Annotated in this window: 161 protein-coding genes, 12 tRNA genes, 1 other RNA gene, 1 pseudogene and 2 riboswitches; of the genes and pseudogenes, 93 read left to right on the forward strand and 82 right to left on the reverse strand. The window is 32.2% G+C overall.

The annotated features are described in order from the left end of the window. Positions 1-87: 87 nt before the first annotated feature. Both IF125_RS02005 and ssrA read right to left on the reverse strand, forming a co-directional pair. The gene (locus IF125_RS02005) at positions 88-600 is read right to left on the reverse strand and encodes an Arm DNA-binding domain-containing protein (protein ID WP_225541337.1); all 513 of its coding nucleotides are present in this window, start codon (positions 598-600) and stop codon (positions 88-90) included. 320 nt (positions 601-920) lie between these two features. Next, positions 921-1,318, reverse strand: a transfer-messenger RNA (tmRNA) gene (gene ssrA, locus IF125_RS02010). Positions 1,319-1,460: 142 nt separating this feature from the next. Here ssrA and IF125_RS02015 point away from each other — a divergent pair. Continuing rightward, positions 1,461-2,966, forward strand: coding sequence for an aldehyde dehydrogenase family protein (locus tag IF125_RS02015; protein WP_225541338.1), 1,506 nt, complete (start codon positions 1,461-1,463; stop codon positions 2,964-2,966). 33 nt (positions 2,967-2,999) lie between these two features. Continuing rightward, a complete protein-coding gene (locus IF125_RS02020) occupies positions 3,000-3,371 on the forward strand; it encodes a DUF779 domain-containing protein (protein WP_225541339.1) in 372 nt (123 codons plus the stop codon). Positions 3,372-3,425: 54 nt separating this feature from the next. Here IF125_RS02020 and gltX read toward each other — a convergent pair whose 3' ends face one another. Further along, entirely contained in the window at positions 3,426-4,934 is a 1,509-nt protein-coding gene (gene gltX / locus IF125_RS02025) for a glutamate--tRNA ligase (RefSeq protein ID WP_225541340.1), read from the reverse strand. Between the two features lie 118 nt (positions 4,935-5,052). On the opposite strand from gltX, the gene IF125_RS02030 reads away from it, so the two are divergent. The 4 genes from IF125_RS02030 (at position 5,053) to IF125_RS02045 (ending at position 10,457) form a co-directional block, all read left to right on the forward strand. Then, positions 5,053-5,922, forward strand: a complete 870-nt coding sequence (locus IF125_RS02030; RefSeq protein WP_225541341.1) for an MBL fold metallo-hydrolase — start codon at positions 5,053-5,055, stop codon at positions 5,920-5,922. Between the two features lie 82 nt (positions 5,923-6,004). After that, entirely contained in the window at positions 6,005-7,669 is a 1,665-nt protein-coding gene (gene ricT / locus IF125_RS02035) for a regulatory iron-sulfur-containing complex subunit RicT (RefSeq protein WP_225541342.1), read from the forward strand. After that, positions 7,653-8,114, forward strand: coding sequence for a gliding motility lipoprotein GldH (locus IF125_RS02040; RefSeq protein WP_225541343.1), 462 nt, complete (start codon positions 7,653-7,655; stop codon positions 8,112-8,114). The genes ricT and IF125_RS02040 overlap by 17 nt, the downstream gene beginning before the upstream one ends. Before the next feature lie 6 nt (positions 8,115-8,120). Beyond that, positions 8,121-10,457: a transglycosylase domain-containing protein gene (locus IF125_RS02045; RefSeq protein WP_225541344.1), complete on the forward strand. Its 2,337-nt coding sequence runs from the start codon at positions 8,121-8,123 to the stop codon at positions 10,455-10,457. Between the two features lie 50 nt (positions 10,458-10,507). Here IF125_RS02045 and IF125_RS02050 read toward each other — a convergent pair whose 3' ends face one another. Continuing rightward, on the reverse strand, positions 10,508-10,729 hold the full coding sequence (locus tag IF125_RS02050) for a hypothetical protein (protein WP_171623576.1): 222 nt from the start codon (positions 10,727-10,729) through the stop codon (positions 10,508-10,510). 87 nt (positions 10,730-10,816) lie between these two features. Between IF125_RS02050 and metG the strand changes: the two genes are divergently transcribed. Continuing rightward, on the forward strand, positions 10,817-12,853 hold the full coding sequence (gene metG, locus IF125_RS02055; RefSeq protein WP_225541345.1) for a methionine--tRNA ligase: 2,037 nt from the start codon (positions 10,817-10,819) through the stop codon (positions 12,851-12,853). A 75-nt stretch (positions 12,854-12,928) separates the two neighbouring features. Here metG and IF125_RS02060 read toward each other — a convergent pair whose 3' ends face one another. From IF125_RS02060 to IF125_RS02070, 3 genes are read right to left on the reverse strand one after another with little or no spacing between them, the layout of a single operon-like run. Further along, a complete protein-coding gene (locus IF125_RS02060; RefSeq protein WP_225541346.1) occupies positions 12,929-13,228 on the reverse strand; it encodes a hypothetical protein in 300 nt (99 codons plus the stop codon). Positions 13,229-13,230: 2 nt separating this feature from the next. Then, a complete protein-coding gene (locus IF125_RS02065; protein ID WP_171623573.1) occupies positions 13,231-13,671 on the reverse strand; it encodes a hypothetical protein in 441 nt (146 codons plus the stop codon). Between the two features lies 1 nt (position 13,672). Next, entirely contained in the window at positions 13,673-14,674 is a 1,002-nt protein-coding gene (locus IF125_RS02070; protein WP_171623572.1) for an NAD(P)H-dependent glycerol-3-phosphate dehydrogenase, read from the reverse strand. A gap of 96 nt (positions 14,675-14,770) precedes the next feature. Between IF125_RS02070 and IF125_RS02075 the strand changes: the two genes are divergently transcribed. From IF125_RS02075 to IF125_RS02110, 8 genes are all read left to right on the forward strand, one after another. Next, positions 14,771-16,189: a lipopolysaccharide biosynthesis protein gene (locus IF125_RS02075; protein WP_225541347.1), complete on the forward strand. Its 1,419-nt coding sequence runs from the start codon at positions 14,771-14,773 to the stop codon at positions 16,187-16,189. A gap of 2 nt (positions 16,190-16,191) precedes the next feature. Beyond that, a complete protein-coding gene (gene dut / locus IF125_RS02080) occupies positions 16,192-16,626 on the forward strand; it encodes a dUTP diphosphatase (RefSeq protein ID WP_171623570.1) in 435 nt (144 codons plus the stop codon). Between the two features lie 145 nt (positions 16,627-16,771). Continuing rightward, the gene (locus tag IF125_RS02085; protein ID WP_225541348.1) at positions 16,772-17,794 is read left to right on the forward strand and encodes a sugar phosphate nucleotidyltransferase; all 1,023 of its coding nucleotides are present in this window, start codon (positions 16,772-16,774) and stop codon (positions 17,792-17,794) included. 6 nt (positions 17,795-17,800) lie between these two features. Then, entirely contained in the window at positions 17,801-18,592 is a 792-nt protein-coding gene (locus IF125_RS02090; RefSeq protein ID WP_225541349.1) for a DUF4292 domain-containing protein, read from the forward strand. Then, positions 18,592-20,259 carry a murein hydrolase activator EnvC family protein gene (locus IF125_RS02095; RefSeq protein WP_225541350.1) on the forward strand — a complete coding sequence of 556 codons (1,668 nt, stop codon included), beginning with the start codon at positions 18,592-18,594 and terminating at the stop codon, positions 20,257-20,259. Before IF125_RS02090 ends, IF125_RS02095 begins: the two co-directional genes overlap by 1 nt. A 37-nt stretch (positions 20,260-20,296) precedes the next feature. After that, entirely contained in the window at positions 20,297-20,476 is a 180-nt protein-coding gene (gene tatA / locus IF125_RS02100) for a twin-arginine translocase TatA/TatE family subunit (RefSeq protein ID WP_171623567.1), read from the forward strand. A gap of 83 nt (positions 20,477-20,559) precedes the next feature. Then, a complete protein-coding gene (locus tag IF125_RS02105; protein WP_171623566.1) occupies positions 20,560-21,171 on the forward strand; it encodes a DUF4254 domain-containing protein in 612 nt (203 codons plus the stop codon). A gap of 127 nt (positions 21,172-21,298) precedes the next feature. Beyond that, complete coding sequence (locus IF125_RS02110; RefSeq protein ID WP_225541351.1) at positions 21,299-23,500, forward strand: M1 family metallopeptidase; 2,202 nt, start codon at positions 21,299-21,301, stop codon at positions 23,498-23,500. Positions 23,501-23,569: 69 nt separating this feature from the next. Here IF125_RS02110 and IF125_RS02115 read toward each other — a convergent pair whose 3' ends face one another. After that, positions 23,570-25,711: a S9 family peptidase gene (locus IF125_RS02115; protein ID WP_225541352.1), complete on the reverse strand. Its 2,142-nt coding sequence runs from the start codon at positions 25,709-25,711 to the stop codon at positions 23,570-23,572. An 8-nt stretch (positions 25,712-25,719) separates the two neighbouring features. After that, a complete protein-coding gene (locus tag IF125_RS02120) occupies positions 25,720-26,067 on the reverse strand; it encodes an arsenate reductase family protein (RefSeq protein ID WP_171623934.1) in 348 nt (115 codons plus the stop codon). Between the two features lie 109 nt (positions 26,068-26,176). Between IF125_RS02120 and rluF the strand changes: the two genes are divergently transcribed. The 3 genes from rluF (at position 26,177) to IF125_RS02135 (ending at position 30,226) form a co-directional block, all read left to right on the forward strand. Then, positions 26,177-27,091, forward strand: a complete 915-nt coding sequence (gene rluF / locus IF125_RS02125) for a 23S rRNA pseudouridine(2604) synthase RluF (protein WP_225541353.1) — start codon at positions 26,177-26,179, stop codon at positions 27,089-27,091. 113 nt (positions 27,092-27,204) lie between these two features. After that, on the forward strand, positions 27,205-29,649 hold the full coding sequence (locus IF125_RS02130; protein WP_225541354.1) for an alpha/beta hydrolase family protein: 2,445 nt from the start codon (positions 27,205-27,207) through the stop codon (positions 29,647-29,649). Positions 29,650-29,983: 334 nt separating this feature from the next. Continuing rightward, the gene (locus IF125_RS02135; RefSeq protein WP_225541355.1) at positions 29,984-30,226 is read left to right on the forward strand and encodes a hypothetical protein; all 243 of its coding nucleotides are present in this window, start codon (positions 29,984-29,986) and stop codon (positions 30,224-30,226) included. A gap of 117 nt (positions 30,227-30,343) precedes the next feature. Here the strand turns inward: IF125_RS02135 and IF125_RS02140 are convergent, their stop codons facing one another. Then, positions 30,344-31,186: a siderophore-interacting protein gene (locus IF125_RS02140; RefSeq protein WP_188319394.1), complete on the reverse strand. Its 843-nt coding sequence runs from the start codon at positions 31,184-31,186 to the stop codon at positions 30,344-30,346. A gap of 167 nt (positions 31,187-31,353) precedes the next feature. Here IF125_RS02140 and IF125_RS02145 point away from each other — a divergent pair, with 167 nt between their 5' ends. Beyond that, positions 31,354-32,103: a tyrosine-protein phosphatase gene (locus IF125_RS02145; protein ID WP_225541356.1), complete on the forward strand. Its 750-nt coding sequence runs from the start codon at positions 31,354-31,356 to the stop codon at positions 32,101-32,103. Between the two features lie 34 nt (positions 32,104-32,137). Here the strand turns inward: IF125_RS02145 and IF125_RS02150 are convergent, their stop codons facing one another. Together IF125_RS02150 and IF125_RS02155 are read right to left on the reverse strand one after the other, a co-directional pair. Further along, positions 32,138-34,090: a heavy metal translocating P-type ATPase gene (locus IF125_RS02150; RefSeq protein WP_225541357.1), complete on the reverse strand. Its 1,953-nt coding sequence runs from the start codon at positions 34,088-34,090 to the stop codon at positions 32,138-32,140. A 57-nt stretch (positions 34,091-34,147) separates the two neighbouring features. Further along, positions 34,148-34,564 (reverse strand): Fur family transcriptional regulator, encoded by a 417-nt coding sequence (locus tag IF125_RS02155; protein ID WP_225541358.1) that lies wholly within the window; start codon positions 34,562-34,564, stop codon positions 34,148-34,150. 124 nt (positions 34,565-34,688) lie between these two features. On the opposite strand from IF125_RS02155, the gene IF125_RS02160 reads away from it, so the two are divergent. Genes IF125_RS02160 through IF125_RS02170 form a run of 3 tightly spaced genes read left to right on the forward strand, consistent with a single transcriptional unit; the run spans position 34,689 to position 37,498 of the window. Beyond that, positions 34,689-35,681: an isoaspartyl peptidase/L-asparaginase family protein gene (locus IF125_RS02160; protein ID WP_225541359.1), complete on the forward strand. Its 993-nt coding sequence runs from the start codon at positions 34,689-34,691 to the stop codon at positions 35,679-35,681. Beyond that, complete coding sequence (locus IF125_RS02165; protein ID WP_225541360.1) at positions 35,678-36,355, forward strand: copper homeostasis protein CutC; 678 nt, start codon at positions 35,678-35,680, stop codon at positions 36,353-36,355. Before IF125_RS02160 ends, IF125_RS02165 begins: the two co-directional genes overlap by 4 nt. An 18-nt stretch (positions 36,356-36,373) precedes the next feature. Further along, positions 36,374-37,498, forward strand: a complete 1,125-nt coding sequence (locus tag IF125_RS02170; protein WP_225541361.1) for a DNA polymerase III subunit — start codon at positions 36,374-36,376, stop codon at positions 37,496-37,498. 51 nt (positions 37,499-37,549) lie between these two features. Here IF125_RS02170 and IF125_RS02175 read toward each other — a convergent pair whose 3' ends face one another. Next, positions 37,550-37,768 carry a PG1828 family lipoprotein gene (locus tag IF125_RS02175; protein ID WP_225541362.1) on the reverse strand — a complete coding sequence of 73 codons (219 nt, stop codon included), beginning with the start codon at positions 37,766-37,768 and terminating at the stop codon, positions 37,550-37,552. Between the two features lie 332 nt (positions 37,769-38,100). On the opposite strand from IF125_RS02175, the gene serS reads away from it, so the two are divergent. Continuing rightward, positions 38,101-39,369, forward strand: coding sequence for a serine--tRNA ligase (serS, locus tag IF125_RS02180; RefSeq protein WP_225541363.1), 1,269 nt, complete (start codon positions 38,101-38,103; stop codon positions 39,367-39,369). A 74-nt stretch (positions 39,370-39,443) separates the two neighbouring features. On the opposite strand, the gene rfbD is transcribed toward serS, so the two are convergent. The 8 genes from rfbD to IF125_RS02220 all read right to left on the reverse strand — a co-directional run bounded on the left by rfbD (position 39,444) and on the right by IF125_RS02220 (position 47,298). After that, on the reverse strand, positions 39,444-40,298 hold the full coding sequence (gene rfbD, locus IF125_RS02185) for a dTDP-4-dehydrorhamnose reductase (RefSeq protein ID WP_225541364.1): 855 nt from the start codon (positions 40,296-40,298) through the stop codon (positions 39,444-39,446). 54 nt (positions 40,299-40,352) lie between these two features. Beyond that, positions 40,353-40,868: an OmpH family outer membrane protein gene (locus IF125_RS02190; protein ID WP_225541365.1), complete on the reverse strand. Its 516-nt coding sequence runs from the start codon at positions 40,866-40,868 to the stop codon at positions 40,353-40,355. Positions 40,869-40,925: 57 nt separating this feature from the next. Beyond that, positions 40,926-41,486, reverse strand: a complete 561-nt coding sequence (locus tag IF125_RS02195; protein WP_188319388.1) for an OmpH family outer membrane protein — start codon at positions 41,484-41,486, stop codon at positions 40,926-40,928. A gap of 61 nt (positions 41,487-41,547) precedes the next feature. Beyond that, the gene (gene bamA / locus IF125_RS02200; protein WP_225541366.1) at positions 41,548-44,070 is read right to left on the reverse strand and encodes an outer membrane protein assembly factor BamA; all 2,523 of its coding nucleotides are present in this window, start codon (positions 44,068-44,070) and stop codon (positions 41,548-41,550) included. 20 nt (positions 44,071-44,090) lie between these two features. Further along, entirely contained in the window at positions 44,091-44,840 is a 750-nt protein-coding gene (locus IF125_RS02205; protein WP_225541367.1) for an isoprenyl transferase, read from the reverse strand. Positions 44,841-44,847: 7 nt separating this feature from the next. After that, positions 44,848-45,639, reverse strand: a complete 792-nt coding sequence (porG, locus tag IF125_RS02210; protein ID WP_225541368.1) for a type IX secretion system protein PorG — start codon at positions 45,637-45,639, stop codon at positions 44,848-44,850. A 118-nt stretch (positions 45,640-45,757) separates the two neighbouring features. After that, entirely contained in the window at positions 45,758-46,642 is an 885-nt protein-coding gene (locus IF125_RS02215) for an NAD kinase (protein ID WP_171623501.1), read from the reverse strand. Continuing rightward, positions 46,642-47,298, reverse strand: coding sequence for a CBS domain-containing protein (locus IF125_RS02220; protein WP_225541369.1), 657 nt, complete (start codon positions 47,296-47,298; stop codon positions 46,642-46,644). Before IF125_RS02220 ends, IF125_RS02215 begins: the two co-directional genes overlap by 1 nt. Positions 47,299-47,561: 263 nt before the next feature. On the opposite strand from IF125_RS02220, the gene IF125_RS02225 reads away from it, so the two are divergent. The 3 genes from IF125_RS02225 to IF125_RS02235 are packed head-to-tail and all read left to right on the forward strand — an operon-like array spanning position 47,562 to position 50,408. After that, entirely contained in the window at positions 47,562-48,479 is a 918-nt protein-coding gene (locus tag IF125_RS02225; RefSeq protein ID WP_225541370.1) for a mevalonate kinase family protein, read from the forward strand. A 26-nt stretch (positions 48,480-48,505) separates the two neighbouring features. After that, positions 48,506-49,429: a geranylgeranylglycerol-phosphate geranylgeranyltransferase gene (locus IF125_RS02230; protein WP_225541371.1), complete on the forward strand. Its 924-nt coding sequence runs from the start codon at positions 48,506-48,508 to the stop codon at positions 49,427-49,429. Between the two features lie 10 nt (positions 49,430-49,439). Next, the gene (locus IF125_RS02235; protein ID WP_171623497.1) at positions 49,440-50,408 is read left to right on the forward strand and encodes a pseudouridine synthase; all 969 of its coding nucleotides are present in this window, start codon (positions 49,440-49,442) and stop codon (positions 50,406-50,408) included. A gap of 54 nt (positions 50,409-50,462) precedes the next feature. On the opposite strand, the gene IF125_RS02240 is transcribed toward IF125_RS02235, so the two are convergent. The 3 genes from IF125_RS02240 to scpA all read right to left on the reverse strand — a co-directional run bounded on the left by IF125_RS02240 (position 50,463) and on the right by scpA (position 55,982). Next, on the reverse strand, positions 50,463-53,204 hold the full coding sequence (locus IF125_RS02240; RefSeq protein WP_225541372.1) for a TonB-dependent receptor: 2,742 nt from the start codon (positions 53,202-53,204) through the stop codon (positions 50,463-50,465). A gap of 59 nt (positions 53,205-53,263) precedes the next feature. Further along, complete coding sequence (locus IF125_RS02245) at positions 53,264-53,773, reverse strand: hypothetical protein (protein ID WP_171623495.1); 510 nt, start codon at positions 53,771-53,773, stop codon at positions 53,264-53,266. Positions 53,774-53,849: 76 nt separating this feature from the next. After that, a complete protein-coding gene (gene scpA, locus IF125_RS02250) occupies positions 53,850-55,982 on the reverse strand; it encodes a methylmalonyl-CoA mutase (protein ID WP_225541373.1) in 2,133 nt (710 codons plus the stop codon). Between the two features lie 174 nt (positions 55,983-56,156). Between scpA and IF125_RS02255 the strand changes: the two genes are divergently transcribed. Then, complete coding sequence (locus tag IF125_RS02255; RefSeq protein ID WP_225541374.1) at positions 56,157-57,200, forward strand: hypothetical protein; 1,044 nt, start codon at positions 56,157-56,159, stop codon at positions 57,198-57,200. A gap of 60 nt (positions 57,201-57,260) precedes the next feature. On the opposite strand, the gene IF125_RS02260 is transcribed toward IF125_RS02255, so the two are convergent. After that, positions 57,261-57,530, reverse strand: coding sequence for a hypothetical protein (locus IF125_RS02260; protein ID WP_171623492.1), 270 nt, complete (start codon positions 57,528-57,530; stop codon positions 57,261-57,263). Between the two features lie 223 nt (positions 57,531-57,753). Between IF125_RS02260 and era the strand changes: the two genes are divergently transcribed. The 3 genes from era (at position 57,754) to IF125_RS02275 (ending at position 60,869) form a co-directional block, all read left to right on the forward strand. Further along, the gene (gene era, locus IF125_RS02265; RefSeq protein ID WP_171623491.1) at positions 57,754-58,641 is read left to right on the forward strand and encodes a GTPase Era; all 888 of its coding nucleotides are present in this window, start codon (positions 57,754-57,756) and stop codon (positions 58,639-58,641) included. 110 nt (positions 58,642-58,751) lie between these two features. Next, on the forward strand, positions 58,752-59,540 hold the full coding sequence (locus tag IF125_RS02270) for a universal stress protein (RefSeq protein ID WP_171623490.1): 789 nt from the start codon (positions 58,752-58,754) through the stop codon (positions 59,538-59,540). 84 nt (positions 59,541-59,624) lie between these two features. Next, entirely contained in the window at positions 59,625-60,869 is a 1,245-nt protein-coding gene (locus tag IF125_RS02275) for a DUF445 domain-containing protein (protein WP_225539590.1), read from the forward strand. A gap of 52 nt (positions 60,870-60,921) precedes the next feature. Here the strand turns inward: IF125_RS02275 and IF125_RS02280 are convergent, their stop codons facing one another. The 3 genes from IF125_RS02280 to IF125_RS02290 form a co-directional block, all read right to left on the reverse strand. Continuing rightward, a complete protein-coding gene (locus tag IF125_RS02280; protein ID WP_225541375.1) occupies positions 60,922-61,392 on the reverse strand; it encodes an ecotin family protein in 471 nt (156 codons plus the stop codon). A gap of 118 nt (positions 61,393-61,510) precedes the next feature. Next, positions 61,511-61,584: transfer RNA gene (locus tag IF125_RS02285), tRNA-Asn, on the reverse strand. Positions 61,585-61,722: 138 nt separating this feature from the next. Continuing rightward, on the reverse strand, positions 61,723-62,397 hold the full coding sequence (locus IF125_RS02290; RefSeq protein WP_225541376.1) for a TIGR02117 family protein: 675 nt from the start codon (positions 62,395-62,397) through the stop codon (positions 61,723-61,725). Between the two features lie 103 nt (positions 62,398-62,500). On the opposite strand from IF125_RS02290, the gene IF125_RS02295 reads away from it, so the two are divergent. Next, entirely contained in the window at positions 62,501-63,229 is a 729-nt protein-coding gene (locus IF125_RS02295) for a GLPGLI family protein (RefSeq protein WP_225541377.1), read from the forward strand. A 31-nt stretch (positions 63,230-63,260) separates the two neighbouring features. Here IF125_RS02295 and IF125_RS02300 read toward each other — a convergent pair whose 3' ends face one another. Next, positions 63,261-64,832, reverse strand: coding sequence for an Rne/Rng family ribonuclease (locus IF125_RS02300; RefSeq protein ID WP_171623485.1), 1,572 nt, complete (start codon positions 64,830-64,832; stop codon positions 63,261-63,263). Between the two features lie 213 nt (positions 64,833-65,045). Next, a complete protein-coding gene (locus IF125_RS02305; protein WP_092909071.1) occupies positions 65,046-65,342 on the reverse strand; it encodes an HU family DNA-binding protein in 297 nt (98 codons plus the stop codon). A gap of 83 nt (positions 65,343-65,425) precedes the next feature. On the opposite strand from IF125_RS02305, the gene mutY reads away from it, so the two are divergent. The 6 genes from mutY to IF125_RS02335 all read left to right on the forward strand — a co-directional run bounded on the left by mutY (position 65,426) and on the right by IF125_RS02335 (position 69,230). After that, positions 65,426-66,466 carry an A/G-specific adenine glycosylase gene (gene mutY / locus IF125_RS02310; protein WP_225532486.1) on the forward strand — a complete coding sequence of 347 codons (1,041 nt, stop codon included), beginning with the start codon at positions 65,426-65,428 and terminating at the stop codon, positions 66,464-66,466. Positions 66,467-66,501: 35 nt separating this feature from the next. Further along, positions 66,502-66,951, forward strand: coding sequence for a single-stranded DNA-binding protein (locus tag IF125_RS02315; protein ID WP_171623483.1), 450 nt, complete (start codon positions 66,502-66,504; stop codon positions 66,949-66,951). Between the two features lie 15 nt (positions 66,952-66,966). Continuing rightward, positions 66,967-67,575: a gliding motility lipoprotein GldD gene (gldD, locus tag IF125_RS02320; RefSeq protein ID WP_225541378.1), complete on the forward strand. Its 609-nt coding sequence runs from the start codon at positions 66,967-66,969 to the stop codon at positions 67,573-67,575. Between the two features lie 73 nt (positions 67,576-67,648). Continuing rightward, complete coding sequence (gene rseP, locus IF125_RS02325) at positions 67,649-68,959, forward strand: RIP metalloprotease RseP (protein WP_225541379.1); 1,311 nt, start codon at positions 67,649-67,651, stop codon at positions 68,957-68,959. 65 nt (positions 68,960-69,024) lie between these two features. Further along, positions 69,025-69,098 (forward strand) — tRNA-Asn (locus IF125_RS02330). A gap of 58 nt (positions 69,099-69,156) precedes the next feature. After that, a tRNA-Asn gene (locus IF125_RS02335) sits at positions 69,157-69,230 on the forward strand. 31 nt (positions 69,231-69,261) lie between these two features. On the opposite strand, the gene meaB is transcribed toward IF125_RS02335, so the two are convergent. From meaB to IF125_RS02360, 5 genes are all read right to left on the reverse strand, one after another. Beyond that, positions 69,262-70,233, reverse strand: a complete 972-nt coding sequence (gene meaB / locus IF125_RS02340) for a methylmalonyl Co-A mutase-associated GTPase MeaB (RefSeq protein ID WP_225541380.1) — start codon at positions 70,231-70,233, stop codon at positions 69,262-69,264. A 173-nt stretch (positions 70,234-70,406) separates the two neighbouring features. Next, a complete protein-coding gene (locus tag IF125_RS02345) occupies positions 70,407-71,033 on the reverse strand; it encodes a helix-turn-helix domain-containing protein (protein WP_225541381.1) in 627 nt (208 codons plus the stop codon). 123 nt (positions 71,034-71,156) lie between these two features. Next, on the reverse strand, positions 71,157-71,327 hold the full coding sequence (locus IF125_RS02350; protein WP_188319374.1) for a FeoB-associated Cys-rich membrane protein: 171 nt from the start codon (positions 71,325-71,327) through the stop codon (positions 71,157-71,159). 4 nt (positions 71,328-71,331) lie between these two features. Next, positions 71,332-73,431, reverse strand: coding sequence for a ferrous iron transport protein B (feoB, locus tag IF125_RS02355; RefSeq protein WP_225541382.1), 2,100 nt, complete (start codon positions 73,429-73,431; stop codon positions 71,332-71,334). Beyond that, positions 73,431-73,697, reverse strand: a complete 267-nt coding sequence (locus IF125_RS02360; protein WP_225532484.1) for a FeoA family protein — start codon at positions 73,695-73,697, stop codon at positions 73,431-73,433. The genes feoB and IF125_RS02360 overlap by 1 nt, the downstream gene beginning before the upstream one ends. Positions 73,698-73,844: 147 nt before the next feature. On the opposite strand from IF125_RS02360, the gene rplU reads away from it, so the two are divergent. Both rplU and rpmA read left to right on the forward strand, forming a co-directional pair. After that, positions 73,845-74,150 carry a 50S ribosomal protein L21 gene (gene rplU / locus IF125_RS02365; protein WP_171623477.1) on the forward strand — a complete coding sequence of 102 codons (306 nt, stop codon included), beginning with the start codon at positions 73,845-73,847 and terminating at the stop codon, positions 74,148-74,150. A 43-nt stretch (positions 74,151-74,193) separates the two neighbouring features. Next, entirely contained in the window at positions 74,194-74,451 is a 258-nt protein-coding gene (gene rpmA / locus IF125_RS02370) for a 50S ribosomal protein L27 (protein ID WP_150431414.1), read from the forward strand. Positions 74,452-74,900: 449 nt separating this feature from the next. Here the strand turns inward: rpmA and thiL are convergent, their stop codons facing one another. Together thiL and IF125_RS02380 are read right to left on the reverse strand one after the other, a co-directional pair. Next, on the reverse strand, positions 74,901-75,959 hold the full coding sequence (thiL, locus tag IF125_RS02375; RefSeq protein WP_225541383.1) for a thiamine-phosphate kinase: 1,059 nt from the start codon (positions 75,957-75,959) through the stop codon (positions 74,901-74,903). 4 nt (positions 75,960-75,963) lie between these two features. Then, positions 75,964-76,470, reverse strand: coding sequence for an acyl-CoA thioesterase (locus IF125_RS02380; RefSeq protein ID WP_171623475.1), 507 nt, complete (start codon positions 76,468-76,470; stop codon positions 75,964-75,966). A 162-nt stretch (positions 76,471-76,632) separates the two neighbouring features. On the opposite strand from IF125_RS02380, the gene IF125_RS02385 reads away from it, so the two are divergent. The 5 genes from IF125_RS02385 (at position 76,633) to IF125_RS02405 (ending at position 82,637) form a co-directional block, all read left to right on the forward strand. Further along, a complete protein-coding gene (locus IF125_RS02385; protein ID WP_171623474.1) occupies positions 76,633-77,460 on the forward strand; it encodes a universal stress protein in 828 nt (275 codons plus the stop codon). Between the two features lie 108 nt (positions 77,461-77,568). Next, entirely contained in the window at positions 77,569-78,405 is an 837-nt protein-coding gene (locus IF125_RS02390) for a universal stress protein (protein ID WP_225541384.1), read from the forward strand. 71 nt (positions 78,406-78,476) lie between these two features. Beyond that, on the forward strand, positions 78,477-79,688 hold the full coding sequence (locus tag IF125_RS02395; RefSeq protein WP_225541385.1) for a BaiN/RdsA family NAD(P)/FAD-dependent oxidoreductase: 1,212 nt from the start codon (positions 78,477-78,479) through the stop codon (positions 79,686-79,688). 138 nt (positions 79,689-79,826) lie between these two features. Then, positions 79,827-81,059: an OmpP1/FadL family transporter gene (locus IF125_RS02400; RefSeq protein ID WP_225541386.1), complete on the forward strand. Its 1,233-nt coding sequence runs from the start codon at positions 79,827-79,829 to the stop codon at positions 81,057-81,059. A gap of 9 nt (positions 81,060-81,068) precedes the next feature. After that, positions 81,069-82,637 carry an SGNH/GDSL hydrolase family protein gene (locus IF125_RS02405; protein ID WP_225541387.1) on the forward strand — a complete coding sequence of 523 codons (1,569 nt, stop codon included), beginning with the start codon at positions 81,069-81,071 and terminating at the stop codon, positions 82,635-82,637. A 65-nt stretch (positions 82,638-82,702) separates the two neighbouring features. On the opposite strand, the gene fbp is transcribed toward IF125_RS02405, so the two are convergent. Next, entirely contained in the window at positions 82,703-83,719 is a 1,017-nt protein-coding gene (gene fbp / locus IF125_RS02410; protein WP_225541388.1) for a class 1 fructose-bisphosphatase, read from the reverse strand. 190 nt (positions 83,720-83,909) lie between these two features. Here fbp and IF125_RS02415 point away from each other — a divergent pair, with 190 nt between their 5' ends. After that, positions 83,910-85,151 carry an aspartate kinase gene (locus tag IF125_RS02415; RefSeq protein ID WP_225541389.1) on the forward strand — a complete coding sequence of 414 codons (1,242 nt, stop codon included), beginning with the start codon at positions 83,910-83,912 and terminating at the stop codon, positions 85,149-85,151. Then, the gene (locus tag IF125_RS02420; RefSeq protein WP_188319368.1) at positions 85,152-87,017 is read left to right on the forward strand and encodes a GNAT family N-acyltransferase; all 1,866 of its coding nucleotides are present in this window, start codon (positions 85,152-85,154) and stop codon (positions 87,015-87,017) included. An 81-nt stretch (positions 87,018-87,098) separates the two neighbouring features. On the opposite strand, the gene IF125_RS02425 is transcribed toward IF125_RS02420, so the two are convergent. Together IF125_RS02425 and argH are read right to left on the reverse strand one after the other, a co-directional pair. Further along, complete coding sequence (locus tag IF125_RS02425; RefSeq protein ID WP_225541390.1) at positions 87,099-87,311, reverse strand: hypothetical protein; 213 nt, start codon at positions 87,309-87,311, stop codon at positions 87,099-87,101. A 235-nt stretch (positions 87,312-87,546) separates the two neighbouring features. Continuing rightward, positions 87,547-88,848, reverse strand: coding sequence for an argininosuccinate lyase (argH, locus tag IF125_RS02430; protein WP_225541391.1), 1,302 nt, complete (start codon positions 88,846-88,848; stop codon positions 87,547-87,549). Between the two features lie 718 nt (positions 88,849-89,566). Between argH and IF125_RS02435 the strand changes: the two genes are divergently transcribed. Together IF125_RS02435 and IF125_RS02440 are read left to right on the forward strand one after the other, a co-directional pair. Further along, positions 89,567-92,329 (forward strand): bifunctional aconitate hydratase 2/2-methylisocitrate dehydratase, encoded by a 2,763-nt coding sequence (locus IF125_RS02435; RefSeq protein WP_225541392.1) that lies wholly within the window; start codon positions 89,567-89,569, stop codon positions 92,327-92,329. A 190-nt stretch (positions 92,330-92,519) separates the two neighbouring features. Beyond that, a complete protein-coding gene (locus IF125_RS02440; RefSeq protein ID WP_225541393.1) occupies positions 92,520-94,784 on the forward strand; it encodes an aconitate hydratase in 2,265 nt (754 codons plus the stop codon). Between the two features lie 139 nt (positions 94,785-94,923). Here IF125_RS02440 and IF125_RS02445 read toward each other — a convergent pair. Then, a tRNA-Phe gene (locus tag IF125_RS02445) sits at positions 94,924-94,996 on the reverse strand. 248 nt (positions 94,997-95,244) lie between these two features. Here IF125_RS02445 and IF125_RS02450 point away from each other — a divergent pair. From IF125_RS02450 to IF125_RS02460, 3 genes are all read left to right on the forward strand, one after another. Next, positions 95,245-96,528: an OmpP1/FadL family transporter gene (locus tag IF125_RS02450; protein ID WP_225539606.1), complete on the forward strand. Its 1,284-nt coding sequence runs from the start codon at positions 95,245-95,247 to the stop codon at positions 96,526-96,528. Positions 96,529-96,530: 2 nt separating this feature from the next. Further along, positions 96,531-97,130, forward strand: a complete 600-nt coding sequence (gene lptC, locus IF125_RS02455; RefSeq protein WP_171623784.1) for an LPS export ABC transporter periplasmic protein LptC — start codon at positions 96,531-96,533, stop codon at positions 97,128-97,130. 114 nt (positions 97,131-97,244) lie between these two features. Continuing rightward, complete coding sequence (locus IF125_RS02460; RefSeq protein WP_225539607.1) at positions 97,245-99,404, forward strand: peptidylprolyl isomerase; 2,160 nt, start codon at positions 97,245-97,247, stop codon at positions 99,402-99,404. 58 nt (positions 99,405-99,462) lie between these two features. On the opposite strand, the gene IF125_RS02465 is transcribed toward IF125_RS02460, so the two are convergent. The 3 genes from IF125_RS02465 to IF125_RS02475 are packed head-to-tail and all read right to left on the reverse strand — an operon-like array spanning position 99,463 to position 101,808. Further along, positions 99,463-100,137: a hypothetical protein gene (locus tag IF125_RS02465; protein WP_225541394.1), complete on the reverse strand. Its 675-nt coding sequence runs from the start codon at positions 100,135-100,137 to the stop codon at positions 99,463-99,465. Between the two features lie 29 nt (positions 100,138-100,166). Next, complete coding sequence (gene purE, locus IF125_RS02470; protein ID WP_225541395.1) at positions 100,167-100,670, reverse strand: 5-(carboxyamino)imidazole ribonucleotide mutase; 504 nt, start codon at positions 100,668-100,670, stop codon at positions 100,167-100,169. A 7-nt stretch (positions 100,671-100,677) separates the two neighbouring features. Next, positions 100,678-101,808, reverse strand: coding sequence for a 5-(carboxyamino)imidazole ribonucleotide synthase (locus tag IF125_RS02475; protein WP_225541396.1), 1,131 nt, complete (start codon positions 101,806-101,808; stop codon positions 100,678-100,680). A gap of 62 nt (positions 101,809-101,870) precedes the next feature. Here IF125_RS02475 and IF125_RS02480 point away from each other — a divergent pair, with 62 nt between their 5' ends. Next, positions 101,871-102,812 (forward strand): endonuclease/exonuclease/phosphatase family protein, encoded by a 942-nt coding sequence (locus IF125_RS02480; protein ID WP_225541397.1) that lies wholly within the window; start codon positions 101,871-101,873, stop codon positions 102,810-102,812. A 450-nt stretch (positions 102,813-103,262) separates the two neighbouring features. Continuing rightward, positions 103,263-105,410 carry a TonB-dependent receptor gene (locus IF125_RS02485; protein ID WP_225541398.1) on the forward strand — a complete coding sequence of 716 codons (2,148 nt, stop codon included), beginning with the start codon at positions 103,263-103,265 and terminating at the stop codon, positions 105,408-105,410. Positions 105,411-105,443: 33 nt separating this feature from the next. Here IF125_RS02485 and IF125_RS02490 read toward each other — a convergent pair whose 3' ends face one another. Continuing rightward, on the reverse strand, positions 105,444-106,202 hold the full coding sequence (locus tag IF125_RS02490) for an alpha/beta hydrolase family protein (protein ID WP_225541399.1): 759 nt from the start codon (positions 106,200-106,202) through the stop codon (positions 105,444-105,446). Positions 106,203-106,342: 140 nt separating this feature from the next. On the opposite strand from IF125_RS02490, the gene IF125_RS02495 reads away from it, so the two are divergent. Both IF125_RS02495 and IF125_RS02500 read left to right on the forward strand, forming a co-directional pair. Further along, positions 106,343-106,789 carry a lipocalin-like domain-containing protein gene (locus tag IF125_RS02495; protein ID WP_225541400.1) on the forward strand — a complete coding sequence of 149 codons (447 nt, stop codon included), beginning with the start codon at positions 106,343-106,345 and terminating at the stop codon, positions 106,787-106,789. Positions 106,790-106,854: 65 nt separating this feature from the next. Beyond that, positions 106,855-107,310 (forward strand): lipocalin family protein, encoded by a 456-nt coding sequence (locus IF125_RS02500; protein ID WP_225541401.1) that lies wholly within the window; start codon positions 106,855-106,857, stop codon positions 107,308-107,310. Between the two features lie 29 nt (positions 107,311-107,339). On the opposite strand, the gene nth is transcribed toward IF125_RS02500, so the two are convergent. After that, positions 107,340-107,960: an endonuclease III gene (gene nth / locus IF125_RS02505; protein WP_171623051.1), complete on the reverse strand. Its 621-nt coding sequence runs from the start codon at positions 107,958-107,960 to the stop codon at positions 107,340-107,342. Positions 107,961-108,132: 172 nt separating this feature from the next. Here nth and bcp point away from each other — a divergent pair, with 172 nt between their 5' ends. The 3 genes from bcp to IF125_RS02520 all read left to right on the forward strand — a co-directional run bounded on the left by bcp (position 108,133) and on the right by IF125_RS02520 (position 110,905). Further along, entirely contained in the window at positions 108,133-108,588 is a 456-nt protein-coding gene (gene bcp, locus IF125_RS02510) for a thioredoxin-dependent thiol peroxidase (RefSeq protein WP_171623052.1), read from the forward strand. Positions 108,589-108,602: 14 nt separating this feature from the next. After that, positions 108,603-109,652 carry a recombinase RecA gene (gene recA, locus IF125_RS02515; protein WP_171622999.1) on the forward strand — a complete coding sequence of 350 codons (1,050 nt, stop codon included), beginning with the start codon at positions 108,603-108,605 and terminating at the stop codon, positions 109,650-109,652. A gap of 104 nt (positions 109,653-109,756) precedes the next feature. Continuing rightward, positions 109,757-110,905, forward strand: a complete 1,149-nt coding sequence (locus tag IF125_RS02520) for an aspartyl protease family protein (RefSeq protein ID WP_225541402.1) — start codon at positions 109,757-109,759, stop codon at positions 110,903-110,905. A 107-nt stretch (positions 110,906-111,012) separates the two neighbouring features. Here IF125_RS02520 and IF125_RS02525 read toward each other — a convergent pair whose 3' ends face one another. Further along, positions 111,013-112,458, reverse strand: coding sequence for a TonB-dependent receptor (locus tag IF125_RS02525; protein WP_375781344.1), 1,446 nt, complete (start codon positions 112,456-112,458; stop codon positions 111,013-111,015). A gap of 39 nt (positions 112,459-112,497) precedes the next feature. On the opposite strand from IF125_RS02525, the gene IF125_RS02530 reads away from it, so the two are divergent. Then, positions 112,498-113,280 carry an MBL fold metallo-hydrolase gene (locus tag IF125_RS02530; protein ID WP_225541403.1) on the forward strand — a complete coding sequence of 261 codons (783 nt, stop codon included), beginning with the start codon at positions 112,498-112,500 and terminating at the stop codon, positions 113,278-113,280. Between the two features lie 60 nt (positions 113,281-113,340). Continuing rightward, positions 113,341-113,421, forward strand: a tRNA-Leu gene (locus IF125_RS02535). 679 nt (positions 113,422-114,100) lie between these two features. Here IF125_RS02535 and IF125_RS02540 read toward each other — a convergent pair. From IF125_RS02540 to IF125_RS02555, 4 genes are read right to left on the reverse strand one after another with little or no spacing between them, the layout of a single operon-like run. Beyond that, positions 114,101-114,493, reverse strand: a complete 393-nt coding sequence (locus IF125_RS02540) for an acyl-CoA thioesterase (protein WP_225541404.1) — start codon at positions 114,491-114,493, stop codon at positions 114,101-114,103. Next, entirely contained in the window at positions 114,474-115,478 is a 1,005-nt protein-coding gene (locus tag IF125_RS02545; RefSeq protein WP_225541405.1) for a Gfo/Idh/MocA family protein, read from the reverse strand. Before IF125_RS02545 ends, IF125_RS02540 begins: the two co-directional genes overlap by 20 nt. 5 nt (positions 115,479-115,483) lie before the next feature. Then, the gene (locus tag IF125_RS02550) at positions 115,484-117,145 is read right to left on the reverse strand and encodes a DUF6909 family protein (RefSeq protein ID WP_225541406.1); all 1,662 of its coding nucleotides are present in this window, start codon (positions 117,143-117,145) and stop codon (positions 115,484-115,486) included. A gap of 7 nt (positions 117,146-117,152) precedes the next feature. Then, positions 117,153-117,731, reverse strand: a complete 579-nt coding sequence (locus IF125_RS02555; protein WP_171623020.1) for a DUF3109 family protein — start codon at positions 117,729-117,731, stop codon at positions 117,153-117,155. A 73-nt stretch (positions 117,732-117,804) separates the two neighbouring features. Here IF125_RS02555 and IF125_RS02560 point away from each other — a divergent pair, with 73 nt between their 5' ends. Genes IF125_RS02560 through rsmI form a run of 3 tightly spaced genes read left to right on the forward strand, consistent with a single transcriptional unit; the run spans position 117,805 to position 120,822 of the window. Continuing rightward, the gene (locus IF125_RS02560) at positions 117,805-119,541 is read left to right on the forward strand and encodes a 1-deoxy-D-xylulose-5-phosphate synthase (protein ID WP_225541407.1); all 1,737 of its coding nucleotides are present in this window, start codon (positions 117,805-117,807) and stop codon (positions 119,539-119,541) included. Positions 119,542-119,592: 51 nt separating this feature from the next. Beyond that, positions 119,593-120,087 (forward strand): DUF4252 domain-containing protein, encoded by a 495-nt coding sequence (locus IF125_RS02565; RefSeq protein WP_225541408.1) that lies wholly within the window; start codon positions 119,593-119,595, stop codon positions 120,085-120,087. 60 nt (positions 120,088-120,147) lie between these two features. Next, entirely contained in the window at positions 120,148-120,822 is a 675-nt protein-coding gene (gene rsmI, locus IF125_RS02570; protein WP_171623024.1) for a 16S rRNA (cytidine(1402)-2'-O)-methyltransferase, read from the forward strand. Here rsmI and recJ read toward each other — a convergent pair. The 3 genes from recJ to IF125_RS02585 are packed head-to-tail and all read right to left on the reverse strand — an operon-like array spanning position 120,819 to position 123,998. Beyond that, a complete protein-coding gene (gene recJ, locus IF125_RS02575; protein WP_171623025.1) occupies positions 120,819-122,519 on the reverse strand; it encodes a single-stranded-DNA-specific exonuclease RecJ in 1,701 nt (566 codons plus the stop codon). The genes rsmI and recJ overlap by 4 nt on opposite strands. 47 nt (positions 122,520-122,566) lie before the next feature. Then, complete coding sequence (locus IF125_RS02580) at positions 122,567-123,316, reverse strand: uroporphyrinogen-III synthase (protein WP_171623026.1); 750 nt, start codon at positions 123,314-123,316, stop codon at positions 122,567-122,569. Between the two features lie 7 nt (positions 123,317-123,323). Then, on the reverse strand, positions 123,324-123,998 hold the full coding sequence (locus tag IF125_RS02585) for a DUF4271 domain-containing protein (protein WP_225541409.1): 675 nt from the start codon (positions 123,996-123,998) through the stop codon (positions 123,324-123,326). A 66-nt stretch (positions 123,999-124,064) separates the two neighbouring features. Here IF125_RS02585 and IF125_RS02590 point away from each other — a divergent pair, with 66 nt between their 5' ends. Further along, entirely contained in the window at positions 124,065-124,787 is a 723-nt protein-coding gene (locus tag IF125_RS02590; RefSeq protein WP_225541410.1) for a polyprenol monophosphomannose synthase, read from the forward strand. Further along, the gene (locus IF125_RS02595) at positions 124,784-125,176 is read left to right on the forward strand and encodes a DUF4296 domain-containing protein (protein ID WP_171623029.1); all 393 of its coding nucleotides are present in this window, start codon (positions 124,784-124,786) and stop codon (positions 125,174-125,176) included. The genes IF125_RS02590 and IF125_RS02595 overlap by 4 nt, the downstream gene beginning before the upstream one ends. A gap of 43 nt (positions 125,177-125,219) precedes the next feature. On the opposite strand, the gene IF125_RS02600 is transcribed toward IF125_RS02595, so the two are convergent. After that, on the reverse strand, positions 125,220-125,741 hold the full coding sequence (locus IF125_RS02600) for an acyl-CoA thioesterase (protein ID WP_171623030.1): 522 nt from the start codon (positions 125,739-125,741) through the stop codon (positions 125,220-125,222). 116 nt (positions 125,742-125,857) lie between these two features. Next, positions 125,858-127,012 (reverse strand): HU domain-containing protein, encoded by a 1,155-nt coding sequence (locus IF125_RS02605; RefSeq protein WP_225541411.1) that lies wholly within the window; start codon positions 127,010-127,012, stop codon positions 125,858-125,860. Between the two features lie 89 nt (positions 127,013-127,101). On the opposite strand from IF125_RS02605, the gene dprA reads away from it, so the two are divergent. The 5 genes from dprA to IF125_RS02630 all read left to right on the forward strand — a co-directional run bounded on the left by dprA (position 127,102) and on the right by IF125_RS02630 (position 133,120). Then, positions 127,102-128,199: a DNA-processing protein DprA gene (gene dprA / locus IF125_RS02610; protein ID WP_225539170.1), complete on the forward strand. Its 1,098-nt coding sequence runs from the start codon at positions 127,102-127,104 to the stop codon at positions 128,197-128,199. A gap of 58 nt (positions 128,200-128,257) precedes the next feature. Further along, positions 128,258-130,513, forward strand: a complete 2,256-nt coding sequence (porZ, locus tag IF125_RS02615; protein ID WP_225541412.1) for a type IX secretion system anionic LPS delivery protein PorZ — start codon at positions 128,258-128,260, stop codon at positions 130,511-130,513. Continuing rightward, positions 130,513-131,232 carry a DNA repair protein RecO gene (recO, locus tag IF125_RS02620; protein ID WP_225539168.1) on the forward strand — a complete coding sequence of 240 codons (720 nt, stop codon included), beginning with the start codon at positions 130,513-130,515 and terminating at the stop codon, positions 131,230-131,232. The genes porZ and recO overlap by 1 nt, the downstream gene beginning before the upstream one ends. A gap of 83 nt (positions 131,233-131,315) precedes the next feature. Then, entirely contained in the window at positions 131,316-132,467 is a 1,152-nt protein-coding gene (locus IF125_RS02625; RefSeq protein WP_225541413.1) for a cystathionine gamma-synthase, read from the forward strand. Between the two features lie 59 nt (positions 132,468-132,526). Further along, the gene (locus tag IF125_RS02630; protein ID WP_225541414.1) at positions 132,527-133,120 is read left to right on the forward strand and encodes a hypothetical protein; all 594 of its coding nucleotides are present in this window, start codon (positions 132,527-132,529) and stop codon (positions 133,118-133,120) included. Positions 133,121-133,167: 47 nt separating this feature from the next. On the opposite strand, the gene IF125_RS02635 is transcribed toward IF125_RS02630, so the two are convergent. From IF125_RS02635 to IF125_RS02655, 5 genes are all read right to left on the reverse strand, one after another. Beyond that, positions 133,168-134,625 (reverse strand): T9SS type A sorting domain-containing protein, encoded by a 1,458-nt coding sequence (locus IF125_RS02635; protein ID WP_225541415.1) that lies wholly within the window; start codon positions 134,623-134,625, stop codon positions 133,168-133,170. A gap of 136 nt (positions 134,626-134,761) precedes the next feature. Next, positions 134,762-135,244 carry an inorganic diphosphatase gene (locus tag IF125_RS02640; RefSeq protein WP_171623038.1) on the reverse strand — a complete coding sequence of 161 codons (483 nt, stop codon included), beginning with the start codon at positions 135,242-135,244 and terminating at the stop codon, positions 134,762-134,764. 29 nt (positions 135,245-135,273) lie between these two features. Continuing rightward, the gene (locus IF125_RS02645; protein ID WP_225541416.1) at positions 135,274-137,814 is read right to left on the reverse strand and encodes a DUF5686 family protein; all 2,541 of its coding nucleotides are present in this window, start codon (positions 137,812-137,814) and stop codon (positions 135,274-135,276) included. A 78-nt stretch (positions 137,815-137,892) separates the two neighbouring features. Then, positions 137,893-138,915, reverse strand: coding sequence for a pyruvate dehydrogenase complex E1 component subunit beta (locus IF125_RS02650; RefSeq protein WP_225532424.1), 1,023 nt, complete (start codon positions 138,913-138,915; stop codon positions 137,893-137,895). A gap of 114 nt (positions 138,916-139,029) precedes the next feature. Next, positions 139,030-139,281 carry a TM2 domain-containing protein gene (locus IF125_RS02655; protein WP_225541417.1) on the reverse strand — a complete coding sequence of 84 codons (252 nt, stop codon included), beginning with the start codon at positions 139,279-139,281 and terminating at the stop codon, positions 139,030-139,032. Positions 139,282-139,449: 168 nt separating this feature from the next. Continuing rightward, a riboswitch (cobalamin riboswitch) is annotated at positions 139,450-139,628 on the forward strand. A 35-nt stretch (positions 139,629-139,663) separates the two neighbouring features. Here IF125_RS02655 and IF125_RS02660 point away from each other — a divergent pair. Together IF125_RS02660 and IF125_RS02665 are read left to right on the forward strand one after the other, a co-directional pair. Further along, a complete protein-coding gene (locus tag IF125_RS02660) occupies positions 139,664-141,472 on the forward strand; it encodes a TonB-dependent receptor (RefSeq protein WP_225541418.1) in 1,809 nt (602 codons plus the stop codon). Between the two features lie 4 nt (positions 141,473-141,476). Beyond that, positions 141,477-142,553, forward strand: coding sequence for a DUF5074 domain-containing protein (locus IF125_RS02665; RefSeq protein ID WP_225541419.1), 1,077 nt, complete (start codon positions 141,477-141,479; stop codon positions 142,551-142,553). Between the two features lie 33 nt (positions 142,554-142,586). Here the strand turns inward: IF125_RS02665 and IF125_RS02670 are convergent, their stop codons facing one another. Further along, the gene (locus IF125_RS02670) at positions 142,587-143,492 is read right to left on the reverse strand and encodes an EamA family transporter (protein ID WP_225541420.1); all 906 of its coding nucleotides are present in this window, start codon (positions 143,490-143,492) and stop codon (positions 142,587-142,589) included. A gap of 78 nt (positions 143,493-143,570) precedes the next feature. Between IF125_RS02670 and IF125_RS02675 the strand changes: the two genes are divergently transcribed. After that, positions 143,571-144,011, forward strand: coding sequence for a nucleoside deaminase (locus IF125_RS02675; RefSeq protein WP_188319328.1), 441 nt, complete (start codon positions 143,571-143,573; stop codon positions 144,009-144,011). Here IF125_RS02675 and IF125_RS02680 read toward each other — a convergent pair. Next, entirely contained in the window at positions 144,008-144,754 is a 747-nt protein-coding gene (locus tag IF125_RS02680) for an alpha/beta fold hydrolase (RefSeq protein WP_225539162.1), read from the reverse strand. The genes IF125_RS02675 and IF125_RS02680 overlap by 4 nt on opposite strands. Positions 144,755-144,801: 47 nt before the next feature. Between IF125_RS02680 and IF125_RS02685 the strand changes: the two genes are divergently transcribed. The 3 genes from IF125_RS02685 to IF125_RS02695 all read left to right on the forward strand — a co-directional run bounded on the left by IF125_RS02685 (position 144,802) and on the right by IF125_RS02695 (position 147,414). Then, positions 144,802-145,281 carry a hypothetical protein gene (locus IF125_RS02685; RefSeq protein WP_225541421.1) on the forward strand — a complete coding sequence of 160 codons (480 nt, stop codon included), beginning with the start codon at positions 144,802-144,804 and terminating at the stop codon, positions 145,279-145,281. A gap of 27 nt (positions 145,282-145,308) precedes the next feature. Continuing rightward, positions 145,309-145,890, forward strand: a complete 582-nt coding sequence (locus tag IF125_RS02690) for a hypothetical protein (protein WP_225541422.1) — start codon at positions 145,309-145,311, stop codon at positions 145,888-145,890. 90 nt (positions 145,891-145,980) lie between these two features. Beyond that, positions 145,981-147,414: a M28 family peptidase gene (locus IF125_RS02695; RefSeq protein ID WP_225541423.1), complete on the forward strand. Its 1,434-nt coding sequence runs from the start codon at positions 145,981-145,983 to the stop codon at positions 147,412-147,414. 42 nt (positions 147,415-147,456) lie between these two features. On the opposite strand, the gene IF125_RS02700 is transcribed toward IF125_RS02695, so the two are convergent. Both IF125_RS02700 and IF125_RS02705 read right to left on the reverse strand, forming a co-directional pair. Further along, entirely contained in the window at positions 147,457-148,833 is a 1,377-nt protein-coding gene (locus IF125_RS02700; RefSeq protein WP_225541424.1) for a tryptophanase, read from the reverse strand. Between the two features lie 116 nt (positions 148,834-148,949). After that, positions 148,950-149,363: an acyl-CoA thioesterase gene (locus tag IF125_RS02705; protein ID WP_171623049.1), complete on the reverse strand. Its 414-nt coding sequence runs from the start codon at positions 149,361-149,363 to the stop codon at positions 148,950-148,952. Between the two features lie 83 nt (positions 149,364-149,446). After that, positions 149,447-149,593, reverse strand: a riboswitch (adenosylcobalamin (AdoCbl) riboswitch). Positions 149,594-149,705: 112 nt separating this feature from the next. On the opposite strand from IF125_RS02705, the gene IF125_RS02710 reads away from it, so the two are divergent. The 3 genes from IF125_RS02710 to IF125_RS02720 all read left to right on the forward strand — a co-directional run bounded on the left by IF125_RS02710 (position 149,706) and on the right by IF125_RS02720 (position 151,167). Beyond that, positions 149,706-150,869 carry an LOG family protein gene (locus IF125_RS02710; RefSeq protein WP_171623050.1) on the forward strand — a complete coding sequence of 388 codons (1,164 nt, stop codon included), beginning with the start codon at positions 149,706-149,708 and terminating at the stop codon, positions 150,867-150,869. A gap of 146 nt (positions 150,870-151,015) precedes the next feature. Beyond that, positions 151,016-151,088: transfer RNA gene (locus IF125_RS02715), tRNA-Met, on the forward strand. A gap of 6 nt (positions 151,089-151,094) precedes the next feature. Next, positions 151,095-151,167 (forward strand) — tRNA-Met (locus IF125_RS02720). A 227-nt stretch (positions 151,168-151,394) separates the two neighbouring features. Here the strand turns inward: IF125_RS02720 and IF125_RS02725 are convergent. From IF125_RS02725 to IF125_RS02740, 4 genes are read right to left on the reverse strand one after another with little or no spacing between them, the layout of a single operon-like run. Beyond that, on the reverse strand, positions 151,395-151,601 hold the full coding sequence (locus tag IF125_RS02725; RefSeq protein WP_225541425.1) for a hypothetical protein: 207 nt from the start codon (positions 151,599-151,601) through the stop codon (positions 151,395-151,397). Then, complete coding sequence (locus tag IF125_RS02730) at positions 151,591-152,154, reverse strand: hypothetical protein (protein WP_225541426.1); 564 nt, start codon at positions 152,152-152,154, stop codon at positions 151,591-151,593. Before IF125_RS02730 ends, IF125_RS02725 begins: the two co-directional genes overlap by 11 nt. Before the next feature lie 6 nt (positions 152,155-152,160). Next, positions 152,161-152,586 (reverse strand): hypothetical protein, encoded by a 426-nt coding sequence (locus IF125_RS02735; RefSeq protein ID WP_225541427.1) that lies wholly within the window; start codon positions 152,584-152,586, stop codon positions 152,161-152,163. A 7-nt stretch (positions 152,587-152,593) separates the two neighbouring features. Further along, the gene (locus IF125_RS02740) at positions 152,594-152,992 is read right to left on the reverse strand and encodes a hypothetical protein (protein WP_225541428.1); all 399 of its coding nucleotides are present in this window, start codon (positions 152,990-152,992) and stop codon (positions 152,594-152,596) included. 488 nt (positions 152,993-153,480) lie between these two features. On the opposite strand from IF125_RS02740, the gene IF125_RS02745 reads away from it, so the two are divergent. Then, on the forward strand, positions 153,481-154,119 hold the full coding sequence (locus IF125_RS02745; RefSeq protein WP_225541429.1) for a suppressor of fused domain protein: 639 nt from the start codon (positions 153,481-153,483) through the stop codon (positions 154,117-154,119). A gap of 178 nt (positions 154,120-154,297) precedes the next feature. After that, positions 154,298-154,711 carry a thioredoxin gene (gene trxA / locus IF125_RS02750; protein ID WP_171623888.1) on the forward strand — a complete coding sequence of 138 codons (414 nt, stop codon included), beginning with the start codon at positions 154,298-154,300 and terminating at the stop codon, positions 154,709-154,711. A gap of 63 nt (positions 154,712-154,774) precedes the next feature. On the opposite strand, the gene IF125_RS02755 is transcribed toward trxA, so the two are convergent. After that, the gene (locus tag IF125_RS02755) at positions 154,775-156,211 is read right to left on the reverse strand and encodes an amino acid permease (RefSeq protein ID WP_394369875.1); all 1,437 of its coding nucleotides are present in this window, start codon (positions 156,209-156,211) and stop codon (positions 154,775-154,777) included. 147 nt (positions 156,212-156,358) lie between these two features. On the opposite strand from IF125_RS02755, the gene IF125_RS02760 reads away from it, so the two are divergent. Then, the gene (locus IF125_RS02760; RefSeq protein WP_225541430.1) at positions 156,359-157,261 is read left to right on the forward strand and encodes a ketopantoate reductase family protein; all 903 of its coding nucleotides are present in this window, start codon (positions 156,359-156,361) and stop codon (positions 157,259-157,261) included. 36 nt (positions 157,262-157,297) lie between these two features. Here IF125_RS02760 and IF125_RS02765 read toward each other — a convergent pair. The 11 genes from IF125_RS02765 to IF125_RS02815 all read right to left on the reverse strand — a co-directional run bounded on the left by IF125_RS02765 (position 157,298) and on the right by IF125_RS02815 (position 163,453). Continuing rightward, a tRNA-Pro gene (locus IF125_RS02765) sits at positions 157,298-157,372 on the reverse strand. A gap of 24 nt (positions 157,373-157,396) precedes the next feature. Then, positions 157,397-157,480: transfer RNA gene (locus IF125_RS02770), tRNA-Ser, on the reverse strand. 22 nt (positions 157,481-157,502) lie between these two features. Next, positions 157,503-157,576: transfer RNA gene (locus tag IF125_RS02775), tRNA-Arg, on the reverse strand. A 24-nt stretch (positions 157,577-157,600) separates the two neighbouring features. Next, positions 157,601-157,675, reverse strand: a tRNA-Pro gene (locus IF125_RS02780). A gap of 47 nt (positions 157,676-157,722) precedes the next feature. Further along, positions 157,723-157,797, reverse strand: a tRNA-Pro gene (locus IF125_RS02785). 60 nt (positions 157,798-157,857) lie between these two features. After that, positions 157,858-159,042: a tryptophan synthase subunit beta gene (gene trpB / locus IF125_RS02790; RefSeq protein ID WP_225541431.1), complete on the reverse strand. Its 1,185-nt coding sequence runs from the start codon at positions 159,040-159,042 to the stop codon at positions 157,858-157,860. 10 nt (positions 159,043-159,052) lie between these two features. Further along, complete coding sequence (locus tag IF125_RS02795) at positions 159,053-159,724, reverse strand: phosphoribosylanthranilate isomerase (RefSeq protein WP_225541432.1); 672 nt, start codon at positions 159,722-159,724, stop codon at positions 159,053-159,055. Further along, positions 159,721-160,506 (reverse strand): indole-3-glycerol phosphate synthase TrpC, encoded by a 786-nt coding sequence (trpC, locus tag IF125_RS02800; protein WP_225541433.1) that lies wholly within the window; start codon positions 160,504-160,506, stop codon positions 159,721-159,723. Before trpC ends, IF125_RS02795 begins: the two co-directional genes overlap by 4 nt. Next, on the reverse strand, positions 160,503-161,489 hold the full coding sequence (gene trpD / locus IF125_RS02805) for an anthranilate phosphoribosyltransferase (protein ID WP_225541434.1): 987 nt from the start codon (positions 161,487-161,489) through the stop codon (positions 160,503-160,505). The genes trpC and trpD overlap by 4 nt, the downstream gene beginning before the upstream one ends. Before the next feature lie 2 nt (positions 161,490-161,491). Then, the gene (locus IF125_RS02810) at positions 161,492-162,055 is read right to left on the reverse strand and encodes an anthranilate synthase component II (RefSeq protein WP_225539152.1); all 564 of its coding nucleotides are present in this window, start codon (positions 162,053-162,055) and stop codon (positions 161,492-161,494) included. A 3-nt stretch (positions 162,056-162,058) separates the two neighbouring features. Next, entirely contained in the window at positions 162,059-163,453 is a 1,395-nt protein-coding gene (locus IF125_RS02815) for an anthranilate synthase component I family protein (protein WP_225541435.1), read from the reverse strand. Positions 163,454-163,707: 254 nt separating this feature from the next. Between IF125_RS02815 and IF125_RS02820 the strand changes: the two genes are divergently transcribed. From IF125_RS02820 to IF125_RS02855, 8 genes are all read left to right on the forward strand, one after another. Then, positions 163,708-164,484 (forward strand): enoyl-CoA hydratase/isomerase family protein, encoded by a 777-nt coding sequence (locus IF125_RS02820; RefSeq protein WP_225541436.1) that lies wholly within the window; start codon positions 163,708-163,710, stop codon positions 164,482-164,484. Positions 164,485-164,547: 63 nt separating this feature from the next. Further along, a complete protein-coding gene (locus tag IF125_RS02825) occupies positions 164,548-165,324 on the forward strand; it encodes an SH3 domain-containing protein (protein ID WP_225541437.1) in 777 nt (258 codons plus the stop codon). A gap of 5 nt (positions 165,325-165,329) precedes the next feature. Next, the gene (locus IF125_RS02830; RefSeq protein ID WP_171623878.1) at positions 165,330-166,034 is read left to right on the forward strand and encodes an SDR family oxidoreductase; all 705 of its coding nucleotides are present in this window, start codon (positions 165,330-165,332) and stop codon (positions 166,032-166,034) included. Between the two features lie 124 nt (positions 166,035-166,158). Then, a complete protein-coding gene (locus tag IF125_RS02835; RefSeq protein ID WP_225541438.1) occupies positions 166,159-167,217 on the forward strand; it encodes a glycosyltransferase family 9 protein in 1,059 nt (352 codons plus the stop codon). A gap of 105 nt (positions 167,218-167,322) precedes the next feature. Then, complete coding sequence (locus IF125_RS02840) at positions 167,323-168,036, forward strand: glycosyltransferase family 2 protein (RefSeq protein ID WP_171623876.1); 714 nt, start codon at positions 167,323-167,325, stop codon at positions 168,034-168,036. After that, positions 168,036-168,671 (forward strand): lipid-A-disaccharide synthase N-terminal domain-containing protein, encoded by a 636-nt coding sequence (locus tag IF125_RS02845; RefSeq protein ID WP_188319319.1) that lies wholly within the window; start codon positions 168,036-168,038, stop codon positions 168,669-168,671. Before IF125_RS02840 ends, IF125_RS02845 begins: the two co-directional genes overlap by 1 nt. Continuing rightward, positions 168,655-170,286: an ArnT family glycosyltransferase gene (locus IF125_RS02850; protein WP_225541439.1), complete on the forward strand. Its 1,632-nt coding sequence runs from the start codon at positions 168,655-168,657 to the stop codon at positions 170,284-170,286. Before IF125_RS02845 ends, IF125_RS02850 begins: the two co-directional genes overlap by 17 nt. Before the next feature lie 54 nt (positions 170,287-170,340). After that, complete coding sequence (locus IF125_RS02855; protein ID WP_225541440.1) at positions 170,341-173,763, forward strand: hypothetical protein; 3,423 nt, start codon at positions 170,341-170,343, stop codon at positions 173,761-173,763. 45 nt (positions 173,764-173,808) lie between these two features. Here IF125_RS02855 and IF125_RS02860 read toward each other — a convergent pair whose 3' ends face one another. Beyond that, positions 173,809-176,172: a hypothetical protein gene (locus tag IF125_RS02860; RefSeq protein ID WP_225541441.1), complete on the reverse strand. Its 2,364-nt coding sequence runs from the start codon at positions 176,170-176,172 to the stop codon at positions 173,809-173,811. 299 nt (positions 176,173-176,471) lie between these two features. Between IF125_RS02860 and IF125_RS02865 the strand changes: the two genes are divergently transcribed. The 3 genes and pseudogenes from IF125_RS02865 to IF125_RS02875 form a co-directional block, all read left to right on the forward strand. Then, positions 176,472-176,885 carry a CBS domain-containing protein gene (locus IF125_RS02865; RefSeq protein ID WP_171623294.1) on the forward strand — a complete coding sequence of 138 codons (414 nt, stop codon included), beginning with the start codon at positions 176,472-176,474 and terminating at the stop codon, positions 176,883-176,885. A gap of 96 nt (positions 176,886-176,981) precedes the next feature. Continuing rightward, positions 176,982-177,410 carry a helix-turn-helix domain-containing protein gene (locus IF125_RS02870; RefSeq protein ID WP_225541442.1) on the forward strand — a complete coding sequence of 143 codons (429 nt, stop codon included), beginning with the start codon at positions 176,982-176,984 and terminating at the stop codon, positions 177,408-177,410. 50 nt (positions 177,411-177,460) lie between these two features. Beyond that, a pseudogene (locus IF125_RS02875) lies at positions 177,461-177,729 on the forward strand (IS3 family transposase); the annotation flags it as partial.

A 177,729-nucleotide genomic window follows, 5' to 3' on the forward strand; every position in this document is an offset into this window, starting at 1 on the left:
GCAAAAAGAAGGCAGTTGTATTTTCAAGAAAAAATAATAAATTTATAAACCAAACACTCTCTTAATTTTTAGAAAGAGGTGTCCAAATCATTTTGACAACGTACATGCATGATCAACTTTATCGAGTCTGATATCTTCCACGTTATACTTATGTAATAAGAAATCCTTTAGATGTTTTAATGTAGTATCATACCGAACAATAGTTCCTGGAGCAAATTCTTTGTTTTCGAGTTTCTTAATTTGCTTGTTATGGTGTTCGAATATTGGAATAAGCATTCGGACTACTTCCTTTTTCTTATTGGTTAAGAAATTTTTAATATCCTCCAATGTGAGATGTTCATCTCTTAAACTGTATTCGATTTCGAGGTTAACAATCTTCATTTTTAATACATCAAGGTAACCATTAATTGAACTGGCTTCTTGCGAACTTCCTTTGATTTTGGCATTTTTTGCATCCCAAGTCTTAGGATCTATATATTTTTTGGAACTAAATTCCCATCGATTCCCATTGATTGTAATTCTTACATACAATGGAATTAAGCCTAGTTTATTAGCTTTCGTGCTTCTTGTATAGATGTGAAGCTTTAAATCTTGTTTCATTTGATCAATTTTTAATGGTTAGAAAAAAATTAATTAGTTATTGATTAAGAATCAAGATGTTCGATAAATGGACATGTTCGTGGTTAGGTTATAAAAAAGGCTCTCCACATGCCCAAAAATAATGTTAAAGAATTCGTCTGTAGACCTGATGTATAAAAGGAATTTCAATTTTAGCGAGACCTTATTTATGAAAGTTTTTTTAGGTCTCGATAAGGTCTCTCCAAATATGTCTATATATGTCCGCAAACGGTATATTATGGACATAAAAAAAGCCCTATTTCTACTGAAATAAGGCTTTTAACCGCTAATTGCTGTTAAAAAAGTGGAGCTGGCGGGATTCGAACCCGCGTCCAAACAAGCAACAAATAAGCTTTCTACATGTTTAGTCTATTCTTAATTTTCGACGAAATCCTGAGAACAAACACTCTGTCATTCGCTTATCATCTAAAATCTCGAAACCTATCCGATGCACTAAGGTTTCTATTCTTACTTTCCCGTGTTCCTTTATCAAACGCCGTAAGTCAAGGCTTTTGAGGAACATTCAGCTTCTATACCTTGTATAGACGTGGCGAATTCTTACTAAAATTCAGAATTATGCAGCTAAAGCGTACTCTTCGTTGCCAGTTAAAAAGTTGAAGTGCCTGATTAAAGTGAGTACACAACCTATCACTACATGCTTACTTACCCATTGGCCCTGCTGTCAAAACCAGTCAGCCCCTTTTTAGTAAATGGTCAATTCAATAATTGACGGATGCCAAATGTACAAATTTTATACCAAATAGAATTAACTTTTTCTAAACATACTTATTCAATATAAATTTTTAAATTAGAACAAGTAAAAAATTTAAAAACACAAAAATATGTCAAATTTAGTAAATCTACCAGCTTTCAAAGCGCACTATGACAATTATATTAATGGAAAATTTACGGCACCAAAATCAGGAAAATATTTTGATGTTGTGACACCATTAACAGGAAAAGTTTTCACACAAGCTGCACATTCATCTGAAGATGATATAAGTTTAGCTGTTGATGCAGCACACGAAGCTTTTAAATCTTGGAGTCAAACTTCTGCAACAGAAAGGAGTTTAATCTTAAATAAAATAGCTGATCGAATGGAGCAACATTTACAAGATATTGCTGCTGTAGAAACATATGATAATGGAAAACCTGTTCGCGAAACATTAAATGCAGATATTCCTTTAGCAATTGATCATTTCAGATATTTTGCTTCTGTAATTCGTGCTGAAGAAGGTTCTTTAAATGAACTTGATAAAGATACAGTTTCGATTATTGTTCATGAACCAATTGGTGTAGTGGCGCAAATTATTCCTTGGAATTTTCCAATCTTAATGGCTGTTTGGAAATTAGCTCCAGCTTTAGCTGCGGGGAATTGTATCGTATTAAAACCAGCCGAATCAACACCTATTTCAATATTATTCTTAATTGAAATCATTGGCGATTTATTGCCTCCAGGTGTTTTGAATATTGTGAATGGTTTTGGAAGTGAGTTAGGTCGTGCATTGGTTACAAATCCGAAAATATCTAAAGCTGCTTTTACGGGTTCTACTGCAACAGGTCGTTTTGTAATGCAGTATGCAACAGAAAATATTATTCCAGTTACATTAGAATTAGGAGGCAAATCGCCTAATGTGTTCTTTGAGTCGGTAATGGATCATGATGATGATTTTCTGGATAAAGCGATTGAGGGAGCTGTATTGTTTGCTTTGAACCAAGGTGAAATTTGTACATGCCCTTCTCGTTTATTAATTCAAGAATCTATTTACGAGAAATTTATTGCTCGAGTTGTAGAACGTGTAAACGCCATTAAAGCAGGAAACCCACTTGATCCAGAAACAATGATTGGTGCTCAAGCGTCACAAATTCAATATGATAAAATTTTAGGTTATATTAAACTTGGTAAAGAAGAAGGTGCAGAAGTATTAACAGGTGGAGATGCGAATCATTTACAAGGAGATATCGAAAACGGATACTATATCAAACCAACTTTGTTAAAAGGTCATAATAAAATGCGTGTTTTCCAAGAAGAAATTTTTGGACCTGTTTTAGCTGTAACTACTTTTAAGGATGAGGCTGAAGCGATTGCAATTGCCAATGATACGATTTATGGATTAGGTGCCGGAGTTTGGACAAGAGATGCACATCAGTTGTACCAAGTTCCAAGAGCAATTCAGGCAGGTCGTGTTTGGGTAAATCAATACCATAGCTATCCTGCAGGTGCTCCATTTGGTGGATATAAATTGTCGGGTATTGGTCGCGAAAATCATAAAATGATGTTAGATCATTATCGTCAAACAAAAAATATGTTAGTTTCTTATAGTAAAAAGAAATTAGGATTCTTTTAATAGAACATGATCAAATCATCTAAAAAAAACAATATGAAAAGAGTGGATGCAACAGAAAAAGCGAAAAATCTTCTTCAAGAATTGAAAGAAAAGTATGGTGATTTGATGCTTTATCAAGCTGGTGGTTGTTGTGAAGGAACACAGCCGCAATGTTTTAGAAAAGGCGAATATTATCTTCGTTATAAAGATGTTTGTATTGGAGAGATTGACAATGTCGAATTTTGGGTGGATAAAGATTTATTTGAATATTGGAAATATGCTCATTTCGAATTAGATGTAATTGAAGCAATTGGAGCAGGAGGATTTTCGTTAGAAGTTCCGCTTGGAAAAACATTCAAAGTTAATTATACGCTTTTTACGCAAGATGAACTTGGTCGGTTAGAAGATGTCAAAACCAATTTATAATAGAAAAAGCCATTTGCAATGCAAATGGCTTTTGTATTTATGATAGAAATAATATTATCCTAAAACTTCAATTGCCTTGTTGATACGTGCAATAGTTTCATCTTTTCCTAAAATTGACATAATTACAGGAACATCAGGTCCTTGTAACGCACCAACTAAACTAAGACGTAAAGGCATTCCAATTTTACCAAACCCAATTTCTTGAGTTGTAACAAAATTAGCCATCGCATCGTGTAGTGTTTCAGCATCAAATTCAGACGAATTTAAAACTTCAATAAATTTATTCAAAATCTCTTTCGAATCTTCTTTCCACGCTTTTTTAGACGCTTTTTCTTCGTATGATGTAGGAGCTATATAAAAGAATTGTCCTTGATCGAAAATATCTTTTACAAAATTTGCTCTTTCTTTTAATAATTCTACAACTTTTGCATCCAGAGAAGCGTCTGCTTCAATTCCATTTTCTTTCAAAACTTCCTCAAAAGATGGTAATAATTCTTCAACAGATTTTAGTTGTAAATATTGATGATTGAACCAAGTTGCTTTTTCTGGAGAAAAACGAGCGCCTGATTTCGAAACTTTTTCTAATGAAAACAATTGAATTAATTCATCCATCGTAAAAATCTCTTGATCTGTTCCAGAATTCCAACCTAATAAGGCTAACATATTCAATACCGCATCTGGAAAATAGCCTTCTTGTTTATATCCTTTTGCAATTCCCTCTTCAGTTTTCCATTCCATTGGAAATACAGGGAATCCGTGTTTGTCTCCATCACGTTTACTCAATTTTCCTTTTCCTTCTGGTTTTAAGATTAATGGTAAATGAGCAAAGCGAGGTGCTTCCCAACCAAAACCATCATATAATAATTCGTGCAACGCCATAGATGGTAACCACTCTTCACCACGAATCACATGTGTAATTCCCATCAAATGGTCATCTACAATATTTGCTAAATGATAGGTTGGCATTCCGTCTGATTTGAACAATACTTTATCGTCTAATGTAGAGGCATCAATCGAGATTTTTCCACGAATCATATCATCCAATAGAACTGTACGCGAATCATCAATTTTGAAACGAACAACATAAGGTGTTTCATTTTCAATTAATTCTGTTGTCTCAGCTTCTGTCAACGACAACGAGTTTTTTAAGTTTCCTCTTGTTGACCAATTATAGATAAAAGTTTCTTTATTTTCTTCTGCTTTTGCACGAGCTGCATCTAATTCTTCAGCTGTATCAAATGCATAATACGCTTTTCCATTCGTTAACAATTCGTCTACATATTTTTTGTAGATTTCTTTGCGTTCTGATTGACGATAAGGTCCTAAATCTCCTCCAAAACCAACGCCCTCATCTGGTGTTAGACCTAACCATTTCAGCGAATCAATAATATATTGCTCAGCACCTTCTACATAACGTGTTTGGTCTGTGTCCTCAATTCTTAATAAGAATTTCCCATTATTATGTTTTGCGAAAAGATAATTGTATAACGCTGTACGGACTCCTCCGATGTGTAAAGCACCTGTTGGACTTGGCGCAAATCTTACACGAACTTCTTTTGCCATTGTAATCAAAATTTTTGCAAATTTAAGCTGTTCAAAACTATATTGGATATTTATTTCAATAATATTCTATTTTTTTATCTTCGTTAAATCATTGAAACAATTTTAGAAACCACAAATTATGAAATTATATACGATAGAAACAGGAAATTTTAAATTAGACGGAGGTGCCATGTTTGGAATCGTTCCGAAATCTATTTGGAATAAAACAAATCCTGCTGATGACCGCAATTTGATAGATCTTGCCATGCGCTGTTTGTTGATAGAAGATGGCGAACGATTAATCTTAATCGATACCGGAATAGGAAATAAACAAGATGCAAAATTCTTTGGGTTTTATTATTTATGGGGCGATTTTTCATTGGATAATTCTTTAGCGAAACACGGTTTTCATCGTGACGATGTTACGGATGTTTTTTTAACACATTTACATTTTGATCATTGTGGAGGTGCAATTCAGTACAACAAAGAGAAAGATTATCTGGAAGCTTCTTTCAAAAATGCAAAATTTTGGTCGAATGCCAATCATTGGAATTGGGCAGTACATCCAAATCCGAGAGAAAAAGCGTCTTTCTTAAAAGAGAATATAGTACCATTACAAGAAAGTGGACAATTAAATTTTATTGATTTACCACAAAATGGTTCAATATTAGAAAATTCTCCGCTTGGTTTTGATATTCTATTCGTAGATGGTCATACCGAAAAACAAATGTTGCCTATCATCACTTATAAAGGAAAAAAAATAGTGTATATCGCAGATTTAATCCCAACTGTAGGGCATATTCCGTTAATTTATGTGATTGGGTATGATACAAGACCTTTAATAACATTAGAAGAAAAAGATGCTTTTTTGAAAAAAGCAGTTGAAAATGATTATATTTTGTTTTTTGAACACGATCATGTCAATGAATTGGCAACCTTAAAATTAACCGAGAAAGGTATTAGGTTAGATCAAGCTTATTCATTTTCAGAAGTTTTTGATTCGATTTAAATTCGAAAACTTAACCGAAATGATTTCACAAATTCAGAAAAATATTTTCATACCTTTGTGTTGTCATTAAAAAAATAGAAGCATGGGATGTGGATCTTGTGGAACTTCTAATGGCCTTCCGAAAGGATGTAACAATAATGGTGCTTGTGGCACTGATGGTTGTGGAAAATTATCAGTTTTTGATTGGTTATCGAATATGCAACTTCCTAATGGACAAGAAAAGTTCAACTTTGTGGAAGTTCGTTTCAAAAACGATCGAAAGTTTTATTATAAAAACGAAAACAACATATCTCTAAATATTGGCGATGTAATCGCTGTTGAAGGAACACCTGGTCATGATATCGGGGTTGTTACACTTACGGGTGAGCTTGTTAGAATCCAAATGAAAAAGAAGAATCTTTCGTGGACTGCGGAAGATGTCAAAAAGGTTTATCGTAAAGCGAACCAAAAAGATATCGAAACTTGGATAGAGTTTCGTGATAGAGAAAAACAAACAATGGTAGATTCTCGAATTATGGCTAAAAACCTTAATTTGGAAATGAAAATTTGTGATGTTGAGTACCAAGGAGATGGAGCGAAAGTGACATTTTATTATACAGCAGAAGGACGTGTCGATTTTCGTCAATTAATCAAAGATTACGCTGGTAAATTTGGCGTAAGAATAGAGATGAAACAAATTGGTTACCGTCAAGAAGCTGCAAAAGTAGGAGGAATCGGTTCTTGTGGACGCGAGTTATGTTGTTCGACTTGGTTAACAGATTTCCGTTCTGTTAGTACAGCTGCAGCACGTTATCAACAATTATCAATCAATTCTCAGAAATTAGCTGGACAGTGTGGGAAACTAAAATGTTGTTTAAATTTTGAATTAGATTCATATTTAGATGCATTGAATCATTTTCCATCAATGGAAAGTCGATTCGAAACTGAAAAAGGTTGGGCACATTGTGTGAAAGTAGATGTTTTCAAGAAAGAAATGTGGTTTGCTTATGACAAAGGTGGAATTATTTGGTATAAATTTTCTGTAGATGATATTCAAGAATTTTTAGCGATGACAGCTAAAGGTAAAAAAACCGAGCCTTTAGAAGACTTAGCGAAAAATGTAGAAGAATCAAAACCAGATTTTTCTGATGTTATTGGAGAAGATTCATTAGAACGTTTTGAACGCAAAGAAAAACAGAACAAAAAACGTAAACGAATTAATAAGAACAATCAACATTCTGGAAACGAAAAAGTTGCTGCTAATGCGAATAATCTAAAATCTCAGAAGGCAAAACAAAAACAGCCTAATGAAGCAAAAGATAAAACGAATCGTCCTGAAAATAAACAAGGTAAGAATCCAAATCAGTCGAAAAAGAATAATCAAACAAGACCGAATAAAAATTCGAACCCTAATCCGAATCAGCAATCAAATCAGCCAAAAGAGAAGCGTAAGCCAACTCAGGCGAATGAGCAACAAGCTCAACCTAATACTGATCAACAAAAACCGCAAGGAAATAATCGAAATCGCAATCAACAAAAGCGAAAACCGAATAATCCGAGCAATAATAGCCAAGAAAACAATCAGGCTAATCAGTTAACTCAACAACCTAAAAAACAGCCTCAGCAAAATAACCAAAATACTGAGCAAAATCCGAAAACGAAGGAGGAGAATTCAACAAATAATTCTCAACCTAATCCAAATAAATCGAAAAATCGAAATAAAAAAAGATTTAATCGTGGACCAAAACCAGATGATACGCAACAGTAGTTTGCTTTTTATTTTAGTCTTTTTGTTGTTTAGCTGCGAAGCAAAACATTATTATCAAGACACAAAAAATGTGAAAGATGAATGGAAAAGTGATCAACCTCAAATATTTACATTTGAGGTGAATGATCCAAAACCATCAGCTGTTAACATTGGATTTGTCTTAAGAAATAATACGTCGTATGAATATAGTAACTTATATTTGTTCACGAAATTCATCGATCCAAAAGGCAACGAAATGATTGATACTTTGCAGTATTACATTGCAAATCCTGATGGTAGTTGGATTGGAAAAGGAATGACAACAAAAGAAATGATGTTGGTTTACCGCGAAAATTTACCAATAAAAGACTCTGGTCGCTATCAACTAAAAGTTTGGCAAGGTATGCGAACAAAGAATTTGAAAGGAATCGAAGACATTAGTTTGATTGTTGATAAAGCTGAATAAAACAGAATGGAAAACAATAAAAATTCTAAAACAAGCAAAACTTCTAAAGCAAAAAAGAAGTTCAATAGCTTTTCATTTGCTAAAAAAATAATTGTAACCATTTGGGTACTATTTTTTGGCGCAATAATAGGAGTTTTCGGCATATTTTGGGCAACCTCTAACGGATGGTTAGGTGAAATTCCAAATGTTCGTGATTTAGAAAATCCTGATATTTATGTTTCGTCAGAAATTATTTCATCTGATGGCGTTTTATTAGATCGTTTCGAAGCAGAACGAAGAACTCCGATTGATTACAAAGACTTACCACCACATTTGGTAGATGCTTTATTAGCAAAAGAGGATATTCGTTTCTTTGATCACTCTGGCGTAGACGTTAAAGCCGCTGCGCGTGCAATCACATCGGGTGGTGATTCGGGTGGTGGATCTACGATTACACAACAGTTGGCAAAGCAATTGTACACAAAAGATCCTTCTTCTAACAAAGTAAAACGTGTTATACAAAAGTTAAAAGAATGGGTGACTTCTGTACAATTAGAGAAGTTATATACGAAAGAAGAAATTATTGCCATGTACTTTAATAAATTCGATTTTATTTATGGTGCAAAAGGAATTGAATCTGCTTCTAAGGTATATTTTAATAAAACAACAAAAGAATTAAACTTAGACGAAGCCGCAACTTTAGTTTCGATGTTTCAAAATCCAGTTGCTTATAATCCTGTAAAATATCCAGAAGTTTCGAAAGAAAAGAGAAATCTTGTATTGGATCAAATGATGAAATACAATAAAATTTCTCAAGCTGAAGGTGAAGCTGCAAAATCAGCTCCTTTAGTTACAGATAAGCAAGATATTATGAAACAAGATGAATCGCATTCAGCTTATTTCAAATCAGCTTTAAGAAAAGAGATTAAAGAATGGATGGTTGAATATGAGAAAGAAACAGGGAAATCATATAACCTTGAAAAAGATGGTCTTAAAATTTATGTCACATTAGATTCGAGAATGCAAGCTTTAGCTGAAGCTGCTGTTAAAAAACATTTGAAAGTTTTGCAAGATCAATTTTTTGGAGAACAAAGAGGACGAAGTTTAGCACCATTTTATAATATTTCTGCAGATAAACGATTAAGAATTTTCAAGCAATCTATGCAACGTACAGATTTGTATAAGAAAATGAAAGCAGAAGGGAAGTCGGAAGCAGAAATAGAAACCGTTTTCACAACGCCCCGAGATTCTGTTAAGTTCTTTACATGGAACGGAATTCAATATAAAAAAGGAAAAACTTTAATGGATTCTATCGAATATCATAAACATATTTTACAAGCAGGTTTGATGTCGATGGATCCAAAAGACGGAACAATCAAAGCTTGGGTTGGTGGTATAGATTGGGATTATTTCAAATTTGACCACGTAAAACAAGCGCGTCGTCAAGTAGGTTCTACGTTCAAACCATTTGTTTATGCAACAGCGATTAATCAATTGGGATTAACGCCTTGTCATACCGTTTCGAACGAAAGAATCCCAGGGAATTGGTCTCCTCGTAATGCAAACGGTCGCTATGGAGGTTCTCAAGATTTGAGAACGGCATTGGCTTATTCTACAAATATTGTTGCAGCTCGTTTGATTATGCAAACAGGTACAGAACCTGTGATTCAAATGACACGAGATTTAGGAGTTGAATCGCCAATCGTTAATGATCCTACTATTGCATTAGGTTCTGCCGACTTGTCTTTATACGAAATGGTTGGTGCGATGAGTGCTTTTGCAAATGGTGGAATTTATATTAAACCACAATTAATCTTAAGAATAGAAGATAAACAAGGAAAAGTAATCAAAGATTATACGCCTCAAACCAGAGAAGTAGTCAATGAAAATGTAGCTTACACGATGATTGATTTGATGAAAGGTGTTGTAGACAGAGGTTCAGGTGCTCGTTTGAGAAACCGTTATGGATTAACTGCTGAGATTGCTGGTAAAACAGGAACAACAAACGAAAACTCGGATGGTTGGTTTATGGGATTAACGCCTAATTTAGTAACTGGAGTTTGGGTCGGAGCAGAAGATCGATTTGCACATTTCGCAAGTACAGCAATAGGGCAAGGAGCGAATACAGCTTTACCTATTTGGGCGTACTATATGCAAGGAGTGTACAAACAAGGAGGGAAGTTTGGTGTTACTGCTGGAGATAAATTTGATAAACCAAAGGATATCGAAAAACATTGGGATTGTTCAAATACCTATGGATTCCATCAGTATGATCAAAGTTATGACCCAGGACCTATAATTGAAGGAAGTGGAAGCGAAAGCGTAGGAGAGAACTACGAAATTCCTGAAGAAGAAATAGAATAACAATTCATATTACAAAAATAGCCACTCAATTTGAGAGGCTATTTTGATTTTTATTCATCTTTATTTTCGTTTTCATTATCAAACTGATTGTTGTAAGCATCACGTTCTTGCGCTAATTTTTTTTCGCGTTGTTTCTTCATAAAATCTCTAATCGTCATATAAGTTAATAACACAACAAGAGCGGCAACTAAAAAATAATTGGCATAGGTAAATATAGTGGTAATCGTATCTGCGACTACATCTTCTGGCGTTGTGTCAACTTGCTCTTCCATAAAATTGTTTTACCTTATAAATTTAGAAAAAGGTTTTAACAAAACAAACAACAAATCGTATCTTTGTAGCTTATAGATTATAAGCAGATGAGTCATCCAAAAAGATATACAATTACAGCAGCGTTACCATACGCTAATGGTCCATTGCACATAGGTCATATGGCAGGTGTGTATGTTCCTTCTGATATTTATGCACGCTTTTTAAGACGTAAAGGAAAAGATGTAGCATTTATTGGAGGATCTGATGAACACGGTATTCCAATTACAATTCGTGCCAAAAAAGAAGGTGTTACGCCACAAGATATTGTTGATCGATACCACGAAAACATCAAAAGTACATTAGAAAATTTTGGTGTAACATTCGATATTTATTCTCGTACAACTTCAGCTAAACACAGAGAAGTTTCGCAAGATTTTTTCAAAACATTGTACAATAACAATAAGTTTACGGAAGAAATTACAGAGCAATTTTACGACGAAGAAGCACACGAATTTTTAGCAGATCGATACATTCGAGGAGAATGTCCAAAATGTCAAAATCCTGATGCCTATGGTGATCAATGCGAGAAATGTGGTTCAACATTAAGTCCAGAAGAGTTAATTAATCCACGTTCTGCATTATCGGGAAATACACCCATCAAAAAAGAAACAAAAAACTGGTATCTACCATTAGATCAATACCAAGATTTCTTATCAAAATGGATTTTAGAAGGTCACAAAAATGATTGGAAATCGAGTGTTTATGGTCAAGTTAAATCATGGTTAGATGATGGTTTAAAACCTCGTGCTATGACGCGTGATTTGAATTGGGGAGTTCCAGTTCCTGTAGAAGGTGCAGAAGGAAAAGTAATGTATGTTTGGTTTGATGCGCCAATTGGTTATATTTCTTTTACGCAAGAATGGGCGGAGCAAAACGGTAAGAATTGGAAAGATTATTGGCAAAATGAAGAAACGAAATTAGTTCATTTCATCGGAAAAGATAATATTGTTTTCCACTGTATTATTTTCCCAACTATGATGAAAGCGCATGGTGATTACATTATGCCAGACAATGTCCCTGCAAACGAATTTTTAAATTTAGAAGATGACAAAATTTCAACATCTCGTAATTGGGCTGTTTGGGCGCACGAATATTTAGAAGATTTCCCTGGTCAACAAGATACATTGCGTTATGTGCTGACGGCGAATATGCCAGAAAACAAGGATAATAACTTTACTTGGAAAGATTTTCAAACAAAAAATAATTCTGAATTAGTTGGAATTTTAGGAAACTTTATCAACCGTGTAATGGTTTTATCGCACAAATATTACGAGGGAATTGTTCCTTCAAAAACAATCGAATTTGAAGAATTAACAGAAATCAAATATTTTGCAAAACGTATCGGAGATCATTTAGAAAAATATGAATTTCGCGCAGCGCTAACAGAATATATGAATTTAGCTCGTCTTGGAAATCAATTTTTACAAGCACAAGAACCTTGGAAAAAAGGAGATGATGCAGAAACTGTAAAAGGTATTATGTATGCTGCAACGCAAATTTCTGCTGCATTAGCTCAGTTAGGTGAACCTTTTATTCCATTTGCATCGGAAAAAATGTTAGCGATGATGAACTTAGAGAAAATGTCATGGAACGAATTAGAATCGACGGATGAATATGTTCAAGCAGGTCATCAATTAGGGAAATCGGAATTAATTTTTGCGAAAATTGAAGACGAAGCCATCGAAGCACAAATCAATAAATTAAACGAAAGTAAAGTTAAAAATAACATGACAAACCCAAACACAGAACCTCAAAAAGAATTGATTTCTTTTGATGATTTTCAAAAAATGGATATCCGTATAGGAACTATTTTAGAAGCGAAAAAAGTGGAGAAAGCGGATAAATTATTCGAACTAAAAGTAGATACTGGAATGGATGTTCGTACAATTGTTTCTGGTATTGCAGAACATTTTACGTTAGAAGAAATCGTTGGGAAACAAGCAATGGTTTTAGCAAATTTAGCACCTCGTAAAATTCGTGGAATCGAATCGAACGGAATGTTATTATTTGCGGATAAAGCAGACGGAAAATTAACGTTTGTGAATCCAGAAGAAGAAACGCCAAATGGTGTGCAAGTTGGATAAACTTAGATTTTAGCTATAAGTATTGAGATATTAGAAAGCCACTTCATCGAAGTGGCTTTTATTTTGACAATTATCTTATCCTTCTTTCTTCCATTCTTTAATTGAAGAATTGTAAACGTTTGATTCTCCAATACTCAATCCATACCAAATAATATAGACCGAATCGTTTTCTTTTTGATAAAAAACAGGGCTATCCATTTCTTCTGACAATCCAAGTTCTCTAACATTCTCTGGAATTCTATTATTTACTTTTCGAAAATTTTCAACCTTTTCTAATAATTCCTTAGCAAATTTTTCTTTCTTACTTTTGAAACTACAACTATAAAATCCTATTAAAAAAGATAATAAAACAAAAAAAGTTATTCTAATCTTCATCCCTAAACATTCTCAGGAAAAGTAAACGAATCGCGTGCATTCATTTTTTCTTCCACAATTTTGCGTTCTTGTGCAATCAATTTATCTTCTTCTGTTGGAAATTGAAAAATTCCAGAATGTGTACTTTCAATCCGTTTTAAAACCTGATAAGCAGCCAAAGCTTTTTCCGAATTATTTTGATTGATATACACTCGGATTGCTTTCATAAAAGACAAGATATTTTTCTTTTTCAATTCATCTGCTAACAAAAACTGATCGCGTTCTTCGTTGATTTCTAACAATGTTGATAAATTGTTGTCATCAATTTTGTAGTACGATTGTAACATTTGATTGAAAATAATCAAGAAACCATCGTCAGAATTGCCTATCTCCATAGAAATAATTCGCGCCAATGTTTTGTTTAATTCTTGAATATATTTTGAAATAAAATCTTGTTTAATCATCTTAATCTAATTTTTTAGACAGCTTTTCGATTGTTTTCGAAGCATTTTTACCTTCATATAAAATCTTATGAACCGCGTTGATAATTGGTGCTTTTATCTGATATTGTTCATTCATTATCGCCACACCTTTTGTTGCGTAATAACCTTCAGCAACCATATTCATTTCCAAAATAGCAGATTTTACGGTATAGCCTTTTCCAATCATATTTCCGAACATTCGGTTTCGCGAGAAGAATGAATAACCTGTAACCAACAAATCGCCTAAATAAGCAGAATCGTTAATTTTACGTTTTACAGGACTTACTGTTTTTAGAATATGATTCATTTCTCGGATTGCATTACTCATCAAAACTGCTTGAAAATTATCGCCATAGCCCAAACCATGTGCAATACCAGCCGCAATAGCGTAAATGTTTTTTAATACAGCACCAAATTCAGTTCCGTATATATCGTTTGAGAGCTTTGTTTTGATAAAATCACACGCTAAACAATCGGCAACAATTTGTGCTTTTTCTTTTTCTTGTGCTGCAATTGTTAGATAAGAAAGTCGCTCTAATGCTACTTCTTCTGCGTGGCAAGGACCACTTACAATTCCTAATTGTTCTTCTTTTAAGTCGAAGTTTTCAAACAAATATTGTCCGACCAATTGATAATGATCAGGAATAATTCCTTTTATTGATGTTACCACAAATTTATCTGTTAACGGAACAGTTAATTTACTCAAACAATCGGCTACGTAAATAGATGGTACAACAATGAAAATAATATCAGAATTGGCTACAACTTCGTTGATATCTGTTGATATTTTTAGTTTTTCTGATTTAAACTCAACATCAGTCAAATAATTTGGATTGTGTCTATTACGCTCCAAATGGCCTTTTACGTATTCATCTTTTACCCACCAGTTGAAAGTTTCAAGGTTTTTATTCAGCATTTTTGCAATCGCAGTTGCCCAGCTTCCATTCCCTATTAATCCAACTTTACGATTAGATAACTCTATCATAATATATGTATTGAACAGACAAAGTTAATTAATTTGTAGCTTCGGTATTTTGAATTTTACAAAAAGAACATCAATTTTGTATAAATTTTAACGGCCTTGTACAAAAAACTTTTTAGTGAGACCATTATTTATGGTATTGGCTCAATTTTGCCGAGATTAATCATGTTTGCATTGACACCATTTATTATTGGTAAAACTGCAGAAGGAGATTTCTCTATTTTCGGTCAGCTGTATGCTGCTGTCTCATTTCTTAATGTGATTTTGACATTTGGTTTCGAAACAGCATTTTTCAGATATGCTACAGAAGAAAGTTTGTATCAAAAAGTATTGAATACATCTTTTTGGTTTATGACTTTAACTTCATCTGTTATGATGGTGTTGTTGTATGTTTTTTTACAACCTTTGGCAGATTTTGCCAATTACACCGATCATCCCGAATACCTTTTATGGTTTGGTTGGATTGCTTTCTTTGACACCCTTTGTGTTATTCCGTTCGCTGTTCTTCGTTTCAAGAATCGACCAATTTTATACTCCAGCATAAAAGTTTTTCAGAACGTATTTCAAGCGATTTTAACCATCGTTTTATTGTACTACGTATCTTTTGATGTTATGAATGGATTAGGGTTTGATAATACAATTTCATATCCATTTATCTCAAATTTAATTGCAAGTATTCTTGGTTTTATATTGTTGTTTGGTGTGATTCGTCAAGTACAATTTAAGTTTGATAAACCTTTATTCAAAACGATGTTTATATACGCTTATCCCCTTATGATTGCTGGTTTGGGTTATGTTTTGAACGAAAATTTTGATAAATTAGTTCAACGACAATTTATTGATGAAGATGCTGCAGGTTCCTACGCAGCATGTTATAAATTAGCGACTTTGATGACGCTTTTTGTTACAGCCTACCGAATGGGAATTGAACCATTCTTTTTTAAAGTTGCTAAAAAAGAAGATGCAAAACAGATGTATGCCAATATCCTTTTCTTTTTTAGTATTATTTGTAACATTGTAATTCTCGGAATATTAGCAAACATCGATTGGATTAAGCAACTATTCATTATCAAATCATCTTATTGGATTGCGTTGGATATTGTTCCAATTATTTTAATTGCTAATTTATTTTTTGGAATTTATTACAACCTTTCAACATGGTATAAAGTCACAGATAGAACAAATATCGGAACTATAATTTCATTAATTGGAGGTGCAATCACCATTATATTAAACATCCTCTTATTACCAAAATATGGATTTATGGTTTCTGCATGGACGACTTTAATTGCTTATGGTGTAATGATGGTGATTTCGTACATTTGGGGACAGAAAGTTTATCCGATTCCTTACAAAGTCAATAAAATATTACTTTATATGGGAATTGCAATCGCATTAGGTTGGACAAATTATTTTGTGCTTGATTCTAATTTGATTATTGGTAATCTAATTCTAATCGTGTACATTGCATTTATTGCTTTAGCAGAAAGAAATACACTCAAAAAATTAAGAAAATAAAGATGAAAGTAAAAGTTATCAACATCTCAAAACACGCTTTACCAGAATATAAAACAGCTTTATCTGCTGGAATGGATTTAACAGCTAATATTGATGCTCCAATCGAGTTAAAACCTTTAGAAAGAAGACTTATTCCAACAGGTTTGAGTATCGAATTGCCTGCAGGTTATGAAGCGCAAGTTCGACCTCGTAGTGGAATGGCGCTAAAACATGGCTTAACTTGTCTTAATTCTCCTGGTACAATTGATGCAGATTATCGTGGTGAAATTGGGGTTATTTTAGCAAATGTTTCGAATGAAGCTGTAACAATCAACGATGGAGAGCGTATTGCACAATTAGTGATTGCAAAACACGAAACTATTGAATGGGAAGAAACTCAAAACTTAAATGAAACTGAACGCGGAGCTGGTGGTTTCGGTAGTACAGGAAAACAATAAAAATATCATTCTGACTCGTTTCAGAATCGCATTAAAATTAAAAAGAGAAAGTTTGTCATTCTGAGCTTGTCGAAGAATCTAAGATAGAATTAATTTAACTATCAATTATAAACAATCAATCTAACAAAATATTTTTACAAATAAAATGAAAATTATTATCCCAATGGCAGGACGTGGTTCACGTTTGCGCCCTCATACATTAACAACACCAAAACCTTTAATTCCAATTGCAGGTAAACCAATTGTTCATCGCTTAGTAGAAGATATCGCAAAAGTATGTTCAGAAAAAATTGATGAAATTGCATTTGTAATTGGTGATTTTGGCGATGAAGTTGAAGCTGATTTAATTTCGATTGCAGAAAAATTAGGAGCAAAAGGAACAATTTGTCACCAATTAGAACCACTTGGAACAGCGCACTCTATTTGGATGGCGAAAGAAGCTTTAGACGGACCAACAGTAGTTGCATATGCAGATACATTATTCCGTGCAGATTTCAAATTGGATATGGAATCGGATGGCGTAGTTTGGGTAAAACAAGTCGAAAATCCTTCTGCTTTCGGAGTTGTGAAATTAGATGAGCAAAATGTAATCACGGATTTTGTTGAAAAACCAAAAGAATTTGTTTCTGATTTAGCAATTATCGGGATTTATTTTTTCCGTGATGGACAAAAATTATACAAAGAGATTGAATATTTATTAGAGAATGATATTCAGAAAGGAGGTGAATATCAATTGACAGATGCATTAGAAAATATGCGTGCTGCAGGAGATAAATTTACGCTTGGTAAAGTTGACGAATGGATGGATTGTGGTAACAAAGCAGTTACTGTTGATACAAACACACGCGTGTTGAACTTGGATAAAGAAGATTTTAAAGGCGTTTCAGTAACTGCAACAATCGAAAATTCTTTAATCATTGAACCATGTTTTATTGGGGAAAATGTCGTGATTAAAAACTCAAAAATTGGACCTTTTGTATCATTGGGAAATGGAACGGTTATTGAAAACTCGAATATTGACAATAGTTTGATTCAAGAAAATTCAACGATTAGTAATGCTAATTTAACAGATACAATGATCGGAAATAATGCCAAATATTTTGGTGTTTCGCGTAGTATCAGCTTAGGAGATTACTCTGAATTGGATTTCAAGTCACACGAAGCTTAATAAAATATGATCAAGAAATTAACGTATATCTTTTGCTTAGGAATACTTGCAACAGCTTGTAGCACACAGAAATTAGCAAAAGTTGAGAAAGATAATAAGACAGAAGTTGTATCCGCTTCGGCAAAAATTATTCAACAAACATTGTCTAAAAAATCGTCGTTCAAAGACTTGACGATTAAGGCAAAAGTTATAGCAGATTTGGGAGATGCTAACGCTACGATTGCTGTAAAAAATGGACAAAAGATATGGGTTAATGCAACAAAATTTGGTTTTACAGGTGCTCGTTCATTAATTACACCAGACGGTTTCGCTGCTTATGAAAAAATCGGAGGAACGTATTACGAAGGCGATTTTACGATAGCGAATAAATTATTGAAAGTTGATTTTATCGATTATCAAAAATTACAAAATTTGATGTTAGGAAAAGTTTTCGTTGACCTAAATCCGACAGATTACACAGCAAGTTTTGCAAATAATCAATACACAATTACCTATAATAAAAATCAAGCAATTGTAGCTTCTCCAACAGAAGGAGAATATATTCAAACTTATATTTTTGACAATGGTTTTAGATTAATCGAAGCTCATTTGAAAGATCCAAAAAGCAAGATGGAAGTAGATTTGACTTATAACAATTGGGTAAAAGCTGGCGCAGAGGAATTTCCGAAAAATGTTAAAATTATTATAAAAGATAAAAAAACGCGCCAAGTAGAGTTGGAATATAATAGTTTTACGTTTCAGGAAACGAACACACCGTTCTCTATTCCAGATGGGTATAAGAAAAAAGATATAAAATAATGAAGTTTGTTTTATCAACGATACTTTTAACGTTGTCATTATCAGTGTTTGCGCAAGTTCCGTACAATAAAGCGAACTTACAAAAACAGAATGCTCAACTAAAAAAAGAGATTATAAATTTAAACAAACAACTCGAGGTTAATAAGAAAAATTCGAAGTTAAATGTTGAATATGTACAGAATTTGACGAAAAAAATTCAAGTTCAAACTAAATTAGTCAACAATTTATCAAAAGAAAAACGCTTTATCGAGGACGAAATTTATTTAACTCAATTAGAGATTAATAAGCTTTCGCGCGAGTTGGTTGAGCTTAAAAAAGAATACAAACAGGTTTTAGTTCGTGCATACAAGAATAAATCTGTCGAAAATAAATTACTTTTTGTGCTTTCTTCTAAAAGTTTAGGAGAGGCATATCGTCGTATCAAGTATTTAGAGAAATATTCCGCTTTCCAATTGGGACAAGCCAATGAGATTATTGGTAAACAAACGGATATTCAAGCAAAAAAAGCGCAGAAAGAAAAAGCAAAAGACGAGAAAGAAAAAGTACTTTCACAACAAACTTTGTTTAGTCAAAACTTAGAAAAAGAACGATTATCTAAGGAAAAAGCTGTTGAAGAATTCCGTAAAAACGAAGGAGTAATCGCTGCAGAAATTAATGCTAAAGAAGCGCAACAACGTCAAATAGATGCTCAGATTAAAGCCATTATTGAAGAAGAAATTCGTCAAGCGAAAATTAGAGCAGAAAAAGATTTGAAAGATTGGAACGAAGCCAAGCGAGGAAATTCGATTGCATCATACAACGAATATTTGCGAGATAATCCAAAAGGTGATTATGCAAAATCTGCACGTACTGCAATTTTAAGAATTGAAAACGATGCAAAAGCATGGAATATTGCACGTTCTGCACATACAAAACAAGCGTATCAATCTTATCTTAAACATCATCCAACAGGAAGTTTTGTTTCTACGGCTAAAACAGAAGTCGCAAAATTTGAACAATTAGAACGTGAGGCAGAAGAAGAACGTCAACGCATTATTGCACAGCGTAAGGCAGAAGAAGAAGCTCGATTAAAAGCTCAGAAAGAAGAAGATGCCCGTAAGATTGCAGCAGCAAAAGCTGAAGCAGAGCGTAAAGCAAAGATAGAAGCAGAACAAAAAGTAGTAACTAGAGTTCCAGAAAAAGAACGTGTCGTAAAAGTAGATGCTGTAAAACCAGCAGAAACACATGCTGAACGTCCAGATTCGGAAGGAATTTCAGGAGAATTTTCATCAAACAAGGGGCGTTTACCTTGGCCTGTTGATAGAGGAACTGTCGTAAGTCGATTTGGTTCAAATTCGCATCCTATTTTATCTAATATTACAACCCAGAATAGTGGAGTTGATATTTCAACTTATCGTGGAGCACAAGCACGTGCTGTCTACGAAGGAGTTGTACAAGCTGTCATGGCTGTTTCTGGAAATGGTAAATCTGTCTTAGTAAGACATGGTTCTTATTATTCAGTTTATACAAACTTATCAAGTGTAAGTGTTTCTAAAGGAGATGATGTAAAACGTGGTCAATCTTTAGGAATCATCTACACAAGTGGAGACGGAGAAACTATAATGAATTTCCAAGTTTGGAGTGGAACAACAAAACAAAATCCTGCACTTTGGGTAGCAGGAATGTAAGAAATAAATTATATATTTGCATTAAAATCAATTCAATATGGGAATGTTAGGAGGTAAAGAGTGGATAGTAATTCTATTGTTTGTATTACTATTATTCGGGGGTAAAAAAATTCCTGAATTAATGCGCGGTTTAGGTTCTGGATTAAATGAATTTAAAAAAGCAACTCGCGAAGATAACAAGCCAGAAGACACAACTTCTGAAAAGAAAGAAAATTAAATTATCTTTTTAATTAAATAAAAAGGCATTGTAGTTGAACAATTTTGATTACAATGCTTTTATTTTATAAACACATACAAAACATGAAATTTACAGATAAAGCTTGGTCAATTTTTAATCAAAGTATTAATGATTATCACCAATACGATGATGTAAATCGTCAAATCGAGAATCCATATAGCGAGGAAGATTTAATCGCTCACTTATTGTACAAAAAGAATTGGATTGATACCGTTCAGTGGCATTTAGAAGACATTATTCGTAACCCTGAAATTGATCCAGTTGAAGCATTAAGCTTAAAACGTTGGATTGATAAATCAAACCAAGAGCGTACGGATATGGTAGAATATGTGGATAGCTGGTTTTTACAACAATACGCAGATGTAGATGTAAAAGCAGATGCTACATACAACACAGAGTCTCCTGCTTGGGCAGTCGATCGTTTCTCGATTTTATCGCTAAAAGTGTATCACATGAAGCAAGAAGCAGAACGTGAAGATGCTACAGCTGAACACAGAGCTGCTTGTCAAGCTAAATTGGATGTTTTGAACCAACAACATCATGATTTATCAACTGCGATAGAAGAATTATTGGCTGATTTTGCTGCTGGAAAAAAATACATGAAAGTGTACAAACAAATGAAAATGTATAATGACGAGGACTTGAATCCTGTTCTTTATGCAAATAAAAAATAGATTTCACTTTTAGCTGAAATACAAAAACTCATCTTTTTTTTTAAGATGAGTTTTTTTTTTACCCAAAACTTATTCGGTGAATCTAAAAAATAAAAAGTATTTTTATAGTTACTGTAAAATTAAACACATGAGAAAAAATTATTTTAAACCTTTTATTTTAGGTTTGAGTTTCTTTTCAGTTTCAGTTTTTGGTCAACAAGAGAAACCAAAATACGATTACCAAGAAGCTTTCAAACCTTTTTTTTATCAAAATAACGCAACAGAAACTCGTTCGGCAAGTGGAAAACCAGGTCATAATTATTGGCAAAATCGCGCGGATTATAACTTGAATGTAAGTTTGAACGAAGAAAAAAATGAAATATCTGGAACTTCGGAGATTACGTATACCAATAATAGTTTTGATGATTTAGATTTTTTGTGGTTACAATTGGATCAAAATTTATTCAAAACAGACTCTCGTGGAAGTGCATTATTACCAATGTCTGGTAGCCGATACGGTGATGCTACTTCTCAGTTTGAAGGTGGTTATAAAATCAAATCTGTACAAATAGACGGAAAGGAAGCAAACTATACCATTTCTGATACACGCATGCAAATCGACTTGGTGAATCACTTGAAAGCAAGAGGTGGTAAAACCAAAATAAAAGTAGAGTATTCGTTTGTTTCACCAGATTATGGTGCAGATCGAATGGGTGTTGAATCAACTAAAAATGGTAAAATTTTTACAATGGCTCAATGGTTTCCTCGCATGGCTGTTTACGACGATATCATGGGATGGAACACATTACCCTATTTAGGGCCTGGAGAATTCTATTTGGAATATGGAGATGTAACTGCAAATATTACAGTGCCTTCTACGCATTATGTGGTTGGTTCGGGAGAATTATTGAATGAAAACGAAGTTTATTCGAAAGAAGAAGTGAATCGTTGGAACAAAGCAAAAGCGAGTGATAAAACCGTTATTATTCGTTCTGCTGATGAGGTAAACAAATCGACAAAAGTTGCAAAAGGAACAAAAACGTGGAAATTTAAAATTCAAAATACGCGCGATTTTGCTTGGGCTTCATCATCTTCGTTCATCTTAGATGCAGCAAAAATTAATCTTCCAAGTGGTCAAAAATCGTTGGCAATTTCGGCTTATCCTGTAGAAAGTGATGGCGAAGCAGCTTGGGGAAGATCAACAGAATATACAAAAGCATCCATTGAGCATTATTCGAAACAATGGTCAGAATATCCTTATCCAGCGGCTACAAATGTTGCGGGAAATGAGGGCGGAATGGAATATCCGGGAATTGTATTTTGCCACATGAACTCGAAAGGAGAAAGCCTTTGGGGTGTTACAGATCACGAATTTGGACACATTTGGTTTCCAATGATTGTAGGTTCTAATGAACGCGTTCATGGTTGGATGGACGAAGGTTTCAATACGTTTATTAATGATATTTCAACAAAAAATTTTAACAACGGAGAGTACTATAAAAAACAATCGTTGCAACGAATGGGAGGGTTTTTATTTGGCGAAAACTTAGAACCTGTTACCACACAACCAGATAATATGCGCGAACGTAATATTGGAACGTTGTTGTATTACAAACCTGGAATTGGAATGAGAATTTTGCGTGAAACGATTTTAGGAGAAGAAAGATTTGATAAAGCTTTGCGTCAATACATTAAATATTGGGCGTTTAAACATCCAACGCCAGAAGATTTTTTCCGTACGATGGAAAATGTTTCGGGAGAAGAATTATCGTGGTTTTGGAGAGGTTGGTTCTTGAATAAATGGACAATTGATCAAGGAATTAACAGTGCAAAATATGTAGATGGGGATTATAAAAAAGGCTTGATTTTAAAAGTCGAAAACTTTGGTCAATTACCAATGCCAACAACTATTCAAGTCAATTTTAAAGATGGAACTTCGCAAGAAGTAAAACTACCAATCGAAGTTTGGAAACGTAATACAGAATGGACATTCAAAGTGCCTTCTACAAAAGAAGTGACAACTGTACAACTTGATCCAAAAGGTGCCTTACCTGATACAGATCTTAAGAATAACACATTCAATATGGCTGATGCAAAACCTATTGAAAAGATTAATCCAAAGGATTATGAAGGAACATATACGAATAAGGAAATAGACGCATCTTTTTTATTGATTTCGGAAAATAATAAGTTGAGTTTAACATTTGTTGGTCAAAATATTCCGTTAGAATATACAGGAAATAATACATTTATCAACGAACAAGCTGGACTTGAATTGATTTTTGCAAAAGATAAAAAGTCATTCACATTTGAAGAAGGTGGGCAAAAATTTGAGTTTACGAAGAAGTAAAATTGTTTAAGTGACAAAAAATAATAAAACTAAAAACCACTTCGCAAGAAGTGGTTTTTAGTTTTGAAATTATTCTTTAGACATTGTACTTTCTGGTTTTAAGTACAAATCGAAGTAATCTGTAATTTTTTGCATTAAATGTACACGATCTTTACCACGAACATTATGCTCATGTCCAGGATAAACAAAGTAATCCATTTGCACACCATTTTTCACTGCTTCGCGAATAAAATCTATCGAATGTTGCCAAACAACCACATTATCTTGCGCTCCGTGAATCATCAATAATTTACCTTTCAAATCTTTTGTACGATTAATTAAATTTGATGTTTTGTAACCTTCAGGGTTATCTTGTGGCGATTCCATGTAACGTTCTGTGTACATAATTTCGTATTGTGTCCAATCTAAGACAGGTCCACCAGCAACGCCAACTTTGAAAACGTCAGGTTTACGTAACATAAAGGATGTTGTCATAAATCCACCATAAGACCACCCATGAATTCCCATACGATCTGCATCTACGAAAGGCAATGTTTTTAAGAAATCTACACCTTTCATTTGGTCATTTATTTCAGTTGTTCCTACATTTCCGTGAATGGCTTGCTCAAATTTTAACCCTCTATTTGCCGATCCACGTCCGTCCATTGTAAACACAACGTAGCCTTTTTCTGCTAAATGATCGTACCAAAGATTTCCTGTCGCAGGAAAACGATTGGTGATTAATTGTGCGTGAGGACCATTGTATAAATATACGATAACTGGATATTTCTTCGATTGATCAAAGTTGGTTGGGTAAATTAATTTTCCATACAAATCTGTTCCATCATCTGCTTTTAACGTTACATTTTCAACTTTTGCCGTATTGTAATTTGCTAAAGGATTTTGAGCAGTTAAGATATTTTGTTTGAATTTTCCGTTTGCATCCAACACATCAATTTTGCGAGGCGTGTTATCATTACTCCAATTATCAATTGCATATTCTCCGTTCGTTGAAACTGAAACATTATGTGTTCCTGCATCTGTAGTGATTTTACGTAATTTGCCATTCTCCCAATTTACCGCATATAACTGACGTTCTTTTGGAGAATCTTTTGTCGTCATGACTAACAACTCTTTTTTCTTTGCATTTTCACCAACAAGATCTGTTACAATCCAATCGCCCTTTGTAATTTGGTTCAATAATTTTCCATCTGTATTGAAACGGTATAAATGCATAAAACCATCACGTTGCGACCACCAAATAAATTCGTTTGATTTTCCTGGAATAAAATGCAATTCATTTTGAGGTTCTACATATTTTGCATCATCTTCCTTGAATAATGTTTTAATCAATTTCCCTGAAATAGCATCATATTGATTCAATTCCATGTGTTTTTGATTACGAGAAAGTAAAGCAATATAAATATGTTTTTCGTCTGGTGACCAAGTAACAGAAGTTAAATAATGGTCAACTTCTGGTTGAGTTTCTAAGAAAATCGTTTTTTGAGTTGATGGATTATAAACTCCTAATCTAACGGTGTGATTTTTTGTTCCAGCAAACGGATATTTGATGTTTTTGTTTACTGCAGGTTGTACCGACCAATCGATTATTGGATAATCAGTTACCACCGTTTGATCCATTCTATAAAATGCAATTAAATTCCCTTTTGGAGAGATGAAAATTCCTTTGTGAATCCCGAATTCATTTTGATGAACCGATTTCCCATTCACAATTTCATATTTCCCATCATTCGTTACTTGATGTGTTTTTCCAGCTTTATCTACAAAAAATAAATTGTTATCAATCACATACCCAACTTGATTATTTGTTGCGTCAAATTCTACATTTTCTGCATTATCTGGTAATTTCAACCAATCAGCTTGCTGACCAGAAGTTGTTATTGTTTTGTAACCTGTTTTTGTAGAAAAATATGCTTGCTTATCATTGATCCAATTTAGAGCAGGAATTCGTTTATTTTCAAATTGAGAACTTCTAAAAATGGTATCTGTTTTTAACGAAGGGACTTCTTTTCTGATTAAAGCTTCTCCGTAAGCCGTTTTTACATTTTGTGTGTACGCATTTTGATTCGGAATCCATTGTACTTGATTTAGATTTTCGATACGTAAGTTGGTCGATAATCCAAGTACAGCATCTTCCATTGATATGTTTTTTTTCTGTGCAAGTAAACTCGCGCTTAGAAAAAGTGTACTTAATAAAATTGTTTTTTTCATGTGTGAATCTATTCTAGATATTGCCCAAGGGCTTCTAAGTTTTTCTTTTCGTTTCCAACAAAAATTTTGTCTCCGTCAACCACGACAGGTCTTTTTAGGAAAGTATAATCTGTCAAAATATAATTTTTGATTTCATCTTCAGTTAAGACTTTATCCTTCAGTCCTAATTTTTTATAATTCTGTGCACGACGAGAAAAAAGAGCTTCATAACTTCCTGCTAAATCTTTCATTTCAGCTAATTCTTCTTCAGTTATTGCAGTTGATTTTATTTCATGCAAATCAAAACCTGTAAAATCTAATTCTTTCATGATTCGTTTACATGTATCACATGTTTTCAAAAAAAATACTTTTTTCATAGTCAAAATTTCTTTGGAATTGTAAATATAAATAAGTTTCGGCTTATGTCAATCATAAAGTGTTTATGCAAAAGTGTTTTCAAATTGATAAAAAACTATCTTTGCAAATATGGAGGAGTCTAATTATTTTCGATTAAATAAATACATTAGTGACAGCGGTTTTTGTTCGCGCCGCGAAGCAGACGATTACATAGAAAATCGTTTGGTACAAATTAATGGACGAATTGCTAAAATTGGGCAATTTGTAAGACTTGGCGATCATGTTACTGTAAAAGGAATAGAGATTGAGCCGAAAGAAAAAGAACATGCAGTTTATATTTTGTTGAACAAACCTGTGGGCGTTACGTGTACGACAGATCCAACAGATCCAGATAATATTGTCGACTTTTTATCTTTTGGTGAACGTATTTTTCCAATTGGTCGTTTAGATAAAGATTCACAAGGATTAATCCTATTAACAAGTGATGGAGATATAGTGAATAAGATTTTACGTGCTGGAAATAATCACGAAAAAGAATATATTGTTACTGTTGATAGAGCGATTACAGATGAGTTTTGCGAAAGAATGTCAAAAGGAGTTCCAATTCTTAATCAGGTTACAAAAAAGTGTAAGATAGAAAAGATAAGTACCAATGTTTTTAAAATTACATTAGTGCAAGGACTTAATCGTCAGATTCGTCGTATGTGCGAGTATTTTGGGTATTCGGTGAAAAAGTTAGAACGTGTTCGAATTATGAACTTAACGTTGAATGTTCCGCTTGGTCAATACCGAGATTTAACATCAGAAGAATTAGCAGAATTAAATCGATTAACAGCCGACTCTGAAAAACATGCTGAAAAAACTCAACAGCAAAAGTCAAAGAAATCATCTGCGAAGAAAACCAAAGAAATTTCACCAAATTTTAAAGATTCGAAAGGAAAATCAATAAAAAAACCAGCAAAAAAACCAACAACGCAAGCAAGAGTTGGAAAAAGTAAACCGCCAACGAATACCAAAGGAGGAAAATTTGGAAAAAGAAGATAAATACTAAAGACGATTCATCATAAGGTGAGTTGTCTTTTTTTATAGATAATTAATTTCTTTACTTAAGATTTACAAAGTTTCAATATCTTTATGATGTAAAATCTTAAAAACACATGAAGAAAATTGTTTATTCATTATTGTTTTTAGCGATGACAATAGGAACATCGGTAAAAGCACAAGAAAATGTTACGTTTCAATTACCGCCTCAAGAAATCTTGCAATTAGCGGAGGCAGATATGCCACCATCAATTTCTACGGATCGTAAAGCAGAGAATGCTTTTTTATCGTACAGAAGTCGTTACAAAACGATTAATGAATTGTCAGAAATAGAATTACGTTTAGCAGGGGTGCGAATTAATCCTGTAACGAATATTAATTCGCGTGAAACATTTAGTGAGAAAATCACTTTTTTTGATTTGAAAACTTCAAAAGAAAAATCGATAGCTGGTTTACCTGCAAAAGGACGTTTTTCGAATCAATCTTGGAACAAATCTCAATCTAAATTTGCGGTTACAAATACTACAGATAAAGGAGTAGAATTGTGGGTGATTGATGTTAAAAATCAATCGGCAACAAAAGTTTACGAAGATAAATTGAATGCAAACTTAGGTCGTCCTTTTAGTTGGGTTTCTGATAGTGAGCTGATTGTTAATGTAATTCCAGCTTCTAAAAAAACATTAATTGATACAAAAGATGCAATCGCAACAGGACCAACAGTTTCTGTAGCTGACGGAAAAGAAGCTCAAAATAGAACTTACCAAGATTTGTTGAAAAATAAAACAGATGAGTTTAATTTCGAGCAATTAGCTATTTCCGAATTAGTGAAAGTAAACATCGAAACGGGAGCAAAATCAAAATGGAAAGATGCAGCGATGTATACAAATATTTCTACATCTCCAGACGGACAGTATGTTTTGGTAAATGAAATCAAAAAACCGTTCTCTTATTTAGTAACCTACAATAGTTTTCCATCTACAGATGTTGTCTATGATATCAATGGAAAATTAGTAAAAGAAGTTGATTACAAAGAATTGCAAGAAGTAGTTCCAAAAGGATTTTCTTCTACCATTATGGGCAAAAGAGGATTATATTGGAGAGCAGACAAACCAAATACATTGTACTGGGTAGAAGCTTTAGATGGAGGTGATGCTAACAAACCTGCAGAATACCGTGATGCTCTTTATCAAGTTGCTGCGCCTTTTACTGCTAACAAAGAATTATTAGTAAAAATAAAAGATCGTTACAGAGGCGTAATTTGGGGGAATGATGAGGTCGCTTTGATTCGTGATGCATGGTACAATACTCGAAACGAAAGTTATTATACTTTTAATCCTTCTAATCCAAAGCAAGAACCAACACGTTTCTTTAGTCGAAATACACAAGATGCATACAACAATCCAGGAAGTTTTGTAACAGAAATAAATGAGTATGGTTACAATGTTCTTTCGATTAACAAAGGAAAATTGATGTTAGTTGGAGATGGAGTTTCTGCTGATGGAATCTTACCTTTTGTGGATGATTTTGACATCAAAACACAAAAAACATCACGCTTATGGAGAGCACAAAAATCAGATAAGTTAGAAGTAATCGCACGTGTAATTGATCCAAAGAAAGGAATTATATTAGAGCAAATTCAGTCTAAAACTGATTATCCTAATTTATATGTACGTAATATTTTCCAAAAAGGAGGAAAGCCAAAACAAGTAACATTTACAAAAAATCCTTTTGAGGCGATGAACCAAGTTTCGAAAGAATTAATTACATACAAACGTGCTGATGGAGTAGAATTATCAGGAACTTTATATTTACCTCCAAACTACGATAAAACGAAAAAAGAAAAGTTACCAATGTTAATGTGGGCTTATCCTCGCGAGTTTAAAGATGCAGCAACAGCTGGACAAGTCACAACTTCTGAGAATAAATTTACTTCGCCATCATACGGAGGTCCTATTTTCTGGGCGTTGAGAGGTTATGCCGTTTTAGATGATGCCGCATTCCCAATTATTGGAGAAGGAAAAGAAGAGCCAAACGATACGTTTGTTCCGCAATTGGTTGCAAATGCAAAAGCAGCAATTGATGCAGTTGATGCTTTAGGTTTTATTGATCGAGAAAAAGTTGCTGTTGGTGGACATTCTTATGGTGCATTTATGACAGCAAATTTATTATCACACTCTAATTTATTTGCAGCAGGTATTGCGCGTTCAGGAGCTTATAATCGTACATTAACACCTTTCGGATTCCAATCAGAACAACGTAATTATTGGGAGGCACCAGAGGTTTACAATACAATGTCTCCATTTATGAATGCCGAAAAAATGAAAACACCATTGTTGTTAATTCATGGTGATTCTGATAACAATACAGGAACTTTCCCTATGCAATCTGAGCGATATTTTAATGCTTTAAAAGGTTTAGGTGCAACAACTCGTTTGGTGTTATTACCAAAAGAATCGCATGGTTATGCTGCCAAAGAAAATGTTTTACATATGTTGTGGGAACAAGATCAATGGTTAGAGAAATATGTCAAGAATAAAGGAAAAACTTCTGAAAAGAAATAATTTTCAATATAGGAAAAGCGATTCAGTTTTGAATCGCTTTTTTTATTATATTTAGTTAATAATTAATCAGGAATAATGAATAAAAAAGTGTTTGTCGTTATAAACGTTCTATTTATTATAATCTACTTTATCTCACTATTTATTGATTTGAGAGCATATGAAAAATATTATTTACTTAATTCAACTACAATGGAGTATGAATTAATGAGATGCATAATAAGTATATTATTTTGCCGTTTTGCTTTCTTTCTTATGGGAAAAATGTCCTTTAGTTTTTCGACTATTATGCTTTTTGCTTCTATTTCCTTTAATTTATATTTTTAACGTATTTTTTGTGAAAGATGCTTTTGCTGATTTAGATTTTGTATTATCAAAAAATCGTAAAATTGAAAAAATAGACTCAAACATGGAAAATGGATGGAGATTAAATAAAATAATCACAGAAAAAAAAGATACATTTTATCTTTCCGAAAATCCGAATTGGAACACGTTAATTCCACTTGAAGAATTAAAAAAGATAAAAATTAAAGAAAGTATCACTAACCCTCACAAATATTATTATTACTTTAATGATTAAACGTTTACAAAATGAAAAATAAATATTTACTCTTCTTTCTAACGCTTTTTTCTCCATGTCTATTTGCACAGAATTTATGGAAGGTAGAATATGTAAAGATGAAAGTTACGAAATAACTTAGAAAACCCTAACCAATAATTCTTGTTCAATTTTATCGTGACAATCTTCTAATGCATTTTTCTCCGCTTTCCCAGCTTTCCAATGTGATGTACAATAAAATTCGTCTTTTTTCCATTCTAAATCATCTTTAAAAAAGGATTTAATTTCTTTTATAGATTTTGATTCTCCCGCCACATAAGCATAACGTTTCCCATCTTTACGTTTCGGAAAGATTTGTTTTTTTGTTAAACTATATAAAGCGGTTCCATTACCTACATGTTGATTCACTATCCATTTAAACTCCAAATTTGCTTTGGTTTCAATAGGATGAATATCTTCTTCAGATGGAACTTCAATACAAACAACTCCGTTTGTTTTTGCAGGTAATGATTCTATAATAGCAGAAATTACGGGTAAACCTGTTAAATCAGCCGCTAAGAAAATGAAATCTGTTTTTGGTGCTAATTCTTTCTTTTTCGATTTCATCGAAACTCCAATCATATCGCCTTCTCTTGCTTCATTTGCCCAACGAGATCCAGGACCATTTAACCCATGATTTGCAATATCTATCACAATCACATTGTTTTCAGCATCTATATTTCGCAATGTGTAAGTGCGAGAAACTGGTTTGAATTTTTCTGATGGTGAAATCCATTTCTTGTTCTCCTCATCATATTCAGCATAGTGAATATCTCGGATTCCAAGTGGTGGAAAAAGCAATTTACACGTTCCTCCTAAAGTTGTATCTTCAAAAAAAGAAACATCATTATTTTCTAAATGAACGCGAATAAGATGTGGTGTCACAAATTCTTTCTTTTTTAAGATGAATTTCTCTTTCGCAATTTTCACTTTATCTCCCATCAGATTATTTAGATTTATTCTAATTCTATGCGAAGGTAAAATAAATTTAGATTGAATAAAAATAATAAAATGTTAAAGTAAAAACTTATCGTTTTTTTAATACGTTAAACTAAATAAATACCCGTAACTTTTAACTATTGAAAAATAACCTAAAAAACGAACAGAAAATGGAGAATACTTTATGCGAAATCTCGCTAAGTGAAAGAACTCTTCCACTTGAAGGCGGATTTAATTGTAGAGATTTAGGTGGAATAGTTAACACACAAAATGAAATTTTAAGAAAAGGATTGTTAATTCGATCAGATGATTTGGCTAATTTGACGGATGACGATTTAGAAGTTTTGAATGATTTCCCAATCCGAACAATTATAGATTTACGCACAACTTACGAACGCTTAAAAAATCAAGATCATATTCCGAACAGTTGTAATCACGAAGTTCATTTGGATATTTCATCTGGACATTTCGAAGAGTTAGTGCAAGAATTTAAAGCTGGTATTTCTAATCCAAAAAGTTTTATGTGTAAAATTTATGAAGATTTTGTTTTAGATAAAACCTGTCAGGAACAATACAAAAGCTTTTTTGATATCATACAACACAAAAACAGAACGCCGATTTTATTTCATTGTACAGCCGGAAAAGATCGAACAGGATTTGCAACAGCGATGATTTTATCTGCATTAAAAGTTGATTTTGATACAATCATGGATGATTATTTAGCTTCTAATGTCTATTTGGAACAAAAATATGCGCACATTTTAAAAATCGATCCGAATTATAAATACTTAATAACTGTTTTACCTGAATATTTGGAGAGTTCTTACCGAGCAATCAATCAGAATTTTGGATCAGTTGAAAATTATTTGACCGATATCTTGAACATTGATTTAGATTTGATGAAGGAATTATATATTTAACAAAAAAGCGACCATTGGTCGCTTTTTTGTTGATCTAAAATTTCATTCGCTGAATTCGTACTGCATTCAAAATTGCTAATAAAGCGACACCAACATCTGCAAAAACGGCTTCCCACATATTGGCAATTCCTTCAGCACCAAGTAATAATACAATCACTTTTACACCCATTGCTAAAATGATATTTTGAATGACAATCTTTTTCGTTTCGCGTCCTATTTTTATAGCAGTTGCTATTTTAGATGGTTGATCGGTTTGAATCACTACATCAGCCGTTTCAATTGCCGCATCACTTCCTAAACCTCCCATTGCTATACCGACATCAGAAAGAGCTAAAACAGGCGCATCATTGATTCCATCTCCTACAAAAGCGACCACTTGATTTGTATCTTTTTTCAAGGCTTCTACTTTTTCTACTTTTCCTTTTGGCAATAATCCTCCAAAAGCTTCATCAACACCAATTTCTTGTGCAACTTTTTGTGTAATTGTATCTTTATCACCACTCAACATAATCGTCTTCGTGACACCCAAAGCTTTCATTTTTTGAATCGCTTGTTGTGCATCTTCTTTTATTTTATCTGCAATTGTAATATATCCAGCATATTTGTGATCTATTGAAACGACAACAATACTCTCTACAATAGCATGTATTTCTTGTGGATATTGAATCGAAAAATGATCCAATAATTTTGTATTTCCTGCTAAAACAATTTTACCATTAACTTTTCCTTTTAGTCCTTTTCCTGAAATTTCTTCCACTTCTATTGCCTTCAAATCAGAAGGATGATTCGCTACAATGGCTTTTGCTATGGGATGTGTTGATTGTTTTTCTAACGCTGAAACCAAGCGTAAAAATTCCATTTGAGGTAGATTTGTTTCTATTTTCTGCACATCGAAAATGCCTTCAGTCATGGTTCCAGTTTTATCCATCACAACGGTATTTACTTTCGCCATTAAATCTAAAAAATTAGAACCTTTTATTAGAATTCCATTACGCGAAGCTGCTCCAATTCCACCAAAATAACCCAACGGAACCGAAATCACCAATGCACAAGGACAAGAAACAACCAAGAAAACCAAACCTCTATATAACCAATCATTGAAATCATAATTATCAACAATAAAGTAAGGAATAATCACCAAAGCTGTTGCTAAAAAGAAAACAATTGGCGTATATATTTTTGCAAATTTTCGGATAAATAATTCAGTAGGAGCTTTACGAGAAGCAGCATCCTGAACCATTTGTAAAATTTTAGCAATCGAACTATCCTCAAACTTTTTAGTTGTTTGAATTTCTATTACGTTTTCAAGATTTAACATTCCGGCCAAAACTGTTTCACCTATTTTATAAGTAGAAGGTTTACTTTCTCCCGTCAATGCCGCTGTATTAAAACTCCCTTTATCCGAAAGCATAATTCCATCTAACGGAACTTTTTCTCCAACTTTTACTTGAATCGTTTCACCAATTGCAACATCGTGCGGTTTTATGGTTTCGAAATGACCATTTCGTAAAACATGCGCTGTATCTGGACGAACATCTAATAAGGCTTTTATATTTCCTCTTGCTTTATTAACTGCTGCTTCTTGAAACATTTCACCAATGGTATAAAACAGCATTACGGCAACACCTTCGGGATATTCCCCAATGATAAAAGCGCCTAAAGTTGCAATTCCCATCAATGAAAATTCATTGAAAAAGTCTAATTTTTTAGCCAATTTAAACGCTTCACTCCAAACAGGTGCTGCTACTAAAATATAAGAAATAGCGAACCATATCAAGCGAATCGTTTGATTATCGACAAACCAAGTTGGCTTTAACACATATTGAACAAATATTCCAGCAAAGAAAATAGCTAAACTCGCTCCTAATAAAATTTTACTATTGTTGTGTTCGTGATTATGGTCATGACCTTCGTGATTATGATCGTGACCTTCGTGAGAGTGATTTTGAGGTTCGTCTGTTGAACAACAAGTCTTACAATTTGCCATAATGAATCATTTAAGACAGCAAAGTTAGCATGTGGTTGATGCAATTTGGTTGCAAAGTTAGGCTTTACACTGATCGCAAATTCCTTTCAAGATAAAAGACGATTGTTCTGCTTGAAAATTTTTGGGAAGATCAATTTCTGGTAAGTGAATATTTCGTAAACAATAGGTTTGATTACACTTGTTACAATGAAAATGAGCATGCGTAAACTCGGGTGTACATTTACAAGTAGATTCGCATAAAGCATATTTTATAGAGCCTGTTCCGTCTTCAATCGAATGTATTAACTTATTTTCTTCAAACTTTTTTAATGTTCGGTAAATGGTTACTCGATCTGCCTGATCCATTGCAATTTCCAAATCAGCCAAACTCAATGCAACTTCTGCATGCATCAATTTGTCCAAGACCAACAATCTCATTGCAGTTGGATTAATAGAACGGTTTTGTAAGGTTTTGTTTAAAATTTCTGTTTGCATTTTCTTCGATTTCGAATATAAAGTTACGAAAAAGAGGTGAATTGAAATGGTAGAAAATCAGTCGATAATTTTTAAGTAATATGATTTATATTTGTTTTAATACATTTTAGAAATCGATTAACACATGAACAATAGAAGAAATTTTATAAAGAATTTAGGTACTTTGGGACTACTTTTAGGTACATCAAAATTAGACCTAAGTGCACAAACGAAACATACAAAATCTACGAAAATTACCAAACCAATTGTACTTTCTACTTGGCGTTTCGGAATAGAAGCAAACGCTGAAGCATGGAAAGTTTTAGGTAAAAACGGAACCGCTTTAGATGCGGTGGAAAAAGGTGTGCAATTAGTAGAAGCTGATCCTAATGAGAGAAGTGTTGGATATGGTGGTCGTCCAGATCGAGATGGAAAGGTTACTTTAGATGCTTGTATTATGGATGATCAAGCAAATATTGGTTCTGTTGCAGGTTTAGAGCATATTAAACATCCCATTTCAGTCGCTCGAAAAGTAATGGAAGATACGCCTCATGTGATGTTAGTTGGGAATGGTGCTTTGCAATTTGCCTTAGAAAAAGGTTTTAAGAAAGAGAATTTATTAACCGATATTTCTGAAAAAGAATGGAAAGAATGGTTGAAAGACACCAATTATCAAATGCCTATTAACATCGAAAATCACGATACAATTGGAATGATTGCTTTAGATGCACATGGCAATCTGTCGGGAGCCTGTACAACGAGTGGAATGGCGTATAAAATGCATGGACGTGTTGGTGATTCTCCAATTATTGGTGCGGGTTTATATGTTGATAACGAAATTGGTGCAGTTACAGCAACAGGTCATGGCGAAGAAGTGATTCGTATTGCGGGAAGTCATTTGGTTGTTGAGTTGATGCGTCAAGGTTATTCGCCAGAAAACGCGTGCAAAGAAGCAGTACATCGAATTATTAAGTTAACAGAATCACGAAATAAAGATTTATCTGCAATTCAAGTTGGTTTTATCGCGATTAACAAACAAGGTGAATATGGTTCGTTTTGTATTCATTCAGGCTTTAACTTTGCCGTTCATGATCAAAGTGGAAATCGTTTGATTGACGGAAAATCTATTACAAAATGAAAAAATTAGAAATTGCTTGCTTCAATATAGCCTCCGCATTAGTCGCATCAAAATCGAATGCCGATAGAATCGAATTATGTGCAGATGCTTCTTCTGGTGGAATTACACCAACATTTGAAGACATCAAAACATTGCGAAAAGAAACAGACAAAGAAATCATGATTATGATTCGCCCTCGTGGAGGTGATTTTATTTATTCTGATAAAGAATTTGAACAAATGAAATCTGAAATTATCATGATTAAAAATTTTAGAATTGATGGTTTTGTATTCGGAATTTTAAATGAAGAAAATGAAATTGATTTTGAACGAAATCGAAAATTGATTGAACTCGCAAAACCGTTTCCTTGTACATTTCATCGAGCTTTTGATCGAACTAAAGATGCAGAAGATTCATTAGAAACGGTTATCAAATTAGGTTTTAAAACCATTCTAACTTCCGGTTTAGCACATCATGTAGAAGAAGGAAAACAGCAACTAAAAACATTGGTACAGACAGCAAAAGATCGTATTACGATTATGCCTGGTGGTGGATTACGTTCAACAAATATTGAAGAAATCGATTCATTTACACAAGCAACTTACTTTCATTCTTCTGCTATGATTGATGATTCTGGAATTGCTAATTTAGAAGAAATCAATCATTTAAAAAGTTTGATTAATTCTGAAAAATAAAAATAGTAACTTTGGCTTATGCTTTGGGAAAATGTAATTGGACAACAAGAGATTAAAAACAAACTTCAACAATCTATAAAAGATGGTCGTATTAGCCATGCACAGCTTTTTTCTGGTCCAGAAGGTTCAGGAACTTTGGCTTTAGCACTTGCTTATGCAAGAGAAGTTTTGTGTGGATTGAATAACGAACAATGTAATCTTAAAGTTGATAAATTACAACATCCCGATTTACATTTTTCTTTTCCTTATTCGGCAACAGAAAATGTCAAAAAGCCTCTTGCAAAGTATTTATTAAACGAATGGAGAAGCTTTGTTGAAGAAAATGTTTATGGTAATTTAACCGATTGGATGTCTCACCTTGGTATAGAAAAAAAACAAGGTGTTATTCCTGTTGATGAAGCAGACGAAATTGTAAAAACACTTGCTTTAAATAGTTACGAAGGCGGATATAAGATAATGATTATTTGGCAATCAGAGGAAATGACAACTGCAGCAGCGAATAAATTGTTAAAAATTATAGAAGAGCCACCTCTCAAAACACTTTTTTTACTGGTAACAGAACATGAAGATTTAATCTTGCAAACGATAACTTCCCGTTGTCAATTGGTGAAAATTCCTCGCTTATCTCAAGCTGATATTCAGAATTATTTAATTGAGAAGAAGAACATTACTACAGAAAAAGCGCAACATATCGCCTTTTTATCACAGGGAAATTTACGCGAAGCATTGCATCAGTTGAATGATGACGAACATTTATTTGATAAATATTTTGTCACTTGGGTTCGAAAAGCATTTATGGCAGCAAAAACACCAACTGTTTTGAAGGACTTGATTGATTGGTCAAATCAAATTGCAAGTTGGTCGCGCAGTGAACAAAAAGATTTTTTAAATTATTGCTCCGAAATTTTTCGTCAAGCCTTATTAAAAAACTATCAATCTGAGGAATTAGTTTTTTTACAAATAAATACTGAAGGTTTTAAATGGCAAGGTTTTGCACCGTTTATTCATGGAGCAAACATCGAAGATATTTTAAAAGAAATCACTGAGGCTTCGTATCACATCGAACGAAATGGAAATTCTAAAATTATATTATTGGATCTTTCAATCAAGTTAACTCGTTATCTACATCGTAAAACGACATAAAAAAACCACTCATTAAATAAGTGGTTTTTTTATGTGATTGAATTATTTCAATTAGTTTGCTGGAGCTTCTACTTTAGCTGCTGCTGAATCAACTACTGCCGCTGCTGAGTCTACTACTGCTGCCGCTGAATCAACTACTGCCGCTGCTGAATCAACCACTACTGCTGCTGAATCTACTGCTGCTGGAGTTTCTTCTGCTTTTTTCTCACCACAAGATACTGCTCCTAAAGATACTGCTGCTACTGCAACTACTGCGAAAAACTTTTTCATTTTTTTATTGTTTTAATTAATTAATAATTTCGATTAATTTTCTTTGACAAATTTATTTCGAAAACTGATCTTCGTCATGTAAAATCAATGTAATATAATTGTAACATCATTTTCATATATTTTAAAAATTAAGTAATTGTAAATGAAGTTCTTGAAAAATATTTTACAAAATTTAAAATTATTTTGTAAAAAACAATACTTCTTATGTTTATTCATTTCAGTCTTTAATTAATTCTAAAAATTTCTTTTTTATCTATTTTTAGCGTGAAATGGTTTAAACGCTATTCTAAAATATTTATTATTTATACATTTGTATAAATTTAATTAAAGATATGCTAGTAGTTTCTTACATTCAAGAAAACAAAGATCGTGTTATTGAAGGACTTAAAAAACGTAACTTCAAACAATTAGATCTTGTTGATGAAGTTTTAAATGTGGATGAACTTCGTCGTAAAACTCAGTTTGAATTGGATAATATATTAGCTGAATCCAACAAATTAGCAAAAGAAATTGGTAATTTGTTTAAAGATGGAAGATCGGAAGAGGCTAATGAATTAAAAATTAAAACTGTCGATTTAAAAACACAATCGAAAGAATTACAAGATTTGTTATCATCTTACGAAAACTCCGTTAAAGAGATTTTATATCAAATTCCAAATATCCCAAATGAACTTGTAAAAGAAGGAAAAGATGCAGACGATAATGAAATTGTTTTTGAATATGGAGTTGCAGCTGCGAAACCTGAAAATTTACCTCATTGGGAAGTTGCTAAGAAATTTGACATCATTGATTTTGAATTAGGTGTTAAAATTACTGGAGCTGGTTTTCCTGTTTACAAAGGAAAAGGTGCTCGTTTACAACGTGCTTTAACACAATTCTTCTTGGATAAAAATGCTGATGCTGGTTATACAGAAATTGTTCCTCCTTTCGTAGTTAATGAGGCATCTGGTTACGGAACGGGTCAGTTACCTGATAAGGAAGGGCAAATGTATTATATTGGTGAAGATGATTTGTACTTGATTCCAACAGCGGAAGTTCCTGTAACAAATATTTACCGAGATACAATTGTAAAAGTTGAAGATTTACCAATTACATTGACGGCATATTCTCCTTGTTTCCGCCGTGAAGCTGGTTCTTATGGAAAAGATGTTAGAGGTTTAAATCGTTTACACCAATTTGAGAAAGTAGAAATTGTTCGTATAGAGAAACCAGAAAATTCGTATGCATCTTTAGATGGTATGATAGAACATGTAAAAGGTATTTTAGAAGATTTAGAATTACCTTATCGTATCCTAAGATTATGCGGTGGCGATACTGGATTTACATCTGCAATAACTTATGATTTTGAAGTTTTCTCTGAAGCACAAGAAAAATGGTTAGAAGTTTCTTCTGTTTCAAACTTTGAAACATTCCAAGCAAATCGTTTGAAATTACGTTTCAAAGACGAAAATGGTACGCAATTGGCTCATACATTAAATGGATCTGCATTAGCTTTACCACGAATTTTAGCCGCTATTTTAGAGAATCATCAACAAGCTGATGGAACAGTTAAAATTCCGAAAGCTTTACAGCCCTATACTCGTTTTGAAGTTTTAGATTAAGCAATTATTCCTAATTAATAGATACAAAAAGCTCGAGAATTTCTCGAGCTTTTTTGCTATATCATTAAATTAAATTATAACAAATGTTTCAATTCTTTTTTCAAACTATCTTCCCAATTCGGGATTGTAAGTTGATAAACTTCTTTGATCTTCGTTTTGTCCAATAAACTATACGCAGGACGTTTCGCTTTCGTTGGATAAGCTGAAGTTGGAACAGGGTTAATCTCAATCGTTGAACTTGAAAATTCTTTTATTTTTTGCGCAAATTCAAACCAAGAACATTTTCCTTCGTTTGAATAATTAAAGATTCCATAAGTTAATTCATTTGTCGAAATAATTTCTAAAATTGCATCAGCTAAATCAATCGCATTTGTTGGTGAACCAATTTGATCAGCTACAACAGAAATCGATTCTTTCTCTTGAAACAATCTTAGCATCGTTTTAACGAAGTTATTTCCAAATCTTGAATATACCCAGGCTGTACGAAGAATAATTGTTTTCGGATTGTTTTTTAAAGCTAAATTTTCTCCTTCCAACTTTGTTTGACCATATACGCCAATTGGATTGGTTTGATCTGTTTCTATACGAGGTTGAGAAGCAGTTCCATCAAAAACATAATCTGTCGAAACATGAATGAACGGAATTTTTTTCTCATTTGTTATTTTAGCCAAAAATTCGGTTGCTTTCGCATTAACCAAATAAGCACTTTCTTGCTCATCTTCGGCTTTGTCTACAGCTGTATATGCAGCGCAATTGACAACAAAATCAAATGATTTATCATCGAAGTAATGTTTGATTAACTTTTCATTCGTTATGTCTAATTCATTTCGAGTTACAAAAAAGCATTCGATTTCTTTGTAATTCTTAGATTGTTCTAAAATGGATTGACCTAATTGACCATTCGCACCTGTAACTAAAATTCTTTTCATATATAAAAAAAGCCACTAAAATAGTGGCTTGAAGATATTAATAATTTTTTAAAATTATAATCCTAATTCTTTTTTAACGTCGTTTAATAAGTCATATCCTCCAGCTTTGTAAACTAATACACCTGCAGGTAAAACGTATTTAACTCCTTTTTTAGCAGCTGCAGCATTAATTGCATCCATCACTCTTTTTTCGATTGGATCCATTAAAGCTTTTTCTTTCGCTTGCATTTCTTCTTGAGCAGCTTTTGCATAAGTTTCGTATTTCTTTTGCATTTCTTGCTCTTTTTCTTGGTATTTGTTAGCAGCGATTAATTTTTGAGCTTCTTCTTGAGATTTACCAGCTAAATCTTTTTGAGCTGCTTCCATAAAAGTTTTATAGTCAGCTTGTAATTTAGAGATTGCTTCTTCGTGTTTTTTACCTAAAGCTTGTAAATCAGTTTCTGCTTTTTTGTAGGCTGGCATTGCTTCAATCACCGCTTGCGTATCAATATGTGCAATTTCTTGAGCGAAAGATAAAACGCTACCGAAAACCATCATTGTAAATACTGCTATCAATCTAATTTGTTTCATTTCTAGTCTAATTTGTTTTAAAATTTATTTTCTTGTTGTATTACTTGTGTTTCTTTTTTATTTTCTTGTTTTAGAATTTGAATTCGATTTTGAATTAGTTGGTTTCAAATCTGGTCTCAGCGTATGTAAAACTTCTCGGCTGATATCAAACTTTGGATCCGTATAAATCATGATCAAATCACTTCCTTTGTCAAAAACAAAACTATAACCTCTTTTGTCTGCAACTTCTTTTGTTGCATTATAAATTTGATCCTGTAAAGGTTTTACCATTGATCGTCTCAAATTTACTAAATCTCCATTTGGCCCGTAACGTTTATCTTGTAAAACTTTTACAGCCGCAACTTCATCCGCTAGTTTTTGTTCTTGCTCTTTAACTTGTTCTGCTGTTAAAAGAATTTTTTCAGCTTCAAATTCAGTTTGTAATTTAACTAAATTTTCTTTTTTCTGTTCAATTTCTTTTTGCCAAGATTCTGTTTGAGATTTTAATTTACTTTGAGATGATGTATACTCTGGTAAACTTTCTAAAATATATTGAGAATCTACGTAACAAAATCTTTGTGCGAAAGTTAAACTTGCAAATCCAAAGAACAACGCTATAAAGCTAATCCATTTTTTCATATTCTGAGTGTGTTAATTCTAAAACTATGCCAAAACGTTCTATACAAATTTACATAATTTATTAGAACTGTTGTCCAATAATAAAGTGAGTTTGCCATCCAGAGCGTTCTGTTTGTCCAAATCCTTTATCAAATCCATATCCAAAGTCAAATCCTAATAAACCAAATGCTGGCATGTAAATACGTACCCCTGCACCTGCAGAACGTTTTAATTCAAACGGTTTAAATTCGCTTGTATTGTTCCAAACATTACCTCCTTCTGCAAAAGTTAAGGCATAAATTTTTGCTGTCTGGCTCATCGTAATTGGGTAACGTAATTCTAACGAATATTTATTGTAGATTGTACCTCCTCCTTCTGGTGTGATATCTCCATTTTGACCTCCAGAGTTAGAAGCATCTTCGTAACCTCTTAAAGAAATAATTTCACGTCCATCAAATCGGTTTTGATTAAGTCCTGTTCCTCCTAAGTAAAAACGTTCGAAAGGAATCGTTCCAATTTTACGGTTATATGTGCCTAAAACTCCAAATTCTCCACCAGCTTTTAAAACTAATTTACCTGTTAATTCTTTGTAGAAATAAGCCTTAGCTTTAAATTTATAGTATTCTAACCATTTAAATTTTTCGACATCGTCCATTTTTGTATAATCCTTTTCTTTAAAAGCAGAATAAGGAACTGTTGTCGTAAATGATAAATTAATTTCTGATCCTGATTGTGGGAAAATTGGATCTGGTCCTGCTGAGTTACGCGATAAACCTATTGTATAGTTTAAGTTGTTCGACGAACCGTTTTCATATTGCATATTACCCACTGACATCGCATAGTTATCAAAGTTATATAACTGATAAGAAATAGAGTTTGATAATCTAAAGTAATCATCTGGCCAAGTTAATAGTTTTGTCAAACCAACTGAAGCACCTAAGATATCTAACTTGGCTTTTTCTCCGTAGTTATCTCTATAGTCATATTGAGAATAATATACAGATGTTGACAAGGCTGTCGGACGTTTTCCTCCAATCCATGGTTCTACGAAAGAGAAACTATAGTTTTTATATCCATTACCAGCTTGTGCTCTCAAAGATAATTGTTGACCATCTCCCATTGGAATTGGTTTCCATGCTTTTTTATTGAAAATATTTTTCAGAGAGAAGTTACCAAATGTTAATCCTAACGTTCCGATAAATGTACCTGCTCCATATCCTCCTTGTAATTCTACTTGAGAAGATGATTTTGGTGCAACTTTCCATTCAATGTCAACTGTATTATTGTCTTGATTAGGCTGAATATCAGGAACAATTTGCGTTGGCTCTAAATATCCCAAAGAAGCTAACTCCATCATCGTACGCTTGATATCTGATTTAGAGAATAAATCTCCTGGTTTTGTTCTCAACTCACGGTATAAAATATGGTCATGAGCTTCTGTATTACCATTAATCGTAACTTTGTTAAGTGTCGCTTGCGTTCCTTCGAAAATTTTAATTTCAAGATCAATCGTATCATTTTTTACACTTTTCTCTACTGGAATAGCACGTGCAAAAAGATAACCTCCATCCATATACAATGTCGAAATATCGTCGTCTTTTTCTGATCCTGAGATCTTTTTGTTGATACCTACTGCATCATAACGATCGCCTGTTTTGTAACCAAAAATTCGTTGCAATTGCTCAGATGTATAAATAGAGTTTCCAGAAAACGTAACATCTCCTAAGAAATAAGGTTTTCCTTCGTTGACTTTTATCTTAACCAATAAGTTTTTATCATCAACTTTCTCGATATCATAAGACTCAACTTTTGCATCTCTAAAACCTACAGATTTATACTCTTCTACCAATGTTTTCAAATCTTCCTGGAATTTTTCAGGAATCATTTTAGATGATTTGAAAATATTAATTGATTTCTGTTTGGTATTTTTCATTCCTTTTTTTCGCAAACGAGCAGAAGTTAAGTTTTCATTTCCTTCGAAAATAATTTTCTTAATCTTCACGCGCTCTCCACGATTCACATCCAATGTAATGTTTTCTTCATCTTCTTTTCCTTCGATTGGTTGACGATCTACTTTAATTGTTGTGTTTGGATAACCTTTACCAGTATAGTAATCTTTGATTCTATTATTTGTTGAATTGATTAAACTTTGTGTAATCTTAACGCCTGGATTTAATTTATTTTGTTTGATTAAATCTTCGCGCTGAGATTTCTTAACTCCGTTCATCTTGATTTCTCCTAAACTTGGAACTGAAACTAAGGCTAGCTCTAAAGTTACTTCGTCTCCTTCTATTTTGCTAACATACAAATCGATGTCAGAAAAAATATTAGATCTCCATAATTTTTTTACAGCATTATTCACCTTTGTACCTGGTAATTCTATCTCTTCACCGATAGCAAAACCTGCATAACGAATAATTTGATTCTTAGAATATTTAGAATCTCCCGTTACGATAATATCTTTCAGTTTGAAAGTTTTAGAATTGCTATAATCTAAGACAAAATTATCTTGTTGTGTTGAATCAATGGTTTTCGTAGAATCTACGACTTGCGCTTGTGCCATGTAAGCACCAAGCATACACATTGTCCAAAAAATTTTCTTCATAATCCTCTATTTCAGTTCGATTAGTTCGTTAGTTGCTCGCTTATTTTACCAAATCTACGTTCTCTATTTTGGTAATTTAAAATTGCTTTATAAAATTCTTCTTCATTAAAATCAGGCCACAGAACCTCTGTAAAATACAATTCTGCATAGGCAATTTGCCACAATAAGAAATTGCTAATTCTGGTTTCGCCGCTTGTTCTAATCATAAGATCTACCATTGGTAAATCGTGTGTATATAAGTTTTTATGAACTAATTCTTCATTAAAATCATAGTCGGATATTTCACCGTCTTTGTATTGTTGAGCAATAGATTTCATTGCATTTAATAGTTCTTCTTTGGAACCATAACTTAATGCTAATGTTAAAACGCAAGCTATATTATCTTTTGTTTTTTCCATTGCTTTAGTCAAATCTTTGAATGCTTTGCTTGGTAATTTTGATATATCTCCAATCACATTCAATCGAATGCCATTTTTGTGCAATTCATTTATTTCGTCCTTAATTGCAGAACTTAATAAAGTCATCAAAACATTGACTTCTAATTTTGGACGGTTCCAATTTTCAGTAGAAAATGCATAGAGTGTCAGATGTTTTATACCTAATTTTCGACAAGTTTCTATTGAAGATCGTACAGCTCCCAACGCATTTTTGTGTCCGAAAGTTCTTTCCTTTCCGTTCTTCTTCGCCCATCTTCCGTTACCATCCATTATGATTGCAACGTGATGAGGTAGATTGTTTTTATCTATTTGTTCTTCTAAACTGTCTTTCATTTTATTTTTAATCGCAATAACATGCAGGTCGTCCGAAACTATATGTTAAGGAAATTCCTGTTAATACATACCAATCTTTATTCGATGTATTTCCAAATATTCTTTTTTTATACTCTTCAGAAGATAAATCTCCATTATCTATTGCTTCAGTAAAATTTGTTGAAAATTCACCTACATTGTAATCTAAATAATCGACACTTGTATAACGAATACCTGTTTCGAAAGACAAAATCCAACTGTAATTAAACCTTACTTTATATCCTACTCCAAAAGGAAGAGATAAATTGGTTTTGTATTTTGATTTTTCTATAATTTTTCCACTTGGGTATTCTGTTGAAACTGTTGAATCATAATCATATTCTTTGCCTTTTGCTGAAAAAGCCCCTACACCAAAAAATATATAAGGCGATTGTGCTGTTTCTTGATCATCATTGATGTTAAAAAAATTATACTCAAACATCAAAGAACCTTCTACAATATTATTTCTGAAATTTTTATTTCTTTCTAATTTATAGTACTCTTTCGAACGATGGTCACTTGCTCCAACTTTTGAATAAGAAACATTTGCTCTAAATCCCATTTGTGGATTTATATTAAAACGATACAATGCGCCCACCGAAATAGGGAAATATATTTTTCCACCTGGTTCTGTTTTTGTTGGCAAAGGATTTATATAATTCGCTTTACCAATATCGCCAATCACATTTGCACCACCAGCAAAAACTCCGAGTTCATGCCTTTGCGCAACTGCTAATTGCGAAAAACATAGTATAAAAACAAATAAAAATAATCTCCTCATATGTTGTGTTATTTTTTCGGCTTTTGCTTTTTAGTTTCTTTTAAATTCGAACAAATATAAACAAAAGTCAATTCAACGTAACTGATTTAACAAAAATTAAGAAGTTTTATTGTAAATTTTAATTCCTTTTATCCGAACCCCAAAGCATTTTTTCTCTCAAAGTTGTGAAATAAGTCGCGTCAATAGCTTCTACAATTAAAATTTTGAAGTCTGCTTTTTGTATGGTTAACTCAACATCAGTTGTTAAAGGAAAGTTACGAGAATCTAAGGAAAGAAAATATTCGTTGGCACGACTGCGTATTTTTAGGTCAATTTTTTCATTTTCAGACACAATCAATGGACGTACATTCAAATTATGAGGTGCGACCGGTGTTATCACAAAGTTTTGATTAGAAGGATGTACAATTGGACCTCCACAACTTAACGAATATCCTGTAGAACCTGTAGGTGTCGATATAATCAAACCATCGGACCAAAAAGAATTTAAAAACTCATTGTTTAAATAAGCATCAACTGTTATCATACTCGTGGTTTCGCGTCGAACAACAGTTACTTCGTTAATGGCAAAATTATTTTCAATTTCTACACCATCACTTCTTTTTACTGTCAATAAAGTTCTTGGAATAATATTGTATTGTCCATTGAAAAAACTATCTAATTGTTCTAACAATACATTTTTATTAATTGTTGCTAAAAAACCTAATCGACCTGTATTGACACCGATAATCGGAATGTTAGAGTCTTTCACTATTGTTGTCGCAGACAATATTGTTCCGTCTCCTCCAAAACTGAATAAGAACATGACTGATTTGTCAAGATCTTCATAAGAAGTATAGGTTTCTACATTTTCGCTATGAAAATCAGTTGTCTCTTTTAAAATTTGAAGAAAGTTTTGTTCAACACAAAAAGTAATTTCATTTTGAACTAAATAATTAATAAATGGTGGAATAATATCCGTTAAAGACGTACTTGTTTTTTGTCCAAAAAGTGCAACTTTTATCATTAGGTATTCATGTATTTTAATAGTTGTGCATAACGACTTTGTAGAAGTTCTTGCTTTTCGTCGTTATAAAATTTCTGAATCACTTGATATCCATAACGTTCAAATGTTTCACCAATCGCTAACAAATTGGAAGAGCTAAATTTTAGCAAAACATAAACACTATCTTCTTTGTAACCAACAATCATCATTCCCAAAATTTTTCCATTATTCACTTCGATAATATTAGAAATCGCAGTCATCGACAACTCTTTTTCTGCAATAGAAACTAACATCGAGACGCCTTGGGCCGCAACAAAAGGAAATTTTGCTAACGTATTGATTATATCCATTTCTGTAATACAACCAACATAGCGCGATTGTTCATTGATAATTGGAAGGATATTCGCCTGATTCGTGTACATCATCTGAATAGCATCTAAAAGCGTACTTGATTCCGAAAGATAAAAATGCTCTAAATAGGAAGTGTAATCCACTTTTTCATCGTTAAGAGATAATTCGATCAAATCTTCATCCGAGATATTACCAACAAAATCCAATCCTTGGAACAAAGGTATATGCGTCAATCTATTCTCTTGTACAACTTCTAAAAGCTGACTTGGAGAAAAACTAACTTTTCCGGGTTTAACTTCGTTTGATAAATATTCAGTAATATACATGGCGCAAATTTATATATTTTAATACATTAATTCTCTATTTTTAGTCTTAATTCGTTTAAAATCATTTCACCTTAATCAAAATTTAATTAATTTATTTTAAAATAATTAGTCAAAATATATTCCAAAATAAGTCTAAAGCGAAAAAATAATTCGATTGATTTCAAATAAAGGTGATTTACAATTTCTTAAACCAAAAGTCTTTTACGAATTGAGAAAAGATTGGCTTAAATTTTGTAGATTTGCAAGACCAATTTTAGCGTGGAATGAAAAACCCATTATTTTATGCCAAAATCTTACTTTTTGGCGAATATGGAATTATTGAGAACTCGAAAGGATTAACAATTCCTTATAATTTTTACCAAGGTGCATTAAAATTTGAACCTTCTGAAATAGCAGAACAATCAAATGCTCACTTAAAAAATTATGCAAAATTTTTAGAAGAAAATTTTGCCGATACCTTTGATACAAAATCTTTTTCAGAAGATGTTGCAAACGGCATGTACTTCGACTCTAATATTCCACAAGGATATGGGGTAGGAAGTTCGGGCGCTTTGGTCGCAGCTATTTATGACAAATATGCCTTGAATAAAATTGATATCAATCAACATCTAAACAAAGAAAAAATAAGTGAGTTAAAAGCGCTTTTTGGAAATTTAGAATCTCATTTTCATGGTAAAAGTTCTGGAATTGACCCTTTGATTTGTTACATGAATATTCCATTACTAATAAAATCTAAAGACGATATTTCGACAATTGGTTTGCCTTCTGCAAAAGAAGATGGAAAAGGAGCTGTTTTCTTAATCAATTCAGGAACTCCTGGAGAAACTGCACCAATGATTCACATTTTCTTCGAAAAGATGAAAAAAGAAGGTTTCCGTAAAACATTGAAAGAGGAATTTATCAAATACAACAATGCTTGTATCGAAAACTTTGTAAAAGGAGAATACAATCCGCTTTTTGCTAATCTTCAGAAATTATCTGCTTGGGGTTATGAACATTTTAGACCAATGATTCCTCAAAAATTGGTGGACGCTTGGAAAACTGGAATTGATACAGATACCTATTACCTAAAACTTTGTGGTTCTGGTGGCGGTGGTTACGTTCTTGGATTTACGCAAGATTATGACAAAGCAAAAAGTTATTTGAAAGACTTTCAGACAGAAGTTATCTACAAATTCTAATAAAATAATTTATTAAAATACAATTTATGAACATACAGAAAATAATCTTAAAAATTTTTGCATTATTTTCTGTTGTTCGTGGTTACAATCTTATTGTGTTAATTTTAGCACAATATCTTGCCGCACTTTTTATTTTTGCACCCGATGTTAGCCACCGAGAATTGCTAACTAATCCTAAATTAGATGGATTAATACTTTGCTCTATTCTTTGCGTTGCAGCTGGCTATATTATCAATAATTTTTACGATTTAGAGAAAGACGAACTCAAACGTCCGATGCAAGTATATTTGCAAAAACAAGTTTCGCAAGGCTTTAAATTAACTGTTTATATCATTCTTAATTTACTCGCTTTATTTATTGCGGCCTTGATTTCTTGGCGTGTTTTTATTTTCTTCTTCGTTTATCAATTTTTAGTTTGGTTTTATAGTCACAAGATTAACCGTTTTGCATTGATTAAAAATTTTTATTTGGTTATTATTCGCGTCATGCCATTTTTTGCATTACTCATTTATTTTGACCATTTTACATTCAATCTTGCATTACACGCGATATATTTAACCATTTTGCTATTGATTACCGATATCGTAAAAGATTTGAGCTCTCAGAAAGCAGATTTAATTTATAATTACGACTCGATTCCAATCAAATATGGAATAGATTTTACCAAAATTTTAATTTCTGGTTTAATTATTATCGAATTAATCATTGGTTTTATTATTTTGATAAAAAATGATGTGGGTGCTATGAAATATTTTTTTATTGCAGCAAATATTGCATTTACCTTGATTTTACTTATCATTTGGAGAATCAAAACTATGCAAGAATATAAGATTTTACATTATTTTTTTAAAGGAATGATTGTTGCAGGTGTATTTAGTATCGTATTAATCGAAATAAATCCCTTAACTTTGCAAACTATTGCGCAAAATTTTAACAAGCGCATAAATTAATCAAATTCAAATGAATAACAGACGAAATCAATCCAACGACAGAAATTCCCAAGGCGGGAACAATCGTGGAAAAGGTGGGTCAGCAAGAGGAAATTCTTCTTCACGACCATCTTCAGGGAAAGGAAAACCGTCTTTTGGAGGAAGTAAACCAAGTTTTGGAGGAAAACCAACAGAAGAAGGAAAGAAAAGTTTTGGACCAAAAAAGACGTTCAGTAAACCAGGTGAAAAACCTTTTGTAAAAAGGTTAAAAAAAGCACCAGTTGATGACGGGACTATTCGTTTAAATAAATATGTAGCGAATGCAGGGATTGCATCCAGAAGAGAGGCTGACGAGTTGATCAAAACTGGAATCGTTACAGTGAATGGTCAAGTGATTACAGAAATGGGGTATAAAGTACAACCCGATGATGAAGTACGTTTTGATGGTCGTAAAATCTCTTCAGAGAAAAATGTCTATTTTGTATTGAATAAACCTAAAGGGTTTATTTCTACTTCAAATGACGAAAAAGGACGTAAAACAGTTATGGACTTAATGGCTAATGCAACTACAGCACGTATTTTCCCTGTAGGTCGCTTAGATAGACAAACAACAGGTGTTTTATTGTTTACGAACGATGGTTATTTAACGAAGAAATTAACGCATCCAAGTCACGATATTAAGAAAATATATCATGTGACATTGGATAAGAAATTAACAGCTAACGATATGGCTGACATCAAAAAAGGTGTACGCTTAATTCCTGAAGGAATTGCAGTTGTTGATGCGATTTCTTTTATCGAAGGTCGACCAAAAAATGAAGTTGGTATAGAGCTACACATTGGTTGGAACCGTGTTGTACGCCGTATTTTCCAAGAGAAAGGGTATGAGGTAGAGGCTTTAGATCGTGTTTCTTTTGCTGGACTTACAAAGAAAACAATACAAAGAGGTGAATATAGAAAATTAACAGAATTAGAAGTTAACTTCTTGAAAATGTTATAATAATTCGCTAAAATAGTAAAAACAAAAAAGGCTCAATATTGAGCCTTTTTTGTTTTATTGTATTTGCATTCCACTACTTTCTCTATATCGATTTCCATCTCCTGTTTTGCTTACTTTTGCTCCAAATTGATTGAGGTTAAAAGTTAATGAAAACATGATGAATTGCGTCAAAATATTGTTACGTTGATCAACGACAGACTCTGCATTAATTGTTCGCGTATAACTATTATTTTGGTTCAATAAATCATATACTTTTATTCCAGCTTCTAATTTATCATCAAAGAAACGATACATTAAACTTGTATTCCATAAAAAGAAATCGCGCTTGAAACCTGCTACCATTCTCGAATTATAATTGTAGCTGAAATCATTTGTCCATGTCAAATTTTTAGGAAAAGTAGAAATCGTTTTAATTCCGAAATTGTGCGTTATATTATTCTGATTGTCAATCGAATAATTCACATATTTAGAATTGGTAAAGTTTAAACGGTACGATGGAGAAATTGTTAAATAATCGCCGTAATCCCAATTTAATCTTAGCATAGGTGATAGAGTCGTGTTGTACTGTTCATATTTTACAGCATCCCTAAAACCTTGTGTTAATGCATAACTTGCAGATGTACCAATATTAATTCTAAATTTATTGTTTCCTTTTTGATAGTGTTTATTGAAAAAAACATTACCATTTAGGCGATAATTTCCTTTGACATTTTCGTAAGTTGTTGTTCTTTTATAAATCGAATAATCCATTTCGGTATAATTAACAATATTCGATTCGTTGTAGGTATAGCCTAAATTTGCATTGAATCCTTGACGTGTTTTTCGATCAAAATTGCTAAACATTAAATTGATTCGATGTGCTTTATTAGGGTTTAAATCAGGATTACCTTTAAAAACAACTAACGGATCCGTTTCGTCTATAATTGGTAAAACTTGTGAAGTCGAAGCTAAACTTGTTTGATAATTATACAACAAAGAAAGCGAGTTGTTTCCATTTTGATAACGAATATTACCCGAAATATCTGGTAAAGTTTTGTTTTGTGTCGAACGATAATCAGCTGCTTTAAATATTCCAAAATTTTGTTGATTATAAATCGTTGCACCTAATCTTAAGGTTGCAGAAATCTTCTTTTTGTTCAATAATAATTGAGTGAATGGATTAAGTTCATTCAGTCGAGTGGAATAAAATCGTGTCAAATCAGTGTTCAAGTTATCATATTCTCCAGTAGTTTCATTGTAATTTAACGTTCTATTATTGGTTTCAGAATCGGTTAAATTATATGCAGTACCAACTGCAATTTTTAAAGAATCAGAAATGGGATAGGTATATTTTACATTAAAATTATACGAATTATCTTTCGAAATATTTTGTTCATTTACATTTCGATAAATATCATCAATCGAATCAGTTGTATATAAAGTTGTAGAATTTATGAATGAATTGCGATCTGTTTTGCCAATCGAAATATCCGAATTAAAGTCTAAATAAGATTTATTCTTGAATTGTTGATTAAGTGATAAAATCGTTTTGAAGGTGTTCGAATTTGATTTTGCATCGGATGTTTGGTTCATTTGATTTCTTAAATCTCCTAAATCTGAATAGGTTTTACTATCCGAAATAGAGGATTTCGTTGATGAAGAATTGTTAAAAGACGGGTAAAAATAGATCTTCGTGTTGTTTTTTGTCCATTCTAAATTTGTTCCAAAGTTATGACCATAGGTTTCATTTTTTGTTTTAGAATTTGCATCAGATATATACGTGTTTTTTGGAGCAAAGTTTTCGATGTGTTTGAATTGGTCGTTTTTTGTATAGGAATGATTCAGTCTATAATCAGCACCAATCTTCAAATTATCATTTAATTGATCATTATAATTCAGTCCAATTGATGTATTGTTTGTAACACCGTTCGAATTTCTTCTTCCCATTCTGCCTTGTCCTCTCGAGCCTTCTCCATTTGTCATTCCCGAAGACGCAATATCAGTTGAAGAACCAATTAGACTAATTTTCTTTTTTCCTTTAAAATAGTTTGCCATTAAATTACCTTCGTAATGATTAGCTGTTCCATAACCAGCTGTGGCCTTCAGCATATAACCTTTTTTCTTGTCTTCTTTCAAGGTAATATTCAACGAAGATTTATCAGATTTAGAGCGTTCGCCAGAAAATTTTTCGTTTTTCGTTTTATAATCCGAAACCTGAATTTTTTTGATGATATCAGCTGGTAAATTTTCTAATGCGACTTTTCCATCTGTTCCAAAAAAAGGTTCTCCATCTATCAAAATTTCATTAACATCCTTGCCATTTACCGTTATTTTTCCATCTTCGTCCATCTCAAAACCAGGCAACTCATTTAATAGGGTTTCTAAGTTTGCATTTGGTTTTACTTTGTATGAATCCGCATTATATTCGATTGTATCTTGTTTTACAACAATAGGTTCTACATTGGTTACAATCACTTCGTCCAAATCATAAATCATTGGATTAATGATAACAGTACCAAGGTCAATGTTGTTTTTTAGAGACTCAAAACTTTGCTTGAAAACACCTTCTAAAGCATCATCAATAATCAAGTAAACGGGTTTTTCTTGTGGAGTAAGTTCAAGTTTAAAAACGCCTGATTCATTTGTTGTTGCAGAAACAATTTTTGTCGAATCGGATTGATTACCTAATATAATATCAGCATCAGTTAATGGATAATGAAGTCCATCGGTTACTTTTCCTGTAATGGTAATTTTATCTTGTCCAAAAGAGAGTGTTGTGACGAAACTAATAAGAAGTGCAAAAATATATTTTGTCATGAGATGAATTGATTTCTTCATCTGTTAGACATCTAAATTAGGATAAAGTTTAATTTTGATTAAAGTTTTTTCCAACTTTTATCTGAAATTTTCGAAACATCAAAATCAGAAGTAGTGATAAAAAGAGGCGTAATTTCTACAATTCGTTTTATTTGAGTTGTTCTCAAGTTTGATTCTGGGCAAAATGTTTCAAATAATACTATTTTTTCAGAGTCAGAAGAGTTTGATTTGTAAAGTGTTTCTTTGATTTTTTTGTCAACTTTCCAATTTGTACAACTTCCAATGTTATAATATTCAAAGGCTAATAAAGGAAGTAAGCTAAATATAATGCCTAAGATAAATTTCATCACATTCATAAAACTCCAACCATTTTTCTTTTTAATAGAAAGTAGAAACAGGATGTAAATGCTGACAGCTGTAGCAAAGGTTAAAATCTTTGGGAATAGTTTTGCAAACTCATGATTCGCAAATTCTAAACTAATAAAATCTCCAATTAAAAAGTATCCAATAAACCATAAAATAAAAATTGTACAGATGATTAAGATAATATTTCGAAGAGTTTTATTCATATCGCTTATTGGTTTGTGTGGTATAAATATAAAAATATTCCTGTCAATAGACAGGAATACTTAAACTAAAATAGATTTATTTATAAGATTTCAATAAATTCTCTAAAATTTCGCACGCACATTCTGCTAAATTGGTTCCTGGGCCAAAAATCGCATCTGCGCCATTTTGATAAAGGTAATCATAATCTTGACGTGGGATAACACCACCGACAACAATATATACATCATCTCTACCTAATTCTTTTAATAGTTTTACTACTTCTGGTACTAATGTTTTGTGTCCTGCAGCTAAAGAAGAAATTCCTAAAATGTGAACATCATTTTCAATTGCTTGTTTAGCAACTTCCGCTGGTGTTTGGAATAATGGCGAAATATCGACATCAAATCCCATATCAGCAAATGATGTTGCAACAACTTTAGCACCGCGATCGTGACCATCTTGTCCCATTTTTGCGACCATAATACGAGGGCGACGACCATCCTCTTCTGCAAACTCGTCTGCTAAATTGCGAGCTTCTTCAAATTTATTCTTTTTTCCTGCTTCCATAGCATAAACCCCTTGAATTCCTCTTGTAATTGCTTTGTGACGACCAAAAATAGTTTCTAAAGCATCAGAAATTTCACCTAACGTTACACGACGACGAGCCGCTTCGATAGATAATTCTAATAAATTTCCTTCACCTGTTTCAGCAGCTTTTGTTAATTGCGCTAATATCTCTTGAACAGCTTCGTTATTACGCTCTGCTTTTATTTGATTTAATCGATCAATTTGTTTTTGACGAACAGTTGTGTTGTCAACTTCAAGAATTTCAAACTCTTGTTGTTCTAATTTCGAACGATAGGCATTAACACCTATAATTGCAACTTCGCCAGAATCTATTTTGGCTTGTTTTTTTGCAGCAGCTTCTTCAATACGCATTTTCGGGATTCCCGCTTCTATCGCTTGTGTCATTCCACCTAATTCGCGAACTTCTTGAATATATTCCCACGCTTGATTTGCCATTTCATTTGTCAATGACTCAATCATAAAACTACCACCAAAAGGATCTGCAGTTCTGCAAATTTGTGTTTCTTCTTGTAAAATGATTTGCGTATTTCGTGCAATTCGTGCTGAGAAATCGGTAGGTAAAGCGATGGCTTCGTCTAATGCATTTGTGTGTAAAGACTGCGTTCCTCCTAATGCAGCAGCTAAAGCTTCGATTGCTGTACGACCAATATTGTTATATGGTTCTTGCTCTGTTAAACTCCAACCTGAAGTTTGACAATGCGTTCTTAGCATTAATGATTTTTTATTTTGAGGTTCAAATTCCTTCATCAATTTTGCCCAAAGCATACGAGCGGCTCTCATTTTCGCAATTTCTTGAGGGAAATTCATTCCAATTGCCCAGAAAAATGATAAACGAGGAGCAAAATCATCAACTTTTAATCCGGCAGCTAATCCAGTTTTTACGTATTCGTAACCATCTGCTAATGTATATGCCATTTCCAAAACAGGAGTAGCTCCAGCTTCTTGCATATGGTAACCTGAAATAGATATAGAATTGAATCGCGGAATGTTTTGAGAAGTATATTCGAAAATATCAGCAATGATTTTCATCGAAGGTGTTGGTGGATAAATGTATGTATTACGTACCATGAATTCCTTCAAAATATCATTCTGAATTGTACCCGAAAGTTGTTCTTGCGAAACCCCTTGTTCTTCAGCCGCTACAATGTAGAAAGCTAAAATAGGAAGTACAGCTCCGTTCATTGTCATCGAAACTGAAATTTTATCCAATGGAATTTCATCAAATAAAATTTTCATATCCTCTACAGAATCAATTGCTACACCAGCTTTTCCAACATCTCCAACAACACGTTCGTGATCAGAATCATAACCGCGATGTGTAGCCAAATCAAACGCAACTGAAAGACCTTTTTGTCCTGCAGCTAAATTTCTTTTGTAAAAAGCATTTGATTCCTCGGCAGTAGAAAAACCTGCATATTGACGTATTGTCCATGGTTGACGAACATACATTGTAGAATAAGGACCACGTAAATAAGGTGCAACACCAGGTAAAAAATCCAATTGTTTTAAATCTTTTACATCATTATAATCGTAATCACTTTTTACCTGTAAGCTATCTAACTCAAATGACTCTATATGTGATGGATTAGAATTTAGATTTCGTTTAAATCTTAAATTCGAAAAATCTGTTTTGTGATTCATCTTGCTAAGATAAATAATAATCTATTAGATTTTATAAAATTACCATTTTTTGAGAGCTCTTTTTTCAACTTTTTTTCAACAACAGCAATAAATATAGAAATTGAAATGCCTTTGGTCAAATTATTGATTGAATTTGATTATCAATATATTAAAACCGCACAAAAAATAGTTATTATGAAATTAGAGTTTAGTAAAAAGAAGATTTCTGAAATTCTAAATGAATTTCAAGATAAGAATACCTTTCAATGGCAGGATGATATTTTTGAATTGATGGAAAAAATCGATGGAAAAAATGAGATGTTTAATTTTCATTATATGAAAGAAGATAATATTTATACGTCAACGATTAATCGACAGTTTGTAAATGAGACTTTTCAATCATTGAATCGTTTTTTAGGATTAAAGAGCGGTGATTCGTCTTTGTTAATTTCATCTGTGTTAGAAAATGAAGGAGAAATATCCCTGGTACAAGCGATAGAAGGAGGATTAGATTTGTATTGTCACGAAGACTCGGATCAAGTGAAAATTCCGTTAACTAACGAGGATCAAAGCGAAATTGGTTATGCTTTGAATTATGCTTATTTGACAAAAAATCAATTAGAAAATTCATTTGACGATTTAGCTCGAATAGAAAAAATTGCGATCGAAAGTGATCATTTATCACATGAGTTGATTCAGAAATTAAAAGATCATAAAAAAACAAGTTTTTACCAAGTGTTTACCGCAAATGGTTTTCCGATTGCAGTAAAAAATATAGATGATATAGAGTATACTGTTTTAGATAAAATAGAACTTTCTGAAGATGAAAAAGGCCATTTGGTTTTAAATTCGCCTTATGAAGATGAGTCTTTAAATCTGTATAGACAAGCTGTTATTTCTGATGATCAGAAGAAGTTTAGATGGATTTCAGGAAACGAATGCAAGCTAAATGGAAAAGATATTGTCAATTTAGAAGTGATAGAAGAGAAACTAAAACCATATATTGATTATAATTTTAATGTAGTGACTTTTCCGAAGCAAGGAAGTACAGAGGATGTGATTTCTTTGGTGATAGAAAGTCGATTTACAGAACATGTTGATATTCAGAAAAGCGAATTGGAACGCAATGAAGTTCCACAACAAACTTTTTTTATTGGAGAATTTCCAAAAAGTAAGGACAAAGCCGCTATTCGAAAAGAGTTAATTAAATTGTTAAATGAATCAGATGATAATCAATAACAACTAAAATGGGGACACTACATGTAGTGTCCCCATTTTAGTTTAAGTCATAAACAATTATTAGTATTGAATATCAATTAAAGATTTCAAAGGTATCAAAACACCATTTTTAATTTGCAAAAATTTATCCATAACAGACCATACAGTTGTTTCGATTTTCTTTGGACCTTGATCCGTTTGAAAAGTGATATATGCTTTCGATTTGAATTCATTCCCTAATCTAACAGCACCATTCAACTTATTTACTTCTACTGTTACTTCATCTTTTGGCGCATCTAAAAACTTATAGTTTCTTACTTCTTCTTTTTCAATAAGTTCTGCTTTCATCATTTTTTTAAATTTTGGTTAATTTAATTTTTCCATAACACTTGTATGAAATTAATCATATTTTTCAAAAAACCATAACTTTTGTCATCTTTTTTTGATGTTAATTAGAATTATTCAAAATACAGACCAAAATCAATTTTATGAAACTAAAATTTCATTAGAAGATTAATCTTTTCTTCAACATATTAATCTGAAATAATATTATAGAAATCACTAAATTTGCAGAATGTCAGACGAAAAGAAATTTAAATCCGGTTTTGTAAACATCATAGGTAATCCAAATGTTGGGAAATCTACTTTGATGAATATGTTGATGAAAGAACGTCTTGTAATTGCGACACACAAAGCGCAAACGACACGTCATCGTATCAAAGGTATTTTGACAGGAGAAGATTATCAAATTGTATTTTCTGATACACCAGGCGTATTAGATCCTGCATATGAGTTACAAACCAAAATGATGGACGCCGTAAAAGAGTCGTTGGTAGATGCTGATGTGATTCTTTATGTTGTGGAAATCGGAGAAAAACGTTTGAAAAACGAAGAAGTTTTTGAACGTCTGCAAAAAACATCGACACCCATTATTTTATTGTTGAATAAGATTGATACTGCTACACCAGATCGTTTGAATGAAGCGGTAGAATATTGGCACGAATTATTACCTAAGGCTGAGATTTTGCCCATTTCGGCAAAGGAAAATGTAAATGTCGATTTGTTGATTAATAAAATTAAAGCAATCATTCCAGAAGGTCCGCAATATTATCCAGAAGAACAATTAACAGATCGTTCAGAGCGTTTTATTGTGAACGAAGTGATACGCGAAAAGATTTTATTAAACTATCAAAAAGAAATTCCTTATTCTGTAGAAGTCGTAACAGAGCGATTCAAAGAAGATTTGAATTTAATTTCGATTGAAGCTGAAATTTATGTTGAACGAGATTCTCAGAAAGGAATTATTATTGGACATAAAGGCGAATCGTTATCAAAAGTAGGAAAAGAAGCTCGAGAAGAGTTAGAAAAATTCTTTGATAAGAAAGTATTCCTTAAACTTTTTGTAAAAGTGCGAAAAGATTGGAGAAGCAAAGAAAATGATTTGCGCCGCTTTGGTTATTAAAAACGAATAAAAAATAATAGAGTCTTGAGAAATTAAGGCTTTTTTTATGGATAGACATAATATTAATTGTAAATTTATAAAAAGAATAGAACACATTAATGAATTAAATTATGGCTAAAATATTATTTCCAACGGATTTTTCTGAAACAGCAAACAATGCTTTTTTATATGCTTTAAATCTCGCAAAAGTTTTAAATACAGATATCAAGTTAGTTTCGGTACAACCTAATCTTAGAAATTATCTTGATGTAACAGAAGAAAACTTTGAAAACTATATCAATAAATTAAAAAACATAGCAAAAGAAAATCACTTAGAACATGTCAAAATAGAAAGTTCGTTGATTGTGGGTGACTTATTGTTAATGATTTTAGACATTATCAATAAAGATAATATTCGATATGTTGTAATGGGAACAAATGGACAAAATAGTTTAGGTAAAAAGTTTTTTGGTTCGAATACAGTAAATGTAATCAATAATTCACCCGTTCCTGTGTTGGTTGTTCCAAATCAAGTAAAATTCAAGGAAGAAAGAAATTTTGCTTTTGCAACCTTGTTTCACCAAAACGAATCGAAGGCTTTGGCTGAGATGGAAGAAGTGACAAGTCGTTACGGAAAATTGTTGAATATTGTTCATGTCGATGACAAGTCAATTACACCAGAAATGTTAAACGTTAAAAAAGAATGGCAATCCGAATATCCTGAAGCTATTGTTACGATAGAAACCAACAAAGATGTAGAAGGAGGATTAATTAATTTTTGTACCCAAAACAATATTGATGTTTTAGGAGTTGTACATAGAGAATTAACATCTTTCGAACGCTTGTTTACCATCAATCACAGCCAACGATTATTATCAAGTGCAAATGTAGCATTATTAGTTTTTCAAGAAAGTAAATAAATTATATACATAAATTTGTAAGCGGAGAATTCTCCGCTTTTTTGATTGGCTAAATTTTTGCTTCAATTCTTTCAAAATACGTTTATGACTGAACTTCAGAAAATAAAAAACCTCAAAAAACATAAAGCAATTGCAACAGGATTATTTATCTTGATGGCTTTTGTTTACTTTTTGATGGTTTATTTGAATCAATATTCTCCTGCAAACTGGATTGGCTATGTAGAGTCATTTGCCGAAGCGGCTATGGTTGGAGCACTTGCAGATTGGTTTGCGGTTACTGCTTTGTTTCGTTATCCATTAGGGCTAAAAATTCCACACACAAATTTGATCGAAAATAGTAAAAATGCAATAGGTGATAATTTGGGGCAATTTGTAACAGATAATTTTTTAACTCCTTCTACTATTCGTCCGTATATCGTTAAGTTAGAAGTGGTGAAATATGCAGCTGATTGGTTGAATAAACCGACTAATCAAGAAATGTTACAAGTAGAATTGATTAATTTTTTGAAGAAGATTGTCAAAGATTTAGATGATAAAGATGTGGTTGATTTTATCACGTTAAAAGGGGATGAGATTTTAAAACAGTTTGATCTTCCAGAATTGGTTTCAACAAGTTTAGAATATATCCTCGAAAAAGAAAAGCACAATGAAATTTTAGAAGCAATTATTCCGAAAGCCAAAGAATATATCATCGAAAGTGATTTGATTATTAAAGATAAATTAAACGAAAAACATCCTGTCATTTCATTCTTTGCAGGAAAAAAAATCTCAAAAGGAGTAGTGGAAGGAGTGGTGAGTTTTTTGGATGAGGTAGAGAATGACAAAGAACACCCAGTTCGTCATAATATCGAACGAATTATTCGAGAAAATATTTTGAATGTAAAAGAATCGCCCGATTGGAAATTGAAATTAGAATCGCTTCGAGATGAGTTTATCACCAAAGAAAGATTAAATGGATATGCCTCAGATTTGTGGTTGACTCTTAAAGTAAGTCTGACAGAAAGCTTTGATGATCCAAATTCTGCGATACAAGTTTATATCAATAAAAACATTAAAAAATTAACCGAGAATTTGAATGATAACCAAGAAATGATTGATAAAATTAATAGTTGGGTACGTCATTTTATTTACCGCATGATTTTGAGAAATGTGAAAGAAGTAGAAAGTTTGATTAGTAATACAGTCGATAAATGGGAAGGAAAAGAACTGAGCGAAAAGTTAGAATTGGAAGTTGGTAAAGACTTACAATTTATTCGGATAAATGGTACGCTTGTCGGAGGGCTTGTTGGTTTGATTATTTATACTATTACACAATTGGTTTTCCATTAAAATACAAAAGCTCGAGAATTTCTCGAGCTTTTTCAATTTAAAATCTGTAATATTATTTTACCAAGTTAAGTTTTTCATCAGCTTTCCAAATTCTATATTCTAACGTATAACCTTTCGGTACATAAACTACAATTGGCAATTTGCTGTTGTAACGTGTTTGTAAAGACTGAGCGTAGATTGTTTTCTCTACAGATTGATTATCTGGACACATCATCATAGTTCCTCCGACATTCCCATTCGATTCGAAATTGATGTAATTATATCCCCATCCTTCTACTGTTTTCTGATCAAAATTTCCACTTAAGAAAAAACGATTGCACGAATCAACCATTACTTTTTTACCAGCAAAAATTTCAACCGAATAATTTTCTTCGTTCGTTTGAGGTTGAAGAACGATAATTTTTTGTTCGTAACCTTTTTTTGCTTCTGGGTACATCGAATAATCCATTTTATTATTTTTTTGTGCAAATGAGACCATAACAATTAATATTGCTAAAATGCTAAATACTTTTCTAAATTTCATACTAAATTTATTTTTTGTTTTCTACTTGTAAGATGATCTAAGAGGAGAAAAGGTTGTGTGATGTAGTGTTAAATATTTGTAAAATAAAAAAAGACAATCGTAATGATTGTCTTTTTTGCTCCTCCTCTTGGGCTCGAACCAAGGACCCTCTGATTAACAGTCAGATGCTCTAACCAACTGAGCTAAGGAGGAGTATCGTTATCGATATTGTGATGCAAATATAGAGCAAATTTTATTACTTCCAAATCTTAAAACTATTTTTTTTTTGCGCTGAAAGTCGCTAAAACAAACAACTCTTTGAAAATGAATTAGAAATAATTTTATTCAACGTTATTTGTAATGATAAAATATCCCTTGTTGGGTTGCTGTCCACAAAGGAGCTTTTTTATTTGCCGCTTTTAAGGCACTTGACGCCCAAGTATTACACGTAAAAAATAAGCTATAACTTCCTTTCGCTTCATAAAATGCATCACCCTCTCCATAAACTGCATCTGTTTCAACCAATTCTACTTTAGAATTTTGATCCAAATCAAATGAATTTTTAATATATACGATCAGATTTTGATACTCTTCTAAACTCAAAGAGATTCTTTTGCAATCTTCGCCAACTGTCATATTATCATAAAAAGTAGTGTGCATCGCTGAATCTCCTAACCAAAAAGCAGCATTAAAAGCTGTTGTAAGTTTAAGATCATTCCATTCTGGCGTATCCAAATAAAAACCTTTATCTCCCCAACCAAAAGCAATGTATTTATATTCTTTCTTCGATTTTGTATCGGAAAATGGCACGAAAAATGACCAATCAATTGCTTCAGATTTCACAGGAACCACAATATCTGTATGTACACCATTTGTTAAAATATAAGCCGTTATTTGATCTGTTGATTTCTGTTTTTCTTTGTGCACAGGAATTAACGGCAACAAAACCACTGCAAGCAAGTATACCATAACAAGTAATACTAAAGTAGCTAAGGATTTTAGTAGTATTCGTAAGATTTTTTTCATCGTAATGGATTAAGTTAGCTAAAATAAAGAAAATCGCGAAAAGCTTTTGTCAATTAGTTCTCTATTTTTTTTAGTATATTTAATTCACTTTTAATTAACACAAATGAAATACTTACTATTGCTCTTTATTCCTTTCATGACTTTTGCTCAAGAAAAATTCAAGGTCGAATATGAAATTAGAAATTTTGTAACCATTTCAAATACATCACCCGAAAAGGCAAAACAATTAGAAGAAGCTTATTCAAAACCTAAATTCTATGAATTATTTGTTGATAAAGATAAATGTTTATCCAAAGAACTTCAACGAATTGATAATTCTCAGGGAAGTAGAATGACTATATTTACCGTTGAAGGAGATGTAGTTGACAAACAAACATATTTAGATTTTAATTCTAACGAAAAAATCATTGAAAAAAGCGTTGATGGAAAAGCTTATTTGGTTAGTGATATAATCGAAAATAATGATTGGAAACTTACAAAAGAGATTAAAATTATTAATGGTTATAAAGTAAGAAAAGCTATCTTAAACAACGATATTCATCTTGTAGAAGCTTGGTTTTCAAAGGATATTAAAAGTAAATGTGGACCTAATAAATATAATAATTTACCAGGTTTAATTTTAGAAGTAAAATCTACAGTTATAGAAAAACCAACAACTTTTACAACGATAACACTAGAATCTATCAAACTTGACAATAAAATATTAATTCAGAAACCGAGTAAAGGGGGTCAAATGAATGATGTGGAATTCAAAGTTTTTATCGGTGATTATTACAGAAAAATTGATGAAAAGTTTAAAGAATCTCAAAAACAAGGTGTTGACAAAACTTAAAAAAACCTGCTCAATAGAGCAGGTTTTTTTATTAATTTGATTCGTTGTAAAGTGTATTATGATCTTTATCCAAGAAGTTAAATTGTAAGTATTTGTACGCATCTCTTGGCACAATCTTAATCCACTTTTTATGCTTAAAAAACCATTTCATCTGAATGCTTGGCAATCCATGTTGTAAATAAGCAGCTACGAAAGGATGCACATGCAATGACATCTTTCGTAAATCCTTATCTTTTCTGTCAAGGATATTCAAGAGCACTTGTTCAATTTTATCAATTGTAACGATAGGTGCTTCTACTTCATTCGATTCTTGGTTCGGATTTTCTTCAGTCGTTATAAAATTCACCTCTGGGCGAACTCGTTGTCTTGTGATCTGAATCAATCCAAATTTACTTGGTGGCAAAATCTTATGTTTTGCTTTTTCTTTCGACATTTCAGCTCTCAGATGCTCAAACAATTCTTTTTTATGTTCTGCATCAGTCATGTCTATAAAATCGACCACAACAATTCCTCCCATATCGCGTAAGCGTAACTGACGTGCAATTTCAGAAGCAGCAATTTTGTTTACGGCAAAAGCTGAATCTTCTTGATTTTTAGAGTTACGAGAAATATTTCCCGAGTTTACATCAATTACGTGTAACGCTTCTGTGTGTTCAATCACGAGGTAAGCACCTTTAGATTGAGGAATAGTTACCGTTTTACCAAAAGCTTGTTTGATTTGTCTTTCGACATTAAACTTTTCGAAAATTGGAACAAAAGGATCTTCATATTCTTTCACCAAATTTACTTTATCTGGTGCTATGACTTCCAAATACTCGCGCATTTCGTCAGCTAATTCAGCATCATCAACAGAAATTTTAACAAAATCATCGTTAAAATTATCTCTCAAGATAGATGAAGCTCTGTCCATTTCACTAAGAATTTTAGAAGGAGCTTTCTTTTTCTGAAGATTTTTGAAAACTTGTGTCCATTTGTTCAACAAATAAGCCAAGTCTGCTTGTAATTCTTCAGCATTTTTATCTTCAGCAACAGTTCTGATGATCACTCCGAAGCCTTCGGGTGTTAAACCTTCTAAAATTTTGATTAAACGATCGCGCTCTGGTTTTTGTTTGATTTTTTGTGAAATCGAAACACGTTCCGAGAAAGGAACTAAAACTAAATAACGACCAGCAATTGAAATTTCAGAAGTAATTCTTGGTCCTTTCGTATGGATTGGTTCTTTTGTAATTTGAACTAAAACGGAATCACCTGGTGCAAAGATTTCTGTAATCAGACCATCTTTGTCAATTGGTTTTTCCATACGGAAGTTTTTCAATTTTTCGGTTTTGTACGTTCCATTTGCTACAATTTTGTTGTAAGCATTTGACGAACGTATTTGTGGACCTAAGTCATGATAATGTAAAAATGCATCTTTCGAATAACCAATGTCAACAAAGGTTGCATTTAAACTGGGAGCTAATTTTTTGATTTTACCCAAGTAAATGTCGCCAACTGCAAAGCCATCATTTGCAGTGTCTTGATGAAATTCCATCAAGCGACCTTCATCTAAAACTGCGATGCGTACTTGATCAGCTAAGGCTGAAATCACTAATTCTTTACTCATCAAAAAATTATGTTTTTAAAAATGATAAAAGCACTTTCCAAAATTTACATTGAAAAGTGCTATCTTGTAAAAAGACTAAAATTATTAATAGCGAGCTACTAATTATTTTTTCTTTTTGTGTCTGTTAAGACGACGACGTTTTTTGCGTTTGTGCGTCGCTACCTTATGTCTTTTACGTTTTTTTCCGCTTGGCATGATACAATTATTTTATTGTTATTTGATTACGTTTGCTTCACTAGTCTTTACATCTTCGATGAAAGTCTTAGCTGGTTTGAATGTAGGAACGTTGTGAGCTGGAATAATAATAGACGTACCTTTTGTGATATTTCTACCTGTTTTTTCTGCTCTAGTTTTAATAGTAAAAGATCCAAATCCTCTTAAGTATACATTTTCTCCTTCTACTAATGATTTAATCACCTCCTCCATAAACGATTCTACCACTCTTTGAGTATCGCTCTTTTCAAGTCCTAATTTACTTGAAATGTTATTTACTATTTCTGCCTTTGTCATAATTCCTCTTATTATTCTTAAATTTGAAAGCGGGTGCAAATATAACGAATGTATCTCAACAAAAAAACATTTTAATAGTTTTTATGAACTTCAACTATCTGATTTTGTCATATTTTGACAAAAATAAACGAGATTTACCATGGCGTCATACAAAAGACCCTTTTCGCATTTGGTTATCGGAAATAATTCTCCAACAAACAAGGGTTGACCAAGGTATGAAATTTTACAATAATTTCATACAAGAATTTGATACAATTTTTGATTTAGCAAATGCAGAGGAGCAAAAAGTCCTAAAACTCTGGCAAGGATTAGGTTACTATTCGCGTGCAAGAAATTTACATTACACTTCGAAAGTGATTTCTGATGAATTAAATGGACATTTTCCTACAAATTTCAACGATTTAAAGAAACTAAAAGGAATTGGAGATTATACAGCAGCTGCTATTTCATCAATTGTTTACAATGAAGCTGTCCCTGCAGTAGATGGTAATATGTTTCGTGTTTTTGCTCGATATTTTAATATTGAGGATGATATAAGCTCACCTAAAACCAAGAAAATATTTTGGGATTTAGGTTTAGAAATCATTGATAAAAAACGTCCAGGAGATTTTAATCAAGCCGTAATGGATCTTGGCGCAACGATTTGTACGCCTAAACAACCAAAGTGTGAAATTTGCCCTTTAAACGAATCGTGCGAAGCTCTTCGGTTGAATAAAGTGACCGAACTTCCTGTAAAGTTAAAAAAGACAAAAGTGTCGAATCGCTTTTTACATTTTATCATTATCGAAAATGAATCAACAATTGCTTTTTCAAAACGAACGGGTAATGATGTTTGGAAAAATTTATTCACTTTTCCTAAAATTGAAACTGAAACTGATTTATTGGATAAAGGTTGGATTTTAGATCAAAATCTTGAAAATAAACTAACTTTCATAGACGAAGAAAAACATGTTTTATCCCATCAAAATTTATTTATAAAATATTGGAAATTAAATGTATCTTTAAATGAAATAACAAAAATGAAAGCAGAAAATAATTTTGAAATGATTTCTCTAAATGATCTCGAAGATTATCCGCTTCCAAAACCAATAGAAAAATTTATAAATAAACATTATTTGGATTAACTTTGTATGTTACAAGCCACTAAAAATCTATAGCTATGAATGGAACAACGAATAAAGTACTTTTGATTGGGAATTTAGGTGATGATGTAAAATTGCATCATTTTGATGAACAAAATTGCATTGGACGATTTCCTATTGCCACAACAGAATCGTACATTTCGAGGACAGGAGAACGTATTACTGAAACAGAATGGCACAATATTGTGACACGAAATAAGTTGGCAGAATTATGTGATCGTTATCTAAAAAAAGGAGATAAAGTTTTTGTTGAAGGACGTATCAAAACTCGTAAATGGGACGATAATGGACAAATGCGTTATACAACAGAAATTGTTGCCAACTCTATCGAATTTTTAACACCAAAAATTGATCATGAGCAACGACAAGCAATGCAAAACGAACAAAACAAAGTTCAGAAAACACAAGAAAATACAACAATTGAACCTCCTTTTATCGATGAAGGAGAGGACGATTTGCCTTTTTAGAAATTAAATTATTAAATGAATTTTACAAAATCTAACGTTTTACGTTATACCATGAATTTTAAAACTATAATAGCATTATGTAGTAGTGCTATTTTTTTTGTGTCATGTAATAAAAGCGAGGGTATCGCCAAGCCTTTGGGACAAGTTCGTCTTGAATATCCTAAGCAAACTTACCTTACATTTAAAGAAAATGTTCCTTATACATTTCAATATTCTAATTTTGGGAAAATTATAGAAGGGAAAAAAACAAACTCTTTTAATATTGTTTATCCAAGCATGAAAGCAACGATTTACTTAACTTATTTTCCAGTTCAATCACCTCAAGATTTAATCATTCAAATTAAAGAAAGTGAAAGCTTTGTACAAGAACAGACGGTTAAAGCCAGCTTTATTTCGCCTCAAGAATTTTCTTTTCCAGAAAGAAAGGTTTTTGGTACTATGTATGAGTTAGGAGGAGAATCCGCAATTAACATTCAATTTCATGCAACCGATAGCCTCAAGAATTTTTTGGCAGGTTCGGTATATTTCAAAACTCAACCAAAGCCAGATTCATTAGCTCCTGCAGTTGATTACATCAAGAAAGATGTAAAAAAATTGTTAGAAACCTTAGAATGGAAAAAATAAAATGCGTTGGTAAATAAAAACAATTAATTTTGTAGTCATTTAAAAATTAGAACATAATCAAATTTAGAATAATATGTTAATACAGATAGCTACCTTAATGCTTAGTTTGATGCTTTTAGTAATGTTGCACGAACTTGGACATTATGTTACAGCACGATGGTTTGGCGTTCGAGTAGAACGTTTCTTTTGTTTTTTCGATGTGAAATTTGCCATTTGGAAAAAGAAAATTGGAGATACCGTTTATGGTATCGGTTGGTTACCACTTGGAGGTTATGTAAAACTTTCGGGAATGATTGACGAGAGCATGGATTTGGAACAAATGAAACAAGAACCAAAACCCTACGAGTTCCGAGTAAAACCAGCTTGGCAACGATTAATTATTATGTTAGGTGGTATTATTGTCAATATCATTTTAGCAATGATTATTTATGCTGCACTTTTTATTTCGCAAGGAGAAAGTTTTATTGATGTAAATAAAATGCAATATGGAATTGAAGCAAATGAAACACAAACAAAATTTGGTTTACAGAAAGGTGATATTCCTGTTGGTGTAAATGGTGTAAAATATCAAGCACTAAACGAAATAGGCAAAGAAGCTTTGTTGGGAGGTGAAACTTTAGATGTAAAACGTGATGGACAAGAAGTATCATTACCAATTACAGAAGATTTTAGAACAGAAATCTTGAATGCTAAAGGAAATTTCTTTATTCCGCAAAGTCCAACTGTTGTTGATTCTATCGTGGATAATAGTGCCGCCCAAAAAGCAGGTTTATTAAAAGGTGATAAAATAATTGCAGTGGATGGGTTTACAACACCTTTATTTTCTGATTTTAAAAACAAATTGAAAGATTACAAAGGAAAAACGATTTCTTTAAGTATCGAAAGAAAAGGTGAACCTATTGAATTGATGGTAAATGTAGATAAAGATGGTACAATCGGTTTTAATGCTTCTACTGAATATGTACAAGCATTAATTTCGAGAGAAGATTATACAATAGGAGAAGGTATTGCAAAAGGAATTGTAGAGCCTTTTGAAGCAATTGCAACACAAGTACGTGGTATTGGGACGTTATTCCAAGTAAAAGATGGTCGTAAGCAAGTTGCGGGTCCGATTGGAATGGTAAAACAAATGCCAACAGAATGGAACTGGTTATTTTTCTGGTCATTTACAGCAATGATTTCTGCTTGGTTAGCCTTTATAAACTTACTACCAATACCTGGTTTAGACGGTGGACACGCTGTTTTTGCTATCTATGAAATGGTCACTGGAAAAAAACCAAGTGAAAAAGTTTTAGAAAAAGCACAAATGATTGGTGTTGTAATTATCTTAGGATTAATGATTTTCATCTTCGGTAATGATATTATCAATATGATTTTTCAATAAAATTTAAAATATTTTTTGTGGGTGTAAAAAATACTATTATATTTGCACCCACAATTAAGCAACATTCCTCCTTAGCTCAGTTGGTTAGAGCATCTGACTGTTAATCAGAGGGTCCTTGGTTCGAGCCCAAGAGGAGGAGCTTTTTTAGTAAAAAGTCAAACAAAGACTTAAAAATAAATTTACAAAATATCGGATTTTCCTCCTTAGCTCAGTTGGTTAGAGCATCTGACTGTTAATCAGAGGGTCCTTGGTTCGAGCCCAAGAGGAGGAGCAAAAAAGACAATCATTACGATTGTCTTTTTTTATTTTATAGTCATTTCAACTGAATGATTGTTTAGCCAATCTTTTGCCATTTCAAAAGCAGAAATGTGTTTGTTTAGTTCAATTGGATGAGCTTTTAAAGCTTTTAAATAATGTTGATTAATCAAATCAATAGTGTATCGCTCAGCTTGTTTTAGTTGCTGATTTTCTCTATTTGAACGATAATAATCGTTTTCATTAATAAATGTAAAATAATCTTGGACCAATTCCCATAACTCAGGAACTCCTTTTCCGATTAATCCAGATCCGATAATCGATTTTCTTTTCCATTGAGATGCTTTTGTTGGTAAAAACTGTAATGAGCGTACAATATCTAATTTTGCATCTTTCACTAATTTTTCTTGAAATGAATCGGATTTGTTGACAAAAATTAGATCTGCCATTTCCATTATTCCTCGTTTAATCCCTTGTAAATCGTCTCCAGAACCAGGAAGTTGTAGGAAAAGAAAAAGATCTGAAATCTCGTTTACAAGTGTTTCCGATTGTCCAACTCCAACAGTCTCGATTAAAATATTTTCGAAACCAGCAGCTTCGCATAGTAAAATAGCTTCATAGGTACGCGATGTAATTCCGCCTAAAGAGCCATTAGAAGCGCTTGGACGAATGTATGCGTTTTCTTCTCGGGATAGATCTTCCATTCGAGTTTTATCGCCTAAGATGCTTCCTTTAGACAAAGAGCTACTTGGATCGATTGCAAGAATAGCAACTTTTTCTCCTTGTTGAACGATATACTTTCCTAAAGACTCAATAAATGTACTTTTTCCAACACCTGGAATTCCTGTAATAGCAATCCTTTTAGATGTTTTGGAAGTGGGTAGTAAACTAATAACTTGATGTGCTAAATTAAGGTCATCTAATCGATTACTTTCCGCAAGTGTAATTGCTCTTGATAAGGCAAATCGATCACCTTCTTTAATTTTTTGTGCAAGTATTTCTGGTTCTATTTTTCGCATAAGACATAATCTTAAATTAAAGATAGAATCTTAATCAAGAATAAAAAAATATAAAGTTAATTTTGATAGGATTTTTTTATATAGCTCTTCTATTAATATAGATTTTAAAAGAAAGGTATAAATTAATTTACTGGTTGTAAATGAATAGGATATGTTTTTATAAAACAGAATTATTATTTTTTTTGTTCTTCTTTTATTCTTTTTACAAAAACAGAAGGTGATTCGTTCATAATTTGAGTGAAAATAGTGGTAAAAGTACTATGAGAAGTGAATCCACAGTCACTTGCTAAATAACTCACTTTTGTATTGATGTACTTCGGTTCATTTTTTAAACGGTTGACGATATAGTTTATTCTTAACTCATTCAAGTAAGTATTAAAAGGTTTTTGCCGATGAGTTTTAATCACTTCAGAAAGGTATTTCGTATTTGTTTTAAACTGTTTTGATAGTACAGCAAGATTTATGTCCTTTTTGATAAAATCATTATTTTTCTCAAATTGCTCTAACTTTCGTAACAAATCGTTTTCTGTTTTTGAGGAGATACTCAGATTACTAACGATTTTTTCTTCCCGTATATCTTGTTGTGGAGTAGATTCAGATTCTATATTTCCTGTTGATTTAATTTCTACAATTTTTTTAGCAGCAACTTCGTTCTTTACAGTTTTTATTTTATCATTATTCGTACTTAACTCAATCTCTTGAATAATTTTATTTTTTTTATTTTTTGAGATAATGTAAATAATTACGCCTAAAATGATTAAAGCTGAAATAACGAAAGAAATGATTATCCAATTGTCCATTTTGTAAAATATAATTCCGAATAAATGAAATAAAACTAATTAGAAATCAATAAAATAATTGATAAATACTAATTCTTTTTAGTGTAAAAATACTCCGAAATTTTGAAATAAAAAAGGCTAACTTTATGAGTTAGCCTTTTTCTGAAATTCATCTTTAGTTGGAGCACAGCCACATCCTTTGGAGCAACCTCCTCCTTTTGAACTAAATGAGTTTCTTATTAATTTTACAATATACCAAATGGCAAATCCGAAAAGAAATGCAATAAAACCATATTGTATCCAAATATTGTCCATAGTATTATTTTAATAAATGATATGCAATAAATGCAACAATGTATGCTAAACCAGTCATAAATCCTGTCTGAATCAGTGTCCATTTCCAAGAATTTGTTTCTCTTTTTACAATCGCGATAGTGCTCATACATTGCATTGCGAAAGCGTAGAATAATAACAACGAAACTCCTGTTGCAAGATTATATGCAGGTTCACCTGTATTTTGGTTGATTTCTGATTGCATACGATGAAGTAAACGATCTTTTTGACCATCGTCTTCCACATCAACTTCGCCTAAACTATAAACAGTTGACATTGTTCCGACAAATACTTCACGGGCAGCAAAGGAAGAAATCAAACCAATTCCCATCTTCCAATCATATCCCAACGGTTCTACAACTGGTTCTATAACTGCTCCTAATCTTCCTAAGTATGAATGTTCTAATTTATAAGAAGCAATTTCATTGGCTAAATCATCTTCATCCATTTTTGGGTGATGAGCAGTAACTATCTCTTCTGCATTTTTAAATTGTTCTCCTGGTCCAAATGTTCCTAAAACCCATAGAATAATCGAAATTGCAAATATTATTTTACCAGCATCAATTAAGAAACCTAATGTTTTTTCCCATACATTAATTCCAACATTTTTCCAATCAGGAAGTTTGTACGTTGGCATCTCTAAAATCAAGAAACTTTTATGTTTTGCTTTTATAATTAAGTTCAGTAAAATGGCACTTCCTAAAGCACCAACAACACCTAATATGTACATCACAAATAAGGCCAAGGCTTGGTAACTGAAACCAAATATTTTTTCGTCAGGAATTACCAAGGCAATCAGAACGATATAAATAGGCAAACGAGCAGAACACGTCATAAATGGGGTGACAAGTATCGTTAATAAGCGCTCTTTGTCATTTTCGATGTTACGCGCAGACATAATTGCTGGTACTGCACAAGCAGCGCCCGAGATTAATGGTACAACACTTTTTCCACTTAATCCAAAAGGTTTTAACCATCTATCCATCAAATATACAACACGACTCATGTACCCTGTTTCTTCCATAATCGAAATGAATAAAAACAAAATGGCAATTTGAGGAACAAAAACAGCAATACCTTCTATTCCTGGTATTATAGCGCCACCAACAATTTCATTGATGGGTCCTTCGGGTAAAAAACTAATTACTTTTTCATCAAACCAACCAAACAGGTCTTCAACCATTGTCATTAATGGAGCTGACCATGCGTAAACAGCTTGAAAGATTAATAATAAAATCCCTAAAAAGATAACATAACCAAAAACTGGATGAATTAATATTTTGTCAATTTTATCAGTTAAAGTTTCATTTCCTTCGAATTTATAAGAAATGATGGTATTTAATTTCTCCTCTAAAATTTTATTTCGATCTAAAGCTTCTTTTACTTGTAAACGCTTCGAAATAATAGCGTTTTCTTTTTTTATTGCTTCTAACTTATCTTGCTTCTCTTTTGATAGAAAAGGAACTTCTTTTTGCGATAGATATTGCCAAGCTTGATAATTAGAATCTAATTGAAATTCATTTTTTACATTCTCTACGACTGAAAGATATTCTTTCGAGATTGCATAATGATTAGTGTAATCGGTTGCTTTTTTAGTGAAAGCATCTACCAATTCATCGATACCTTCGCTTGTACGAGCGTTTGTTAAGTATATTTTAGTTTGAAGAAAATCTTCTAATTTTGGTAAATCAATGTTAAGGCCTTTGCTCTTGATTTCGTCTTTCATGTTAATGACAAAAATCGCAGGAACATCTAAATCTCGAACTTGTTGATACAATAAAATCGAACGTTTTAAATTTGATGGTTCACCTATAACAATGGCTAAATCAGGATAATGTTTATCGGTTTTGTTTCCTAAAGTTTTGAAAACAATTTCTTCATCCAAAGAGCTTGGATAAATAGTATACGTTCCTGGGAAATCTGTAATGAAAAATTTGTTTCCATTTCGTTCAATATTCCCCTCACGTTTCTCTACCGTCACACCAGGATAATTTCCTACTTTTTGACGAAGATTTGTAAGCTTATTAAATAACGAAGTTTTACCAACATTTGGGTTACCAATTAAGGCAATTTTATAATGATTCATTATTTCTTTGTTATCAAGATTTTATCGGCTTCGTTTCTTCTTAATGCTAAAACAGACTTGTTCGATACAATACTGATGCAAATAGGACCACCAAAAGGAGCTTTGTTTTTAACCAGTAAATTAGTACCTGGGACAAAACCCATTTCATAAAATTTTGCAGGAACATCTTCAGTCGTAAAACCAATTACAACAGCTTGTTCACCAATTTTTAAATCTTTTAAAGAATAATTTTCAACCATCTCTACCAATCTATCTTTGATTTTCATTGCAAAGATATGTTATTTTTAATTAATCCAAATAGAAGATATGTCATAGTTTTTTCATCTTTCTAACTAAATTTCAATCAATTCAAGTTCTTAAATTCAAAATTTTGATTATCTTTGCACTCAATTTTCATTTATAAACATTAATTTATGTACGCAATTGTAGAGATAGCAGGGCTTCAATACAAAGTTGAAAAAGACCAACAATTGTTTGTAAACCGTTTAGCAGGTGAAGCAGGAGAAGAAGTAAAATTCGATCGTGTTTTATTAACTGATAACGGAGCAATCACTGTCGGCGCCCCAGTTATAGACGGAGTTACCGTAGTAGCTAAAATCGTTGAACACGTGAAAGGAGACAAAGTAATCGTTTTCAAGAAAAAAAGAAGAAAAGGTTACCAAAAGTCTAACGGTCATCGTCAACAATTCACTAAAATTGAAATTGCTTCAATCGGTTAAGATTGAGCAGAGATTAATTATTAACTCTTAAAAACAAAACGAAATGGCACATAAGAAAGGGGTCGGAAGTTCGAAAAATGGTCGTGAATCACATTCGAAACGTTTAGGTGTTAAAATTTTTGGTGGACAAGCAGCAATCGCTGGTAACATTATTGTTCGTCAAAGAGGTACTCAACATCATCCTGGTGATAATGTAGGAATCGGTAAAGATCACACATTATTCGCTTTAGTTGACGGAAAAGTTGTTTTCACTAAAAAACGTAACGATAGATCTTACGTTTCAGTTGAACCATTATCTTAATTGATAATTCGACAGCGAAAACGCTAACAATATAAAAGCTCGAACTTATTAGTTCGAGCTTTTTTGTTTTTTTATTGTAATTAATACAAATGAAATTATTAAGATTAAAATACCTAAACAAAATATAGGGAGCCAAAAAACAAGTGAAATTTCTGAAAGCTTTATTTCAAATTTACTATAATTACCTCTTGCTGCAAACATTGCAATCGCATAAATAAGCATTAGAATTGATAAAGATAACAACCCAATTCCTGTTTTGAATAGCATTTTATTTATTGATTTTTTAGATATAATTATTAATAATAATCTAAATTACAACTTATTTCAACTAAAAAAGCATCCAATTTCTTGAATGCTTTTGATAATATATTTGGTGAGAAGTTGCATTTCGACAAGCTCAATGCCAGCTTCTTAAAATTCTCACATTTTCGAATTAACTAATTCGTTAATTAACTTTCTTCTTCTGTTTCAACTCCCCAACCTTGTGCAGTTAAAGGAACCATTTGCTCGCTTCCTCGGGTAATTAAGTAATTTTCTTCGTTTTTACCAGTTACGTGACCAATCACCGTTAAATGTGGATTTCCTTTTATTTTCTCAAAATCTTTTTGATCAATTGTAAACATCAATTCATAATCTTCTCCACCGCTTAAAGCGCATGTAATTGGATTGATTTTGAATTCTTCGGCAGTGCGAATGACAACAGAATCCAACGGAATTTTTTCTTCGTATATATTAATTCCAACACCACTTTCTTTTGAGAGATGAATAATCTCAGACGATAATCCATCCGAAATATCAATCATAGAAGTTGGTTTAACTTTTAATTCTTTCAAAAGATTGATGATATCTAATCTCGCTTCAGGTTTTAACTGTCTTTCAATTAAATAGGAATAGTTTTCAAAATCAGGTTGATTGTTTGGATTTACTTTCGATACTTGAGCTTCGCGTTCCAAAACCTGTAGACCAAGGAAAGATGCACCTAAATCACCAGAAAGTACAACCAAATCATTTTCTTTTGCTCCACTTCTGTATGCCAAATCTTTTTCAGGAGCCGAGCCAATTGCGGTCATGCTTAGTACAAGTCCACTAACAGAAGAAGTGGTGTCACCACCAACGATATCGATTTTGTATTTGTCACATGCGTATTTCATTCCATTGTAAATTTCATCAACAGCTTCTATCGTAAAACGATTTGAGATTGCCATAGAAACCAAAATTTGTTTTGGAATAGCATTCATTGCCAAAATATCACTAATTGCAGTTACAACAGCTTTATATCCCAAATGACGCAAAGGCATGTACGACCAACTAAAGTTAATACCTTCTACTAACATGTCTGTTGATACAACAATTTTGTCCTTTTTGTAATCAAGAACAGCAGCATCGTCGCCAATTCCTTTGATAGAGCTTTCTAACTTGATTGGAAAACCTTCTTTAATTTGATGAATTAAACCAAATTCACCGATTTCGGCTAAACTTGTTTTTGAAACGTTTTTATCTTCTAACATGATTTTATTTTTGATTGAAAATTGAAGGATCTATATTTTCTGAACGAAAAGGTAAATTGATAATGTCTTGTTTTGACATTGCTTTGATTGTTTGTCCTTCAAATGATTTTTTAATATTTTCGACCATTTCAGTTGGTGGTGCCTGCATTTTTCTTTTCGACATCGAAAACCAAACACCTGTCAATTCAGAATGGCAAAGATGTACACCATCTTGGTTATACAAATTGTGAATAAATTGATAAATCATTCCATCTTCTGACATTCCACCAATTTCTACCGAAATATAAATTTCTTCACCTTCCATAGCTTCCTTAAAAAATGAAAATTGTTCGTGTAAAATTGCTGGACCAATACCATATTCAGCTAAGTTATTCATCGAAACACCAAAATCTCTTAAAAAAGCAATTCGAGCAAAGCTTGTGAAATTCATATATGAAGCATTCGCTAAATGACGATTAGCGTCTAAATCTGACCATCGAACAATGGTTTTCTGGAAATATTTATTATTCATGAATTGAAATTTATGAAGTGCAAAGTTACGGATAAGAATTTATTCAAAAATGAATATATTTTTAATCAGCTTAAATTAAAAAAACACAATAATATTTAATTTCAAATTAATTTTACACGCTATTTATTTCGTATATTTAGGGAGCTAATAAAGAGATAGATTATGAAAAAAATATTATTTCCAACCGACTTTTCCGAGACAGCAAATAACGCATTTTTGTATGCGTTGAATTTGGCAGAAAATCAAAATGCAGAGTTGTATATTTTACACGCCTTTCAATATCCAATTGTGAATGCAGGAATTGATGCTGGCATTTTACAAAATGTATATGATACCATTGAATTGAATAAATTTGAAAATCTAAAAGATCATATTCCTTTTCTTAGAAAAATGGCTGAGGATAATGGATTTTCTAATATTGATTTAAAATTTATTATAAAAGAAGGAATGCTTTCTTTCGTTTTACCAACTTTTATAGAAGAAGAAAAAGTAGACTTTGTAGTGATGGGAACAACAGGAAATACAGGATTTGATAAAGTACTTTTTGGTTCGAATACGATGAATGCAATTAAACATCTGAAAATTCCAGTTTTGAGTGTTCCGCATGGATATGAATATAAAGGAATAAAAAGCATCGGTTTTACAACAATTTTTGAAGATAAGGACCGTAAAGCCTTAGATTTTTTAACAGAAATTGCATATCGATACAAAGCCAAAGTTCATTGTTTACATGTTTCTAAAGATGGAAATTACGATGTCCCTACGCTTAATCATTGGAAAGAATATTACAAAGACGAACCTGTAGATTTTTCTATTTATACAGCAGAAGAATCTGTTGATGCTGTTTTAGAATTTATCAAAGAAGAAAAAATCGATTTATTAACAGTCGTTAGTCGCAACAAAGGCTTCTTCGAAAAGTTATTTTCTCCTAGTTTCACTAAGAAAATCCTTTCTCAAAACAAGGTACCTTTATTAGTTTTTCATGAATAACATTAGTTTATACTGAATATACAAAGCTCAATCTCCATAAATAGATTGAGCTTTTTTTCGCGTAGAACTAAAATTATTCGTAACTTTTGTGTACAAAACACAAAAAAAATGAAAAAAATATTGTTCCCAACAGATTTTTCTGAGACGGCTAATAATGCGTTTTTATATGCTCTTAACCTTGCGAAAAGTATAGATGCACAAGTTTATGTATTGCACGTTTACGAACTGCCAATGATTACTGGTACTTTGAGTGCAGGTTTAATTCAGAATGTATATGAAACTGTAGAATTAGGAAGTTTTAATAACTTCAAAGATAATATTCCGCAATTAAGGGAAATAGCAGATAAAAACGGATTAAATGAAATTCCAATTAAATTTATTTTAGAAGAAGGAAATTTCTTGTATATATTACGCGAAATCATTGGCGAAGAAAGTGTTGATTTTGTGGTAATGGGAACAGATGGAAATACAGGGATAGAAAAAATGCTTTTTGGTTCCAATACTATTAATGCAATTACATCGATGAAAATTCCTATCTTAAGTATTCCGAATGGAATGGTATTCAAAGGATTTAAGAATATAGGTTTTACAACTGTTTTTGATCAAAAAGATAAAGAAGCCTTGAAATATTTGCTTGAAATAGCAAATCGTCATCATGCAAAAATTCATTGTATGCATGTTTCTAAAGACGGAAAATATAATAAACAAGCAATGAAAGATTGGCAAAATCAATTTGCAGGAGACCCAATTTTTTTTGAAATTTATCATGATGCGGATCCTGTAAATGCGGTTTTAGATTTTATCAAAGAAAAAGAAATTGATTTGTTAACCGTTGTTAGTCGAAACAAAGGTTTCTTTGATAAGATATTTTCGCCTGGATTTACAAAAAAAATAGCAAACAAAAATATAACACCTTTGTTCGTTTTTCACGAACAAAAAGCATAAAAGGAGATGTGAAAACATTTTCCTTTTTTTATTAAAAATTTCTGTTAAAAATAAAACTTTACCTTTGCTCCGTGAAAAAAATAGCCATTGTAGGAGGTGGTGCAGCAGGATATTTTGTTGCAGCAAACCTTGGAAAAACTGTAGGACAACAAACTGTATTGTTTGAACAAGCAAATTTACCACTACAAAAAGTACGTATTTCGGGTGGAGGAAGGTGTAATGTAACTCATGCATGCTTTGATCCATTGGATTTAGTAGAGTTTTACCCACGTGGGAAAAAGGAATTACTAAGTGTTTTTTATACATTTCAGCCAGGCGATACAATGGCGTGGTTTGATGAACGCGGAGTTGAATTGAAAATTGAAGATGATAATCGTATTTTTCCAGTAAGCGATTCATCTCTTTCTATTATCGAAGCGTTAACTAAAGCGGTTGATCAAAATAAAGTTCAATTAAATTTTTCGGATGGCGTACAAGAAATCAACAAAGTTAATGAAGGTTATGAATTGATTACAAAATCAGGAAAGTATTTTTTTGAAACAGTAATTATTACAACAGGAAGTACACCAAAATTCTGGAAAAGTTTGAAAAACTTAGGTTTGAAGATTATTCAACCTGTTCCTTCTCTATTTACATTTAATTGCAAAGATCCAAGAATCGAAAGCTTGATGGGGATTTCATTCGAAAATGCAGAAGTTAAAATCAATCAACAAAAGTTAGAGGCAGAAGGACCTTTGTTAATAACACATTGGGGATTTAGTGGTCCTGCTATTTTGCGTTTATCAGCTTGGGGAGCTTTAAAATTGAACGAAAGTAATTATAAATTCGAAGCTGAAATTAATTTTGTCAATCAATCTAAAGAAGAAATAGTTTCTTTTTTGAATAATAAGAAACAAGTTGATGCAAAGAAGAATGTACACAAAAACAATCCGTTCGATTTCCCGAAACGCTTTTGGTTGAGTATTCTGAATTATTGCAACATAGCCGAAAATAAAGTATATGCCGACTTGTCGAAGAAACATATCGAAGCTTTAGCATCAGAATTAACACAAGGAAAATACCAAATAAATGGTAAAAGCACATTCAAAGACGAGTTTGTGACTGCTGGAGGAGTTGATTTGAAAGAAATTGATTTTCATTCGATGGAAGCTAAAAAATTACCTCATTTGTTCATGGCAGGAGAAGTTTTGAATATTGACGCAATTACTGGAGGTTTTAATTTTCAGGCTTGTTGGTCTGAAGGGTATGTTATATCCGAAAAAATCAAAGAAATTTATCAATAGTGTATATTTTACACAATTAATATTATGGCTGAAAGCCTTAAGTATAAAGTATTTTTTAAAATTTATTATGTTAACATAACATTATTATAAAATTATGTTATTTTTGTTAAAAGGAATTATTAAAAACGAACAAAAAATATGAAGAAAATTTTCTTAACATTAGCATTAATCGGTCTATCTTCATCTGCTTTTGCAGGAGGTTACCGTGTTGCTTTACAGGGAGTTCGCCAAGCTGCTTTAGGTGGAACTTCTGCAACGCAAACTCGTGATGCGAGTGTGGCGTTTTATAACCCTGCAGGATTAGCTTTTGTAGAGAGCAAATTGAGTATTGCTGTTGGAGGTTTTGGTGTGAAAACTGACGTAAAATGGCAAGATCCAACAACTTTCCAAAAAGCTGAAACGGATAGTAAATTAGGAACTCCAATGTATTTGGCAGTGAGTTACAAACCTGTTGATGATTTAGCGGTAGGGATTAGTGTGACTACTCCATTTGGTAGCTCGGTAACTTGGCCAGAAGATTGGCAAAATAAGGCTAATATAACGCATATCGACTTAAAAGCATTTAATATTCAGCCAACAGTTGCTTATCGTTTTTCAGATTGGTTTAGTTTAGGTTTAGGTTTTATCTATTCACATGGATCGGCTAAATTAGAAAAAGTGCAAACGGTTGCTGGAAATGACATTAAGCTTAGATTAGAAGACAAAGATGCACATGGTTTAGGATTTAATGTAGGGGCAATGTTCAAACCAACAGAGAAATTTGGAGTTGGATTAGCTTACCGTTCTAATGTAGATGTTTCTGCAAACAAAGGAGATGTAACATGGATGGATGTTCCGGCTGGAATTGCATCTAATGTGCCTTTTAACACAGATAAATGGAATACAACTTTACCATTGCCATCTGAATTTACTTTCGGAATGTCTTATAAAGTATTACCACAGTTAGAACTTTTTGGAGATATAGTGTGGCAAAACTGGACACGTTACAAAAGTTTAGATATTAATTTATACAACGACGCGTCAAATACATTCTATACTTCAACGTCAACAAAAAATTGGAAAGACAATACTTTATTCCGTTTTGGAGCAGAATATACATTTAACGAGATGATTACAGGGCGTGTTGGTTATTACCATGATAAATCTCCGGTTCCTGGAGCTTATTGGTCTTCTGAAACACCAAGTTCAAACTTAAATTCAGTTTCTGCTGGAGTAGGATTTAAATTTAACAATGGATTTTACTTAGATTTATTTGGATCTTATGTTCAAGGTGATGAAAGATACATTAATAACATCGAACAAAATTTCTCTGGAGATGTTAAGATGCGTGCAATTAACTTTGGTTTAGGACTAACGTATAACCTTAAATAACACTACAAAATGAAACATTTAAATAAAATAGTTTTAGTTGCTTTAGCTGCTACAATGTTTAGTTGTGATCAAGACTTTGAGCATCCAATCGAGGATATTCAAGTTACAGCAGGTGAAGCTAACTTTTCAAAATATATTGCTTTAGGAAACTCGTTGACTTCTGGTTATAGAGATAATGCATTATACAGATCAGGACAAGAAAATTCTTATCCAAATATGTTAGCTGGATTAATGAAAGCTGCAGGAGGAGGGGAGTTCAAAATTCCTTATATGCCAAATGACACAGGAGGTTTTACAAATTTACCAGGTTTTTCGGGTAAGTTGACTTTGCAAATTGTAAATGGAGCTTTAACACCAGTTCCTACTGCACCAGGAGCAGCGTTAGATATTTTAGCTGATAAAGGGACTTACCAAAACATGGGAGTTCCAGGAGCAAAATCTTATCATTTGGTTGCACCAGGTTATGGAAACCCAGCAGGATTACAAACTGATCCTGTAACAGCAAATCCGTATTTTGTGCGTTTTGCAAGTGGCGCTACAACTTCCGTTGTTGCTGATGCTGTTGCGCAAAAGCCTACATTTTTCTCATATTGGATTGGAAATAATGATGTATTAGGTTATGCAACATCTGGAGGAGTTGGAGTAGATCATAATGAAACAAATAATGTTGATCCAAGAACGTATGGAGGTTCTGATATCTCTAATGTAAATGTTGTAAAATCTACAATTAATGATGGATTGAAAGCTTTAACTGCTGCAGGAGCAAAAGGAGTAATTGCAAATATTCCTTCTGTAACATCTATTCCATATTTTACAACGGTTCCATACGCACCATTATCGCCTGCAAACCCAAGTTTTGCATCAATGATTGATGAGTTAAATGCGACTTATGCAGGATTAAATCAAGTATTTGATGCAGTTGGAGCTTCTGATAGAAAAATTTCATTTTCTAAAACTGCTGCAAGTCCTGTAGTAATTAAAGATAAAGATTTAGCAGATTTATCAGCAACTATTACAGCAGCTTTAACACCAAAAATTGGAGCTGCTAAGGCTACATTATTTGGAATGATTTATGGTCAAGCTCGTCAAGCAACAGCGAAAGATTTATTGGTTTTAACTTCTTCTTCTGTAATTGGAAAAGTAGATACTAATAGAGTTGGAGAATTAATGAAATTAGGATTAACTCAAGAAGAAGCTGGTAAATTATCGGTAGTTGGTGTTAGTTATCCAATGGCAGATAATTATGTATTAACAGCAAAAGAAACAGCAAAAGCAGAAGCGGCTGTGGTTAAATACAATGCAGCAATTGCTGAATTAGCAACAGCTTATAACTTAGCTTTAGTGGATGCATATTCTGAAATGAAGAAATTAAGTTCTCAATCGGGAATTAAATACTATGGACAAACATATACAACAACATTCGTTTCAGGTGGAGCGTTCTCATTAGACGGAGTTCACTTAACAGGAACTGGATATGCCATTGTAGCAAATATGTTTGCGGATGCAATTAACAAAAAATATCATTCTACTTTAAGACACGTATATCCAGGAAATTATCCAGGTATAGCAATTCCTTAATAGAGTATAATATAAAAAATCCGCTCATTGAGCGGATTTTTTTATTGATAATTTTTTGAAAAACTTTAGTTAGATTCTGCTTCACGCAAAAACTCTTCTGCTTTATCAACCATATTTTTAGATCCACAAAAGAAAGGAATACGTTGATGCAATTCAGTTGGGACGATGTCCATAATACGATTAAACCCATCAGACGCTTTACCACCAGCTTGTTCTGCAATAAAAGCCATCGGATTACATTCATATAATAAACGCAATTTACCATTTGGGTTATTTGTTCCAGAAGGATAGATGTAAACTCCACCTTTCAACATGTTACGGTGAAAATCTGAACATAATGAACCAATGTAACGAGAAGTGTATGGACGATCTTCTTCATCAGCCTGACAATATTTGATGTAGTTCTTAACACCTTGAGGGAATTTCACATAATTACCTTCATTTACCGAATAAATATTACCATCTTCTGGAATACACATATTAGGATGTGATAAATAGAACGTTCCAATTCCTGGATTCAATGTAAATCCATTCACCCCATTTCCAGTTGTGTAAACCAACATAGTCGATGTTCCGTAAATCACATATCCAGCTGCAACTTGTTTATTTCCTGGTTGTAAAAAATCTGCTTTTGTTACAGGAGTTCCTGGTTCTGTAACACGATGATAGATAGAGAAAATTGTACCAACAGAAACGTTTACATCAATATTAGAAGAACCATCTAAGGGATCAATTAAAACAACATATTTGCTATTTTTTGAATTTTTAGAAGGTTGAATAGCGATGAAATCTTCATTTTCTTCTGAGGCGATTCCACAAACAACTTCACGTTGTGATAAAGTGTCAATGAAAGTTTCATTCGCAAAAACATCTAATTTTTGCTGTTTTTCACCTTGTACATTTTCGTTTCCGAATTCTCCTAAAATGTTAACTAATCCTGCTTTGTTTACTTTGTAATTAACAACTTTTGTTGCTAATTTAATCGAACTCAATAATCTAGATAGTTCTCCAGATGAGTAAATAAAATCTGCTTGATTTTCTATGATAAACTCTCCAAGAGTTTGATGAGAATTTGTGTTCATAATTATGTTTTGCTGGTCAAATATCGGAATAAAAACTCAATTCTACTCATTTCAAACGGTTGAAATTAATCTAAATACATGAAAATCATACTGGAAATTTATTTTTAACTTTAATTAAATTCGGTCAATATATAAGAGGTAGTTTGGTTATATTTGCAAGTTAAATATTTACAAAAAAATTTTTATAGAAATGAAAGTTTTCAAATTCGGTGGTGCTTCCGTAAAAGATGCAGCCGGCGTTAGAAATGTTGCAGATTTATTGCAATCAGTTGGTTACGAAAATACATGTATAATTGTTTCTGCAATGGGCAAGACGACAAATGCATTAGAGGAAGTAGTCAAACGCTATTTTGAAAAGGATGATTTCGAAAAAACAATTAATGATGTAAAAAAACAACATATTGATTTAGCAATAGAATTGTTTGATAATGCGGATGAGGTTTCGAATGAAATATCTCAATTTTTTGATGATATCGTTTCGTTTTTAAGACGAAACAAATCTCCAAATTACAGCTATGTTTATGATCAAATTGTATGCTGTGGAGAGTTAATTTCGACAAAAATTATCAGTATGTATCTTAATTCAATTAAAATTAAGAACGATTGGTTAGATGTTCGAGATTATATCAAAACAGATCACACTTACCGCGAAGGAAAAGTAAACTGGGTGTTGACAGAGGATAGTATTTCTAAATTACCACAATCAGGTTTATTCATTACACAAGGTTTCTTAGGTTCAGATCCTAACTATTTTACAACGACATTGGGAAGAGAAGGTTCAGATTATTCTGCTGCAATTTTTGCATATTGTTTAAATGCTGAAAGCATGACGATTTGGAAAGATGTTCCAGGTGTTTTGAATGCTGATCCACGTTATTTTGAGCATGCAGAATTATTGCATCATATTTCTTACGAAGAAGCAATTGAGTTGGCTTATTATGGCGCTTCGGTTATTCATCCTAAAACATTGCAACCGCTTCAACAAAAAGAAATTCCATTCTTTGTTAAATCATTTATCAATCCAACAGAAGCAGGAACAGAAGTAGCAAAAGGTCAACCATTAGATCCAAAAGTACCATGTTTTATCCTAAAAAGAGAACAAAATTTGGTGCGTTTATCAAGTAAAGATTTCTCGTTTATTACAGAAGATAAATTGAGTGGGATTTTCAATAAACTATATGATTATCAAATCAAAGTAAATTTGATGCAAAATTCAGCAATTTCATTATCTTTATGTTTAGAGGATAAATACAACAACTTAGATCAGTTTGTTGCAGATATGAACGAAGCGTTTAAAGTACAAGTAGAAAAAGATGTTTTATTGTACACAATTCGTCATTTCGATGCAGATTCTGATAAAGTTGTATCAAAAGAAAAAGAGTTATTACGTCAAACAGTGCGTGAAACATTACAAATAGTTGTCAAGGCTTAAATGAGTTTAATTTCAACAGAAGATATTATTTCAGCATCAGGTCTTTCTAAAATAGGAATTTTAGGTAAACCTGTTGCTTGGGCATTGAAAAAAGTTTTTAATATTGATGGAATCAATGATTTATACAATAGAGGAAAACACTTGCAATGCGAACCTTTTTTGGATTATTTAATAGATGATCTTGGAGTGGATTACGAAATTCATGAAGAAGATTTAAAACGAATTCCAAAAGAAGGCCCTTTTATTATTATTTCTAATCATCCTCTTGGTGCATTGGACGGAATTATTTTGATGCATTTTATGTCAAAAGTTCGTCCTGATTTCAAGATTATGGGGAATTTTTTACTGCAAAAAATTAAACCATTAGAACCGATGATTATACCAGTCAATCCTTTCGAAACACGTAAAGAAGCATACAGTAGCCTTACGGGGATGCGCGATGCATTAAAGTTATTACGCAACGGAGGTTGTTTAGGAATTTTCCCTGCTGGAGAAGTTTCTTATCGTGATGATGAAAGTAGAGTGATTGATAGAGAATGGCAAGAATCAGCAATGAAGTTGATTAAAAAGTCAAAAGTTCCTGTTGTTCCAATGTTTTTTAGAGCAAGAAATAGCAATGTCTTCTACCGCGTAGCAAAGTTACATCCAGATTTTCAAACAGCTATGCTGCCATCAGAAATGATGAAAAAAAGAACACGACCAATTCAAATTCGAATAGGAAAACCTATTTTACAAAAGCAACAAGACGAACACAACACAATAGAAGATTATTCGGCTTTTTTAAGAAAGAAAACCTATATGCTTTCATCGTATTATAAACAAAAAAGAAGTTTATCAGAAGTACTGAAAAATCCAAGTAATATTGATTTGAAAATTCCGAATTTACCAAGCTTATCATCTTCAAACAGAAAGGTTAAGGATGTTGTTGCTGAAACGGATTTAAAGTTACTTTTACAAGATATTGAAGCATTGCGAAAAGATGAAGAAGCATTATTGTTTACAAATAATAATTACGAATGTTTTTTTTCTACAGCGAAGCAAATTCCTAATATTTTAAGAGAAATTGGACGTTTACGTGAAATTACATTTCGTGCAATAGGAGAAGGAACAAATGATGAAATAGATTTAGACCGTTTTGATAATCATTACCATCATTTATTTCTATGGGATAAAGAATCTAATAAAATTGTTGGTGCCTATCGTATGGCAATTGGTTCGGAAGTGTACGAAAAATATGGAATTAATGGTTTTTATATTCACGAGTTATTTAATTTTGAACCAGAAATTCATCCGTTCTTTAAGAAATGTATTGAAATGGGACGTGCCTTTGTTTCTGCTGAATATCAGCAAAAACCAATGCCACTGTTCTTATTATGGAGAGGAATAGTACATGTTACATTAAGAAATCCAAATCAAAAATTTATTATTGGAGGCGTAAGTATTAGTAATCAATTTTCTGATTTTTCGAAATCATTGATGATTGAATTTATGAAATCTCATTACTATGATTCTACTGTAGCACAATATGTAAAAGCTAAAAATGAATACAAGGTTAAATTAAAAGAAGAAGATAAAGAATTTATTTTTGATGAATCTGAAGCAGATTTGAATAAGTTTGATAAATTAATTGATGAACTTGAGCCAAATATGTTACGATTACCAGTCTTGATTAAGAAATACATCAAACAAAATGCGAAAGTAATTGCATTTAACGTTGATCCTAAGTTTAATGATGCAATAGATGGATTGATGTATATTCGAGTTTCTGATATTCCTGAATCTACTGTTCGCCCAGTATTAGAAGATATTCAAGCAGAGTTAGATCGCAAAATAGAATCCGAAAAATTTGATGGATCAATTATTTAATTGTTATTCTTGAAAATTTAAAACATTAAAAAATGCGCTTAACCTAGTTAAGCGCATTTTATATTTTAGCTTCGCTATAAATTATTGAGCTACTGCTGCTGAATCAACTACTGCTGCTGCAGAATCAACTACTGCTGCTGAGTCAACTACTGCTGCTGTAGAATCGTTAGCTGCTGTAGCTAAAGAATCAACTGCTGGTGCTTCTTCTACTGGTGCTTCTTCAGTTTTCTCTCCACAAGATACTGCTCCTAATGATAAAGCTGCTACTGCAACTACTGCGAAAAATTTTTTCATTTTTTTAAATTTTAATCGATTAAACAAATTTGTTATTTGATAAGTCAAAGTTAGAATGATTTTGACCTTATGTAATAAAAATCTGTTGTAATTATTTTGTAAATCGATTTTTATTTTACAAAATACTTTATTTCAGTTGTTTATATGTTTGAATATTCCGAAATTATAAAATTGTAAATTAAAAAAACCTCAATTTATAGAAGTTGAGGTTGATATTTTTATTAATTACAAGAAGTTATTTCATTACTTGGGCTTCTAATTTGAATTTTTCAACTTTATTCGAAATCAAATCTAATCTCAAATTATGAATACTTCCGATATGTGTTGTTTTAAATTCTTTGTGCGGAATATACGTTCCATTTTCTACAGATAATCCAACTTCTTTGTAAGCATCGCGGAAAGGTGTTCCATTTTTAATGGCTTCGTTAATATTTTCCACGGTATAAATCGGATCATATTTTTCCTGATTCATATAGTTGTCTTTAATCTGAAGTTGAGGAATTGCAAAAGTTAAGATGTCAATAATGTTATCAAATTGCATCATTGGTTCAAATAAGATTTCTTTCAAAATCTGATAATCACGATGATAACCACTTGGTAAATTATTGACCGTCATCATAATGTCATTTGGCAATGCCTGAATTCTATTACAATGTGCACGAGTTAATTCAAAAACATCTGGGTTTTTCTTATGTGGCATAATCGATGAGCCAGTTGTCATCTCATTTGGTAATTTAACGAAAGCTAAATCTTGCGAATTGTATAGAACCAAATCATAAGACATTTTCGACAATGTGCCACAAATCATTGCCAAAGCAGATGCAACAGATTTTTCTGTTTTTCCACGAAGCATTTGAGCTCCGACAGATGAAACTAAAATCTCTGAAAAACCTAATTCTTGTGTTGTTTGCAAACGATCAATTGGAAAACTTGTTCCAAAACCAGCTCCAGAACCTAATGGATTTTGGTCAGAAATTTTAAATGCAGCTTCAAAAAAGTATAAATCGGTCAATAAACTTTCTGCATAAGCAGAAAACCACATTCCGAAACTACTTGGCATAGCAGCCTGAAAATGCGTATATCCTGGTAATTGATGATTTTTAAATTCGTCTGCTTTTTTTAAAAAGATTTCAATTAAATGGACAATTTTTTCAGTTGTCTGTTTTAGATATTCTTTTTCAAAAAGTTGAATTGCTACCAAAACTTGATCGTTTCGAGAACGTGCAACGTGAATTTTTTTTCCAGCATCACCGGTTTTCTCAATTAAAAAAGCCTCAATTTTTGAATGTATATCTTCGTAATTTTCGTCTATTTCGAAATTGTTCGCAGCAATTAATGTCAAAATCTCATCCAAAGCAAGTTGTAACGTATCGTTTTCTTCGTTTGTTATCAAACCTGTTTTTGCGAGCATGTTCGCTTGTGCTTTTGATGCTAACGCATCATATTTTGCAAGATGAGCATCTAATTCTCTGTCTTTTCCGACAGTAAATTTTTCGATTTTATCATTAATGGTAAAACCTTTATCCCAAAGTTTCATATTTATAATAATGAATTAAGGGGGCAAAGTTACTAAAAACTTGTATAATATCTCATTATAATTGTATAATTATTATAAATATACAATATTTATTCATATTGAATATTTTTGATTGATTTTTGAGATTGTTTAAATGATTGATAGCAATTCTAAAGATTGATTATTGAATAGTTATTAAAATTTATAATTAATTCAATTTCGTAAAAAAAAGGGCTTAAAATTATGAAGTTGATATTTTAGAATACGTTATATTTTTAACTTCTATTTATTTACGTTTAATTGATTGTAAAAGTGAAATTTACATCTTTTTTATAATAGTTCTAAATTATTAGAATATAACTAAAATATATCATCCTTTGATGAGAAATCGTTACTATAAACGTAATTTTGTATGCCAAATTATGATTAATTACAATGCTTTTTAACTAAAAATTTGTGTGATAATAAAAATTTAAAAAGTAATTTCAATCACTTTAATTATTGATTAAGTGATGGTTATTTTTTTTAAATGGCAACTTTACAAAATTACATACTTAGTTTGTATTCTGATAACAGTGGTTACCTATGCCAAAAATGATTTTTTGTTGAAAAATAATTAGGCATAAGATGTAACGATACAGCGAAGTGTTATTATATAATTCATTTTGATTGGATGAAATCAGGTGTAAGTAGCTTGATTTTAAACAATCTTTAATATTAAAAGAAAAGATAGATAATTATGAGTCTTTACCAAGAGTATCTTAACGAGATTGAAGAAAGAAAAGGTCAAGGTTTACATCCAAAACCAATTGATGGTGCAGAATTACTAAGTGAAATCATTAATCAAATTAAAGATGTTAACAGCGAATACCGAGAGGATTCTGTTAAATTCTTTATCTATAACACGTTGCCAGGTACAACTTCTGCTGCAGGTGTAAAAGCAAAATTTTTAAAAGAGATTATTTTAGGAGAAGCAACTGTTGCTGAAATTACACCAACATTTGCATTCGAATTGTTATCTCACATGAAAGGAGGTCCTTCAATTGAAGTTCTTTTAGATTTAGCTTTAGGAAATGATGAAGAAATTGCAAAACAAGCTGCGGAAGTTCTTAAAACACAAGTTTTCTTATATGACGCAGATACAGCTCGTTTAGCTGATGCTTACAAAGCAGGAAACACAATTGCAAAAGATATTTTAGAGAGCTACGCAAAAGCGGAATTCTTTACAAAATTGCCAGAAGTTCCAGAAGAAATTAAAGTTGTAACTTATATCGCTGCAGAAGGGGATATTTCTACTGACTTACTTTCTCCAGGAAACCAAGCGCACTCTCGTTCAGACCGTGAATTACACGGACAATGTATGATGACGCCTGCGCAACAACAAGAAATCGTTGCTTTGAAAGCGAAACACCCAGATGCTTCTGTGATGTTGATCGCTGAAAAAGGAACAATGGGGGTAGGATCTTCTCGTATGTCAGGTGTAAACAACGTAGCATTGTGGACAGGTAAACAAGCTTCTCCTTATGTACCTTTCGTGAACATCGCGCCAATCGTTGCTGGAACAAACGGAATTTCTCCAATCTTCTTAACGACAGTTGACGTTACTGGTGGTATCGGTATTGATTTACAAAACTGGGTGAAGAAAGTGGACGAAAACGGAAACGTAGTTCGTAACGAAAACGGAGACATCGTATTAGAGCAAGCTTATTCAGTAGAAACTGGAACTGTATTGACAATTAATACGAAGACTAAAAAATTATACAACGGAGATAAAGAATTGAAAGATATTTCTAAATCGTTAACTCCTCAAAAATTAGAATTTATCAAAGCAGGTGGTTCTTATGCTATCGTATTTGGTAAGAAAATTCAAACATTTGCTGCTGAAACATTAGGAATCACTGCTCCAACAGTATTTGCTCCTTCTAAAGAAGTTTCTATCGAAGGTCAAGGTTTGACAGCTGTAGAAAAAATCTTCAACAAAAACGCAGTAGGTGTAACTCCAGGAAAAGTATTGCACGCTGGATCTGACGTTCGTGTTAAAGTAAACATCGTAGGTTCTCAAGATACTACAGGTTTGATGACAGCGCAAGAGTTGGAATCAATGGCAGCAACAGTAATCGCTCCAACTGTAGATGGTGCTTACCAATCAGGATGTCACACTGCATCAGTATGGGACAAAAAAGCGCAAGCTAACATCCCTAAATTGATGAAGTTCATGAACGACTTCGGGGTAATTACAGCACGTGACCCGAAAGGAGTTTACCACTCAATGACAGACGTTATCCACAAAGTATTGAACGACATTACTGTGGACGAATGGGCTATCATCATCGGTGGTGACTCGCACACACGTATGTCTAAAGGAGTTGCTTTTGGTGCCGATTCTGGAACTGTAGCATTAGCTTTGGCAACTGGTGAGGCTGCAATGCCAATTCCAGAGTCTGTAAAAGTGACTTTCAAAGGAGAAATGAAACAACACATGGATTTCCGTGATGTGGTTCATGCTACGCAAGCGCAAATGTTGAAACAATTTGACGGTGAAAATGTATTCCAAGGTCGTATCATTGAGGTACATATCGGTACATTATTAGCAGATCAAGCGTTTACATTTACAGACTGGACTGCAGAAATGAAAGCGAAAGCATCTATCTGTATTTCTCAAGATGATACATTAATCCAATCGTTAGAAATTGCAAAATCTCGTATCCAAATCATGATCGAGAAAGGAATGGATAACAAAAACCAAGTGTTACAAGGATTAATCGATAAAGCTAACAAACGTATCGAAGAAATTAAAACAGGTGTTAAACCTGCTTTAACGCCAGATGCAAATGCAAAATATTACGCGGAAGTAGTAATTGACTTAGATATTATCGAAGAGCCAATGATTGCCGATCCAGACGTAAATAATGCGGATGTTTCTAAACGTTATACACACGATACAATCCGTGACTTAACTTACTATGGTGGTGATAAACACGTAGATTTAGGTTTCGTAGGTTCTTGTATGGTGCATAAAGACGATTTAAAAATAGTTTCTCAAATGTTACGTAATGTAGAGAAAGCGAATGGTAAAGTTGAGTTCAAAGCTCCTTTAGTTGTTGCAGCGCCTACTTACAACATCATCGATGAATTAAAAGCAGAAGGTGATTGGGAAATGTTACAAAAATACTCAGGATTTGAGTTTAGCGACTTGTTACCTAAGTCAGAAGCACGTACAGAATATGAAAACATTATGTACTTAGAGCGTCCTGGTTGTAACTTATGTATGGGTAACCAAGAAAAAGCGGAAAGAGGTGATACTGTAATGGCTACTTCAACGCGTCTTTTCCAAGGTCGTGTTGTTGAGGATCGTGATGGTAAAAAAGGAGAATCTTTATTAGCATCTACGCCAGTAGTTGTTTTATCAGCAATTTTAGGACGTATTCCTTCTATCGAAGAGTACAAAGCTGCTGTTGAAGGAATCAACTTAACAAAGTTTAAACCAATTTCTATGAACTAATCGTTCGTGAAAGAGAATATAATCATGGCTGATCTATTTTAGATCAGCCTTTTTTTATGTGTTAATCTTAAATGAGTTAGGGTTGTTTTAAAAAGATTATAATCCTCAAAAGATGTTAAATATTAAATAATTCAGTATATTGGGGTATATTTTTTGATGAATTTAAACCAATAAAATAAAAACAATTATTATGGCATTTGATATAAATATGATCAAAGGCGTTTATGCTAAAATGCAAGAACGTGTTGATGCTGCAAGAGCTATCGTGGGGCGTCCTTTAACGTATTCGGAGAAAATTTTATATGCTCACTTGTTTGATGGAAATCCAACACAAGCATACACAAGAGGCGAGTCTTATGTAGATTTTGCACCAGATCGAGTTGCAATGCAAGATGCAACTGCTCAGATGGCTTTATTACAATTTATGCAAGCTGGTAAAACCAAAACAGCTGTTCCTTCTACAGTTCACTGTGACCACTTGATTCAAGCTAAAGTTGGTGCAAAAACTGATTTACAAGAAGCAATTAATAAATCTTCGGAGGTATTTAATTTCTTAGAATCTGTTTCAAATAAATATGGTATCGGATTCTGGCAACCAGGTGCAGGTATTATTCACCAAGTGGTATTAGAGAACTATGCTTTTCCTGGAGGAATGATGATTGGTACCGATTCTCATACGCCAAATGCAGGTGGACTGGGGATGGTTGCAATTGGTGTTGGTGGTGCTGACGCTGTTGATGTAATGTCTGGAATGGCATGGGAGTTAAAAATGCCAAAATTAATTGGTGTTAAATTAACAGGTAAATTATCAGGATGGGCAGCACCAAAAGATGTTATTCTTGAAGTCGCTGGATTATTAACTGTTAAAGGTGGAACAGGAGCTATTGTAGAATATTTTGGTGAAGGAGCAGAATCTTTATCTGCAACAGGAAAAGGAACTATCTGTAACATGGGTGCAGAAATTGGAGCAACGACTTCAATCTTTGCTTATGACGACGCTTCGGAAAGATATTTAAGAGCTACAGATCGTAATGACGTGGCAGATGCTGCTAATCAACATAAAGCTTACTTACGTTCGGATGATGAAGTTTATGCAAATCCAGAAAATTTCTACGATCAATTGATTGAAATTAATTTATCTGAATTAGAACCTCGTTTGAATGGACCTTTCACACCAGATTTGATGACACCAGTTTCTAAAATGAAAGAAACAGCAGCAGCTAATGGTTGGCCTTTGGATGTAGAATGGGGATTAATCGGATCTTGTACAAACTCATCTTACGAAGATTTATCTCGAGCTGCTTCTATCGCTCAACAAGCTTTAGACAAAGGATTGGAAGTAAAGTCTTCTTTCGGAATTAATCCAGGTTCAGAAGTTGTTCGTTATACAGCAGATCGTGATGGTTTGTTAAAAACGTTCGAAGATTTAGATGCAGTTATTTTTACGAATGCTTGTGGACCATGTATTGGGCAATGGGATCGTGAAGGTGCTGATAAAGAAGAAAAAAATACAATCGTTCATTCATTCAATCGTAACTTCAAAAAACGTGCAGATGGAAATCCAAATACCTATGCATTTGTAACTTCTCCAGAAATGGTTGCGGCAATTGCAATTTCAGGACGTTTAGATTTTAATCCACAAACAGATAAGTTGATTAATAAAAACGGAGAAGAGGTTATGCTTGATGCTCCAAAAGGAGAGGAATTACCAAGCAAAGGTTATGAATATGAAGATAATGGATATCAAGCACCAGTTGAAGACGGATCGAAAGTAGAAGTTATTGTTAATCCATCTTCTGAGCGTTTACAACTATTAGAAGGTTTCAAACCTTGGAATGGTGAAAATATTACAGGAGCAAAACTATTAATCAAAGCATTCGGAAAATGTACAACAGACCATATCTCTATGGCGGGACCTTGGTTACGTTTCCGTGGACACTTGGATAATATTTCGAATAATACTCTGATTGGTGCAGTAAATGCATTTAACCAAGACGTCAATTCAGTTAAAAATCAATTAACAGGTGAATATGGTCCTGTACCAGATACGGCGCGCGCTTATAAAGCAGCTGGAGTACCATCTGTAATTGTAGGAGACGAAAACTATGGAGAAGGTTCTTCACGTGAGCATGCTGCAATGCAACCTCGCCATTTGGGAGCAGTAGCTGTATTGGTTCGTTCTTTTGCACGTATTCATGAAACTAACCTTAAAAAACAAGGGATGTTAGCATTGACATTTGCAGATAAAGCAGATTATGATAAAGTACAAGAAGATGATACAATCAACTTTGTGGACTTAACAGAGTTTGCTCCAGAAAAACCATTAACAATCGAATTGGTGCATGCAGATGGATCTAAAGATGCAATCTTAGCAAATCATACATATAATGAACAACAAATTGAGTGGTTTAAAGCAGGTTCAGCTTTAAACTTAATCAAAGCACAACAAGCTTAATTAATTTAAGTTTTTTAAATAAATGAAACCGACACAGGAATGTGTCGGTTTTTTTTGTTGTAAATTATTGAAGAAAATTTTAGATCAAAAAGTAATAAATAAAAAAAACCTCAATCGAAATGATTGAGGTTTTAAGCAGTGGTGCCTCCAGGAATCGAACCAGGGACACAAGGATTTTCAGTCCTTTGCTCTACCAACTGAGCTAAGGCACCGCCTTAATTGTGATGCAAATATAGAGCGAAAATCTATTCTACCAAACATTATTTAAAATATTTTTTAGCCGAAAACGCTATCTTGTTCATTTACCGAGAAATAAATTTAAAATATTTTTTATCTTTACCGAAAATAAAGGGGGTTAAATATTTTAATAGAGATTTAACAGCTCATTTTTGCAATCTAATTTTTACAATTCGCAACAAATCATCATATTTGCGTCTTAGAATTCTATTATACATTCATAATGAAGTGGATTATTTGTAGTTTATCACTATTAAGCGTGGTAACAATAAAAGCTCAATCAATATCAGTTTCTCCCTATTCGGCTTACGGTGTGGGGGAGCAATTATTTGATAATAATACGGAACAAGCTGGTATGGGCGGTATTTCAACAGTTCCTACGAATCCTTTCGGTCAAAGTGCAAACTTTTCGAATCCGGCAGCTAACCAAAATTTGCGTATGACGACTTTCAACGCAAGTGGAAGTGGAACAAATTATAATTTCAAATCTGGAACAGACAAAGAAAACGCGGGTCGTTTTAACGTTTCTAATATCTCATTAGCATTCCCTGTTGGAGAAAAAGGAAGTTTTGGATTAGGTTTTCAACCTTATTCAGCCCTTGGATATGATATCATGAATACATCAGAAAGAAATGATGTTAAACAATCAGTCCAAATGAAAGGAGAGGGTGGATTAAATAGTATTCATGCTTTTTACTCGAGAAATCTTGCCAAAGGATTTTCTTTAGGGTTACGCGTTAATTATTTATTCGGAGAGTTAAAACGTAACGAAGTCTTAGCTGTAGATGGAGCAAGTTTAGCTGTTGATTATAGTGATAAATCTAATTATCGTGGCGCTCAATTTACGTTAGGATCAATGTATACAAAGAAAATTGGTAAAACAAATAATTTGTATGTAGGAGCAACTTATACATTAGGTACCAACCTAAGAACAGATGTTACAGATCTTACAACGACATATAGTTACATTGGATCTACTCAAGCTTCTTTGGACACAATTTCGTTAATAAGAATTGATGATGGTAAGACAAAAATTCCTCAAATCTTTACATTAGGAGCGGCTTATACAAAAGATAATACATGGTCGTTAGCAGTTGAAGCTAAATACAATAGTTGGAAAGATTTCTCTCAACCATTAGAGGGAGAAAATACAGTAATGACTTCAAATGTTGATTATAAAAACAATGTACGATTAGCAGTTGGTGGATACTGGATTCCAGATTACAATAGTTACAAAAGTTATTTTAATCGTGTAACTTACCGTGCTGGTATGTATTATCAATCGGCTCAATATTCTATTTACGGAACAGATATAGACGCTTACGGAGCAACATTAGGGTTCGGATTTCCAATCGGAAAACAAAATGACGGTTCTATGATGAATGTTTCTTTGGAATATGGACAAAAAGGAAAAACAACAAACAACTTAATCAAAGAAAACTATTTCGGTGTGAAAGTTGGATTTGATATCAACGATATTTGGTTTAGAAAAAGAGTTATTGACTAATTTTGGACAAACAAAAATTGTATAAAAAAGCAGATGAAAAAGTTTTGATTAAATCAAGTATAATATTTGGTTTAATGAGCATTTTCGTTTTGCTTTTTTCTTGTAAAAAAGAACTTCCTCCTATCAACAAAAAGAAGGTCGAATTTCCTTCGCGCACACTTATTAACGCCAATATTATTAACAAAGATTCGGGAAGAATCTCCGGAAATTTGCGTTCTCCTTTAATCGAAATGTACGAAACGGTTGATTCGCCTTACACAGTTTTTAGAAAAGGATTAGACCTTGACTTTTATCAAAAAGGAAGTACAAAACCTGGATATTTTCAGGCAGATTGGGGAAGATTAAGTGATGTCACAGGAATCTATGAAGGTAGAGGAAATGTAATAATCGTAAATGAGAAAGGTGATTCGTTGAAAAGCGAACAATTATTTTGGAATAAAAAAAATAAAACAGTTTATACATCGAAAGAAGTTTACTTAATTAGCAACGAAGGTGATTCGTTAACAGCGAAAAACGGTTTGCAAGCTACAGATGATTTAGAAACCTACACTTTATTCAATAATCAAGGATTTAAGTACGTAGATGATAATCAAAAATTCTAAATCACGTTAAAATAATTAACAAAAAAGCGAATACTTGTCGCTTCTTCTATTTTATTATTCAATGTATTGTCGTATTTTCGCCACCTATTATAGAAATAACATTAAAATAAAACAATGGCAGTTTTAGGAGAAATTCGTAAAAAAACTTGGCTGATCTTCGTTGTAATCGGAGTTGCAATGTTAGCTTTCGTTGCAGGAGATTTATTCGGAGAGAATTCAAAGATTAGACAATTATTTACTGGAGATCCGTCTGTAGTAGGTACAGTAAACGGTGAATCTATTGGTATTGCAGAATATCAAAATGCATACGATCAAACACAAAAGATGTATGAAAACCAAGGTCAATCTGCAACTCCAAATCAAATTGCTCAACAAACTTGGAATGGCTTAGTTAGTCAAAAAGTGTTGAAACAACATGCTGAAAAATTAGGTTTAAAAGTTTCTGATGACGAATTCTGGGGGTATGTTGCACAAAACTTTGGAATGGCATCTGGTGCTGAAGCACAACAACAAATTGCACAGTTAGAAGCTAATGCCGCTGCAAGTCCAGAAGCTCAACAACAATACAGAGGTTGGTTGCAAACAGCAGAACAAATAAAATTACAAATTTTATCTCAAAAATATTTTGGATATGTAATGGCTGGTACAGCGGTTACAAACAAAGAAGCAGATATTCAACAAGGATATAACGTGTCGAATGCAAACATTCAGTACGCGTTTGTAGATTACGCAACTTTATCTAAAAAATTAAATGTAAAAGTAACTGACGAAGAAATTTCTGCTTACGAAGCAAAATATCCGAAGTTATTTAAAGCAGAAGGTTTAGTAAAATTAAGCTATACATATTTTCCTGCTGGAGCCTCTTCTGCTGATGAAGCAGTTGCTTTAGAAAATATCAAAAAATATTTAGGTACTCAAATTATTCATGACGAAGTGAATAATGTCACAGATACTATTCAAGCTTTTAGTGCTGCAAAAAGTGATTCAGTTTATGTTACTCAAAATTCTGAGAAACCATTTATCCCGAATTTCTTTACAAAAGCAGAATTAGAACAAGCGCAATTAGGTCCAGAAGCGACAAACTTCTTGAAAACTGCTGCGGTTGGACAAATTGGAGGTCCTTTCAAAGTTGGAAATACGTATCAATTGTACAAACTTTCTAAATCGAAAGAAGTAAAAGATTCTGTAAAATCAAGCCACATTTTAGTTGCTTACACAGGAAGCGCTGCCGGAAGTGGAGTGAAACGTACAAAAGATGAAGCAAAAAAATTAGCAGAAGGAATTTTAGCTGATGTAAAAGCTAATCCATCTTCTTTTGGTGAAGTTGCTGCAACAAAATCAGACGATAAATCATCTGCTATTCAAAAAGGAAGTATTGGTTGGGTTGGAAAGAATAATCAATTAGATCAATCGTACAACGGATTTATTTTTACAAAACCAGTTGGAACAGTTGATTTGGTAGAATCTCAGTTTGGTTTCCATATCATCAAAGTTGATGAAGCAAAGAATAAAACTGCTTATCAAGTTGCAAACATTGTAAAAACAATCGAGCCTTCTAAAGCGACAACAGAAAAAGCATTTACAAACGCAAGAACTTACGTTCAGAATGTAGAGAATAAATCACTAAATGATTTCAAGAATCTTGCAAAAAAAGGAGGTTATTTAAATAATACAACAGAGGGTATTGAGCGTTATGCTGCAATTGGACAAGATATTCCAAATGATCAAGATGCGGATATCTTAAAATGGGCCTTTGACAAGAAAACTGAAACAGGAGCAACAAACTTGTTTACATCTTCTACAGGAGATTACATCGTTGTTCATTTAGTTGAAAAATTTGACAAAGGTTTAGCGCATCCAAGTGTTGTTCGTCAATATGTAGAGCCAATTTTAATGCAGGAGAAAGTGGCTAAATTGGTAGATGAGCAAGTTGCAAATGGTGGTTTAAATGCTTTTGCATCTAAATTTGGTGCGAAAAAAGGAAATGCAACAGTTAACTTTTCTAATTCTAATTTAACTGGAATTGGTTTAGAGCCTAAAGTTGTTGGAGCTGCGTTTGGTGTAAAACCAAATCAATCTTCTAAAGCAATTGCTGGTAATGCGGGAGTTTTCTATATTATTCCTTCAAACCAACAAATTCAAAAGAATCAAAAAGGTTCAATGATCTTGGATAACTTAAATCGTCAATTACAAGGACGTTTCCAACAAACATTGTTACAGTCATTGATTCAAGCTGCTGATGTGGTTGATAACCGCGACAGAGCTTTACGTTAAGATTTAAAATTTCATATAATAAAAACTCCCAAGCTGTAAAGTTTGGGAGTTTTTAGTTTTATACTAATTCAATTTGTTTTAAAAATATTCCTCTCCATTTTTCTCTGTCAATTATTTGCTTAACTTTTTCAGAAATTATTATTGGTTTATTTGCACTTCCTCCACTTCCAAAATAATAATCTAATCGTAAAAAATCAGTTTTATTTTCAAGTGCGTCCTTCTTTATTTTTATGCAATTATCACCTTGAGGAAAGTTGTATTTTGTTTTTCCACAGAAAGTTCCTTTAGAAAGTTGACTATTAATTGCTGTCAAAAACTTAAGCATACTTTTATCTTTAGGAATTTCACAAACTTCAATCTTAAGATTATTAGTTATAAGCCCTTCAGAAAGTAAATTTTCAACTCGCAATTGATAAAATTCGGCAAGAGGTAGTCCTGTTTTATTAATTAAAGGATGTGAAAATTCAAGACCTGTAATATTTTCTTTTTCAAAAACATCTTTGACTTCTTGTCTTACAAAAATTTGGTCAAAAACCCAATTAAGCCCTAAAAATTGACTGTTTTTTACTTTCGGTTCATTCTTTAATCTAAACTCACTTTTTTGTTCGAGTCCAATATTACAAGTTGAGCAAGCTTTAGAAGTGTCGTAAGTCACATTAATGTATTCAAAGTCTTTTTCTGGTTGAGGATAACCAAAACTTCCAGTCGTAATATGATACCAATTTGAAGCCATTTATTTTTGAATAATTAACTAAGAAGAATTTACCTATCAAACCCATTCGGATATTCTCCTTTTACAAGCTCTATCTTCGCTTCTACAGCTTTTTGTAAATCTTCTTGATATTGGATTAACCTTTCTTGCAAAGTAGGATTAGTCGCGCCTAAAATACGCGCAGCCAAAATTCCTGCATTCTTCGCCGCGTTTACAGCAACTGTAGCAACTGGGATACCATTTGGCATTTGCAAAATAGATAAAATAGAATCCCAACCATCAATCGAATTTGACGATTTAATCGGAACACCAACCACAGGAAGCGGCGTAATAGACGCAACCATTCCTGGTAAATGCGCAGCTCCTCCTGCTCCAGCAATAATGACGTTTATTCCACGTTCGTGTGCTGTCTTTGCATAATCAAACATACGTTGTGGCGTGCGATGTGCCGAAACAATTGTTAATTCGAAAGGGATATTAAGTTCTGTTAATAGATCAGCTGCTTGTTTCATGATAGGCAAATCGCTATCACTTCCCATAATAATTCCTACCATAGTTGTGTTATTTTTTTGCAACGACTTTTATCGTTGAGTTGACTTGTTTTATGTTTTGTTTTAATTGTTCTATATTATCATTCACCAATGTTACATGTCCCATTTTTCGACCAGGTTTCGTGATTGTTTTTTGGTACCAATGCAAATAGGTTCCAGGAATTGCTAAAACTTCTTCAATATTTTCGATGACTGCTGGTCCCGTTTCACCTTCTGCACCAATCAAATTAACCATGGCAGATGTTGAGAATAATTTTGTCGAACCAAGAGGCAATTGCATTAAGGTTCTTAACATTTGATCAAATTGAGATGAGTAAGCCGCTTCTATTGTTGAATGACCAGAATTATGAACACGCGAAGCTGTTTCGTTCACCCAAATTGATTGGTCTTTGTTGACAAACATTTCTACAGCAAAAACGCCTGGAGACTGCAAAGCTTTTACTACATCTCGAGCGATTGCTTCTGCACGATCAGTAATTTCTTTACTTAATGAAGATGGAATTAATAGATAATCTAATAAATTATATTCTTCGTTGATGATAAATTCTACGGTTGGATAGGTGACGATATTTCCCAAATGATCGGCAACTGTAACGACAGCAATTTCGCGATCTAAATTCGCAGGAGTTTCGAAAATTGAAGGTGATTGCAACATTTTGTCTAAATCAGCTTCAGATCTTAGGAACTGAACACCTTTTCCATCATAACCATCTTTTCGAGATTTCTGAAAAATTGGATAGTTTACATCTTGTTTCGATTTCAATTCTTCCCAATTGTCTAAACCAAAATAAGGCGCAGTCGGAATATTATTCTTGACATAAAATTCTTTCTGAACTCCTTTGTCTTGAATAATCGCTAAAGCTTCAGGATCTGGAACAACTCGTTTTCCAATTGACTTTAAATAGCGTAATGCCTCAACATTTACGTGTTCAATTTCAATCCCGATTGCATCTAAATCTTTTCCAAATGCAACAACCGTTTCATAATCTTTGAAATCGCCTTGTACAAAATGATGCGCATGTGGCCCGCAAGGTGCATCAGCAGCTGGATCTAAAATACTAATCTCGCAAGGATATTGCAATGCATTTTGCAAAAACATATACCCCAATTGTCCTCCTCCTAAAATTCCGATTTTTATCATATTGCGAAGTTAATAAATAATATAATTTCTATTTTTACGAGAACAAAAAAAGTATTGACGAGATGTTAACAAAATGGAGCAGGATTTTATTCTTTGTATTTGTAGGAATTTATTTAACAAGTAAAAGTTTTTATCAATATTTCGTCTTCGATATGTTGGCACAATATTCTATTTATGCGTTGATTATTGCCTTTTTCTTGTGTTTGATTTACAATTATTCGATTCGAAAACAAGAAAAGAAAAATATTTTGTGGTTGATTCCGCTTGTAGCAATTCCAATTATTACGTATAAAAACTTAGGAAATTTCTATTTTGGAGAAAATGCAAAAGGAGAAAAATCTAATTTTAAGATTACCTCAATCAACATTTTTTCTCAGAATGAAGACTTTCATTATTTGAAAAATTATTTAGAAAAAGAAAAAAGTGATGTACTTATTTTACAAGAATTAACTCCAGCATGGCAAAAAAATGTTGAATTTATTCGACAAGAATATCCTTTCTATAAAGAGGAAGTAAGGAATAATAATTTTGGGATAGCTATTTATTCTAAAGTTCCGCTTACAAAAGTGTCTACAAAAAACTATATAGATGAGATGCATCCGTCTATCTTAGCGGAAATTTCTGTAAACGGTAAACCTGTAAGTATTTTAGCAACACATCCTGTTCCTCCCTTACCAAACCAAGCACGTTTTGAAAAACGCAATCAACAATACGAATTGATGAAACATGAAATAGATGCTTTGTCTACTGAAAACATTATTTTGATAGGAGATTTGAATTGTACGGTTTATTCACCGAATTTCAAATTAGTCCAATCGGATAAATTGAAAGACGCACGATCTGGTTTCGGTTTACAAAATTCTTGGAATGCTTTTATTCCAATATTTCGTACCAATATTGATCAATGTTGGGTTACGAAATCGATGAAAGTGACAAATTTTTATCGAGGAGAAGACATAAAATCAGACCATTTTCCGATTGTAGCGGAATTAAAAATAGAATAAAGCTAACTATTTATTTATTTTTTCAGCATTTTCTTACACTATTTAGATACTATGTATACTTTTTCGTTTGGGTGTTAATTTATTCTACTTTTTCTTTGTACAGAATTAATAATTATTTGAACTATTATACCAACCAAGCCAATTGATTTTTTTATAGAAAATCAATCTTTATTTATTACTAAACCCTGTAAACCTTCGGAAGTATTTCTGAAGGTTTTTTTTTGTTTAAAAAAAAGAAGATGTTTTTGAGTGAATTTTTAGATTTCAAAAAAATAATTATCTTTGATTTTCAATCGAAAGGGGTGCTTCTTTATTAAGAGGCTGAGATTATACCCAAAGAACCTGGGCAGGTAATGCTGCTAAGGGAAATGGTACTTCACCAAATTACATTCGCGCGTAAAATTTATAAGTGTAAGATGGCTCCTTTCATAATATTTTTAAAAATTAATTATGAAAAGGTCGATTTTTTTATTGTCATTATTTGGTGCATCCATACTGTATGCTCAAGAAAATGATACAATTCAAAAAGAAGAAATTCAACTTCAAGAAGTTTCTATTGTTGAAAAACTTCCAATTACAGTTGAAAAAGTAACAGCTAAACTGTTACAAAAAAAGAATTTAGGACAAGATGTTCCAACATTGTTAAATTCAGCTACATCAGTTTCTATTACATCTGACACAGGAACAGGGATTGGTTATTCATCCATCAAAATTCGTGGACTTAATGAACAATCGATTAATGTTACTTTGAATGGAATTCCATTAAATAACCCAGAATCTCAAGGTGTTTTTTGGGTAAATATGCCTGATTTAGCATCATCAACAAATGCTATGACGATACAAAGAGGCGTAGGAACTTCTTCAAATGGAATGGCTTCTTTTGGTGCAAGTGTAAACATTGAATCTCAAAATCCATCTGCAATTCCTTTCGCAGAAGCAAATGTTTCTTTTGGAAGCTTCAATACGCAAAAGTATACTTTTCAGGCAGGTACAGGGAGAATACTAAACAATAAATTGAGTGTTGACGGTCGTTTTTCTAAGTTGGATTCTGATGGTTATGTAGATCGTGCTTGGGCAGACTTGATTTCCTATGATGTGACTGCTTTGTATGAATTGAATGATAAAACAAAATTTAGGTTTCAGAATATGTTTGGTAAAGAACAAACTTATCAAGCTTGGAGTGGTGTAGATGCGGAGACCTTGAAAAAAGGTCGTACCTACAATTATGAAGGCGAAATGTATGATTCGGAAGGAAATATGCTTGGCTATTATAATAATCATACAGATAATTACAAACAGAATCATTATTTTTTGTCTTGGTTACAAGATTTAGGAAATCAATGGAAGTCTAATTTAACGATTCATTACACAAAAGGTAAAGGTTATTACGAGAGCTATAAAAATAATCGCGGATTAGAACGTTATAAATTAAATCATTTAACATCAGAGAAAAGAAACTTAATCAATAGAGAATATCTTGATAATGATTTTTATGGATTTAATTTGGAAGTAGAAAATCAAAAGTTGAACGATTTTAAAGTCTTTTTTGGTTTATCTGCAAACAAATATGATGGCGATCATTATGGTAATGTATTGTGGGTAGACAACACAGATTGGTCTGATAAAAATTTTAAATACTATAACAATAATGCCGTAAAAAAACAATTTGCAGCTTATGCAAAAGTGCTGTATCAAATCAACAAATTTGATCTTTTTGGAGATTTACAGTATCGTTATGTAGGTTATGATGCAAAATATTTACCAAATGGCGAAAATGATGCAGAAGAATTTAGACCATTTACGGATACGTTTAATTTTGTGAATCCAAAGGCCGGAGTAAATTTTAATATAAATTCAACTAATACGTTGTATGCTTCTTATGGAATTTCGCACCGAGAGCCTTTGCGTATTGATTATGAAGGACTAAATGGAAAAGATAAAAAGCCTGAAGAAGAATTTTTACAAGATTATGAATTGGGGTATAAAAAAAGTGGACGACTTTCTTTAAGTACCAATTTGTACTACATGGCTTATAAAAATCAATTAGTTCCAACAGGTGAAATTAATGATGTCGGAAGTCGAAAAAGAACTAATTCTGGTAAGAGTTTTAGAAGAGGAATTGAGCTGGACGCAAATTATAAAATCATTCCAAATCGTTTGAATATTTTTGGGAATATAACTTTTAGTGAGAATAAACACGAAAATTATACAGAAGAAGTGTGGGATGAAAACTGGAATTCATCATTAAAAGAATATGGAAAAACGAAGATTGCACTATCGCCAGATGTAATTTCTGCATTCGGATTCGAAGCAATTCCATTCAAGAATGTACTGGTTAACTTAACAAATAAATATGTAGGTGAACAATATTTGTCCAATACAGAACCAGTAGATGGAAAATTGGATAGTTACTTGGTATCAGATTTATTGATTCGTTATTCACCAAAAGTAAAAGGAATTAAAAACCTTGAATTTTCGTTCTTAATTAATAATCTATTTGATGTCGAATACGAATCGAATGGTTATTATTACGAAGGAGGTTATTATTTTCCGCAAGCAGGTATTAATGTTTTAGGAGGAATTAGTATTCGTTTATAAAACCAAAAAGCTCGAGATTTTCTCGGGCTTTTTTTATTCCTCAAAAAAATCCAAAGGAATTTGCCATAATTGTTCTTTATTTTTCTCTCTAAAAAAATCTAAATGCCCAATTTTTTCTAATCCAACTTCTTTCGGAACAATATTCAGACGTTTTTTCTTCGCATTTTTCAGCACCAATTCAGCAAAAAGATCAACAGCTTTTGGCGTTGCCATAAAGTCATCATCCAAGCTAATAATTAAAATAGGTTTGGTGATTTCCTCGAATAAGTTCTGTGTTTGATCTGCATAATCTATTATTGATTTTTTAAAATAGATTAATTTCTTCCAATCGTGGGCAATCCCTTTTGGAATTGGTTCGCCCATTCCAACTTTTTGTGAAGGGAAAAAGCCATAAATTTTGGATAAAATAGGAATAGCAATTTTGAAGAAAAACGTAACTTTTGGTTTATCCTTTCGGTGAAAATTTTTGATGTAACCGTATTGCAAACCAATTGTAATTATTTTTGAATAAATTTTATAAGCAGGTGTTAAACCAATCATTATTCCGCCAATACTATGACCAATTAAAAATTTTTTATGAGTTGGATAAAATTCTTCAATATATTGTGTCAAACTTAAAAAATCTTTGTCAGCCCAATCGATAAAAATTGCTTTAAAGTTTTTCAATTTTTTCGGTTTAGAGTCTCCGATACCACGATAGTCATAAGTGAAAACTAAATAACCTTTGTTTGCTAAATAAATTGCAAACTTGGTATAAAAAGATTGTTTCACACCAATTGCAGATGAGATCACAATAATTTTATTGGTTGCATTATTTTCTCCAAAAGAAGTTACTGATAGTTTAAATTTATCAAAAGTTTCGACAAAAAAGTTTTCATTTTTCGCATTTAATTCTCAAGATAAAACTTATTTTTACTTCCTAAATTAATCGCATGAAAAAACTTATTTTTATACTGACTTTATTTTTAGCCAACATAGCATTCTCACAAGAGTTAAAAAAAGAAAATGTGCTCGGTTTTTGGAAATTGAAAGAAGCTGGTTTTTATGAAGCTGGGAAAAAAATATCAAAAGATTTTGACAATTGTCGATTAATGAGGAATTATACAATTTGGGATAATGGATACGCAATTTATAATTATGTAGAAGGAAGAAATGGCAATTGTTTCCCAAGCGAACCAAGATTAACTTTGTGGAGAATTGTACAAAATAGAATACAATTTTATATTGATGATTATGTTTTTGAAGATAAAGTTGTCAAAGTTAACGAGGATAATACAATAACTTTTGAAACATTTACTGAGAAAAAAATAATGGATTCAGATAAAAATTATGAAAAAATTGCAAATACAATCAGTTATGACATTTTAGAAAAACTCTAATGTAAACTTATAATGTTATTACGTCAATCAAAATCTTTATTTTTACATGATAATTTGAATTTAAAATGAAAAATTTTTTCGGTATATTTTTGATCTCAACTTTTTTACTTTCTATTTTTTCATGTAAAGAAGATGATTCTTTAGCGATATCTCAGGATCAATTATTGCGCGCAAACAAATGGCAGTTGAAAGAAATTCGTTACAAAAGAGCGAATGTAGATACAGTTGATAAGTTATTAGAATGTGAAAGGCAATCGACGTTAGATTTTAGAGATGTAGAAAAATATTTTTCAGTGGTTTTTGAAACGATTAACGGAAATTGTCAAGAAACAGTTACAGAAGGAAAATATACTTTTGAAGCTGAAAAATCGAAAAGAACCTTGAACGTTACCCCAACGAATGGAGAATTGAAAAAATATTATATGGAACAATTGGATCCGTATTATATGATTATTCAAGATAGTTTAATCGTAAATGACACCTTACAGTTTAGACGTTTTGTTTATCAACTAGTGAAATAATAAAAAATGCTCGAATTTTCGAGCATTTTTTATTCAAACATTTTTCGCGTAATAAAATCTTTTTCTAAGCTCCATGCACGTGCAGGAGAATATTCTCTTCCGTAATAAATAATCTGTATATGAAGTTTATTCCATAATTCTTTCGGAAAAATTTTCTTAGCATCTTTCTCTGTTTCTTCAACGTTTTTACCTTTGGTTAACTTCCATAATTTCATCAAACGATGAATGTGCGTATCTACAGGAAAAGCAGGATGACCAAACCATTGCGCCATTACAACCGAAGCTGTTTTGTGACCAACTCCTGGCAATTCTTCTAACTCTTCAAAACTTTCAGGTACTTCGCCATTGTGTTTTTCGAGTAAAATTTCGGATAATCGTTTGATATTTTTTGCTTTCGTATTTGACAAGCCAATTTCGCGGATATAATATTTTATTTCATCCACTTCTAATAGTGACATTGCTTTTGCATTGGCTGCTTTTGCAAATAATTCGGGTGTAACTTGATTCACCTTTTTATCTGTTGTTTGGGCAGATAAGAGTACTGCAATCAATAAGGTAAAAGCATCTTGATGATCTAATGGAATAGGAGGTGTAGGGTATAATTTTTCCAATTCATCAATCACAAATTGCACACGTTCTTTCTTTAACATCATAAGTTCTGAAACTTTTATGTAAATGTATCATTTTTATCTTTATTATTTTATAACGACTTATTTTGACGTTTTAATAACTTACATTTGTAGTAGAAATAAAAGATTAATTAATTAAATCAATCCAGATTCAAGATATAATCATTATTTTTACGAGAAGTTCTAAAGACAAATCAACATGTTAAAAGTAGGAGATAAAGTTCCAGATTTTAAAGGAATTGATCAAGATGGAAACGAGGTTTCGTATCAAGATTTCGCAGGAAAAAAATTGGTAGTTTTCTTTTATCCAAAAGCAAGTACGCCTGGTTGTACAGCCGAAGCATGCGATTTGCGCGATAACGAAAATGCGTTGAAAGCACAAGGTTATCATTTGGTTGGTGTAAGTGCAGATTCTGTAAAAAGACAAAAGAATTTTGCTGAGAAAAATAATTTACCTTTTCCTTTGCTTGCAGATGAAAGCCATGCTATTTTGAATGCATTTGGCGTTTGGGGACCTAAGAAATTTATGGGACGCGAATTTGATGGAATTCATCGTACAACTTTCATTATTGATGAGAATGGAATGATTACAGATGTAATCGAAAAAGTGAAAACAAAGGAACACGCAAAACAAATATTAGAAAAATAAAAAAAAATAAGATAATGAGCGATTTAGATAATAAAAAGAAAGCACTACAGCTGATTTTAGATAAAATGGACAAAGCTTACGGTAAAGGAACTGTAATGCGTATGGGAGATTCGGCTGTTGATGATAAGATAGAAGTCATCTCTTCAGGATCTTTGGGATTAGATTTAGCGTTAGGTGTAGGAGGTTATCCTCGAGGACGTGTAATCGAAATCTACGGACCAGAATCTTCAGGTAAAACAACCTTAACGTTACACGCAATTGCAGAAGCTCAGAAAGCAGGTGGTATTGCAGCATTTATTGACGCAGAACATGCTTTTGACCGTTTTTATGCATCTAAATTAGGGGTTGATGTAGAAAACTTAATTATTTCTCAACCAGATAATGGTGAGCAAGCGTTAGAAATTGCTGATAATTTAATTCGTTCAGGTGCGATAGATATTATTGTAATTGACTCGGTAGCAGCATTAACGCCAAAAGCGGAGATCGAAGGTGAAATGGGTGATTCTCGTATGGGATTACAAGCTCGTTTGATGTCGCAAGCATTACGTAAGTTGACAGGTACGATTAACAAAACAAAGTGTACTGCAATTTTTATTAACCAATTGCGTGAGAAAATTGGTGTTATGTTCGGAAACCCAGAAACAACAACAGGTGGTAATGCGTTAAAATTCTATGCTTCTGTACGTTTGGATATTCGTCGTTCGACACAAATTAAAAATGGTGATGAGGTAATCGGAAATCACTCGAAAGTAAAAGTGGTTAAAAACAAAGTTGCTCCTCCATTCCGTCAAGCTGAATTTGATATCATGTATGGTGAAGGAATTTCTAAAGTGGGTGAAGTTTTAGATATGGGTGTTGAGAAAGGAATTGTAAATAAATCTGGTTCTTGGTATTCGTATAACGACAGCAAATTAGGACAAGGTCGTGATGCAGTAAAAGAAGTATTGAAAGATAATCCTGAATTATGTGAAGAAATTGAAGCAAAAATTGTCGCTTTAATCAAAGGTGAACCTGTTACGGGTGAAGTTTCTGTTGATGATCCAGCTGATTTATTAGAAGATTAAGATTAATTCGAAAGAATTTTTATATAATGATTTTTAAGCTTTGAGGAAACTCAGAGCTTTTTTTGTAACTTTTCAGATTACTTTGAGTCTTTAAATAAAACAAAATGAAATATTTTCCATTGATATTAATCTTTTTTAGCACAATGCTTTTAGCTCAAACTAAAAAATCATTTCTTAAAATGAATCAATCAATTGATTTAGTAAATTTAGAATACATAAATAATTTACCTTTTATAAAAGTTTCGATTAATAATAAAGAGTATAATTTTTTGGTAGATACTGGAGCGCTGACATTTATTTCAACGTCAATTCAGAAAGATTTAAATTTAAAAGTACAATCTTCATCTAGTATAAGGGACTCACAAAATAATCGTGAAATCATTAATAATACCTTTGTTTCAGAAATTAAAATAGGAAAATCCTCTTTTTATAATATAGAAGCACATATTTATGATTTTAAAGGTTTTGAATTTGATTGTCTAAATATTGATGGAATTATAGGGGAAAATTTAATGGCTTTAGCACTTTGGAATATTGACTATTTAAAAAGAAATATTACTATAACAGAAGATTTAAATAATTTTGATTTATCAACGTATTTTTTAAAGATTCCTTTTTCAACAGATGGGCAAAATACACCATTACTTCCAATAACAATAAAAAATCATGTTTTCAACTTTAAATTAGACACAGGTTCTAACAGAGGCTTTTCTATTGATAGAAATTTAATATCAGTAAAAGATTCTCAAAAAGTTAATGTAAAAGGTATTTCATCAATCGGTGCTTTTAATAAAAGTAAAATATCCGAAAACTATTATTTTAAATTAGATACTTTTGAGATTGGAAAAAAAGTTTTTAGTGATCATATTTTTATGTCTGGAGAAAAAAACTTAATTGGAAATAAGTTTTTAGAAAATTTTGGAGTAATAATAGATTGGAGCAACAAGTACATTTATTTAAAAAACGAACCAATAGATTTTAATAAAAAATCTTTAGATTCTTTTGGTTTTGGCTATTCATTTGAAAATAATAAACCATATATTAAACTATTATTTGAAGATGAAGGTAATCTTGAGTTAGGTGATGAAATTCTTAGTATTGAAGAAATGGATTTTACTAATTTGAGTAAAGAAAATGTTTGTAAATATTTTCAGAACGATATTTTAAAGAATAAATCAAAAATAAATATTAGTATTAAAAGAAATGATAATATTAAAGACTTTATCTTAGAAAAGAAGAGATATTTAGAATAAAAACAAAAAACCACTTCTACAGAAGTGGTTTGTCATGTTGAATTTATTTCAACATCGCATATTGTTTGTGATAATAATCCGAAATGAGTTCAGATTGACATCATAAATTACTCCAAAATATACTTCAATTTATAGCCAAACATGCCACGATCTTTGATCATATCAGCAACACCTTCTGGACATTCGTTCTCCCAATCTTGTTCAGCATTGGCAATTTTTTCTAAAATTCGACGCGAATAAGAATCTAAATAACCTCTGTTATAATTCAGAATATCTTGAATTCGTCCATTATACAAGAAATATTTGTACAATTCGTGTACGTTGTCACTTACTTGTAGATTTTTAGAAGTTAGTAAAATATCTTTTTGTTTGTCTAAATATGGATATAAATAAACTTTTACATTTTTCTTGAACAATTTTCCGAAAGCTTCCATAATTCCGCCAGGTAAATCAGCATAATATTGCTCATTGAAAATCTCGACCAAATTATTAACACCCATTGCTAAGCCAATTTTGGTTTGATTTCGAGTGAATTTTGAGAAATAGTCAACTAATTTATAATATTCAGAAAAGTTAGAAATGATAACATTGTGACCTAAACTTCCAATTATATCAGCACGATCTAAGAAATCACGTTCGTTTAATTCGCCTTCAAAACCAGAAGCAATCAGATTAGAAAGTGTAATCTCGAATAAAATTTCGGTGTTATCTGTTCGTACATTATCTTCTTGTTTAAAAATTTCTAATCCACCTTTGAACATGTCCATATTCACGTTCATAAAAGGACGGAAAGAACCACGAATAGCAAAGATATTTTTCTTGTAAAGTAAATCTGCTGGAAGAATATTTTTCCCTTGTGGATTGAAAACCGCAACATCTGTCATTCCATTTTTAACCAATTGAAGCGACATCAAACGATTATCAACATATTTAAATTGCGGACCACGGAAATTAATCATATCAATTTCTAATTGATCTTTATCCAACGTATCATACAAAGACTTGATTAATTTTCTTGGGTTATCATGGTAATAATAAGCGCCATAAATTAAGTTTACACCCAAAACACCTAATGTTTCTTGTTGTAATTGCGCTGTATTTTCTTTGAATTTTACATGAAAAATAATTTCATTTGCTTTTTCTTCTTCTGCATTCAATTTGAAACGTAAACCTATCCAACCTTGACCTTCATTCTTTTTCGAATAATCAATAGTAGTAACCGTATTTGCATAAGTAAAAAATGCTTTCTCTTTGTAATGATCATCAATAAGACGTTCTTTCATCAATTCCATCTCATGATCCAACATTTTTTTAAGACGAGCTTGTGTTACATAACGACGATTTTCCTCAACACCATAGATAGAATCAGACATCTCTTTGTCATATGCACTCATTGCTTTCGCAACAGTACCTGAAGCTGCACCAGCGCGATAAAAAAAACGAACAGTCTCTTGACCTGCTCCAATTTCTGCAAAAGAACCGTATATTTTCGGATTCAAATTGATCTCTAAAGCTTTTTGTTTAGGAGTAAGAACTTGTTCTAATGCCATAATTATATTTCAAATAGTTTGTGGTAAATTTACCAAATCATTATGGCTAAATCAAATATAAAAATACATTTTTTAGGAACTGGGACTTCGCAAGGAATTCCGATTATTGGAAGCGATCATCCTGTATGTCTGTCGACTAATCAAAAAGATAAACGTTTGCGATCATCGTTGTTATTAGAAAAAAATGGTAAGATTATTACGATAGATAGTGGTCCCGATTTTAGACAACAAATGTTACGTTACAATGCGCAAAGATTGGACGGGATATTGTACACACATGAGCACAATGATCATGTAATGGGATTAGATGATATTCGTCCTTTGGTATTCAAATCTGGTGAAGACATGAATGTTTATGGTTTGAAACGCGTATTAGATGAATTGCATAATCGTTTTCCCTATATGTTTGCCGAACATAAATATCCTGGTGTGCCAACGGTGATAGAAAATTATATTGAAGAAGATAAGTTTGAAGTTGCTGGATTCTCGATAGAACCAATTAAAATAATGCATGGACCATTGCCTATTTTGGGTTATCTGATTGATGATAAAATTGCTTATTTAACTGATGTGAAAACGATTCCTGTAGAGTCTTTAGAAAAATTAAGAGGGGTAGAAATTTTGATTATAAGTGCATTGCGTGTAGAACATGAACATTTTTCACATATTTTGTTAGACGAAGCGATTCGATATGCTGAATTAATAGGTGCTAAACAAACTTTTTTTACACATATTTCGCATCATTTGGGTTTTCATGATGAAGTTGAGAATCAATTACCAAAAGATAAATATTTGGCTTACGATACGTTAGAAATAATTCTGTAAAAAGTTTAAAAAATAGTTGGAAAAATAAATAAACTAACACTATATTTGCAGTCCATAAAGGCTCGGATGGCGGAATTGGTAGACGCGCACGACTCAAACTCGTGTTCCTTTGGAGTGTGGGTTCGATTCCCACTCCGAGTACTGAAAAAGGTTGTTAATTATTTGATTTTCAACCTTTTTTATTTTATTTTTTGCCGACATTTTGCCAACAATTAAAGAAAAACATATTTTAAACTGGTTTTAAACCTCTTTTAAAAACATTAAAAAAAACTCATCTTTCAAATCGAAATGATGAGGTTTTTTGTTTTTATGTAATTTGATTAACTTTATATTATTAAATAATCTTACCCGTTTGGCTCACTGTTTTTACAAAGTCGACACCGTTGGGGTATAGTTTTGAAGTTAAACCCGTAAGGCTCACTGTTTACATAGACTTACACCGTTGGGATTTGGCTTTTTTATGCTCATAATCCCACTCATCAGAACCGTCGCTAAATTGTGTTACATAGTTTGCAAATCTTGTAAAATTGTTTTGTTCCGTTACAAATTTAAATTAATGCCTAATCATCTAAATTGTTGTTTAATAACAATACTACAGTAATAAATGTCCATTGTTTATTATTTAATTTTCATTTAACAAACAGATAATATTTAGTTAAGCTAGTAAGAAAATAGAAGAGTTACTTTTGTATCAACATAATCCTCATGTGTTAATTTATATCATTTCTCAAAATCACTTCTCGTATCGGGAAGTTTTTTTGTTTTTAGTAGAAAAATAGAGAGCAAAAAAAAGTCGAAATGTTAATTTCGACTTTTATATTTATCCTTTGTTTAAACGATCAATGACGTACTCGACTTGAGTTTTTCCATGAGGTTTTGGAGAACCGTTTTCGTCCAAATTAACCATTGTTATTCGGTCAACTGTAATAATGGTTTCGTGGGTCATTTTATTTCGAACCTCACATTGTAAAACCAAAGAAGTTCTTCCAAATTTTACGACTTCTATTCCAATCTCAACAATATCTCCTTCTTTGGCAGATGACATGAAATTAATTTCGGACATGTGTTTTGTGACGACATGCGAATTTTCGAGTTGAACAATACTGTATAATGCAGCTTCTTCATCGATCCAAGCCAAAAGTTTTCCTCCAAAAAGTGTTTTGTTTGGATTGAGATCTTCTGGTTTTACCCATTTACGAGTGTGAAATTTCATAGTTTTTTGTTTTAACTTCTTGTTTATTTTGAGTTGCTAAATGATTTGCATCTGAAATGAATTGAACTAAATTAACGGCATATTTTCCATCTAATAAAGAGCTGTTGTCGTGGATTAAGGCTTCCGAAATTTCTGCAATTGCATTGGGATGAAAGTTCTTTTGATCGGTTGAAATTGTATTGGAACAGCATACATTTTTGAGATCGGAATAAATCATTTGATTAAGGTATTGATCTCCAATTTTAATTGTTCCTTTTTCTGCAATGATTGTAATATTACTTTCGAAATTTTTATTAAAAACAGAAGTTGTATAAATCATGTGTCCAATTGTATCATCAGCTATAAAATCAACACAGCCAGAATCATCAAACTCCGTAATTTCTTGATGCGTAAAATTGAAACTTTTTGCATTGGTACATACCACTTCGTTGAACCAAAAATTCATGATATCTACAAAATGAGAAAATTGGGTAAATAATACTCCACCGTCCATTTCTTGATTTCCGTGCCATTCACGCAATTTGTAATAATTCTTGTTACGGTTCCAATAGCAATTAATATTCACCATGAAAACTTTCCCTAAAGAATTGTTGTCAAGTAAATTTTTTATGTATTGTACAACTGGAGAAAAACGAAGTTGCATTGAGGTAAAAACACGAAGTTTTTTTTCCTCAGCAACTTTCAAGATTTCATTTGTATCTTCTACTGTTAAAGCGATAGGCTTTTCAATCAAGACATTTTTTCCTGCTTTTAGGCAACGAATAGCGTGTTCGCGATGCATACCATTTGGTGTTGCAATGACCACTACATCTGTTTCTTGATCTTCGTTCAGAAAACTTTCAAGGGTAGAATAACCTTTGATTGGTAAATCTTCGGGTAAATTAAAATCGATAACCGAGATTAATTGTGCATTTTCAGCTTCTTCTATCGCTTGTTGATGTACACGTCCAATATGACCGTAGCCTAAAATGGAAAAATTTTTCATTGAAATTATTTAATAATTTTTTCTAATATCTTTTGCGTGATTAGATAAGTTGGTTTTACACCTGTTAATCCTAAGCCACCTGAAGCCAATGTACTTCCTGTTTCTAACGGATTATCCGAAGCGTAATAAGCATACATCACTTTAACATCTTTATCGATATGATGTCTAATTTTAGATGCTACCTGAATTGCTTTTTGGTAATGTGCTCCCTCCATTTCTAATCCAATTGCTTGGAAAGACGAATTTTTAAAATATTCTAAAACGTCTTTGTTCTGCAATGATGTTCCTAAAACCGAAATCATAGGTCCTTCGTACACACCTAAACCTTGGCCTTCGAAATCTGCAGCTGATAATTCGTTATCAAAAACATAGTTATCTGTTGTACCTTCGAAAACGTGGGCTGTCGCAATCATGATATCACCTTTTATTCCTTCAAGAATTCCAGCTTTACCCATAATCGCAACAGATTTCACATTCATTTTGAACTTTGCTTCATCAACTTTATACGGTTTTAATAACTCGTCCATCGCTTCGAATGCTTGTTCTCCAAATGCATAATCCATTACAATAATCACTTCATTATTCTTATCTTTTGCATAAGAAAATGCTGAGTTTGCTATGTTTACTTTCGATAAATCAATAATTTGAACATCGATATTTGTTCCTGATTGATCTTTGATGTAAACTAAGCCATTTTGTTGTGTGTATTCATTTAACGAATCGCGAAGCATTTTGTTATTTGCAGCACTTAAATCTTCGTAAATTTCTACACCATCGTTTTTGTATTTTCTTTTCAATCCATCATATGCGTACAACATATTCGATACACTGTGCATATTTGCAGAGATGATATGAATGTTTTTATCTTGAAGATTATTTTCGAATAATACACGTTTGATGGCATTTGCCCATTTTTCTCCAATCATATGGTGACCAATCGATTCACGCAAAGTTGAAGTGAATGTAATTTCGCGTTTTTTTGTACCGATACGATCTTGTTGACTTGTGTAACCCATCCAATAAACAATACGGAAAAAACGATCTTTATCATTAGAAGTTCCAAAATATTCGTGAATATCTTGCGTTTCTTCAAATGTTCTTCCTAAAATCGTCGATAAATGCATCAAGGCAACTTCACGCTCTTTACGAGAAATTTCAGCCTCATTAAAAACGACATTTTCGATGAATTCCCATGCTCTACTTTTAGAAAGAGTTTCGTTACTAAACGCTCTGTTTCTAATTTTATCTGCTTCGTTGTATAAAAACGTTAAGTGCGTTAATACATCATAAATATCAGAACGACCACGTGAAATTTCGATATTCATTTGATCATCATCAATTCTGTAGCAAAAACGACGGCGTTTGGCAGGAATAATAGGTGTAAAAATTGAACGATCGTAACCTTCATCCGATGTAAAAGACACATAAGGTGTTTCTACAATTCCTTCTGGTAAACGATCTAAAACGTACATCAATCCGCTTAGTTCTACTTTGTTTGGGTCTGTCATCGATCCGTAGATTTCAGGATTAATTTCGAATAATAAGTTTCTTAGTATTTTTCCAGGTGCACCACTTGGACGGTACACTCCTCTATGAAATAAATGACGCATAGAGATGTATAATCTTTCAATAGCGTCAGTAGATCTTCTTGCTCTTGTTATAGACATAAATTTTTTACTTTTTTTGGTTGTTTAATTCTTCTTGAATGGCCATTAATTCATCATACCATTCTTGCCCAAACTTTCGGACCAATGAATCTTTAGCAAACGTTGCGACATTTACTTTCAATTCTTTTCCTAAGGTACAAGCATCTGCACAAATATCCCACACATGATAGTTGACAGAAGTGAAATTTGAATATTCCTTAATACGAACTGGATATAAATGACACGAAATGGGCTTTTTGTAATCCACTTTTCCGTCTTCGTAGGCTTTTTCTATTCCACATTTCGAAAAACCATTTTCTTCGAATACCAAATAGGCACATTCGCGATTATTAACCAAAGGCGTTACCCAATCGCCATCGGTATCCATTGTGTACTTACCTTCTTGCTCAATCACCGCAATTCCTTCGGGACGCAAATAAGGTTTTACATCTTCATAAATATCGTCTAATATTGTTAATTCGTCTTCATCTAAAGGTGCACCAGCGTCACCTTCTACACAACAAATCCCTTTACATTTGTTTAGATTACAAACAAAATCTTCATTTAGTAGTTCTTCAGATACAAGGGTCTTTCCTATTTGGAACATATGTTACATTAAATTTTGTAACATGCAAAGATACGGATTATTCCTCAGAAAAATGTAATTTTGTAAAAGAATAATGGATAATTTACTTTCAAAAATCAATCATCCTAAGGAACTTAGGGCTATTGAAACGTCTCAATTAAATCAGTTAGCTTATGAGATGCGAGAATTTATTTTGGATACTTTAAGCGTAAAACCGGGTCATTTAGGCGCGAGTTTAGGTGTGATCGAATTGACAATAGCTTTGCATTATCATTACAATACACCAAATGATTTGTTGATTTGGGATGTTGGACATCAATGTTATCCACATAAAATTTTGACTAGTCGAAAAGAAATTTTCGATTCGCTTCGTCAAAAAGATGGCATTTCTGGTTTTCCAGCTCGCTTAGAAAGTGAATTTGATACGTTTGGAACAGGACATTCTTCTACTTCAATTTCTGCAATTGTTGGTATGGCAACCGCAGATAAAATCAATCAAGTCAATAGAAAACATATCGCCATTATTGGTGATGCTTCGATAACATCTGGAATGAGTTTGGAAGCGTTGAATCATCTTGGTTCAACCAATTTAGATGTTTTAGTGATTTTGAATGACAATGATATTGGAATTGATCCTTCGGTTGGTGGTTTGAAAAAACATTTTAAATCATTAGAAAATCAATCAGAAAATATTTTTACCAATTTTGGTTTAAATTTTATTGGAACAATCGATGGGCACAACTTTGAGGAATTATTTGATGCTTTTGAAAAAGCAGATTCAATCAAAGGTCCAAAAGTTTTACATATCAAAACAACCAAAGGAAAAGGGTACGAACAAGCCGAAATTGATCAAGTAAAATGGCATGCACCAGGTTTATTTAATAAGGAAACAGGTGAAATAAAATCAAAGAAAAGGGAAAAATCGTATCAAGATGTTTTTGGTGAAACGATGTATCAATTACTTGCAAATAATCCTCAAATTGTAGCGATAACACCTGCAATGTTAACAGGAAGTAATTTGGTAAAATGTCATCAAGATTTCCCTAATCGTGTTTTTGATGTTGGAATTGCGGAGCAACACGCAGTGACATTTGCAGCTGGTTTGGCAACGCAAAATACCATTCCGTATTGCGTGATTTATTCCACATTTTTACAGCGTGCATACGACCAAGTGATACATGATGTTGCTTTGCAGAATTTACCTGTTGTTTTTTGTATCGATCGTGCAGGATTCGTTGGTACAGACGGTGCGACGCATCATGGTTATTTTGATATTGCGTATTTACGCGAAATTCCGAACATGATTGTTTCTTCTCCTCGAAACGAAAAAAATTTCAAAAATCTCTTGTATACAGCACAATTCACGAAACATCCTTTTGCAATTCGCTATCCAAAAAATAATATCCAAACCTATAATTCTAAAGTCGAAAAAATAGAAATCGGTCAATCTGAAATCATTTTTGAAGGGAATCAAATAGCAATTCTTTCAACTGGTTTAATTAGTTCTCGAATAGAAGAAATTATCATTCAACATCATCTTCAAGACAAAGTAGCTTTGATTGATTTCCCGTTTATTAAACCTTTAGACGAATCTCGCTTAAAAGCTATTTCATTGAAATATTCGACTATTTTAACCTTTGAAGATGGAATCAAAAAAGGTGGTTTTGGGAGTGGAGTTTTAGAGTTTCTGAATTCAATTCATTACAAAGGAAATATCACCATTAATGGCTATCCAGACGAATTTATCGAACATGCCTCAATTGTTGAATTAGAACAAATGGTTGGATTAGATGATTCATTTATTTTCGAAATGATTTTATCTTATTTATAATTTTCGGTACGAGAGTTGTAGTTGCAAACGCATCTCAATAAATAGGACATAATGAAAAAAATAATTAGTTTATCTTTTATAGCAGTTTTGCTAACGTTGCAATCTTGTGGAACAACAAGTAATATGCAAGAATTCTACAAAAAATATGACAATCAGTCTACCGTAATTCCTTTACCATCTTTTGCGCTAAAATTAGCTGGAAAAGCAGGCGGAACAGATTTATTTAATTATTTGAAATCAGCTAAAGTTTTTGTAGTTAGCGATGCAGGACAAGGAAAGCAAAAACGAATCATGAATGATTTGCAATCGTCAATGCGTGGTGAAAAATACGAAAACTTAGTAAAGTTTAAAGCAAAAGATAGTCGTTTGAATATTTCGTTACAAGAAGATGGTGATCGTGTAAAGAAAATGATTTTTGGGATTAATGGCTTGCGTAATGTATTGGTAATTGATTCGAAATTAGATATTCCACGAACAGATTTAGATAAAATTTTAGACAAGGTTTCGGCTGAAGATATTGCAGATTTAGCAGATATTTTGAAATAATATAAAAAGTCAGCTAATAAGTTGACTTTTTCTTTTAAAATTACTTCTTAACTTTGTCGCATGAGTGGAAAATTATATTTGGTTCCGACGCCAATCGGAAATTTAGGAGATATGACATTTAGAGCGGTTGATGTGCTAAAAGAATCGGATGTGATTCTTGCTGAAGACACGCGAAATAGTGGTATTTTACTAAAACATTTCGAAATTTCTACTCCAATGCGTAGTTATCATATGCACAACGAACATCAAGCAACAGAAGATATTATTCGTCAGTTAAAAGATGGTCAAATTATCTCTATTATTACAGATGCTGGAACTCCAGGTATTTCTGATCCAGGTTATTTGTTAGCGAAAGAGTGTGTTGCAAATGATATTGTTATCGAATGTTTACCAGGCGCAACAGCTTTTGTTCCTGCTTTGGTTGTTTCGGGATTACCAAATAACGAATTTACTTTTGTTGGATTTTTACCTGTAAAAAAAGGACGAAAATCTAAATTAGACTCATTAGTAGATGAAAAGAAAACAATGATTTTCTACGAATCTCCCCATAAAATAGGACGAACTTTAAAAGATTTAGCTGAAAATTTTGGCGCTGAACGTAAAGCGAGTTTATCACGAGAAATTTCTAAAAAGTTTGAAGAAACATTACGTGGAACTTTAACAGAATTGGCTGAAATTGCCGAAAAAAGAAATTTAAAAGGTGAAATGGTTTTGATTGTTGAAGGAAATCACTAATCGTTGAAACGAATGTCTTTGATGTTTAATTGCCAAGTTCCTTTTCCTTGCCAATAATTCATCCCGATAGTATAAACCATATCAAACGATTGACCTTTCTCTAATTTTGGACCAAATTTACCTAATTTGAAACCTATTGCAGGAAATGTAATACGCGTATCTCGTTGATGTACATACAAACGTGCATGTTCTTTACCAACTAATCTAAAATCTGTTGCCAATAGATCTTTTGACAGAAAAACAGGATTCATATTTTCTGGACCAAAAGGAGCCATACGCATCACAGATTCTAAAAAAGTACGTGTCATGTCGTTGAACGATATCTCTTTATCAATCAAAATAGAAGGTGTAAAGTGTTTGCCGTTCGACATTTCTTTTACCGTTTCATCAAATTTTATTTTAAACTTCTCGAAGTTTTCTTCTTTCATTGCTAAACCAGCCGCCGCCATATGTCCACCAAATTGAGTTAGCAAATCTTTGTTGGTTGCAATAGCAGAATGAATATCAAATTCTTGAATAGAACGTGCCGAACCTACTATTTCTCCTTCATTGTTTTTCGTAAATACAATCGTCGGTTTGTAGTACAAGTCAACTAAACGCGAAGCAACAATTCCTATGACTCCCTTATTCCAAGAAGAATCGTAAACAATTGTCGAATATTTTTCATCTGTATTGATTTGATTTAGTTGTAATAGCGCATCATGTGTCATGTCAAGGTCCAACGTTTTGCGTTCGTTATTCAAAGAATTTATGTCATTCAGGTATTTACGACAATCTTCTTCGTCTGTACTCAACATAAAACGAACAGCTTCAGAACCGTGTTTTATTCGTCCAGCGGCATTAATTTTTGGCGCAATTGAAAAAACAACATTCGAAATGTTGACATTATTTTTAATATTGGTCGGAATTAATTGTTGAAATGCTAAACGAGGTTCAGAGTTTAATCGTTGTAAACCTGCATAAGCTAAGATGCGATTTTCACCCGTAATGGGTACAATATCAGCCGCAATACTTACAGCAACTAAATCTAAAAGTGGTAAAAGATTCTCTTTCGGAAGGTTAAACTTTTCGGTATATGCTTGTGCTAATTTAAATCCAACTCCACAGCCGCTCAACTCTTTGTACGGGTAACGGCAACCTTTTTGTTTTGGATCCAAAACAGCATAGGCTTTTGGCACAGAACGATCTGGTAAATGGTGATCGCAAATAATATAATCTATTTTTTTTGATTGTGCATAGTTGATTTCTTCATGAGCTTTTATGCCACAATCTAACACAATAACCAGTGAAATGTTATGATCTACAGCAAATTGTATGCTTTGTTGAGAGATGCCATAACCTTCGTTGTTTCGATCTGGAATATAAAAAAAGACTTTCGAGTAGATAGAAGTCAGAAATTCGTAAAATAATGTTACAGCTGTCGTTCCATCTACATCGTAGTCTCCAAATATTAAGATATTTTCTTCGTCATCTATAGCGTTTTTGATACGCGAAACTGCATCAGACATTCCTTTCATCAAAAAAGGATCATGCAATTCCTTTAAAGAGGGGTTGAAATACGATTTAGCTTGGCTAAAATTCGTTATTCCACGTTGAGCTAATAAAATAGCAAGAACCTCTGAAATGTTAAGTGATTCTCTTAAATCCTTAATTACCTCAGTTGTGGCTTGTTCTTTTATTTCCCATGTTTTTTCCATCTCTTTAATGTACGTATTTTTTATTAGAGAGAAGGGTAAAAGCAATCTTATTTAGATTTATTTGCTTCTTTAACGTATTTGTCTAATGCCATTGTCATTGACGGTGTCTGTGGTGTTGGCACCTCAATATCTACACGTAATCCCATCTCTTTTGCTTGATCTGCTGTCGATTTTCCAAAAACTGCTATTCTCGTATCGTCTTGTACAAATTCTGGAAAATTTTCAAATAAAGATTTAATACCAGAAGGTGTAAAGAAAACAAGAATGTCATATTTTACATCAGACAAATCTGATAAATCACTTGATACAGTTCTGAACAAAGTTGCTTTTTGCCATGTTAAACCTAAGCTATCTAATAAAGTAGGAACGTTTGGTTTCAAAACATCAGATGCGGGTAATAAAAAGTTTTCTTCTTTGTGCTTTTTAAACAAAGGCACCATGTCAGCAAATACTTTTTCTCCAATATAAATTTTACGTTTTCTATAGACTATGTATTTTTGTAAATAGAAGGCAATCGCTTCAGATTCACAAAAATATTTCATAGAATCAGGAACGGTAAAACGCATTTCTTCTGCAAGGCGGAAGAAGTGATCAATTGCATTTCTACTCGTAAAAATAACTGCAGTAACTTTGCTAAAATCAATCTTTTGTTGTCTAACTTCTTTTGCGTCTATTCCGACAACTTGGATAAATGGTCTAAAATCAATTTTGATTTTATTACTTTTTTCAATCTCGTAGTATGGCGAGTTCTCCGCCTGAGGCGTTGGTTGTGATACTAATATTGATTTAACTTTCATAGTAATTTTAGATTACTTTACCAACAATTAACAGCTTTGCTAAAACCATAATAGGTAAAATTTCTAGGGTGCAAAGGTACAAAATATTATAATACCAAATTGATTTATTCTTATGAATTTGTTTGGCGTAAATGCTATAAATCTCAAATATTCTATTCAAAAACAACAAAATAAAACCGATGATGATTAAATAATCTTTGTTAATTTGGGTATAAAAAAATAAAAAGCAAATAACTAATAAAAGCAAAACATTTTTAGCGTTTACATAACTCGAACTTTTCATAAAATAGAGAATAGAACTAGATTCATAAAATACTTTATAAAAAACGATCTCTATCAATAGTCTGAAAAGCATGATGATACTAATAATTCCAAAGGTTATTCCTATACGAGATAAATAATAAAAGTTGAAGTTCGGGAGGTGGTTATAATTAATATCAAAATAAGAAACCAATAGTACACTGATCAATAAAACTGTTACAGCATTTACAATAAAACTAAACAGAGTCGTATTATCGTCCGTAAAATTCATGTATTCGTTTTTATTTGTTAGCGTCTTAAAATTTTTCGCAAACAAATATTTTGTCGCACAAACCAATAATAAACACATTATCAAAGTAATAAGAATAGTGTCATTGCCAACTGTGTTTTTTCCTATTGAGATTAAATCGTTTGTTTTCATAATTTTTTCAAAAATACAAAACCCTAACAATCTTATAACTATCTTTATGCCCACAAAATTATATTTATGTCGGACAAATTAGTTATTATCCCGACCTATAACGAAAAAGAAAACATAGAAGCTATAATCCGCGCTGCTTTAGCGGCTGACGGAGCATTTGATGTATTAATTGTTGATGATAGTTCTCCTGATGGAACAAACGAAATTGTAAAACGTTTAATTCCTGAGTTTAATGGGCGTTTGTATTTAGAAATTCGAACAACAAAAGATGGTTTGGGGCGTGCTTATGTACATGGTTTTAAATGGGCTTTAGCCAATAATTACGAATTTATTTTCGAAATGGATGCCGATTTTTCTCATAATCCAAATGATTTGCCACGTTTGTATCAAGCTTTGGCTGATGGTGCTGATTTAGCAATTGGTTCTCGCTATTCTAATGGCGTTAATGTTGTTAATTGGCCTATGAACAGAGTTTTGTTATCTTATTTTGCTTCAAAATATGTTCGTGTTATTACGCGTTTACCTGTTCATGATGCAACAGCAGGATTCGTAGGTTATCGTGCAAATGTTTTAAAAACATTAGATTTAGATAAAATTAAATTTAAAGGTTATGGATTTCAGATTGAAATGAAATACAAAACATGGATCAAGAAATTTAAACTAAAAGAAGTTCCTATTATATTTACGGACAGAACGTTGGGAGAGTCAAAAATTAGTTCTGATATTATTGGGGAAGCTGTTTTTGGCGTAATTTCGTTGCGAATAAGACATATATTTGGACAATTATGAAGTATTTGTATGTAGCAATTATTTTATTTTTAGGAGTATTTAGTTGTGCTCCCAAAAATTATGAAAAACCAAAAGATCTTATCGGAAAGTCTGATATGATAGATATTTTGACAGATTTATACATTAGCCAACAAGGTTTGCAAATGTATCCAATTCAAAATGAAGATCAAAGCCTTGTTTTAGCGAAAGACGCAGTAGACATTTTGAATGCTTATGATGTTTCAATAAATACTTTCCAAGAAAGTTACAAGTATTATATGATGCAACCAGAAAAAATGAAAAAGATGTTGGATGAGGTTAAAAATAATCTTGAGGATAAATTATCCAAAGAAGAAAAAGAACGTCAAAACACTCAAAAAAATAATTTAGAAGAGTTCAAACCTCAATAAAAAAAAGCCTCAAGTTTAGATGATTTGAGGCTTTTTTATGTAATTATTCTGTTATAAATAGTGATTTCAATTCAAGCGCATCCGCAGGTTGCATACGTCCTGCTAAAATTAAACTTAATTGTTTACGACGCAAAGCTGCTTCGTAACGTTCAATTTCTTGTTCAGTTTCAGGAATTAATTCAGGTACTTTTACAGGTTTATTGTCGTTATCAACTGCGACAAAAGTGTAAATTCCACTATTTGTTTGGTTGTAAATACAGTTTTCGTAATCGTATACATAAACATCGACATACACTTCCATCGAAGAATTGAATGCTCGTGTAACTTTAGATTCTAATTTTATTGTACTTCCCATAGGTATAGGAATATTGAATGCAACATGGTTCACACTTGCAGTTACAACTAAGAAACTTCCACCATGCATTTTTGCAGAGATTGATGAAATTCGGTCCATAGAAGCTAACAATTCACCTCCGAACATATTTCCTAAATTGTTGGTTTCATTTGGTAAAACCAAATTTGTCATTACAGCTAATGATTCTTTTGCTGTTTTTGCTTTCGCCATAAACTTTTGTTTGTTGTTTGCAAATTTCAATAAAATAAACGAGTTTCTTTATACCATCAATAAAATAAGCTATCCTGTGGATAGCTTATTTTATTGATGGTATTTTAAAAGGTAAATTAATTTTCAGTTCTAACCCATGTTCCGGGCGACTTTTTATTTACATCATTCATATATTTTTGTGCATCATCTATATTATTAAAGCTATTGTATGTAACATAGTAATAGCGACCTTTTACATAGTTGATTTCAGCATTTTTGTAACCTTGTTTTTTCAATTCGCCCAACAATCTATCTGCATCTTCTTGCCTTTTCAAAGAAGCAGCGATAACTTGGTATTTTTTATTTGAAGTTTTTACAGTTGATTTTGTTGTACTATCTTTTTTATCAACATTTTTTACATCTTCTTTTTTTGGTGATTCAATCTTCGTTATTTTTTTTGTTTCAGTTTTAACGATTTCTTTTGATGAAGGTTTTTCTTTTACAATTGCAGTTATTTCCTTATCCGTTTCATTCAGTTTAGTTTCTTTTACAACTGTAATTTCAACTTTTTTTGGTGTTTCAATTGTATCTGTTTTTGTTACTGTTTCAGCAATTTGATATTCGACTAAAGAAGGTTCAGTAATCGTTTGTGGCATATTATAAACGTCATATTGCACAGAAACTTTTTCAGTTTGTTTTGTTTCATTTTGGCCAATCATTGGCAAAACTAAACCGCTCCATTGTTTATTTACAAATTTTTGTACAGGTTGCGGCGTATTAAAATATAGAAAGCCACCAACTATAATAGGAATTATAGAGGCTGCTGCTAAAAATTTAGACATGTGTTTGTTTGATGTTTTAGCTTTAGATGAATCTAAAATGTAATTGGCTTGTAGATTTGAAAGCCCATAAGCGGCAACGAAATAATTTTGAGCATTTTCTGGTTTGAAGTCAATTTTTCCTGCTTCATTAAATTTTAATGAGCCAATATTTTGTAAGGTTAGAATTTTCCCATTTTTCAAATGTTCTTGCCAAAAATAAACCTGTTCATTCAAAAATGTTTGCGCATTTTCAAAAGACATGGGTTCATCTTGTACAATTTTATTCACCAAAACTCCATCACTTTTTGTTAAAGTCGAATTGAAAGAAAGTTCTTTTCTTGGTGGAATAAAAGTATTCGTTTTCTCGTCGAATGCTACAGACGCTGCATTTGAAATAAACGCACCAAAGTTCGGAACGATTACACAATCGTGCTGAAATAATAATTGACTTATATGCTCTTCTAACCTCATACTACGAAATTAACATTTTTTTTAAATTCTGCAAAAAAATAAATACTTAAAATACTACTTAGTTGGTTTAATATTAATAATTTAACAAAATGAAAACCGATTTACCTTATATTTTAGCACTTTCTTTTCAGAAAAGAATTGGCGATATCACAGCCCGAAAAATTATTCAATTTTTTGGTTCGGCAGAAGCTGCTTGGAATTGTAAACCAAAAGATTTGATGCAAATTTCGGGAATTGGTCAGCAAATAAGCAAAGATTTTGGTCAAAAAAAATGGTTAGAATTGGCTTTTAACGAAATCGAATATTGTGAAAATAATCATATTCGTATTTTAACTTTTTACGACGATACCTATCCACAGCTGTTAAAAGAGTGTATTGATGCGCCTTTGGTACTTTTTTGTAAAGGAAATTTAGAGTTCAATCATTTTAATAATAAAAAGATTTCAATCGTTGGAACTCGAAAAATGACCAATTATGGACGAGGTTTTATTACTGAATTAATTGAAGGTTTAGCAGATTTTGATGTAACTATTGTTAGTGGATTGGCGTATGGTTGCGATATAGAAGCGCATACAAATGCACTTAAAAATAAGTTGGTAACTTGGTCAGTGATGGGAACTAATTTCGAACGAATTTATCCTGCAGCTCACAAGATGATTGCAGTAGAAATGTTACAAAAAGGAGGTTGGATTACTGAACAACCAAGTTTTAAAGCTGGCGCTCCTGAATCATTTCTTCAACGAAATCGTATCATTGCAGGATTGTCCGATATTACAATAGTAGTAGAATCAGCTTTTAAAGGAGGAAGTTTAGTAACCGCTAAATTCGCAAATGAATACAATCGAGAAGTGTTTGCTTTACCTGGAAAAACAACAGATGCATTGAGTGTTGGATGTAATTATTTGATTAAATCTCATCAAGCTTATTTAGTGGAAAACTCGAAAGATATTATTGATTATTTTAATTTCAATTCACAGAAAAAATCAAAACAAATAGATCTATTTATTGAAATTTCGGATGATGAAAAAGTGATTGTAAATTACTTGAAAAAAAATGGAAAGCAACACATCGATAAAATGTCTTTTGACTTGAATATGAAATCGTATGAGTTAATGCCTTTGTTGTTAGATTTGGAGTTGAAACAAATTATTTCTACACTTCCAGGGAAGTTTTATGATTTATTGTAATAATAAATACAATTTTTAACCAATTATTTTGTTATAAATTACAGTATTTTTGTGCATTATGAAGACAAAATTGTTCATTTTCATCACCATGATTTTCACAAGTTTAAACGCTCAAAATGATAAAGCGCGTTGGAACGATCTTTTTTCTTACAGCAATGTAAAATTGTTGGAAGAAGTAAATGGTGTAATTTATTGTGGTACCGAAAACGGGATATTCTTATTTAATCCTAAAAATCCAACAAATGATTGGATTAAGTTGAATAAAACCAATTTTTTGAATAATGTGGGAGTTTCTGCAATGGCTTATGATAAAGAGTCAGATTCGTTTTTAGTAGGTTATGAAAATGGAGGATTAGATTTATTGAGATCTGGTGAATCGACAATGGTTTTGGATATCAAATGGAATGGCTTTAGTGGCGATAAAAAAGTAAACCATATTTTAATTAATGATGGAATTGCGTTTATTTCTGGTGCTTTCGGTATTGTTTCTTATGATTTAAAAGATGAAGAATTTAAAGAAACTACGCGTACAAATTCTGCAAAAATAGATGATGTAACGATTTTAAATATAGTTGTAAATGATGCAACAATTTTAAATAACAAACTTTATATTGCTACATCAAAAGGGATTTTTTCAAGTGAATTAACTTCAAAGAAATTAAATAATCCAAATATTAATTTGTGGACTGTTCAAAATTTGAATCAAAATGTTTCAAATATAGAATTGTTTGAAAAAGAGATTTATTATTCAGTAGAAAATGAATTAAAAACAATTTCTGGAACTCCTGTTTCTGAAGCTTTTAATTTTATTGAAGATTTAAAATTATCAAATGAAAAATTAATCATTACTCAAAATAATCAGATATCTGTTTTAGGAAGTGGTGATTATTCTAAATCTGAAATTAATTTTAATACTGCAATTTCAATTGATAATATTGTTTATGGAGGTTCAGTAAATCATGGAATTATTAATTTATCTAATCTTGAAGAATTTTATCCCGATGGACCATTTAACAATAAAGCTTGGTCGGTTACAACAAAAAATGGCAAAGTATGGATTGCACCAGGAGGAACAGAAGGATATACAGCTCCGATTCAAAATGAAGATGGATTTTCTATGTACAATGGAAAAAAATGGAATCATTTTTCAAGCGAATGTTTAGGAACAGCAAGAGACATTACTACTGTATCTGTTAATCCTACCAACGATAAAAACTTTGTTATAGGTTCTTTTAATAAAGTAGATAATAATACAAGATTGTTTGAATTCAACACAGATTTTTCAACAAATTTATCTAATTGTAGAGATGAGTATAAGTTGATTTTAAATACAGAAATACCAGGTTCTAGAATTTCAGGTGTAAAATTTGATGCGTTAGGCGATTTATATATTGGAGCATCTTTTCCTAGTAATTTTTCGCAGGATTGGAAAGTTACATTTTATGCTAAAAGAACAAATAACTCTTGGATAACGTACGGACCAGAAAGTGGGAATGAATCTGTTGCTTTATCTCCTAGTGTTACTGATTCATATGTTTATTATCCCGTTGCAAGAAATGGAGGAATAATTGTTTTTGATAAAAATTTGGGTAAAGTTCAATCAATCAATACTTCCAATAGCAAATTGCCAATAAACAATGTTTTAGCTATAGCAAATGATAAGACAAATAATCTTTGGATAGGAACAGGACAAGGATTGGTAGTGCTTTATAGTGCTGACGATTCTGTAAAAAATAATACAGTTAATGTAGAACCAATCGTAATTATTCAAGATGGAATTCCAGAAGCTTTATTAACAGATGTGGGTATTTATTCCATAAAAGTTGATAATGCAAACAGAAAATGGATTGCAACAAATGGAGCAGGTGTATATTATGTTTCGGAGAGTGGAGAAGAAACAAAACTACATTTCACCTCTAAAAATTCGCCTTTACCTTCTGATATAGTGTACGATGTTTCGATTGATGAAACCACAGGAAAGGTATTTTTTGCAACCGAAAAAGGTGTGGTTTCTTATAATGGTGATGTTTCGACGGAAACCAATAACTTTAATGATGCAATTGCATATCCAAATCCGTATCGTCCAGAATATACAGGGAATATTACAATTAAAAATCTTCCAAATAGAGCTTTAGTTAAAATTACAGATATTGTTGGAAATTTACTTTTTGAGAAAAAAGCAGATGGAGGAGTGATAGAATGGAATACAAATAATTCGAAAGGAAAACCAGTAGCTTCTGGAATTTACTTAGTTTTGATGACAAATGCAGATGGTACCGAAACTAAAACATTGAAACTTGCAGTTGTTAGATAATGAAAATTTTAGAGACCAAAGCAGTCGTCCTTTCAAGTATAAAATATGGTGACACGAGTTTAATAATTCGTTGTTATACCCAAAATTTTGGCTTAAAATCATTTATAGCAAAAGGCGTTTTCTCTAAAAAGAAGCGAAATACATCTTTGTATTTTCCACTTGCAGAAATAGATCTTAGTTTTCAACCCAAATCAAGTGAACAACAATTGGTTTTCTTAAAATCGGCTCAAACTTCCTATTATTACGAAACCTTGCATTTTCATCCAATCAAATCGGCGATTGTTTTTTTCTTGGCTGAAATTCTAAATTTAGTGTTGAAAGAAGAAACCGATAACCCAGATTTATACCTATATATCGAACATTCACTAAAAGAATTTGATCAAAAAAAAGAAGATTTTGCAGATTTTCATTTGATTTTTTTGATTCAATTGACACATTTTTTAGGGTTTTATCCCAATTTAGAATTAGACGGAAATCTATTCGATTTAGAAAATGGTTTTTTTACAAATTCCAATTCATCCATCAACATGTTGAAAGCAGATGAAACCGTTTTGTTCAAAAAACTATTAGAACTTAATTTTACAGCAGATTCAAAAAATATATTTAACCAATCACAACGTTCTTTATTGCTCGAAATTTTGGTGAAATATTATCAAATTCATACCAATAATTTTAAGAAACCAAAATCATTACAAGTTTTACATGAATTGTTTAGTTAAATCTCCGGAAATAATTTCTAACAAATCTTTAAAACAGAGAATAAAGAAAACTCCATATATTTGCTATAGTAAAAACATTCACAATGAAATTCAATACAAAAGCTATACACGGTGGTCAACAACACGATCCATCTACAGGAGCCGTAATGACTCCAATTTATCAGACATCAACTTTTGCACAACGTTCACCTGGAGATTATAAAGGTTACGAATATTCTCGTGGTGCAAACCCTACTCGTACTGCTTTAGAAAATGCATTAGCTTCTATCGAAGGTGGGGTTGCAGGTTTTGCCTTTGGTTCTGGTTTAGCAGCAATTGATGGCGTGTTGAAATTATTCAAACCAGGTGATGAAATTATCGCAATGGACGATTTATATGGTGGTTCTTACCGTTTATTTACGCGTGTTTACGAGAAATTTGGATTGAAATTCCATTTCGTAGATATGACAAATGTTGAGGCTGTTGTCGCGTTGATCAATGATAACACAAAAATGGTTTGGATTGAAACACCAACAAATCCATTGATGAAGGTAGTTGATATCAAAGCGGTAAATGATGCGTCAAAAGCAAAAAAAGCAGATGTTTTAGTTGCGGTTGATAACACATTTGCGTCTCCATATTTGCAACGTCCTATCGAGTTAGGTGCTGATATTGTGATGCATTCAGCAACAAAATATTTAGGAGGTCATTCTGATTTAGTGGCTGGAGCAATCATCGTTAATTCGGAGCAATTAGCAACAGATGTTCACTTCAATTTATTTGCAACGGGTGGAATTTTAGGCCCACAAGACTCTTATTTAGTTCTTCGCGGAATCAAAACATTGGCTGTTCGTATGGATCGTCATTGTTCTAATGGAATGAAAGTGGCTCGATTTTTAGAAGCTCATCCAAAAGTTGCGCATACGTATTATCCAGGATTAGAAAATCATCCACAGCACGAAATTGCCAAAAAACAAATGAAAGATTTCGGTGGAATGGTCACATTTACATTAACTTCTGGAAAAAAAGAAGATGCGTTCAAAATCTTAGAAAATTTGAAAGTTTTCACTTTAGCAGAATCATTAGGAGGAGTAGAATCGTTGGCAAATCACCCTGCAACAATGACACATGCATCTATTCCAGCAGAAAAACGTGCGGAAATTGGTATCACAGATGATTTAATTCGTTTGTCTGTTGGTATCGAAGATATAGATGATTTATTAGAAGACTTAGAACAAGTTTTGAACTTGATATAATCGAGTAATAATATAACTATAAGTCTGAATTTAGTTTCAGACTTTTTTATTTTTATATAATGAAATTCATCATTTTCTTTTTACTTTCTACGTTGAGTTTTGCTCAACAATTGGATACGATTAATCTCAATCAAGTTGAGGTGATCAATTATTCCAATTACAAACAGTTTCGACCAAAGTTTAAAAAAGTGGAACGATTGACTGATAACACAAGTTTTGGTCTTAAAATATTTTCAAATTTATTGCTACCAAAAGAAAAGGAAATTGAGATTGTCGCAATTGAGATTTTGTTCGAATCAAAAGTCATAAAGAAGAATTATTGCAACGAATTTTATTATTTTAAACCAATAATTCTACAATCGATTGGTCATAAACAAAGTTTGATTGGTGAAAAATGGTTCGAAGTTGATAAAGATTGTCAAGGAAAATATATTTTTCCAGTTCATTTAAAACTCAATATTTCAGAAGCAAAAAACTATTTTATTGGTGTGGAAACTTCTTACGAAAATCCTTTTTGTCCTGAAGGAAATGGATATTTTGATTTGATAAAAACGAAACAAGCAGTTGATTTGTATGTTGAAATTAATTCAGAAATGATAAAACAAGATATTTTAAAAAATTATTCATTAAATTATATCATCTATTATAAGTAAAAAGGATATTATTTTGCAACAATATCCTTTTTAACATTTAAATCAAATTACTTCACAATAATTTTAGAAGAAGTTTGATTCGTTTTAAAAATATAAACTCCTTTTGGTAAATTGGTCTGAATAGAATTTTGTCCTATTTTTAATTCACCTTGATGAATTAATTTACCATTTACATCAAAAATTTGATAAGGTGATTTTTCTTTTGTATCAATAGTAAAGTTGCCGTTGGTTGGATTTGGATAAAGAGAAAATTTCTTAGAATTCACTTCGGAAGTTGCTAAATTACTACACAAGAAATCAGAATAATCTACCAATCCTAAAGTCGGATCATCTTTTTGGTGAACAATAACATTTTCTACTTGTTGTTCCGATGATTTTTGATTTTCTATCCAGCAATTTCCAACTGCAGACACATCGTTGACAGAATTATTGTATAAAGCATAATTAATTCCGCCATTTCCATTGTTCGAGAAAATATTATTACCAGGGCGTTCAGCAGTACCTAAGTTGATAAAAGCACCTTTCTCGATATTCGTAATTCCCCATAAACTTCCACGAATTTGATTGTCGAAAATATCAATGACATTTGTTGTAGGATTTGAAGCAAGATAAATTGAAATTCCGCTTCCACCGTTCGTAGGATTTGTTTCTGTATTATTATCTTCGAGAATATTTCCGATGATTTTTCCTTTCGAGTTTCCTCCAGAAATGGTAATTCCATATCGGTTGTCGCGAATTGTATTATTTTCGATAATTGCTTCGTTCGTTACACCTAATAAACTTGAAACGGAAATTCCTCCAACTCGAGTTTTTTCTCGATCTCCAATAATTGTATTTCCACGAATAATCGTAGGATTGTTGCCACTTGGTCCCATATTAATTTGAGGACGATTAGAATTGTCTTGATTGTTGCCTTCTAAATGATTATTTTCAAACGTTAAAGAAACAGATTGATTGGCTCCTGAACCGACAACGGGAGTTTTATTGAATTTGAACGTTGAGTTCTTAATGATAGGATTTCCACGAGAAAAATTAATTGCTCCTCCGGTAGAAATTCCACCATATTGATAAGAAATTTCAGAGTTGTTCATGATAAAAGATTCGTTTAGAGAACGAATTCCTCCACCATAAACCATTTTGAAATGATTGAAACTGGCAGTTGCACCTTCTTCTATTCGAATTCCTTTAAAATAAGTAGTTCCTGGATTGTCGGATGTAAACAACACTTCTTTTGGCGCATTAACATCTATTGTTCCGGCAATGGTTATAAGTTTCCCATCAGCAATAACTAAGGTATAGTCTGTATCAGATAAAAATGTGTCATTTACAGAAATCGTTAAATCATCTGTTAATTCATAACGATTTGTTGTTTGATCGAAAGTGATGACATCTGTTAAAGCATCAAGATCAGCAATACGGTATGTTTTTCCATCGTTTGGTGTAGCATATTGAGCAAAAATCATCTGCCCAAGCAGCGCTAAGGAAAGTGTAAAAGATTTCTTCATAATTTCACTAAGTATTAATTAGGAATGAAATTAGAAAGAAAAAGCGATTTTTGAAATTATTTATCAATAAAATAGTTCAAAATAAAATAGTCCTCAAAAAATGAGAACTATTGATATGAAAATAATAATTTATTTCTTAGTGAGCAGGAACGAAACGATCTTTTGCTTCTTGTAATAATTGTTCAGCTTGCGCTTTATCACCATATCCTTCTACGATACAAGTTTTATTTTCTAAATCTTTGTAAGTTTTGAAGAAATGCTCAACCGCTTTTAATGTATGAGGGTTCATATCATCTAAACTTTCTAATTGGTTCCAAGTTGGATCAGCAACTGGTACACAAATTAATTTTTCGTCACGACCTTTATCGTCAGACATGTTTAAAACACCAATTGTTTTAACTTCGATAACACAACCTGGTACAGTTGGCTCAGTTAAGAAAACTAATACATCAATTGGGTCACCATCCAATGCTAAAGTATTTTCAACAAATCCGTAGTCTGCTGGGTAAAACATTGGTGAATACAAAACGCGATCAAAACGAATTCTTCCTGTTTCGTGATCCATTTCGTATTTATTACGAGATCCTCTTGGGATTTCTATAATTGCATCAAAAGTCATTGTAATATTCTTTTTTTATTATTTATTCTCTAAAAATTCCAATCTAAACCGATTGTGACGCCAAATTTACGAACATCTGGCAAATTATTATAATTTCCACGCCAATTAAAATCAACTCGAATAGGTCTAATGTTTCCAAAACCAATGTTTTCGATTCCAAACCCGTATTCATAGTAGATTTGTTGATTAGGTGCAAAGTATTCTATTGTCGAATGATTGATTGCTTTACTTTTTTCGGAAATATCTCCGTATGCTGCACGTAAGAAGCCAACTTCTCTTAATTTTAATTTTTTGATTAAGGGAACTTTGTTCAAAATCCAACCATTAAAGTGGTGCTCCCAGTTCATTGTCGCATATTGATCAGTTACAAATTCATAATAATCTAACTGAGAAAACGTTCCATACACTTGTCCATAACTTTCATTACCGGGAATTGCACTCATTAATGAGAGTGGAACACCTTGAAATGTTTTTCCTGCTTCTACTGTTACCAACGATTTACCAAATGATCCAATCAAAATAGGTTGTGTATATAAGAATTGTAATTTATCGTATTCAAAATCTGAATTGATGACACCTTTTAAACCTTTTGTGTAACGTAACATCAACGTTGGTGCAAGTGTAGTCATTTCGTAACGATCAATTCCATATTGCGAATATTTAGCACCTGGACGAGCAATAATCGAAACACTCACACTTGAGTTTGTCAAGGTTTCTTTTAGTTGACCATTCTTTTCGTAAGCTATCGAAAATTGTTGCGCATCCGCAGGCTTTATCAGTTGATAATTTCCATCAACACGAAATGTAACGTTTTTCCATGGCTCTATCGAAGTATAGATGTTTGTCAAATTATTATTACTCAAAAAAGTATTGTCTCCTTGATTAATAATAGATGAAGAAGCAAAACTACGCGTCATAATTCCATCAGATGAGGTTAAAGAAGCAGCCAACTGTTCTACATCTCGCTTTGTTCCAATTCCGACTTGAAAACGATTGTATTTGTTAAACATATAACGGAAATCGGCTCCGTATTTGAATTTATTATCTCCAAAACCATAGGCCATAAATCCTTGTGCACGCCACATATCATTTTGCGAAAAATAAGTACGAGCACCAGCTCTTAATCGAAAACCTTCGATTTGGTTATATCCAAAAGACGAATATAAATTTCCAATATCAATCGCATTTCCGACATTGTAATAACCAGAACCAAGAACTTCAATAGCTTTTACAATATTATTAAATTTTGGAACTTTATTTAATTGTTCTAATGTTTCGTAAATTCCTTCTTGATCTTTTGTTAAAGTCTCAGGACGACTTTCTGCCCAAAATTGATTATCTTTTTCGTTTAAAGAAGCTTTTGCAGGATCTAATCTTTCGTAATAATATGCTTCGGGATGCGTTGTATTGAAATCGTAGTTGTAATAATTAACCGTTTTATGCGCAAAAATTCCTTTTGCACTTTCCTTTTTACTCAACAAAGACATGTCTAACATCGCATATTCTTTCTTTGGATAGAAAATAGAGTCGTTTGGAATGTCGTATTGCAGATTCATGAAAATATTGCGTACAAAATTTACATTGATTTCTTTCGTCGTTTCCATCACAACTTCTTTTACTGCGTAAGCATCTTTCGAAATAAATAATTCACCTTTGAACGTTAGTTCACCTTCTCGACGTGGATAATATTTGATTCGATAAGATTCTACACCGTCAACGTCTACAGTATCTTTCAGTTCATAATCGTACACAGCAAAACCATCAGTGGCAATGGGACTCACAAATTTGATATCTAAAATATTAACTCGATTATGGTAAATATCTACATCACGGAAAAGATTTTTTACTGTTGATGCTACAATTTCATTGTTCTCGAATCCAGATGTTTTATTGGCAATTAATTCGCGACGCTCTTTTGTAGAAGGTTGATTGATACCAGCTATTTTATAAATTGATTCATTCAGAAAAGCGGGTAAATATGTTTTTCCATTAATAGAAGATGTATCAATTTTTTCAAATACAAATTCCATTCCTTTGAAAATCTTACGCTTCATAAAACTTGAGTCGATATTGCTGATATCAAATTGCAACTTCTCATATTCATCATATTGATAATGTGGCGTTAGCTTTAAACCGTTTTTCTTTTTACGTTTCCAAACCTCTCTTAAAATAGCGTAGGCAGGGTTTTCTTTCTTTTTAAGACGCTTTTTCTTTGCCGAAACAACAGCTTCTTGTAAATCAACTGATTGATTATTATCAATTTCTTGTCCTTCTTCTTCCGCTAAAAATAATTGCGCAATGAAATTATAATCGATTTTATTTTCGATGATATAATCCGAAATTTCATAACCACTTTTCGAAATGACTATTTTTTCTGCATTAGAAGTAGATTCGATATAAAATGTACCATCAGAATTTGATGTTGCACTAACCTTTAGTTCAGGTAATCGAATATCTGCATAAGGAATTGGCTTCAAGGTTTCAGCATCTATTACTTTACCTTGAATTTTTACTTGTGCCTGTAGAGAGGCTAGAACAACTATAAAAAAAGCTGTTATATAACTTTTCATTTATGAGATTTGGTTAAAAAAAATAAAGCCTAGCAAAATGTATGCTAGACTTTACAAATATAGTTGATAATCTTAATATTATTTATACATAACTGATTTTACAGCTTCAATAACATCTTTTGCATTTGGAATCCAAGATTCGTACAAGTTAGGAGCGTAAGGTGCTGAGGTATCTTTAGTTGTAATACGTTTGATCGGCGCATCTAAATAATCGAATGCTTTTTGTTGAACCATATAGGTAATTTCTGAAGCAACTGAAGCGAAAGGCCATGCTTCTTCTAAAACAACCAAACGATTTGTTTTCTTCACCGATTTGAAAATCGTATCATAATCTAATGGACGAACTGTACGCAAGTCAATAACTTCTACACTAATTCCTTCTTTTGCTAATTCATCAGCAGCAATATAAGCTTGCTTAATAATTTTACCGAAAGAAACCAATGTTACGTCTGTTCCTTCTCGTTTGATTTCTGCTTTACCAATTTCGATTGTGTACTCTTCATCTGGCATTTCCATTTTATCTCCATACATCTGTTCAGATTCCATAAAAATAACTGGATCGTTGTCACGAATTGCAGATTTTAATAACCCTTTTGCATCATAAGGATTAGAAGGGACAACCACTTTAAGACCTGGTACATTGGCATACCAATTTTCAAAAGCTTGTGAATGCGTTGCACCTAATTGTCCTGCAGAAGCAGTAGGTCCTCTAAATACAATTGGACAGTTAAATTGCCCTCCTGACATTTGATAAATTTTAGCGGCGTTATTGATAATTTGGTCAATACATACTAATGAAAAGTTGAACGTCATGTATTCTACGATTGGACGGCATCCTGTCATTGTAGAACCAATTGCAATACCAGAAAAACCAGCTTCTGCGATTGGTGCATCTATTACACGTTCTGGACCAAATTCGTCTAACATTCCTTTCGAAGCTTTGTAGGCACCGTTATACTCTGCTACTTCTTCTCCAATTAAAAATACAGATTCATCGCGACGCATTTCTTCACTCATTGCCTCTGCGATTACTTCTCTAAATGTTTTTATAGCCATTTTATGCGATTTCGTTCTTTTATTATATTTTTTCCTAAAGCAAATGTAATAAAAAACTTGTGAATTATTTAAAACGAATTTATTCAATAAAAAATCCCAATAAATCGAATGATAATTTGGGATATAAAATATTTAAAAAAGAATTATTTTTTTTTGAATTTAGAACCAACCTTTGTGTCCTTTTATATAGGTATTATCAAATTCTTCATCAGATTTTAATAGATACATAATTCCTTCAATAAATGGAATAATTCCTGCAAAACCAAATGTTACAAATGTTGCAATAATTTGGATGATTCCTTCTTTTGTATAGCCTAAATAGAATTTATGAATACCTAAGTATCCCACTAAAATTCCTAAAATTCCAGCGACAAGTTTTTTTTCAGATTTGTATGGTTGATTATTTTCCATTGTTTTAAGTTTTTAGTTATAATTTAATGTGTTACAAATTTAGTTTTCAATTTTCTTATAAAAATCACTAGATATAATGAATTTGCTTGGTATACAAATAAAATCATTCTTTTATTAATTTAAAGTTAATGATTTAACAATCACGTATTCATATTTCAAGCACTTTTCTTTACATTTGCACAAAATGGTGCTCAACGAGTGAGTTAAAAGGGAATTTGGTTCAATTCCAAAACTGTCCCCGCAACTGTAAATTCTCCCTATCTTTTTACTACAAATCCACTGAGAAATCGGGAAGGATATAAAAAGTGAGAACAAGTCAGGAAACCTGCCATTGATAACGAATGAATAGAAAATGTTTTCGGAGGAAAAACAGCTTTTTAATATGAAAAATTTTTTTCTTTGTTTTAATTTGATTGCAGGAATTGCTTTCGCACAGACAGATACCATCAGTTTGAAGCCTTTGATTATGAATGATGTTTTTCTCAAAAATCATTATAAATCGCAAAGTGTAATCAAACTCAATGATAGTATTTTAGAGCAAAATCCGAATCAACTTACCCAAGTTTTGCAAGCGCAAACACCGCTGTATTTTAAAGAAAATGGTAGAGGAATGGTTTCTTCTCCCTCTTTTCGTGGAACTTTGGCTTCGCACACCGCTGTTGTTTGGAATGGAATTAATGTTAATTCGCAAACAACTGGACAAACTGATTTTAATTTATTTACGAGCAATTCTTTTGACGGAATGATTGTAAAACCTGGTGGCGGAAGTATCGCATATGGAACAGGGGCAATAGGTGGAACAATTCACTTGCTGAATAAGACTGAATACAATAAAGGTCTTAATCAAAAAATAAGTTTGGGTTATGGAAGTTTTGATACATGGTCTGGAAAATATAAACTCAACTATAGTACAGAAAAATTAAGTTCTTCTTTAGCTTATGTAAGAAGTCAATCGGATAACGATTATTCGATTCCAAATTTTATGAAGAAGAACTTAAACGGAAAATATTATTTCAATACGATAAATGCCAATTTTGGGTATAAAATCGATTCGAAAAATGAATTAAAACTATATTCGATGTTTAATTTTGGTAGCCGAGAATTTCCATTGGTTGATATAGGTTCTACGCCTTCGGGTTACGACAATAACGATTATCGTGTGATGACGGAATGGAATTTTAATCCAACTGAAACGTGGCAATCGCAATTAAAGTTGGCTTATGTAAGAGAAGAAAGTAGTTTTTTCAACAACATTCACCATACATATTCTGACGATTTAGAGGTTGATAATTATGTATTGAAATATTATTTGAATCATCAATTGACATCTAATTTTGAAGTAGCGATTTCATCCGAAGCAAATTATAATCAAGGAAGTGGAAATAATTTGAGCAAAAGTGATCAAAATTCGCTCAATTTTGCGTTGATTGCAAAACATAAATTATCGGATCATTTTGCGTATGAAGCGAGTATTCGCCAAGATTTTTCTAACCAATATCAAAATCCTTTTATTTATTCTTTAGGCTTCAATTATCGTCCTATCAATTCCTATCAATTAAGAGGAAATATTTCGAAAAATTTCAGAAATCCAACCTACAATGATTTATTTTGGAAAACGGGAGGAAATCCAGATTTGAAATCAGAATCGGCTTATCAATTCGAAATTGGGAATGATTTTATCAGTAAAAATTTAAACATTCAAACCAATATTTTTTACAATAAATTGAGTGATATGATTCAATGGATTCCGAGTCAATCGAACTCTTCGTATTGGATTCCTCGAAATGTTAACCGAGCCGAAACCTATGGTTTTGAATTGATAGGAGATTACAAATGGAATGCTTTTACATTTAATACAACTTACGGATTCACAAGAACAAAAGATAAATCGAAAAACAAAGAACTAATGTATTCGCCTCGTCACAAATGGACGTCAAGTGCACAATATACGTACAAACAGTTATCTGCGTTTGTTCAAAACAGTTACACAAGTAAAGTCTTTTCTGATTCGGAAGAAGAAAAAATAATTGATAATTTTTGGGTAACTAATTTAGGGCTAAGTTATACGATTTCACCACTTTATAGCGTTTTTATTAGAGTGAATAATGTGTTTAATCAACATTACCAAACACAAGAAAACCGTTGGCAACCAGGCACAAATTATACTTTACAAATACAAATAAAATTTTAAAACTATGATAAAATTTAAATCTATTGCGTTTATCGCTTTAGCCGGAGTTTTTTTACAATCGTGTTCGAATGATGATGATGGACCAAGCAACGACCCTGAAAATGGGAACTATTCGAAGGGAGTTTTTGTTTTGAACGAAGGAAATATGAACTCGTCTAATTCGGATATTACTTATTTTGATCCAACTAAAGATGTAAGTACAACCAATCCAATTCAAGATATTTTCAAAACTGCAAATGCAGGGGCTCAATTAGGATCAGTTGGACAAAGTATTTTTTTTAAAGGAAATAAAGCATATATCGTTGTTAATGCATCGAATAAAGTAGAAATTGTTGATCATACAACGTTTAAAAAGGTAAATACGATTCCTTCTTCTTCAACAATGAACAATCCTCGTTACGTGGTTGCTGATAATGATTTCTTGTATATTTCTAATTGGGGAGATCCAGCTGTTTCTACTGATGATTTTATTGCAAAATATAAGATGAGTGATTTATCTTTTGTTGCAAAATATTCGGTGGATGAAGGTCCAGAAAAGATGATTCTTGAAAATGGAAAATTGTACGTTGCACAAAAAGGAGGTTGGGGAATTGGTAAAACAGTTTCAATTATTGACCTTAAAACATCAGATAGAAAAACAGTTAATGTTGGAGAAGTTCCGACTGATTTAACGATTCAGAACGGAAATTTATATGTGCTTTCGCAAGGTGTTTCTTGGGGGACACCATCAAAAGGGAAATTAGTTCGATACAATCTTGCAAGTGAAGACAAATTAGAAATGAATTTCCCTGAAGGAGAACATCCAGATTTCTTGGTTGCGAAAAATAATAAATTGTATTATATTTTGAATAATTCTGTTTATTCAATGGCTTTAAATGCAACAAATTTACCAACAAAAGCAGACTATATTACAGGTGCAGATAATGTGTATGGATTTAATGTAGAAGGCGATACGTTCTATATTTTAGATGCAAAAGATTTCAAATCAAGTGGTCGTTTGTTAATTCAGAATGCGCAAGGAGGTCTTAAGCATCCAGCGATTACAACAGGTGTTGGACCAAATTCTGTTTACATCAAATAGTTACTTCTTTACAGTAATAAAAAAATCCGAAAGCTAAGCTTCGGATTTTTTTATGTTTTTTAATTTAAAAATTGTTTTCGAATTGAAAACGATAATTGCTAAAAGAATTAGACTATAACCAATCATTTGCATTGAAGATACAACTTCATTATAATAAAAAATTGCCAAAGCGAAATTCATAATTGGATTCAAGTAAATTAAAATGCCGACCGTAGAGGAATCGATTCCTTTCAAAGCAAAATTATTCAAGAACATAGGAATAATTGTGAATAACACAACAATCATCAGAATGCATTGGTAAAAAATTGTTTCGGTGGGAATGGGTCCTGAAAAAATGAAAACCAACGGCAACATCAAAATTGCAACGATTAATAATTGGGTCATTAAAAGATTGAAACTATCGAAAATATTCAAACTTCGTTGAATAATAATATATAATGCAAAAGTACAAGCTACAATTAAACTATAAACTAAGTCTAATAAATGACCTATAGAAAGGATTAAGCACGCTAAAAGACTAATTCCAACAGCAATCCATTTTATTTTGGTCAAATGTTCTTTCAGAATGATAAAAGCTAATACGGTGGTTATAATTGGACAAACCAAGTAAGAAAGCGAGGCTGCTTGTACACTAATATGATTCATCACGATGATAAACATCAACCAATTAGTCATTAAAATTACAGAACCACCAACAATTAAGCTTCCTAATTTTTTTTGTTTCTTTTTGTCAAAAGATTTGAACAAATTCCAGTCAGCTTTCATTTTATTTCGTCTAAAACCAACGTTTATTAGCACTAAAAAGAAAACCGAAACGTATAATCTAAAAAATAGAATGTCCAAAGGAGGATAATCCGCAATAGGTTTTAAACCAAAACTAAAAAAGCCCCAAATAAAGTAAGTTATAATGGCTGCGATGATATATTTTGATTGATTCATAATTGGAGTCTTCAATTTGTGCAAATGTATCGAATATCCAAGTTGGAAATGATTAATTTTGCGTTTAAATTTTATCAAATGGAGAATCTTTTTACCGACGAATATTTTATGCGAATAGCCTTTAACGAAGCTGTAACAGCTTTCGAAAGAGACGAAATTCCAGTTGGAGCTGTCATTGTTTGCAACAATAAAATTATAGCAAAAGCACATAATTTAACCGAAACGTTAACTGATGTTACGGCTCATGCCGAAATGCAAGCGATAACTTCTGCAGCGAATTATTTGGGTGGAAAATATTTACAAGATTGTACTTTATACGTTACTTTAGAACCTTGTGTGATGTGTGGTGGCGCTTTGTATTGGAGTCAAATCTCGAAAGTTGTGTATGGTGCTTCTGATGATAAAAGAGGTTTTAAAGCAAAGATTGGAGAGCTACATCCAAAAACTGAAATCGTAGCTGGAGTTATGGAAGATGAATGTAGCCAATTGATAAAAGAGTTTTTTATGCGAAAACGCTAAATTGATTTTAAGAGTGATAAAACCTCTTCATAATTTTCGATAAAAGCCATGTGTCCACCATCTAATTTAGAAAGATGAATAGTTGGTAAATCAGGTATTCGTGTTAGAAATAGTTCAGGATTAACTGTTTCATCATGTAAACCGACCATAATATAAATTTCACCTTTAAAATCGTATAAAATTGAAGAACGATCTGGTCGCTCTTGCATTCCTTTCAAAGCCGCACAAACACCTTCGATAGAGGTTGTTAAAGCTATTTCTTTTACAAATTTTAAATCCTCTCTAAATTTATCTCGATGATGAGCGGCAAATAAAGAGGGCATACTAAAATTAACCAATGTGTTAAAATTTCTTTTCGCTGTATTACATGCTTTCAATCGTTGATTTTTCTTAGCTTCATCATCCGCTAATGTAGAAGAATTAATCAAAACGATATTCTCTGTTCGTTCAGGAAAAAGTTCAGCCAAAGCACAAGTTACATAACCACCCATCGAATGCCCAACAAAAGTTGCTTGTTCAATTTTTAGCTCATCTAAAACAGCAATCACTTCTTCTGCCATTTCTTCCATAGTGTTCACTTCACCAATGTTTTCAGAATTTCCATGACCGGGTAAATCAATTGTAATGATTTGGAAATGTTCTATCAAATCATTTTTTAATCGATTCCATATTTTATGATTTTCTAAAAAACCATGTAAAAAGACAATTGCTTTTCCGTCTCCATTATTTTCGTAAAACAACATAAGTTTGGTTCAGAATTTGTAATTCGTTAAAATACAAATTTACAATAATGAAAAAATATACTCCTATTATCCTCCTATCATTAGCTATTGCTGCTATTGTTTTTTATTGCATGACTAAAAATGAATCTATTAAAGTGGGACAATCTGCCCAGAAAGAAGTAAAAAACAGTTCTTTTGTAAAAGAAATTGCATTAAGAATTCCAGAAATTTCAGATCATTCAGAATTAAAACTTATGAATGGAAAAGGCGATTTTGAGATAGAAAAACATGCAAATGAAAATCAAATATTTAGTTTTCGTAATGATTCTTCTCAATCAGTATTTATTCAAATTATTCCACAAAATAATCAAGCAAATATTCGAATCAACCAAATTATTTCACCTAATAACGAAAGTGATGGACCTTTTGGAAAAGAAATCAATTATGATTTGACAGAAAAAGGTTTGTACCAAATTAGAATTGGAGAAAGTTTAATGCAAGGAGATCCTTTTGAAGGAAATTATACCTTGAAATTGCAGTTAAAATAGTTACTTTTACAACAGAATTTTGCTGTTATGAAATGGAATTTTATTGCTTTTATTACTTTATTGTGTTTTTATAGTTGTGAGGACAAATCTACGCCGACAATTTATCCAAGCAAAATAGGGATTGATTCGGCATACAAGGATTTAGCTAAACAAGATAAACCAATTGTAGAGGATGTGATGAAAGAGGAAGAAAAAACTCTAAAAACCTCTAATAAAATAGTTGAAAAACCGAGCCGAAAAACTATTTCAAATACGGATAAAATTGTTCCGTTAAGTCGCAATAATACAACCGAAGATTTGGTTATTAGTTATGCAAAAGCAAATGCAGAACCTACTAAAGTAGCGGGACAAACGAATACATTTACGTTTAATTCGGATTCAGCCAAAAAAGTTTGGATTAAAGTATCAGCACAAGATTCAATGGCTAATATTCGTATTAATCATATCAAAGGACCTGCAGATTCTATAAAAGGAGGACCTTTCGGAAAAGAAACGATTTTCGATTTACCTGCACGTGGTGTTTATCAATTTTCTATTTCAGAAAAGCCTACAAATGCAAAACCTTATGCTGGACAGTATAAAGTTGAATTGAAATTATTGTGGAAGTAATGATCTATCTTTCAAAATAAAATAAAAATTTTAGTTAATTTTTATCAATTATTTTCCAAAACATTTTTAAGTTTATGGAAATACTCACACATGAAATCGAAATTATTATTCTCACTTGGCTTAATTACTGCAACTATGAGTTTATCAGCTCAAACGAATGAACAAATTTTAACGTTGATAAATAACGAAGTAAAACAAAATTCGGAGGCTTATCAACAATTAAAAAAAGCAACCGAAACGATTGGGCATCGTGCAACAGGAACAGAAAATGGAAAGAAAGCAGAAGAATATGCTGCAAATTTATTGCGTTCTTATGGTTATGATGTTGTTTTTCAAGAGTTTACTTTTAATGGGTGGAATCGTAAGAGTTTAGATCTTAAAGTTAATCATCAATCAATCGAAGCGGTTGCGTTAGCACATTCGCCTGCAAAAGTCAAACTTTCTGGTGAATTGATTGATTTGGGGAATGGTCTACAAGACGATTACAAACAAATTGGTGATCAAGTAAAAGGTAAAATTGTTTTCGCTGCACTTGGTTTATTAGAAGGGACACCAAAAGAAGTTGAGAATCTGCATCGCTCCGAAAAAACTGCTTTAGCAGAAAAATATGGAGCAAAAGGAATTATTTTGTTTAATCGTGCTCCAGGAGAAATTTTATTAACAGGTACTGCTTCGGTTACGGGAGAAATTATCAAGATTCCTGCACTTAATATCAGTTTAGAAGCCGGATTGAAAATCAAAGAAAATTTAAAGAAAGGAAAGGAAGTTGCAAAAATAGAAATGAAAAATGATGTTGGACAAATGAAAGGTCGCAACATTATTGCCACGAAAATTGGAACTAAATATCCAGACGAAAAAATTGTTTTAGGAGGTCATTTAGATAGTTGGGATTTAGCTACGGGAGCTATAGATAATGGAGTGGGAAGTTTTTCTGTGATTGATGTAGCAAGAACGTTCAAAAAACTTCAATTGAAAAATGAGCGAACAATAGAGTTTGTTCTATTTATGGGAGAAGAAGTTGGATTGATTGGTTCTAAACATTATGTGAATCAAGCAATGAAAGATGGTTCAATTCATCAAATAAAAGTGATGTCAAATATGGACATGACAACTAATCCAAAATCCTATTATTCGACAATGGAAAGCAGTTTGCCAATTTTATCAGCATATGCGAAAGATGTCCAAAAAGTAATTCCAGATTTTAAATCGAGTACATATGTAAGTATCGGTTTACATTCGGATCATCAGCCTTTTATGTTACAAGGTGTGCCAATTATAGGTTTGTCAGATAGCCAATTTACAAAAGGTGCTTTAGATTGTTATCACGCCAATTGTGATACGTTTGATTATGTAGAAGAAGTTGGCTTAAAAAATAATGTCATTTTAGAAACCTATTTGTTATACCAATTAAGTAATCTTGATCAAATACCTTCTAATCATTGGTCTGAACTTGAAATAAAAGAAGCTTTAATCAAAGGAAATTTAAAAACTCCACTTCGTATTTCAGGCGATTGGAGATGGTAATATCAAAAAAAAATCCTTCAGAATTTCTGAAGGATTTTTTGTTTATTTCTTTTTTAATTTAACGGTAAAATGTCGTAAGATTTCTGATTCCCACGAAATTTCATAACCTGAATTAATCTCATTTCGGCGATCGAAAATATTCTTCAATGCTACTGCGATATAATCCATGTGACTTTGGAAATAAGTACGTCTTGGAATGGCTAAACGCAACAATTCTAACTTTGGATAACGATTTTCTCTTGTTTCAGGATCACGATCAGCCAAAATAGTTCCAATTTCTACACCTCGAATTCCAGCTTCCTTATACAATTCAATTCCTAAAGTTTGTGCAGGAAATTCTTCGCGCGGGACGTTTGGCAAGAATTTTACAGCATCTACAAAAATAGCATGTCCTCCAATTGGCTGTTGAATCGGAATTCCATATTCGATTAATTTATTTCCTAAATATTCGATCTGTTTGATACGAGATTGTAAGTACGAATATTCTGTTGATTCTTGTAAACCTTGTGCTAAGGCAGCTAAATCGCGTCCAGCTAATCCTCCATAACTTAAATATCCTTCGTATATAATTCCAAAATTTCCACAAATTTTATATAGCTCTTCGTTATTCAGTGCAATAAATCCACCGATATTTACCAAACCATCTTTTTTTGCAGACATCGTCATTCCATCCCCAAAAGAAAACATTTCCAAAACAATTTCTTTAATTGTTTTCTGCTTAAATTCTTCTTCTCTTTCTTTGATGAAGTATGCATTTTCAGCGAAACGAGCACCGTCAAAAAAGACAGGAATTTCATACTGATTAGATAGTTCACGTACTTGACGAATGTTCTCCATAGATACAGGTTGACCGCCAGAAGAATTACACGTAACCGTGATTAAAGTAAATGGAATTTTTTCTTTGCCATATTCTTTGTAGACATTTTCAAGCTTTTGTAAATCGATGTTTCCTTTGAATGGATGAATCAATTCGCTATCAAATGCTTCGTCAATTGTACAATCAATGGCATGTGCTTTTCTAAATTCAATGTGTCCTTTTGTTGTGTCAAAATGTGAATTTCCAGGAACCACATGACCTTCTTTAACAAGTGCCGAAAATAATACATTTTCCGCTGCACGACCTTGATGAGTAGGTAAAAGAAATTTGAAACCTGTAATTGTATTGATTGTTTCTTTTAGTTTCAAGAATGATTGAGAACCTGCGTAACTTTCGTCTCCAGTCATCATCTCAGACCACTGTTTATCCGACATAGCTCCAGTTCCTGAATCGGTTAATAGATCGATAAATACTTTATGGCTTTCAAGATTAAATAGGTTGTAGTCTTTTTCTTCGATCCACTTTTCGCGCTCTTCTGGAGTAGATTGATAAATTTCTTCGACCATTTTTATACGAAATGGTTCGGCAAAAGGTAATTCCATTTTTTTGTGTTTAGTGTAAAACTAAGAAACCTTAAGATTATTATCAATTATATAATTAAAATCAAAAAAATCCTTTATCTCTTAGACAAAGGATTTTAACTTTCTATAGTTCGTTGTTAGTCAATAACAGGAACTGGTCTTTTGTTTTCGTTAATAGCAACTAACGTAAATGTTCCAGTAATCGCTTTTTCGCGGCCATCTCTGTACATACTTTCGATGAATATATCAATTTGTACATCCAAACTTGTACGACCAACACGAACAACTTTACCAACCATTTCGACAATAGTTCCGGCAGGAATAGAATGTTTAAAATCAATTTTATCACTACTTACTGTAACAATAGGTTTACGACAAAAACGAGTTGCTGTCATAAAAGCAATTTCATCCATCAGATACATGACTGATCCACCAAACATGGTGTTGTGATGGTTTGTATCTCCTGGAAAAACAGCTTTGAAAATACGAGTTTCAGAATTGATGATACGTTGTTCGATCAACTCTTCTCTTGGGGTTTTTTCCACTTCCATTATCATAATTTTACACGTTACTTTTTCTTAAATTTAATTTTGTGACAATGTTTTTGTGGTGTTTTAATAATTTCATAGAACATAATTTTTGAACTTTTTTCGCGAAAGTTTATTATAAATTAAAATTTCAAAATTGGCATTCTGGCTTATCAAATTTGTTGATTTACAGTTGCGCGACAGCTCGTGAGTTACACACGATTTCCCTATATTTTGAAATGAAACAAGGTGCAAAGATAGATGAGAAAAATGAAATTTTTATATTTATTGGATCAAATTCGTTGGTTTGGAATAATTCGTGTAAATTCATTTTCTCAATTTTTTTAATCATTTTAAAAGAAACCAATGAAAATTAAACCAATAAAAGACTTAGTTCATAATATTAATGAGTGGGAAGAATTAGTTGCTCAAACCAAAGATTTAACAAATAAAGTTATTCAGGATATTAATTTTATTCGTCACGAGATCAATTGGGAAGAATATAATTTGTGTAATACTTCTTTCTTGGGATGTAAGTTTAGACAACATCATGCAATTCATTTAATAGAGCGCGGAGCTTTTATATATCCAAAGTTTGAAGCTGTTCCTTATAATCCTTATCGAGGAAAATTATACACATGGCAAGAGTTGATGGAAGGTTACGATCCAAATAATGACCAAAGTATTGATCTAAAAATCTATAAACATTTCAAAAAACATAAATATAATCCTTCTGTTTCTGAAGCTTTAGCTCAACGTTTGCATGATTTATCAATTGATGATGGTTTGCGAAGAATCTTAGAGTATGATGATGAGGGAATGACAAAACGAAAAGTCGTTGGGTTTATGGGCGGACATTCTACAGCGCGCAATTCAGAGTTCTATAATGAAACAGCGAAAGCCGCAAAATTAGCAACATCGAAAGGATATTTTGTAGTTTCTGGGGGAGGTCCAGGGATTATGGAAGCTGCAAATTTAGGAGCTTATATGGCAAATTATTCAGACGAAGATCTAATGAATGCAATTCATATTTTAGCAGATTTAGATTTTGTAGATGAAAATAAAACAGAGTATTTAGCCAAGAATTATATGACAAATGCTAAGAAAGTTTTGGATCTTTACCCAAATGGTGCTGAAAGTTTAGCTATTCCAACTTGGTTTTACGGACACGAGCCAAGTAATTTGTTTGCAACAAATATTGCAAAGTATTTTTCGAATAGTATTCGTGAAGATATGTTGTTAACCATTAGTTTGTTCGGATTGGTTTATGCGCCAGGAAGTGCAGGAACTACTCAAGAAATTTTTCAGGAAGCAGCGCAAAACCATTACGGAACATCAGGGTATTACAGTCCAATGATATTTTTGAGCAAAAAAAGGTATGTAGAAGATACTTCGATTTATTCTGTATTGCATCAATTATCAACAGGAAGACCTTATAAAGACTTATTATTTTTGACAGATTCGTCTGATTTAGCGATTGATTTTATTGAAAAGCATCCACCAATCAAAGTAGATAAAAAAAATAATTAAAATATTTTTAATTATTTTTAAGTGATTAAAGTGTTGTTAGATAAGTATTTGAGTCTTGTTATCTTTAGATTTGTCTGAATAAAATAAAATAAATTGGAATAATATTTGGTATTTTAAATAATGAACGTATATTTGCAGTCCAATAACGCGAGATGGAGCAGTAGGTAGCTCGTCGGGCTCATAACCCGAAGGTCACAGGTTCGAGTCCTGTTCTCGCTACTAAATCGCGAGGTGGAGCAGTAGGTAGCTCGTCGGGCTCATAACCCGAAGGTCATCGGTTCGAGTCCGGTCCTCGCTACTACAAAGAGAGTTTCTAACAAGAAACTCTCTTTTTTATATCTTAACTTCTCGAATTAATTTGGATAAACTATTTTTGTATGATGAATGTAGAAGAATATAAAAAACAATATAACGCTAAACAGCAAAAACTGAATAGCGTTTTTATCATTTGTAAACAATAGTTAAAAGCATGCATTTTTACACCTATTTTTATATCGTTTTTTACGATGGATTTTTGACAAGAATTTAATAGTTTTCACCTTCCTGCATTTTTATTTTTTTCCCATTTCTAAAATTAAAAACTTCGCCTGTCTTTTTATCTAATACCAAAGGATATTTATTATTAAAAACATATCTTTCATTACTGTTATTTTTTATTAAATAATAAGTAAAACAAAACAACAAAGCAATTATTATTGCAGTTGCAGAATATATTATTTCTTTATTTTTCATCATCAAATTCAGTTATATTATTACAGATATCTCCATAAGAACTAAAATCACCATCCCAAATAGTAAGGTATTCTAATTCATCTACTTCTTTTCCATTTTTATCAAAAATTTTAGCAGTCATTTCTAAAGGAACTGGATATTTATAATTATTTTGATAACCATAATCATCAATATTATTCGAGTAGTAAAAGACTTGATTGTAAATAAAAAATTGATTGTTTTTTAAATTCTCAAAATGAGTAGAAATAACAATTAATTTATTATAACCATTTGTTCCTTTTACTTCTAACGATTGATTAATAAAATCCCAATCAGTGTTTAGATTAAACTGTTTTCTAAAACCATTTATATATATTTTTTTTGATTTTTCATCTCGGTTTTCAAAACCATCTTTTTTACTAATAAATTTTTCATTGATAGAATAATTATCACTATACCAATTATTAATATCATTTAATTGAATTAATTCAATTTCTATTTCATTATTATTGCTTGAATCTCCACAAGCTATTAAAATAAAAAAGCAAGTAACAATAAGTAAAATTTTCTTCATATTTATTTAATTTACAGTCGAATTAAGTTTCTTTTTATCAGTTAAAAATTTACATCCTATAATAAAACTCGATAATGAACCTATAATTGTTGCATAATTCCCTAACAATCTGTAAAATACTGGTAGTTTTTGAATTTCATAATAATAACTACCCAAAATAAAAAAAATTATAAAACATACAGATATTAAACCCATTATTATTCTACCTTTTTGACCTATAGAAATTTTCATTACTACATAAGTGTAAATAAAACCTTTTATAAATGGCATTACATAATTCCCTAATAAAATTTCTAATGATTGTGGTGATATTTTTTCTATAAATAGAATATCTAAAAAAGAAATTAATAAAAAAACAACTCCTCCCAATATTAATGCAAGAATATAGCGTAATATTCTCTGTACTATCCATATATCATTATTACTATTCATAATTTATTTAACTTACTTTAAAACCCTTTTCTTCTAACAAAGAACAAAATTTATCATATACATTATCTTTATTAGCCACAATGAACAACCAATTAATTATACAACAAATTAGTATTACAAAAACTATAATATACCTATCAATGAATTCAAGATATTTTTGACTATGAGAAACTTCTTCAATACTTTTCTCCAAAAAATAATCTACAAGTATGTTGAAAGAAACTATAAACAATGCGATAAAAATAGCACGTAACCAAAAATTTACATAAGGCAACACTTTTATATTGTTATTGTTTTTTTTTATTTTAAATTTACTTTTTTCAAATTCATACTTATACCATTTTTTATCCTCTAATGATTCAATTTCATTATACATAATATCATCCAATTTGTCAACATTATTCATAATTAGCGTTTTATAATATTTTTTTTAAAAAGTTCGTTTTATAATATAGAAGATCCGGTACACATCATTTAGATTAATCGTAAAATCTTCGATTTAGGATTTCTCGAATGCAAGGTCAAATTTCCATTATCTGAATTATAATCTACAATATCTTTATGATAGATATTATTTTTTGTCATCAAGAATCCTCATTTATATTATCACCTTCTATAATGAGTTTTTTTCTTTTCTTGAATATTACGAAATATTACAAAAGTAACCAAAACGTAACTCAGTAAAAATAGGAAAAATTACCTATTCAATAATAGTTTATGATCAAAAAATATTTTTCTAAAATCGTAAAAGATCAAAGAAGAGTATAAAGAAGTTATAAGTATTTGGTAGAACATTTTGTGCTCTTCAAAACGACTACAAAGAGAGTTTCTAACAAGAAACTCTCTTTTTTTATGTCTTAACTTCTCGAATTAATTTGGATAAACTATTTTTGTATGATGAATGTAGAAGAATATAAAAAACAATATAAATCAGATCAAGCTGTTGGTGCGATTGCAATCGAAAATCGTTTAAAAGAAGTCTATGGAACTTTAGAACCAAGATTTTATTCGCCACAAGTAATGTCGTTTCAAGGTGGAGATGATCCAATTGATGGAGTGGCTGTATTTGATGTGAACGGTTATTATCATTTGGTGAGCTATGGAATGTCGCATTTATATTATTCGGAAGAAAGTGTAGGAGCAGAATTTAGTAAATGGGGATTTGAATTTTCGTTTCGTGTAAAACCTGTAAAAGATGACAATGGAGAAGATCCTTTCTGGGTAGTTCAGCTGATGAATAACTTGGGTCGATTTGTCAATGAAACTAAAGTTTGGTTTGATGAATATCAATATTTACCATTAGGAGGTCCTATTCGAACAGATACGGACACGGATATTGTTGGTTTAGCTTTTATAAAAGATGATGATTTAAATGAGATAAACACACCTCACGGTAAAGTGACTTTTTTACAAATGGTTGGTTTAAATTCTGATCAATTGAAAAAGTTAGAAGCGAATTCAACAAAAGAAGAAATAATGTCAGTGCTAACTGAAATAAAGTCAGTTAATCCAAAATTTGTTTGCGAATTGTAACAATTAATTTTCAAATAGAGCTATTTACGTAAGCTTATTTCTTAAATTTTGTTAAATGTAATAAACAGATTATCAATATATTAAAATTGGTATTTGATTTGATTATACTAAAGCGTTAGTACCACTAACAGTAGAATAAATTTTTCATAGGTTAGGTTAATAATTAGTAAAGCTAATTATGAGGCACTCTTTCGGGAGTGCTTTTTTTAGAATATTTATAGAAAAAAATATCACAATGTTTAGAAATTTATTCAATCGAAATAAAGAGAAATCAAATAACGAACAAGAATCAAAAACGATGACTTTCGAAGAAATTATTAATTCAGATAAACCCGTTCTTTTAGACTTTTTTGCGACTTGGTGTGGACCTTGTCAAATGATGGGACCTGTGTTGCAGCAAGTAAAAGAGGAATTGGGAGATGATGTCAAAATTCTAAAAGTGGATGTTGATAAATATCAAGATTTAGCGGCACGTTATCAAGTGCAAGGTGTTCCGACTTTTGCTATTTTCAAGAATAGCGAATTGCTTTGGAAAGAAAGTGGTGCGCGACCAAAAGAACAATTGGTTGAGGTGATTAAAAAGTATATTTAAAATAGGTTTGCTTTGGAGCTAAAGTCGATTAAAAAATCCGCTTATTGAGCGGATTTTTTGTATTTATAAATTGTGTTTCTTTTTATTTGATTTTACAATTCGATAAGAAATGTATAGAAAGATTAACCATATTGGAATTAATTCTACCGAAATTTTAAGTCCAGTAAACCACATGATGATTAAAATACCAAATAAGAAAATTAAACAAAGGTAATTGCTTATCGGGTACAGAAGCGAAGGGAATAATGTTTTTACGTTTTCTTTATCTTTCTGTTTTCGATATTTAAGGTGTGTTATCGAGATCATAATCCAGTTGATAACTAATGTTGAAACAACTAATGACATTAGAATATGAAAAGCATCTTCTGGAATTACTTTGTTGATGAAAATACAAATTGCTGCAAAAATAGAAGATACTGCAATGGCCATCACTGGAACGTGATTTTTATTTAATTTCTTCAAAAATTTTGGCGCATTTCCCTGTTCAGCCAAACCGTATAACATTCTACTATTACTATAAACAGAGCTGTTATAAACTGATAAAGCAGCAGTTAGAACGATAACATTTAGCGCATTAGCGATTAATCTTGAAAAATCAATTGTATGACCAAAAAGATCTAGTTTTAAGTGATTTAAGTTTTGAAAAACCATTACAAATGGACTACTTTTATCTGTAATTGTTTCCCAAGGAGCCAAAGAAAATAAGATAATTAATGCCCCTACATAGAAAATTAAGATTCGATAAATCACTTGATTCGTTGCTTTTGGAATTGTTTTTTCTGGATTTTTAGCTTCTGCAGCTGTGATTCCAATTAATTCCAAGCCTCCAAAAGAGAACATAATTAGAGCCATAGCGGCTAATAATCCGCTGAAACCACCTTCACTATTCCCAGAGAGCCATCCTTTTGGAAAGAAACCTCCGTTGTTCCAAAGATTTTGAACAGTCGCTTGTTCGCCTCCAGTTCCACTAATTAATAAGTATGCTCCGAAAATAATCATTGCGATAATGGCAACAACTTTAATGATTGAAAACCAAAATTCGGCTTCACCAAACATTTTAACTGAGCCTAAATTCAACGCATTGATAACGATAAAAAAGAATAAACTTGAAGCCCATAAAGGAATTTCGGGCCACCAGAATTGCACATAAATTCCGATTGCTGTCAATTCCGACATACTTACTAAAACGTAAAGAATCCAATAATTCCAACCAGAAGCAAATCCAGCAAATGAACCCCAATATTTATAAGCAAAATGGCTAAAACTTCCAGAAACAGGCTCGTTAACTACCATTTCTCCTAATTGTCGCATGATAAAAAAGGCTATAATTCCAGCGATTGCATATCCTAAAATAACAGATGGTCCAGCAAGAACTGCAGCTGGTCCAATCCCTAAAAACAAACCAGTTCCAATTGCGCCTCCTAAAGCGATTAATTGAATATGTCGGTTTGTAAGACCTCTTTGCAATTCTTTTTCTTCGGTATTTTTTATTTGACTCACGTGTGATGTATTAATTTGTTAAATATATGTAAAAAGTATTTTTAAAAAGAACATTTTAAAGAATTGTCTTGTTTAGATTAATATTCAATAATCGTTGAATTAGGTTAATTAAATATATTTTACATTTATCCTTAAAATAACAAAAAGATGAAATCAATTTATTTTTTAGGACTTGGTGCATTGGGTGCAAAATATGCGGCAAGTTTTTATGATTATAATTCAGAGAATATAAAAATAATCGTTAATCAAGATCGTAAAGAAAAGTACGCAGCTGAAGGGGTGTTTGTGAATGAAAAAAGATATGATTTTGATTATATCATAGGGATAGAAAATGAAATTTATCCTGATTTTATTTTTGTTGCTGTAAAAAGTAATCAACTAAAAGAGGCGATTGTTGATTTAATACCTTTTGTAGGAGAAAACACATTGATTATTAGTTTGTTGAATGGAATATCTTCTGAACGAATTTTAGCTGATACCTTTGGTTGGGACAAAGTGATTAATGCTGTGGCGTATATGGATGCTGTGAAAGTTGAAAATCGGGTAACATACGGAAGTATTGGTAAGATTATTTTTGGACATATTGAGAATAAGTTTCAAGAACGTTTACATTCGTTGAGTGAGTATATGAATGGTGCAAAAATTCCAAATATGGTAACGGATGAAATTCAAGATGCGCAATGGGCGAAGTATTTGGTTAATGTTGTTGCGAATCAATTAACGTTCTTATTGGAGTTTCCGTACGGTGCATTCAAAACAAATCAACATCTTGATAAATTAATGGATTTACTGTCGGAAGAAGTTATTGTAGTAGGAAAAGCACATGGTGTACAGATTGGGGATAAGGAAGTAGATCGAATGAAAGCGACTCTAAAAATAGTCGATGAGCAAGGGAAAACATCAATGTTGCAAGATCGTGAAGCAAAACGATATTCTGAAGTTGATGAATTTTCTGGTGAAATAATTGCCTTAGGAAAACAATATGGAATTTCAACACCTTATAATGAGTTGGTGTACAATATGGTAAAAGCAATTGAGGAAGCGTATTAAAATAAAAAAACCTTTGTAGTTCTACAAAGGTTTTTGTCGGGGTGGCAGGATTCGAACCTGCGACCTCCTGCTCCCAAAGCAGGCGCGATGACCGGGCTACGCTACACCCCGATTTGGTCATCAAATGAAATAAAGCGGAGAGACAGGGACTCGAACCCTGGCATCGGTTACCCGATGACAGATTAGCAATCTGCTCCATTACCGCTCTGGCACCTCTCCTAATTTATTTCAAATAAATTTGTGATCCAGTCAGGATTCGAACCTGAGACCTACTGCTTAGAAGGCAGTTGCTCTATCCAGCTGAGCTACTGGACCGATCCAAAAATTCGTTGAATTTTGTCGGGGTGGCAGGATTCGAACCTGCGACCTCCTGCTCCCAAAGCAGGCGCGATGACCGGGCTACGCTACACCCCGATTCGGTCTTCTTATCGTTAATGAAATCTTTTCGGATGAAAATTTTGTCGGGGTGGCAGGATTCGAACCTGCGACCTCCTGCTCCCAAAGCAGGCGCGATGACCGGGCTACGCTACACCCCGATAGATTTCATTATCGTGGGTGCAAATGTAAGGTGATTTTTGAAAATTAACCAAATATTTTTAAGAATATTTTTCGGAAACTTTCATATAGGTTTCTAAATCCTTGTCCCCTCGACCCGAAAGGTTCAGAACCACAATGTCTTGCGGTTTAAAATTAATTTTCTCTAAAGCCGCTAAAGCATGCGAAGATTCTAAAGCAGGGATGATTCCTTCCTCTTTTGTCAGCATAAAAGCTGCTTTTAAGGCTTCATCATCGGTTGCATTTAAGAATTCTGCGCGACCAGTTTTGAACAAATGCGCATGTAATGGTCCAACTCCAGGATAATCTAATCCAGCAGAAATAGAATAGGGCTCTACAATTTGACCGTCCTTATCTTGCATCAATAACGTACGGCTACCGTGTATAATACCTTCTGTACCTTTGATTGTTGTCGCAGCAGTTTCTCCAGATTCTACACCTAATCCAGCAGCTTCCACAGCAATTAATTTCACCTCTTCGTTATTTAAAAAATGAAAAAAAGCTCCAGCAGCATTACTTCCTCCTCCTACACAAGCAATCACATAATCAGGGTTTTCTTTTCCATATTTTTCTTTCATTTGCGCTTTAATCTCTTCTGAAATAATTGCTTGAAATTTCGTAACCATAGCCGGATATGGGTGAGGTCCAACAACAGAACCAATGATATAAAATGTTTCTGGATGATTAATCCAATAACGAATCGCTTCGTTTGTCGCATCTTTCAAAGTTTTACTTCCAGAAGTTGCGGGAATTACTTGTGCACCCAACATTTTCATACGTGCAACATTAGGTGCTTGACGAGCAATGTCTACTTCACCCATAAAAACGATACATTCTAATCCCATCAACGCACAAACCGTTGCCGTTGCAACACCATGCTGTCCCGCTCCTGTTTCGGCAATAATTTTGGTTTTACCCATTCGTTTTGCTAAAAGCGCTTGACCAATCGCATTGTTGATTTTATGTGCTCCTGTGTGATTTAAATCCTCACGTTTCAGTAAGATGTTTGCCTTGTGTTTTTTCGAAAGATTTGGCGCGTAATACAATGGACTTGGACGTCCAACGTAATCTTTTAATAACAAATTAAACTCATCTTTAAATTCTTTTGTATCTGCATAATCTTCTAAAGCTTGTGATAATTCTTCACAATTATGATGCAATAATTCTGGAATAAAAGCTCCTCCAAATTCACCATAAAACCCTCTTTCGTCAACTTCGTATTTCATTTTATTTTTTTTAATTTTGTTCAATTCGTCCATCAATTGTATCGATGAACTGTTTTACTTCGTCAGCTTTTTTAATTCCTGGTGCTGACTCGAAACCACTGTTAATATCAAATCCAATACATCTTGGATGTTGAAAATTTTTCAAAAGTAATGCATCTTCAAGCTCTATTCCTCCACTTAATAAAAAGGGTGTTGATAACTGATAGTTTGTTAACAATTGCCAATTGAATTTACGTCCTGTTCCACCGTAATCAGAAGATTTTGTGTCGAATACAAAGCTATCAATAACTTGTTGATAAGTGGTTAATTGTTGAAAATCATCTTTTGATTGAATTCCTATAGCTTTCCAAATTTTGAAATCTAAAAAGTTTTCATCTGTTATCAATCGTTGGTGTTTTTGATTAATTAATTTTTCACAAAAATAAGCTGTTTCATCGCCATGTAATTGCACAACATCTAATTGATATTGTTCAACTTTTTTGAGTATATTTTCAATCGAATCATTCACAAAAACGCCAACTTTTTCGGCATTCGGAAAAATGTCAAAAATCGCTTTATCTTTTACAAATCGTTTTGATTTGGGATAGAAAATAAAACCAACATAATCTGGTTCGATTGCAGCAATTTCTTTAAAATTCTCAAGATTATTATTTCCACAAACTTTTACTTGAAATCGTTTCATTTTGATGCTTTTACAAATTGTTCAAATGCTTGAGAAGGATTATCTGCCTTCATAAAATTTTCTCCAATCAAAAAAGCTTGAAAACCTGCTTGTCGCAATTCTTTTACCGTTTCAGGATCCGAAATTCCACTTTCCGCAACTTTAATTAAATTATGTGGTAATTGTTTTAAAATCTGTTTCGATTTTTGGATATCTACTTCAAAGTTTTTTAGATTACGATTGTTGATTCCAATCAAATCAATAAACTCATTTATTTTTTCCATTTGATCTTCAGAATGTAATTCCAATAATACCTCCAATCCAATTTCCTTTGCTGTTTTCGCTAAATTGTAGACTTCATCTTTTGTTAAACATTCTGCAATCAACAACATCAAATCGGCGCCAATTGCTTTTGTTTCGTACACTTGAAACTCATCAACAATAAAATCCTTTCTTAAAATTGGTATATTCAAGATTTCTTTAGCTTGTTGTAAATCTTCAAAACTTCCACCAAAAAATTGTTCATCCGTCAAAACAGAAACTACTGAAGCGCCAAACTTTTCGTAACCAACGACGACATCTTTTACCAATACATCTTTGTTAATAAACCCTTTTGAAGGTGATTTACGTTTAAATTCGGCAATAATTCCTGATGTTGATTGATCCAAAATTGAAGCTTTTGCAGATAAAATAGGAGAATTAAAATGTTCTGAATTTTTAAAACTATTGATTGATTGAGTTTTCTTTTTTTCTAAAATTTCTTTGCGTTTTTGCGCGACAATTTCATCTAATATCGTTTTCATGGTCTTATTAGTTTTTGGAATACATTCAATGCTTTTTTACTGTCTAAACTTTCGTTCGCAATTGCTACACATTCGATTAAATCTTTGGTTGGATAAATTGTTTTAAGCGCTAAAGCAGCATTTGCTAAAACCACTTCTTTTTGTGCTTGAGTTGAATTACCTTCTAAAACACTTAAAAATATTTTCGAATTTTCTTCGATTGATTTTCCACCTTTTATATCATTTGGCTGAAGAGAATTTAGTCCAAAATCTTTACTTTCTAAAATAAATTCTCCTTCGTTGTTATACACTTTTGTTGGCGAAGTCAATGAAATTTCATCATAACCAGCTAAAGCTGTTGAAATGGAATAATGAACACCCGAATTTTGCATCACATAATGATAAAGTCGAGCTGTTCTGATGTCATATGTTCCTAAATTTTGAAAATCTGGTTGGATAGGGTTTACCAAAGGTCCCATCAAATTGAAGAATGTTTTTACAGCTAATCCTTTTCTGATTGGGGCTACTTTCGCTAAAGCTGGATGAAAAAGAGGTGCATGCAAAAATGTAATTCCAACTTCTTCAAATTCGTGTTTTAACTTATCTTGATTGGTCGAAAATTCGTATCCAAAACTATCCAACATATTCGAAGAACCACTCACAGAAGACGCTCCATAATTTCCTTGTTTGATAATTTTTTCGCCAGCTCCTGCTAAAACAAAACAACTCAATGTCGAAATATTGAACGTATCTTTTCCGTCTCCACCTGTTCCTACAACATCAATGGCTTGTTTTGGTAAATCAATTTTTACACACAAATCCAGTAAAGCTCGTCGATAACCTTTCAGTTCGTCCAATGTTATATTTCGCATGTTGAAAATAGTTAAGAACGATGCTAATTCTACTTGCGAATATTTTTCTTCAGAAATATCAACCATAATTTGATAGGCTTCTTTTTCTGAAAGTGTATAATTTTCGAATAATAAATTTAATAACTTTCTCATGTTTAATTTTCTAACCAATTTTTAATCATTTGATCTCCTTCTGGCGTTAAAATAGATTCTGGATGAAACTGAACTCCTCGCACATCATACGTTTTGTGACGTAAGGCCATTATTTCTTCGTTTGGCCCGATTGCGGTAATTTCTAAATCGTCTGGAAAATTTTCATTCGAAACAACCCAAGAATGGTAGCGTCCAACTTCTAAACTCTCTTGTAAATTCTTGAATATGATATCATCTTTAATGACTTTTATGGTTGATTTAACACCATGAAATACTTCTTGCGTGTTTAATAATTTCCCTCCAAAAACTTCTCCAATTGCTTGTTGACCAAGGCAAACTCCGAAAATAGATTTGGTTGATGCATATTTTTTAATAATAGGTTTCAGTAAATTAGCTTCGTCAGGAATTCCTGGACCTGGAGAAAGTAATATTTTATCATACAAATTCACTTCTTCTAAAGAAATTCCATCGTTGCGAACAACAGTGATATCGGTTGCATATTTTTTCAATGAATGCACTAAATTATAAGTGAACGAATCGTAATTATCGATGACTAAAATTTTCATAGTTTATAGATTTTGAGCGATTTCGATAGAGCGACGAAGTGCGCCTAATTTATGATTGACTTCTTGTAATTCATTTTCTTCAACCGATTTGGAAACAACTCCAGCACCAGCCTGAAAATATAAGGTATTTTGTTTGCTAACAAACGTGCGTATGGCAATTGCCATGTTGATATCACCATTGAATCCTAAATAACCAATAGCTCCTCCATAAACACCACGATTTTGATTTTCATAGGTATCTAACAATTCCATTGCCTTGAATTTTGGTGCCCCAGAAAGTGTTCCAGCAGGAAAAGAATCTGCGAATATTTTCATGGTATTGACACTTGTATCCAATTGAGCAGTTACTTTTGAAACCATGTGAATCACATGAGAAAAATATTGAATTTCTTTGTATTCAGCCACTTCAACATTTGCAGAATTTCTACTCAAATCATTTCGAGCTAAATCAACTAACATTACGTGTTCTTCGTTTTCTTTCGGGTCTGCAATTAATTTTTCGGTTAATTCTTTATCCAAATTTGGGTTTCCAGTTCTACGAACTGTTCCTGCGATTGGATGAATCTCGGCGTGATTATTATTGATGATTATTTGTGCTTCTGGTGAAGAACCAAATATTTTAAAGTTGCCATAATCGAAATAAAATAAATATGGCGAAGGGTTTACAGAGCGTAAAATGCGGTAAACATTAAATTCATCGCCCGAAAATTTTTGTTTGAATTGTCTTGAAGGAACAATCTGAAACACATCACCACGAAAACAAGACTGTTTGCATTTTGTAACCATTTCTTTGAATTCTTCATCCGTTAAATTTGATTCAATTTCACTTTCCACATTAAATGGATATTCAATGATTGACTTGTTGTTGATGACACTTTTAATTTCTGCAAATTTTGAAATAGTTTCCTCATTTTGAAATTCGATGAATTGAATTTCGTTGTGAAAATGATTAAAAACCACTATATTTTGATAAAATGAATAAGAAAATTCTGGAATTGTCGCTTCATTTCCTTGAGCAGAAAATTTTACCGTTTCGAAATGTGGAATAGCATCCCAAGCAATGTATCCAAACAAACCATTGACAGGTAAATCTTCTCCATTTTGGATATTGAATTGAGCGGTAAATTCCTTGAACTTATCAGTTAAATTCTGACCTTTTAATTCATACTCTTTCGTCTTACCATTTTTGTAAGTTTCATTTACGATTCCTTTCGTTACCTTGAAAGTCGCGATCGGATTTAGGCAAATAAATGAATTTGCATCCGTCTTCGAATGGTAGTCTGAACTTTCTAATAATAACGCATTTGGATAAATGTCTCGCAACTTCAAATAGAGTTGAACAGGAGTCGTTAAATCAGCTAAAACAGTTTCTTTCTGTATGTTAAAAGTTAAATTCATTTGCTAAATATTTAGGTTTAGAGCACAAAAAAAAGGCTTGTCGGTTACGACAAGCCTTTTCTACATATAATTGCATAGAGGTCTTACGAACCAACGTTTTGTTGTTCGATTAACCACCACCAGTTATTTGTAAATAATGTATTCATTGAGGCAAATTTAGAAATGATTTTGAAACCAACAAATTATTTTTTGATAAATTTTTTAGTTCTTTCAACAATTGATATTTTTGAGAGAATAATAAAAACACAAATAAAATGGAAAATAATTATGACAATCTTATTGTTGAAGTAGAAAATAAAATCGCATTGGTAACTTTAAATCGTCCACAAGCATTAAATGCCTTGAACAAAGATTTATTAGAAGATCTTTCTAATTTTTTGACTAATGCAAGCTCAAACGATGAAATTCGAGCGATTATTTTGACAGGTTCTGGAGAAAAATCTTTTGTAGCAGGTGCAGATATCAAAGAGTTTGCAAATTTCGATGGTCATCAGGGAGAACAATTGGCTGCGAAAGGGCAAGAAAATGTATTTGATAAAGTAGAAAACTTAACAAAACCTGTTATTGCGGCTGTTAACGGTTTCGCTTTAGGTGGAGGTTTAGAATTGGCGATGGCTTCACATTTTCGTATCGCATCTACAAATGCAAAGTTAGGATTGCCAGAGGTTACTTTAGGTTTAATCCCTGGTTATGGTGGAACGCAACGTTTACCAAAATTAATTGGAAAAGGTCGTGCTATGCAGGCAATTATGACGGCAGATATGTTTACGGCAGATCGTGCGTATGAGATGGGATTGGTAAACGAAGTAGTGGAACAAGCAGAATTAATAAATCGTGCGAAAGAAATTGCAGGTAAAATTGTAAAGAATTCTTCTGTTGCTATTCGTCACGCGATCAAAGCAATAAATGCATCGGATAAAGACAATGGTTTTGAAATTGAAATTCAGAGTTTTGGAAATTTATTTGATGAAGATGATTTCAAAGAAGGAACAACAGCTTTTATAGAAAAAAGAAAGCCGAATTTTAACTAATTTTAGTTTAAAATAAATCAACAAAAAGCTTCAAGATTTCTTGAAGCTTTTTAATTTTACATCATGAAAAAAATAATTTTTGGATTCTTTTTGGTGATGAGTTCAATTGCGTTTTCGCAAGAAATTTATCAAGTTATTGCACAAGAAGGATTGACGATTAGAACTGCTCCAAATGGCAAACGTGTCGGAAAAATTCCATATGGTTATCCTGTTAAAATTTTAGAAAAAGGAGAAGCTTTTTCTATCAAAGATAGTGGAAAAGCGAAAAGTGGAAATTGGGTAAAAATTGATATCAGTTCTTCTAAATTAATTTTGGACGAAGGAGTGAATGAAGCCGTTTTACAAAATGATTTGTACACATTTAGTGGCTATTTGATTACACAACAAAATTTTATCAATCAGTTCGAAACAGAGATTGCTACACATCCTGCATTTAACGAATTTTATTTGGCAACTGCTTACAAATGTTTTGCGATAAAAGGTAATTTTTTTGGCGATGGTGTGGTTGATTATTTATATCGAATGATTGATACAAAGGGATATACGCGTCTGTATATAGTTAATAATTTGAAAAAAGGGAGTCAGATTTATGGATTAGGAGGAGAAAAAGATCCGTTCAAAATTAAAAATTATGATTTCGGAACGTTGATGATGATTCCAAAAGGAACGCCTCTTTATTCTAATTACAAAGATGGAATAAAGCGTAATTTAAATGGCGTTTCTAAAAATGAAATTGTAACTTTAGAGTATGATGCAATTTATGTACATCAAGAAAATGCAAAAGAAGGCGGTTATATTTACCGAAAAGATGGCAAATGGAATTGGTTAAATCAAAAATAATTATAATGCAAAATATAGAAAATAAAGTCGCGTATATTACAGGAGCAACAAAAGGAATTGGGTTAGGAATAGCAAAAGTTTTAGTTGAAAATGGACTTAAAGTTGCTATTTCAGGAAGAAACATAAATGATGTCGAAAAAGCACGCGAATACTTAGGAAAAGATAATGTTTTGGCTATTCAGTCAGATGTTAGACATTTCGAAGATGAGCAAAATGCTGTAGAACAAATTATTTCTGCTTTTGGTCGATTGGATATCGTCATCGCGAATGCTGGTTTAGGGAAATTTGCACCAGTAGATGAGCTTTCTTTAGAGGATTGGAACGCAATGATAGACACTAATTTAACAGGTGTTTTTCATACAATAAAAGCTTCTGTTGAGGCTTTGAAAGTGTCAAAAGGTTATTATATTTCGATCGCATCTTTAGCAGGAACTAATTTTTTTGCCAATGGTGCTGGATATAATGCTTCAAAATTTGGAGTAGTAGGGTTTACACAAGCAGCGATGTTAGATTTAAGAAATTATGATATCAAGTGTACAACGATCATGCCTGGTTCTGTAACGTCTCACTTCAATGATCATGTCCCAAATTCTGAAGATGGATGGAAAATTCAGCCCGAAGATTTAGGACAAATGATAGTTGATTTGTTAAAAATGAATTCAAATGTTTTACCAAGTAAAATAGAAGTTCGTCCAACGAAGACAAAATAATGCAAAGGCCTCTAAAATGAGGTCTTTTTTTTTGAAAAAAATAGTTGTAATTACCGATAGTTTACATAGTTTCGTGAAATATTTTAGATTGCAATATAGGTAATCTTCAAACTAACATTCTTTAATGAGTTTTAAGAAATCAATCAATCATTTTCGACGTACAATAATGCGTGGATTAACTGGAGGTATTGGCGATGGAAATTTGCCGAAAATAGAAAAAGATAAACCTCTTGAATTAAGAAGAGTATTGATAAACAGACCTAACCAACGTTTAGGAAATTTATTGTTAATAACACCTTTAGTACAAGAAATTATAAAAGATTTTCCAGAGGTGAAAATCGATTTATTTGTAAAAGGAAAGGTTGCTCCAATTATTTTCGAAAATTATCCACAAGTTGATCAAATTATTGAATTACCCAAAAAACCTTTTAAAGAATTAATTAACTACGCGAAAGTGTGGATGAAAATCAAACAAAAAAAGTACGATTTAGTCATTAATGTTGATAAAAATTCTTCTTCGGGTCGACTTTCTACTTCTTTTGCGAATTCTAAATATAAAATTTTTGGGAGTGAATTTGAACTTGATACAACTCAAGAAAATCAACTTCATCAAGCACAATATCCAGTTTATCAATTGAGAAAATTTAAAGAATTATTTAAAAATAAGCATGATCATTCTCCCATTCCATCTTTGGATATTCAGTTAACAGAAAAAGAGGTTCAAATAGGAAAAGAAACGCTTGATCATTTGACTAAAAATAAAGCAAAAAAAACATTAGCATTTTTCACCTATGCAACAGGTACGAAATGTTATGTAGCCGATTGGTGGACTGAATTTTATGAGGTTTTCTATCCAAAATATTCAGAAGAATATAATTTAATTGAGATTTTACCTGTCGAAAATATTTCAATGTTAACACATAAACTTCCTACTTTTTATAGCAAAGATGTAAGAGAAATTGCTGCAGTAATGAAAAATTGTGAATTTGTAATTGCTGCTGATTCTGGAATGATGCATTTAAGCTGTGCTGCTCCAACAAAGACAATCGGATTATTTAAAAGTGAAAGTTTTTTGAAACGCTATAAACCTTACGGAGAAGGAAATGCAGTAGTTTTAGTAAGTGAGGGCGATAAAGATAAGAATCCTATAATTCAAGAAATGGATAAACTACTTTCTGTTTAATAATCAATATATTTAAATAATTGACAATAAACAAGTTGGTCTAAGCATTAATGTTTTATTTTTTATTTAATATTTCATAGCTTTGAACTTTGAAATATTAAATAAATGTCAACAGAATTCACAATTATTATTCCAATCTATAACGAAGAAGATAATTTGTTACGTTTGGAAAATGAGATGAATAAGTATGTAAAAACCGCTGTAAAATCAACTGAAATTTTACTGATTAATGATGGTTCTAAAGATAAAAGTTTACCATTAATCAAAGAAATCTGCCAAAGAAACGAGAAGTTTCACTACATATCTTTTGATAAAAATTATGGATTGTCAGCTGCAATAAAAGCTGGTTTTGATTCTGTACATTCGAAATGGGTAGGTTATATTGATGCAGATTTACAAACAGCTCCTGAAGATTTCAATAAGCTTTTAGGTTTAGCAGATCAATATGATTTGGTTACGGGTGTTCGTGCAGATCGTAAAGATTCTTTTGTGAAAAATATGTCATCTAAAATTGCAAATTCAATCCGAAGAGCTTTTACAAATGACGGAATGGATGATACCGGTTGTCCATTAAAAGTTATCAATACTGAAAAAGCGAAAAAGATTCCAATGTTCAAAGGGTTGCATCGTTTTTTACCAGCTATGATTCTACTTCAAAACGGAACGGTTACTCAAGTTCCTGTCAAACATTTTCCACGTATCGCAGGCGAATCAAAATTCAATCTATGGAACCGTTTATTAGGTCCTTTAATGGATTGTTTTGCATTTGTTTGGATGAAGAAAAAATACATCAATTATAAGATTCAAGAAGGAGCATAATGTCAAATTGGATTATAATTAGCATTGGATTTATTGCGCAAACGCTTTTTTCAAGTCGGCTAATTTTGCAATGGATTGTTTCCGAAAAAAATAAAAAAGTACTTACACCAAAATTGTTTTGGGAAATTAGTCTTTTTGCCTCTGTACTTTTATTTTTATATGGTTATTTGCGTCATGATTTTTCGATCATGTTAGGTCAAACGCTAACATATTACATTTATATCAGAAACATACAATTGCAAAATCATTGGCACGAATTCCCGAAAATTGTCCGTATTTTCTTGTATATTTTTCCTGTGTTAATTGTTTTGTATGGATTTAATAACGGTATTTTTGATGTAGATTTACTATTTAAAAACGAAAAAATTCCGACATGGTTGTTATCATTAGGGATTGTTTCTCAGGTTCTTTTCACCTTTCGGTTTATCTATCAATGGCTTTATTCTGAAAGAAAAAATGAATCACAATTACCAATGGGATTTTGGTTAATTAGTTTATCTGGATCCTTGTTGATTTTAATTTATGCAATTATCCGAAAAGATCCCGTTTTATTTGTTGGGCATTTTATGGGATTTATTGTTTATGCTCGAAATATATTAATCAAACGAAAAGAAAAAAATGGTTCAGTGGATTAAACAAAATTCAGTTTTATTTTTAATCATTGTGACAATCTTGATGTTGTTTGTCAACTTAGATGTTCTACAAACCAACATTATGGAAGCGAGAAATATAATTTCTGCGAGAGAAATGGTGAATGATGGAAATTGGATTTTTACTACACTTAATGGTTTACCTCGATACGAAAAACCACCTTTACCAACATGGATTACAGCTGTATTTGGAAATGTTTTTGGTTTCGAAAATTTCTTTTGGTTACGCGTTCCAGTTGTTTTAATTACCATTTTATTAGTTATTTGGTTTTATAAAACGTTAACAAAATTCGATTTAACAAAACAGCAAGTTGTAAATTCTTCATTGGTTTTGATTACGTCGTTTTACGTTTTTTTCTCAGGAAGAGATAACAATTGGGATATGTACACACATAGTTTTATGATGGGTACAATTTTCTTTTTAGTGAAGGAATTTCAAGCAACTAAATTTAATTTATTCAATTTTATAATTGCATTTTTCTTCTTAGGATGTTCGATCATGAGCAAAGGTCCAGTTTCGTTGTATGCCTTATTTTTGCCATTTTTAATTGCTTATTTTATAGTTTTTAGACAGAAATTAGGTAGAAATTTAAGGATCGCTTTATTGACGATTATATTGGGTTGTGTTGTAGGATTTGCTTGGATGTTGTATGTAAAATACTTTGATGCTGAGCACTTTTTAGCAGCTTCTACAAAAGAGGTAAACAATTGGCACAGTTACAATACTCGCCCAATTTATTATTACTGGAGCTTTTTTACACAATCTGGTTTGTGGACAATTCCAGCTTTGGTAAGTTTAATTTATCCTTATCTGAGACATAAAGTAACCAATAAAAGAGCCTATCAATTTGCATGGTTATGGACGGTTTTTTCTGTGGTTTTATTATCGTTAATTCCAGAAAAAAAATCAAGATATTTATTACCAGTTTTGATTCCATTAGCGATGAATATTGGTTTTTATATCGAATATTTAAGATTAGAATTTAAAAACTTTAGCAATAAACTTGAAAAATATTTTACAAATTTCGCTTTTGGTTTATATGGTTTAATTGGAATTGCAATCGCTGTAGGTGTTTTTATTTATACAAAAGATCGGTTATCAGAATTTTTGGTTTGGTCGATTCCGTTTGCGGTTGTTGGATTAGTTTTAGGTCTATCAATACTCAAAGGATTAAAAATAAAATCTTTCGAACAAGTATTTTATTCCACCGTATTATTGATGTGTTCAGTTGTTGCATTTGGCTTTCCACTTTCAAAATTAACGTTTTCCGAGGAGCTGTACTCATCAGCTAAAAATCTTCATAAATTAGAAAAACAATATCAGATTAAAACATACGAAACGCAAAGTTTTGTACCAGAAATAGTGTTAGATTATGGCACTTCTATTCCGGCAATTTATGATGGAAAGAAGCTAAATTTTCCGAAAGAAACGAAATTTGGAATGTTAGCAAATCAATCCGATTCAATTTTGATAGCAGAACAATTTAAGAATTATTCGTTTCAAAAAATTGGCGTTGTCGATTTAAATCATTCGTCAAAAAATCAAAAAAATTATAATGATCGTATTCAAAAGGATTATTATTTAGTTCAAAAAAAGTGATTTACATTCGAGTAAAATTTTTAACCGAAAATATCGTTATTTATTAAAAATCTTTTGCAATTTCGCGTTTTATTCTTTCTGAGTTTTTGGTTAGCAAACAGTTTTGTTTTTGCTCAAAATTTTGGTTGGAAAAATACAAATTTCAGACAAGATTCTGTTCTAATTTCAGATACTATAAAACTTCAGTATAAAGGAATTTTAACCGAAAAATTTCAAGTTTTAGATTCTGCAGGTCATGCAATTCCAAAAGATCATTATTCAATTAATTTTGATCGAAACGAAATTTATTTTTCAACTTCGTTAGCAAGACAAATGGTGAGAATCCAATATTTCGTCAATCCGAAATTGGTCGAATCAGTTTTCTACGCGAAGAATCCGTCGATTATTGTGAAAGATGACAAACCTGTTAACATTTTTTATCAACTCGAACCCGATTCAAAGCAAGCAACCAAAGATATTTTTGAAGGTTTAAATAGCAAAGGGTCGATGGTTCGTGGAATTCGTTTTGGGAATAACCAAAGTGGCTCTGTACAATCTTCGTTAGATTTGGAGCTGTCTGGTAAATTATCGGATGATATTACGGTAAGTGCGGCAATAGCGGACAATAATGTTCCGATAGAGTCTGATGGTTATACGCAGAATTTACAAGAATTTGATAAAGTTTACATCGAATTAGCCAATAAAAATTCTAAAATTAGAGCAGGACATATTGATATTAACACCAATCAAGAACGAGATTTTTTCAATCCATTCAATCAAAAAGTAACAGGTTTACAATTATCCACGCAATTAAAAAGTGAGAAATCTTCGACGAATATTTTTGCTTCAGGAAGTATTACACGAGGCGAATTTATGCGTGTTAATTTTGTAGGACAAGATGGTAATCAAGGTCCTTACCGCCTTTCAGGAAAGAACAATGAGCTGTATGTGATAATTATTTCGGGAAGTGAAAAAGTTTACATTGATGGTGTTCAATTAGAGCGAGGAGAGCAAAATGATTATGTTATTAATTACAATACGGGAGAAATTTCGTTTACGTCGAACCGATTAATTACTGCAAACACGCGTATTAATGTTGAGTATTTATATAATTCGCGCAATTATTCCCAAGTTTTACTTTACGGTGGAGCTGAGTATGAAACAGAACGATTAAAACTGTCAGGTTTTTTCTTTTCTCAAGGTGATTCGAAAAACAATTCGCTTGGAAATGATTTAACAGATGATGAAAAACAAATTTTGGCCAATGCAGGAAATGATCCAGCTAAAATGTACACTGTTTCTGCTGAAAGAATAAGTTATGATTCGAACCGAATTTTGTATCGAAAAGTGAACTTAAATGGCTTAGATATTTTTGAATATTCGACTGATCCAAATGACGAATTGTATCAAGTTGCGTTTACATACGTTGGTGCTAATCAAGGAAATTATCGTCAAATAAATGCAAACCAGAACGGAAAAGTTTTTCAATTTACTGAACCTATTACGGGTGTTTTACAAGGCGATTACGAACCAATTAAGCAATTGATTTCTCCAAAGAAATTACAGATTTATACACTAAATGGTCAATATCAGTTGAAAGATAATGGGAATATTGGTTTTAATGTAGGACTGAGTAATTATGATCAAAATTTATTTTCTTCGATTGATGATAACGCTAATTCTGGATTAGCAACTCGGATTTATGGAGAAAAAACATTTTCTTTTAACGATTGGAAAATCACACCTTATGCAGAATGGAATTTTATCAACAAAAATTACAAAAGTGCCGAGCGTTTGCGTGCGGTAGAATTTGCGCGTGATTTTAACTTGGTACAAGAATTAAGTGACGTAAATCAGAATTTTATCACAGCAAAAATCAATTCAACTTGGAAAGAAAAATTTAACGCACAATACACAGTTGATTATCTTGAAAATACAGGCCTGTACAAAGGTTTGAGAAATCAAATAGATGCGAATTATAAAACAGAAAAGGATGAGATTGTTGCGCAAGCCAATATTTTATCAACTAAAGCAACGCTTCAAAACACCAATTTTGCACGCTACATGATTGATGGAAAACGAAAAATTGGATCTAAATTTTGGGTTGGTGCGCGTGTTTGGGGAGAAAATAATGATATCGATGATTTGGTACAAAATGAAAAATCGAATTTGAGTTTTAAATGGAATGAGTTTCAGTTGAAAGGAGGTTTTGCAGATTCTATTGGGCGAAAAATAGACTTAACGGTTTATCAACGTCAAGATGATTCGGTTCGTTTAGGGACTTGGCAAAATATTCAACAAAGTAAAGGGCTAATTTTTAATTCATCTCTAATTCAAAAACAAAATCATCAATTAGGTGTAAATTTTCATTATCGACGAGTAAATTATCAATTTTTGAATGCGCCAAACGAAGATTTTATGACGGGTAATGTGAAATGGTACAAAGCTTTTTTTAATCAAGGTTTGCAGTTAAATGTAGATTATGAAGTGGGGAGTGGAGTAGAGCCGCAGCGAGAATTTCAGTATGTAAAAGTTTCGGATGGAATGGGGATTTACAAATGGACCGATTATAATGGTGATGGAGTAGAACAAATTGATGAGTTTGAAGTGGCAGAATTTATCGATCAAGCAAATTATATTCGTGTATATACAAATACAATAGAGTATTTAAAAACAAATAAAAATCAATTCAATTTTACGTTACGTTTTCGTCCAAAACAGGTTTTTAATACTGAAAATGAATTCTGGAATCGTTGGATGTTTCAACAAAATATTTCGGCAAGTAATTCTTTACGCAAAGAAGGTTCGACGTTAGAATGGAATCCTTTTACCAATTCTGCACAGATTTTAGGGAAAACGAGAAGTATTCGTTCATCGATTTTCTTTAATCAAGGCACACAATATAAATGGTCGACGAATTTTATTTACAATCAACAACAATCCCAAACCTATGTTTATACAGGTTCTGAATACCGCGATTCGGATAGTTATTTGTTGCAAACACGTTATAAGATTTTGCAAGATTTAATTGCGAGTTTTGATACAGAATATATGGTAATTAATAGTGATTCGGAGATTTTTGCAAGTCGTCGTTACAAGTTAAACAATCTTCGTTTATCGCCAAAAATCAGTTATCAAACGGAGAAATCAATTGTAGCTTCATTGTTTTATAATTATCAGAATAAGAAAAATGTTTCTGGAGAAGAGCAATTAAATCAGTCTGATTTGGGTACAGAATTGCAATGGAATAGTTCGGAAAAGATGAGTTTGTTGGGAAGTTTTAGTTTTATCAACAATCAATTTGTGGGTAATCAAGAATCAATTGTAGGAAATCAAATGATGGAAGGTTTACGAGCAGGAAATAATTTTGTTTGGCAATTGCAATTGCAACGACAAATCACAAGTTTTCTGCAATTAAATATTTCGTATGATGGACGAAAAACGGAAGAGAATAAACCGATACATACCGGAAGCGTACAAGTACAGGCGAGGTTTTAAACAATAAAAAAAACGTTTTGAATAGCTCAAAACGTTTTTTTATTCTTATTCAATTTTACCTTCGTAGAAAACAGGGTTTCCTTTTTCGTCAAAACCAATTATGGTTAATTTATAATTCCCTGGACTATCGTTGTTAAAATATTCGATGGATGTATTTTCTCCTGGTTCAATATACAAGTTTGGATTCCAAAATAAAGTACTTCTAATGTCATCTGGAACTTCGGAGTATAGAGATTCATAATCATCAAGACTAAAGTATGGGAGCGAATTGTTGTATCCACCTAATTGAATCAAATTATTCGTTAACATTGGTGTGTTGTCAATTGGCGCATCACTTCCTCTTTTGGTGTAAATAGCGATTGCATTTCCTAATAAACCTGCACCTTTGAATACTTTTACCATGGCAATATCTCGAATGTTTATTCCGTTTAGGTTGTCTGGAGAAATTTTCATTTCATTTAGATAAATATTAACTTCAGCATTTCTAATTTTTGGAATACCGTTAGAAACCGTAAGTCCAGCAACTCTTCCAGCTAAAAAATCAACCACGTTATAATAACCTTCGATGGGTTGAGGTTCGTTTACAAAATCAATTACTGTTTCGTTAATATTCTTAAACATTCCACTGCTCAATTCTTCGTTTAGCTTTATTGTTTTAGATTTACTATCGGCTTTTACCACAACTTCTTTTAATCGAATACTTTTATCATTAATGATTTTTATATTCCTCTTATAGGCGTGTTGTTTTTCAATCTCTTTACTGTTTGTTGCATCCGATATTTCTTCTAACACATAAGGTGTAGCAGGTAATTTAGCTTTATACGCTTTTGTTTTATAATTTGGAGCAACCGATATAGTCAATGTTCCATTATTAGCGGGTTTAGAATTTTCCGAATTCAAGAAATAATTCATCGCCATAGGACCATAATAGAATAAATTATTCATTTCGAAACTTCCTTCGTAATCAGTGGAAAGTGTAGCAAAATTCTTCGGACTATCTTGCATTTTGTAGATAATACTCAATTCAGCATCGCTTAATTCTCTTCCATTCATGTACGCCTTTCCTTTATACGATAAATAACGTTTATCTGTTTCAAAATCAGGTTTTACAATGTTTCCTGCGATGATATCTTCCCATGTGAATCTTCTCCATTTTTCTGTAATAAGTAGGGCATCCAAATTTTCAGAATATTCATTGTTCTTGAAATATTGAGCAGGATTGCTGATGTTTGACGTGAAATCTCGTGACAACCACATAGCCGAAAGCAAATTGTCTTCATCATTCTCTTTTTGATCTTTAATGACTGAAGCGAAATTGATTTCTTGATCAGATTCAAGTTGTATTGTATTTAATTCGCGTGGACGAGTAGTTGTTTCGAAAGTAATGGCGGGTTTTTTATACAAATCATTGCGATTAATAAAGAGTAATCGATTGGCAATTTCTTGATCATTTTCATTGAAAACGGTAATGTTGAGAACTCCTTTATCATTCTCTAAAACTTCATTTGGGACAAGTGTAGATGCGGTTTCGATACTTTTTATAATCTGAGAACTCATCACAAGTTCATTGTTTATTGTACCAATAATTTTATGGTTTAACAAGGGATTTTCTAGATTAATACTTTTCAGTTGTATCATAATATCCTTGCTGTTACGCACAACTTTTAATAATACGCCTTCTTTTTTCGGTTCAGGTAAATCAATAATTTGTTGAATTCCTTTGTCATCAGTTATTTGTACTTGATAGAGTTTACCTTCTTCTGCTCTCAATGAAAATGTACCCACGTTTTCATCTAAATTTTCAAATGTTGATAGTTGGTTGGTTGGATTGTCTTTCTCGAAAACAATTCCACGCCATTTTTTAGGTAACTTTCCGTCAGATTTTAATCGTACAGCGAATTTTGTCGTTTGATTTTGAATAAAATTTCCTCCTTCAGCGTGCGCTTTTGCATTCCATTTTAGGTTTTGATTTGGAACGATTTTTAATTTAGAATTTGGATTGAAAATCTTGATTTGATTAATGTATTGAAATTGCTCAGGAAAAAAAGTCATGTGAGTTGTGTACGCTCTCACAAAATAAATTCCTTCTTCATGTTCAGCTTTTGTGTTTAATGTTCCATCACTTTCTCCATTTATAATCGGCACCAATTTTCGGTTCAATAAGTTTTTATCTTTATCATATAATTCTACGATTAGATTGGTAGAGATCAAACTTGGTTGATATCCATTTAGTGTATAAGCTTTGAACCATATATTGTCTCCAGCAATGTAGTCTTGTTTATCAAATAATAAATAAACTTTTTCTTGTGCATAATTTGTCTGAAGACTTTTTATGGCTGTTTCTAATTTGGATTGCGCAAAAGTTGTAACTGTAATTAAGTATAATGCGAGTAAATAAAAATATTTCATGCGAGTATAAAATTATTTCGATTCAATAAATCTTAATCTTTAAAATTATTATTAACTTGACAGATAAAAAAATAAACATTTGTTAATTTTTTTTAATTGATAAAATCGATTTTATTTAATGAGTTGTTGAAAGATTTTTTATAAATAAACAAGCTGTTAGAATCCTCAAAAAAAAACAGTCAAATCTATTTAAGATACGAAATTTTATTTTATTTTTTGCTATTGCATATCATTTCAAATGAATGAATTATTGATGAATTTTACTATAGAAAAGTTAATCAATTTAAATAATTAAGAAAATGAAACAAAGAGTACCAGTAAATCAGATTATGGCAAAAGTTTTAATTGCAGTTCCAGCAAATAAGAAATTAAGTGAAGTGAATGAATTGTTCAAGGAGTATAATATTCGACATATTCCTGTAACTGAAGGAACTAAGTTGGTAGGAGTTGTAAGTAAAAATGATGTTTCGAGATTAGGATATGGAGTAGGTGATGTTGATACGAATGCATTGAATGCTTTGTATGATACATACGAACTGAAAGATGTGATGGTAAAAGAGCCTGTAACTGTTTCTTCTGAAACAAACATTAAGGATGTTGCAGAGATTTTATCACAACAAAGTTTTCACTCTTTGCCAGTTGTAGATAATAACGAGGTTGTTGGGATTGTGACTTCTACAGATTTGGTTAAATATCTTTTAGAGCAATATTAAAAGTAAAACATAAAAAAAGCCTCCAAATTTGGAGGCTTTTTTTATGTTTAGTTGTGTCCCGTCCTGAAATAGCGATACAAAAAAGAAATCGTTATTATGGAAGAAAGAAGCAATTATGTCAAACGTACTCAGCGCGATTACAGTATGTCTTTTAAGTTGAATGTTGTAAAAGAAATTGAGTCTGGGGAATTATCTACTGTGGGCGCTTGCCGTAAGTATGGCATCCAAGCCCGAAGTACAGTTATGAGTTGGCTCAGAAAATTTGGTACCTTTGATTGGGAGAACCAAACACCATCGAATATGCCAAAGTCACCAGAACAAAAGATCATGGAGCTTGAAGCTCAAGTAAAACTTTTGCAAAAGCAGAAGGCTTTCCTTGAGAAACAAGCTTATGTGGCTGATAAAAAAGCCATTATTTTCGATATGATGATTAACCTTGCCGAAGAGGAATATCAAATTGATATACGAAAAAACTCACCACCCGAACTATCGAATCTTTCCGAAGGGAACAAAAAGAAACCATAAGTTTCTCCTGTGAATTGTTCGGGGTTGACCGACAGGTTTATTATCGTCATTTGAAACGAAGAGCAAAGCGGCAACAAAATGCACAGCAGGTTGTGGATTGGGTAGCAGAGCTGCGAATGATTCATCCAAAAATGGGTGGAAAGAAACTGTATTTTCTTTTGAAAGAGAAACTTGAAAATTTAAGAATTGGCAGAGACAAATTCTTTGACTTCTTAAGGGCTAACCATTTGTTAATCATCCCCAAAAGAAGTTATCACAAAACTACCAATTCGTATCATCGTTTTAAAAAACATAAAAATTTGATTAAAGATTATCAATA

The sequence above is a fragment of the Empedobacter stercoris genome (assembly GCF_020281205.1).
In the GTDB taxonomy this organism is placed as follows: domain Bacteria; phylum Bacteroidota; class Bacteroidia; order Flavobacteriales; family Weeksellaceae; genus Empedobacter; species Empedobacter stercoris.

Excerpts from the sequence above, each read along its gene's own strand:
- IF125_RS02005 (WP_225541337.1), bottom strand. The coding sequence starts at position 600 with ATGAAACAAGATTTAAAGCTTCACATCTATACAAGAAGCACGAAAGCT.
- IF125_RS02015 (WP_225541338.1), top strand. The coding sequence starts at position 1,461 with ATGTCAAATTTAGTAAATCTACCAGCTTTCAAAGCGCACTATGACAAT.
- IF125_RS02020 (WP_225541339.1), top strand. The coding sequence starts at position 3,000 with ATGAAAAGAGTGGATGCAACAGAAAAAGCGAAAAATCTTCTTCAAGAA.
- gltX (WP_225541340.1), bottom strand. The coding sequence starts at position 4,934 with ATGGCAAAAGAAGTTCGTGTAAGATTTGCGCCAAGTCCAACAGGTGCT.
- IF125_RS02030 (WP_225541341.1), top strand. The coding sequence starts at position 5,053 with ATGAAATTATATACGATAGAAACAGGAAATTTTAAATTAGACGGAGGT.
- ricT (WP_225541342.1), top strand. The coding sequence starts at position 6,005 with ATGGGATGTGGATCTTGTGGAACTTCTAATGGCCTTCCGAAAGGATGT.
- IF125_RS02040 (WP_225541343.1), top strand. The coding sequence starts at position 7,653 with ATGATACGCAACAGTAGTTTGCTTTTTATTTTAGTCTTTTTGTTGTTT.
- IF125_RS02045 (WP_225541344.1), top strand. The coding sequence starts at position 8,121 with ATGGAAAACAATAAAAATTCTAAAACAAGCAAAACTTCTAAAGCAAAA.
- IF125_RS02050 (WP_171623576.1), bottom strand. The coding sequence starts at position 10,729 with ATGGAAGAGCAAGTTGACACAACGCCAGAAGATGTAGTCGCAGATACG.
- metG (WP_225541345.1), top strand. The coding sequence starts at position 10,817 with ATGAGTCATCCAAAAAGATATACAATTACAGCAGCGTTACCATACGCT.
- IF125_RS02060 (WP_225541346.1), bottom strand. The coding sequence starts at position 13,228 with ATGAAGATTAGAATAACTTTTTTTGTTTTATTATCTTTTTTAATAGGA.
- IF125_RS02065 (WP_171623573.1), bottom strand. The coding sequence starts at position 13,671 with ATGATTAAACAAGATTTTATTTCAAAATATATTCAAGAATTAAACAAA.
- IF125_RS02070 (WP_171623572.1), bottom strand. The coding sequence starts at position 14,674 with ATGATAGAGTTATCTAATCGTAAAGTTGGATTAATAGGGAATGGAAGC.
- dut (WP_171623570.1), top strand. The coding sequence starts at position 16,192 with ATGAAAGTAAAAGTTATCAACATCTCAAAACACGCTTTACCAGAATAT.
- IF125_RS02085 (WP_225541348.1), top strand. The coding sequence starts at position 16,772 with ATGAAAATTATTATCCCAATGGCAGGACGTGGTTCACGTTTGCGCCCT.
- IF125_RS02090 (WP_225541349.1), top strand. The coding sequence starts at position 17,801 with ATGATCAAGAAATTAACGTATATCTTTTGCTTAGGAATACTTGCAACA.
- IF125_RS02095 (WP_225541350.1), top strand. The coding sequence starts at position 18,592 with ATGAAGTTTGTTTTATCAACGATACTTTTAACGTTGTCATTATCAGTG.
- tatA (WP_171623567.1), top strand. The coding sequence starts at position 20,297 with ATGGGAATGTTAGGAGGTAAAGAGTGGATAGTAATTCTATTGTTTGTA.
- IF125_RS02105 (WP_171623566.1), top strand. The coding sequence starts at position 20,560 with ATGAAATTTACAGATAAAGCTTGGTCAATTTTTAATCAAAGTATTAAT.
- IF125_RS02110 (WP_225541351.1), top strand. The coding sequence starts at position 21,299 with ATGAGAAAAAATTATTTTAAACCTTTTATTTTAGGTTTGAGTTTCTTT.
- IF125_RS02115 (WP_225541352.1), bottom strand. The coding sequence starts at position 25,711 with ATGAAAAAAACAATTTTATTAAGTACACTTTTTCTAAGCGCGAGTTTA.
- IF125_RS02120 (WP_171623934.1), bottom strand. The coding sequence starts at position 26,067 with ATGAAAAAAGTATTTTTTTTGAAAACATGTGATACATGTAAACGAATC.
- rluF (WP_225541353.1), top strand. The coding sequence starts at position 26,177 with ATGGAGGAGTCTAATTATTTTCGATTAAATAAATACATTAGTGACAGC.
- IF125_RS02130 (WP_225541354.1), top strand. The coding sequence starts at position 27,205 with ATGAAGAAAATTGTTTATTCATTATTGTTTTTAGCGATGACAATAGGA.
- IF125_RS02140 (WP_188319394.1), bottom strand. The coding sequence starts at position 31,186 with ATGGGAGATAAAGTGAAAATTGCGAAAGAGAAATTCATCTTAAAAAAG.
- IF125_RS02145 (WP_225541356.1), top strand. The coding sequence starts at position 31,354 with ATGGAGAATACTTTATGCGAAATCTCGCTAAGTGAAAGAACTCTTCCA.
- IF125_RS02150 (WP_225541357.1), bottom strand. The coding sequence starts at position 34,090 with ATGGCAAATTGTAAGACTTGTTGTTCAACAGACGAACCTCAAAATCAC.
- IF125_RS02155 (WP_225541358.1), bottom strand. The coding sequence starts at position 34,564 with ATGCAAACAGAAATTTTAAACAAAACCTTACAAAACCGTTCTATTAAT.
- IF125_RS02160 (WP_225541359.1), top strand. The coding sequence starts at position 34,689 with ATGAACAATAGAAGAAATTTTATAAAGAATTTAGGTACTTTGGGACTA.
- IF125_RS02165 (WP_225541360.1), top strand. The coding sequence starts at position 35,678 with ATGAAAAAATTAGAAATTGCTTGCTTCAATATAGCCTCCGCATTAGTC.
- IF125_RS02170 (WP_225541361.1), top strand. The coding sequence starts at position 36,374 with ATGCTTTGGGAAAATGTAATTGGACAACAAGAGATTAAAAACAAACTT.
- IF125_RS02175 (WP_225541362.1), bottom strand. The coding sequence starts at position 37,768 with ATGAAAAAGTTTTTCGCAGTAGTTGCAGTAGCAGCAGTATCTTTAGGA.
- serS (WP_225541363.1), top strand. The coding sequence starts at position 38,101 with ATGCTAGTAGTTTCTTACATTCAAGAAAACAAAGATCGTGTTATTGAA.
- rfbD (WP_225541364.1), bottom strand. The coding sequence starts at position 40,298 with ATGAAAAGAATTTTAGTTACAGGTGCGAATGGTCAATTAGGTCAATCC.
- IF125_RS02190 (WP_225541365.1), bottom strand. The coding sequence starts at position 40,868 with ATGAAACAAATTAGATTGATAGCAGTATTTACAATGATGGTTTTCGGT.
- IF125_RS02195 (WP_188319388.1), bottom strand. The coding sequence starts at position 41,486 with ATGAAAAAATGGATTAGCTTTATAGCGTTGTTCTTTGGATTTGCAAGT.
- bamA (WP_225541366.1), bottom strand. The coding sequence starts at position 44,070 with ATGAAGAAAATTTTTTGGACAATGTGTATGCTTGGTGCTTACATGGCA.
- IF125_RS02205 (WP_225541367.1), bottom strand. The coding sequence starts at position 44,840 with ATGAAAGACAGTTTAGAAGAACAAATAGATAAAAACAATCTACCTCAT.
- porG (WP_225541368.1), bottom strand. The coding sequence starts at position 45,639 with ATGAGGAGATTATTTTTATTTGTTTTTATACTATGTTTTTCGCAATTA.
- IF125_RS02215 (WP_171623501.1), bottom strand. The coding sequence starts at position 46,642 with ATGATAAAAGTTGCACTTTTTGGACAAAAAACAAGTACGTCTTTAACG.
- IF125_RS02220 (WP_225541369.1), bottom strand. The coding sequence starts at position 47,298 with ATGTATATTACTGAATATTTATCAAACGAAGTTAAACCCGGAAAAGTT.
- IF125_RS02225 (WP_225541370.1), top strand. The coding sequence starts at position 47,562 with ATGAAAAACCCATTATTTTATGCCAAAATCTTACTTTTTGGCGAATAT.
- IF125_RS02230 (WP_225541371.1), top strand. The coding sequence starts at position 48,506 with ATGAACATACAGAAAATAATCTTAAAAATTTTTGCATTATTTTCTGTT.
- IF125_RS02235 (WP_171623497.1), top strand. The coding sequence starts at position 49,440 with ATGAATAACAGACGAAATCAATCCAACGACAGAAATTCCCAAGGCGGG.
- IF125_RS02240 (WP_225541372.1), bottom strand. The coding sequence starts at position 53,204 with ATGACAAAATATATTTTTGCACTTCTTATTAGTTTCGTCACAACACTC.
- IF125_RS02245 (WP_171623495.1), bottom strand. The coding sequence starts at position 53,773 with ATGAATAAAACTCTTCGAAATATTATCTTAATCATCTGTACAATTTTT.
- scpA (WP_225541373.1), bottom strand. The coding sequence starts at position 55,982 with ATGAATCACAAAACAGATTTTTCGAATTTAAGATTTAAACGAAATCTA.
- IF125_RS02255 (WP_225541374.1), top strand. The coding sequence starts at position 56,157 with ATGAAATTAGAGTTTAGTAAAAAGAAGATTTCTGAAATTCTAAATGAA.
- IF125_RS02260 (WP_171623492.1), bottom strand. The coding sequence starts at position 57,530 with ATGATGAAAGCAGAACTTATTGAAAAAGAAGAAGTAAGAAACTATAAG.
- era (WP_171623491.1), top strand. The coding sequence starts at position 57,754 with ATGTCAGACGAAAAGAAATTTAAATCCGGTTTTGTAAACATCATAGGT.
- IF125_RS02270 (WP_171623490.1), top strand. The coding sequence starts at position 58,752 with ATGGCTAAAATATTATTTCCAACGGATTTTTCTGAAACAGCAAACAAT.
- IF125_RS02275 (WP_225539590.1), top strand. The coding sequence starts at position 59,625 with ATGACTGAACTTCAGAAAATAAAAAACCTCAAAAAACATAAAGCAATT.
- IF125_RS02280 (WP_225541375.1), bottom strand. The coding sequence starts at position 61,392 with ATGAAATTTAGAAAAGTATTTAGCATTTTAGCAATATTAATTGTTATG.
- IF125_RS02290 (WP_225541376.1), bottom strand. The coding sequence starts at position 62,397 with ATGAAAAAAATCTTACGAATACTACTAAAATCCTTAGCTACTTTAGTA.
- IF125_RS02295 (WP_225541377.1), top strand. The coding sequence starts at position 62,501 with ATGAAATACTTACTATTGCTCTTTATTCCTTTCATGACTTTTGCTCAA.
- IF125_RS02300 (WP_171623485.1), bottom strand. The coding sequence starts at position 64,832 with ATGAGTAAAGAATTAGTGATTTCAGCCTTAGCTGATCAAGTACGCATC.
- IF125_RS02305 (WP_092909071.1), bottom strand. The coding sequence starts at position 65,342 with ATGACAAAGGCAGAAATAGTAAATAACATTTCAAGTAAATTAGGACTT.
- mutY (WP_225532486.1), top strand. The coding sequence starts at position 65,426 with ATGAACTTCAACTATCTGATTTTGTCATATTTTGACAAAAATAAACGA.
- IF125_RS02315 (WP_171623483.1), top strand. The coding sequence starts at position 66,502 with ATGAATGGAACAACGAATAAAGTACTTTTGATTGGGAATTTAGGTGAT.
- gldD (WP_225541378.1), top strand. The coding sequence starts at position 66,967 with ATGAATTTTACAAAATCTAACGTTTTACGTTATACCATGAATTTTAAA.
- rseP (WP_225541379.1), top strand. The coding sequence starts at position 67,649 with ATGTTAATACAGATAGCTACCTTAATGCTTAGTTTGATGCTTTTAGTA.
- meaB (WP_225541380.1), bottom strand. The coding sequence starts at position 70,233 with ATGCGAAAAATAGAACCAGAAATACTTGCACAAAAAATTAAAGAAGGT.
- IF125_RS02345 (WP_225541381.1), bottom strand. The coding sequence starts at position 71,033 with ATGGACAATTGGATAATCATTTCTTTCGTTATTTCAGCTTTAATCATT.
- IF125_RS02350 (WP_188319374.1), bottom strand. The coding sequence starts at position 71,327 with ATGGACAATATTTGGATACAATATGGTTTTATTGCATTTCTTTTCGGA.
- feoB (WP_225541382.1), bottom strand. The coding sequence starts at position 73,431 with ATGAATCATTATAAAATTGCCTTAATTGGTAACCCAAATGTTGGTAAA.
- IF125_RS02360 (WP_225532484.1), bottom strand. The coding sequence starts at position 73,697 with ATGAAAATCAAAGATAGATTGGTAGAGATGGTTGAAAATTATTCTTTA.
- rplU (WP_171623477.1), top strand. The coding sequence starts at position 73,845 with ATGTACGCAATTGTAGAGATAGCAGGGCTTCAATACAAAGTTGAAAAA.
- rpmA (WP_150431414.1), top strand. The coding sequence starts at position 74,194 with ATGGCACATAAGAAAGGGGTCGGAAGTTCGAAAAATGGTCGTGAATCA.
- thiL (WP_225541383.1), bottom strand. The coding sequence starts at position 75,959 with ATGTTAGAAGATAAAAACGTTTCAAAAACAAGTTTAGCCGAAATCGGT.
- IF125_RS02380 (WP_171623475.1), bottom strand. The coding sequence starts at position 76,470 with ATGAATAATAAATATTTCCAGAAAACCATTGTTCGATGGTCAGATTTA.
- IF125_RS02385 (WP_171623474.1), top strand. The coding sequence starts at position 76,633 with ATGAAAAAAATATTATTTCCAACCGACTTTTCCGAGACAGCAAATAAC.
- IF125_RS02390 (WP_225541384.1), top strand. The coding sequence starts at position 77,569 with ATGAAAAAAATATTGTTCCCAACAGATTTTTCTGAGACGGCTAATAAT.
- IF125_RS02400 (WP_225541386.1), top strand. The coding sequence starts at position 79,827 with ATGAAGAAAATTTTCTTAACATTAGCATTAATCGGTCTATCTTCATCT.
- IF125_RS02405 (WP_225541387.1), top strand. The coding sequence starts at position 81,069 with ATGAAACATTTAAATAAAATAGTTTTAGTTGCTTTAGCTGCTACAATG.
- fbp (WP_225541388.1), bottom strand. The coding sequence starts at position 83,719 with ATGAACACAAATTCTCATCAAACTCTTGGAGAGTTTATCATAGAAAAT.
- IF125_RS02415 (WP_225541389.1), top strand. The coding sequence starts at position 83,910 with ATGAAAGTTTTCAAATTCGGTGGTGCTTCCGTAAAAGATGCAGCCGGC.
- IF125_RS02420 (WP_188319368.1), top strand. The coding sequence starts at position 85,152 with ATGAGTTTAATTTCAACAGAAGATATTATTTCAGCATCAGGTCTTTCT.
- IF125_RS02425 (WP_225541390.1), bottom strand. The coding sequence starts at position 87,311 with ATGAAAAAATTTTTCGCAGTAGTTGCAGTAGCAGCTTTATCATTAGGA.
- argH (WP_225541391.1), bottom strand. The coding sequence starts at position 88,848 with ATGAAACTTTGGGATAAAGGTTTTACCATTAATGATAAAATCGAAAAA.
- IF125_RS02435 (WP_225541392.1), top strand. The coding sequence starts at position 89,567 with ATGAGTCTTTACCAAGAGTATCTTAACGAGATTGAAGAAAGAAAAGGT.
- IF125_RS02440 (WP_225541393.1), top strand. The coding sequence starts at position 92,520 with ATGGCATTTGATATAAATATGATCAAAGGCGTTTATGCTAAAATGCAA.
- IF125_RS02450 (WP_225539606.1), top strand. The coding sequence starts at position 95,245 with ATGAAGTGGATTATTTGTAGTTTATCACTATTAAGCGTGGTAACAATA.
- IF125_RS02460 (WP_225539607.1), top strand. The coding sequence starts at position 97,245 with ATGGCAGTTTTAGGAGAAATTCGTAAAAAAACTTGGCTGATCTTCGTT.
- IF125_RS02465 (WP_225541394.1), bottom strand. The coding sequence starts at position 100,137 with ATGGCTTCAAATTGGTATCATATTACGACTGGAAGTTTTGGTTATCCT.
- purE (WP_225541395.1), bottom strand. The coding sequence starts at position 100,670 with ATGGTAGGAATTATTATGGGAAGTGATAGCGATTTGCCTATCATGAAA.
- IF125_RS02475 (WP_225541396.1), bottom strand. The coding sequence starts at position 101,808 with ATGATAAAAATCGGAATTTTAGGAGGAGGACAATTGGGGTATATGTTT.
- IF125_RS02480 (WP_225541397.1), top strand. The coding sequence starts at position 101,871 with ATGTTAACAAAATGGAGCAGGATTTTATTCTTTGTATTTGTAGGAATT.
- IF125_RS02485 (WP_225541398.1), top strand. The coding sequence starts at position 103,263 with ATGAAAAGGTCGATTTTTTTATTGTCATTATTTGGTGCATCCATACTG.
- IF125_RS02495 (WP_225541400.1), top strand. The coding sequence starts at position 106,343 with ATGAAAAAACTTATTTTTATACTGACTTTATTTTTAGCCAACATAGCA.
- IF125_RS02500 (WP_225541401.1), top strand. The coding sequence starts at position 106,855 with ATGAAAAATTTTTTCGGTATATTTTTGATCTCAACTTTTTTACTTTCT.
- nth (WP_171623051.1), bottom strand. The coding sequence starts at position 107,960 with ATGTTAAAGAAAGAACGTGTGCAATTTGTGATTGATGAATTGGAAAAA.
- recA (WP_171622999.1), top strand. The coding sequence starts at position 108,603 with ATGAGCGATTTAGATAATAAAAAGAAAGCACTACAGCTGATTTTAGAT.
- IF125_RS02520 (WP_225541402.1), top strand. The coding sequence starts at position 109,757 with ATGAAATATTTTCCATTGATATTAATCTTTTTTAGCACAATGCTTTTA.
- IF125_RS02530 (WP_225541403.1), top strand. The coding sequence starts at position 112,498 with ATGGCTAAATCAAATATAAAAATACATTTTTTAGGAACTGGGACTTCG.
- IF125_RS02540 (WP_225541404.1), bottom strand. The coding sequence starts at position 114,493 with ATGAAATTTCACACTCGTAAATGGGTAAAACCAGAAGATCTCAATCCA.
- IF125_RS02545 (WP_225541405.1), bottom strand. The coding sequence starts at position 115,478 with ATGAAAAATTTTTCCATTTTAGGCTACGGTCATATTGGACGTGTACAT.
- IF125_RS02550 (WP_225541406.1), bottom strand. The coding sequence starts at position 117,145 with ATGTCTATAACAAGAGCAAGAAGATCTACTGACGCTATTGAAAGATTA.
- IF125_RS02555 (WP_171623020.1), bottom strand. The coding sequence starts at position 117,731 with ATGTTCCAAATAGGAAAGACCCTTGTATCTGAAGAACTACTAAATGAA.
- IF125_RS02560 (WP_225541407.1), top strand. The coding sequence starts at position 117,805 with ATGGATAATTTACTTTCAAAAATCAATCATCCTAAGGAACTTAGGGCT.
- IF125_RS02565 (WP_225541408.1), top strand. The coding sequence starts at position 119,593 with ATGAAAAAAATAATTAGTTTATCTTTTATAGCAGTTTTGCTAACGTTG.
- rsmI (WP_171623024.1), top strand. The coding sequence starts at position 120,148 with ATGAGTGGAAAATTATATTTGGTTCCGACGCCAATCGGAAATTTAGGA.
- recJ (WP_171623025.1), bottom strand. The coding sequence starts at position 122,519 with ATGGAAAAAACATGGGAAATAAAAGAACAAGCCACAACTGAGGTAATT.
- IF125_RS02580 (WP_171623026.1), bottom strand. The coding sequence starts at position 123,316 with ATGAAAGTTAAATCAATATTAGTATCACAACCAACGCCTCAGGCGGAG.
- IF125_RS02585 (WP_225541409.1), bottom strand. The coding sequence starts at position 123,998 with ATGAAAACAAACGATTTAATCTCAATAGGAAAAAACACAGTTGGCAAT.
- IF125_RS02590 (WP_225541410.1), top strand. The coding sequence starts at position 124,065 with ATGTCGGACAAATTAGTTATTATCCCGACCTATAACGAAAAAGAAAAC.
- IF125_RS02595 (WP_171623029.1), top strand. The coding sequence starts at position 124,784 with ATGAAGTATTTGTATGTAGCAATTATTTTATTTTTAGGAGTATTTAGT.
- IF125_RS02600 (WP_171623030.1), bottom strand. The coding sequence starts at position 125,741 with ATGGCGAAAGCAAAAACAGCAAAAGAATCATTAGCTGTAATGACAAAT.
- IF125_RS02605 (WP_225541411.1), bottom strand. The coding sequence starts at position 127,012 with ATGAGGTTAGAAGAGCATATAAGTCAATTATTATTTCAGCACGATTGT.
- dprA (WP_225539170.1), top strand. The coding sequence starts at position 127,102 with ATGAAAACCGATTTACCTTATATTTTAGCACTTTCTTTTCAGAAAAGA.
- porZ (WP_225541412.1), top strand. The coding sequence starts at position 128,258 with ATGAAGACAAAATTGTTCATTTTCATCACCATGATTTTCACAAGTTTA.
- recO (WP_225539168.1), top strand. The coding sequence starts at position 130,513 with ATGAAAATTTTAGAGACCAAAGCAGTCGTCCTTTCAAGTATAAAATAT.
- IF125_RS02625 (WP_225541413.1), top strand. The coding sequence starts at position 131,316 with ATGAAATTCAATACAAAAGCTATACACGGTGGTCAACAACACGATCCA.
- IF125_RS02630 (WP_225541414.1), top strand. The coding sequence starts at position 132,527 with ATGAAATTCATCATTTTCTTTTTACTTTCTACGTTGAGTTTTGCTCAA.
- IF125_RS02635 (WP_225541415.1), bottom strand. The coding sequence starts at position 134,625 with ATGAAGAAATCTTTTACACTTTCCTTAGCGCTGCTTGGGCAGATGATT.
- IF125_RS02640 (WP_171623038.1), bottom strand. The coding sequence starts at position 135,244 with ATGACTTTTGATGCAATTATAGAAATCCCAAGAGGATCTCGTAATAAA.
- IF125_RS02645 (WP_225541416.1), bottom strand. The coding sequence starts at position 137,814 with ATGAAAAGTTATATAACAGCTTTTTTTATAGTTGTTCTAGCCTCTCTA.
- IF125_RS02655 (WP_225541417.1), bottom strand. The coding sequence starts at position 139,281 with ATGGAAAATAATCAACCATACAAATCTGAAAAAAAACTTGTCGCTGGA.
- IF125_RS02660 (WP_225541418.1), top strand. The coding sequence starts at position 139,664 with ATGAAAAATTTTTTTCTTTGTTTTAATTTGATTGCAGGAATTGCTTTC.
- IF125_RS02665 (WP_225541419.1), top strand. The coding sequence starts at position 141,477 with ATGATAAAATTTAAATCTATTGCGTTTATCGCTTTAGCCGGAGTTTTT.
- IF125_RS02670 (WP_225541420.1), bottom strand. The coding sequence starts at position 143,492 with ATGAATCAATCAAAATATATCATCGCAGCCATTATAACTTACTTTATT.
- IF125_RS02675 (WP_188319328.1), top strand. The coding sequence starts at position 143,571 with ATGGAGAATCTTTTTACCGACGAATATTTTATGCGAATAGCCTTTAAC.
- IF125_RS02680 (WP_225539162.1), bottom strand. The coding sequence starts at position 144,754 with ATGTTGTTTTACGAAAATAATGGAGACGGAAAAGCAATTGTCTTTTTA.
- IF125_RS02685 (WP_225541421.1), top strand. The coding sequence starts at position 144,802 with ATGAAAAAATATACTCCTATTATCCTCCTATCATTAGCTATTGCTGCT.
- IF125_RS02690 (WP_225541422.1), top strand. The coding sequence starts at position 145,309 with ATGAAATGGAATTTTATTGCTTTTATTACTTTATTGTGTTTTTATAGT.
- IF125_RS02695 (WP_225541423.1), top strand. The coding sequence starts at position 145,981 with ATGAAATCGAAATTATTATTCTCACTTGGCTTAATTACTGCAACTATG.
- IF125_RS02700 (WP_225541424.1), bottom strand. The coding sequence starts at position 148,833 with ATGGAATTACCTTTTGCCGAACCATTTCGTATAAAAATGGTCGAAGAA.
- IF125_RS02705 (WP_171623049.1), bottom strand. The coding sequence starts at position 149,363 with ATGGAAGTGGAAAAAACCCCAAGAGAAGAGTTGATCGAACAACGTATC.
- IF125_RS02710 (WP_171623050.1), top strand. The coding sequence starts at position 149,706 with ATGAAAATTAAACCAATAAAAGACTTAGTTCATAATATTAATGAGTGG.
- IF125_RS02725 (WP_225541425.1), bottom strand. The coding sequence starts at position 151,601 with ATGAAAAATAAAGAAATAATATATTCTGCAACTGCAATAATAATTGCT.
- IF125_RS02730 (WP_225541426.1), bottom strand. The coding sequence starts at position 152,154 with ATGAAGAAAATTTTACTTATTGTTACTTGCTTTTTTATTTTAATAGCT.
- IF125_RS02735 (WP_225541427.1), bottom strand. The coding sequence starts at position 152,586 with ATGAATAGTAATAATGATATATGGATAGTACAGAGAATATTACGCTAT.
- IF125_RS02740 (WP_225541428.1), bottom strand. The coding sequence starts at position 152,992 with ATGAATAATGTTGACAAATTGGATGATATTATGTATAATGAAATTGAA.
- IF125_RS02745 (WP_225541429.1), top strand. The coding sequence starts at position 153,481 with ATGATGAATGTAGAAGAATATAAAAAACAATATAAATCAGATCAAGCT.
- trxA (WP_171623888.1), top strand. The coding sequence starts at position 154,298 with ATGAGGCACTCTTTCGGGAGTGCTTTTTTTAGAATATTTATAGAAAAA.
- IF125_RS02760 (WP_225541430.1), top strand. The coding sequence starts at position 156,359 with ATGAAATCAATTTATTTTTTAGGACTTGGTGCATTGGGTGCAAAATAT.
- trpB (WP_225541431.1), bottom strand. The coding sequence starts at position 159,042 with ATGAAATACGAAGTTGACGAAAGAGGGTTTTATGGTGAATTTGGAGGA.
- IF125_RS02795 (WP_225541432.1), bottom strand. The coding sequence starts at position 159,724 with ATGAAACGATTTCAAGTAAAAGTTTGTGGAAATAATAATCTTGAGAAT.
- trpC (WP_225541433.1), bottom strand. The coding sequence starts at position 160,506 with ATGAAAACGATATTAGATGAAATTGTCGCGCAAAAACGCAAAGAAATT.
- trpD (WP_225541434.1), bottom strand. The coding sequence starts at position 161,489 with ATGAGAAAGTTATTAAATTTATTATTCGAAAATTATACACTTTCAGAA.
- IF125_RS02810 (WP_225539152.1), bottom strand. The coding sequence starts at position 162,055 with ATGAAAATTTTAGTCATCGATAATTACGATTCGTTCACTTATAATTTA.
- IF125_RS02815 (WP_225541435.1), bottom strand. The coding sequence starts at position 163,453 with ATGAATTTAACTTTTAACATACAGAAAGAAACTGTTTTAGCTGATTTA.
- IF125_RS02820 (WP_225541436.1), top strand. The coding sequence starts at position 163,708 with ATGGAAAATAATTATGACAATCTTATTGTTGAAGTAGAAAATAAAATC.
- IF125_RS02825 (WP_225541437.1), top strand. The coding sequence starts at position 164,548 with ATGAAAAAAATAATTTTTGGATTCTTTTTGGTGATGAGTTCAATTGCG.
- IF125_RS02830 (WP_171623878.1), top strand. The coding sequence starts at position 165,330 with ATGCAAAATATAGAAAATAAAGTCGCGTATATTACAGGAGCAACAAAA.
- IF125_RS02835 (WP_225541438.1), top strand. The coding sequence starts at position 166,159 with ATGAGTTTTAAGAAATCAATCAATCATTTTCGACGTACAATAATGCGT.
- IF125_RS02840 (WP_171623876.1), top strand. The coding sequence starts at position 167,323 with ATGTCAACAGAATTCACAATTATTATTCCAATCTATAACGAAGAAGAT.
- IF125_RS02845 (WP_188319319.1), top strand. The coding sequence starts at position 168,036 with ATGTCAAATTGGATTATAATTAGCATTGGATTTATTGCGCAAACGCTT.
- IF125_RS02850 (WP_225541439.1), top strand. The coding sequence starts at position 168,655 with ATGGTTCAGTGGATTAAACAAAATTCAGTTTTATTTTTAATCATTGTG.
- IF125_RS02860 (WP_225541441.1), bottom strand. The coding sequence starts at position 176,172 with ATGAAATATTTTTATTTACTCGCATTATACTTAATTACAGTTACAACT.
- IF125_RS02865 (WP_171623294.1), top strand. The coding sequence starts at position 176,472 with ATGAAACAAAGAGTACCAGTAAATCAGATTATGGCAAAAGTTTTAATT.
- IF125_RS02870 (WP_225541442.1), top strand. The coding sequence starts at position 176,982 with ATGGAAGAAAGAAGCAATTATGTCAAACGTACTCAGCGCGATTACAGT.